This is a genomic window from Nocardioides bizhenqiangii, assembly GCF_034661235.1.
In the GTDB taxonomy this organism is placed as follows: Bacteria; Actinomycetota; Actinomycetes; order Propionibacteriales; family Nocardioidaceae; genus Nocardioides; species Nocardioides bizhenqiangii.
In genome coordinates, this window is the sequence record NZ_CP141059.1 from 3,211,604 (window position 1) to 3,438,830 (window position 227,227).

Below are 227,227 nucleotides of genomic sequence, written 5' to 3' on the forward strand. Positions count from 1 at the left end.
CCCTTCCCGTCGACAGTGCCGACCCGCAGGCGTACGCATCGGCGATGAAGCAGGCCGTGAGTCAGAACGCTGACTTCATCGTCGCCTCGGGCGCATCGGCCGACGTGTACGGCGACGGGCTCGACGCCGCGCGGAGCGCGGGCATTCCGGTCATCGACGAGTACAGCACCGACGAACCCGGCGGCGAGGACAACGGCATCTATGCGAACGTCGGCGGCACCGCCTACGTGGAGGAACAGGTCGGCGCCCTCGCCGACTGGGTGATCGCTGACTCCGGCGGCACGGGGAAGGTCGCGTTCGTCAACATCCCCGACTTCCCGATCCTGAAGGCCGCCGGAGAGGCGGTGTCGGCCCAGCTGGCGACGTGCGCGGACTGCACTCTGGTGCCCATCGACGCCTCCGTCGCAGATCTGACCGGTGGCGGGATCCCGCAGCTGGTCGTCTCCACGCTGCAGTCGAACCCGGACGTGGAGTACGTGTACCTCTCCTTCGGCGACCTCTACTCAGGACTCGACAGCGCTCTCGAAGGAGCAGGGCTCCGCGACAAGGTCAAGGTACTGACCGCGACACTCAGCCCGTCACAGAGCGCCTTGGTCGCCTCCGGCGAGATCGCAGCAGGCGTCCCCAATCCGCAACGCTATGCGTCCTGGGTGGCGGTGGACGCGATGCTTCGCCTCGATCAGGGGATGGAGATCGACCAGGACGAGCACACGCTCCTTCCCGTCCCGATCTTCACCCAGGACACGGTCCCGTCGCCGCCGGGTGAGTGGGCCGGCCCGGAGGGCTATGAAGCACAGTTCGCCGCCCTGTGGTCGCTTGAGCAGTAGTCCCCTGATCCAACAAGAAGCCGTCAAGAGGAGTGATATGTCCTACACAGCAGAGCAGTTGAGCGACCTGGAAGAGATCCGGCGCCTGTCCGCCGTCTACGCACGCGGGCTCGACCGCTTCGACATGGAAGAGGTCATGCAGATCTTCGCTGTCGACTCGGTCTTCGATGCGACTCCGGTCGGGATGGAGGAGTACAAGGGCGTCGATGCGATCCGCGACTTCTTCGTGCACAACCAGGAAGTGATGAACGACCAGATGCATCTGTTCGGGAACTTCGTCATCGACCTCGAAAGTCCCACCCGGGCCCGCGGGACGAGCTACCTCTTCCAGGACGGGCACCTCAAGTCCGGAGCTCAGGTCACCACCTCGTGCCTGAACGAGGACGAGTACGAGAAGCGCGACGGGCAGTGGTACGTCGTGCGCCGGGCCTGCATCGGTCTGATGCCGATGGTCGGCAACGACTCGTACCAGGAGTAGTCCCCGGTCCGGGGCTGGCCCGGACGGTCGGGTCCGGGTCAGCCCAAGGCACCCAACAACGAGAGGCACACCATGAGCAAGAAGCTGGACGGCAAGGTAGCGGTCATCACGGGGAGCACGCGCAGCATCGGCAGGGCGATCGCGGAGGACTTCCTCGCCGAGGGCGCGTCCGTGGTGCTGAGCGGACGATCCCGCGAAAAGGGAGCCCTGGCGCTCAAGGAGCTGGACGCCGGTGATCGCGCGCACTTCGTGGTCAGCGATGCGTTGGAGCAGGACCAGGTCGAGAACCTGGTCGATGAGTCGGTCAAGCACTTCGGGGCGGTCGACATCCTCGTGAACAACACAGGCGGATGCGACGGCTTCGCGCTCATCCACGAACTGTCGGACACTGCATGGAACCGGGCGATCGACTGGACGCTGAACTCCGCGTTCTGGGCGACACGTCGCGCCCTGCCCGGCATGCTCGAACGCGGCTGGGGACGGGTCATCTGCATCTCGTCGGTCGAGGGCAAGCGCGCCAGCCAGCCTGCGATCGGCCACTACATCACCAGCAAGCACGCATTGAACGGGTTCGTGAAGGCCGTGGCCGTTGAGTACGGCGCCCAGGGCGTCACCGCGAACGCGATCTGCCCCGGAGCGGTGGAGACCGACAGCATGGCCGTCGCCGGCCGCCAGGCAGCAGAGGCCGCAGGGATCAGCTATGAACAGTTTCTCGCTCAGTACGCTGGCCAGGCCATGACCGGCAAGCTGAATACCGTCGACGAAGTTGCCGCCGTCGCCACTTTGCTCGCAAGCGATGCCGGGGCGGGGATGACCGGCGGGCTCATCAACGTGGACGGCGGGACCAGCCCCTGGTGATCGTGTCGCAGTGAGTCGTTACGTTCACAGCCTCTGCTGACGCGGACGATGACGAGACCACCACCGGACCAACGACCGCCTGTGCCAGGTGCGTGCGGTTGTAGGCGACCACGATCGCCGCGCGGCGGGGCTGAACAGCCTGAGGCGTGGAATAGGGCGAGCTTGAGCCGTTACCCAGATCCAGCAGCCTCTCCTCCAGGTCCATCAAGGCGAAGTAGAGCCCACGCCGACGGAGGAACCCTCAGCCACAGCGGCACCACGACGAGCCGCGGCGTGCCGTACTTCAATCTCTGTGGTCGTCGGCGTCAAACGCAGCCGTGCCGACCTTCAAATGCCGTAAGGAGCGCCCATGAATCCATCGATCGCGACTCGCACCGACAGCGTCCGCTCCAAGCGGTCGGCGATCGTGGCTGCTGCGATCGATCGCTTCGCCAGCGACGGGTTCGAGCACACGAAGTGGGCAGCGATCGCCGGAGACGTCGGCATCGGCGAGGCCACCCTGTATTACTACTACGAGTCGAAGGCGCACTGCCTGCTCACCATCATGAGGACGGAGCTCACGCGATTCCTGGAGCGGTTCCAGCGCGCCACGGGGCCGCTGGAGAACCCAAATGAGGCGCTGCGCGTCGCGGTGCGGGCCGCGTACCTAGGCGTTCCGCGGGACGCCCAGCCGCGGCGGATCCTGTGCAACCACCTTGACCTACTCAGCGCACCGCGGCTCTTGGAGAGCGAGGAGCGCGAGCGCCGCCACTCGAGAGCGCTCGTGCGCGCCATCGAGCAGGGATGGGCAAGCCTCATCCGGCGCGGGGTCGAGAGCGGCGACTTCCCTGCCCGCGACGCCGACCTTTCCGCACGTCTGGCGCTCGCCCTGGTTGTTGCAGTGTGGGGCTGGTATCGCCCCGATGACCAATACACTCTCGACGAGATCGGCCTGTTCACCTCGGAGGCGGTACTCCGTCTGGTTGCGTAATCGTGGACCGCCATATCCAGACCGGCCCGGTAAGTGGCCTGGTGGTTGACGCCATCCCGCCGCGACCGATGTCTTGGAGCTGGGTGGCTGTCCTTAATCCGCGAGCGATTCGGGATCTTCGGCGAGAAGGGACCGGTGCAGACCGTCGAAAAAGTCAGCGTCGCGGCAGCGCACCCCGGCGTACCCGAGGGTGAGGGTCTCCCGGTCCACTCGGACCGGCCGGTCCTGAAGCGGACGAACGATGTCGTCGGCGGCGTCCTGAAGCTTGAACAGGTCGCAGCCGTGCTTCAGACCGGTGATGTCGGCGACGGCGATGAATGCCTCGAGCGGGCAGTTGCCGGCACCGGCGCCATGACCGGCCAGCGACGCGTCCACCCGACGTACGCCGTTCTCGACTGCCACCACCGAGTTGGCGACCGACAAGGAGAGGTTCTCGTGGGCGTGGATACCGATCTCGGTCTCGGCATCGAGGACGTCGCGGTAGGCGCGGACCCGGGCGGCGACGTCGTTCATGGTCAGCCGACCGCCCGAGTCGGTGACGTAGACGCAGTGCGCGCCGTACGACTCCATCAGCTGTGCCTGCCTGGCAAGCTCCTCCGGCGGCGCCATGTGGGAGAGCATCAGGAATCCGGAAACGTCCATTCCGAGCTCGCGGGCGGCGGCGATGTGCTGGGCCGAGATGTCCGCCTCGGTGCAGTGGGTGGCCACGCGGACCGAGCGGACGCCGAGCGCGTAGGCAGTCTTCAGCTCGTGGATGGTGCCGACGCCGGGCAGCAGCAACGTGGTCAGCCGCGCCTTCTTCAGCACCGAGGCGGCGGCCTCGATCCACTCCCAGTCGGTGTGGGAACCGGGTCCGTAGTTGACGGAGCCACCCGCGAGTCCGTCACCGTGGGCGACCTCGATCGCGTCGACGCCGGCGTCGTCGAGCGCGGTGACGACGCGCTGGACGTCGTCGGTGGAGATCCGGTGCCGGACGGCGTGCATGCCGTCGCGGAGGGTGACGTCCTGGACGAAGATCTCGGTGCTCATGCGCTGGCTTCCTGGGCATTGGCCCTGCGGGCCGCGATCCGCTCGGCGACCTGGAGGCCGGCTGAGGTCATGATGTCGAGGTTCCCGGCGTAGGCCGGAAGGTAGTGCGCGGCGCCCTCGACCTCGAGGAACACCGAAACCTGGTGCGTCGGGCGGCCCTGCGAGCCGTCGGCGAGCAACGTCTCGACCGGCTGGTCGTCCGGGATGGCGATGATCTGCACGGCCTGCTTGAGCCGGTAGCCCGGAACGTAGGCCGCCACGTCGGCCACCATCTTCTCCACGCTCTGGCGGATTCCCTGTCGCGGAGGCTCGGCGCCCTGGTCGATGCCGGACTCCTCGAACGGCGCCGTTACAACGAACGCCCTCCGCGCGACGAGTACGTGCTCACCGAAGCCGGGCACGCCTTCCGCCCCGTGCTGACCGCCCTGTATGCGTGGGGCAACCAGCAGTACCACCCTGAGGAGGTCAACGTCCGTCTTGTCGACGCCGAGACCGGGGAGGACGTGGATCCGGTCCTGGTGGACCGCTCGACCGGCAAGCCGCTGGACGACGAGCACACGGCATTCCTGCCCGGACCGGCTGCCGACGATCGGCTCCGGGCCGTGCTCGAGCGTCGCGCAGATCGCGCAGATCGCGCATCGTGAGTCAGGCAAGCCAGCGGGGCAGAGGCGGCTGATCCGCCCCCAGCCTGACCGGTCGCCTCACCGGAATCGCGCTTACGTGGCGAGATGCTCCGCAAGCGATGCCATCGCCGCCTCGAGCAGCGTCGGCAACGACGCGTCCGGCGACTCGAGCCATTGCTCGTACGCCGACAGGGCCAGCGCCAGCGACACGTGGCCGACCGTCCTCGGCATCAGGTCGTCCGCCTCGAGTCCGCGTCGGTCGGCGACGTAGTCCGCGATGACGGCGCGCCACTCGGCATACCGCAGGACCGAGTGCGCCTGGAGTGCCGGGGTCCGGAGGATCAACCGCATCCGGTCGCGGTGGGGAGGCTGGGAATCCTCGGGGAACTCGTTGAACGCGAGCACGCCGCGGTGCACCGCCTCGTGCAGCGGAAGGTCGGTCGGCATGCCGGCGAGGATCTGGCGGAACCCGTCGAGGGTCCGGTCGAACTGCCCCCACGGGATGTCGTTCTTCGAGGAGTAGTAGCGAAAGAGGGTGCGGCGACTGACCCCGATCTCAGCGGCGATCGCCTCGACGGTGGTCGCCTCGAAACCCTGTTCGGCGAAGAGCCGGAACGCCGCCTGCTCGATCTCGGCGTGCGAGGTCACCTCGGGCCGCCCCGCCCCAGAACGCCGGCCAGCTGAGGGCATCGACAAACCTTTCGTCTCGAGCTCTTCCATTATGGCATCCGATGCATTTATTGTGTGACCTCCACCACGCCGCACGGAAGGAAGCGCCATGAGCCAGACCCACATCACGAGTCCCGAAGTCCACCCCTCCAACGACGAGCCGATCCTCGCAGAGGACCTCATCGAAGAGGTCTCCATCGACGGCATGTGCGGCGTCTACTGAGACGGCGACGACCGTGATGCTCGATGAGGCCTGGGCGCTGTCGCCGTCGGTCGCCCTGCGGCCCGAGCGGTTCGGCGCTCTGGCCTACCATTTCGGCAACCGCAAGCTCACCTTCCTGAAGCGGCCCATGCTGGTGGCGGTCGTTCGCGGCCTCGCCACGCAGCCTGACGTGCGGAGTGCCCTGGCCGCAGCCGGCGTACCGGCACACCAGCACGCGGCGTACGCCGAAGCGCTGCGCGGGCTCGCCGCGACCGACCTGATCAGGCCGCGCGCGGCCGCCGAAGGAGCCGCATGACCGCCGTCCAGGAACGTCCGACCACCGGATCGCTGGTGGCGCAGTTCGAGCTCGGTCTCGACGCTCCCATCTGCCTGACCTGGGAGCTCACCTACGCCTGCAACCTGGAGTGCGCGCACTGCCTCTCGAGCAGCGGCCGCCGTGACCCGCGCGAGCTCAGCACCGAACAGTGCGAGGCGGTGATCGACGAGCTCCAGCGGATGCAGGTCTTCTACGTCAACATCGGCGGTGGGGAGCCGACGATCAGGCCGGACTTCTGGCATCTGCTCGAGTACGCCGTGGATCACCAGGTCGGGGTGAAGTTCTCCACCAACGGGGTCCGGATCACACCAGAACGGGCCCGGTTCCTGGCCAGCACCGACTACGTCGACGTCCAGATCTCCCTCGACGGGGCGACCGCCGAGGTCAACGACTACGTGCGCGGGCCGGGATCTTTCGACATGGCTCTCGTCGCGTTGCAGAACCTCCAGGACGCCGGGTTCCGGGACGCGAAGATCTCGGTGGTCTGCACCCGGCAGAACATCGGCCAGCTCGACGAGTTCAAGGCCCTGGCGGACCGGTTCGGCGCCACCTTGCGGCTGACCCGGCTGCGGCCGTCCGGTCGCGGCGCTGATGTGTGGGACGAGCTCCACCCTCTGCCCGAACAGCAGAAGGTGCTCTACGACTGGCTGATGACCCATGGCGAGAACGTGCTGACGGGGGACTCGTTCTTCCACCTCTCTGCGTTCGGTGAGGCGCTGCCGGGGCTCAACCTGTGTGGCGCAGGACGAGTGGTCTGTCTGATCGACCCGATCGGGGACGTCTACGCCTGCCCGTTCGCGATCCATGACAACTTCCTGGCTGGCAATCTCCTTGCCGACGGCGGCTTCCAGCAGGTCTGGCAGACCTCGGAACTCTTCCGCGAGCTCCGTGCACCACAAACCGGTGGAGCCTGCTCAAAGTGCACGTTCTATGACACCTGCCGCGGTGGGTGCATGGCCGCCAAGTTCTTCACCGGCCTCCCCCTCGACGGACCCGACCCCGAGTGCGTCCAGGGGTACGGCGAGACGGCCCTCGCCGGTAACCGGACGATTCCTGCACCTTCCCAGGACCACTCCAAGGCAGGCCCTACCCGCAACCAACCGGTCATGCTGCAACTGCTGACCCGGCCACCAGTCTCCGCATGCGCCGAGAGCCCACTCGCCGGATTCGACCCCGAACACGTCAGCGGGTGCTGCTCGTGAAGGTCGAGAACCCATGGAAGCAGAACCCATGGTTCGAGTCGGTTGCTGTTGCGCAAGAGCGTGCCCGCAAACGGCTGCCCCAGCCGGTGTACGGCGCGTTGGTCGCGGGGTCCGAGCGCGGCCAGAGCATCGCGGACAACGAGTCCGCCTTCATGGAGCTTGGCCTCGCTCCTCATGTCGCCGGCCAGCAGGGCGAGCGCTCCCAGGCGACATCGGTGATGGGCCAGGACATCTCGCTTCCGGTGATCATCTCCCCCACCGGTGTACAAGCCGTGCACCCCGACGGCGAGATCGCCGTCGCAAGGGCCGCGGCCGCTCGGGGCACGATCATGGGGTTGTCAAACTTCGCGTCCAAGTCCGTGGAAGAGGTCACCGCAACAGGGGCGACGACGTTCTTCCAGATGTACTGGACCGGTGACCGCGACGTGATGATCCAGCGCATGGAACGTGCACGGGCCGCGGGCGCCAAGGGCCTGATCGCCACCCTGGACTGGTCATTCTCGATGGGTCGCGACTGGGGCAGCCCCGAGATCCCCGAGAAGGTCGACGTCAAGACCATGATCCGGATGGCACCCAAGGTCGCCACCAAACCACGCTGGATCCGCGACTTCGCCCGCTCCGGTGGGTTCCCCGACCTGACTGCCCCGAACCTCGCTCCGCCCGGAGGCGCCGCACCCACCTTCTTCACGGCGTACTACGAATGGATGACCACACCCCCGCCGACCTGGGATGACGTGGCCTGGATGCGCGAGCACTGGACCCAGATCAGTGGGATGCCTTTCATGCTCAAAGGCGTCTGCCGCATCGACGACGCCCTTCGAGCGGTCGATGCCGGTGTCACTGCCATCTCGGTGTCCAACCATGGCGGCAACAACCTCGATGGCACTCCAGCCGCGATCCGCATGGTGGCCCCCATCGCGTCCAAGGTCGGGGACCAGATCGAGGTCGTCATGGACGGCGGCATCCGTCGCGGCAGTGACGTCGCCAAAGCAGTCGCTCTCGGCGCTCGTGCGGTGATGATCGGCCGTGCGTACCTCTGGGGTCTGGCCGCCAACGGGCAAGCAGGGGTCGAAAACGTCCTCGACGTGTTGCGTGGCGGTGTCGACTCTGCGCTGTTGGGCATGGGCCACTCCTCGATCCATGACCTCAGCCCCGACGACCTGGTCATCCCGGCAGGGTTCCACCGCGAGCTCGGCGTCTGACCATGTCCAGCCATGGGCGCGACTTGGCCGAGGTCACCTGGACCGAGCTGCCAGAGCGCCCCCTCGTCCTCGTGCCGGTCGGCTCGACCGAGCAGCACGGCCCGCACCTCCCGTTGGAGACTGACACCCTGATCGCGACCGCGGTCGCTCACGAGCTGGCTGGGCTGCTCAACGGGTACGTCGCTCCCGCACTGTCGATCGGCGCCAGCGGAGAGCACCAGGGCTTCCCCGGCGTACTCTCTATCGGAACCGAGGCCCTGCACATCGTCCTTGTCGAGCTGGTGCGTTCACTGTCCCTGTGGGCCGGACACGTACTCGTGATCAACGGGCACGGCGGCAACCTCGACGCCGTCAGATCCGCCTCAGAGCAACTCCAGCAAGAGGGACACCATGTCGACTGGATCCCCTGTGCTGTCCAATGTGATGCACACGCCGGTCACACCGAGACATCCCTGCTGCTGCACCTGGCACCGTGGCTCGTCCGGCCTACCCTGGCCGCGGTTGGCAACACCCGGCCGGTGACCGAACTTCTGCCCGCACTGAGGGCGAACGGCGTGCGCGCGGTCGCGCCGAATGGCGTCCTCGGAGACCCCACACGCGCGACCGCCGCCGCTGGCGCCGCCCTGTTCCGACAGATGGTGGAGACTGCCCGACGTGGACTTTGAACGCGTAGCGCTTGTCACCGGTGCCGCCCGCGGCATCGGTGCCGCCACAGTTGCCGAGCTCTGCGGACTCGGGTATGGCATCACCGCCCTGGACGCCTGTACCGGAGGCAACGTCGCCCCCGGTGTCGGTTACCCCATGGCAACCCCCGACGACCTCCACCAGCTCGCTCACAAGTTCCCCGACCAGGTACTCCCCATCGAGTCCGACGTCCGTGACCTCGAAGCCCTCCACTCCGCGGTGAACGCAACCCTCGACCGCTTCGGGCGGCTCGACGCCGTCGTCGCAGCTGCCGGAGTTGTCGTCGGAGGTCTCGCCCAGTGGGAGACGCCCGAGGAGCACCTGCGGACCCTGATCGACATCAACGTCATAGGTGTGTGGAACACCGCCGCCGCCGCACTGCCTTCCATGCTGGCCGGGCCCGACCCTGGGGGCTGCCGGTTCGTCGCCGTCGCATCCGCCGCCGGCGAACGGGGCCTCTACAACCTGACCGGATACGTCGCCAGCAAGCATGCAGTGATCGGCATCGTCCGCGGATTAGCTGCCGACCTGGTCGGCACCGGGATTGCTGCGATTGCCGTCGCGCCGGGATCCACCGATACCCCGATGCTTGCGGCCACTGCCGATCTCTACGACTCGACCCCGCACCAACTCGCCGAGCACCAGGGCATTCGCCGGCTCCTGACACCGGAGGAGATCGCCGCCACGGTCGCGTTGTGCTGCTCGCCCGCCGGAGCCGCACTCAACGGATCGGTCGTACGCGCCGACGGCGGATTCGCCGGATGACCCTGCCGCAGGGCTTTCGGGTCCGGCTCGCGGATGGACTCCTGTACGCCGACGGAGGACGCCTGCTTGTCGGAGGCTCGCCCCTGACGGCGATCCGCTTGAGCGAGCGCGCTCGGAGAATGCTTGAGGACGGCACGGTGACCGTCGCCGACGAAGCGAGTGCCCATCTCGCAGAACGCCTCCTCGCCAACAATGTGGGTATCCCGGATCTCTCGGCGGCCCCGACCGCTGAAGCCGACAAGATCACGGTGGTTGTCCCGGTCCGTGACCGTCCTGAGCAACTCGACCGTGCTCTGAGTGCCCTTCATCCCTTGCCCTGCGTCGTCGTCGACGACGCCTCCCTCGACCCCGACCTGGTCGCGCAGGTCGTCAGCCGCCACGGCGCTGATCTCATCTCCTTGCCGGTCAACCTCGGACCCGCCGGCGCACGCAACGCCGGGCTCGCCACCGTCAGCACGCCGTATGTCGCCTTCGTCGACTCCGACGTGGAGGTCACAGCCACCAACCTGCTGAAGCTGGTCCGGCACTTCTCCGATCCCGAGGTCGCCCTGGTCGGACCACGGGTCGCCGGCATCTCCAGATCCGACGACCCTGCCTGGTTCGAGAAGTACGACGCGATGGCTTCTTCACTCACCCTCGGAACAACACCGGGCAATGTCAGACCAGGCGCAGCCGTAGCCTGGCTCCCCAGCGCCTGCCTCGTCGCACGCACCGATGCGATCGCCGCTGGCTTCGACTCAGACCTCCGCGTAGGCGAAGACGTCGACCTCGTGTGGCGACTGATCGAGACCGGCCATCGGGTTCGCTACGACCCCACCGTCGAGGCCCACCACGATGCCCGCTCAACCATGCGCGGCTGGCTGAGCCGCAAGTTCGTCTACGGCACGGGCGGGGCCACCCTCGCTGCCCGCCACGGCAACAAACTGGCACCCGCTGTGCTCAGCCCCAGCTACGCCGTCGCCGCCGCAACTCTGCTGCTCCACAATCGTTGGGCGGGGCCCGTCACGGTAGTCACGCTTGGGTTCGCGACTCGATCGATCCGTACCTCCTTGCCCGAGGCGTCCGGGAGGAACGCGATCGCGGTCCGCCTCGCCATCCGCGGCCTCATGTGGGCGGTACGTCAGGAGTCTGCACTTGTGCTCAGGCATTGGTGGCCGGCGGCGCTGGCCGGAACTCTGGTTTCACGCAGCTTCAGCAAGACGGTTGCCACCGCACTCGCCGTTGATGCCGCCGTTGCTGTCTCTGAGCACTGGGACTCTGATGCGCGCCCCGGACTCGCGGCCATAGCCGCCGGCCGCCGCTTGGATGACCTTGCCTACGGAACCGGTCTGTGGTGGGGAGCCCTCAAGGCACGCTCCCCCCGCGCACTCGCTCCGCGCCGCCCTTCCTCTTGACGTGTGCTCAATGCTGTGTCGAGGATCGGAGATCCATCAGGATTTCTGGTGGCGCACCTTTATTTTCTCGCGCGCTTCCAAGGCAGCTTTGATGCCGAGTGCATGAGCGTTGGCGAGCATCTACCTCTGGGATTCGCCGCTCGAGGTCCGCTCGTAATGCAGCACCTGACATTCAGCGAGTTCCAGGCAGCGCCTTCACGACGGACTACTAATCCGTCCCGATGCCCGATTTTGCCATGCGGCGGCCGAGGCGCCCACTCACCAGACTGATCACCGGACCGGCCCTAGAAGGACAGTCGGCAATCGGTGCAGCAGACGGCCCAGACTCATGCGAGCACGCTTGGTTGCTTTGCAAATGACCCAGAGGTCACGGTCAAAATGCCGCCGAAACGACGTCCACGCCGGGCTCAGCTCGTCCCCGGATGTCCCGGCGTATCCAGATTCGTGTAGGACGCCACGCTCAGCTCGTGGCCGAGCCACGGGACGCCGCGACCACCCTCGCGCGCGCCGACTGCTTGCAGATGCGGACAAACAGCGGTCGAGGAACGCCAGAGGCGGTTCTCGGATCTCTCCGCAAACCGCCTCTGACCTGCTCTCTTACTTTGTAGCGGGGGCAGGATTTGAACCTGCGACCTCTGGGTTATGAGCCCAGCGAGCTACCGAACTGCTCCACCCCGCGTCGGCGAACCCAACGTTAGAGCATTGGACGAGGCCGCTCCAAATCGAAACCGGCGATCCCGATCACTCTCCGGTCGACTCGTCGGTCGGCTCGGTCGGCTGGTCTCCGGGTTGGTCGCCCCCGTCGCGCTGCGCGGAGATCGTGAGAGCCTGCCGCACCTTCTCCTCGGCTTGCTCGAGCAGCTCGGCCCACTCTGCGGTGTCATTGCGGCTCTGGGCCTCCTCGGCCCGGTCGAACAGGTCGCTGGCATCTTGCAGAAGCTCCGCGATCCGCTCTTCAGGCGTCTGCTCCTCGCCTGGCTGGCCGCCCGGCCCCTGGCCGTTGTTCTGGCCGTTGTTGTCGCCCGGGTTCTGGCCGTTGTCGTTCTCGTCGTCCTGCGCCTCGAGGCCGAGGGCGTCGGCGAGGGCGAGCGGGATGTCGCGGCCGATCCCGACGTCCGCTCCGTAGCGCACGATGACGTACTGAAGGATCGGGAAGCTCGAGGTCGCTCCCGGCCGCACCGCGTAGACCGGCTGGATGTTGATGAGTCCGCTGCTGAGGGGCACCGTCAGCAGGTTGCCGAACACCGGTGGTGTCGCGCCCTGGACGCGGAACTGCTGCAGCGTGTCGCTGACGCCCTCGTCCTGCTGCATCTCGTTCGCCACCTGACCGGGACCGTCGGCGTTGGCGTCGCTGACATTGAGCACCTGGATCTGACCGAAGCTGTCGTACTCCTCCGCGGTGTTGGCGTCGATGTCGGAGTCGACCGACACGAACGACGCCAGGTTGCCCTTGCCCCGCGGCACGAACACCGAGGTGAGCGACCACTGACCACTGTCGGTCGCAGTGGTGCCGGTGAAGACCCGGTACGGCGGCTGCAGGGCGCCGGTCTGCTCCGGATCGGCCGGGACCTCCCACCGCTCGCTGCCCTCGTAGAAGTCGCTGGCGTCGGTCACGTGGTAGCGGGCGAGCTGGTAGCGCTGCACCTTGAACAGGTCCTCGGGGTAGCGCAGGTGCTCCATCAACGGGTCCGGGATCTCCGCCCGCGGCTTCACCGTGCCGGGGAAGGCACTCATCCACGTGCGGAGGATCGGGTCCTCCTCGTCCCAGGCGTAGAGCGTGACCGTGCCGTCGTAGGCGTCAACGGTCGCCTTCACGGCCGAGCGCATGTAGTTGATCTCGTCGGTCGGGATGGTCTGCAGCCCGGTGTCGTCCTGGAGCGAGTCGTCGATCATGGACTCGAACGACTCGCGCTGCGAGTTCGGGTAGCGGTCCGTGGTGGTGTAGCCGTCGAGGATCCACTGGATCCGGCCGTCGATCACTGCCGGGTAGGGGTCGCCGTCGACCGTCAGCCACGGAGCGACCTTCTCGACGCGGGTCTGCGGGTCGCGGTTGTAGAGCACGCGCGAGCTTCCGTTTACCCGGCCGGACAGCAGGAAGTTGGTCTCACCGAACTTGACGGCGTACATCAGCTGGCGGAAGGTGCTGCCGACGTCCACGCCGCCGTCGCCGTCGTACGTCGTCGCCTGCTCCTCCTCCTCGTCGGCGCTGTTCATGCCGAGCTCGACGTCGTCGGCATCCTCCGAGGACTTGCCGACCACGGAGTACTCCGGGCTCTGCTCGCCGTAGTAGACGCGGGGCTCGAAGCCCTCCTGCTCGGTGAAGACGTTGTCATCGGAGTCGATGCCCTCCGCCCACCGGATGTTGCCGCTGTCGCCCGTGGCCGGCACCTCGTTGGCGTACGCCGCGATGATGCCCTCGCCGTGGGTGTAGACGGTGTGCAGGTTCGACCAGTTGCGATCGGCGATCTCGTCCTGGTCGAGCTCCCGTACGCCGAGCACCAGCGGCGTCTCGACGACCTGCCCCGACTCGGGGTCGGTGAGCTTGTAGCGGTCGACGTCGAGCACCGGCGCGACGGAGTAGTAGACCTGGGGCTGCTGGGTCTGCTCGAAGGTCTCGCGGACCTGCTTCGGGTCGACGACCGGCACCTGGTCGAGCTGGGACTGCAGGGCCGTCAGGGCCCTGGCGTCGTCGGGGATCGCACTCTCGTCGGGGATCGCCTGATAGTCCTCGGACTCGACATCGGCGATGTCGTAGGCCTGCGTCGTGGCGTCGATGTTCTCCTGGATGTACGTCTCTTCCTTGTCCGCCTCGGTCGGCTTGACCTGGAAGTTCTGGACGATCGCCGGCCAGATCATGCCGAGCAGGATCGCGGAGAGCACGAGCAGCGCGAGCCCCACGGACGGCAGCTGCCAGGTGCGGCGCCAGATGTTGAGGAAGAAGAGCACGGCGCAGATCAGCGCGACGCCCATCAGGATGTTCCGGGCAGGCAGCAGCGCGTTCTCGCCGGTGTAGTTCATCCCGGTGAAGAGCGAGTTGTCGTTGGTCACCAGGTCGAAGCGGTCCAGGTAGTAGTCCACGCCCTTGGCCAGCACGAAGATGCCGAGCAGCACGGAGAACTGCACCTGTGCCGCGCCGGAGAGGCGGTCGTGCTGCACCTGCAGCCGGATGCCGCCGTACAGGTAGTGGACGACGGCCGTGGCGAGGATCGCGACGACCGCCGCAGCCATCACGAAGTCCACGACGTAGTGCCACCACGGCAGGCTGAACACGTAGAAGCTGATGTCCTTGTCGAAGTAGGCGTCCTTCTGGTCGAACGGCTGGGAGTGCCGCCAGAGCAGGTAGGTGCGCCAGTTGCCGAGCGCGGACGTGCCGGCGAAGATGCCGACCACGGTCGCCACTCCCGCGAGCAGCCAGGTGCGGATCGGGGTGACGGCGTCGCGGTAGCGGTCGACGCTGCCGTCGCCGCCGGGGATCCGGAACAGCGGTCGGAAGCGGTAGGCGAGGTACATGTTGACGGCGACCGCCGCGGCCATGAACAGGCCGAAGACGAGGAACAGGCCGATGCGGGTCCACAGCATGGTGCTGAAGACCTGTCCGTAGCCGACCTCGTCGTACCAGAGCCGGTCGGTGTAGATCGTCGCGAACGTCGTCAGCGCGAAGAACCCCACCACCAGCACGACGCCGGTGATGACCAGCGCGCGGGCACGACTGCCGGGCCGCCGGGTCTCGACGTCCCCGGGCTCGTCATCGAACAGGTCGCTCACTGTGTTGTCTCCCCTGATTCATCGGACTCGTCCTCAAGTGTGGCTCGCAGCAGGGCAAGCAGGCTCGGGACGAGGTCCGGCCCGCCCATCACCGAAGCGTCTTCGTCGTGTGCGCGCAACCGCACGGCGCAGTACGACGCGGCGTGCCGGGTCACGCCGGCAACGATCCTGACCTCCTGGCGGTCGGGGTGCTCGCGGGCGAACTCCACCGCCTCCGCCGGGTCGTCGGGGATCTGGCCGTCCGCGGCCGGCGGCAGCACCAGCCGCTCGACGACGGCGGCGCAACCGACGACACCGTCCGGCCAGCTGATCGACGGCAGGAGCTCTTCGAGCTCCTGCCCGGCGTCCAGCGCATCCTGCTCGATCGGGGTCAGCGAGCCGCGCTCCCGGGGCTCGTCGAGACCCAAGGCGGAAGCCAGGGCCGGCTCGTGCGCCACCAGCCGGGAGGTGTCGACGAGGGCGTACAGCCGCGCCGGCTGGTCCCATCCGGCGTCGGCGTGATGCTTCTCTATCTCCAGCACGGCGGCCGCCAGCGCGGGATCGATCTCGAGCTCGAAGTCCATGTCCAGTTGTCCGCTCAGCAGCTCGGCAGGTCGGCGTCGCGGTCGGCGGCCCACGCCTCGAGGTCTTCGAGCGCCTGCGGCATCGTGGTGGCCTTGACCAGGGTCAGGTCGGTGTCGAGGCCGGCGACGTCGGGGCAGTTGTCAGCGGGCACGAAGAACAGCTCGGCATCGGCATCCTCGGCGCCCGCGATCTTCTGCTGGATGCCGCCGATCGCGCCGACGCTGCCGTCGTCGGCGAGCTCACCCGTGCCGGCGATGATCTCGCCGTCGGTCAACGAGCCCGGCGTGAGCGTGTCGTAGATCGCCAGTGAGAACATCAGGCCCGCGCTCGGGCCGCCGATCGAGTCGTCGACCCGGATCGACACGTCGAACGGGAAGTCGTAGCCGAGTCCCGGGGTGATGCCGATCCGCATCTGTCCGTCGACCTCGCGCGGCTCGATCTCGACCGTGAGTTTCGTGTCGCCGCGTTCGACGAGCAGCTCGACCGGGTCGCCGGGGCCGTGGCGCTGGATGCCGTCCACGAGCTGCTGTGCGACATCTTTCTCCCCGGTGGCGTCCAGCGGCTCGCCATCGATCTCCAAGAGCTTGTCGCGGACGCGCAGCTCCCCGAACGCGGCGCCGTCCTCCTCGACGAAGGCGACCTGCAGCGCGGTCGGCACCTCGTAGTCGAGCTCGCGCAGGGCGGTCGCCACGGCGGTGTCCTGGGAGCCGACCATCGACACCGCGCCCTGACGTCGCTCGTCCTCGGCGGTCTGGTCGGGCGGGTGAGCGATGTCGTACGGGATCACGGCCTGGTCGCCGTCGATCCACGCCGCGAGCGCCTCGACAAGCGACTTCTTGTCGTCGCGCCCGGAGGTCTGGACGGTGGTGAACCGGATCTCGCCGTCGTCGCGGAAGGTCTCGTGCCCGTCGACCTGGATGATCTCCGACTCGTTGCCGTCCTTCGCGAGCACGTCGAAGGTCGGGCCGGGACTGTAGACGGAGTACGGAAGCGGCACGAACGCCGCCAGCACCAGGAGGAGGAGGGTCAGCGGCGCCGCGAAGGCGAAGGCGATCCACCGCTGGGTCATGGCGATACCTTCTCACCCGACGCCAAGGCGGCCGGGACCGGATCTCCGATGGTTCGGCTAGGAGGCGCGGCGGTCGCCGGTCGGGGGCTCTTCCTCGATGGGAGCCGTCGACGGCTCCGCCGGCTCGCTCAGGGTCGGCAGCACGGTCGGGCGCATCCGTGACGGACGGAGCGCGACGCCGGTGCTGCGGTCGGGGGTACGACGGGCCACGGCGTAGCCAGGACGCCGCTTCTGCTCGCGGCCCAGCGCCTCACCCAACCGACGCGCGGCGGTCTCGCGGTCGACCTCACCGCGTCCCTCACGACCCCACCAGCCGACCCACAGCATCGTCACGAGCGTGACGACGCCGGCGGGCACCAGCCAGAAGAGGATCTCCACCTGGCGAGAGTACGTCGGCGCTCGGGCCGGTCGACTACGGCGCGCCGACCCACTCTTCCGTGCCATCGGTGAACAGCTGGTGCTTCCAGATCGGCACCTCGGCCTTGAGGGTGTCGATGAGCGCACGGCTCGCCTCGAACGAGCTCCCGCGGTGTCCGGCCGTCGTTGCCACCACGACCGCGAGGTCGCCGATGGCCAGGTCGCCGACCCGGTGGACGGCGGCGACACCGCTGACGTCGTACTCCTCGGCGACGCGGGCGCAGACCTCCTGCAGCCGGTCGAGCGCGCTCGGGTGCGCCGAGTAGGACAGCCCGGTCACGCCCTTGCCCTGGTCGTGGTCGCGGACCCGGCCGACGAAGACGACCAGGCCGCCGGACGCGTCGTCGTCGAGGCTCTTCAACACGTCGTCGACCGAGAGCGGCGTCTCCTGGATGCCCACGAGGCGGACGGCGGGGTTGCTCATGGGGACAGCCTAGAGGCGTCTGAGTTGGCGATCCCGCGTAGTTTGGAGGCATGAGCAACGATCCCGACCCCGGCGATCCCGCACAGCCCGAGGAGCCCAATCCGTTCAAGGGCACGCCGTTCGAGCACCTCTTCGCGGCCGGCGGACCACTCAGCGGGATGGCCGGCCTGGGCAACCTCGGCAACCTGGCCGGCGGCGCCGGCGGCATGGACTTCAACCAGATCATCAGCCAGTTCAAGGCGATGATGGAGCCCCACGAGGGTCCGCTGAACTGGAAGGTCGTCGACGACCTTGCCCGGTCGGCGGTCGCGCAGCAGCCCGACCCCTCCCCCGGCCGGCGCGACCACGACCGGGTCGCCGACGCGGTCCAGCTCGCCGACCACTGGCTCGACGTGGCGACCGAGTTCCCCTCCGGGGTGACGTCGACCGCGGCCTGGAGCCGCGCCGAGTGGGTCGTCGAGACCCGCCCGGTGTGGAAGGTGCTGGTCGAGCCGGTCGCGGCGAAGTCGGTCAGCGGCATCGGCAACGCACTCCCCCAGGAGATGCAGGGGGCAGCCGGACCGCTGCTCGGCATCATCGGCCAGGCGGTGGGCGGCATGCTCGCCTCGCAGATCGGACAGGGTCTCGGCGGCCTCGCCGGCGAGGTGCTGACCGCCTCCGACATCGGCCTCCCGCTCGGCTCGCACGGCAAGGCGGCGCTGGTGATGAGCAACGTCCGGGAGTTCGCCGACGGCCTCGACGTCTCCGAGGACGACGTCCTCCTCTACCTCGCGCTGCGCGAGGCCGCCCACCAGCGCCTGTTCGCCCACGTGCCGTGGCTGCGGGAGCACCTGGTCGGCGCGGTGACGGACTACGCGCAGGGCCTCGAGCTCGACATGCAGCAGATGCAGGAGCGCATCCAGGAGCAGATGGGTGGCATCAACCCGATGGACCCCGCGTCGACGCAGGGCCTGCTCGAGGGCGGGCTGTTCGAGCCGCCGGTCTCGCCCCAGCAGGAGGCGGCGCTGTCCCGGCTCGAGATCGCGCTGGCGCTGGTCGAGGGCTGGGTCGACGAGGTGGTCGGGCAGGCGACGGCCGAGCGGATGCCCGCGGCGACCAAGCTGCGCGAGGCGGTACGCCGGCGCCGCGCCGCCGGTGGCCCGGCCGAGCAGACGTTCGCTGCGCTCGTGGGCCTCGAGCTGCGGCCGCGCCGGCTGCGCGACGCCTCGACCCTGTGGGGCGGGCTGCGGACCCGGTCCGGCGCGGAGGCGAGGGACGGCGTGTGGATGCACCCCGACCTGCTGCCGACCGCTGCCGACCTCGACGACCCGTTGTCCTTCCGCGCCGAGGCCACCCAGCCCGACGACCTCACCGAGGAGGCGTTCGACGAGGAGCTGCGCAAGCTGCTCGACGGCGACGTCCCGGACGCACCCGAGGCACCCGAGGCACCCGAGGCACCCGAGTCCTCCGACTCCCCCGACGGCGAGTGACCCTCCGAGACGACGCGCTGGCGACGCTGCGTGCCTGGAGTGCGCCCGACGCCGCACAGGGCGTACTGCGCACTCGGTTCGTCGCGCACCTCGAGCGCGCGGGCGACGGCATGTGGCGCTCGTCGTACCCCGACCACATCACGGCCGGCGCGCTGGTGATCGACGGCGCGGGCGAGCGGGTACTGCTCAACCTGCACGGCAAGGCCAGGCGGTGGTTCGCGTTCGGTGGGCACGCCGAGCCGGGCGACCCGACCCTGGCCGAGGTGGCGGCGCGGGAGGCGCGGGAGGAGTCCGGGATCCCCGACCTCCGTCTGGTGCCGGTGCCCGCGCAGCTCGACGTGCACCCGGTGCCGTTCTGCGATCCGCGGGGAGAGGTGCACCACCTCGACGTCCGTTACGTCGCGATCGCGCCGCCGGCCGCGCGGGAGGTCACCAGCGACGAGTCGCTCGACGTGCGCTGGTGGCCGGTCGACGCGCTCCCGGAGCTGGAGCCGGGGATGGTGGACCTGGTCGGGATCGCGCGCTCGCTGGTCTGACTCGTCGACGTCCTAGTCGGCGTCGGTGGAGATCGGCTCGCTGCCCGGCGGCGGGTCGAGCCGCGCCGCCTCGGACCAGCCGAGCAGGTAGCCCTTCGCCTTGTCGGTGTGGGGGTAGTGCCCCACCCAGCCCCAGAACGCCTCGTTGTGGCCCGGCTCGAGCAGGTGGGCGAGCTCGTGCACCAGGACGTAGTCGACGACCCAGTCCGGCATCCGCTGCAGCCGTTCGCTCAGGCGGATGGTGCGGTCCCCGGGCGTGCACGACCCCCACCGCGACCGCTGGTTGGCCACCCACGTGACCGACGTCGGCTGGGCCAGCCCGCCGAGGTAGCGGTCGTTGAGCTCGTGCGCCCGCTGCATCAGACCCTCGTCGGTGCGCCGGCCGCGCTCCTCACGCCGCTGGAGCCGGGCCACCATCTTGCGCACCCAGTCGCGCTCCTCGGCCTTCGACAGGTTGTCGGGCAGCAGCACGACGATCCGGTCGTCCTCCAGATAGGCCGACACGGTCCGGCGCCGCCGCCGCGAGCGGCGTACCTCAACGTCCGGCTCCATGCCGAAACGCTACCTGTGCCCCAGCCCGCGAGCACGCAAGCGCAGCGAGGCGCAGCCGACCCGGCGCAAATCCGCAGAGCGAGCGCAGCGAGCGGAGCGGATCTGCGCCGTGTCGGCGGAGCAAAGCTGCCTCGTGCGGAAGAGACGCAACTGCCGACCTCAGCCCCGCCCACCAGCCGCCCAGGCCAGCAACCGGTCCACCGGCCAGGTGTTGACGATCCGGTCCGGCTCGATGCCCGCGGCCTCCGCCCGTTCGCAGCCGTACAGGAGGAAGTCGAGCTGGCCGGGTGCATGGGCATCGCTGTCGATCGAGAACAGGCACCCGATGTCGCGCGCCAGCTCCAGCAGCTCCATCGGTGGATCGCGTCGCTCCGGACGCGAGTTGATCTCGACCGCCACGTCGTGCTCCGCGCACGCCTCGAAGACGGCGCGGGCGTCGAACTGCGACGGCGGCCGCTTGCCGCGATTGCCGGTCACCAGGCGGCCGGTGCAGTGGCCGAGCACGTTCATCCACGGGTTGCGGATCGCCGTGAGCATCCGCTTCGTCATCACCGCGCGCTCGGCACGCAGCTTGGAGTGGACGCTGGCCACCCGTACCTCGAGCCGGCCCAGCATCTCCTCGGTCTGGTCGAGGCCGCCGTCCTCGAGGATGTCGACCTCGATGCCCTTGAGCAGCCGGAACTGGTTCGACGGCTCCGGCCCGGCGAGCACGGACAGGTGGTTGTTGACCGCCTCGACCACGTCGAGCTGACGGGTCAGCCGCTCGACGCTCAGGCCCCGGGCGATCGTGAGCCGCGGGGAGTGGTCGGTGAGCACCAGGTAGTCGTGGCCGAGCTCGATCGCGGTCATCGCCATCTCCTCGATGGGCGAGCCGCCGTCGGACCAGTCGGAGTGGGAGTGCAGGTCACCGCGGAGGGCGCCGCGGAGGAGCTCGCCCCCGGCCGCGGGGAGAGCGCCGTACTGCTCCTCGGCCTCGGCCAGCCGCTCCGGGACCCGCCCGGCAACGGCGTCGCTGATCACCCGCGCGGTGCTGTTGCCGACACCGGCCAGCTCGGTCAGGGTGCCGTCGGCCGCCCGCCGCGCCACCTCGTCGGCCGGCAGCGGCAGGATCGCGGCTGCCGCCTTGCGGTAGGCCTGCACCTTGTAGGTGTCGGCACGGCCCCGCTCGAGCAGGAACGCGATCCGGCGCAGCGCGGCGACCGGGCTGCCGTCGTACGGGTCGCCTGCGGTGGTCACCGGATCACCCTTGCAGCCGACCCCGACAACCGAAAATCAGGCACAAATATGTTTTGTCCACAGCCGGTGGAGGAGCGGGGGACGGCGTCGTTGCTGGTCACACGGAGGTACGGCGTCCGCCGGGTGCTCGATTTCCCCACCTCGTCCACAGCCCGAACAGCCATTTCCCCCGTCTCTCCACGGCGGTTCCGCATCGTCCACATCCTCATCCACAGGCTCGTCCACAGGACGGGGTCCCCGTGGATTGACCGGGTTCCCCGTGCTGCCTAGCGTTGCCCGCAGATGGGGCCCCCGGGTCGCCACCGCCGTTCGCAAGGGGAAGGCAAGCGGCGCGAAGCGAACCGGGGGTCACTTCATTTTTCACTGGCCGAGCGTGTCGCAGACGGTGCTTGCCACCCGGGCCATCGCAAGCTCGGCCCAGGGGCTGCGCACCGTGCGGCTTCGCCGCGGTGCGACACGCTGCCGGCCGCGCGGTCGAGGCGGTCAGGGGTTGCGGCTGCATGGCGACTTACGAACCCGGCGCGGGTGGGTCATCGGCCTTCGAACGCCGGCGCCCGCTTCTCCTGCGCCGCCCGGATGCCCTCCTGCAGGTCGGCGGTCGCCAGCGTCACCGGTTGCGCGAGCGCCTCCCAGTCCAGGCAGGCCTCGATGCTCGCGTGCCCCCGCGCCAGCGCAGTCTTGGTCAGCCGCGCGGCGATCGGCGCGGTCGCGGCGACCTCCGCCGCCGTCGCGACGACCTGGTCGCGGAAACCGTCGGGCTCCAGCACCCGCGACACCAGGCCGAGGGCGAGCGCCTCGTCGGCGTCGACCAGACGGCCGGTCAGCAGCAGGTCACGGGCCGCGGCCGGGCCGACCACGTCCGGCAGGAGGTACGTCGTCGCCATGCCCGGGTGCATGCCGAGCCGGAGGAACGGCACTCCCATCCGGGCCCCGCGAGCGGCGTACCGGATGTCGCACGCCAGCGCCATCGCCAGCCCGGCGCCGATGGCCGGTCCGTTGATCGCGGCGATGGTCGGCACCTCGAGCCGGCGGATCGACAGCCAAGCGCGGTAGAACGGCAGCATCCGCGACCGGAGCTGGTCGACGGTGGCGTCCGGCTCCCCCGCGATCCAGGACGTGTTGCCGCCGGCGCAGAACGCGCTGCCCTCCCCGGTCACCACGACCGCCCGTACTTCGGGGTCGTCGGCGAGGTGGTCGACCGCCCGGACCCACGACGCGGTCATCTCGTCGCTCATCGCGTTGCGCATCTCCGGGAGGTCCAGGACGAGCATCGCGACCCCCGAAATGGGCCGTTCGAGCCGCAGATGGGTCAGCGCACTGATTTCAGACATACCGGGCACGGTACTGCGCCTGGAGTTGAGCGTGCCGTAGCCTCAGAGAGGTTCGCGGTCGCGTGCCGTGAACCCCGGCGGGCTTCCCCATACCCTCCCGTCGCGACGACCGAAGTGAAGATGAGCAAGGAGGCCGTCATGGCGGAGACCTGGAGCGGTGAGTTCTACTGCGTGAAGTGCAAGGAGAAGCGCGAGGCGAGCGGTGAGGTCAAGGTCAACGACAAGGGCACCCGCATGGCGAAGGCCGTCTGCCCCGTGTGTTCGACCAACCTGAACCGCATCCTCGGCAAGGCCTGAGCACCCCTCAGACAACCGCAGCGGGCGGCCCCACCCTCGTGGTGGTGCCGCCCGCTGCCGTGTCGAGACCCTGTGGATGACGACCGACGGCGGCCGCCGATCCGTGTCAGCCTGCATCCATGGCTCCCGTACCGACGTCCGCCACGACCGTCGAGCTGCGGCTCCGGCCCGGCGCACCGGTCGTACGGCGGGATGAGGACACCCTCCAGGTCGGCCTGCACCCGCCCCACGCGGTCCGGGTGCCGGACCAGCCCGAGGTTCGGGCTCTCCTCGACGCGCTCCGCGCCGGCGCGGATCCCGGTGAGCTGGCCCCGGTCGCCGTCCGCGCCCTCGACAGCCTGCTGACGGCCGGCCTGGCGTTCCGTACCGCAGCGGGGGTCACCCCGGACCTGGACGTCGCCCAGGCCCAGCACGGCGCCGACGGCCAGCGTCGCCTGGCCGAACGCGCCCGTCACCGGGTCGGTGTCCGCGCCGGCGAGGCGTCTCGTGCGATCCTCGACGACCTGATGGCGCTGGCCGGGCTCGGCGTGGACGACGCCTCACCGTCGGTGTGGCTGGTGGTCACCTCCGGTCCGATCACCCGCGGGACCATCGATCCACTGGTCCGGGCCGGCGCACCGCACCTGTTGGTCTGTGGCGACGGCATCGGCCGCCGGATCGGCCCGTTCGTCGAGCCGGGCCGTACCGCCTGCCTGCGCTGCATCGACGCCCACGAGGCCGAGGCCGACCCACGCCGGCCGTTCCTGGTGGAGCAGGCGGCGCTCGCCTCCACCGGCGACGAGCCGGTCGACCCGGTGCTCGACCGGCTCGCACTGGCGTGGGCGGTGCGCGACCTCTGCCGCTACTTCGAGGGCGACGAGCCGAGCACCTGGTCCGCCACGGTCGACCTCGGCCCGACCGAAGCACCGCGGGTCGTTCGCTGGCTGCGGCACCCTCACTGCGGTTGCGCGTGGGACCTGCTGTTCGACCTGCCATGAGGATCCGCCTCGCTCGTCGATAGCCCGAGCCGCCAGGCGAGGGCGTATCGAGACGCCCGCACGCGAACGCACACCGCGGAACCCCAGGCACCTCACCGCGTCTCGATACGCCCTCGCTCGTCGATAGCCCGAGCCGCCAGGCGAGGGCGTATCGAGACGCCCGCACGCGAACGCACACCGCGGAACCCCAGGCACCTCACCGCGTCTCGATACGCCCTCGCTCGTCCCTCGCGACGGCTACTCGACGACCGCTACCACCACTCGGACTCGAGCTTGCTCTCCATCGCACGGAGGTGCTCGCGCGAGCAGGTGTCGCAGTAGCGGCGGGTCCGGCCGCGCTCGACCGCCGCGGTCCAGGTCAGCGGGGGTTCGTCGCCCGGAGCCACGCTCCCGCAGTAGTCGCAGGTCACCGGCACGGGGATCAATCTATTTGAAAAATGTCGAAGGCCGGAGCACGACGGGTTGCGTCGTGCTCCGGCCTTCTTACTTGTCACCCGCGATCAGGTGCCCGGAGGAGGTCCTCCGAGGTACTGCCTCTCGTCAGAGAGCGCGAGCAAGGGCGAGGCGAGCCTGCTGCGCTGCGCGCTCAGCCTTGCGGCTGACGCGACGGGCGCGGGCCAACTTGGCCTCGCGCAGCTGCTGCGCCTCTCCCAGGCGCGCGGACATATGCGCGCGTGCCAGGTCTTCATTCATGAGGTTCATCTGATTGCTCCAGTTCAAGGTCTGAGTCATTGGGTTCGTTGTTGATTCCGGTTCGGAGGATGGGTGGCTACGCCGCGGTGGCGTCCTTGCGGGGCCGGCCGCGGGGCCGCTTGCGGGGGATCACCGCTCCCTGCAGGAAGAGCTCACCGCCCCAGACACCCCAGGGCTCACGCCGCTCGAGCGCTCCGGTCAGGCACATCTGCTGGACCGGGCAGTCCTTGCACAGGGTCTTGGCGAACTCCACGTCGCTGGGAAGCTCCGCGAACCACAGTTCCGGGTCGTTGATCCGGCACGGCAGTCGGTCGGCGTCCAGCTCGACGTAGATCTCGGCCTCGTCGTGCAAGTTGCTCAGCGTGGGCTCGAGAACACTGGTCGTCATGTTTCACCTCCTCGTTTCTGACCTGATCGCGTTGGTCGTTTCATCGGATCCGGGTCTGCGGCGATTCGTTTTCTCTGGGTTTGTCAGGCCCTGAGAAACACGAAGGCCGCGGATCCCGGTTTCGGGTTCCGCGGCCTGGAGGCTGCCGAGCTGAGTCTTGTGAGATCAGATCGGTGGGCTCCAGGTCCTAGAACCCGGGACGGTGCCGGCGAAGCCGACGTGTCCCATGACGGGGGTTGCGGTCACGCGAACGCGCTTCGCCCAAATCGCCTGGGCGGCCGCACCCTGCGCCGTGCCGAAACGCACGTCGCTCCGGACGTCGTACGTCCGGAGATCGGTGGCCGGGGTGGCACACGGGAGCGCGAGCGCGCGAGCAGACTGCGGCGCTGCGGTGATTCGCATCGTGTTGTTCTCCACTGTGGCCACCTCCTTCGGGGCTATCGGGCGCGGGCCTTGCCAGGGCCTGGAAGCGCAAGGTCTTCAGTACGTGAGCAGTACGCTAGCGGCGGTTCCGCGTAAGGAGCAAACCATTTAATGACTATTTCGGAGTTTTCTTTCCGAAGTGGTCTGGACCACCGGCGGCGCAGCACTCACACGTCGTTGCTGAGGAGCGACAGAACCTCGTCGCCGTACTTCTCGATCTTGCTCGGGCCCACCCCGTTGATCGCCCGCAGCGCCTGCTCGTCGCCCGGCTTGTGCTCGGCGATCAGCTCGAGGGTGGCGTCGGTGAAGACGACGTACGCCGGCACCTCGTCGTCGCGTGCCCGCTCCAGCCGCCAGGCCTTGAGCCGGTCGAAGAGTCCCTCGTCGTAACGCACGGGGTGGTGGGAGCACCGTCCCCGCTTCTTCTCCGCGGCCGTGCCGAGCGGCTGGCTGCACTCGCGGCAGCGAGCGACCTTGCTGCGGGCCCGACCACCCGGCTGCGCCTGCTCGCGCTCGGGCAGCAACGGCGTGAGGAACCGGGACGGCTGCCGGCGCGCGGCCTGACCCGGGTTGCGGGCCGCGGCCCAGGTGACGGTGAGGTCGCGGCGCGCCCGGGTCATGCCGACGTAGAGCAGCCGTCGCTCCTCCTCGACGGTCGCGTCGCGATCGGCGTAGGTGATCGGCAGCGTGCCGTCCTGGACGCCGGCGCAGAACACGGCGTCCCACTCGAGGCCCTTGGCCGCGTGGAAGGTCGCCAGCGTGACACCGTCGGCGGCCGGGGCGTGCTGCTCGGCGGCGCGACGGTCCAGGTCCTCGACGAAGGCAGCGAGGTCTGCGCCGGTGTGCTCGCTCCCGAACTCCTCGGCCTGGGTGACCAGCGCCTGCCACGACTCCCAGCGGTCGCGCACCTGGCCGCGGCCGGTCGGCGGTTCGGCCGTCCAGCCCATGCCGCCGAGCACGCCGCGCACCGCCTCGAGCCACGGCAGCTCGTCGGTCTCACCCGAGCGCGCGGCGCCACGGAGCCGGACGACGGCCTCCCGCACCTCGGCCCGCTCGAAGAAGCGGGCGGCGCCGCGGACGACGTAGGGGATGCCGCGGTCGCTCAGCGCGTCCTCGAAGTGCTCGGACTGCGCGTTGATCCGGAACAGCACGGCGATCTGGCCGGGCGGCGTGCCCTTGCGCTGGAGGGCGGCGACCTGGTCGGCGACGTACGTCGCCTCGGCGACCTCGTCGGGATGCCCGACGCACCGCACCGCCGGGCCGGCCTGCTGCTGGGAGCGCAGCTCGACGCCGGCGCTGGGGCTCCCCTTGAGGAGCGTGTTGGCGGACGCGACGACCTGCGGGGTGGAACGGTAGTTGCGGACCAGCTCGACCGAGGTCGTGCCGGGGTAGCGCTTCGGGAAGTCCCGGAGGTACGACGCGTCGGCGCCCGCGAACGAGTAGATCGTCTGTGCCGGGTCGCCCACCACGCAGAGCTCGTCGCGGCCACCGAGCCACAGGTCGAGCAGCGCGGACTGCAGCGGCGAGACGTCCTGGAACTCGTCGACCACGAACCACTTGTACTGCCGCCGGACCTGCGCGGCGACCCGCTCGTCGGACGCGAGCACGCCTGCGGTGAACAGCAGCACGTCCTCCATGTCCATCCGCGACTGCTCGCGCTTGACGTCCTCGTAGTTGCTGAAGACCTTGCTGACGGTCTCGGGCGGCTGGTCGGAGACGCCGCGACCATGCTGCGCCGCGATCGGCGGGTAGTCGTCGGGCCCGACGTTGCTCACCTTGGCCCACTCGATCTCGGACGCGAGGTCGCGCAGCAGCGCCTGGTCGGCCCGCAGCCCCAGCCGGCGGGTGGCGACGGCGAGCATGCCGAGCTTCGACTCGGTCAGCGTCGGCAGCTCGGTGCCGTTGACGTGGGGCCAGAAGTAGCGCAGCTGTCGGAGCGCCGCGCTGTGGAAGGTGCGGGCCTGGACGCCGGGGGCGCCGAGCTGGCGCAACCGGTGGCGCAGCTCGCCGGCGGCGCGGGTCGTGAACGTCACGGCCAGCACCTCGGTCGGCGCGTAGACGCCCGTCTGGACGCCGTGCGCGATTCGATGGGTGATCGCGCGGGTCTTGCCGGTGCCGGCACCTGCGAGCACGCGCACCGGGCCACGGAGCGCCTCCGCGACCTGGCGCTGCTCGGGGTCGAGTGCGCTCAGCAGCTCCTCGGCCTGTGACCCGTGCCTCGTCACGATCAGGAACATCCCCTCATGGCTTCAGGTTGGGCGGTGTGAGAGCGGAGCGACCGGGCAGGTTCCCCGACGTTCCGAGACCCTAGACCGCGGAGGCGACACTTCCCGATGAGCTCGTTCACGATGTACACGACCCCCTGGTGCGGCTACTGCCGTCGCCTGAAGGGCCAGCTCGACCGTGAGGGCATCGCCTACGAGATCGTCGACATCGAGCGGTACCCGGAAGCCGCGCAGGTCGTGGAGGCCGCCAACAACGGCAACCAGACGGTGCCGACCCTGGTCTTCCCCGACGGTACGGCGCTGACCAACCCCTCGGTCGCCCAGGTCAAGGACAAGGTCGCCGCACCGGCCGCTTGATCTTCTCGTCACCAGCTGCCCGGCAGCGGGCCGCCGTACCAGTGCTCGACGAGTGACCGGCTGATCGACACTCCTCCGGGCAGCACCAGGGTGCCGGCCTCGGCCTGCTCGCGCATGTCGGCGCGGGTGAACCAGCGCGCCTCGACGACGTCGTCGTCCTCGAGCCGGATCTCCTCGGTGACCGCGCGGCCGAGGAACCCCAGCATCAGGCTGCTCGGCAGCGGCCACGGCTGGTTGCCGAAGTAGCTCACCTCGCTCACGACCACACCCGTCTCCTCGAGGACCTCGCGCCGGACCGCGTCCTCGAGCGTCTCGCCCGGCTCGCAGAAGCCGGCCAGGGTCGAGAACCTGCCCTCGGGCCACTGCGGCCCGCGCCCGAGCAGGCAGCGCTCCTCGTCGCTTCCCGGGTCGCCTGCCGCGATCAGCATGATCACCGCCGGGTCGGTCCGCGGGAACTGCGGCTTGCCGCACTGCTCGCAGACCAGCTCGTGCCCGGCGGCGCGCGGGGTGAGGGTGCCGCCGCAGCGAGCGCAGTGACGGGTGACCCAGTGCCACTCCGCCAGGCCGAGTGCATGGAACACGAGCGGCGCCGCGCCGATCGCGTCGCCGCTCAAGTACGGCAGCAGCCCCCGCAGGGGGAACCACTGGTCCGGCTCGGCCTTCGCGAGCCCCGCGTCGACGATCACCGCCCACCAGGTGGTGCCGTCGCGGTCGCCGAGCAGGACCCGTACGCCGTCCGGCGCCTCCGCGGTGGGCAACCACTCGATCCCGCCGTCGCGCGGCCGGACCCGGGTGCCGGAGATCACCAGCACCCGCCCCGTCGGGTCGGCCCACCGCGCGTCGATCCACGCGTCGTCGGTGCGGTGCAGACCGAGCCGGTCGTGCGGGTCGCGGGTGAGGGCGAGGTGCGCGAAGTCCACGGAGCCGAGCCTAGGTCCCGGTGCCGGTGCGCCATGATCAGGCATGGTCATCAACGGCGGCGTCTCGCTCTGGTGGCAGCAGCTCGGGTCGCCGGGCGCCACGCGACCCCCGCTGCCCGGGTCCACCGACGCCGACGTGTGCATCGTCGGCGGCGGCTTCACCGGCCTGTGGACGGCCTACTACCTCCAGCGCGCCCAGCCCGACCTGCGGGTCGTGGTGCTGGAGAGCCGGTTCGTCGGCTTCGGGGCATCGGGTCGCAACGGCGGCTGGGTGACCAACACGGTGACCGGCGGGCGGGAGCGGTACGAGCGCACCCACGGTCGGGCCGCGGCCATCGAGCAGCAGCGCGCCATGAACGCAACCGTCGACGAGATCATCGCGGTGGCGCAGCGCGCGGGCATCGACGCGGACATCCACAAGGGTGGCGAGCTCACCGTCGCCCGGACCGCAGCACAGCTCGAGCGGGCCCGAGCCTGGGCATCGTCCGAGGCGGCCTGGCCGGCGACCGACGTACGACTCATGGAGGCCGAGGAGACCGCTGCTCGGGTCGGCGTCGCCGGCGCCCTGGGGGCGGCGTGGCATCCGCACTGCGCCCGGATCCATCCCGCCAAGCTGGTGGCCGGCCTCGCAGCCGCGGCCGAGCGGCTCGGCGTCGTGATCCACGAAGAGACCACGGTCGACGAGATCCTGCCCGGCCAGGCGCGGACCGCGCGGGGCACGGTCCGCGCCGAGCACGTCATCCGAGCGACCGAGGGTTTCACCGCGCGCATCCGGGGTGAGCACCGCACCTGGCTGCCGATGAACTCCTCCATGATCGCCACCGCTCCGATCCCGCAGGAGGTGTGGGACCGGATCGGTTGGCAGGGCAGGGAGACCCTGGGCGACCTGGCGCACGTCTACGTGTACGCCCAGCGCACCGCGGACGACCGGATCGCCTTCGGGGGCCGGGGGGTGCCCTACCGGTACGGCTCGCGCGTCGACGCCGACGGCCGGACCCATGACCGCACGATCGAGAGCCTGACCCGGTTGCTCCGGCAGTTCTTCCCGCCGCTCGCCGACGTGCCGGTGAGCCATGCCTGGTCCGGCGTCCTCGGCGTGCCCCGGGACTGGTCGTCGACCGTCAGCCTGGACCGGGCGACCGGCCTCGGCTGGGCAGGCGGCTACGTCGGGACCGGCGTCGCAACGAGCAACCTCGCCGGTCGCACCCTCGCCGACCTGGTCCTCGGGCGCGACACCGACCTGACCCGCCTGCCCTGGGTCGGCCACCGCACCCGGCGCTGGGAGGTCGAACCGCTGCGCTGGCTGGCCGTCCAGGCGATCTACGGCGCCTACCGCGCCGCGGACCGGTCCGAGGGAAGGGGCCGGGCGACGACGTCCGCGCTCGCCAAGGTCGCCGACCTGATCTCGGGGCACTGACCGGAGAGGAACGGCGCGGGCGTCGAGGTCGTGGGCGATGATCAGGCATGGACGCAGCAGCACTGCGGGCCGCGCAGGCCCCGGTCAAGGAGAAGTACCGGACCGACCCCGAGTCGGCGCGTACGCCGGCCGCCGCGCGCGGTGACTACCGCGACCACGGCGTGACGGCGACCGTCGACGGCTTCGCCGGCCCGGTGCGAGCGGGCCTCCACCCCGCAGCGGGTGGCGACGGCGAGGACGCCTGCTCGGCCGACCTGCTGCTCGAGGCGCTGCTGGCCTGCGCCGGAGTCACCCTGCGCGCGGTCGCCACCGCGATGGGGATCGAGATCCGCTCGGCCTCGTTGGCCGCCGACGGCTGGTGGGACGCCCGCGGCACCCTCGGCGTCGACCGCGCCGCCCCGATCGGCGTCCAGGAGATCGTGCTCACCCTGACCGTCGCCACCGACGCCGACGACGCCACCCTCGAACGGCTGGCGAAGGCAACGGACCGCTACTGCGTGGTCGGCCAGTCGCTGGCCTCGCCGCCGGCGATCAGGGTCGTGCGGGAGTGACCAGCCGCTCCAGCTCTGCGCGACCCGGCAGGTCGTCCGGCTCGACCAGCTCGCCGGAGCGCACGTAGTAGAACGCGGCGCGCACCTGCTCGAGGGCCACGCCTCGCAGCTCGGCCCACGCCAGCCGGTAGAGCGCGAGCTGGAGCGGGTCGGCGGTCTGGCTGGTGTTCGTCTTCCAGTCCACCACCAGGTAGCGGCCGTCGCCCTCGTCGTAGACGGCGTCGATCCGGCCACGGACCACCTGCCCGGCGAGCACGAGCGCGAACGGCGCCTCGATCTGGAACGGTGGACGGGTGGCGAAGGGGCCGGCCTCGAAGGCGGCGATGACCTCCTTGAGCGCCTCGTCGTCCTCGATGCCCGCGTCGGCACGCCCGGGGAGGTCGTCGGGGTCGAACAGCTCCTGCTGCCCGAACCTCGCCTCGACCCAGGCGTGGAACCGGGTGCCGAACCGCGCCGCCGGTGACGGCTGCCGAGGCATCGGACGGGCCCGGTCGGCGGCGAACGCCGCCGGGTCGTCGCGCAGCCGCGCGAGCGCGGTCGCGGAGATGCTCGTCGGCATCGGCACCTCGGTCTCGGGCGCGCGCTCACGTGCCGCCTCGTCGAGCAACCGGGCGATCTCGTCGTCCCACTGCTGGACCTGCTCGAGCAGCAGCACGTCGTCGAGCATCGGATCCTCGGCGGTGCGGACCAGCTCGGCCGCGGCCAGCCGGCGGTCGACCTCCTGGGTGTGGTGCAAGATCGGCCACGGCAGGTCGACCGAGCGATCGGCGTACGGGTTGGGCTCGCCCTTCTCCACGACATCGGCCCACCGCTCCGGCACCCCGCCCCACGTCTCGATCGCGTCGTGTGTGTCGACGACGTAGGGCGACGGGCCCAGTCCGCCCTTCAGGTGGGGCGCCCATCGCCAGCAGGACACCGCGTGGTGGTGGCGGGCGCGGGTCCAGGCGACGTACGCGAGCCGCAGCTCCTCGACCTGCTGGTGCCGCTTGCGGCGCTCCTTGAGGTCGGTGATCGCGTCGGCGTCGTGGCCGGCGAGCTGGGGCAGGTCGACGGAGTCGCCCCGCAGCGCCGCCGGCATCACCTCCGGGCTCTTGAGCCACGACGAGCGGCCGCGGTTGGCGGGGAACCTGTCCTTGACCACGCCGACCAGGAAGACCGCGTCCCACTCCAGTCCCTTGGCGCGGTGCACGGTCAGCAGCTTGACCGAGTCGGCTTCCGACGGCGTCGCCACGTCGAGGCCCTGCCCGAACTCGTCCTCGGCGTCGAGCCAGGCGAGCAGGGCGGGCAGGGTGACCTGGCCGTCGATCGCCTGGAAGTCGGCGACCGCCTGGACGAACAGATCGAGGTTCTCGCGCCGGGCGGCGGCGGCCGGCGACACCGACGAGGCCAGCTCGACGTCGATGCCGTTGACGTCGATGATCCGGCGGACCAGGTCGAGGATCGGTTCCCCGATCGACCGGCGCAGCACCCGGAGCTCCTCGGCCAGCAGCGCGAACCTCGCCCGCGCCTCGGGCGAGTAGTCGAGGTCACCGGGGTCCTCCAGCGCGTCGCACAGCGACGGGATCTCGAGCGGGTCTGCACCCTCGACGGCCGCAGCGAGCTGGCTCTCGAGGTCGGCGAAGCTCTGCTGGCCCTGCTGGCCGACCAGCTCGCCGCTGCGCCTGCCGAGCAGGGCCAGGTCACGAACGCCGATGGCCCACCGGGGCCCCGCCAGCAGCGTCAGCAGTGCGGGGTTGGCCGTCACGTCCTGGACGAGCTCGAGCGTCGCGACCACCTCGGCGACCTCGGGCAGACGGAGCAGCCCCTTGAGGCCGACGATCTCGACGGGTATCTCGCGGTCGGTCAGCGCGTCGAACACCAGCGCGGCCGACGCGTTGTCGCGGGTCAGGACGCCGATCTCCTTCCACGGCACCTGGTCGTGGGCGGCGAGCACCTGGTCGGCGAGCCACGCCAGCTCGTCGTCGGAGGTCTCGTGCACGGCCACCCGCACCTCGCCGTCCGCCACGCCGTCGTCGGGCCGCAGCCGGTCGTGCTCGCGGCCGGCGTAGAGCTCGCGCGCGAGGTGGTTGGCGGTGGCGAGGATCCGGGCGTCGGAGCGCCGGTTGACCGTCAGGGAGTATGACGGGCGCCGGCCGTCGACCGTCGGGAAGTCCCTGCCGAACTCCTGGATGTTGGACACCGACGCCCCGCGCCAGCCGTAGATCGCCTGGTTGGGGTCGCCGACCGCCGTGACCGGATGGCCGTCTCCGAAGATCCGGGACAGCATCGTGGCCTGCGCGACCGAGGTGTCCTGGTACTCGTCGAGCAGCACCACCTTGAACTTGCCGCGCTCGATCGCACCGACCTCGGGACAGTCACGCGCCAGCCGGCCGGCGAGCGCGATCTGGTCGGAGAAGTCCATGAGCCCCAGCCGGGCCTTGAGGGCGCGGTAGTCGTCGACGAGACCGAGCAGCTCGGCCCGCTTGTCGATCGCCGCGATCGCGTCGCGGACCAGGTCGGACTTGCCCTTGACCCGTTTCCCCTCGGCGAGCTGCGCCTCCAGAGCCTCCAGCTCGACAGCGAAGCGGGGCCGCTCGGCGGCGTCATAGGCGCGGACCTCATCGGGGCTGACCAGGTGCTCGGCCATCTCGGCGTCCAGGGCGAGGAGGTAGCGCACCGCGTGCGTCGGGCTGTCGGTCAGCAGCCCGATCGGTCGCTGGTGCCGCTGGATCGCCCGAGCCGCCAGCTGGTAGCGCGACGCGTCCGCGATCAACCGGGTGTCGGGCTCGTGACCGATCCGGAGGCCGTGCTCGGAGAGCAGCGCCGCGGCGTAGGCGTGGTACGTCGCGACGGTCGGCTCCTCGGCGTCCTCCTCGACATCGGTCTCGTCGGGGGCGAGGAGCCGCGGCCCCCTCTCGGGCAGCAGGCCGGCCTGGAGCAGGCTGGAGCGGATCCGGTGCTGCAGCTCGGCCGTGGCCTTCGTCGTGAAGGTCAGGCCGAGCACCTCACCCGGCGCGACCTGTCCCGTGGCGACCAGCCAGACCACGCGTGCCGCCATCACCGCCGTCTTGCCCGACCCGGCACCGGCGATCACGACGGCGGGCTCGAGGTCGGCCGTGATCGCCGCGAACTGCTCCTCGCTGTAGAGCCAGTCGTGGCCCATGAGAGCGGCGAGCTGCGCCGGGGTGTCGACGTTCACGAGAGCACAGACCCCGACGCGTGGGCGGGACAGATCGGGTCGAACGGGCAACGCTCGCAGTGCGCGCCGGGTCGCGCGACGAACGCCTCGCTGCGCACCGCCGCGAGCGCCTGCTGCAGCTGCCCCTCGATCTGTGGCGGCGAGGGCGGCTGCTGCTGCACCTTCGGTTGCGCGTCGCCGTGCCGCAGCTGGACCAGCTCCGCGCCGCCCGCGGTGACCGGTCGGCCGACCAGCTCGTTGGCGGCGCCGTGGTCGACGGCGAGCTGGTAGAGGCCGAGCTGCGGGTGCTCCGGGAGCGACTTGTCGGAGGGCGGGTACTTGCCGGTCTTGAGGTCGACGACCACCACCCGGTCCTGCTCGTCGAGCTCCAGACGGTCGGCATAGCCGTGCAGCGCGACCACCTGGCCGTCGGGAAGGGTGACCTCGGCGCGCAGCCGGGGCTCGAGCGCGATGACCGTGCGCGCCCCCGGACGGTGGTGCCAGGCGAGGAAGCGCGCCAACACCTGCTGGACCGCCTCGCGCTCGCGAGCCCGCGACCACGGGGTGCGGAACTCCATCCGCTCCCAGACCTCGTCGACGTAGGGCATCAGGTCGTCGACCGAGGTCGCGTCGATCTCGTCCTTGGCGACCCGCTCGGCCAGGGCGTGGACCACCTTGCCGAACCCCTGGCTGGCCGTGGAGACGACACTGCCGCCCGCCTCGCGGGTCAGGAACCACTGGGCGGGGCAGGTGAGCAGGCCCTCGAGCGCGCTCGCCGACAGCGTGACCGGAACGTCCTCGGGCCGCACCGACCGCAGCGATCGCGACGGGCTGCGGAGCCCCCACCAGGTCGCCGGGTCAGCGAACGGCGCCACCGGTCGGCCGTGCACCTCCGTCGTCGCGAGCAGCCGGAGCCGGGCAGCGGCCGCCTCGCGGAGGTGTGGCGGTCGCTCCGGATCGGCGACGGTACGGCGGAGCTCGGCGACGAGCCCCTGCATCGACAGCGGTCGGCGGGGCCGGCCGACCCGGTGCTGCACCTCGTGCCCGAGCTCGGCGAGGAACCGCGAGGGCTGCTCGCCGTCGTCGTCCGGTGACTGCACCGACGTCACCACCAGCCGTTGGCGGGGCCGGGTCACCGCGACGTAGAACAGCCGCCGCTCCTCGGCGAGCATCGCCGCCCGGGTCAGCGGCGGGAGCAGTCCCCCGTGCTCGACCGGGCCGATCCGGTCGGCACCCAGCAGGGTGTCGCGCCGGCGCAGGTCGGGCCAGCTCCCCTCCTGGACGCGCGTCACGACGACGAGCCGCCACTCCTGTCCCTTGGCGCGGTGCGCCGTGAGCAGCCGCACCGACTCCCCACGCACGCCGCGCTCCGCCAGCGTGTCGGCGGGGATTTCCTGCGCGGTCAGGGTGGCCAGGAACGTCGCCACACTCGTGTGGTCGCGCTGCTCCTCTGACCTCGCGGCGGTCTCGAACAACGCGCACAGCGCGTCGAGGTCGCGGTGGGCCAGCCGGGCCGCCTGGCCGCCGCGGAGGCTGGCGGCGCGCAGTCGCTCACCCCAGGAGGTCCCGCTCCACAGCGTCCAGAGCACCTGCTCGGCCGAGGCGCCTTCGCCGATGCCGGCACGGGCACGCTCGAGCAGCTGCGCCAGCGCCCGGGTCCGTGACGCCGGTTGTCCTTCGACACCGTCGAGCAGGGCCGGGTCGAGCACCGCCCGGCGGACCAGCTCGCGCGGACCGACCTCGGGGTGCACGGCACGGAGGGCTCGGGTGAGGGCGCGCACCTCGGTCGCGTCGAGACCGCCCAGCGGCGAGATGAGCAGCTCCTCGATCCGGTCGCGCGGCACGTCGTCGGAGACCAGCAGCTCGAGCGCGGACAGCAGTACGGCGACCGCCGGCTCACGCACCAACGGGGTCTCGTCTCCCGCGACCTCGACCGGGACGCCCGCGGCGGTCAGCGCGCGACGGAGCACCGGGATCGACGTGCGGCCGGAGCGCACCAGCACCGCCATCTCGCCCCACCCGACGCCGTCCTCGAGATGGGCCCGGCGGAGCAGGTCGGCGATGTGCTCGACCTCGGCCCGCGCGGTGTCGAAGGTGAGCACCTCGATCGTGCCCGGCCCGAACTCCGATGCCGCGGGCTCGGGATGGCGGAACGCGTCATAGGTCGACCGCGGGATGGCGCCGCGCATCGAGATGCCCGCCGCGATCGAGCGCGAGGCGCGCAGCAGCCGCGATCCGAACCGCCGCGTGGTGCCGAGCGCGTGGACCGGCGCCTCCTCCCCCGCGGCCGTCGGGAACTGGCGGGGGAACTCGAGGATCCCGCGCACGTCCGCGCCGCGAAACCCGTAGATCGACTGGTCGGGGTCGCCCACCGCGACCAGGTCGCGCCCGTCGCCGGCGATGGCCTCGAGCAGCGCGACCTGACTGGGGTCGGTGTCCTGGTACTCGTCCACGAACACGCAGGAGTACGACGCCCGCAGCTCGGCCTGGTGGACCCGCGCCTCGATCACGCCCCTGGTGATCAGGTCGGGGTAGTCGATCGCGGACTGGCCGCCGAGGACGTCGAGGTACTGCTCGAGGAACAGGCCGGCCGCCTCGAACTCCGGCACTCCCTCGTCGCGGCCGAGCGCGACGAGCTGGCCCGGATCGAGCCCGCGCTCGCGGGCCCGCGCGATCACGGCCTGCACCTCGCGGGCGAAGCCGCGGGTGCCGACCGCCGCCCGCAGCGGCTCGGGCCAGCGGATCGACTCGGGCGCGTGGGTGAGCAGCTCCTGCAGCACGACGTCCTGCTCCGGCGCCGACAGCAGCCGCAGCGGCGCCGCGTAGAGCTCCGCCGGCGCGTAGCGCCGGACCAAGCCGTAGGCGAAGGAGTGGAACGTCGACGACAGGCCGCTCGACAGGGTGCGCCCCAGCCGGGAGGTCACCCGGTCGCGCAGCTGCTCGGCGGCCTTCCGGGAGAAGGTCAGCGCGAGGACCGAGTCGGGATCGACGCCGCGCCGCTCGATCCGGTCGACGATCGCCTCGACCATCGTCGTGGTCTTGCCCGTGCCGGGCCCGGCGAGGACGAGCAGCGGCCCACCGGGGTGGTCGACGACGCGCTGCTGGTGCTCGTCGAGCTCGGGCGGCGGGTCGGTGGCGCGCGGCGGCGCGAGCCGGTAGCGCGCGGTCGAGGAGGCAGCGGTCATGTCACTGCACAGCCAACCATCCGCGCCCGACAGATCGGTCTCAGACGAGCTCGAAGTCGGCGAAGTCGAAACCCGGCGAGACCAGGCAGCTCACCAGCGCGTCCGCGGCGGACGGGAGCGTCCGCTGCCAGACCCCGGCCCGTACCAGTGCCTGGGGCGCGTGGGCATCGACCTCGACTGTGGTCGGCTCGTCGGCCGGCGCGGCGCCCGAGCCGCCGAGCTCGACGGTCACCGCACCGGTGTGCGCCAGCCAGATCTCGTCGGAGGCGACCCGGTGCCAGGCCGAGGAGTCGCCGGCGGGGAGCAGGAAGTAGATCAACGTGGCTGTCGGCCGGACCCGTCCGTCCGGCAGCGTGACCGTCACCGGCGAGACCCAGGTCTGCCGGTACCAGCCGCCTTCGGGGTGCGGCGCGAGGTCGAGGGCGGCGGCGAGCGGCGGGCGCATGCGCCGATCCTGCCAGCGGTACGTCGAACGGTCAGTCGTCGAGTGCCGGACGGTCGTTGTAGACGCCGGCCTCGACCTGGCCGGTGAGCTCGCTGATGGCGCTCATGATCCGGTCGGTGAGGTCCCGGCGCGCGCGGCCGAGCGCGATGCCGTCGTACTCGCCGGCGACGGTGATCGGTGCGCCGAACGCCACCGTGACCCGCGCCAGCCGCGGAAGCGTGGAGCCGATCGGCTGCAGCCGGTCGGTGCCGGTGAGACCGACCGGCACGACCGGAGCACCCGAGGTGAGGGCGAGGTGCGCGACACCGGTCCGCCCGCGGTAGAGCCGTCCGTCGCGGGAGCGGGTGCCCTCGGGATAGATGCCGAACGCCTCCCCGCGACCGAGCACGTCGAGGGCCGTCTGCAGCGAGCCGATCGCCGCCGCGGTGTCGTCCCGGTCGACGGGCAGCATGCCCATCCCCTGGAACCACGCCTTCGACAACGCGCCGCGCACGCCGGTGCCGGTGAAGTAGTCGGACTTGGCGAGGAAGACGACCTTCCGGGGCACCACGATCGGGATCACCATCGAGTCGGCGAAGCTCAGGTGGTTGCTCGCGAGGATCACCGGTCCGGTGGCCGGCACGTGCTCCAGGCCGCGCACTGTCGGCCGCCACACGGCCTTCGCGGCCGGAGGGACGACGGTGTGGAGCACCTGGTAGAGCACGCCATGGACGCTAGGGGTTACCCGCGGGTCCACCGAATCGAGCGCTCGGTAGCCGTCCGAGGCACGAGGACGGATTCCGGCCGAGCGCGAAGGTCGAGTAGCGCCGCGGGTGAGGAACGAACCCGCGACGCGCGTATCGAGACCCGGTGACACGGTCGCCCGACGGTGGGGACGGCCGAAGCCATGGTTGCGACGTCTCGATACGCCCTCGCCTAGCGGCTCGGGCTACTCGACGACCGGCGCGGCCGGCGCTCGGGCTACTCGACCTCCCGCCCAGGATCTTCGACCTCGCAAGCTCGGTCGAAGGGGCGTGAAAAAGGTGAAAGGCCCCTTGCAAGTATGAGTCGCAAGGGGCCCTTCGGTTGACCGGTACTGGTGACGCTCCCGATCGATCCGGCCGGTCTGCCAGGTTCCCACGGACCTCGTCACCCGGTCCGTGCGGCGCGCGTTCCCGTGAGGGATCGTCTGCCGTGTGGATCCTCGCCTTCCGGCTGATCCCGCTCTCCCGGAGGAGAACGTGAGAGCAGTTGTATGCCGCGGTGACAGGCGGGCGCAAGGGGTTCGCCCCAACAAAATCGAGGAGTTTCGTAGTTCCGGCGTGTCGTCCACAAGCACACCCGATCGTCTCCACAGATCGGTGGCGCTTCATCCACAAACTGCGGGCATGGCTGTGGATGAGGGGCCGGGCGCGGCGCCGGGGAGCCCACCCGGTTGAGTAGGCGTACTCAGCCGGGTCGAGTAGCGCCGCGATGTGCGGCCCCGGCCCTTCGTGGGGAGATGGATGACATGCGCTACGCCGACCCGGATCTGTGCCCCGACTGCCGCTCCGACCTCCACAGCGGCGTCTCCACCTGCCCGACCTGCGCGCTGCCGGTCCGGCACGCGCTCGCGGTCGAGCTCTTCGCGACGCTGACCCGCGCCGACACCCTGGTCGCGCAGCTCCGCTCGGTCGCCGCCGCCGCGACCGCGCCGGCAGCGCGTACGGCGACCGCGCTGGTGCCACCCGCGCCCGACCCGACGGCAGGCCCGACCGCCGCCCCGCCGCGTCCGGCGGCGGCACCGGCTGCTCCGGCCGCTGGTCCTTCGACACCCACCCCGCCGCCTCCGCCGCCTCCGCCACCTCCAGCCCCCCAGCAGCCGACCGGCGGCGCGGCGCCGTACCCGGCTCCTGCCGGTGGCGGCGTCGGGGTCTCCGCGATCCCGAAGATCCTGCTCGGCCTCGGCGCGCTGTGCCTCCTGGTCGCCGCGATCGCGTTCCTCGCGGTGTCGTGGTCGATCCTCGGAGTAGGCGGCCGCACCGCGGTGCTGCTCACCCTGACCGCCGCCGCGACCGGTGGCGCGCTGTTGCTGAACCGGTTCCAGCTGCGGATCGCCGGCGAGTCGATGAGCGTGGTCGCGCTGGGGATGCTCGGCCTGGACGTGCTCGGCGCCAACGCCGCCGGCTGGTTCGGCGACTCGTCGGCCGGTTGGGCAGTAGCCGCCGGCGGCGCCGTGATGGCGCTCGGGGGCACCGGGCTGGCCCTCCCCAGGTTCGGCGACGGACCTCGCCTGGTGGCGCCCCAGGTCTTCGTCGGCGTCGGATACCTGGTCGGTTGGGGCGGCCTGCTCGCCGCGATGGACCACGAGCTGATCGCCGGTCACGCGCTGGTGGTGCTCGGCGCCGGGGTCACCTGGCTGTCGCGGACCGCGTTGCCGGTCCGGGCGTGGAGCGTCGGCATCGCGACCTCGGTGGTGTGGAGCGCGACGGCCCTGCTCGGCGTGGTGCTCGCGTTCGCGGAGCCGTCGCTGCACGGCGTGTGGGTGGACGGTGCCGGCTGGTCGCTGCTGGCGTCGGCCGCGACGCTGCTGGCACCCGGCCTCGTCCTGCGCAGGCGCGAGCTGGTCGTCGGCGGCGCATCCGTCGGTGCCCTGCTCGTCACGATCGCGCTGATCGCCCCGAGCGTCGACGAGTCGGCCCGGATCGCCGGCGCCGTCACGCTCGCGGTGACAGCGGCGTGGGTCGCCGCCTACCGGCTCCTCCCGACGACGCTGCGCCTGGTCGCCACGGCCCCGGCCGCCATCGGGTCCCTGGCGCTGCTGGCGTTCGACGCGGTCGCCGGGTTGGTCGTCCTCGCCCGGATCGCCGAGGTCGGCTCCGACAGCTCGTTCACCGTGCTCCTCGACGAGCCCAACCCGGTCACCGAGCCGCTGCTGACAGTCCCGTCCGCGCTGGTGCCGGTGGTGTTCCTGGCCCTGCTCCTCGAGCGCGACGGCCGCGTCGGCGCCCCGTGGTGGCGGATCGGCGCCCTCGTCGGCGGGGTGGCGGCGGTCGCGACACTGGCGTCGTACGACGTCCCGCTCGCCGTCGTGGTGGCCTGCCTCGGCGTGGTCGCGATCGGCAGCCTGGCGCTCGGCCTGGCCGATTCCGGCGCCCGGCAGACCGGGTTCGGCCTGGTGGCCCTCGGGATCAGTGCGGCGGGAGTGCTGCTGGCGCTGCCGAGCACGCCGATCGTCGCCGTCGCCTCCGGCATCGTGCTGGGCTTGGCGCTGATCGCCCACTTCGTCGGGCGGACGAGCGAGCTGCGCGGTTTCGCCGCCGTGACGCTCGCGCCCGCCCTCGCGGTCCTCGTCTGGACCACCGGGCTGGCCAACGACGTCGACGCGGGTCGGCTCGGCATCCCGGTCCTGGTCCTGCTCGGCGTGCTCGCGATCGCACGACCGAGGCTCGAGGTCGAGATCCCAGCGGTCCTGGTCGCGGCGGTCGCGGTACCGCCGGCGATCTTCGCCGCGACCGACGCGGGCGGCTCTCTCGCCCTGCACCTGGTCGTCGCCGGAGCCCTGCTCTCCGCGTCCGCCCTCATCCACGAGTCGCGCCGCGACCTGGTCTGGGCGGCGGTCCCGGTGTTCGCGCTGGCGTCGTGGGTGTGGTTCGGCGACAAGGGCGTGACCGACCCCGAGCCCTACACGCTCCCGATCGCGGCGGCGCTCACCCTGCTCGGCCTCGTGCACCTGCGCCGGCACCCGGACGCCGGCACCGAGCTCGCGCTGCTCCCCGGGCTGCTGCTCGGCACCCTCCCCTCCCTCGTCTGGGTGCTCGGCGATCCGGTGTCCCTGCGTGCCTTGATCCTCGGCGGCGCGTGCCTCGCGCTCACGATCGTCGGTGCCGCGCTCCGGTGGAGCGCGCCGCTGATCGTGGGTTCGGTGGTCGGCGCGGTCGTCGTGCTGCGCGAGATCGGCCCCTACGCCGGCGACGTGCCGCAGTGGGTGTGGATCGGCCTGGCCGGTGCGCTGCTCACCACGATCGGCATCACCTGGGAGCGGCGGCTGCTGGAGATCCGGCAGGCGGTCGGCATGCTCGGCCGACTCCGCTGACCATCGGCTTCCTCACTCGTCGGGTTCCGCGGGGTCCCAGAAGGCGTCGCGCATCCGGACCCGGCCCGCACTGGTGCACGGGGTGCCCTCCTCCGCGTAGCGGGCACGGGCCTCGCCGTCGTGGCTCGGCGGCAGCGAGGCGTCGGCCCGCACCACTCGCCACCACGGCACCGGGCCGCCGTGGCGCGACATCACCGCTCCGACCTGCCGCGGTCCGCCGCCCACCACCGCGGCGATCGCGCCGTACGTCGTGACCCGGCCCGCCGGGACCTGCTCGACCCACGACAGCACCTGCTCGACGTACTCCTCGTTCGCGGGATCCACGGCCTCATCGTGCACGAAGGTCGGTGACCTGGTCTCGATACGGCGGTGGCGGGCGCTCGCAAGCTCGCTCCCTCGCGCCTACTCGACCTCCCGGCCAATTCTTCGGCTTCGCAAGCTCAGCCGAAGGGCCGTGAGCGCCGAGGACCCCGTCGCTTGGCGACGGGGCCCTCAGGTGCTCCCTCGGTGCGGTAACGCTCCAAAGACAGGCGGCGGCGGCCCGGTAACCCGGAGCCACTGCCACCAAACTCAACGACCGTGGCTGGGCCCGGGTTACGCGCCGCGCAGTCTCAGTACGCCGGCTGGCTCGGGTCGATCTGGTTGACCCAGGCCACCACGCCGCCACCCACGTGGACGGCGTCGGAGTACCCCGCGCCCTTGACGATCGCGAGCGTCTCCGCGGACCGCACCCCGGTCTTGCAGTACATGACGACCTGCTTGTCGGCCGGCAGCTGCTCCAGCGCGGAGCCGTTGAGGAAGTCGCCCTTCGGGATCAGGACGGAGCCGGGGACCTTGTTGATCTCGTACTCGACGGGCTCGCGGACGTCGACGAGGACGAAGTCGCGGCTGCCCTCCTCGCGCTCCTTGAGCATGTGCTCGAGCTGGACGACGGAGATCGTCGAGTCGGCGGCCGCATCGGCGGCCTCCTCGGAGATCGCGCCGCAGAAGACGTCGTAGTCGATGAGCTCGGTGACCGTCGGGTTGTCGCCGCAGAGCGCGCAGTTGGGGTCCTTGCGGACCTTGAGCTTGCGGTACTCCATCTCCAGGGCGTCGTAGATCATCAGCTTGCCGACGAGCGGGTCACCGATCCCGGCCAGGAGCTTGATCGCCTCGTTGACCTGGATCGAGCCGATGCTGGCGCAGAGCACGCCGAGCACGCCGCCCTCGGCGCAGCTCGGGACCATGCCCGGCGGCGGCGGCTCGGGGTAGAGGCAGCGGTAGCAGGGAGCGTCGTCGGCCAGGGTCGGCGCGAACACGGAGGCCTGCCCGTCGAAGCGGTAGATCGAGCCCCAGACGTAGGGGATGCCGAGGAAGTACGCCGCGTCGTTGACCATGTAGCGGGTGGCGAAGTTGTCGGTGCCGTCGACGATGAGGTCGTAGCCGCGGAAGACCTCGAAGACGTTGTCGTTGTCGAGGCGCTCCTCGTGCAGGACCACGTTGACGTAGGGGTTGATCTCGGCGATCGACTCCTTGGCCGACTGGCCCTTCGGCTTGTCGATGTCGCTGACGCCGTGGATGACCTGGCGCTGGAGGTTGGACTCGTCGACGGTGTCGAACTCCGCGATGCCGAGGGTGCCGACGCCCGCCGCCGCCAGGTAGAGCAGCGCGGGACTGCCGAGACCGCCGGCGCCGATGACCAGCACCTTGGCGTTCTTGAGCCGCTTCTGCCCGGCCATGCCCACGTCGGGAATGATCAGGTGGCGGCTGTAGCGGCGTACCTCGTCGATGGTCAGCTCGGCGGCCGGCTCGACCAGCGGCGGAAAGCTCACGGATGTGCTCCTCGTCAGGGGGTGGTCTGGAGGTAACAGCGACCTGTTGGTTGGTGTTCCCAGGTCCATCCATCGTCCCCGGCCGTGCCCGGCGAACCTGACACGTCCCGCGATCCGGACCCGGGCGTTCCCTGACGTCCTGCTACCCGGGAGTAGGCTCGGCGCGTGGTCAGCAGTTCGTACGACGTCGATGAGCCCCGCCGCGCCCGCGGGGTCCGGCTGCCGCGCCGTGAGCGCCGCGCCCAGCTGCTCACGTCCGCGCTGGAGGTGTTCGTCGCGCAGGGCTACCACGCCGCTGCGATGGACGACATCGCCGAGCGGGCGGGCGTCTCCAAGCCCGTGCTCTACCAGCACTTCCCGGGCAAGCTCGAGCTCTACCTCGCGCTGCTCGACGACGCCTGCGACACCATCATCGCCAACTGCCGCGCCGCGCTCGAGTCGACCAACGACAACAAGCAGCGCGTCAAGGCCGCGATGGACGCGTTCTACGAGTACGTCGCGCACGACGCCGGCGCGTTCCGCCTGGTGTTCGAGTCCGACCTCACCAGCGAGCCCGCGGTCCGGGACCACGTCGACCGGGTGACCATCGAGTGCGCGGGCATGATCACCGAGGTGATCCAGGAGGACACCGGGCTGCCGGCGGCCGCGGCGCGGCTGCTCGCGGTCTCCCTGGTCGGGATCAGCCAGGTGAGCGCGCGGTTCTGGCTGACCGACTCCGGCGGGCTCTCGCGGGAGCAGGCGGTCGAGCTGGTGTCGGGGCTGGCCTGGCGCGGCATCCGGGGCTATCCGCTCACCGACTAGGCTCGAAGTATTCGCATCACGAACCTGAAGGAGCCTCAGTGGAGGTCAAGATCGGCGTGCAGAACGCCGCCCGCGAGCTGACTGTCGACACGGACGAGACCACCGACGCGATCGAGAAGCTCGTCACCGAGGCCATCGCCGGCAGCGGCGTGCTGGTCCTCACGGACACGAAGGGCCAGCGCACCGTGGTGCCGGCCGACAAGCTCGCCTACGTGCACATCGGCCGCAGCTCCGTCGGCCAGGTGGGCTTCCGGTCCTGACCCCTTCGGTGGTCGAGTAGCCCGAGCCGCCAGGCGAGGGCGTATCGAGACCCGGGAACTCTTCGACGGCTCCCAGCCGTTCCTCAGGGAACGCGGGCAGAGTCGCTCGTGAAGGGGTGAGGGTCATGCTGCAGTTCCGCTTCGCCGCCGAGAGCGACACCGGCCGGGTCCGGGAGAACAACGAGGACGCCGGTTTCGCCGGGCCCTACCTGCTCTGCGTCGCCGACGGGGTCGGCGGCGCCGCCGCCGGCGAGGTGGCCTCGGCCACGACGTCGTACGTCGTCAGCGCCCGCGCGCTCGCGGCCCCCGGTTACGACCCGCTGCGGCTGCTCGCGGCCGCGACAGAGGAGGCGCACCACCAGCTGGTCATCGGGGTCGACGCCGACCCCGATCGGCTCGGGATGGCGACCACGCTGACGGCGATCCTCACCGACGGCGTCCGCACCGCGATGGCCCATGTCGGCGACTCGAGGGCCTACCTGCTACGCGACGGCGGGTTCACCCAGCTCAGCCACGACCACACGATGGTGCAGGCGATGGTCGACGCCGGACGGATGACGCCCGAGGAGGCCACGGCGTCGCCCCACCGCAACGTCGTGCTCCAGGCCGTCGACGCACTGAGCACACCGACGCCCGACCTGCTGTGGCTCGACCTGCGGCCCGGCGACCGGCTGCTCCTGTGCAGCGACGGGCTGAGCGACGTGCTCCAGGAGTCGGCGCTCGCCACGCTCCTCACCGTGCCGTCGCGACGACTGGCGACGTCGAACCTGATCCAGGCGGCGCTCGACGGTGGCAGCCGCGACAACGTCACCGCGATCGTCGCGGACGTGATCGACGGTTCCCCGGTCGCGGGCAACGGGATGGTCCTCGGCGCGGCCACCGACCCGTACCACCTGGTCGACCCCGCGGCGGTCCGCCCCCTCCGCTCGGCCTGATCCCGGCCGAAAAGTCTGGTGTCGCTGTCCGCTCGCGGTCCTATGCTGGAGGCATGACCACGTCGTCGTACGAGTACGCGCGCCTCTGGGTGCCGCTCTACGACGCCATGACGCTCTCCGTCGCGCGACCGGTCTTCCTGCTCGAGGCGGCCGACGGGTTCGAGGGGATCGTCGCGGAGAAGAACACCACGCTGATCGGTGTCCTCAACGTGTTCGGCCGCGAGGGGTGGCGCATCGACACGACGCCGATTCGGGTGACCGCGCCGTCGCCCGAGTTCCAGCTGCTGATCGACGCCACCCTCGACGAGGTCGACGGCGGCTCGCTGAGCGAGGCCGACTCCGGCGCGGTCAACGAGTTCGACGTCTACGGGATGCGGCGCAGGCTCAGCTAGTCCGACGTCCGGTTCCGTTCAGCCGCGATGCCAGGGCCGGTCCGTCAGCTCACGCCGTTGACCCCAGGCGAAGCGCGACTCCGAGATGAAGTCCTCGAGCCCGTCAGTGAAGACGTCCAGTGCTTCCGCGACGGGGCACATCGCATTCTCCTGATACAGGTAGCCCATGTAGGGCTCACCCGCCGCCACCACGTCGACGACCAAGGAGCGGGTGTCAGGGTCGTCGTCGTCTCGGGTCCAGCGAAAGCTCCAACCATCAACCTCATCGGGTCGCAGCAGGTGCCGGATGGCGTGGTCGACGTGCGCGCGCACGGGCGGCGGCATCTCAGGCCCATCGGTTGGTGAGCTCACACGGCCACGATCCCGCCAGTCCCATCCCCGGGCAAAGAGGTTTCCGTACCGGAGCCCGCTACTGCCCGCTCGACGCCCGTCGGCGTGGCGGTGATTGCTCCGTGCGGGCGCCGTCGCTGGATTGCCCGCGACCGCTCGCTAGTCGAGAGCGTCGGCGGCGAAGAGGTCGCCGTACTCCTCGACCCGCTGGAGCACGTCGGACATCGCGAACTGCTCGATGCCCAGCTCGTCCTCGGCGCCGGCCTCGACCTCCTCCCAGGTGAGCGGGGTCGCGACGGTCGGTCGGTCCCGGCCCCGGAGGGAGTACGGCGAGATGGTGGTCTTCGACCCGGCGTTCTGCGACCAGTCGAGGAAGACCTTGCCGCGCCGTCGGGCCTTCGTCATCGTTGCCGTGATCAGCGTCGGGTGGGCCGCCGCGAGCTCTTCGGCGACCTCCTTCGCCACACCGGTCACCTCGTCGGACGGCAGGTAGGACGACAGGTCGGCGTAGAGGTGCAGGCCCTTGCTGCCGCTGGTCACCGGTCGTGCGTCGAGGCCGCGGGAGGCGAGCGCGTCGCGGGCGTGGAGGGCGACCTGGCAGCACTCGTGCAGGCCGGCCGGCTCGCCCGGGTCGAGGTCGACGACCAGTCGGTCCGCGCCGAGCGGCTCCCCCGAGGCGTCGACCGTCCACTGGTGCACGTGCAGCTCCAGCGCCGCCAGGTTGACCATCCACATCAGGGTGGCGAGGTCCTCGACGATCGGGAACACCAGGGTGTCGCCGTGCCGGCTCGGTCCCCGGGAGCCCGTGGTCGGCACCTCCGCGGTGCGCACCCACGACGGTGTGCCGGCCGGCACGTTCTTCTCGAAGAAGCTCATCGTCTGCACACCGTGCGGCCACCGGATCCGGGTCACCGGCCGGCCGGCGAGGTGCGGGAGCAGCACCGGAGCGATCCGGGCGTAGTAGTCGAGGACCTCGCCCTTGGTCGTCGCGGTCGCGGGGTAGAGCACCTTCTGCAGGTTGCTGAGCTTGACGGTGCGGCCCTCGACGTCGACGTGGACCTCGTCGCCTGTCGCGGTCATCGGCCCACCGCGATCACCGGCACCCGCTCCGGGTCGAGCCGGAACATGAGTCGGCGGATGAACCCACGCTGGGCACTCACGCAGCCGGCCGTGGCCCCGCTGCCGTTGACGTGCAGGAAGATCCCGGAGCCGCGACGTCGTACCTGGTCCCAGTTGAAGTCCATGACGATCGACCACTCGTACTGCCGGCGGTAGTCCAGCAGGCGCTCGGAGGAGTTGGGGTCGCTGGCCGGCAGCCACCACCGGAAGCCGCCCTGACGCTTGTTGCGGTAGCGGTTGTAGAACGCCGAGCGGTTGTCCTGGACCCAGTAGTCGCCGCGCCTCACCTCCCGGTAGCGCAGCTGCCAGCGCTCGCGCTCCTCGTGCATGCCGAACGCCGAGATCAGGCCGTAGGTGCCGAGCGGCGTGGTGCCGGTGCCTTGCCGACGACGGTGCGGCGCGACCACGCCGCCGTAGCCGATCCGGCCGTCCGCGGCCGTGAGCACCCTGCGCCAGGTTTCGCCACGCGGCACCCAGAAGGACACGCGGGCGTGGTGGCCACCACGGCGGTTGACCGTCACCACCTGGCGGGTGCCGCTGCGGAGCCGCACCCGGACCCCGCCGAGGGTCACCGCAGCGCGAGCCGGCGCGGGCTCCGCCTCGGCCGGTCGGACACCGACCGGCTGGGGGCGGGCCACGGCGACGTCGGGTGAGGTCAGCAGCGGTGCCAGGAGGACGGCCAGGGCGAGTCGTCGCACGCTAGGAGCCTCGCAGATCATCGGCGTTGAGGTCACTACGCAGACCTTGGTACGACGGCTGCCGGAGCCGCTCGTAGCCGCTCCCGTGGGTGTCGACGTCCACCACCAGCACGGGATCGAGCCAGGTCGTGCCCTGGGCGTCGACCTTCGGCACCTCGTCCGCGAACGGGCTGGTGCTGCGGGTCAGCGGCGCGACCAGCTCGGCCAGCACGCGCGACTGCTTCGGCCCGATCCCGCTGCCGACGCGGCCGCGGTAGAGCAGGCCGTCGGCGGTGGGCTGGCCCACGAGCAGCGCGGCGAGGTGGGTGCCGCCGGTCTGCCGCCGCCACCCACCGACGACGTACGACGCCCGGTGCCGGTGCGCGAACTTCAGCCAGTGCTGGGTCCGCTCCCCCGGCCGGTAGCGCGAGTCCAGGCGCTTGCTGACGATGCCCTCGAGGCCCTGGGACCGGGTGGCGTCGAAGAGCATCGCGCCGTCGTCGTACGTACTCGGCACCTGCCAGCCGGAGCCGGCGAGGTCGAGCTCGGCGAGCCGAGCCCGGCGCTCCGTCAGCGGCAGCCTGGTGAGGTCGTCGCCGTCGTGGCGGAGCAGGTCGAAGGCCATGTACGTCGCCGGGACCCGCTCCGCCAGGCGGGCGACCGCCGTCGCCTTGCGCACGTGGATCCGCTCGGCGAGCACCCGGAAGTCGGGGAGGCCGCGCTCGTTGAGCGCGATGATCTCCCCGTCGACCACGGTGTCCATGTTCTCTCGGCCTGTCGGAGGGGCGGTCAGCTCCGGCCAGGCGCCGGTGATGTCGTTGCCGCTGCGGCTGGTGAGCCTGACACCGGACGTGCTGACCACGGCGAGGGCGCGGACGCCGTCCCACTTCACCTCGTGGCACCAGTCCTCGCCGGTCGGCACGTTCGTGCCGGAGGTGGCGAGCATCGGGAGCAGAGGCACGGTGCTCATCATGCCGGTCCGGGCAGAGCCATCCGGTCCACGACGTACGCGGCGATGGCCAGGCTGGACGTGGCGGCCGGCGACGGAGCGTTGCGCACGCTGGTCACCCCGTTGCCGCTGACGACCACGAAGTCGTCGACGAGCGACCCGTCGCGGGCGACGGCCTGCGCCCGGACGCCCGCACCGGCGCGCACCACGTCGTCGGGCCCGATGCCCGTCACGTAGCGCTGCGCGAACCGCAGGTAGGCGCGCGTGGACAGCGATCCGCGCACCTCGCGGGCGCCGGTGCGCCAGTGGGTCCGAGCCATCCGCCAGAACCCGGGATGGGCGAGGGTGGCGGCCGCGTCGGCGAGACGGAGGCCGGGGCGGACGCCGTACCCCTCACGGTCGAGCGCGAGCACAGCGTTGGGACCGACCTCGAGGCTGCCGTCGACCCGACGGGTGAAGTGCACACCGAGGAACGGGTAGCGGGGGTCGGGCACCGGATAGACCATGCCGCGCACGAGGTCGCGCTTGGCGCCGACGACCTCGAGGTACTCGCCGCGGAACGGGACGATCCGCGGTTCACGCTCCCCGTCGACCCGCCGCCCGAGACGGTCGGCCTGGAGGCCGGCGCACAGCACCAGGTGGTCGACGTGGTGCACCTCTCCGGCGGTGACCACCTGCACCCGGCTGCCGCGGCCGGACCGGGAGACGTCGGTGACCGTCGTCGACAGACGTACGACGCCGCCTGCAGCCTCGACCTCCTGCGCCAGCTGTCGTGCGATCGCGGCGTAGTCGGTGATCGCGGTGCGGGGCGAGTGGAGGGCGGCCAGCCCGGTCGCGTGCGGCTCGATCTCCCCGATTTCGTCGGAGCCGATGCGACGCAGGCCGGGGACGCCGTTCGCGGTGGCGGTGCGCTCGAGGTCGTCGAGCCTGCCCAGCTCGTCGGGGTCCACCGCGACGACCAGCTTGCCGCACTCGACGTACGGGAGGTCGTGCTCGAGGCAGTAGGCACGGATCAGCTCCCGTCCGCGTGCGCACAGCTCGGCCTTGAGGCTGCCCGGGCGGTAGTAGATGCCCGCGTGGACGACGCCCGAGTTGTGGCCCGTCTGGTGGGCCGCGAGGCGGTCCTCCTTCTCGAGGACCAGCACGTTCGTCCCGGGTCGGCGGCGGGTGATCTCGCGGGCGACGGCGAGGCCGATGATGCCACCGCCGACGACGCCGACGGTGTGCTCTCGTGCTGGCTCCGCCACGCGATCATGGTCGCAGGTCGGTGGTGGCCCGTACCCTTGGTCCATGCGTGCTATCTGGAAGGGTGCCGTCTCGTTCGGCCTGGTCAGCGTGCCGGTGAAGCTCTACTCGGCCACCGAGAGCCACGACGTGTCGTTCCGACAGGTGCACGCCAAGGACGGCGGCCGGATCAAGTACCAACGGGTCTGCTCGATCGACGGTGAAGAGGTGCCCTACGCCGACATCGCGAAGGGCTACGAGACCGAGGACGGCGAGATGGTGATCCTCACCGAGGACGACCTGGCCGAGCTGCCGTCAACGTCGTCGCGCGAGATCGCCGTCGAGAAGTTCGTCCCCAGCGACCAGATCGACCCGATGCTGTTCGAGAAGTCCTACTACCTCGAGCCCGAGTCAAGCGGTGCCAAGCCCTACGCGCTGCTGCGGCAGGCGCTCCTGGATGCCGACCGGATGGCAGTCGTCACGGTCGCGCTGCGTCAGCGCACGACCACCGCGGTGCTGCGGGTGCGTGACGACGTGATCGTCATGCAGACGATGATGTGGCCCGACGAGATCCGCAACCCCGACTTCAAGATCGAGACCGGCGAGATCAAGGACGCCGAGGTCAAGATGGCGCACATGCTCGTCGAGACCCTCGCCGGTGACTTCGAGCCCGAAGAGTTCGAGGACGACTACGCGGCCGCCGTGCAGGCCGTCGTGAAGGCGAAGATCGAGGGCGGCGAGATCCGTCGTACTCCCACCTCGACGAAGACGGGCGGCGAGGTCGTCGACCTCCTCGCCGCGCTCCAGCGCTCGGTCGAGGCCGCCAAGACCTCCCGCGGCGAGGAAGCCGCGGAGGAGAAGCCGACGAAGAAGCCCGCGGCCAAGAAGGCGCCCGCCAAGAAGGACGCTGCCAAGAAGGACGCTGCCAAGAAGGACGCTGCCAAGAAGGCGCCGGCGAAGAAGGCGCCCGCCAAGAAGGCCGCGAAGAAGCCGGCGAAGAAGGCTGCTGCCAAGAAGGCCAGCTAGCTCCCTCGTTCTCGAGGAGGTCGCGCTGCGACCGTCTCGAGACCCCTTGGACCTATGAGCCCTTCGTTGCGGTCCGCGGGGGTTGCGACCGAAATGGCTTTGGACGGGAGCAGGAGGGGCGCTGGTTGCTGGCCGCGTCCGGCTCACGGTGGGTTCGGAAGCGCCGCTGGTCGAGGAGGTCGCGCTGTGACCGTCTCGCGACTGCTTGGACCTATGAGCCTTGTTTGCGGTCCGCAGGGGTTGCGACCGAAACGCTTGGGAGGGGAGGAGGGGGCTGTTGGTTGCGCGCCGCGGCCGGCTCACGGTGGTGCGCGAACGCCGCTGGTTGAGGTGCGAGGCGCGCTAGCGCCGAGCCTCGAAACCAAGGCTCCGACCCACCTACCATCCACAGGCGCCGAAAGGCGGATCACCTGTCCACAGGGGGGTTCTGAGCGTTTCGTTGTGTCGGGTGGTCGGGGTTGAATGGGCCTCATGGATCTCGGGACCGCACCCCTCCTCGACCTCACCGCACCCGCGGTGACCCAGGTCGTTGAGCCCGCGGTCCGCACCCGGTCTCAAGAGCTCCTCGCCGGGATCCGGGACGACCAGCAGACCATCACCGACCGCGAGATCGCCAAGCTCCGCAAGATCGCCGAATGGGCTGCCGAGCACGTCGTGGCCGAGGACGCTGCGGATGTGGCGACGTTGACCGAGCGGGGTCTGGACACCGGCCTCCCGCTCGCCGGCCCCGGCGCACCGCTGATCAGCGACTTCGCGGTGATGGAGCTCTCCGCGTTGTTGGGGCGGTCGCTGGACTCGGGGCGCAACTACGTCGGCCAGGTCCTCGAGCTCGCCCACCGCCTCCCCAAGACCTGGACCCGCCTCCTCGACGGGCAGGTGCCGGTGTGGAAAGCCCTCCGGGTCGCCGACGCCACCCGCCTCCTACCGCAGGACGCCGCTTCGTTTGTCGACGCCCAGCTGGCACCGTTCGCGCACGGGGTGACCTGGGCGCAGGTCGACCGGCTGGTCGAGGAAGCCCTGGTCCGCTACGACCCCGATGCCGCCGAAGACCGCCGGCGGGAGGCCCGGGACCACCGGCACGTCCACACCGGCCTGGACCGGGTCGGCTACAACGGCACCGCCGACCTCTCCGGCACCCTGGACGCCGCCGATGCCCTCGACCTCGAACACGCCATCGCTCGCCGCGCCAAGCTCGCCGGCCAGCTCGGCGACACCGACACCCTCGACGTCCGGCGGGCCAAAGCCCTCGGTGAGATCGCCCGGGAGGACCTGGTCCTCGACCTCGAGGTCGCCGACCCCGACACCGGAGAGATCACTAGGACCATTCCCGGGCGGAAGACCGAGCTCACCCTCCACCTGTCCGCCACCGACCAGACCGTGGGCCGGTTCGGCAACACCCGCACCCCGATCTCGGTGGAGCAGGTCAAGGAATGGCTCAACACCCCCCACACCACTGTGATCGTGCGGCCGGTGATCGACCTCGCCGGCCACCAACCGGTCGACTCCTATGAGATCCCCGACCGGATCCGCCGCCAGGTCACCGGACGCGACCACCACTGCGGCTTCCCCTACTGCACCAAACCCGCCGAAACCTGCGACCTCGACCACATCACCCCCCACGCCGAGGGCGGGCCGACCTGTGCCTGCAACCTCTCCCCGGCCTGCCGCGGCCACCACCGGTACAAGACATCGGGCCGAGCCAGCTACCGGATGCTCACCCCCGGCACCTACCACTGGACCCTGCCCACCGGGACCTACCTGGTCGACCCCACCGGCACCCACCAACTCACCGCCACACCACCGGACGACTAGCCACCCCGCCCCACACCCCGCCACCGGCGGGGCTTCAGGCGTGTCAGTCCACCGTGGTCCGCTCATCGGTCCGGATGCTGCCGCCGATCATCGTGACGACGAGCCAGCGCACGGCGCGAAGGGGACCGAGCCCGCGAGGGGCGCGCGGAGCGGGGGCCGGAGGCGTCTCGTCCACGGAAGGTCGGATGAAGATGGAGCCGTCCACGGCCCCGTGGTACCCACACGAGCGCCCCGCAGACCTCAGCCCGTCGGCGTCAGATCGACGGTGCCCGGCGCCCGCAACCGATCACTGGAGTAGACGACGGTGCCCGCGCGCCTGCCGGACGGCGTCGTGTAGGCGAGGACGGACACCTTCGCCTCACGCACGGGTAGGCACCGGCGCGGCACGTCGACCGTGAGTCGCGTGCGCCGGAGATCGACCTTCAGCACGACACGGCAGTACGTGGAGCCACCCGGTGTCGGCGCTCTTTCGAGGACCGCGGATCCACGGGACCGGCTGGCGCGTTGCTGCAACGCGCCGAACTCGCGGGAGTTCTCGAAGTAGACGAAGAAGAACTGCTCGAACGTCTCCGGTCTCGCGATCCACCGCAGGCGCAGCCGGAACCGGACGCCGCGCTCGACGTTGGTCGCGGTCAGCCGACGCAGGTCGACAGAACGACGGCGCTGCTCGGTCATGCCCTCCGCCGCGGTGAACCGGACGTCGCCGCGCGGGTCGCGCGCATCGACGATCGGGCCCGCCGCAGCTGCTGCCGGGAGCAGGGCTGCAAGGACCGCGGTCATCACCACGACCACCATCGCCTTCTTCACGAGCAGAAGGACATCACACTGCGACCGTCCCCGCAGGGACTCGCCTCAGCCGCGTACCAGCACCCGCTTCACCGGCTGCATCCGGGAGGCCGGCGCGGAGATCGTGCGGAGGTGGATGTTCTGCAGCAGCCCGATCGCGAGCATCCCGGCGAACATCGAGGAGCCGCCGTACGACACGAACGGGAGGGGTACGCCGGTGACGGGCATGATGCCGACGCACATCCCGATGTTCTGGAAGGCCTGGAAGCCGAACCAGCAGGCGATGCCCGCCGCGGCGATCCGGCCGAACACGTCGTCGCTGCGGGCAGCGATCGCCAGCGCGCGCCAGATGATGATGCCGAGCAGCGCGATCACGAACGCGGCGCCGACCAGGCCGAGCTCCTCGCCGGCGACGGTGAAGACGAAGTCGGTGTGCTGCTCGGGCACGAACCCGGAGCTGGTCTGCGAGCCGTCGAAGAGTCCTTGTCCGAAGAGCCCGCCGTTGCCGACCGCGATCCGGGCCTGCTCGACGTTGTAGCCGGCGCCCCGCGGGTCCAGGCCGGGGTCGGTGAAGGCGAGGAAGCGGTCGACCTGGTACTGCTCGAGAAACCCGGTGACCACGGCGAAGATCGCGACGAGCACGCCCGAGCCGACGAGCAGCGCGAGCCAGCGGCGGTGCGCGCCGGAGGCGGCGACGACGCCGAAGACGGTGGCGCTGAGCACGAGCATGGTGCCGAGGTCCGGCTGGGCCAGGATGAGGACGGCGGGGACGGCGGCGACCGCGAGCATGAGGAGCACGTCGACGGTGCCGACCCGATCACGCCACCGGCCCTCGCTGCGCTCGGCAACGACGAGAGCCATGCCGACGACGACGGCGAGCTTCGCGAGCTCGGAGGGCTGGAGCGACAGCCCGCCGAACATCAGCCACGACTGCGAGCCGTTGACCGTGGTGCCCATCACCAGCACGAGCACCAGCCCTACGACCGCCAGGCCGTAGGCGATCGGCGCGAGGATCCGGACCCAGCGGTGGTCGGTCGCGGCGACGACGACCATCAACCCGAGACCGATGCCGACGTTGACCACCTGCTTGGCCAGGAACGCCCTGGAGTCACCCCCCGTGAGGTCGTCCCGGTGGATCGTGGCGGACCAGACGAGCACGCACCCCAGGATGCTGAGGAGCACGACCGCCCCGAGCAGCAGCAGGTCGAGCTCGCGCCAGCGCGGCCGCCCGGTGCTGCCGACGCGACGTGACCGCGCCGAGGTCCGGGTAGCCATCTCAGTCCTCCTCGCGAGCCGGCGGCAGGATGGAGCCGTCGCGTCCGAAGACCGGCAGGTCGTCGGGCGGCACGGTGCCGGGGATGACGGCCTTGCGCGGGACGACGGTCTCGCCCTCGACGCCGTACAGCGCCTCCCAGATCTTGCGGATGCCGTCACCGGTCGAGCCGGATCCGGTGCCGCCCTGGCTGATCATCATCACCACGACGTAGTCGTCGGTGTACGACGCGACCCAGCCCGTCGACTGCTTGCCGTAGACCTCGGCGGAGCCGGTCTTGGCGCGGAGCACCACGTCGTCGAGCGGGAACCCCCCGAGCTTCCACGACAGCGTGCCGGTGCGGGAGACCTCCTTGAGCGCGTCGTCGATGTAGCTCAGCACCGCGTTCGGTACGCCGACGGTGCCCGCCTTCGAGGGCGGGATCCGCCGGATCACCTCGCCGCTCGGCGAGACGATCGCCTTGCCGACCCGCGGCTCCCAGAGCGTGCCGCCGTTGGCGATCGCGCCGTAGGCGCGGGCCAGCTGCAGCGGCGTGACGATCGTGTCGCCCTGGCCGATCGCGAAGTTCACCGCGTCACCGGCGCGGTAGGCGTAGCCCTCGATGCAGAACTCGTAGGCGAACTTGTACACGAAGTCGCTGGTCTTCGCGTCCTGCGGCTTGTCGGCGATCCCGCAGTAGTAGTCCTTCATCGACTTGTAGTAGTCGCGCTTCCACTTGCGGTCGGCGATCCGGCCCGAGGACTCCCCGGGGATGTCGATCCCGGTCGCGCTGCCGAAGCCGAAGTCCAGGGCCTGCTCGACCAGCGGGTCCTTGGCGTCGACGTCCGCGACGTCGGAGCCGAAGCGCTGCCAGTAGTCGTAGCCGATCCGGTAGAAGAAGGTGTTGCAGGAGACCCGCAGTGCGTCGGCGAAGGAGATGTAGCCGTAGGCGCCGGACTCGTAGTTCTTGAAGTCACGGTTGCCGACGGTGAACGCCGAGGAGCAGTTGAGGCGGGTGTCGGTCGTGTAGCCGTGGGTGAGCGCGCCCGCGGTCATGAACGGCTTCCACGTCGACCCCGGTGCGAACTGGCCCTGCATCGCGCGTCCGAGGAGCGGTGTGCCGGCGGCCTCGGAGTAGAGCCGCTTCAGCTGCATCTGGGTGATCCCGTCGGCCCAGACCTCGGGGTCGTACGTCGGCTGGCTGGCCATCGCGATGATCCGTCCGGTGTTGACGTCCATGACGACGGCGGCGCCCGAATCTGCCTCGAACGGCCGCCCGCTCACCGGGTCGACCGTCCCCCGCGCCGTCATGATCATCTTGTGCAGCTGGTGCTCGACGATGCCCTGCACCTTCGCGTCGATGGACGTGACCAGGGTGTCGCCGGGCTGGGCCCGGACATCGGCCTCCTCGCCGATCACCTCGCCGTTGGCGTTGACCTTGACCCGCTCGTAGCCGGGCTGCCCGCGCAACCAGGCGTCGTACTCCTTCTCGACGCCCGCCCGGCCCACCACGGACGCGCCGTGGACCGACGTGTCGCCGCCGAGCTCGGCGGCGGTCAGCTCGTCCTCGGTGATCGGGCTGAGGTAGCCGAGCAGGTGGGCGGCGTTGATGTCGAAGGGCCGGGGGTAGTCGCGCACGCTCTGCTGCACCACGACCACGCCCGGGAAGTCCTCCGGCTGCTCGTTGATGCGCAGCGCGGTGGCGTCGTCGAGGTCCTGGGCGACCGGGACCGGCTGGTACGGCGAGCCGTTCCAGCACACGCCCTCCTTGGCGCCCTCGGTGCCGCAGAGCACCAGCTTGCGTGCGATCCGGCGGGGCTCTTCCTCGATCACGCGCGCGACCCGGTTCAGCAGCGCGCGTCGTACCCGCGGCTCCATCCGCCCGATCAGGGTGCGGTCGATCGACGCGACCCAGGTGAGCCGGTTGGTGACCAGCGGCCGCCCCATCGCGTCGACGATCAGCCCGCGCTGCGGCTGCACGACGACGTCACGGACGGACTGGGAAGCGGCCTTGCCCTGGTACTCCTCGCCCGTGACGACCTGCAGGTAGTAGAGACGGGCGGCCAGGGTGGCGAGCAACGAGAAGGCAAGGGCCTGGATCACGATCAGCCGGAGGCGGCTGCGGTGCGAGGAGTTGCCGGTCGACGGGGTCATCAGACAGGCGTCCGCCGGGGAGCACGAGGGGTGACCTGGGCCGGACGCGGGCCGGGCTCACGCGTGAAGATCCAGACGGTGACCGGGAGGACGACGAGCGCCGCCACGGTGTCGTAGGCCACCGCGGTGAGCACCACCTCGAGGAGCCGGCCCACACCGACCGCCGGGTCGCTCAGCAGCACTCCCGACAGAGCGAAGACCGACGTGCCGACGAAGGCACCGCCGGCGCCGGCAGCCAGCATCAGCGAGTACGGCGGCCGCCCGCCGCCGGACTGCGGGGCCGAGTGGTCGTGCGCCAGCCGGCCGACGACGTACCCGACGACGAGCAGCGCGAGCGCCCAACGACCGGCGGCGTGGTCGGCCGGCGGTGCCAGGTCGAGCAGCAGTCCGGCGCCGAAGCCGAGCAGGGTGGCGAAGCGGGGATCGGTGACCAGCGCCGCGCCGATGACGGCGAGCAGCACCAGGTCGGGAACGACGCCGTTCCAGGCGAAGTGCGGGAAGACAGTGACCTGGAGCAGCAGCGCCACGACCACGGTGAGCAGAGCGGCCACCAGCCGCTGGGTGCCCCTCACTCGAATGCTCCCGGCTCGATCACGCCGTCGCCGCCCGCCGGCACCACGACGCCGACCAGGTCGAGCTTCGTGAAGTCGACGTACGGCTCGAGGACGGCGCGGTAGGTGCCGAGCCGAAGCTCTTCGAAGACCTTGTCGACCTCGCCGATCGGCACGCCCGACACGTACGGCGCCCCGCCCTCGCTCCCCCAGGTCACCACCGCCTGCCCCTTCTCCGGCACCACCGTGTTGTCGAGCAGGCGGAGCTCGAGCGGCTCGTCGTCCTCGAGCCCGCCCCTGCCCTCGACCATGCCGTTCTCCATGTTGTCGCCGACCCGGCCGCCCACGGTGGAGCCGGCGTCGACGACGAGGAGCACGGTGGCGGTCTGGCTGGTGACCTCGATGATCCTGCCGACCAGGCCGTCCGCGTTGAGGACGGTCATGTCCGGCCGCAGGCCTGCGTCGGTGCCGGCACTGATGGTGACGGTGCTCGAGAAGGACTGGGCGGAGCCGTAGGAGATCACCCGCGCCGGGGCCAGCGTGTAGCCGGTCCCGTTGGCCATCTCCGCCAGGCCGGCCCATGCCTCGAGCCGGTTCTCCTCGTAGCCGGCCTTGCGGTCCTCCTGCTCGAGGGCGTCGATCCGTGCCTCGAGCTCGGCGTTCTCCTCGCGGAGCGCGTCGTTGGTGTGCAGGTTGCCGGGGAGCGCGACCAGCGGTCCGAGGACCTCGCTGACGCCCGCCTCGGCGGGGCCGAGCACCTCGCCGACGAGCCTGCGGGCCGGCGCGACGGGCGAGTCCTCGCCGCTGCCGAGGTCGACGACCATCAGCGCGACGCACGCCAGCACCAGCGCCAGCAGGAGCGAGCGCGACGGCAGCCCGCGCGCCTCGTCCCGCTCCCGCGGCGTCGCGACCTGACGAACCGGACTCTGCCGCGGCGGCCTGGTGTCGAGGCTCATCAGAAACGCCTCGGGTTGGTGACGAGCACCTGTTGAAGAGCCTCGAACTCCTCGACGCAGCGACCGGCCCCGAGCGCCACCGACACCAGGGGCTCCTCGGCGACGTGGACCGGCATGCCGGTCTCGTGGCGGATCCGCTCGTCGAGCCCGCGGAGCAGCGCGCCGCCGCCGGTGAGCACGATGCCGCGGTCCATGATGTCGCCGGCCAGCTCGGGCGGGGTCTGGTCGAGGGTGACGCGTACGGCGTCGACGATCGAGTGCAGCGGCTCGTCGAGCGCCTTCCGGATGTCGGCGGAGGTCACGGTGACGGTGCGGGGCAGTCCGGTGACCAGGTCGCGGCCGCGGACCTCGCCCTCGGGCTCGCCCGGTGACGGGAACGCCGTGCCGAGGGTCATCTTGACCTCCTCGGCCGTGCGCTCGCCGAGCATGAGGCCGTGCTCCTTCTTCATCCAGGCGACGATCGCGGCGTCGAGCTCGTCGCCGGCGGTGCGGATGCTGAGGCTGGTGACGATGCCGCCGAGCGAGATGACCGCGACCTCAGTCGTACCGCCGCCGACGTCGACGACCATGTTGCCCGTGGGCTCGTGGACCGGGAGCCCAGCGCCGATGGCGGCGGCCATGGGCTCCTCGACGACGTAGACCCGGCGGGCGCCGGCCTGGTAGCCGGCCTCCTTCACCGCGCGCTGCTCGACCGGCGTGATCGCGCTCGGCACGCAGATCACCATCCGCGGCTTCGCGAAGTAGCGGCGCTTGTGAACCCGCGCGATGAAGTGGCGGAGCATCTGCTCGGTCGCCTCGAAGTCGGCGATGACGCCGTCGCGCAGCGGGCGCAGCGCGGTGATGTTGTCGGGTGTGCGGCCCATCATCGCCTTCGCCTCGTGCCCGACGGCGATCACGTCGCCGGTCGAGTCGTTGAGCGCGACCACACTGGGCTCGTCGACCAGCACGCCGCGGCGCCGGACGTAGACCAGCGTGTTGGCGGTGCCGAGGTCAACGGCCAGGTCCCGACCGATGATGCTGTTCGCCCTCAACGTTTGCCCTCGCAGACTCACCCAAAGGCCCGACCGCTCCAGGTCAGTCCCGCCGCGCGCAGTCCGGGGAAGCCGGTGCACCCCGCACGGGCGGTACGCCGGGGCGGACCCCGCGCGCACGATCCGGGATCCCCCGCTTGCGAGCGTAGGTAAAGGTCAGCCCTTCACCACGGAGGCACGCCGTGGTATTTGGGGCCGATGTGACTAGTGTGACTGGCTCGGTGCGCTGCGAGGAACGAGCAGCGGACCGTTCAACCGGTCAGATCGAGTAGCGCCGCGGCCGAGGGACGATGCCGCGACGCGCGTAACGAGATCAGAGTCCGGGAAACCAGAGAGCGATCTCGCGGGCGGCGGACTCGGGCGAGTCGGAGCCGTGGACGAGGTTCTCGCGGTTGGAGAGCGAGAGGTCGCCGCGGATGGTGCCGGGGGCGGCCTTGCGGCCGTCGGTCGCGCCGTTGAGCGCGCGGACGACCTCGATCGCCTCGTCCCCCTCGAGCACCAGCGCGACCAGCGGACCGCTGGTGACGAAGTCGCGCAGCGGCGGGTAGAAGTCCTTCTCGACGTGCTCGTGGTAGTGCGCGTCGGCCTGTGCCGCGTCGATCAGTCGCTGCTCCATCGCCACGATGGTGAGGCCCTTGGCCTCGAACCGGGAGAGCACCTCGCCCACGAGGCCGCGGCGGGTCGCGTCGGGCTTGATCAGGACCAGGGTGCGTTGGCTCACGACGCGTGAGCCTATCCAACGGCTCCGGTGAGCTCGGCGGCGAGATCCCCCCGCGGCGCCACGACGACGTCGTCGAGCCCGAGCCAGCCCGCGAGCTGCCGCAGCTCGGCCGCGAGCGCGGCCGCCGTCTCGGGCGGAGCGCCCGGCTCGGCGTACGCACCCTGGACCAGCAGTGCCCGCATCGGGCGGTCGGCCTTGATGTCGACTCGCGCGACGATCCGATCGCCGAGGAGGAACGGCAGCACGTAGTAGCCGTGCACCCGCTTTGCGGCCGGGGTGTAGATCTCGATGCGGTAGTAGAAGTCGAAGAGCGCCTCGGTGCGGGCGCGCTCCCACACCACCGGGTCGAACGGGCTCAGCAGGGCCCGGGCATCGATCCGGCGCGGCAGCCGCGCGTCGCGGTGGAGGTAGGCCGGGCGGCGCCACCCCTCCACGGTCACCCGCTCCAGCTCCCCGGCGGACACCAGCTCCTCCGCCGCGGTCCGGGCAGGCGCCACCTTGATCCGGAAGTAGTCGGCGAGGCAGTTGGCACTGGCGACGCCGTGGGAGCGGGCAGCGCGGCGGACCAGCTCGAGCACCGCCTCGTCCTCGGTCAGCGCCGGCGCCGCCAGCACGTCCGGTGGCAGCACCCGTTCCGGCAGGTCGTAGCGCACCTCGAACTGGCTGTTGCGGCCGGCGATGGCGATCTCGCCGGTCATGTAGAGGATGTCGAGCGCCTTGCGCGCCTCCGACCAGTTCCAGCCCCAGTGCTTCTTCTCGACTTGGGCGTCCCCGTTGACGTGCTCGAGGTCGCGTGCGGTCACCGGGCCGCGGCTCCCGACCTCCTTGAGCACCCGCTCCTTCAGCGACGCGTCGATGCCCTGCCACCACTTGAACTCGCGATCGGCGTAGTGCGCCATCCGGAACCGCATCACCGGCCAGAGCTCGACCGGCATGAACGCCTGCACGTGCGCCCAGTACTCGATCACCCGACGCGGACGCCCCTCGGCCGCGCGCCGCAGCAGGTCGACGTCGTAGGGCCCCATCCGGGAGTAGAGCGGCATGAAGTGCGCCCGCTGCAAGACGTTGACCGAGTCGACCTGCAGCACGCCCGTGCGGTTGAGGGTGCGCTGGAAGGTCCGCATGGTCGGCAGCACGTGCCGCTTGTCGGTGAAGCCCTGAGCAGCAAGCGCGATCCGGCGGGCCTGCGCGAGCGAGAGGGACTGCACAGGCGCGAGCCTAGAGCGCCGCGCCGACAGCGCACCGACGCTGACCGGCTCGGGCGCACGCGGGACGATCGCCGTACCTGGACGGCAAAACTGTCGCTTGTAGTGCGAAGGTTCGTCGGCCAAGCGACAGTTTCACCGGCCGGCCGGTGAAACTGTCACGGCGTCACTCCAGCTCAACCAGCTTTTCCCGAACTGCGTACATGACCGCCTCCATCCGCGAGTGCAGCTGGAGCTTCTCCAGCATGTTGCGCACGTGGTTCTTGACGGTGTTCTCGCTGATCGCGAGCCGGTGGGCGACGTCGCGGTTGCTGAGGCCCTTGGCGACGAGCCGCAGCACGTCGAGCTCGCGCTCGGTGAGCCTCAGTGCCGGACCCTGCGAGCGGTCCGGCCGCGACATGGTCTTGAACTCGTCGATGAGCTTGGCCGCCATCGACGGGCTGATCAGCGACTGGCCCTCGGCGACGACCCGGATGCCCTGGGCGACCTCCTCGATCGAGGAGTCCTTGAGCAGGTAGCCCGAGGCGCCGTTCTTGACTGCCTCGTAGAGGTCGGCCTCCTCGTCGGACACGGTCAGCATGACGATCTTCGTCGTCGGCGACGCGGCCTTGATGGCAACGCACGCCTCGATGCCGGACTGCTTCGGCATCCGGACGTCGAGCAGCACGACGTCGGGAGCACTGCTGACCGCCAGCTCGGTGCCCTCGGCGCCGTCGCTGGCCTCCCCGACCACCTCGATGCCCGGCTCGACGCCGAGCAGCATGGTCAGGCCACGTCGGAAGAGCTCGTGATCATCGACCACCAGCACCCGGATCGGCTCGTTCCCACTCGACACCCGAGCATCATGGCACGCACGGACCCCGCAAGGCGCGCGACGTCACCAGGCGTGCGCGTCGTAGCGGACGCGTTCTAGTGCTCCTGAGCGCCGAGGTCGAGCGAGATCACGCCGTAGTCGTAGCCCTTGCGCCGGTAGACGACCGCCGGCCGCTCACTCTCCTTGTCGAGGAAGAGGTAGAAGTCGTGACCCACCAGCTCCATCTCGTAGAGCGCCTGGTCGAGCGTCATCGGGCTGGCCGGGTGGGTCTTCTCCCGCACGACGAGCGGCCCGTCGCCGGTCACCGTGATCGGTCCGACCTGCCGCTCCTCGACGGTGTCGGCGGGCTCTGCCACCGCGATCGAGGTCAGCCCGTCGACGGGCACCCCTGCGAGCGCCTGCCCGACCGACACGGGCGCGCGCCGGCCGCGGTGCACGCGGCGCCGGTCGGCGGCGCGCCGCATCTGCGAGGCCATCTTGTCGAGGGCGAGGTCCAGCGCCGCCATCTTGTCGTCGGCAGAGGCCTCGGCGCGGATCACCGGTCCCTTGGAGAAGGCGGTGAGCTCGACGTGGACGGCGTGGTCGTGCTGGCGCGGGTTGGGTTCACTGTCGACCTCGACGTGGACCCGGATGATCCGATGATCATGCTTCTCCAACCTCGTCAGCTTCTCGGCAGCGTGCTCGCGAAAGCGATCCGAGATCTCGCAGTGCCGACCGGTGACCACGACGTCCATCTGGTACCTCCCAGGGTTGGTTGGTGGGACTTGTATTCAGCTGTGCGCACGCGTCAGTGTGCGCCGATCAGGATGGATCGGTGTGGGAGCGCCCGACCGCCTGCGAGACCCGGAGCGTCAGAGCGACGCGATCACGGATCGAGGCGAACTCCATGTTGAGACGTTAGTCGGTAGTTGGTGACGGTGAAAGGGCTGGACGACTATTCCGGCCCTCGATCCCGCGGCGGGAGACGACGCGGGGTGGCGGCGACGGCGGCGACCCCGAGCACGGCCAGACCGGCTGCCTCCAGGGCCCGCTGCGCCTCGCGGGCGGTGGCACCGGTGGTGATCACGTCGTCACAGACCACCACGTGCGCGCGCCGGCCGGCCCACCGTCGTACGGCGCGGGCGGGGCTGGCCATCGAGCCCGCGAGATTGGCGTGCCGCTGGCCGGCATCGAGCCCGGCCTGGTCGGCCACGCCCGGGCGGGTGCGAAGGAGCCGCGCGACCGCCACGTCACGGTCGGTGGCACGGAGGGCGCGGGCGGCGTGGCGGGTCATGGCCAGGGTCGGGTCGTGCCCACGGGCCCGGACCGCCGCCGGGCGCGACGGCACCGGTACGAGCAGCAGCGGAGCCGACGGGCCGGCTGCTGTGAGCACGGAGGCCGCCAGCAGGTCGCCGAGCGGGCGGGTCAGCCCGAGCAGCCGACGCTCCTTGTGGCCGACCACCATCGCGCGGAGGGTTCCCTCGTAGGGGCCGGTGGCGAAGGGACGTGCGAGCCCGGCCGGGGTCGGGGTCGGCCACGCCGTGGCCGCGCCCTCCGGCAGCCCCGCCCGGCAGTCCGGGCAGAGCACCCGCCCGGGCTCGCCGCAGCCGACGCAGGCGGAGCCGAGCAGCAGGTCGGCACCGGCGTCGATGAGCACGGACAGGAGCGACACCCGCCGATGCGACCACGCTTCGAGGCCGCGGACAACGGGCGGCACCCGGCCTGTGGAGAGGGCTCGTCTCAGCCCGCGTAGTCGAGCTCGCGGGCACGGATGTCCGTGGTCACCCGGTCGCCGCTGCTGCTGATGTCGATGAGGCCGTCCCGCGCAACCGCGTAGATGGGCGTCTCGGGCCACGGCTCGGCGGCGAGTCCGACGACCCGTCCCGACACGATGGTCGACAAGGTGTCGACGCCCACGGTGGCGCCGTCGGCGGCGACCGTCTCGAGCTCGAAGAGCTCGCCGGGTCGCGTCGGCGTGAGAACGGCGACCTGGGCCGGTCCGGCCCACGCGACGTCGGTCGCGCGGGAGCCGCGGACCGACCAGATGACCGTGGGGTCGACCGCCCCCTCGACCCTGCCGAGCGGACTGAGGACGATCCTGACCGCGACCAGCCGGTCACCGTCCGCGTCGCCGATGAGCGCGACCAGCCGGGTGCCGTCGCGGGACACCAGGATCCGCCGCGCGTCGGTCCCGGTCACGCCGGCGACCTCCACCTCGCGAACCGTCGACCTGTCGTCCGAGACGAGCAGCCGCGCACCTCCGGGACCGCGGTCGAGCAGCCACAGCCGGCCCGACGCGTCCCACGTCGGCCGGGTGAGGTCGGTACCGTCCGTCAGGACCTCGATGCCGCGGCCGTCCTCCCGCGGCGCGCGCAGCGGACCGACGAGGGCCTGGCGGCGGTCACCGGTGACGGCGGCGACCCTTCTGCCGCCGGGGGACACGGCGACCGACGCCAGGTCGTGGGCGACCCGGCCGAACGGACCGTTGACGGCGTCCAGCTCTCCGAAGCCGCCGACGACCAACCGGCCGCGGCGCAGGCCGTAGAGCACACCCTCCGAACCGGTGTCCGTGGGGTCGAACTCATCGGCCGCGCCGACGTCGTACTGGGTCTCCGCGCCGGGGAGATCGAGCTCCTCGCCGTCGAGTGTGACCCGCAATGCGGTGATCGAGGGATCCTGGCGGAGGGTCGCTGCCAGCTGCGCCAGCATCAGCTCGGCCTCGGCCGCGGAGGTCCTCGGCGCCTCACCACGCAGGTCCAGCACCGCCACGCCGTCGGACACTACGACGGACAGCCCGACGCTGAGGCCCGACGGCAGGAAGGTGCTGACGACGTCCCGCAGCCGCGCCGGCGGGCCGGCCAGCAGCGCGGTGACCAGGGTGGTGGCGAAGGTCCCTCCCACCGGCACGAACACCGGCTCCGGCACCAGGACCTGGGCGGTCGGGTCGAAGTAGAAGAGCGAGGCCTGGCGGTACCGGTCCTGGAACCAGGAGGTCCGCACTACGAGGGCGTCCATCGGGTCGATGATCCGGAACTCGCCGTTCTCGACGGTCAGGCGGAACCGCAGCACGCTGCGGTCGCGCGTCAGGACGCCGCGCCAGCCCCCGGACTCGTCGAGAAGGGCAGCGTCGCCCATCCGGATGCTGACCGTGCTGCCGTCCTCGCGCGCGGTCCCCAGTTCCGTGTAGATCACGGTCGAGCCGGGGCTCCACTCCTCGGCGGCGTCATCGGTGAGGTACTCCTTCGCGACGCGGGTCGAGATCGGCCACGCCATCATCGCCTCGAGGAATCCGTTGACCACTTCCTGCCGGGAGGCGCCGGCCTGCGGAGGGCGGGGGTCGAAGTCCGATGCCCGTTCGGCCTGCTGCTCCTCCGCGCCATCGACCTCGACGACCGGACCGTTGGTCGGGAGGTCGACGCAGCCGCCGAGGAGCACCACCGCCAGGATCGTCAGTACGACAGCCGGCCGCGTCCGGTTCATGACGGGACCCCCCGGCTCGGCTCGCGGCCCGGTTCGGAAGCGGGCGTCTCCTCGGGCTCGGACTCGGCGAGGACGACCTCGTCGACCGGAGCGAGCGGTAGGGGGCTGCGCCGCAACGGCATGCCCGCCCGTCGCGGCAGAGTGAGCCGGAACTGTGCGCCCTCCCCTGGCCGCCCCCAGGCCTGGAGCCAGCCGCCGTGGAGGTGGGCGTCCTCGAGCGCGATCGCGAGGCCGAGACCGGTGCCGCCGCTCGCCCTGGCGCGGGCCGGGTCGGATCGCCAGAACCGGTTGAAGACCATCGCCGACTCCCCCGGCGCCAGCCCCACGCCATGGTCGCGAACGGTGATCGCGGCCGCCTGGTCGTCGGCGGCCATCCGGACCACGATGGGATGGTCCAGGTCGTCCGGGAACGCATGGTCGATCGCGTTGGTGACGAGGTTACGGAGGATCCGCTCGACGCGGCGCACGTCGATCTCGGCACGGACCGGCCGCTCCGGCTGCTCCACCACCACCTGTACACCCCGCTGGTCGGCCAGCGGACGCGCGGCGTCGACGATCCGATGCGCGACGTCGAGCAGGTTGGTGTCCTCGACGTCGAGCACGGCGGCGCCCGCGTCGAACCGGCTGATCTCGAGCAGGTCGACGAGCAGGGTCTCGAACCGGTCGAGCTCGGCCTGGAGCAGCTCGGCCGCCCGCGCCGTGACGGGGTCGAAGTCGCGGCGGGCGTCGTGGAGGACGTCGCCGGCCATCCGCACCGTGGTCAGCGGCGTACGGAGCTCGTGCGAGACGTCGGACACGAACCGGCGCTGCACCCAGCTCAGCTCCTCGAGCTGCCGGATCTGCCGCTGCAGGTTCGACGCCATCTGGTTGAAGGAGGTGGCGAGGCGGGCGAGGTCGTCCTCCCCGGTGACCCGCAACCGCTCCTGCAGCCAGCCGGCGGCGAGGCGCTCCGCCACCCGCCGGGCCATCCGGACCGGCGTGACGACCTGCCGGGTCACCAGCCAGGTGATCGCCGCGACGAGCACCAGCAGCAGGCCGGCCGCCGTGAGCAACGCCCGCGTGACCAGCCCGAGCGTCTCTTCCTCCTCCGTGAGGGGGAAGAGGAAGTAGATCGTGTAGTAATCGCCGTCGGCGGGGAGCAGCACCTGCGAGCCGACGGCGATCCCCGGCTCCGATTCGGTGGTGCCGTCGGGGAGGGTCCGGACGATGTCGGTGTAGGTCCAGGCGGTGGGGCGGTTGTCGCCGTCGAAGTGCTCCTCCAGCCGCTCCGGCACGCTGCTGAGCTCCAGGCCGCTGGTGCGGTGAGCGCCCCCGTCCGCGAGCCCGGTGTCGTTGCCCTCGGGGCCGCCGAGGACGACGCCGTAGCCGCGGCTGTCGCCGGCCTCGATGATCGGCCCGATCAGGTTGGCGCGTTGGACACTGGCGTTGACCTCGGTGCCCGACGCGGCCGAGAGCCGGTCGCGGTTGAAGGCCACCTCCGCCTCCACCTCCCCGACGACCACCTCCGCGCGGTGCTCGAGGAGCCCGTCGCGAATCTGCTGCAGCAGGAACCACCCGACGGCGCTGATCACGATGGCCGACAGCAGCAGCGTGCTGACGACCACCCGCGCCTGGATCGAGCGGCGCCAGAAGGTGAGCGCCCGCCGGAGGCCGGTGGGGAGAGCGATCCGGGAGAGGCGGACCACCCCTACAGCTCCACTACGAGCCGGCCTTGTAGCCGACGCCGCGGACGGTCAGCACGATCTCGGGGTGCTCCGGGTCGTGCTCGACCTTGGACCGCAGGCGCTGGACGTGGACGTTGACCAGCCGGGTGTCGGCGGCGTGGTGGTAGCCCCAGACCTCCTCCAGCAGGACCTGACGGGTGAAGACCTGCCACGGCCGCCGCGCGAGGCACAGCAGCAGGTCGAACTCCAGCGGCGTCAGCGGGATCTCCTCGTCGTCGCGGGTCACGCTGTGACCGGCGACGTCGATCGTGAGGTCCTTGAGGGTGAGCGTCTCGGACGCGACGTTGTCGGTCCGGCGTACCCGTGCCCGGATCCGAGCGATCAGCTCCTTGGGCTTGAACGGCTTGACGACGTAGTCGTCGGCCCCCGACTCCAGCCCGACGACGACGTCGACGGTGTCGCCCTTGGCGGTCAGCATGACGATCGGCACGCCGGACTCGGCGCGGATCTCCTTGCAGACGTCGATGCCGTCACGGCCGGGCAGCATCACGTCGAGCAGCACGACGTCGGGGCGATAGTCCCGGAACGCCGCGAGCGCGATGTCACCACGTCCGCAGACCTGGCTGTCGAACCCCTCCTGCCGGAGCACGATGCCGAGCATCTCGGCGAGCGGGGCGTCGTCGTCGACGACGAGCACGCGTCCCTTGGTCGCGTACATCGACGCAGCGGCGGTGGAGTTCACGTCCCAATGGTAGGCCGGGAGACGCGCAGAGCCCCGCACCGGTGGGGGTGCGAGGCTCCGCGCTACCGCCTGCAAGCCGCCAAGCAGCCTCAGGTGGCACCTACATCAACTGCGAGCGCGGCAGCGTGTCGCACCGCGGCGAAGCCGCACGGTGGGGCGCCCGCGGACCGAGCGAAGCGATGGTCCGTGCGGCGCCGCACCGTCTGCGACACGCTCGCGCAATCTAGTAGCGGTAGTGGTCGGACTTGTACGGACCGGCCACGTCGACGCCGAGGTACTCGGCCTGCTCCTTGGTCAGCTCGGTGAGCTCGACGCCGAGGGCGTCGAGGTGCAGGCGGGCGACCTCCTCGTCGAGATGCTTGGGCAGGACGTAGACGCCGACCGGGTAGTCGTCGGTCTTCGTGAAGAGCTCGATCTGGGCGAGCACCTGGTTGGTGAACGAGTTCGACATCACGAACGACGGGTGACCGGTCGCGTTGCCGAGGTTCAGCAGCCGGCCCTCGGACAGCACGATGATCTTCTTGCCATCCTCGAAGATCCACTGGTGGACCTGCGGCTTGATCTCGTCCTTGACGATGCCCGGGATCCTGGCCAGGCCGGCCATGTCGATCTCGTTGTCGAAGTGACCGATGTTGCCGACGATCGCCTGGTTCTTCATCTTCTCGAAGTGCTCGATCTTGATGATGTCGAAGTTGCCCGTCGTGGTGATGAAGATGTCGGCGAACTCGACGACGGACTCGAGGCGCTTGACCTCGTAGCCGTCCATCGCCGCCTGGAGCGCGCAGATCGGGTCGATCTCGGTGACGATCACCCGGGCGCCCTGGCCACGCAGCGACTCCGCGGAGCCCTTGCCGACGTCGCCGTAGCCGCAGACGACCGCGACCTTGCCGCCGATCATCACGTCGGTGCCGCGGTTGATGCCGTCGATGAGCGAGTGGCGGCAGCCGTACTTGTTGTCGAACTTCGACTTGGTGACCGAGTCGTTGACGTTGATGGCCGGGAAGAGGAGCGAGCCCTCCTTGAACCGGTCGTAGAGACGCAGCACGCCGGTGGTGGTCTCCTCGGTGACGCCCTTGATGCCGTTGGCGATGTTGGTCCAGTGCTGCGGGCGGTTCTCCAGCGAGCGAGCGAGGACGCGGAGCACCTCCTTGTACTCCTCGTTGTCGGTCGAGTCCTGACCGGGCACGGCGCCGGCCTTCTCGAACTCGACGCCCTTGTGGAGGAGCATGGTGATGTCGCCGCCGTCGTCGAGCAGCATGTTGGGCCCGACCGCGTTGCCGTCGGCGTCGGTGAAGTCGAAGACCTTCTCCGCCTCGTCCCAGTACTCGGCGAGGGTCTCGCCCTTCCACGCGAACACCGGGGTGCCGGCCGGAGCGTCGACGGTGCCGTCGCGACCGACGACGACCGCCGCGGCAGCGTGGTCCTGGGTGGAGAAGATGTTGCAGGTGGCCCAGCGCACGTCGGCGCCGAGCGCGGTGAGCGTCTCGATCAGCACCGCGGTCTGGATGGTCATGTGCAGCGAGCCGGCGACGCGCGCGCCGGCGAGCGGCTTGTCGGCGCCGTAGCGCTCACGCATCGCCATCAGGCCGGGCATCTCGTGCTCGGCGAGCTCGATCTCCTTGCGGCCGTAGTCGGCCAGGCTCAGGTCAGCAACCTTGTAGTCCATGAAAGTTCTTCCTCGATGACTTCCGGAGGCTGTCTCTGCGGCGCATCTGCGCTACGTCGGGATCTCCCGCACAGGACTGGTGCCACCCTACAAGCGGGCGCCGAAGCGCGAGGAATCCCCGCCGAAACTAGGGGGTAGGCGGCGGCGGTGCTGCTGCGTCGTCGTCCGGAGCGGCCGCGCCGTGCACTTCGTCGTCGCCGTGGCCCTTCCCGAAGGGAAGGAGTTGGACGACCGCCAGCACGACGGCACCCACGAGGAGGCCGGCGAGCGCAGAGAAGAAGGTGTTGACCAGCCAGGCGAGGGTCGATCCGAGCACGGACACGTCCACGGCGTGGTCGACGTCCTCCTCGACGTGGTGGACCCAGTCGTACGGCGCGTGCCACCAGCCGACCTCGGCCAGGTTGACGAGCAGGATGTGGCCGCCGACCCAGAGCATCGCGACCGTGCCCACGACGGAGATCACCGCGAGCAGCTTGGGCATCGCGTCGACCAGACCGCGACCCAGCCGCTGGGCGAAGGCCGACGGTCGTTGGGTGAGCAGCAGGCCGGCGTCGTCCATCTTCACGATGAGCGCGACCACGCCGTAGACGGCGATGGTGATCGCGAACGCGACGACGACCAGGATCGCGAGCCGCGACCAGAAGCTCTCGTCCGCGACCTCGTCGAGCGCGATCACCATGATCTCCGCGGAGAGGATCAGGTCGGTGCGGACCGCGCCGGCGACCATCTTCTTCTCGGCTTCCGGTCCGACCTCGGCCGCGGGGCGGTCGTGGTCGTGGTGGCCGGCGACCATCCCCCAGACCTTGTGAGCACCTTCATAGGCGAGGAAGGTGCCGCCGATCATCAAGATGACGGGCAACAGGTCGGGGAGCCACTGGCTGAGGGCGAGGGCCAGCGGCAGGATGATGAACAGCTTGTTGCGGATCGAGCCGAAGGCGATCTTCTTGACGATCGGCAGCTCGCGCTCGGCGGCGAGGCCGTGTACGTACTGCGGCGTCACCGCGGTGTCGTCGACGACGACACCGGCGGCCTTGGTGGTGGCGCGACCCGCCGCGGCACCGACGTCGTCGACCGATGCCGCCGCCAGCCTGGCGATCGCGGCGACGTCGTCGAGGAGCCCGAAGAGCCCGGCGCTCATCGGATCGGTTCCTGGGTCCGCATGGCCGGAAGATTACCGGGCTGCTGCGCGACGACCGACAGCTCCACCGCCTGCTGCACCTGCCGTTCGGCCTTCCCGAACGGGTCGACGAGCAGCTCGAGCCGCCGGGACACCGGGGGCGCTGCCAGGGCGAGGGCCAACAGCGCGGCGCCGACCAGGGTGACCGGCGGCGCGACGAGAGGATGGGCGGCTGCCCACTCGACGTAGCCGCCGTACTCCAGGCCGCGGACGACGAAGCCGTGGCACAGGTAGACGACGAGGGTGGCGGCCCCCATCCGGGTGAACCACCCGTGGACCCGCGGCACCAGCGCGAGGAACGCGAACGCTCCGGCGGCGCCGATCCCGAGCAGCGCCAGCCGGGTGACGACGCCGCGCGCGTCGGACGAACCGAGCTCGTCGTAGGGCGTCGCGTAGTAGAGCCAGTGGGTGCCGGCCAGGTCGTCGGTGCGCGCGGCGAGCAGCCACACGGCGCCGAGGGTCGCGGCGGCGATCCAGCGGGCACCGGGACCGCGGAGCCGCTCGAGCCGGTCCGGGGTCGTGTGCACACCGAGCACGAAGAACGGGAGCAGGCCGATCATCCGGGTCAGGTCGAACATCTCCGCGGTCTCACCATCGACCGTGCCCGACCACAGGCAGAGGCCGACCGCGACCGCCAGTCCGATGACGGCCGGGGGCGCGCGAAAGACCGGCGTGCTCAGCCGCCAGCAGATCAGCGCGGTGAGGAACCACAGTGGCCAGTGCGGATCGGTGAACAGGTCCTCGAGCTGCTCGCCGCCGACGTGGATGCGGAAGAGCGCCATCAGGCACTCGAAGACGACGTACGGCACGGCGACCGTCCGGACCAGCTGCCAGAGCCTTTCCGGCGAGTACTCGAAGGTGCGGGACAGGTAGCCGCTCACGAAGACGAACGCCGGCATGTGCCAGGCGTAGAGGAAGTCGTAGAAGTGGCCGACCAGCCCGTCGGCGGGCAGCAGGGCGCAGGCGTGCCCGACGACGACCAGGGTGACCAGCGCCATTTTGGCGTTGTCGAGCCAGGGGTCCCGAGCGATCCGGTGCGGGGGCATCCGCCACTTGCTACCGGGTGCGGCCCCGTCAAGCCAAGTTGTCTGTCAATCCTCGACGAGGCCGAGGCGGAGGTACTCCGCGGCATAGGTGCCGCTGAGCAGCAGGGATGCGTAGCGCGCCACCTCTCCGTCGGCCTCGGTGGTGACCGCCTCGACCCGGACGTCGCCGGCGCGGGCGGCCTCCTCGAGCCGGTCGCGCTGCTCCCGGGCAACCGGGTCGTCGGCACCGTCGTCGAGCACGATGAGGACCGGTCGTCGCCCACCGCTGCCGTCGGCGTAGGGGTCGGCGAACACGTTGCGGGGCCGGGCCGCCTCGATCACCGGCAGCAGGTGCTCGGCGTCGCCGGCGACTGCGGTGCGCCCGGAGGTGCGGCGGATCAGCTCGGCGACGCGACGCGCGGCACGGGCGGCGAGCACCGAGCCACCCCAGACCACCGGCGCGGCGTCGGCGAGCGAGATCGCCAGCATCTTCGCGGGGTTGATCGAGATGTCCCGCTGCGGCGAGCAGGCGATGGCGACGTCGTCGAGCGCATCGGCGACGGTGGCGGGGTCGCTGGCGGGGCCGAGGGCGACCTGGTGCAGGAACCAGAGCATCACGACCGCCGTCGCGAGCTGGTCGCCGGTCTCCGTCGGCAGGATCGTGGTCCAGCGGCCGGCGGCGTGCATGGCGACGCTCGACTCGGTGGGGCACGCCACGACCACCTGGCAGCCGCGGCGGGCCGCCTCGGCGACCGCGGAGGCGGTGCCGGTGTCGGAGCCGTCGGGCGCCAGCACGACGACCAGGTCGAGGCTGCCCGTCCAGCCGGGCAGGCCGGCCGACGGCCAGGCGACGAACGGAACCGGGCACCACGGCTCCAGCACGGCCCGCAGCAGGCGGGAGTCCGGTCCGGCGGCGATGACCGCACGCGGGCGGGCGTCGGAGGCTCGGCCGACCGCCTCGGCGATCGCGTCGGTGGCGGCGGACGCCTCCCGGCGGATCCGCGCCCCCGACTCGGCGAGGGTCCGCAGCCGCAGGTCGGCGCTGCCGAGCGCGATCTCGTCGTCGAGGCGGGACTCGTCGAACCAGGTCATCGGAACGCGCGGATCAACGGGTGGCCCGGGCCTCGTCGACGAGGAGCACCGGGATGCCGTCGCGGACGGGGTAGGCGAGGCCACAGCCCTGGCAGACGAGCTCGGGTTGCGCGGGCTCCCCGCCCTCGGCGAGCGCGAGGTCGCCGTGGCACGCGGGGCAGACGATGATCGCGAGCAGCTCGGGCGCGATACCGGCGGTGCCGCCACCACCGGCGCTCATCGTGCGCCCCGGATGATCGAGAGCACCTCGTCGCGGATGGCGGCCATCGTGGTGGAGTCCTTCCCCTCGGCGTTGAGCCGCAGCAGCGGCTCGGTGTTGGACGCACGGACGTTGAACGCCCAGTCGGCGGACGCCACGCTGAGACCGTCGAGGTGGTCGACTTCGACGTCGTCGCGACCGCCGTACGTCGCCTCGAGCTCGGCCACCACCGCAGCCTGGTCGGCGACCTCGGAGTTGATCTCGCCGCTCATCGGGTAGCGCTCGTACTCCGCGAGCAGCGCCGACAGCGACCGGTCCGTCCCGGCGAGCGCGGCGAGTGCGTGGAGGGCCGCCAGCATCCCGGAGTCGGCACGCCAGAAGTCCCGGAAGTAGAAGTGACCGCTGTGCTCGCCGCCGAAGATCGCGTCCGTCTCGGCCATGGTCTCCTTGATGAAGGAGTGGCCGACCCGCGTGCGCACCGGCTTGCCGCCGCGCTCGGTGACGATCTCCGGCACGGACCGGCTGGTGATCAGGTTGTGGATGATCGTCCCGCCGGGCTCCTTCTCTAGCTCGCGGGCGGCGATCAGCGCGGTCAGCGTGGACGGCGACACCCCCTGCCCGCGCTCGTCGACGAGGAAGCAGCGGTCGGCGTCGCCGTCGAATGCGAGGCCGATGTCGGCCTGCTCGGCGAGCACCCGCTTCTGAAGGTCGACCAGGTTGGCGGCTTCGATGGGGTTCGCCTCGTGGTTGGGGAACGTGCCGTCGAGGTCGAAGTACATCGGGACCAGCTCGACCTGGTCGGCAAGGCGCTCGAAGACCGCCGGCGCCGTGTGGCCGGCCATGCCGTTGCCCGCGTCGACCACGACCTTCAGCTTGCGACCGGAAACGGGTGCGAGCGAGAGCAGGTGCGCGGCGTACGCCTGGAGGACATCGTGGCTGGAGATCGAGCCCGGCCGGGCCGTCGTCGGCGACGCGCCCTTGACCACCAGGTCGCGGATGTCGGCCAGCCCGCTGTCGAGACCGACCGGCTGTGCGTAGGCGCGGCACATCTTGATGCCGTTGTACTGCGCCGGGTTGTGGCTCGCCGTGAACATCGCGCCGGGCAGGCCGAGGTGGCCGGATGCGAAGTAGAGCTGGTCGGTGGAGGCGAGGCCGATCATCGTGACGTCGGCACCCGAGCTGGTCGCACCGTCGGCGAACGCACCCGCGAGGTCGGGCGAGCTGGGCCGCATGTCGTAGCCGATCACGATCGACGTCGCACCCAGCACCTCGACGTAGGCCCGGCCGGTGGCGCGGGCGAAGTCCTCGTCCAGCTGGTCCGGGACGGTGCCGCGGACGTCGTACGCCTTGAAGACCGCGTTGACGTTGTCAGGCGAGGTCGTTGACATGGCCGCAAACCTAGTAGATGGGCTCGCTCGCCGACACGGCGCGCTCGGTTGCTCAGTCGCTGGTGAGGACGCGGAGGTGGCCGCGGCGGGCGACCTCGCGGCCGGTCTCGCGCTCCGGCGGTGCCACCGGGGTGACCGGGCGGGCGGCCTCGCGCACCGCGTCGGCGAGGGCCAGCAGGTCGTCCTCGGTCGGACCGGGAAGCGTCTGGTCGAGCGCGAGCCGGAGGACCTCCCACCCGCGCGGCGCGGACAGGCGCTCGCTGTGGAAGTCGCAGAGGTCGTAGGCGTGCGGCTCGGCGTACGTCGCCAACGGACCGAGGACGGCGGTCTGGTCGGCGTAGACATAGGTGAGCGTCGCGACCGCAGCGCGGGCGCACGCGGTGCGCGAACAGCGCCGGGCGAGACTCACGCGGCAGACGGTACCCCGTGGCGGGCAGCGCGCCGGATAGGCTCGCGGCTCGTGGAGGACTCCCCGTCGACACAGCGCTCCCGGCGCGATCGTCGCGGCCGTGGGCTGCGGGGACCAGCCGCACTGGGACATCCCTCGGTCGGACGACCGCCGCACCCGCGCAGCCGCCGCGAGTCCTTCGACCGGTTGGTGCTCGACATCGTCACCGACATCGACGAGCGCTGGTCGGACCGGCTCGGCCTGGTGGAGTACGCCGTCGAGGACACCCCTCAACTCCCTGACGACTGGGAGTCCGGGACGGTCCCGTTGTCGTCGTTGATCCGCGGGTCCGGCGCGACCCCGACCCGGCTGGTCGTCTTCCGCCGGCCACTGGAGCACCGGGCCGCCGACCGGGTCGAGCTCGAGGCCATGGTGCTCACCGTCGTGGTGGAGCAGGTGGCCGAGCTGCTCGGGATCCCGCCGTCGGAGGTCGACCCCCGCTACCCCGACGACCTCGACTGACCCGACCCGGCTCATCTCAACGCCGACCCGGCTCATCTCAACACCGACCCGGCTCATCTCAACACCGACCCGGCTCATCTCAACACCGACCCGGCTCATCTCAACACCGACCCGGCTCATCTCAACACCGACCCGGCTCATCTCAACACCGACCCGGCTCATCTCTACGCCGACCCGGCTCATCTCAACACCGACCCGGCGCGTTCAAACGCGACGGGTCGCGGTACAGATGCGACGGGTCGCGGTACAGATGCGACGGGTCGCGGTACAGATGCGACGGGTCGGCTACTCCGGGCGTACGACGGGCACGTCGGCGTCGATGTCGGCGGGCCAGAGCCGCAGCGCGCCGATCCGGTCGCCGGTGAGCATGACGGTGCCGGCGATCGTGGTGTTCGTCGACCTGACGGTCACCAGCACCGCGTCGTCGGGCAGCTCCAGGCTGTGGCCGCGGTCGGCGCCGACCTCGACCCGCTGCTCGTCCATGAGCACCTCGCCGCGGGCGTCGGTCGCGGTCACCCGGACCACGCCGGCGCGTTCCGCTCCCGCGAGCACCAGTGACTTGGGTCCCTCCGGCACCACCGCCGTCACCGGCTGGTCGTCGCCGATCGCGGTCGACGGGGCGATCAGCCCGAGGTCGTCACCGACCACCCGGACGGACGCGACCAGGGGCTGGGCGGCGTCGACCTGGAGCCCGAGCGCGCCGTCGGCCGCCTCCCTGGTCAGCACCTGCGACAGCGGCAGCTGGCGGACCGTGCCACCGGGGACGACCACTTCGTCGAGGCCGGCAGGTGTGAAGATCGCGGAGTCCGAGACCACCCGCACCGTGGCCCGGGCCTCGTCCTCGCCCGGGTTGAAGAGATTGACCACGCCGTCGCCGTCGGACGGGACGCCCAGCAGCAGGTTCTCGGTCGCGGGCGCGGCCTGGGCGGGCAGGAAGTCGATCCGCGGCGTGCCGCGACCCAGCGGGTCGTAGGTGTGGCGCACGGTGCTGACGACCCGACCGCGGACCACCGTCAGGTGGGCGGCCAGCGTGCCGCGCCGTGGCGTGAGCTGCGAGAGGTCGAGCCGCATGACCTGGTGCCCGGCCACCCGGATGCCGTGCAGCTCCTGCTCGATGAGCGGCCCCGGGCGTCCGTGGAGGGCGATCTCGACCACGGCCGGACCTTCGTCGGGATTCGCCAGCTCGATCGTCGAGGACTGCTTGGCGGCCGCGCCGATCCCGACGTACCACTCGTCGAACGTCGGCGCCCGGCACTCCGCGGCGGCCCGGGCCGGACCTGTCCGGCCGCCGACCAGGCCCGGCGCCGCAGCGGCGGTGCCCGTCGCGAGCACGTCTCCGTCGGACGCGACCGACGCGAGCTCGCCGGACCGCACCTCGAGGTTCCTCGGGCCGCCGAGGTCGACCGCGCCGCCCTCCGCGATCCGCACGGTCACGTCGCCGCCCCTCATCCCCGGCACCCGCGACAGCATCACGTCGCCGGCGGTGCTGCTCGACGCCGCGGCACAGACCAGTGACGCGTCGGTGAGCCGGGCGGGCGTCGGCGGCGCGGCGGCGTAGGTCGTGGCCGGGTCGTCGCCACGAGTGACGGCGAGCGCACCCGCGACGACCATCGGCAGCACCAGGGCGAGGACGAGGAGCGCGTCGACCTTGCGACGCTGCACGATCCCGCGCCTGCCCGGGCCGGTCGCCCCGGCGCGGTCGGCCCTGCGGCCCTGCTGGCCGTCGCTCATCGCCTGCTCCTGCGCATCGTCGGGAGGCAGAGCACGGCGACGACCGCGATCGCGACCGCCTGGAGCACGAGGAGTCCGATGCGTGGCCACGAGCGCGGACCCTCGACCGAGGCCGGCTCGGGCTCCTCGAGCACCTGCCAGGCGCGGGTGCTGCGGTCCTCCGCGCTCGCCCGCACCAGGCCCGCGGTGGCGTCGAGGCGGGTCGCGACCGCGGCGTCGGCGGGCGCGGGCTGCACGACGAACCGGATGCCACGCTCGGTCAGGCCGGCGACGGCTTCGGGCGCGGGCGCCGTCACGAGGTCGCCGATCAGCGCGGTCGCCTCCCGGTCCTCAGCGGTCAGGGCCGCGACCTCGTCCTCGCCGACGGTGGGCCCGTCGTCCCGCTCGACCTGGTAGGTGAGGCCGTCCGCGACGCTGCCGCGGATGACGAGGATCCCGCGCTCGGGCGCGACCTCGGCCGCCTGGGACATGTAGACCGGGATCCCGCTCTCGGGGTGGGACTGCAGGTCGTCACCGCCCCAGCCCGCGAACCAGACGAGCCCGGCGACCGGCACGACCGTGGCGGCGACACCGACGACGGCCGTCACGGCCTGCGCGATCCGCGGCAGGACCAGTGGCGACGGGGAGCGCTCGGTGAGGGCGAGGCCGCCGAGGAGGGCGGCGGTGATCCACGCGCCGTGGACGACGAGCAGCACCGGCCCGAGACCCGCTTGCTGGGTGGCAGCTCCGGTGAGGTCGATCGTGGTCAGGCCGAGCGGCACCGCCACCAGGGCCGCGACCGCGGCGACCAGCCAGCACAGCACCACACCGATCCGGGTCGGCCGTGGGATCAGGGCGAGCACCGCGAGCGCCGGAAGCGCCAGGCCGAGCCACCACGGCGCGCCGAGCTCCCCGAGCTCGCCGAGACGGCCGACGGCGAGGCCGACACCGTCGGTGGACGGAGTCGGCCAGCGGCCGATGTCGAGGAACAGCGCGCCGGACGCGTCCTCCCACACGGCCGGCAGCCACCACGGCGCGAGCAACAAGGCCGGTACGGCGAGCGCGGTCGCGGGCGGCCCCCACACCGACCGGTCGCGGATCGCGCCCCGCACGACCACGGCCGACGCGGCGACCACGACCACGCCGAGGAGCGCGCACAGCCACCACATCACGGGCGCGACGGCGCTGAGCAGGGCGAGCAGGAAGCCGGTCCGCCACGCCGCCCGCCAGCGGCGCGTCGCCTCCGGCTCGGCGAAGCCGAGCGCGGCGTGCGCCAGCCACGGAAGCACGGCGGCCGCCACCACGATGCCCCACCGACCGCCGCCCCACGCGCCCGCCACGAGCGGGACGAGGGCATAGCTGACCGACCCCCAGAGGAGCAGCCACCGCGGGGCGCCGTACCGGCTGACCAGGCGACCGACGACGCGCAGGAATCGCCACGCGCCCCACAGCGCCAGCGGGGCCGCGGCCACCAGGAGCACCGTCATCGTGGTTTCGGTGCCGAGGACCGAGGCGAGGAGCGCCAGCGGCAGGACGTACGGCGGCGCCGGCACGGCGCTGCCGAAGCCGATCGGGTGCCAGCTCTCGTAGTGCATCGCCCACCAGTCACGGGCACCGTCGGGGACCGGCGACAGGGCGCCGCCGCTGACCGTGCCGAACGCGTCGCGGGCGCCGATCACGAACGCGATCGCGGCGACGGCGAGCGCGACCGCGACCGGGTCGGTGAGGAAGCGGGCGACCAGCCCGGTGTCCTCGAAGTCCTCGTCGTCGTCGGTCTTGTGGCGGGCCACCGGCGGCGAGGGGTCGCGGTCGGCCGCTGCAGCCCGGCGCCGCTCGGCGACGTCCGCGGCCTGGTTGGTGGCGGCAGCAGCGAGATCGCTGACGAAGTCGAGGCCGTGCCGGTAGGGCAGCCACCGCGGCGCCAGCAGTCGCTTGAGACGGGCCCGGTCGGCCGGCCCGGACTGTCGTGACCGGCGTCGGCGGCGCGCCTCCAGCAAGGGTCCCGGCCGGCTGTAGACGGACACCAGCGCGGCGAGCTCGTCGAGCGCCTCGCCGACGGACCGGACGACGATGAAGCCCAGCATCCGCAGCAGCGAGCCCAGCGCCAGCCGCAGGGCCTGGAACGGCAGGGCGACCCCGCGGCAGTTGGCGAGCAGGGTGAACAGCGCCGCCCGGCGCTCCTGGTAGTGCGTGTGGCGACCGGTCAGCGGCGTCCGCCGGCTGCCCCGGTGCGCGGCCTCGGCGTGGAAGACCACGGCCCGGGGGACCACCAGCGTGGTGTGGCCGGCCGCAGCGGCGCGCCACCCGAGGTCGATGTCGTTGCCGAACATCGGCAGCTGCCGGTCGTAGCCGCCGAGCTCCTCGAGCACCGTCCGCCTGACCAGCAGGCCGGCGCTGTTGACGGCCAGCACCTCGCGCACCTGGTCGTGCTGGCCCTGGTCGTACTCACCGCGCTCGAGGCCGGTCTCGCGACGGCCGGTGCCGCTGATGGTGACGCCGACCTCGAGCAGCCGCTTGAGGGAGGGCCACTCGCGGAGCTTGGGGCCGAGGAAGTCGGCCTCGGGACGGGCCGCCGCCACCCGCAGCAGCTGCTCCAGCGCGTCCGGCGCGGGGTTGCTGTCGTCGTGCAGCAGCCAGATCCACTCGGTGGCGAGGCCGTGGTGTGGCAGCGCTTCGCTCGCGAGCGCGACGGCTTCGGGGTACGACGTACGTCCGCTCTCGCGCAGCACCCCGACCGGGATCGGCGGCTCGGCGCGGAGGGCGGACTCGATCAGGTCGGCGCTGCCGTCCTTGCTGCCCGTGTCGACGGCGACGACGCCGGCGACGGGTGCGGTCTGCGCGCGGATGCCCTCGAGCACCGCCGGCAACCACGACGCCCCGTCGTGACTGACGAGCACCACGGAGACGTCGGACACGATCGGCCACCCTACCGACGTGACACCAACCGCCACGCATCGTCATCCGGTGCCGGGGAGGTTCAGCGCAAGAGACAGTTTTGCCGGCCGAGCGCGAGTTTCACCGGCCGGCCGGGGAAACTGGCGCTTGGCGTACGAAGTTTCATCGGCCGAGCGCGAGTTTCACCGGCCGGCCGGTGAATCTCTCGCGAGGACCGACAAGCGCCTCAAACCGCGCGCTTCTTCAGCTTCCTTCGCTCACGCTCGGACAGACCGCCCCAGATGCCGAAGCGCTCGTCGTTCATCAACGCCGCCTCGAGGCACTCGACCCGGACCTCACAGGTCTGGCACACCTTCTTCGCCTCGCGCGTCGACCCGCCCTTCTCCGGGAAGAAGGCCTCGGGGTCGGTTTGTGCGCACAGCGCACGCTCCTGCCACCCCAGGTCCTCGTCGGTGTCCACATCCTCGACCAGGAATAGTTCTCTCACCGTTCCGCCCCTTTCGACCCCCACAGTGCCGTTAACGACACTAGTGGAATTACACGCATGTCATACCCGCATAGTCAACCCTCAATCTGCTATAGGCGCAGCGTTATCACGCAGGTCGTTCGCACCCGCGGCGGGGCGGCGGGTGACGAGGCGGCAGAGTTGCCCTCATGAAGAAGCTGACGGTGCTGTCCGGGGGCATGGGCGGGGCGCGGTTCCTCCAGGGCCTCCTGCACGGGATCACGACGGGTGCGCTGCCGGGTGTCGACGCCGACGCCGAGGTCACCGTCGTGGCCAACACCGCCGACGACTGGTGGATCCACGGCCTCAAGGTGTGCCCCGACCTCGACACCGTGATGTACACGCTCGGTGACGGCATCGACCCCGAGCGCGGGTGGGGACGCCGGGACGAGACGTGGAGCGCGAAGGAGGAGCTCGCGGCGTACGGCGTGGAGCCCACCTGGTTCGGTCTGGGCGACCGCGACATCGCCACCCACCTCGTGCGCACCCAGCTCATCGACGCCGGCTATCCGCTGTCGAAGGTCACCCAGGCGCTCTGCAAGCGCTGGCTGACGCCGGCCTGGGGTGACCGGGTGCGGCTGCTCCCGATGACCGATGACCGGGTCGAGACCCATGTCGCGATCGCCGACCCGGAGTCCCCGAGCGGACGCCGGGTCGTGCACTTCCAGGAGTACTGGGTGCGGCTCCGGGCCGAGGTCGCCGCCGAGACGGTCGTGGTGGTCGGGATCGACGACTCCTCGCCCGCGCCGGGGGTGCTCGACGCGCTGACCGATGCCGACCTGGTTCTGCTGCCGCCGTCCAACCCGGTCGTCTCCGTCGGCACCATCCTCGGCGTGCCCGGACTGCGCGACGCGTTGCGCACGACGGCAGCACCGGTCGTCGGGCTGTCCCCCATCGTCGGCGGCAGCCACGTGCGCGGGATGGCCGAGCAGCTGCTCGCGTCGATCGGGGTCGAGGTGAGCGCGGGCGGGGTCGGTCGCCACTACGGGGCCCGCAGCGCCGGCGGTGTGCTCGACGGCTGGCTGGTCGACGAGCGCGACGCCGACCAGGTCGCGGACCTGGAGCAGTCGGGGATCCGGAGCGCCGCCGTGCCGCTGATGATGACCGACCACGACGCCACCGCCGCAATGGCGGCCGCCGCGATCGGCCTGGTGGGTCGCTGATGCTCACGGTGACCGCCCCGGACGAGGTGCCGGAGGTCAGCGCGGGCGACGACCTGGCCGACCTCCTGGTCCCGCTGGTCGAGCTCGCCGACGGAGACATCGTCGTCGTGACCAGCAAGGTGGTGAGCAAGGCCGAGGGCCGGCTCGTCGAGGGCGACCGGGAGGAGTGGATCACGGCCGAGACGGTGCGGCTGGTCGCGCGCCGCGGCCCCACCCGGATCGTCCGCAACCGGCTCGGGCTGACCATGGCCGCCGCCGGCGTGGACGCGTCGAACGTCGCCCGCGGCGCCGTCGTGCTCCTGCCGGTCGACCCGGATGCGTCCGCGGCCCGGCTGCGGACCGCGATCGCCGAGCGCACCGGCCGCAACGTCGGCGTGGTCGTCACCGACACCGCCGGCCGCGCCTGGCGCGAGGGGCAGACCGACATCGCGGTCGGCGCGGCCGGCATCGTGGTGCTGGAGTCGTTCGCCGGCCGCGTCGACGAGCACGGCAACGAGCTCGCGGTCACCGCTCCCGCGACGGCCGACGAGATCGCGTCGGCCGCCGAGCTGGCGCAGGGCAAGCTCAGCGGCCGTCCGTTCGCCGTGGTCCGCGGTCGCGCCGACCTGGTGCTCCCCCCGGGTGACGACGGCCCGGGCGCGCAGGCCCTGGTCCGGCCCGAGGGCGCCGACCTCTTCGGGTACGGCGCCCGCGAGGCGGTCATCCGCGCCGCGAGTCTCATCGCCGAAGACGCGCCGCCGTTCGGTGCGCCGGCCACTGCCGAGGAGCTGACCGAGGCCCTGCACCGGATCGGCATCGACGTCGTGCTCGTCCACGATCACGAACTGACCTGCACGGCCGACCGGCCGGACGCAGCCGGCATCGTCGCGATGGCCCACGGCTGGGTGGTCGAGGTCGGCGAACCCGGCGCCGATCTCCGGTTGAGACCCCTGACTCCGTAGACTCACCGCGACCCGCCCCACGACATCGAGGTAAGCCGCACCGTGGCCAAGACCACCAAGACTGAGAAGTCGGACCGCCAGAAGGTCATCGACGACATCCGGCGCAAGCAGCGCAGCGCCGAGAAGCGTCAGGGCTTCATGATCCTGGCGGTCTGCATCGTCATCGCGCTCGTCATCATCGTGCTCGCGGCGTTCAACCCGATCCGCTCCTGGATCGAGCAGCAGAGGAACGCCGACGATCCGCTCGCCGAGATCGGCGGGCCCGCGTCGGTGTGTGGCGACGTCACCACCAAGAACGCCGAGGGCAGCAACGACCACCGGCCGACCGGCGAGCAGATCGAGTACGACGAGGCGCCGGTGGCCTTCGGACCGCACTGGAACGAGGGCGGCGGCGTCGCCCCGGTCGGGATCGACGACCGGTTCTTCACCGACGACTCGCGTCCCGAGCTCGAGGCGCTGGTGCACAACCTCGAGCACGGCTTCACGATCCTCTGGTACGACGAGACCGCGGCGGACGACGCGACCATGCTCGGTGAGATCAAGGCGATCGCGGAGAAGCTCGACTACAGCGACACCAACAACCGGCTGTCGTTCATCGCCGCGCCGTGGACCTCCGACGACGGCGGCGACTTCCCCGACGGCCAGCACATCGCGTTCACCCACTGGTCGGCGGACGAGGCGACCGGCAAGTCGCACGGGGTCTGGCAGTACTGCTCCGAGCCAAGCGGCGAGGCGCTCGAGACCTTCATGAAGGATTACCCCTACTACGACGCCCCCGAGCCGGTCGGCGGCTACCTCGGCGAGCAGTGAGCGGGCAGGCAGTCTGCGAGGAACGAGCAGACTGCCGTCGCCCGCGAAGGCAGTCTGCGAGGAACGAGCAGACTGCCGTCGCCCGCGAAGATCGAGTAGCCGCCGCGGCTGACGAACGAAGCCGCGATGCGGCGTATCGAGATCCGGTGAGCCGAGCATTCAGGTCAGCTCGGAACGACCCTGGTCCCTGAGCTCGGCGACGACGGCCTTCACGTCCTGGGCGCGCTCGCGCGACGCGACGAGCAGCCCGTCGGGTGTGTCGACGACGATGACGTCGTCGAGGCCGATCACGGCGATCACCCGTCCCGACGCGGGTACGACGAGGCCGGTCGACTGCTGGGACAGCACCAGGCCGGCGTCGCCGAGCACGCTGAGCTTCTCGGCGTCGCCGAGCATGCCGGCGAGCGAGTCGTAGTCGCCCACGTCGTCCCAGCCGAAGCTTCCCGGCACCGTCGCGACCCGGCCCGCGGCGGCGGCGGGCTCGGCCACCGCGTGGTCGATCGCGATCTTCGGCAGGCCGAGCCACATCTCGTCGAGCCGGTCGGGCTCGGCGGCGATCTCGCGCAGGGACGCGGCGAACCCGGGGCTCCGTGCCGCGAGCAGGTCGAGCAGCACGCCGGGACGGACGACGAACATGCCGGCGTTCCACCGGTACTCGCCGGTCGCGAGGTAGTCCTCCGCCACGCTCACCGACGGCTTCTCGACGAACGACTCGACCACCCGCGCGCGCTCGTGCCCGGGGAGCCCGTCGCCCTGGCGGATGTAGCCGAACGCCGAGCTCGGGAACGTCGGCTCGATGCCGATCGTCACCAGCCAGTCCTCGCGGGCGGCCGCGACCGCCTCCACCACGGCGCGGTGGAACGCCGTCGGGTCCGAGATCACGTGATCGGCGGCGAACGACCCCATCACGACGTCCTCGCCGGTCTCGATCGCGCGCCGCTCGAGGAGGGCGGCCGCGAGACCGATGGCCGCCATCGAGTCGCGCGGAGACGGCTCGGCGAGCACCGATCGGGACCCGAGCGCCGGCAGCTGGGCGCGGACCGCCTGCTCGTGCGCGCGCCCGGTCACGACGAGGAAGCGGTCCTCGACCAGCGGCGCCAGCCGGTCGTGCGTCTGCTCGAGGAGGGTGCGCCCCTCCCCTGTCAGGTCGTGGAGGAACTTGGGTGACGACGAACGCGATATCGGCCAGAGTCGGGTGCCGGCGCCTCCGGCCGGGACCACCGCCCAGAACGCGTCGATAGCGCCGTCCACCACGTCGAACCCCCAGTTCCTCGCTCCGCCGGACCCGGCAACACTAAACCCAGATCCCGGCCCAGGGGCGCGCGGCGCCACCTCCTATCCTCGCTGGGTGATGACGTTCGCCGCCGTGCTCGCCGACCGACTGCGTCGCGAGCCGGGCCGACCCCTGGTGACGTTCTACGACGACGAGACCGGCGAACGGGTCGAGCTCTCGGTGACGACCTACGCCAACTGGGTCGCCAAGGCCGGGTCCCTCCTCGTCGACGAGCTGGGGCTCGAGCGCGGCGACACGCTGCGGGTCGACCTGCCGCCGCACTGGCTCACCCCGGTGTTCCTCGGCGCCGCCTGGAGTGCCGGGCTCGTGGTGACCGACGCGGACGACCCGGCCGCCGTCGTGTGCGGCCCCGACCGGCTCGACCGCTGGGCCCGGGAGGCCGCGGAGCGCGTCGTCCTCGCCTGCTCGCTGCTGCCGCTCGGGGTGCGCTTCGCCGAGCCGGTGCCGACCGGCGTGCACGACGTCGGCGTCGAGATCTGGTCGCAGCCCGACGCCTTCGTCCCGTGGGACCCGCCGGGGGGCGACGACGGCGCCGTCGACCTTGCCGGCGTCCGGCTCACCCAGCAGGAGATGTGGGAAGCGGCCGCCGCCGGGACTCTCGTCGCCGACGGCGGCCGCCTCCTGGTGACCGCGAGTCCGGCTTCCCCACCGGATCTCGCGACCTTCACGGAGCCGCTCGCGAAGGGCGGCTCCGTCGTCCTGGTCACCCGGGCCGGAGCGGAGCGGCTCGAGGCCATCGATGTCGCCGAGCACGCCACCGCTCGCTTCCCCGCCTGAGTGCCAGGCACCTCTCAGGTCCACTGTCGATCCCGGGTCATCACCCCGCCAGGTCGTACCCCTGCGTGTCGCCGGTGATCGCCACCGGTGCGCGGAAGCCGTCGGCGCTGCCGGGGATGACCCACAGCTGGCCGGTGCTCCGCGTCCGGGCGATCAGGTCGCTGTGGCCGATCAGGTCGACGTCGTCGACCCCGATCAGCCAGTCGTAGCCGCGGACCGGAAGCGCCATCGACTTCTGGCGGGTGAAGCCACCCGGACCGTTGCCGTAGTAGAGGACGAGGCCGGACCGGGTGCGGATCAGGCTGTCGGGAGCGCCGTCGCGGTCCCAGCGTCCGATGGGCACCTGCTTGCGGCCCGGCACCGGAGAGTACGCCGTATAGCTCCTGCGCAGGCCGGACGCGCCGGCTCCGGGGTAGATCCGCATCGAGCCGCCGTCGGGCTGGCCCATCAGGTCCGGCCGCCCGTCGCCGGTGAAGTCGCCCATCGCAGCGAGCTTCGTGACCTCGCCGAAGCCGAGCGCGAGCCGCTTGGGGTCGGGTGCGAACTTGCCGCGGCCGACGCCTCGGTAGAGCCACAGCGTGCCGCCGTCCTTGACGATGAGGTCGCCGTAGCCGTCGAGGTCCCAGTCGCCGGCCTTGATGATCCGGTCCGCGCCCGGGAGCAGGAGTCCCGTCGAGACCCGCTTGCCCAGCCGGTAGCCGGAGTCGGTGGGCACGACCTGGCGGAGGAAGACTTTGCCGTCGACCGCCCGGCGCAGGACCAGGTCGGGCCGCGCGCTGCCGACCAGGCTGGACTCCAGCTCGCGCCCGTCCCAGCCCTCCTGTGCCGTGGACGCCAGCTCCCGGATCCTCGGGATCCGGTTGTAGAGGTGGATGCCCGGGCAGGCGGTGGAGCCCGCGTCGCGGTGGCCGTTGATGGCCTTGAAGTAGTCGGACGTGACGTGCTGCCGGCGGTCGGCGGCGTCGACGCCGTGGAGCGCAAGCTTCCAGGCGAACAGCCGCCCGTAGGCACGGACCATCGCCCGCGACGGTCGCGCGGTCTCGAAGTTGCCGATCGCCGACATCGCAAACGCGTTGTCGTTGTAACCGAGCGTGTGCGCGCCCACGACGGGGCGGCCGACACCGCCGAAGCGACCCTCCCAGATCCGCCCGAACCGGTCGACGAGGAAGTTGTAGCCGATGTCGCTCCAGCCCTGCGAGCGGGTGTGGTAGGCGTAGATGCCCCGGATGATCGACGGCACCTGGTCGCGCGTGTAGGCGTTGGCGTTGACCGTGTGGTGGACGAAGCCGGCGTGCACCTCGTAGTAGTGCAGCGACGGCTTGTCCCGCATGCTCTCGTCCGCGCCCCACTGCGCACGGGAGAAGATCTTCGGCTTCGGAGCGGCCACCTTCGCGCGGAGCGCGAGCTCGCCCTCGCTGGTCTCCGAGGTCCCGGCCGGGTCACCGTCGAGGGAGTCGGTGTCGATCTCGGGGGTCTGGCGCGCGGTGGTGGTCGCCTCTCCCGGGTCGACGACGGCCAGCTTCATGTCCGCCGGCGCCGACGAGTCGGTCGCGACGCGGACCTGCACCTGGTCGACCTCGCCGACCAGCAGCGGCTCGGTGCCCGGACGCGCGTGCCGGGCCTCGTCGCTGTCGGGATCCGGGCCGTGGTCGTCGTGGTACGGCACGTCGGTCCAGTCCGACCAGGCGCCGTCCTGGAACGTGCGGGCTTCGACGGCGAGCGCGTCGTCGGCGACCTGCTGGCCGTGCTGCCAGGTGACGCCGACGGCGCCGTAGCCGAGGACGGGCACGGCATCGCTGGTCAGCTGCTGACCGCCGGTCGCCGTACGCCGGCTGCTGGCGCGCAGAGCGCCGGGCGCCAGCCGCGCACCCTGCGGCGCCGTCAGGCTGTACTCCGTCACGTCCGGGTCGACGGCCGTCGTCGGCACCGTCGCGGGCGCCGAGCGGAGGGCGGCTCCGCCCTGGCTGCGAGCGTCGGCCGGGGCGGCGGGGCGGACGTCCATCGTGACCGTGCGCGCCGCCGGCGTCAGCGCGGCCAGCACCAGGCCCAGCGCCAGCAGCTGCTGGCACGCGGAGACGAAGCGGTTGCGTCGGGCCGTGCGCACACGCAGGACACGACCGTCGTGGTCGACGGCGCCCTCGGGGCTCGGGGTCGGGCTCGCAAGCATGGGGAATCTGCTCCAGTTGTGCGCGGGGAAGGTGTCACACAGGCAGCAACTTTCACACGCGTCACAGGCACTGGGAAGGGCTTCTGAGTAACTACAAACCTGTAATTACCAGCCGACACGCCGACCATTTCGAGATTTGTCAAGTGGCCGAGCGGACGCCCGTCGTCTTGCCGACCAGCAGCCGCAACCGATGACCGGGTTTGACTGCACGCCCGGCACCGTGACCCGCACGGCCAAGCCAACGCTGCCGGCCAGTCGCGAAAACGGGGGCGAGGGAGAGGAGGGAGCGAGGAACGAGCGACCGGATCGACCGACGCCCGCGCTTTCGCGATGCCGGCCGTCTTGCCGCCGAGCAGCCGCAACCGATGACCGCGTCGACTGCGCGCGCGGCAGCGCGGCGCGAGGAACGAGCGACGCGCTCGCGCAGTCCTAAATGTCGTCGCCGGTTTCCTCGTCGGCGAACTCTTCCTCGTCGTCGTTGTCGTAGTGGAGGAAGTGGATGCCTGCCTCGACGTCGCCGTCGAAGGCCAGCCGGCCGTTCTCGAGGACGATGACGCGGTCGCACATCCGACGGACCTGACCGGCGGCGTGGCTGACGTAGAAGATGGTGCGCCCGCTCTCGCGGATCTCGCGCATCTTCGCCAGGCACTTGCGCTTGAACGGCTTGTCGCCGACGGCCAGCGCCTCGTCGGCGAGGAAGATGTCGGAGTCGACGTGGACCGCGATCGCGAACCCGAGCCGGGCGTTCTGGCCCGACGAGTAGTGGCCGACCTGGGTGTCGAGGCGGTGACCGAGGCCGGCGAAGTCGACGATCTCGTCGAACTTGCGGTTCGTCTCCTTCTCGCTCATGCCGAGGATCGCGGCGTTGAGGAAGAGGTTCTCGCGACCGGTGAGCTGGGGGTGGAAGCCGGCACCGGTCGCGATCAGGCCGGCGATCCGGCCGCGGGTCAGCACCGAGCCCCCGTCCGGCTTCATCACGCCGCTGATCACCTTGAGCAGGGTGCTCTTGCCCGAGCCGTTGAGCCCCATCAGGCCGATCGACTCGCCCTGCTCGACGCTGAAGGAGACACCGTCGACGGCCTTGAAGTCGGTGCTGGTCTCCTGGCCGCGCATCTTGGCCACCGACATCTGCTTGATGGTGCGGTGGAAGCGGAGCTTGAACGTCTTGGTGACGTCGTCGAGGACGATCGAGGTGGTCATCGCGTCACAGCCGTTCCGGGATCCGGGACTCGAGCCGGCTGAAGACCAGCTGCCCGATCGCGAGGAGGACCAGGCCGACGCCCACCATGCCGAGGCCCCAGAGCATCAGGTCCGGCGGCACGTCCGTCTTCTCGGTCGCGACGGGGTCGTCCGTGGTGCCGAGCCACATCGCGCGCTGGACCAGGAGCACGCAAACGGCGAGCGGGTTGTAGAGGTAGTACTGCGCGGCGTCGCCGAACCGATCCGCGACCAGGCTGTAGGGATAGATCATCGGCACGCTGAACCGGATGAACATCGTCATGATGCTCACGACGTTGCCGAAGTCGCGGAAGAAGACGTTGGCGGCGCTGAACAACAGGGCGCCCGCGGTGCCGAGCAGCATCGCGATGAGGAACGCGAGGCCGAGCGCTGCCATGCCGTAGAGGTCGGGAGTCCAGCCGTAGGCGAGGCAGGCCACGAGGAGGATGAGCATCTGCGGGAAGACGTGGAAGAGCGACACCAGCATCGACGCGACCGGGAACATCTCGCGCGGGAGCGGGAGCTTCACGACGATCGACTTGTTGCGCACGATCGACCGCGTCCCTGCGCTGAAGGTCTCGGTGAAGAAGTGCACGACGACCAGGCCGCAGAAGATGTGGACGCCGAAGTTCTCGACGTTGTCGTGGAGGCCGATGATCTCCCCGAGGACGAACCAGTAGATGAAGAACTGGCACAGCGGCCCGATGTAGGACCACAGCAGCCCCAGGAACGAGCCCTGGTAGCGGGCGCTGATCTCACGCTTGACCAGCAGCTTGAGCAGGTAGCGCTTCTGGAACACGGCGAGCAGTCCGTTGTTGGCCGTCGGCGGCGTGAGCGGGAGGGCGGCGACGTCGCGTACGGCGCGCGCCGGCGGCCCCGGCTCGGGTGAGGGCTCGTCGCGGCGCTCCTCCCGCGCTTCCTGGCGCGCTTCCTGGCGCGCTTCCTGGCGAGCCTCCCGGCGCTGCTGCCGACGTTCCTCCTGGCGTGCCTCCCGGACCACCGGGTTCTCCGCGGTGTCGTCAGTGAGCTCGGTCTCCACCGGCGCACCCACCGCGGCGGGGACCAGCTCCGGCTCGGTCAGGGGTGCGGGTGGCGCGACCGGCGCCTCCGCTGCCGGCCAGGCGGGCTCGGTGACCGCGGCTGCCGCAGGCGGCGGCACGGCGAAGCCTCCGCCGGCGCTGTCGGTGGGAGGAGCCGAGACCTCGTCGGGCGTGATCTCTGGCGGTCGGTGACGGCGGCCGGCCCGTCCCCCCGCGTGCTTGCCTGCCGCTCGACGCCGGGCGCCGAATCTCGTCATTCGTCGTCGATGCCTTCGAAGGTCAGCTTCCAGCGCTCCGGGGAGGTCAGCTCGGGCAGGGCCGAGCGCCACCGCTCGGCCAGCTCGTCCCACTCGCGGTAGAGCTTTGCGTGCATCTTGAGCGAGCGCGCCATCTGGTCGCGGAACTGGGCAGGGTCACGGCGGTACCAGGAGGCCGCGACACCGTCGGCGGACGAGACGATCGCCGAGTCGAAGTGCGCGAGCCGGTACCATCGCTGGTCGACGTGCGGCACGATCCCCTCGGGGTGCTCGCCGGCCAGCTCCCGGGTCGGCATCGCCTGGCGGATCAAACCGGCCGCGGCCATCTTGGCCTTGCCGACTGTCGTCGACGGGACCGGGATGCCCTTGCCGCGCTTCTCCAGCTTCTTCCGACGTGGAGCCGGGAAGGCATCGAGCTCGGCCTCGGACTTGCCGTCGTCGTACTCGTCGCGCAGGGCGCGGACCTCGGACAGCCGGTGCAGGATGTCGTGGTGCATCCGGTCGGGGCCGTCGAGAACGTCCTGGAGCGCCAGCAGGATGGTCTCGCCGGTGCCGTACTGCATCGACATCAGCCGCTTGGTGTGGTTCTCGAGACTCTCGCGGACCAGCTTGCCGCCGTGGGGGTACGGCGAGTGCAGCAGGCCCGACACGAGCCGGTTGCGCTCGTGGAAGTAGGCCTGCCAGTCGAGCGTGTCGTCCTTCTCGGTCCACGGCACGTGCCACACGGCGACACCCGGGAGGGTGACCGTCGGATAGCCCGCGGCGCCTGCGCGGAGGCCGAACTCGGCGTCGTCCCACTTGATGAACATCGGCAGGGACAACCCGATCTCGCGGATCACCTGGGTGGGGATGAGGCACATCCACCAGCCGTTGTAGTCGACGTCGATGCGACGGTGCATCCAGGACGTGTTGCGCAGCGACTTCTTGGCGAAGTCGTGGCCGTGCACGCTGGGCGCGACCGGGCCCCAGAACCAGCGATACTTCGCGATCGCCTCACCGTAGGCGTGCATCACCGAGCGGTCGTAGAGGCTGAACATCTGGCCGCCGACGAGCGACGGCGTCTTCACCAGGTCGGCGAACGCGACCGCGCGGAGGATGCCCTCGAGCTCGCAGACGACGTCGTCGTCGAGGAGCAGCACGTAGTCCGAGGCGCCCATCGAGGTCGCCTCGTTCATCGACCGCGAGAAGCCGCCCGAGCCGCCGAGGTTGGGCTGCTCGATGATGCGCAGCTTGCCGCCGAGGTTCGCCGCCGCCGACTCGTAGCCCTCGTCGTCGACGACCTTCTGGCTGCCCTGGTCGACCACCACGATCTCGTCGATGATGTCGAGCACCGCGGCGTTGGTCGCGAGGTTGACCAGCTGCGCGACGCAGAAGTCGGGACGGTTGAACGTCGTGATGCCGATGGTGATCCGACCGCTGCGCACGCGCTCGGTCTCGAAGCCCCAGTTGGCGTCCTCGAGGACCAGCTCGCCGTGGCCGCCCTCGAGGTCGAACCAGTACCAGCCGCCGTCGATGAACGGCTTGAGCGGCAGGTCGAAGGTGACGGTCTGGGTCTCGTCGCTGTCGATCCGGCAGGAGTCGGCGCGGACGACGTGGCCCTTGGCCGTCGACCGGTAGACGATGACGGACCCGTGGCCGCGGAGGCGGGTGGTCAGCCGGACCGAGGAGAACTCGGTCCACCGTCGCCAGTAGCTGGCCGGGAAGGCGTTGAAGTAGGTGCCGAGGGTCACCCGCCGCTGCGGGTCGACCGCCACGCCGGCGCCGTCGGTAAGCCGGCCGAAACCGGACATGCCGGCGCTGCCCTCGGAGCTGGTGGAGTCGTCCTCGTCCTCCTGCTCCGGCTCGGGGCTCTCGTAGTCACCACCGGACTGGCGCGACATCGAGTCGTTGCCGGAGGAGATGCTGGTGACTCCGCTGACGTAGAGCGACTGGACGTCGAGCTCCTGGTCAGCCGGCAGGACCAGCCGTTGCACTACCCGGAATCCATCGTCGACGGGCGACGGTGACGCTGGGGTGGTGGCAGTGGCGGCTTCGCTCACGAGGGCGTGTTCCTTCGACGCAGGCACAGTTTGGACGTAGATCAAGGTATCAGCGGAGCGGTGGCCGACCGCGAATCGCCTGCTAGCCTGCGCCGGTGCCGAATGCGTCACATTCCGGCCCGCGAGCCCCCGGGATCGTCCTGCACATCGGGGCGATGAAGACCGGGACGACGTTCCTCCAGCAGCTCCTGGCCGACCATCGCGAGGTCCTCGCCGAGCACGGCTACCACGTGCCGCGCGAACCAGCGCTGTCGCTGCGAGGCGTGCTCAACGGCACGCCGGCGGCCGATGCGAGCACCCGGCGCGACCGGGTCGCCCACCAGTTCCTCAGCGGGATACGGGAGCAGGACGGCCGCCGGTCGGTCGTCTCGTGGGAGTTCCTGAGCTTCCTCGACCAGCCGCGGGCGGCGCGCCTGGTCGCTGCGCTCGGCGCGGGCGGCGAGTCCGTCGACGTGGTCCTGACGGTGCGAGATGCGGCCCGGACCATCCCCGCGCAGTGGCAGACGACCTGCCGCAACGGCAACACCGTCCCCTGGCGACGGTTCGTCCGTGACATCGGCGCCCTGCTCGAGGACGGCAGCACGACGAGATCGACACGGGTGTTCCGTCGGACCCAGGAGATCCCCCGCATGCTGCAGACCTGGATCGGTGTGGTCGGCCGTGAGCGGGTGCGGGTCGTCACCGTGCCCCGCGCGGGCGGCGATCCGATGCTGCTGTGGCAGCGGTTCGCCGAGGCGTCCGGCATCGACCCGCAGGTGCCCGTCAGCCCGGGCATGCCGCGCAACCCGTCGCTCGGCCACCCGTCGTGCGAGCTGCTGCGCCGTGTCAACGTCGCGTTCGACGGCACCCTGCCGGCAGGCGTCGACAAGGTCATCCGCGCGGTGGTCGCGCCGGACCTGGAGTCCCGCGCCGGTTCCGAGCCGGCCGTCCGCCTCGATGCCCGTGGCTGGGAGGTGGCCGCCGCGTGGAACCGCCTCGTGCGCGATGCCGTCACCGCTGCCGGCACCACCGTCATCGGCGACCTCGACGACCTCCCGGCCGATCCGCCCGTCGTCGCCGAGGACGCTGAGGAGACGCGGCGGCCGCGGCCGGCCGAGGTCCTCGCCGCGGCCGCGACCGCACGGACGGGACTCATCGACCTGGGTGCGACGCCGGCGGCCGAGCCGCCCGAGGACGTCGACACGGCCGTGCAGGAGCTGGCGGCGATGCTCCGCGAGCTCGCGGGAGTCGACCTCACGGCCGCCCGGCGGGCGCGGGGCCGCGGACGCCGGTAGGCCGGCCCCGGGACCCGATTGCTAGTGTCCGAGACATGGTCCTGCGACGGCCGGATCGGCGCAGTCGGCCAGCGCCCATCTACCTCCACATCGGAGGTCCCAGCACCGGCACGACGTACCTCCAACGGCTGATGTACGCCAATCGCGACGGGCTGGGCCGGACCGGCTACCTGCTGCCTGCTCCCTGGCGGGACGTCGTGCTCGCCACCCACGACGCGCTGAGCTTCGGCCGACCCACCGGCCACAAGAACGACCTGACCCGCGCAGCCGGCGGTCGCTGGGACCGGCTGGCCGAGGAGCTGACCGCGCACGGCGGCAAGGGGACCGTCGTGTCCATGGAGTTCCTCTGCTGGGCCAGGCCTGCGGCCGCCGAGCGGATCATCAGCTCGCTCGGCGACGCCGAGGTGCACGTCGTGCTCACCGTCCGCGACACCGCGGCGGTGCTGCGGTCGCAGTGGCAGACCAACTGCCGCAACGGCGAGGAGGTGCCGCTGCGCCGGATGCTCTGGGGGCTGCGCCAGATCGTCAAGGAGGACGGGGAGCCGGCCAGCCGTCCGGAGCGGATGATCCACCGCGGGATGGGCATCCCCACGATGATCGACACCTGGGTGCCGCTGGTCGGCGCCGACCGCGTCCACGTGGTGACCGTGCCGCTCCGGAGCGACGACCCCGACCTGCTGTGGAAGCGGTTCGCCGGCGTGGTCGGCATCAAACCGTCCCGCTGTCGCGAGCGAGCGGTCCAGAGCAACGCGTCGCTCGGCCTCCCGTCGAGCGAGCTGATGCGTCTCCTCAACATCGAGCTCGGACCGGTCAGGAGGACGGACTACCTCCGCACCATGAAGGTGCTCCTCGCCCGCGACATCCTCAGCGAGCGCGCCGACCAGGAGCGCAAGGTCACGCTGAACCGGCCCGGCCGCAACCTGGCGGCACGATGGAACGACCGGATCCGTGGGGCGATCTCGACCAGCGGCGTCGACCTCGTCGGCAGCCTCGACGACCTGCCGGTCACCCGGGCCGGCAAGGACGTGCCCGCCGAGCTCGAGACGCCGACCGACGAGGAGCTGCTCTTCGCAGCGGCCTGGGCCCGCAAGGGGCTCGTGGAGGCGATCGGCGACCTCGAGGACAGGATCGCGAAGCTCCGCGAGGACCAGGCGTACGTCGGCAGCGCGCCGGCGGTCGGTCCCGGCGCCGAGGACTCCGACCAACAGGACGACGACGATGCCGCGGACGACGGGCCGGACGACGGCCCCGACGACGACCGGGCGGACGACGACCCCGACGACGTCGGGCTCGACCCCCGGGCCAGGCTCGACCGCCAGCTGCGCGACCGGACGCCCGAGGTCGGCCTCGCGCTGACCGAGATCGCCGGCCTGGTGCGGCAGGCGATGCCGCTCGGGGCCGAGCTCGCGGAGCTCCGGGCGGCGGGGACGTCTCCGGCACCGTCCCGGGACCACTGACGACGGCGCCGCGGCGGGTGCCGCGCGCGGCCGGAGCTGCTCGCGCTGTTAGGCTCCGACGCAATTCGCGCGGGCAGATCCGAGCGCTGCGCCGCCTACGGGCCCGCGCCTCGACAGCTCGGTCTACACGTCGTCAAGGGAGAGCGCAGGATGACCCGATCGCCCGACGTCGCGGTGATCACCATGGCGCGCGACGAGGGCGACCTGCTGCCGCTGTGGGTCTCCCACTACGCGCGCCACGTCGGCATCGACAACCTGGTGGTGCTCGACGACAACTCGGTGGACGGCTCGACCGAGGGGCTCGGCTGCACCGTGCACCGGGTGCCGGAGCTCAGGGGCGGGCCCTCCTTCGAGCCGGTGCGGATGCGGCTGATGAACGGCCTGGCCGCCGGGCTGCTCGCGGTCTACGACTACGTGGTCTTCGTCGACGTCGACGAGTTCCTGGTGACCGACCCGACCCGCTACCCGAGACTGCCGGACCTGATCGAGGACCGCGGCCGGCCGGAGGTGCTCGGGGTGATGGGGCTCAACGTCGTCCACGTCCCGAGCGTCGAGCCCGAGCCGCTCGACCTGGGCCGGCCACTCCTGGAGCAGCGCGGCTTCGCCAAGTTCACGCCGCTGATGTGCAAGCCGTCGGTCAAGCGGATCAACGCCGGTTGGGCGGTGTCCTCGCACGGGATCAAGGCGCCCTACTCGATCGACCCGGAGCTGTTCATGATCCACCTGAAGTTCGCCGATCGGTCGCGGCTGGCCGAGGTCGCTGCGCTCCGCAACGCCGTGAGCGCGGCCGACGGCCGCGCGCAGGGTGCCAGCTGGGGCAAGAGCGCCGACCACCTGGTCGAGATCTTCGACTCCGTGGTCGCGGACGTCGACCCGGCGGCCGCCCCGGAGTTCGACCCGGCGACCGCCGGTCTCGACGACATGGTGATCGTCGTCAACGACCGGCACCGCACGCCCCAGCAGGGCCAGGTCGAGGCGCTGCGGACGCAGCCGCTGGTGCGGATCCCGGAGCGGCTGAGAGGCGCCGTCTGATCGAGGCGGCGGATCGGCCGGCCTGGGTTGGACGAGCCTAGCGGGCGGAGATCCGCTCGATGACCGCGGTCGTGGAGATCGCGGGCGTGCGGGGAAGGTAGACGACCTCGCAGACGTCGTTGAACTCGTCGAACCGGCCCTTCCAGTCATCGCCCATCACGAGGACGTCCGCCTCGTTGGCGACCAGGTAGTCCCGCTTGTCCTCGAGCGACTCCTCGAGGAAGACCTCGTCGACCACGGCGAGCGCGCGCACGATGGCCATCCGCTCGTGCTCGGGAAAGACCGGAGCCCGCCCCTTCTTCCGTTCGTTCAGCGCGTCGGACGACACACCGACCACGAGCCGGTCCCCCATGGCCGCAGCGCGCTCGATCACGTTGAGGTGTCCGACGTGGAAAACGTCGAAGGTTCCGAAGGTGAGCACGGTCCTGGGCACGGGACGTGATCCTTGCACCCGCCGGACTCGAAACTCAACTCACCTCGAGACGTGGGAGCGGCGGCGCGACCGCTCAACGTCACCCGGCGCCCCGTGGCTATAGTCTGGCGCTGGTTGCCACGTACCGGGTGCAGCCGCCGAGCCACGACGAGTTGAGGTAGCAGTGAGCAAGCGATCTGACGGCCCCGGCCCGACGGCCGTCGAGGACCGGTTGCGCGTCATCGAAGAGCGGCTGACTGCCCTCGAGGAAGCGCTCGACGCGAGCTCGTCGCCGCCCCGCGCGGGCCGCCTCGGCCGGCCCATCCGGCGCGGTGGTGGAGCGATCGAGCAGCGCCTCGCCGAGGTGGAGAGCGAGCTGCAGGAAGGCAGGCGTCTCAACATGCGCCTCGCAGAGCTGACCGACATCGTCCAGGAGCTCCTCGTCCCGGTCGCGCAGCAGGACCAGGAGCTGCTTGCTGATCGTCTGAAGCGCTACTCGGCATCCCTGTGAGGTCGATCCTGGGGCCGCACCGCATCGACGTCGACGTACTTGCGAGAGAGTGACATCTAGACGACATGGCGACTCAGGTCTACTTCCACGTCGGCGCACCCAAGACCGGCACCACGTTCCTGCAGGGGGTCATGCGCCACAACCGGGAGGCGCTGCGCGAGCAGGGTGTGCTCTACCCGGGCACCACTGCGCGTGACCACCTCCACGCGTCCCAGGTCGTGCGCGAGGTCACGAAGCACCCGCTCCGTCCCGAACGGTCAGAGTCCTGGGACCGGCTCGTGGACGAGCTAGCCGCGTGGCCGGGGGTCGGCATCATCAGCCACGAGTTCTTCGGGATGGCCACCGAGGAGCAGGCGCGGGCGGCCCTCGAGCGCCTGGCGCCCGCCGAGGTCCACGTCGTGCTGACGGCTCGCGACTATGTCCGCCAGTTCGCGGCCGACTGGCAGGAATCGCTGAAGATGGGGCTCGACCTCACCCTCGACGCCTTCCTCCGTCGCGCGGATCGCAACCGGCTTCCCCGCCCGTGGGGCTGGAACGCCCACGACGTCGTCGGGACCTTGGAACGCTGGAGCGCCACCCTCCCTCCGGAGCGGGTGCACCTCGTGACGGTCCCCCAGCCCGGGGCACCACGCGACCTGCTCCTGCGACGCTTCTGCTCGGTCGTGCAGATCGATCCCGACGCCCTCGACCTCGGTGCCGCGTTCAGCAACCAGTCGCTCGGCGTGGTCCAGGCCGAGCTGTTGCGCAGGCTCAAGCCGCACCTGTCGACGCCGCTCGACGACGCACCGGAGCGGCACCGATGGCTTCGTGGCTACTTCGCGCACGAGGTCCTGCTGGCCCAGAGCGGCGACCGGTTCACGCTCCGGCCGGAGCAGGCCGCGGTGCTGGCCGAGCGCGCCAGGTCCGCGATCGAGAGCATCCGGTCGGCGGGCTACGACGTCGTCGGCGACCTCGAGGAGCTGGCGCCGGCGCCGCTGGACCCGGATCTGCGTCACCCCTCGGACGTCTCGGACGGCGAGGTGCTCGAGTCCGCGTTGGTCGCGATCGAGCGGATGCTGACCGACGTCCGCACGCTCACCCTGCAGCGCGACCGGCTGCGTGCCCGCGCGTCGAAGCGGGTGGCGCCGCGCGTACGCCGTCGGCTCGGCCGGGCGCTGTCGCGAAGGGGCCGCTGACGTCAATGGCTTCGTCCCCGCCCGCCGAGCTGACGGCATCGGACCGCGGTATCACGCTCCGCGGAGACCTCGACGTCGACCGCACCTACGACGTCGTCATCAACGGTCTGCACGTCTGGTCCCTCCAGCCGGAGCGCGACATGCAGCAACGCCAGGCGGCGTATGTCTGCGACTGGCCGAAGGCGCTGACGTCCCACCTCAACGGCACCGCCGACATCGAGCTGCGCGACCACGTCACCCAGGACCTCATCGGATCGACCTCGGCCAGGCTCGGCGACGGCGACGACCCGATCGCAGTGCGCAACAAGGACGGACGCCCGCTGATCCTCGACAAGTGGGGCCGGATGATCGTCCGGCTCGACAGTGAAGGATCCCAGCAGGTCGACGAGCTGATGAAGTACGTGGTCGACCTGCTCGACGCGTTGCAGAACACCTGTGGAGTGCCTGCCTACGTCGCCTACGGCACGCTGCTCGGTGCGGTCCGCAACGGCCAGCTCATCGGTTACGACAACGACGTCGACCTCGCCTACGTCGCCTCGCACGAGACGCCGGTCGACATCGTTCGCGAGAGCTTCCGGATCCAACGGACGCTGACCGAGCACGGCTGGCTGGTACGACGTGGATCGGGGTCCCGCCTCAACGTCCGGGTCCCGATGGAGGACGGGTCGGTCCGCCACATCGACATCTTCACCGCTTTCTGGATCGGCGACACCTTCCACACCGCGGTCGACATCGGCTGTCGGATGAGCCGCGAGGACGTGCTGCCGGTTTCGTACGTCGACCTGTGCGGACACCGGGTGGCGGCGCCGGCCAACCCCGCGGCCATCCTCGCTGCCGCCTACGGCGAGGGCTGGCGGGTGCCCGATCCCGCGTTCCAGTACGACAGCCCCACGTGGCTCAAGCGTCGGTTCAGCGGGTTCTTCGGCGGTTACATCACCCATCGGAAGCGGTGGGACGCGTTCAACGCGTCCCACGGCAAGCGCCTCGTCAAGAAGCCCTCGCCCTTCGCGCACTGGGTCCACAGCGAGTTCCCGTCGGACGCGACGATCGTCGACGCCGGTTGTGGCGGCGGGCGCGACTCGCGGCTGTTCGCCCGCAGCGGCCGCACCGTCCTCGGTGTCGACTACTCCCTGGGAGCCGTCATGCGCGCGAACCGGTGGGCGGCACGAAGGGCGACGAACGCGAGCTTCGAGCCGGTCAATTTCTACGACACCCGCGCGGTGCTGGCCATGGGAGCCCGGCTGAGCCGCGAGGAGCGCCCGGTCGACGTGTACGCGCGCTTCCTGCTCCACGCCCTGGAGGACCGCGGCCGCGCCAATTTCTGGCGGATGGTCTCGATGTCGCTCCGATCAGGCGGGCGGCTGTTCCTGGAGTTCCGCACCGAACGCGACGCGCGCAACAAGCACTTCTTCGGCAAGCACTTCCGTCGCTATCTCGATCCCGACCTCGTGCAGGCCGAGATCGAGGCGAACGGTGGACGCGTCGTGCACCGGGAGGCGGGCACCGGGCTCGCGCCCTTCCGCAGCGAGGACCCGCACGTCTGCCGCATCGTCGCCACTTGGGCCTGAGACCGGCTCCGGACTGCTAGGTCGTCGGCCCGGCCGGGACGACGTCACCTCCGACCGAAGACACCCTTCGACCGCTGCGGAGCGACCGGTGCGACCGGCTCCCGGACCGGCTCGGACTTCTGGGCGCGGGCGCGCGGGTAGAGCGCCTCGGCCTCGTCCAGCTTGGCCCGGTGCAGCCGGCCTGCCTTGAGCCGGAACTCCGGGTCGCTCGCCGGGTCGGGCAGCTTGTCGGATCCCGCCGGTGCGATCGGGAATCCGGTGCCGAGCTCAGCGAGCGACTGGTGCTTGGTCCGGTAGTAGGAGTCGTCGATCTCGATCGCGACGCCCTCCGCGCCCACGGCAGCTGCGAGCTGGTGGAAGTGGTAGCGCGTGGTGATCCACGTCTGGAGCGGCCGACCGGGGAAGCCCTCGTGCCAGAGCCGGACGAAGGACATGAAGTTCTCCTCCGGGATCAGGTCGGCGAGCAGGTCGTAGGCGCGGCGGTCGCGGTCGACGCCGGGGATCGCCTCGAGGTAGCGGATCGTGCGGCCCTCGAACCGACCGCTCTCGAGCATCGCCCGCACGGCGGCGACGTTCGCCTCGAAGACCTCCGGCTCGGCGAGGTCGCTCTGGATGTTGATCCAGACGTCACCGGGCTGCCCGGTCGGGTCGGGCCGCGCCCCGAAGCCCGGGAGGGCCGGGAGCCCGAGGAAGGCGTCGTTGACGCCGAGGTCGACACCGGCCATCTCGGCACTGGCGCTGTCGCGCACGGTGGCGTGGTCGGCGGCGCCGAGGTCGTCGCGGATCCGCTCGGGGTCGATCGGCGGCATCAGGCCGAGGCCGGTCGCCACGAAGCGGGCGCCGCTCACCTCGGCGAGCCTGCGGGCCGCCCGCACCAGGCGCCCGTGGTGCATCCAGTTCGCCGTGATGTGACCGCCACCGATGAGGTGCACGGTCGTCGCGCGGCGGAGCTCGATCAGGCCGAGGTCGAACAGCGGGCTGCCGAGCTCGGTCACCGTCCGGTCGACGATCACGTCGCCCTCGTCGGGATCGGCGTCCATCGTCATCCAGCTGACGCGCCACAGCAGGTTGGTGAACTTCACTCGGGGATGCAGGCCCTCGAAGAGGAAGGTCGCCATCCCCGGATCGGGACAGTCCAGCACGACGTCGGAGGCGGGTTGGCGCTCGGCCAGGAACCGGAGCCACGACGCGGCGATGAACTCGTCGCCGAAGTTCGGATGGCCCGCCGTCGACACCAGGTGGATGGTCGGGTTCTTGACGTTCTCACTCCCCTGCGACACGTCGTTCAACCTAGCAGGGGCCGGTGGGCGTCCCGCCCGGCGGATCTGCTTGCGCACCCGGTGCCGCCGTCGCAGGGTCGACCGTCTCCGGCGCGCCCCTCGACCATTCGCGGCGAGGAGCGCCGTGGGCCTGCCACACTGTGCGTCCTGGACGTCGCCCGGTGTCCAGAAGAGAGGAAATCAGCACCCCATGTTCTTCGAGGAGTACCCCGCGTTCTACGAGTCCAGTAGAACGGCAGCGTTCCCAGCGAGATTGAACCTTCGCCACCAGGCCATGATCGAGTCGAACCGCGACATCCTGGCCGGCGCCCGCGTCCTCGACCTCGCCAGCCACGATGGCCGCTGGTCGTTCGCAGCCCTCAAGGCGGGTGCCAAGCACGTGACCGGCGTGGAGGCTCGTGGTGAGCTGGTCGACAACGCGAACAAGCTGTTCGCGCAGTACGGCGTTCCCGACGAGGACTACGACTTCGTCCAGGGCGACATGTTCCAGATCCTGCAGGAGCGCAAGTTCGACGTCGACGTGGTGCTCTGCCTCGGTTTCATCTACCACACGCTGCGCTACGGCGAGCTGTTCCGGGGGATCATGGATGCCGGTCCGAAGTACTGCATCCTCGACACCAAGGTCCACCAGAGCGATGAGCCCGTGATCCGGGTCCTGACCAACAAGACTGGCGTGCAGGGGCACGCTGCGAAGGACGACCTCTCCGAGGGTGGGCTGGCCCTGGCGGGCTACCCGACGGTGTCCGCCCTCGCGGTCATGCTGGACGTCTACGGCTTCGAGATCGAGGAGCAGTTCGACTGGAATGCCCTGCTGGCCACGCTCCCCAAGCGGCTGAGGGCGGTCCGCGGCTATGCCAAGGGCCAGCGAGTGACGCTGCGGTGCCGCTCGCTTCGAAGCTAGTCCCGGATTTAGGAAGACCGGAGTCGCGAGCGCGCCCTCCGGTTAGCATGCAACGGACGAGTAAAGAAGTTGCTCTCGCCCGTGGGTCGGCTCATGTCGCCCACCATCCGCAACCTGGGGATACTCCGCATGCGCCGAGCCATCGTCCTACTGACCGTCCTGCTCCCGTTGAGCCTGCTGCCACTGCCCGCGGGCGGCTACGAGCCCGGGGGCGGGGCGACCTTCAACGTGCCCGAGCCGTGGGGCTCCGAGGCGGAGAACACCCGGATCGTCCGGAAGGTCGAGGAGGCGTTCCGGCACGTCCGCAAGACCCCGCGGGACCGCCACCCGGTCATCCTGGTGGCCGGTTACCTCTTCGACCGCAAGCGGAGCGCGGAAGCGCTCGTCAACGCGTGCCGTCGCGGAGTCTCCGTGCGGGTGATCATCGACCGCGACGTCTACTCACGTCCCTTCCGACGACTCGTGACCGTGCTGAACGCCGACAACGTGCGCGACCGTGACCGCAACGGCATCGCAGACAACGACCCCCGGGCCGGGCGCTGCAACCGGGCACTCCCGCCGGAACAGGGCGGCCTCCGCCAGCGCGGCGAGGAGATCCCACTGATGACCAGCCGCCAGGTGACCGCCAGCATGCGCGAACCCACGGGCCGGTCGGTCACCTGGGGCAGGGACGGCAGCTACGTCCTGAAGTGCTCGGGTGCCTGCCGGGGCACCGCCGAGGCGAACATGCACTCGAAGATCTACGCGATGTCGAACAGCGGCACGGCGAGGAACATCGTGATGATGTCGTCGTCCAACCTGAACGCCGGCGGCGTCAATTCGGGCTGGAACGACCTGGTCGTCATGAAGAACCGACCGCGGACCTTCGAGTTCATCACGCGCATCCACCGGCTGATGACCGCCCAGAAACGCGCCGGGCGCAGGCTCGTCGAGTTCAGAGACGGCCCGTACACGACGCGGATCTTCCCGATGATCGGCGTCGGCAAGAGACGCGACCCGCTGATGCAGGACCTGCGCAAGATCAGGTGCTCCAGCGCGCTGGGGCGGACCTCGCTGCACATCCAGCAGTTCTGGTGGAACGGTCACCGCGGCAACTACATCTGGGACAAGATCCGGAGCCTGGCCCGCAACGGTTGCAAGGTCAGGATCATCTTCGGCGCGGTCGACCGCGGGATCCTGGCCCGGATGCGGGACGCCCGGCGAGCCGGCCTGATCGAGCTGTGGGACAGCAGGATCGACACCAACGGCGACGGTTACGTCAACACCCGCACCCACATGAAGGCGGTCGCCGTCCGCGGCACCTACGGCACCAACCGGCGCTACCACGGGGTGTGGACCGGCACCGCGAACTGGGCGACCGGCTCGCTGACCAGGGGCGACGAGAACACCTTGAACGTCCGCAGCGCGAGCCTGTGGCGCAGGTACGTGCGGTACTGGGCGACCGTCAGGAACCACTCGCACCGCGAGTAGCGAACCCTCAGCAGACCAGGCGGCCGCGCACCCAGCAGCCACGGCCGTTGATCTTGAAGTCGACGATCAACGGCCGGTGGTCGGAGTTGAAGCCTCTGATGATCCGCTGTCCGGTGGGGATGACCCGTCTGCTCGGCTTGAAGTTCACGTAGTCGATCAGTCGCTTGTCGAAGCCGTTGTCGAGCACGTGGGTGCCGGTCGCGGGTTCTCCGAGGCGGTTGTAGCTGGAGTGGTAGCCGCGAGTGCCGAGCGCTGCGTAGGGGAAGATCGGGTCCTGGGCGTTCTTGTCATTGCGGTAGTTGACGTTGAAGTCGCCGGCCACGAACACCAGGCCGCCGCCCTCCTTGGTGCGGATCTTGTCGATCATCGCGAGGAGTCCCGCCATGTGCTGGGCGTAGAGACGGGTGCGGCGTTGGTTGGTGTTGCGCCTCCCGTCGGGACCCTCGACCGTCGGCACGAAGTGGGTGTTGAGGATCCAGATGATCCGACCGGTGACGTCGTCACGCAGGCGCAGCCGGACGATGTAACGGGGGCGGATGGTCGAAGGGCCGGCACCCCGGGAGCCGACGTAGGTCGCCGGGGCGACCTCGAACCAGTCATGCCCGATCAGGGTGAACTTGTCCGAGCGCCAGAGGATCGGAAGACCGCCGGGGAGGACGGGGATCGGGAACCACCCGTCCCAGACGCAGGTGGAGCAGTCGACCAGCCGCTCGCGGACCCGCTTGCGCCGTTCCCCGCTCGACATCTCCTGGAGCGCCACGATGTCGGGGCCCTGGGCCAGCAACGCCTTGACGTCGTTGAAGCCCTCCCGGGTCGTCGACTTCGCAGCGGCGTTGAACGTCGCGATCCGGACCGTGCTGGCCGCCGGGTCGGGGCCGGCGGCGGCGCGGGTCGGAGCCACTGCGCCCGACGGGCTCAGACCCAGGCCGAGAGCGCCGACGAGCACGAGGCCTCCGAGTCGAGCGAAGGGCAGACGTCGGGAGTTCCACACGGGAGATTTCCTCCTGCTCGGCGTGTCGCTACCAGAGCGGCGACGGAATGCGTGTCAAGATGCGAGTTTCACATCAGTTACTCCGATCACGCAAGCCCCCGAGCGTCACAGTGGTCTCTTTGGTGCACTCGCATGGCCCGATCCGGCCACCTCGAGGAGGCCGATCGGCCCGCCGGCGCCGCGGGCGCGAGCGACCATCGCTCCGCACGAGTCGTCTCGTGCGAGCGACCGGCTCGGACGTGCCCTAGTTGCTCCGACGCTCCTTGGCGGCTCGATAGGCCGCCCGCAGCTTGCGCAGCAGGGGCCGCTGCTCACTGGCGTGCACGAGGGCGAACCGGATCGGCTTCTCCTGTGCCGTGGTGGTCAGGTCGTCCGCCCGCTGTACGGCGGCCCGGCGCTCGTTGAGCACGACGAGCAGCTCCGCGATCGTCGCCACGCTCTCGGCCAGCAGGGTGGCGTCGGACGGAACGGCGTACGCGTTGTCGTCCCGGTCCTCGTCCGCCGTCGCTCCCCCGACGACCGGGACCAGCTCGTCGAGGTCGCCGACGACGTCGGCGCCCATGGCCGCGATCCGGTCCGCGATGCCCCGGGCGGCGGCGGCCGCGAACTCCTGGTCGGCGGCGTCGAGCGCCAGCCGGGTGCCGGCGCGCGGCTCGAGGACCCGGTGGGCGAGGACGTTCTTGACGACCAGTGGGTAGGGACCCGGGAGCGGCAGCCGGTCGCCGAGCTCGACGTTGACCCGCCGGAGCAGCTCCGCCTGCTCCGCGCCGAGCGAGGTGTTCGAGCGCTCGAGCTCGATGTCGAACGCGGCCGGGTCGACACCCAGGAGCCCGGCGAAGCGCTCCCAGAGGATCGTCGGGTCGGCACCGGCGGGCGGCACGGTCACGACGTGCACCTGGTCGGCAGGCAGGCCGGCGCCCCAGCGCTCGAGGACGCCGGCGTAGTCCTGCACCTGCCAGAACCAGCTGGTGCGCGCGGCGTCGTCCCGCACCTCCCGGATGAACGCGTCGAACGTCGCGGCCGACCGGTGCTTGACGTGCTCCTGCCACTCCGCGCTGATCTGCCGGACGTGGTCACGAGCCGTGACCACCACGTGGACCTCGGCGTCGTCGGCGAGGGCGGCCACCGCCTGCCGGGCCTGCTCGGCGGTCGCGCCGGCGAACAGCTCGTGCGAGATCAGCACGCTCCCGTCCCACGCGAGCGCCTCGGCGACCAGCCGGTCCCACATCCCGCGGGCACGCTCCGGACAGCTCGGGTCGTCGACCAGCCCCCGGACGTCCAGGGTCGCCAGGAAGTGGTCGTTGAAGCGCTCGCCGGGCAGCAGCAGTCCCTGCTCCCCCGCCGTCGCCCGCTGCGACCAGAGGACGTCTTGGAGGAACGTGGTGCCGGTCTTCGGGCTACCGACGTGGAGGAAGACCCGGGGCCGCATGCCGGGCACGATAGCCATCTCCGCGCTCAGGCGCGGATTCGGGCCAGCCGCCGGCGGACGCGGCCCCCGACGCGACGGGCGGTCGGCACCAGGCCCGGGTCCGGCTCCGGCTCCGCCTCCGGGGCAGCCTTCTCGACCAGGAGCTCCGCGATCGCCGCGACCGCCGCCGCCGTCTCGAGCCCGGGGTCGACGGCGTCCGGGTCCGTCCACGGTTCCTCGCCGGGCACCGGCATCAGCTCGTCGAGGTCCCCGTGGACCTGGTAGCCGCGGCGCGTGATCCGATTGTTCTGCCGGGTGGTGAGCTCCGTCAGCCGCTCGACCAGGGCCGGCGGGCACTGGGCGGGCGCCGACGACTGTCCGGCCAGGATCGACTGGGCGAAGACCCGCTTGACGACCTTGCTGTAGGCGGGCTGCTGGATGCGGCCGTCCAGGACCTCGTTGATCCGGCGCAGCACCGCCACCTGGACCGCCCCCAGGGTCTGGTTGGCGGTGGTCTCCTCGGCGCTCGGGTCGAACGCGCTGGCGTCGAACCCCACGGCGTCGCCGAACCGCTGCCACAGCAGATTGGGAGGCGAGCCCGGCGGCGGTCCGACGACCAGGTGCACGTTCTCGGGCGGCAGGTCCCGTGCCCACCGGTCGAAGACCCCGACCAGGTGCTGGTTGCGCCAGAACCCGTTCTGCCGCTCCCGGCTGACGTTGGCGCAGAAGTCCGCGAACGTCACCGGGCTGCCGTTCTTGACCCGCTCCTGCCAGTCCGACGCCACCTGGCGGGCGAGGTCACGGGCGGTCACCACCAGGTGCACGTCGAGGCCCTCGAGCGTGGAGAGTCCGTAGTCGACCTGCTCGCGCCGGGCGGCGCCCAGCAGCTCGTGGCTCATGATCGTGATCCCCGGGTACTCCCGGGCGCCGTCGCTCAACCGCTGCCAGGTGCCCTCCAGCTCCTCGGCGCTCCTGCCCCAGAACGCGTAGGAGCCGCGTAGCTCGATCGCCGCGTGGAACATCTCGTAGTGGCGGCGGCCGGCGCAGGTCACCCCTACCGCTTCGAGCTCGTCGCGGTGGCGCCACAAGGCGCGCTGGAGGAACGTCGTGCCGCTCTTCGGTGTGCCGACGTGCAGCACCACCCGCTGAGATCCAGGGGAACCGGTCATGCTCATATCCGGGCTGACTCTAGTGGGACGCCGATGGTCCCGGAGAGCCGAGCCTCCCGTCAGCGGCCGTAGACGTCGTAGGGCAGCCGGCGGGAGTGGTTGCGGACCTTGTCCCAGTTCTTCCGGTAGCTCACGTACGCCGACCGCAGGCCGATGTTGAGGGTCGTCTCGTCGCTGCGGAACAGCGAACCGCCCACCCAGTTCTGGGACCCGGTCCACACCCGGTGGGCCCGGCGGTTCTTCCCGACGGTCCCCTTCACCAGGACGTACTTGGCGTGGGTGCGGACCTCGTTCAGGCCGTCGTCGTTGTAGTCCCACCGGCTGTCCCACAGGCCGATCAGGTTCCGGCGCGCCATGTTGCGCATCCGCTCGGCGAGCCGACGGGACGGCGCTCCGTAGATGATCCGGACCTTGCAGCCGTCGCGGGCCAGGCCGGCGACCTTGTCGAGCAGGTACGCGCCGCGCTCGCCCTTCCAGTAGAACATCGAGATGTGGATCCGGGTGCGGCCGAACGCGCTGCGGCAGCGGATCCGCTTGAGGTCGCGCAGGGTCGGGTCCGTCGCCTTGCTGGCGTTGCGCATCGGGAAGAACCGGGCGACATACGGCCCGTCGCTGACCTGCACCTTGCGGCCACCGGCTCTGACGTCGTCGGTCATCAGCCGGTGCATCGCCTTGAACCCGCGGTAGAGCTTCTTGCGCCGCTTGACGACGTACATGTCGTTCCAGCCGAGCTTCCCGCCACCGCTGTTGAGGTTGGACGAGCTCACCATCACGATGTGGCGGGAGCTCTTCGTCCTGCTGAAGAGGTAGAACTTGCTGTGCATGTTGCCGCCCACACCGCGGCAGCTGCCCTCGCACCTCTTCACGTAGCTGCCGTCCCTGCCCCAGGTCGCCTTGCGCCGGGACGGCGCCCCGACGCTGCGCACGGCCTGGCGGGGCGTGAAGAGGTCGAGCTGGGTGTTGTCCTCGCCCGGGTTCACCCGGAGCCCGCCGTGGGCGGCCCCCAGCCGGCGGTTGCACCTGCCCGCCCGCGGGTCCGTGTCGGCCCGGCCGTCGCGGTTCCGGTCGCGGACGTTGTCGGCGTTGAGCGCGGTGATCAGCTTGCGGGACGGACGGCTCTCGATGTCCTCGTCGAGGATGACGCGGACCTGGACCCCGCGCCGGCAGGCCGCGATCAGCGTCCTGACGGTGGTCGGGCGGTCGAGCAGGTACGTCGAGATGTGGATGACCGGGTTGCGGTGCCGCCGTGTCCGCACCGTGTTGCGGATCGCGCGCTCCACCTTCTTGACGATCCGGAAGTTGGCCGCGTCGTTGCCGTACGGGTTGGGCACGTTGAAGACCGCCCCGCCGCGCGGGCTCATCGCGGAGGCGGGGACGAGGAACGAGGCGGACAGAACGGCAACGAGCAGCAGCGATACGCGGCGCACGGATCTCCCCGGATAGACGGCAGGTGAGGTTCGCGGAACCCCGAACGCCTTGCAGGATAACCCTTTACCTTGGGACCGGTGGGGTCCGTGGGACCGGGCGTGGCGCACGAAACCCCGGGAAAGCGTGGCAGCCATCCGTAGCCCGAGGCGTCAAGTAAGGTTGTTCACTACACCGAGCCAGGTCGGTGTCACGGGAGGGAAGCCGGGAGCAGTGGGCAAGCACGAACAGCCGCGTCGCGCACGCCTGCTCCCCGTACTCGGCATCATCGTGCTGGTCGCAGCACTGCTGGCGGTCGCGCGCTTCGCGATGGCCAACGACCAGACGACGGCCACCGACGACACGCCACCGACCACCGTCACGAGCGCCACCGACGACACCGAGGCGAGCAGCGAGCCCCCCGTCGTCCCGCCCGACAAGACGAAGAGCACGGACAAGCCCGACGACAAGGCCGGCCAGGGCGACAAGAAGCGCGAGAAGCGCCAGTCGAGCGAGCTGCGCGACAAGGTCCAGCTCGCCGCCGACGGGCTCGCCGCCGACCCCGCCACCTTCCGGGTCGCCACCTTCAACGTGCTCGGCCACTCCCACACCAAGCCGGGCGGCAACAAGTGCTGCCGCTGGGCCAACAGCACGGCCCGGATGGGCTGGACCATGCAGCTGCTCCGCGGCAACAACGTCAGCGTGGCCGGACTCCAGGAGTACGAGGCCACCCAGCACCACACCTTCCTCAGGATGACCGGCGGCGGGTGGAGCGTCTATCCCGGCCTGCAGATCGGCAACAAGGGCGTGCGAAACTCGATCGCCTGGAACAACGGCGTGTGGGGCCTCGTCGAGGCCCACACCATCCCGATCCCCTACTTCCACGGCAACCTGGTGCCGATGCCCTACGTGCTCCTCAAGCACCACGAGACCGGCCGCCTGGCCTGGTTCATCAACATCCACAACCCGGCGAGCGTGCGCGGACCCGCTCAGCACTGGCGCGACGTGGCGACGGCCAAGGAGATCGCGCTGATGAACGAGCTCCAGGCCCCGGAGGGTGGCGACGACCTCGGCATCCCGACCTTCCTCATGGGCGACTTCAACGAGAAGGCGGAGGCCTTCTGCCGGGTCACCGCCGGAGCGAACGCCCAGGCCGCCAACGGCGGCACCACGTCGCCGTGCCGGCTGCCCGCCGGCCACGGCATCGACTGGATCTTCGGCTCCACCCCCGGCGTCACGTTCTCCGGCTACGCCCGGATCGACGGCGGCCTCGCCGACCGCGCCTCCGACCACCCGTTCGTCTCCAGCAGTGTCACCCTCACCGGAGAGGCCCCCTGGGTCGAGTGAGTCGCGCGCTTCGCGCGCGATCTTCCGCCGCTTCGCGGCGGGGATTGGGTGGGTTGTCGCCTAGTTGGGTGTGGCGGGCGGTGCGGTGGCTTCCGGTGCGGGACGAGACCCCGAGCGGGCTGCAAACCGTGGCCTGCCGGCCTGGATGTGACCCGGGCTGGATGTCCCCTGGCATGGGGATGGTGGATGAGCTTCCTGCGACAGGGCGGACGAAGAGAGGCCGGCAGGCCCCGACTTGCCCGCCCGGGGTCCCGCCCCGCACCGGCCACCGCACCGCCCGCCACTCCCACGGCTCAGGTCGGTCGGGGTGGGTGGGTTTCCCTGTGTCGGACCGCCCGCTCGCGTGGGAGAGGACGACCGACCCGCGGTCGGTCCGTCCCTCCCAAGGCGCCGACCCGGAGGACATGGGTGAACCTCATCCACCCCGAACCTCGAGCCGTGGGTGTGGCGGGCGCGGCCGACTTCGTGCGGTGCGGGGCGTGGGGCCCGGCGGGCAAGTCGGGGCCTGCCGGCTTGTGCTGATCGCCCCCGTCGCAGGAACCTCATCCGGCTTTCCCATGCCAGGGGCCATCCAGCCCGAGGTGTGGGTCAGGCCGGCAGGCCACGGTTTGCAGCCCGTCGGGGCCTATGCCCCGCACCGCCCCCAACCGGCCGCGCCCGCCAGACCCACCAGGCGACAACCCACCGACCCCAACCCGCGCGAAGCGCGGAAAACCCGGCGCGCAGCGCCGGGCTCACCTTCCCCGAGACCGATCAGGTCTCGTCGACGCCGCCGCTGGCGAAGGGGGCGCCGTCGGCGAAGTGGGGCTTGAGCTTGTTGTCGAACATCGACAACGCCGAGCCGATCGCCATGTGCATGTCGAGGTACTTGTAGGTGCCGAGACGGCCGCCGAAGAGCACCATCGGCTCCTTCTTGGCGAGGTCGCGGTACTTGAGGAGCTTCTCGCGGTCCTCGGCGGTGTTGATCGGGTAGTACGGCTCGTCCTCGGGCTCGGCGAAGCGGCTGTACTCGTGGACGACGACCGACTTGCCGGGGAGGTAGGTGCGCTCGGGGTGCAGGTGCTTGAACTCCAGCACCCGGGTGAAGGGGACGTCGGCGTCGTTCGCGTTGACGACGCCGGTGCCCTGGTAGTCGTCGACGTCGACGACCTCGGCCTCGAGGTCGACCGTGCGCCAGGAGAGGCGGCCCTCGGAGTTGCCGAAGTACTCGTCGACCGGGCCGGTGTAGACGATCGGGACCTTGCCCTTGAACTCGTCGGCGACGTCGAAGAAGTCGGTCTCGAGCCGGACCTCGATGTTGGGGTGCTCGGCCATCCGCTGCAGCCAGGCGGTGTAGCCGTTGACCGGGAGGCCCTCGTACTTGTCGTTGAAGTAGCGGTTGTCGAAGTTGTAGCGGACCGGGAGGCGCGTGATGATGTCCGCGCTCAGCTCCTTGGGGTCGGTCTGCCACTGCTTGGCGGTGTAGCCCTTGATGAACGCCTCGTAGAGGGGGCGGCCGATCAGGCTGATCGCCTTCTCCTCGAGGTTCTTGGCGTCCTTGGTGTCGATCTCGCTGGCCTGCTCGGCGATGAGGGCTCGCGCCTCGTCGGGGGTGTGGCTCTTGCCGAAGAAGCTGTTGATGAGGGCCAGGTTCATCGGCAGCGAGTAGACCTGCCCCTGGTACTTCCCGAAGACGCGGTGCTGGTAGTTCGTGAAGTCGGTGAACCGGTTGACGTACTCCCACACCCGCTCGTTGGAGGTGTGGAACAGGTGGGTGCCGTACTTGTGGACCTCGATCCCCGTCTCGGGCTCGAACTCGCTGTAGGCGTTGCCGCCCAGGTGGTAGCGACGCTCCAGCACGAGGACCTTGAGGTCGAGCTCGGCGGCGCACCGCTCCGCGATGGTGAGACCGAAGAAACCGGAGCCGACGACGAGCAGATCAGGGCCGTTATCAGGGGTAGACACGATCGGGCATCCTACCGCCGGAGTGGGGGCTGCCGAATTCGCTGGCGATGCGTAATTATCCTGTCACTGTGAACAACGGGTACGCCGGAGGACTCCGGCAGGCTGCGCGCCAGTTCTGGCTGGCGTGGGCGATCGGCGCGGTCATGGCAGTGGCGATGGTCGTGCTGGCCCTCATCGAGGATCTTCCGATCCGTGATCCCGACGACGACATCCTGCCGAGCTACATCCGGATGCCGCTGATCGTGTTCGGCACGATCCTGGTCGACATCCTGCCGCGGGTCGCCCATCGGGCCCGGCTGCGGTCCGCCTGGTCGCCGCGGGACCTGGCCACCCTGTGGCGCGAGGTGGTCGCGGAGCGGTGGCCGGCCTCACACCTGTGGTTCGCGATCAACGGCGTGATCGCGTGGTACCTGACCTACGCGACGTTCCGCAACATCAAGAGCATGGCGCCGTTCGTGAACGGCGCCAGCTGGGACGACACGATGGCGGACGTCGACCGCTTCCTCTTCGCCGGGCACGACCCCGCCGCGGTGCTGCACGCCTGGTTCGGGACCGACCTGATGGCGCACCTGATGTCCGCGGTCTACGTCGTCTGGATCGTGCTGGTGCCGACGTCCATCGCGATCGCGCTGGTGTGGACGCGTCACACCAGCGCGGGGTCGTGGTACGTGACCGCGGTCGCGGTCGACTGGTGCCTCGGCGCCGTGCTCTACCTGCTGCTCCCGTCGCTCGGCCCGATCTACGCCGAACCGGGCGAGTTCGCTGACCTCCCCCACACGTTCAACTCCACGCTGCAGGAGGGCTTGTGGACCGATCGGACGGCCGTGATGGCGGATCCGTGGGCGGCCGGCACCCTGCAGACGGTCGCTGCGTTCGCGTCGCTGCACGTCGGCATCATGATGACCATCTGCCTCGTCGTCCGGCTGGTCGGCCTCCCGCGCTGGATCCAGATCGCTTCCTGGGTGTTCCTGGGCCTGACCGTGCTGTCGACGGTCTACCTCGGCTGGCACTACGTGGTCGACGTGATCGGCGGCATCGCGCTGGGTGCGTTCGCGGTGTGGATCGCCGGCATCGCGACCGGCAACCGCGACGGCTGGCGGGTCCGGCTCAACCCGGCGGACCCGGAAGAGTCCGCATCCCCCGTGCATCCCGAAGCGCTCGCGACACGTTCCGCGCCTCTGCCCGACCACCCCGCACCGGACTGAGCAGCACCACGCCGAGCGCGATCAGCCACGGCTTGAGCCGGACCAGCAGGTTCTCGCCGTACCGGAAGTGGACCGCGAACAGGTTGCGGTACATGTAGTAGCCCTTCCAGCCGGCCAGGTCGTGCTGCTGGTCGAAGGCGAGCTGCCGCACCAGCACCGCGTCACGGACGGCGAGGATCTCGAAGCCGGCGCGTCGCGCGCGGATCGCGAAGTCCACGTCGTCGTAGAAGATGAAGTACGACGGGTCGGGCAGGCCGATCGCGTCGATCACCTCGCGGCGGACGAGGAAGCCCTCGAACGAGACGTTGGCGACCTGGACCGTCGCCGGCATGCTCGCGCGGTCGGTGTAGGTGGAGTCGATGCTTGCCTTCTTCGGGCGGATCGAGAGCGGGTTGCGAAGGTCGAACCGGACCGCGGCCTTCTCGACGAGGGCGCCGGTGAGGTCCTCCCGCACCGCGGTCAGGCAGCTGTTGTCGACCTCGAGCAGCCGGGTCAGGCAGTCCGGGGCGGGGACGACGTCGTCGTCCATCAGCCACATGGCGTCGAAGCCCCGGTCGTAGGCGGCCTTGAGGCCGAGGTGGAAGCCGCCCGCCCCGCCGAGGTTGTCGGTGGCGTGGATGGCCACCAGGTCGGGGTTCGCGGCCCGCTCGAGCACCGCCCGGGTGTGGTCGGTGCTGGCGTTGTCGACGACGATCACGCAGTCGGGGCGCCGCTCCATCGCATGCAGACCGCCCAGCATCCGCTCGAGGAGGTCGGCACGGTTGAAGGTCACGACGACGACCGCCACCCGCTCCGTCATGACAGGTACCTCTCGTGACCGGAGAAGTCCCCGCGGAGACCGGCGTACGCCGCCCGCGCGCTCATCAGGATCCGGCTCGGCTGCGGCTTGGTGACGAGGTAGAACCACACCGTCTTCACCCAGAACAGCAGCACGTGCCCCCAACCGCGGTAGGCGCGGAGGTTGAGCGTGTTGTTGCGGGCCATGCAGTAGTGCTTGAGGTCGCTCGGGGTGTGGTTGTACGTCGTCCGGCCGAACATCATCGGCGTCCCGAGGTCGCCCACGGACGGATGGCGGACGACGGCGCCGACCACGGTCGCGATCCGGGCGCCGGCGGCCTCGGCGCGGAGCCGGTACTCGTGGTCGTCGCCCCAGATGAAGAACTCCGCCCGGGGATAGCCGATCCGCTCGACGAGCGCGCGGGTGACCAGCACCCCGTTGAACGGGATGACGATGCCGCCGAGGCGCCCCCCGACGGCAGCCCCCCGTGCGGAGGCGACGTCGTGCACGACCCGGGTGCCGCCCGGGATCCGGATCGGGAAGACCAGGCGGTCGGCGTCCTGCTCGTCGACGACGAGCGGTCCCCAGAAGTCGAGGTCGGTCTCCGCCAGCAGCCGCTCGAGGCAGTCGCGCTCCGGCAGCCCGTCGTCGTCCATCAGCCAGACCAGGTCGGCGTCGTACTCCTCGCCCGCGCACCGCAGCCCCTCGTGGAAGCCGCCGGCGCCGCCCCGGTTGCGGTCGAGCGTGCGGTGCTCGACGTCGGCGTCCGCCAGCCACTCCCCCGTGCCGTCGGTCGAGGCGTTGTCCACGACGAGGACGTCGGTGAGCCGGTCGACCTCGCGGAGGCGGTCGACCAGCCGCTGCAGCAGTGGCAGGCGGTTGTAGGTCACCACCACCGCCACGATCCGCACGGCGGCAACCCTACGGGTCGCGGACTGCGGGTTCTGCCACCACCACCGCTAGCGTGGCCGCGTGGACACCGACGCCGTGCTCAGCCTCATGCGGGAGGTAGCCGAGCAGGTGATCAACCCCCGCTTCCGGGCGCTCCTGGACCACCAGGTCTCAGAGAAGAACCCCGGCGACCTGGTGACCGTTGCCGACCACGAGTCCGAGGTGCTCCTCACGAAGGCGCTCTCCAACGCCTATCCGGACGCGGTCGTGCTGGGCGAGGAGGCGTTCGCCCTCGACCCGACGCTGCTCGACCGCTACAACGGGGCCGAGCACGCGTTCACCGTCGATCCCGTCGACGGGACGAAGAACTTCGTGCACGGCTCTCCCGACCACGCCGTGATGATCGGCGAGCTGCGGTCGGGCGAGGTGGTCCGCGGGTGGATCTGGCAGCCGCAGCACGACGCGGCGTACGTCGCCGAGCGCGGTGCGGGCGCCTACTTCAACGGCGAGCGACTCACGATGGCCGGCCCGGGGCTCGACGGCGAGCCGCCGCCGCCGTACCGCACCGCGCGGCGGGCGTGGGTCGGCCGCGAGCTCCCCGGCCTCGGGGTGCTCGAGCTCACCTGGGCGTGCTGCGGCGTCGACTACCCGCGACTGATCGCGGGCGATGCCCGGGCGATCGTCTACAACCACAGCAAGCCGTGGGACCACCTGCCCGGTTCGCTGCTCGTCCAGGAGTCGGGCGGCTGGATCGGCAGCAAGGAGGGCGGCCCGTTCGCCCCCCAGGGCCTCGGCGGCGGCCTCGTCTCCGCTCCCGACCGGGCGACGTACGACGCCGTGGTCGCCGCCCTCGCCGCCTGATCCCCCCGACCCGGCACATCTGAACGCCGACCCGGCACATCTGAACGCCGACCCGGCACATCTGAGCGCCGACCCGGCGCGTTCAAACGAGCCGGGTCGGCGTCAACAATCAGGCTCGCGCCTAGCAGACACTGCTGAGGTCGTCGGCCTGGTTGGCGGCGTAACCCTCGTTGAGCGAGCCGATCGACCCGCCGGTGACGGCGTCCGGGCTCTTCTTGCGCTTCTTCTGCGGCGGGGCGTCGCCCTCGGCGCGGTCGATCGCCTCCGCGACCTTGTCGTGGATCAGCTCGATGTCGGGGTCGCCGGTGTTGACCAGCGGGGGGACCAGGGAGAGCGTCGACATCTTCTGGCCGCGCGCCTTGAGCGCGAGGTCGATGAACTTGCTGGCCTCCGACGCCGGCAGGTTGGTCGAGAACATCTCGCTCGACGCCGTGGCGAGGTCCTCGAAGTTCCTGAGCACCGACTCCGGGCTGAGCTGCTGCACCATCGCGTTCATGACGCACTTCTGGCGCGCCATCCGCGAGTAGTCGTCGGAGCCTTCGCGGGCGCGGGCGAACCAGAGCGCCTCGAAGCCGTTGAGCTTCTGCGTGCCGGGGTCGATGTAGCCGGTGACGTCGTCGCCGAGACCGCCGACGGGGATCGCCTGGCGGACGTTGATCGTCACCCCGCCGACGGCGTCGACGAGCTGCTTGAATCCGGCCATGTTGACCATCGCCCAGTAGTTGACCTGCAGCCCGGTGATCCCCTCCACCGCCATCGTGGTGGCGTCGATCCCGGCGCTGTCGGGATCCTCGAAGAGATCGGTGTGGTCCTCGGCCCAGGTGCTCACGCCGTTGAGGAAGCAGCCGTCGCAGTCGAACCCGTCGGGGAACTCCCGGTCCATCACCGAGCCGTCCTCGAACGGGAAGTTCGCCATGTTCCGGGGCAGCCCGATGAGCACCGTCCGCCCCGTCTCGGCGTCGATGGACGCGACCGTCATCGAGTCGGGTCGCAGCCCCCACCGGCCGGCGCCGGAGTCACCGCCGAGCAGCAGCACGTTGTAGCGACCGTCGTGGGCTTCGGTGACCTCGCCGTCGCCGAACACCGCGATCACCCAGTCCCGGTGGACGGAGACCAGGTGGGCGCTGAAGAGCATGGTCCCGGCGACGGAGAAGCACAGCAGCCCGTTGAGGCCGATCGCCGCGCGGCGGTGCGGGAGCCGGAGGCTGAGCGGCCGGCCGATCCGCCAAGCGTCGACGAACAGCGCCGCCCACGCGATCGCTCCCGCGAGCAGGGCCAGCCACAGCACGAGCAGCAGGTCGGCGTTGGTCCCGAGCCGGAACGCGATCCGCCGGTCGAGGAGCACGGCGACGAGGACCACCGTGCCGAGGAGGATCGAACCCAGCCAGACCCGGAGCGCGATCCGGCCGATCTTCCGGTTGCCGGCGACCAGCTGCGCCGAGCCCGGCGCGACGAGTGTCATCGCCATCAGCGAGATCGCCCGCCGGAACCGGACCCGTGCCGCGCGTTCGGCGACGCTCAGCTCGCCGAAAGGGCGGGACGGCGCGGTCAGCTCGGCCATGCGGGGTGTCTCTCCTGCCGGGGAAGCGTGCAGTGACCCGCTCAGTATCACCAGTCACACGCGTCACACCTGGTGCGACGCGCCGACGGCGCTCAGGCGGCGGCGAGGCGCGCGATCTCGTCGGCCGAGGCGTTGCCGCCGGTGCAGATCACCGCGACCCGGCCGGGACGAGCGTCGGTCGCGAGCAGTCCGGCGAGCGCGGCGGCTCCCGCGCCCTCGGCCAGGGTGTGCGCGTGCGACGCCAGCAGCCGGGCGGCGTGGTCGATCTCGTCGTCGGTGACCAGCAGGAAGTCCTGGAGGCCTGCCCGCAGGTGCGGGAGGGTGGCCGGGTAGCCGTTGGAGGTCGCCAGGCCCGACGCCCGGGTGGTCGCCGGCGCGGTCTCGATCGCGCCCGACCGCCACGAGCGCCAGACGGCCGGCGCGGCGGCGGACTGGACTCCGATCACGCGGCACGCCGGTGCGAGGGCGTCCCGCACCAGGCAGGCACCCACGGCACCGGTGCCGCTGCCGATCGGGACGAAGACGGCGTCGAGGTCCGGAGCCTGCTGGAACAGCTCGAGGTACGCCGTCGCGTGACCGAGGATGATCCGCGGGTCCGTGGTGTCGACGTACGACGGCGCGCCGGGGCCGCCTGTGTTCTCAGCCAGCGAGCGGGCATGCGCGGCGGCCTCGCCGAGGTTGTCGCCGTGGCTGACGACGGTGGCGCCGAGCGCGGCGACGCCGTCGCGCTTCACCTGGGGCGCGCAGGCCGGCATCACGACCGTGGCGTGGCACCCCGCCAGCCGGGCGGCGTACGCCACCGACTGCGCGTGGTTGCCGGTCGAGCAGGTCACCAGGCCGCTGGCACGCTCGGCGTCGGTGAGCCGGGCGGCGAGGTGGACGCCGCCGCGCACCTTGAACGACCCGGTGGGCAGCACGTGCTCGTGCTTGACGAGAACTCCACCGTCAGGCGAGCCGACGAGCCGGTCGAGGAGCGGGTGCCCGACCAGCGGGGTCGCGCCGAGCTCGCGCGCCACGATCTCTCCCGCCGACCTGATGGCGGCGAAGGTCAATGTGGTCCGTTCCTCGATGATCTGCACCCCTCCACCATCCCCCGGATCCATCCATCGGTCCAATAGTTCTTTTCGCGCTGAACGATCGATACGGTCGATGTGAGGGCTAGGCTGGGGTGGTGATCGACCTCCGTCGCCTCGAAGCGCTCGTCGCGCTGCACCGCACCGGCACCGTGTCCGCGGCGGCAGCCCGGTTGCACTACGGCCAGCCGACGGTCTCCCACCACCTGCGCCGGCTCGAGGCCGAGACCGGCAGCGTGCTGCTCCAACGGGTCGGCCGGGGCCTCCGGCTGACGCCCGACGGCGAGCTGCTGGCCCGCCGTGGCGAGGAGATCCTCGCGCTACTGGCCCGCGCCGAGTCCGAGCTCACCGCCTCGACCAGCCTGCAGGCCGGCCAGATCCGGTTGGCCGCGTTCCCGTCGGCGGCCGCCACGCTGGTCCCGGCCGCGGTGACCCTGCTCCACGAGCGGCACCCGGGCATCGGCCTCGACCTGATCGAGGCCGAGCCGCCCGAGGCGGCGGCGATGCTGCGGGCCGGCACCGCCGACCTCGCCCTGACCTTCGTCTACCCCGGCCAGACCGAGCCGGACGGCGTCACCGTGACCACCGTCCACGAGGACCCGCTCTACCTGGTGGCGCCGCGCGGCGTCGATCTCAGCACCGGACCCGTGGACCTGGCGCGGTTCGCCGACACGCGTTGGGTGACCGGCTGCGAACGGTGCCGCAGCGAGCTGCTCGCGCTGTGCGCGGACGCGGGGTTCGCGCCGGAGATCGCGTTCGCCAGCGACGACTACGTCGCGGTGCAGTCGCTGGTGGCCAGCGGGCTCGGCGTCACCCTGCTGCCCGGCCTCGCGCTGCGCGCGCACCGCAACCCCGACGTCGTACGACGGGCGGTGCCGGGTGCGGCCCGCCGGATCCAGGTGACGACGTACGGCGCGCCGCCCCACCCCGCGGCCGTCGACGCCGTGGCGGCGGTGCTCACCGAGGTCGCGCGGGCCTAGTTCCGCCCGGCTTCGATCTCCTCGCGTCGGGCGAGCCGGTGGGCACGCCGGATCTCGGCCTCCCGCATCCGCCGCTCGTCCTCCGGCGTCTCGGGTCGCAGCGCAGGCACCGGGCGGGAGGCGCCGGCGCGGTCGATGGCCACGAAGACGAAGTACGCCGACGCGACGTGCAGGCTGGCGCTCGACGCGTCGTCCCAGGGCTGGGTCTCGACCCGCACGCCGATCTCCATCGACGAGCGCCCCGCCCAGTTGATCTGCGCGAATGTCCGCACGATGTCCCCGACCCGCACCGGCTCGAGGAACGCCATCTCGTCGAGGGCTGCCGTCACGGCGGGCCCGCCGCTGTGCCGCTGGGCCACGATGCCGGCTGCGGAGTCGGCCAGCTTGACGATCTCGCCGCCGTGGATGTTGCCGAGGAGGTTGGCCTGCGACCGGGCGGTCACCTCGGCGAGCTCGATCCGCGAGTAGCTGGGCGTACGGGCCTCAAAGGTGGTGCTCACAGCAGGAAGGTAGCGTCGTCCACCATGGCAGAGCGTCCAGGAGGCACACCGGCTGGTTCCGGTGGCGACAACCGCGACTTCGACTGGATGTACGGCGACCGTCCGGCCGGGTCGCCACCGCCCTCCCCGCCACCGCCGCGGCAGCCCGCGCCGCCCCCGCCAAACCGCCCGGAGCCGACCCAGGTGCTGCCCACCCAGCCCCGGCACCAGGCACCGCAGCCACCCAGGCAGCCACCCGGGCAGCCACCTCAGCAGCGCCCGACGCACGCGGCCGCTCCGCCGTACCAACCGCCGGCGCAGCCGCCCGGCCGGCGCGGTCGCGGCGGCGGGCGCGGCATCTGGTCGCGACCGAAGACCTGGGTCGTCCTCGTCCTGTCGCTGGTCCTGCTGTGGGTCGTCTACATCGTCGCGGTGCCGCTCTTCACGTGGACCAAGGTCGACAAGGTCGCGTTCGAGCCCGACGGCGACCGTCCCGACGACCAGCCCGGCACCACCTACCTCATGGTCGGAAGCGACTCCCGCGCCGGTTTGAGCGAGGAGGAGCGGAAGAAGTTCAACACCGGCAATCCGGAGAGCTCGCTGGCCGACACCATCCTGATGCTGCACACGGGCTCCGGCCCGGACGTCCTGCTCTCCTTCCCCCGCGACTGGATCGTCGACGGCCGCAAGATCAACGGCTACTACGACCCGGGCGACCCCAGGGAGCTGGTCGCGGCGCTCGAGCAGCAGACCGGGATCCGGATCGACGAGTATGTCGAGATCGGGCTCGGGGGCGTCGCCGGCGTGGTCGACGCCGTGGGCGGCATCGAGATCTGCCCGAAGGAGTCGATCGACGATCCCAAGGCGGGACTCGACGTGGAGAAGGGCTGCCAGGAGGCCGACGGCGAGGTCGCCCTCGCCTACGCCCGCACCCGCGCGACCGCCCGCGGTGACCTCGATCGGGTCGGACGCCAGCGCGAGGTGGTCGCCGCGATCGGCGACAAGGTGCTCTCGCCGTGGTCGGTGATCAACCCCGTCCGGTGGTGGCGCCTCAACAGCGCGATCCCCGACTTCTTCGCCTTCGGCGAGGGCACCGGCCCGATCGATGTCGGCCGCTGGGCGCTGGCGATCGGCAAGGTCGGCGACGGTGGGCTGACCTGCACCATGCCGGTCACCGACGGCTCGGCCAACACGTTGGACGAGGAACGGGGTCGGCCGCTCTTCGACGCCATCATCGAGGACCGCACCGACGACATCACCAAGCAGCAGTGCACGGCCGCAGGAGTGCCCGGGTGACCTACGAGACCCTCGACTGGAGCGTCGACGAGCACGGGGTCGCCGTGCTGACGCTGAACCGGCCGGACGCGCTCAACGCGTTCGACATCACCATGGCTCGGGAGCTCGAGCAGGTCTTCCTCACCGACGCTCGCGACGACGCCGTGCGCGCGGTCGTGGTGACCGGCGCCGGCCGCGCGTTCTGCGCCGGGATGGACCTCTCCGCCGAGGGCAGCGTCTTCGGCCTGGACGAGTCGCTCGCGCCCACGCCCGAGGAGTTCCGACAGCGGTACGACGAGCCGCCGTACGACACCGGGATCCGCGACACCGGCGGCAAGGTCACCCTGGCGATCCACGCGCTGCCCAAGCCGGTCATCGGAGCCATCAACGGCGCCGCCGTCGGGATCGGCGCCACCATGACGCTGGCGATGGACATCCGCCTGGCCTCGACCAAGGCGCGGATCGGCTTCGTGTTCGGCCGGCTCGGGATCGTCCCCGAGGCCTGCTCGACCTGGTTCCTGCCGCGGATCGTCGGTGTCCAGCAGGCGCTGGAGTGGGTCTACTCCGCCGACGTCCTCACCGCCGAGCAGGCACTCGCCGGCCGGCTGGTCCGCAGCCTGCACGAGCCCGACGACCTGCTGCCGACGGCCGTCGACCTGGCGCGCTCGTTCGTCGTCGACCGGTCCCCCGCGGCGCTTGGGCTCGCCAAGCAGATGCTCTACCGCAACAGCGCCGCCGAGCACCCGCTCGAGGCACACCTCTCGGACTCGCTGGCGATGTTCTACACGTCGATCGCCGACGGCAAGGAGGGCGTCGCGGCGTTCCGCGAGAAGCGGACGCCGTCGTTCACCGCGAAGGCGTCGGACCTGCCGCGCATCTATCCGGTGGTCGAGTAGCCCGAGCCGCCAGGCGAGGGCGTGTCGAGGCCCCGCAACCGTGCCGGCTCGCCCGGAGCGGGCGGCTCGCCGGGTCTCGATAGGGTCGCTCGCTGCACTCGCCCTCGCTCCCTACTCGACCATCGAGGGCGACTCACATGGCCATGAAGAGGATTTCTTCGCGGGAGTACTCGCGCCCGGGGTGCTCGGCCGCGAGGTGCTCCTGCACCTTCTCGACCAGCTCGTCGTCGTCGGCGCCACGGATCGTGACGTCACACGGGCACCGCAGGGACGGCATCGGACGCGCGCTCAGGCGGTAGCGGGCGAGGTCCGGCGACGCGCGTAGACCACCGTCGCGGCGCCGCCGCCGAGCAGTCCCACGCCGACCAGCAGCCACAGCATCGCCGGGCCACCGGTGTCGGGCAGCAGGCCGCCCGGTCCGTTGTCGTCGGGCGGGTTGTTGTCGTCGACGGAGTTGACGGCGAACGCCTCGGAGGCGCGGCAGCGGGCGAAGGTGTTGTCGCTCGGGAAGAAGCGCGCGGTGGCGGCGTAGCTGCGGTCCTTGTCGAGCACGGGCCCGACGATCCGCTTGGAGCCGCCGTTGTAGTTGACGGTCCGGTCCCACACGGCGTCGCCGCTGGGCCGCTCGGTGATCGTCACCGCGATGTCGCCGGTCGGAGTCGTCTGCGAGTTGGCGTCGACCGAGACCCTGATCACGACCCGCTTGCCGGGCTCGACGACCGCCGGGACGCTGATCGAGCAGTCGGTCTCGATCGACCCCGAGTACGGATCGGGCGCAGCGGCACCCGCGTGCGCGGGCACACCAACAAGCGAGACGGCCCCGAGAATGGCACCGGCGAGCACAACCGATCCGCGCATAACTGCCCCTTTGTTCATCCGGCTCAACGTCCCAGGCTCCGACAGGTCACCCTTCGAGCGCGAGATTTCGAGAAATGACGCCGACGGCGGTGCGACGGTGGCCGCGAGCGCAGTCGCGACCCAACCGAAAATCCCCATGTATGTGCTCCTTGAGCGAACGAGTCGATCAGACTCTAACGGACACGACCCTATCGATTTCGAGATTCCGCCGAGCCGGAGCCCACGGATTCGGCTGCCGCAGGTGATCAGCGTTCAACCGGATCCGTCGACACGAGGTGACCGAAGACCACCGACCGTTGCTCGGTGTGGAAGATCTCCGCGCAGCTGACCAGCGTGATCAGCTCCTTGCCGACGTTGCCGGGCGGCTGGATGCCGCCGTCCGGGTTCTCCGGGAACGGCTGGAGGACCCAGTCCTCGGTGAAGGGGACCTCGAGATCGGTGCCGTCGAAGTCGAGCTCGTAGACGTAAGTCGCAGTCCGGGTCTCGACGATGACCTCGTCGCCCTCCTCGAGCTCCGGGAAGCCGGCGAACGGCTCGCCGTGCGTCACCCGGTGGCCCGCCAGCACGTAGTTGCCGACCTCGCCCGGACCGGCGGTGTCCTCCATGTGCCCGATGCCTGCCGCGAGCACCTCGTCGGAGGAGCCTTCCAGGACCGGGACGGCATAGTCGTCACCCCACCGCGGGACGTGCAGGATCGCGCTCGCCCGGCCGAAGTCCGTGGTCACCGTGTCGCTGCCGTCGGCCCAGCCGTCCTCGAGCTGCCCGGCGACCTCGTCCTGGCGGCGCTCCGAGACCCAGTTGGTGCCCCAGAACTGCCAAGCCACCCACGCCAGCACGGCGACTCCGGCGAGGATCATGCCGTAGCCGGTGAAGGTCAGCCACCGGGACCGCTTCTTCTGCGGGCGGCGGCGGCGCACGCGCTGCCGCTGGACATCCGGCTCCGACGTCGCCGCGTCGTCGATCTGGGTGATGGTGCTGCCCTCCTGGGGGATCTCTCTGAGCCCAACGCGCAAGGCCGGGCGCGGTCACGTGGCCGACGCCCCTCCTTTGTACCCCTACGGCCGGGCCGCGGTCACGAGTCGCTCGGCCAGCCGCGGCGAGACCAGCCCGACGACGTCCAACAGCGAGGCGTACGCCGGGGTCATCTCGACCGGCCGGTGGCGTACGGCGTGCACCACCCACCGGGCCGCGTCGTCCGGCTCCAGCGCCGCCCGGCCGTCGTACCCCTTGGTCGGCGCGATCATCGGCGTCCGCATCAGCGGGAAGTGCAGCGACGTGATCACGATGCCGTGCCGACGCTCCTCCGCCTGGAGGCTGCGGGAGAACGCGGCAAGCGCGGCCTTCGACGCGTGGTAGGCCGTGAACATCGGCATCAGGCCGCCGGGCACGCCCCACGTCGACGAGTTGATGACCTGTCCGCCGCCCTGCGCGCGCATCGGCGCCAGCAGGTTGAGCGTGAGCCGCACCGACGCGTGGTAGTTGAGCCGCATCAGCCGGTCGTGGTCGAACGGTCGCTCGACCGTGTCGGCAGCGGACCTGCGGATCGAGTGGCCCGCGTTGTTCACCAGCACGTCGACACCGCCGTACCGGGTGATCACGTCGTCGGCGAGCGCGTCGATGGAGTCGGTCTCGGTGAGGTCGCACGGCAGCGAGTACGCCCTCCCGCCCCTCCCGGCGATCTCCGTCGTCAGCGCGTCGAGCTCGTCTGCCCGCCGGGCGACCGCCAGCACGGTCGCCCCCTCCCCCGCCAGCCGCACCGCCGCCGCCCGCCCGACGCCGGACGAGGCGCCGGTGATCAGGATCCGCTTGCCTGCGACCGGCACCGCGTGCCCCGGCAGCAGCGAGGACGCCGAGGGGATCGGGTCGAGCGAGAGCCGGGCCAGCCGGCGCTGGAGCTCGACGAACGAAGGCATGGCCGCACTATCCCATCGGGAATCTCAACCTTTCGCGGCGCACCGGCGTAACACTGTCGACAGAGGGGGCGTCATGCGGCGGCAGGAGTTCGAGGAGTTCGTCGACGGCGAGCTGCCGCGACTGCTCGGCTACGCACGCGCCCTCACCGGCTCGGAGCACGACGCCTGGGACCTCACCCAGGACGCGCTGATCCGCACGTCCCGGCGCTGGCGCCGGATCCGGCGGGACGGCAACCCTGGCGCCTACGTCCGCGTCACGATCGCGCGGCTCAACATCGACCGGTACCGACGGACCCGGCGCGAGGTGCTGGTCTCCGAGGTGCCCGACTCGACGAACCGAGCGGCGCCGTACGACGGGCTCGACGCCTGGCTGCGCGACGGGCTGCTGTCGCTGACGCCGCGGCAGCGCACCGCCGTCGTGCTGAGGTACGTCGACGACCTCGACCTCGCGGGCATCGCCGAGGTCATGCAGTGCTCGACCGGCACCGTGAAGAGTCACCTGTCGCGCGGCCTCGACCGGCTGCGCGAGCACATCCCCGAGGAGGACCGCCATGGCTAGCGAGCTCCGCGAGGCGCTGACCCGCGCGGCCGCGCCGGTCGAGATCGGCCCCGACGATCGGCACCGGGTCAGCGACGCGATCGCCGCTGACCGGCGGAGACGAATTACGATGGCCGCCGTCGGGGGCACCATCGCGGCCGTGGTGGCGATCGGCGTGGGCGTCGCCGTCGTCGACGGTGGCCGCGCGGACGATCGCCCCGGCGTCACCGATCGCGGGAAGGCAACGAGCGGTTGGGAACGGGTCGCCGCCTCCCCCCTCGCGCCGAGGGACCAGGCGGTGGCCGTCTGGACCGGGAGCGAGGTGATCGTCGTCGGCGGCACCACCGGTCGGCCGTGCTCGCCCGATGCCGACTGCGCGCCGCCGCCGAAGAGCGCCGAGCGCGCCGACGGCGCGGCGTACGACCCGGCCACCGAGACGTGGCGGGAGATCGCGCCCGCCCCCGCGGCCGTTGCCGGCGGTCACGCGCTCTGGTGGGACGACCGGATGATCGTGGTCAGTGATCGGCTGACGCTGGCCTACGACCCGGCGGCCGACCAGTGGCAGCGGCTCGACCTTCATCCGAGCGGGCTCTACGAAGGCGGCCTGGTCGGCACCGACGAGGGGCCGGTCGCGTTCTCCTACGACCAGCGGCCGAGGGCCGACGACGTCAGTGACTGGCGGCTCGACCTCGCGACGGGTGAATGGTCGGCGCTCCCCCACGACCCGTTCGCGGAGTCCTACGACCGCAGCATGGCCTGGCACGAGGACAGGCTGTGGTTGCTGTCGATGGACGTCGAGCACCACTTCGGCGCGCACGAGGGGTCACCGTCCCGGATCGCCGTGCTCGACGGCGACACATGGACCGTGGTCGACGAGGAGACTCCTGACCTCACCTACGGACAGCGACTGGTCCAGCACCAGGGGTCGTTCGTCATTGCCCCTGGCTCCTACCGCAGCGACTTCGCGAGCCACGCCTTCGACCCGGAGACCGGAGAGTGGAGAACCCTCCCTGGGTCCGGTGGAGCGGAGCGAGGCTGTCCGCTCGGCGACGCGATCGTCGGACCGGCCTGGGTCGCGTCGGGCAACGGCCTCTACTCGGCGTCGCCGGCCGACGCGCTCGCCGCACCTCCGTGCCCGGGCATGCCTGCGCCTGCCGTCACGGTCTGGGCGGGCGACCGGCTCTTCATCTGGGGCGGGCCCAACCCCGACTACGACGGCAATTTGGACGATGGCTGGGTCTGGACCCCACCGCCGCCTGAGTGATTCCTCAGATCTCGGACTGGATCCCGGCCAGCAGCTGCCGGGCCATGACGATCCGCTGTACCTGGTTGGTGCCCTCGTAGATCTGCGTGATCTTGGCGTCGCGCATCATCCGCTCGACCGGGTAGTCGCGCGTGTAGCCGTAGCCGCCGAGCACCTGCACCGCGTCGGTGGTGACCTCCATCGCGACGTCGGACGCGAAGCACTTCGCGGACGCGCCGAAGAACGTCAGGTCGGCGTCGCCGCGCTCCGAGCGGCCGGCGGCGGCGTAGGTCAGCTGGCGGGCGGCCTCGACCTTCATGCCCATGTCGGCCAGCAGGAACTGCAGTCCCTGGTTTTCGGCGATCGGGCGGCCGAACTGCTCGCGCTCCTTGGCGTAGCCGAGCGCGTAGTCCAGGGCCCCCTGGGCGACGCCGACCGCCTGGGCGGCGATCGTGACCCGGGTGTGGTCGAGGGTCTTCATCGCGAGCTCGAAGCCCGACCCCACCTCGCCGATGATCCGGTCGCCCGGGATCCGCACGTTGTCGAGGTAGACCTCCAGGGTCGGCGAGCCCTTGATGCCGAGCTTCTTCTCCGGCGCACCGAAGGAGACGCCCTCGTCGGACTTCTCCACCACGAACGCGGTGATGCCCTTCGAGCGCAGCTCGGGATCGGTCTGGGCGAGGACCGTGTAGTACTCCGAGACGCCGGCGTTGGAGATCCAGCGCTTGACGCCGTTGAGGACCCAGTCGTCGCCGTCGCGCACCGCCCGCGTCTTCTGGGCGGCGGCGTCCGAGCCGGCGTCCGGCTCGGACAGCGCGTAGGAGAATCCGCCGTCGCCGCGCGCGAGCGCTCCGAGGTACTTCGCCTTGAGGTCCTCCGACCCGCCGATCATCACCGGCAGCGACCCCAGCTTGTTCACAGCCGGGATCAGTGAGGACGACACGCAGGCCCGCGCGACCTCCTCGATCACGATCACCGTCGCGAGCGCGTCGGCCCCGGCGCCGCCGTACTCCTCCGGGACGTGGGGCGCATGGAAGTCAGCAGCGAGCAGGGCCGCGGCCGCCTCCACCGGGTAGCGGGCGTTCTCGTCGACGTCCGCGGCGTACGGCGCCACCTTGGCGTCGCAGATCGCGCGCACAGCCTCGCGGATCGCCTGGTGCTCCGCGGAGAGGCCGTAGTACGGGAAGGCTGAATTCTGGCCAGGGTCGTTGCTCACAACTCCGGATAGTAGGACGTCCTACTGTCTGCCGCCGATTCCGGCTCGGCCGCCTCAGCGCTCGCTGTGAGCGACCTCACGCACGGCGACGTTCGCGGTAGAACCACTGCTGCGACGGGCAGACGTCCATCACCATCGGCACGCCGGCTTCCGTCGTACGACGGAACGCGTCCTCGTCGACGACGCCCATCTGGAACCAGACGCCCTTGGCGCCGACCGCCACCGCCTGGTCGGCGAACTCACCGGCCGCCTCGGAGCGGCGGAACACGTCGACCACGTCGATCGGGAACGGCACGTCGGCCAGCGTCGGGTAGACCAGCTCGCCGAGCACCGTCAGCTCACCGTCGGCGCTCGGGTGGATCGGCACGATCCGCTTCCCGCGCTCCTGGAGCTCCTGCGCGATCGAGTACGCCGTCCGCCACGGGTTGTTGCCGAGCCCGACGACCGCCCAGGTCTCGGACTCGTCGAGCATCCGGTCGATGACGGCTCGGTCCATCCAGGGTTTGGTCATACAGAGAACAACGCCGGGAGCGCGGAAGTGCTTCCCGGCGGAGCCGCGCTGCGTCCTACTCGATGACGGGCGGCAGCCCGGTACCGCGGACCACGGCTCCCTTGGCCTGGGCGGCAGCCTTGAGGTCGGCCTGGAACGCGCTCATCCGCTCCTGCAGGGCGGTGTCGCCGGCGGCGAGGATGCGGACGGCGAGCAGGCCGGCGTTACGCGCTCCGCCGACCGCCACGGCGGCGACGGGCACGCCGGCCGGCATCTGCACGATCGAAAGGAGGGAGTCCATGCCGTCGAGGTACTTGAGCGGCACCGGCACGCCGATCACCGGCAGCGGCGTCACGGACGCCAGCATGCCGGGCAGGTGGGCCGCTCCCCCGGCGCCGGCGATGATGACCGACAGCCCGCGCGCGGCGGCGGTCTTGCCGTAGTCGAGCATCTCCTCGGGCATCCGGTGTGCGGACACCACGTCGGCCTCGTAGGCGATGTCGAACTCCGACAGCGCATCCGCGGCGGCCTGCATCACCGGCCAGTCCGAGTCGGACCCCATCACGATGCCCACACGTGCGCTCACCCGCAGGAGCGTAGTGCCCCTGGTCCGACCCAGGTCAGTCGCTGTCGTTGCCCAGGTCCCCGCGGAACCAGGCGGCTGCGTGACGGGCCCGCTCCAGCACGTCGTCGAGGTCGTCGCCGTAGGCGTTGACGTGGCCGACCTTGCGGCCGGGACGCAGCTCCTTGCCGTAGAGGTGGACCCGGAGCCGGGGGTCGCGGGCAAGAGCATGGGGGTAGCCGTCGTAGAGGTGGCCGACGTCGGGGCTGGGCGAGCCGAGGATGTTGACCATCACCGTCCACCGGGCGCGGGGTGCCGGGGAGCCGAGTGGCAGGTCGAGCACGGCGCGCAGGTGGTTCTCGAACTGCGAGGTGACGGCCCCGTCCTGCGACCAGTGTCCGGTGTTGTGCGGCCGCATGGCGAGCTCGTTGACCAGGATCACCGGCCGGCCGTCCTGGTCGACGGCCTCGAACAGCTCGACGGCGAGGATGCCGGTCACGCCGAGCTCACCGGCGACCCGTAATGCGAGCTGCTGTGCCTCACCGGCCAGGGCCGGGTCCAGGTCGGGCGCGGGCGCGATCACCTCGTGACAGATGCCGTCGAGCTGGGTGCTGGCGACGACGGGGTACGCCGCCGCCTGCCCGCTCGGCGCCCGCGCCACCAGCGCGGCGAGCTCGCGCCGGAACTCCACGAGCTCCTCGGCCAGCAGCCGGACCCCGGTGCGCTCCGCGACGGCGAGCGGCTCGGCAATGTCGTCGGGGGTGCGGACGACCCAGACGCCTCTCCCGTCGTAGCCGCCGCGGCTGACCTTGAGCACGCACGGCAGGCCGAACGCCTCGACGTCCGCGGCCGATCCCACCTCTCCCCAGCGCGGCTGGGGGGCGCCGAGCCGGCCCATCGCCTGGCGCATGACGATCTTGTCCTGCGCGTGCACCAGCGCCTCGGGGCCGGGCCGGCAGGCGACGCCGGCGTCCTCGAGGGCGTGCAGGTGCTCGGTCGGCACGTGCTCGTGGTCGAAGGTGACCACAGCACAGCCCGCGGTGACCTCCTCCAGGGTGGCGAGGTCGCGGTAGTCGCCGACGACCTGGTCGGGGATCACCTGGGCTGCGGACACGCCGTCGGCCTCGGCGAGCAGCCGGAGGGGTACCCCGAGCGCGATGGCGGGTTGCGCCATCATCCGGGCCAGCTGACCGCCACCGATGACGGCGACGCGAGGAGCGGAGTCGGGCACGCCCGCACCCTATCGAGGGCGAACGGGTCAGGCGCTGACGGCTTCCTCGGTCTCGAACCGCAGGCCCTGGCCGCGGACGGTGGTGATCAGGGTGGGGTGCCGGGTGTCGTCGCCGAGCTTGCGGCGTACCCAGCCGAGGTGGACGTCGATGGTCTTCGACGAGGTCCAGAAGGTCGCGTTCCAGACGTCGCGCATCAGCTCGTCCCGGGTGACCACGGAGCCGGCCCGGACGATCAGCGCGTGGACGAGGTCGAACTCCTTGCGGGACAACCGGACCTCCCGGTCCCCCCGCCATGCACGACGGCTAGCCGGGTCGAGCCGCACGTCCTGCACCTCGATCACAAGGTCAACGTAGGAATCAGCGCGCCTGTCGGTGGGTGATCGGCCGAAATTTTGCAATTAATACCGCATTTGGCTCCCTGATCCGGTGCCGTTTCCCGGTCTCTGCTAACAGAAGCCTCACACGCGGCGGGCGGTCAGCGGCTCCATGACCCCGAACCCGCGCATCGGCCGGGCCGGCAACGGCCGGGTCTCGATCTGGTCCTTCGGGAGCAGGTCGGCGGTCTCGCGGTCGACGATGATGCGGTTGCGGCGGGCCACCGCGGTCAGGCGGGCGGCGAGATTGACCGGCGGCCCGAAGACGTCACCGAGCCGCATCACGACCGACCCGGTGGCCAGGCCGATGCGTACGTCGGGCATCCGCTTGTCGCGCCCGACCACCTTGATGATCCCCTCGGCGGTCTCGAACCCGCCGAGCGCGTCCGCGTTCACGAACAGCACGGCGTCGCCCATGCTCTTGATCAGCCGGCCGCCGTTCGCCGCGATCACGTCACCGCACCGCGCCTCGAACACCTCGACGACGTCGCCGATCTTCTCGCGGCTGAGCTCGTTGGAGAGCGCGGTGAAGCTCACGATGTCGGCGAATCCCACGGTCAGGTCGGTGGTGTGGGGGTCCGCGTCGATGGCGCGCGTCGACTCGATCCTGGCCACGGCGGCGGCCAGGTGGCGGCGCCAGGCGTAGAGCAGGATCACCTCGAACCGGTCGCCGTACCTCTCGAGGGCCCAGTCGGCCGCCGCGGTCGGGGCGGCGCCCCGACCGCCGTCCTCGACGAACGCGTCCTCGACCCGCTGGATCAGCGCGCCGACCTCCCAGTCGGCCAGCCGGGCCATGCTGAGGCCGACGCCACGCACGACGTTGAGCGCGAGGTCGAAGTCGATCAGTCCCTCGGTGACCACTTGGGAGACCGCCGCGATCGCCGCGACGTCGTCCTCGTTGTAGGCCCGCTCGTCACCGCGCTCGGGGAAGCCGAGCGTGCGCCACAGTCGGCGCGCCTCCCGCAGGGGGAGGCCGGCCTTCGCCGCCGCCTCCGCCGCCGTGAGCGTCGGCTCCTGTCCGAGAAGGGCGCGTGCGACGTCGCCGCCTTCGGGGAGCGTCTCGTCAGACACCTTCGTCGGCGGGGCGTGCTGCGCCACCGCCGCCGTGGAGCGAGTGCAGGAGCTCGTTGATCTGGCGCTGCGTCGCCTCGACGTGCGGGATGTCGTTGAGCCGCACGTTGCCGAAGGTCGACGCGTCCGTCACCACCAGGCTGCCGCAGCCGAACGGCCGGTCGAGCAGGTGGACCTCCATCTGGATGTCGCTGATCCGGGCCAGCGGGACGTCGTGGCCACGGCGGGTGATGATGCCGCGACGCGTGATCAGCCGCCGGTCGGTCACTCCGTGGACGGTGGTGAGCCAGTCGAAGAAGGGACGGACGGTGAACCAGAGGATGCCGAGCACGCACACCACCCACACGCCGCGGGACGTCCATCTCGCGGTGTCGCCATCGCCCAGGATCACCTGGCCGGCCACTCCGATCGCGAGGAAGACGACGAGCCACAGGATCGGCCCGAACAGCGCCTTGGGGTGCTGACGGCAGGAGATGATCAGCTTCTCGCCGGGGTTGAGCAGCTTCTCTGAGATGGCCACGGGAGGATCATCCCATCGCTGGTGCCATTCGGCAGGATGTCACTCAGGAACGACGTGCACGACGTCGCCGGCGCCGACCTTCTCGACACCGTCGCCCGTCTCGACGACCAGCCGGCCGTCGAGGTCGACGTCGACGGCGCGCCCGGCGATCGCCGTACCGCCGGGGAGGTCGACGCGGACGTCCTGTCCGACCGTCGCGCAGTGGGCCACGTACGACGACGCGAGCCTGGAGGCCGCCTCGGACCCGCCCGCCTGCCAAGCGTCGTACCCCTCGCGGACCGCGGCCACCACTCCGAGCAGCACGCCCTCGCGGGTCGGGGTGAGGTCGGGGTGGGCGACGGCGAGCGAGGTCGCGGTCGGGACCGGCAGCTCGTCGGCCGGCGTCGACACGTTGATGCCGACCCCGACGACCGCGGCCGGACCGCTGTCGGTCTCGATCCGCTCGACGAGGATGCCGGCGACCTTGCGGCCTTCGATGAGCACGTCGTTGGGCCACTTGACCTGGGTCTCGTAGCCGAAGGAGGCGAGCGCCTTCGACACGGTGTGCCCGGTGAGGAGCGGCAACCAGGGCCAGGACGACGCCGGCACCGTGGGCCGCAGCACGAGAGAGAACGTGATGGCCGCGCCGGCCGGGGTCTCCCACGTGCGGTCGAGGCGGCCGCGCCCGGCGGTCTGGTGGTCCGCCACCACGAGCAGGCCGTCGGGAGCCCCGGCGCGGGCGCGCTCGGCCGCGACCTCGTTGGTGGACGGTGCCTCGGGGAGCAGCTCCAGGTTCAGATCTGGTGTCAGCGCGAGCTCGACCGCCAGCACGTGCTCGTCGAGGGGTGGGCGCTGGTCCGAGTCTCCAATCACGACCACTACCCTTCCCTACAACCGCAAGGAGGCCAAGAACCGTGACTGCCGAAGCGACCGACACCCCCGACCTGCCGGACATTCACACGACCGCGGGCAAGCTCGCCGATCTCGATCTCCGGCTCGACGAGGCGGTCCACGCCGCGTCGGAGAAGGCGGTCGAGAAGCAGCACGCCAAGGGGCGCCAGACCGCGCGCGAGCGGATCGAGATGCTCTTCGACGAGGGTTCGTTCGTCGAGCTCGACGAGCTGGCCCGGCACCGGTCGGTCGCGTTCGGCCTGGAGAAGAACCGGCCCTACGGCGACGGGGTGATCACCGGCTACGGCACGATCGACGGCCGCCAGGTGTGCGTGTTCAGCCAGGACTTCACGATCTTCGGTGGCTCGCTGGGCGAGGTCTACGGCGAGAAGATCACCAAGGTGATGGACCTCGCGATCAGGACCGGATCGCCGATCATCGGCATCAACGAGGGCGCCGGCGCCCGGATCCAGGAGGGCGTGGTCTCCCTCGGCCTCTACGGCGAGATCTTCCGGCGCAACGTGCACGCCTCGGGCGTGATCCCGCAGATCAGCCTGATCATGGGCAACTGCGCGGGCGGGCACGTCTACTCCCCCGCCGTCACCGACTTCACGATCATGGTCGACAAGACCTCGGCCATGTTCATCACCGGACCCGACGTGATCAAGACCGTCACCGGTGAGGACGTGTCGATGGAGGACCTCGGCGGCGCCCGCACCCACAACACCAAGTCGGGCAACGCCCACTACATGGGTACCGACGAGCAGGACGCGATCGACTACGTCAAGGCGCTGCTCAGCTACCTGCCCCAGAACAACATGGACGAGCCGCCGTCGTACGACCCCGACTATTCAGCCGCCGACGCCCTTGAATTTTCCGCCGAGGACATGGCGCTCGACACGCTGATCCCGGACAGCCCCAACCAGCCCTACGACATGCACGACGTGATCACGACCGTGCTCGACGACGATGAGTTCCTCGAGGTCCACCCGCTGTTCGCGCCGAACATCATCGTCGGCTTCGGCCGGGTGGAGGGCCGCTCGGTCGGCGTCGTGGCCAACCAGCCGATGCAGTTCGCCGGCACGCTCGACATCGACGCGTCGGAGAAGGCCGCACGGTTCGTGCGCACCTGCGACGCGTTCAACGTGCCGGTGCTGACCTTCGTCGACGTGCCGGGCTTCCTGCCGGGCGTCGACCAGGAGCACCTCGGCATCATCCGCCGCGGCGCGAAGCTGATCTACGCCTACGCCGAGGCCACCGTCCCGCTGGTCACCATCATCACCCGCAAGGCCTACGGCGGCGCCTACGACGTCATGGGGTCCAAGCACCTCGGCGCCGACATCAACGTCTCCTGGCCGACCGGCCAGATCGCGGTGATGGGCGCCCAGGGCGCCGCCAACATCGTGCACCGCAAGACCCTGGCGGCGGTCGAGGCCGAGGGCGGCGACGTCGAGGCCCGGCGCGCCGAGCTCATCGACGAGTACGAGACGACGCTGGCCAACCCCTACATCGCCGCCGAGCGCGGCTACATCGACGCGGTGATCCAGCCGCACGAGACGCGGGTCGAGATCGTGCGCGCGCTCCGCCTGCTGGCGACCAAGCGCGAGACCCTCCCGCCGAAGAAGCATGGCAATATCCCGCTGTGATGTGCCGGCTCGGGCGCTCCGCGACGAAGGAGCGGGGCGACCGAGGTTCAGGCCAGGTTGAGCAAGGCCCGCGGGTGCGAAGCGAAGCGAGCAGCCGCGACGGCCGCGTCGAAACCAGAGGATCCAGATGACGAAGGACACCAGCCCCGACACGCCGACCGAGCCGCTGCTCCGTGTCCTCACCCCGGACGCCACCCCGGAGGAGGTCGCGGCGGTCGTCGCGGTCTTCGCGGCGATGGGTGGCGGTGCCCCCGCGCCCGAGAAGCCGCGCTCGGTGTGGGCCTCCCCCGCCCGCCGGATGCGCGGCCCGCACGTCCACGGCCGCGGTGCCTGGCAGGCCAGCGCCCGCGGCATCCGCTGACTCGGCTGGCACCACAACGGCATAGGAGGTGGTCGTCATGGCGACCACCTCCTATGCCGTTGCGCGATCGGCCGGTTCCGACCTGGGTCGGATGCCCCGCACCCACCGGGGACGGCAGGATCGGGACATGAACCCCCTGATCGCGACCGGAGCAGCGGCGTACGCCGGCCTGGGCGTCGCCTCGTTCCTCAAGCCCGCTGTCGTGCCCGCGGTGATCGGCAGCACCGCGCCGAACGCCGACTCCCGCACCGAGATCCGGGCCGTGTACGGCGGCCTCCCGCTGGCGTTCGCCGCGAGCCTGGTCGCCGCGCCGTCCTCCGGCACCGCGATCGGTGTGGCCACCGCCGGCATGGCGGCCGGCCGGGCGGCGTCCGCGGTCTTCGAGGGCCGGCCCAGCCTGAAGATGGCCGGCTTCATCGCCCTCGAATTGGCGCTGGCGGGCGCCCTGGTGATGGGCGCCCGCCGCGTCTCGGCTGCTACGTCCTAGCCGAAGAAGACCCGCAGGTCGGCCACGACGTCCTCCGGGACCTCCATCGCGGCGAAGTGGCCACCGCGGGGGAACTCCGACCAGTGGTCGATGTTGGCGTTGTCGCGCTCGGCGAGCGAGCGGATGGTCTGGAAGTCGTCCTTGAACACCGCCACCCCGAGCCGTCCCTGGCTGACGACTGGTTCCGCACCGGAGCGCTGCTCCTCGTAGTGGTAGCGCGCGGCCGAGCCGTAGGTGTTGGTCAGCCAGTAGAGCGTGGCCTGGGCCAGCACCTGCTCGGGACGCACCAGGCTGGTGCCGTTGCCGAAGTTCTCGAACAGCTCGCTGTAGGCGAGCACCGCGACCGGCGAGTCCGCCAGCCCGGCCGCCACGGTCTGCGGACGGGTACCGTTCATCTGGTTGTAGCCGCCGACCGACTGGAACCACTGCATGTGCTCGAGCGCGGCGTACTCCTTGGGCCCGAAGCCCTCGAACTCGCTCGGGTCGCCGGACGGGAACGAGAACAGGTGCAGCACGTGAGCGCCGAGGAACCCCTCCGGGTCGGCCACGGCCAGCTCCCGGCCGACCATGGCGCCGCCGTCGCTGCCGTGCACGCCGTACGACGAGTAGCCGAGCCGGCGCATCAGCTCGTCGTACGCCCCCGCCACCCGGGCCATCGTCCAGCCGGTGTCGACGACCGGGGTGGACCAGCCGAAGCCGGGCATCGACGGCACGACCACGTGGAAGGCGTCGGAGGCGTTGCCGCCGTGGGCCTCGGGGTTCACCAGCGGGTCGATCATGTCGACGAAGTCGAGCAGCGAGCCCGGGTAGGTGTGGGCCAGCAGCAGCGGCGTCGCGTCCTCGACCTGCGAGCGGATGTGGAGGAAGTGGATCCGCTGGCCGTCGACCTCGGTGACGAAGCCGGGGTGCGCGTTGACCCGCGCCTCCACCTCGCGCCAGTCGAACGACTTCCACTGCTCGACCATGTCCCGCAGGTAGGACTCCGGGGTGCCGTAGTCCCACGAGTCGCCGGGCACGGCCGGCGCGAACCGGGTCCGCTCGAGCCGCGCCCGCAGGTCGTCGAGGTCGGCCTGGGGGACGGTGACGGCGAAGGGGGTGATCTCCTGGTTGGGCTGCGTCATCGGTCTGCCTTTCGTTGTTCCCTGGTTGGTGAGGACGACGTTATGACCTGTTGCGGAACGGTTCGTTCCTGTTAAATGGGACTCATGAAGAAAACCTCCGGACGTCTCCTCGAGCTGCTCGGACTGATGCAGGCGCGGGTCGACTGGACCGGCCCCGAGCTCGCCGCGCGGCTCGGCGTCACCGACCGGACCGTGCGCAACGACATCGCCCGGCTCCGCGAGCTGGGCTACCCGGTCGACGCGACGCGGGGACGGGACGGCCACTACCGCCTCGGGGTCGGCGCCAAGCTGCCGCCGCTGCTGCTGGACGACGAGGAGGCCGTCGCCGTCGCCGTGGGCCTCCGCACCGTGACCGGCGTCGCCGGCTTCGAGGAGAGCGGCGGGCGGGCGCTGGCCAAGCTCGAGCACGTGCTGCCCGACCGGCTGCGCCGCCAGCTGGTCGCACTCCGCGACGCGACCAGCGCGGGCCCGGTCAACACCGACTCCAACGTCGAGGACCCGGAGGTGGACCCGGCCGTCCTCACCGAGATCGCCGGGGCGATCCGCGACCACCGCGGGCTGCGCGCGTTCTACGGGTCCACAGGGGACGACGAGCGGGTCGAGCTGGAGCCCTACCGGCTGGTGGGCTGGCAGCGGCGGTGGTACGTCGTCGGCCGCGACCCGGCGACCGGGAGGTGGGCGCCGTACCGCGTCGACTGGCTGACCCTGCGTACGCCCGGCGGGCGCGGCTTCACCCCGGTGCCGTTCCCGGGCGACCTGACCGAGTTCGTCGTCAGGGAGGTCGCCCGGACCGGGTGGGCGGTCCACGCCCGGATCGTCGTGGACGCGCCCGCGGACGAGGTCCTCGCCCGGATCAATCCCGCGGTCGGCACCGTGGAGCCGCGCTCTGACGGCAGCAGCGTCCTGGTCACCGGGGGCGACAGCCTCGAGGTGGTGGCGGTCTGGATCGGCATGCTCGGCCTCGACTTCACCGTCGAGTCACCGGCGGCACTGGTCGACCACCTCGAGGTGCTGGCCGAGCGCTACGCCGGCGCCGTCGCCGGCAGCGCCCGCTGATCCGGCCCGCCGAATACTCGGGTGTCCGCTGTCCACGGTGCGACATAGGGTCGCGACATGACCCGACCCGTCGACACCCGGACCGATCAGTACGTCGAGGAAGTCGTCGCCCTCGACCCGCTCACTGCGACCTTCGCCGGCATCGCCGGCCACGACGACAAGCTGCCCGACCTGTCGCCGGCGGGCTACGACGCCCGCGAGGAGCTCAACCGCCGGGCGCTGGCCGAGGTGCGCGCGCTCGAGCCGACCGACGAGCGTGAGCAGGTCGCCAAGGACGCGTTCCTGGAGCGGGTCGGGCTCGAGGTGGAGAAGGCCGAAGCGGGGTTCGAGCGCTCCGCGTTCTCGGTGATCAGCAGCGCGGTCCACGGGGTGCGCGAGGTGTTCGACCTGATGGCGACCGACACCGACGAGGACTGGCAGACCATCGGCGACCGGCTGGCCGCGGTCCCGGCTGCGGTCGCCGGCTACCGCGAGACGCTCGACGCCGAGGCGGCCGCGGGCAGGGTGTCCGCGCGCCGGCAGTACGTCGAGGTGGCCAGCCAGATCCGCGGGTGGACCGGCCAGGAGGGGGCGAGCGGCGACTACTTCGGCAACCTCGTCGCGGAGGCGCCCGAGGGGCTGCGCGACCGGCTGGCCTCGGTCGCGGCGGCGGCCTCGGCGTCGTACGCCGACTTCGGGCGTTACGCCGAGACCGAGCTGGCGCCGCGCGGCCGTGACGTCGACGGCGTCGGTCGTGAGCAGTACGCGCTGGAGTCCCGCTACTTCCTCGGCGCCGAGGTCGACCTGGAGGAGACCTACCGCTGGGGCTGGGAGGAGCTCAAGCGGATCGAGGACGACATGGCGTCGACCGCGCAGCGGATCGTCTCCGGCGGCACGATCGACGACGCGGTCAAGGCACTCGACCTCGACCCGGCGCGCGACTGCGGCAGCCGCGAGGCGTTCGAGGCGTGGATGCAGGAGAAGGCCGACACGATCCTCGCCAGCTTCGACGGCATGCACTTCGACATCGCCGAGCCGATCCGCACGATCGCGTGCAAGGTGGCGCCGATCAACGACGGCGGAGCGTGGTACACGCCGCCCTCCGAGGACTTCTCGCGGCCCGGCACCATGTGGTTCTCCTTCACCGACGACCACGACCTCTACTCGAAGTGGAGGGAGACCACGACCGTCTTCCACGAGGGCGTGCCCGGCCACCACCTCCAGTGCGCCCAGGTCGTGCACCGCGCCGACCTGCTCAACCGCTGGCAGCGGCTGATGTGCTGGGTCAGCGGCCACGGCGAGGGATGGGCGCTCTACTCCGAGCGACTGATGGACGAGCTCGGCTACTTCGACGACCCCGGCGACCGGCTGGGCTTCCTCGACATGCAGGGCTTCCGGGCGGCGCGGGTGATCGTCGACATCGGCGTCCACCTCGGCCTGACCATCCCCGCCGACAACCCGTACGGCTGGCGACCCGGTGAGGTCTGGGACGGCGAGAAGGTCTACGAGTTCATGCGCGCCCACTCGCGGATGGAGGACGGCCAGCTCGGCTTCGAGGTCAACCGCTACCTCGGGTGGCCGGGGCAGGCGCCGTCCTACAAGGTCGGCGAGCGGATCTGGTTGCAGGCGCGCGACGAGGTCAAGGCCCGCAAGGGCGCCGGCTTCGACCTCAAGGAGTTCCACACCGCAGCCCTCAACCTCGGCTCGATCGGGCTCGACCCGCTGAAGGCAGCGCTCGGGAGGCTGTGAGCCGCTCGTGATCACGATCGATCGCGACCAGGCGCTGCGGATCGCGGTCCGTGCGCAGCTGCTCGACGCCTACCGGCCCGAGTCGCTGGTCGCGATGGTCGACCACCTCACGCTGCTCCAGATCGACCCCACCGCAGCGATCGCGCCCAACGTCGACCTCGTGTCGTGGTCGCGGCTCGGGGTGGGCTACGACCACTCCGACCTGCGGTTCGCGCTCGAGGAGGAGCGCTCGCTGGTCGAGCACTCGTCCTACGTCCGGCCGATGGACGACATCGGCCTGGTGCTCGCCACCGCCTCCGACCGGCTGCACCCGAGCGCGCTGGGGTGGATCGACGCCAACGCCGGCTTCCGCGCCGACGTGATCGGGCTGCTCGCCGCCGAGGGACCGTTGACCGCCGCCGAGGTGCCCGACACCGCGCAGGTGCCGTGGAAGTCGTCGGGCTGGACCAACGACAAGAACGTCGACCGGATGCTGGAGCTGCTGTGCCGCACCGGCGACGTCGCGATCAGCGGCCGGCGCGGCAAGCTCCGCACCTGGGACGTGCCCGAGCGGGTCTATCCGGCCGACCTCGACATCCCGTCGTACGACGAGGCGCGGGTGCTGCTCGACGCGCGGCGACTCGCCTCCCTCGGGATCGCCCGGTCGACGTCGAAGGTCCAGGGCGAGGAGATCGGCGCCGCCGGCCTCGGTGAGCCGGTCGTCGTCGACGGGATCGACGGCGAGTGGCGGGTCGACGCCGACGCACTGGCCGCGATCGACGATCCCTTCGAGCCGCGCACCGCCCTGCTGTCGCCGCACGACCGGCTGGTCTACGACCGCGACCGGGCGCTGGCGCTCTTCGACTTCGAGTACGTCCTGGAGATGTACAAGCCGGCGGCCAAGCGGCGCTGGGGCTACTTCGCACTGCCGATCCTCCACGGCGACCGGCTGGTCGGGAAGCTCGACGCCAAGGCCGACCGCAAGGCGGGCGTGCTCCGGGTGTTCGCGGTGCACGAGGACTTCCCCTGGGAGCCCGAGATCGGCGACGCCGTCGACGCCGAGGTCGAGGCACTGGCCACGTGGCTCGGGTGCGAGGTCGTGCGAGGCTAGGACCGCGCGGGTCAGCGGGCAGCGATCGCCTGCCAGGTCGCGCCTCCGTCGGTCGAGCTGAACAGGCGGTCGTCGACGGCGACCAGGAGGGTCGGCCCGCCGTCGGTGTCGACCACGTCGACCAGCGTCGAGTCGTCGGCATCGGTCGCCTCCGGCGCGGAGGAGGGGACCAGCTCCAGGCGGCCCTCGGCCCAGCGGTAGACACCCGACTCCCGGGGTCGTTCGTCGCCCCAGATGTCGCCGAGGAAGCGGATCTCCCCGTCGACCGTCCAGGCTGCGGAGACCGTCGCCAGCTCTCCGTCGTACGCCGTCTCGGTGAACGCCCCGCCGTCGGCCGGGAGGGTCAGGACAGAGCCGAGCGGCTTGATCGGTTTGCGGCCCGTGGAGACCGCGATGACGTGGGACGCGCCGGCCTTGGTCGGGACGACGTGGTTGAGGCTGTCCCAGGCCATCTCGAACGTCGCTGAATACCAGCTGGCACCGCCGTCGTCGGACCAGTGGTAGGTCGTCTCGTCGACCTCACCGCCCGACACGTGGGTCGAGATGGCGCTGAGGCGGCCGCCGTAGAACTCGACGTCGTAGAGCCCGGCAGGGTTTGGCACGGGGTGCGCGGTGGCGGTCGCCGGGTCGACCGCGAAGAGTCCATCGCTCATGGCGACCGGGAACTCGCCGTCGGCGACCGGAGCCTCTGCACCGGCGACCTCGACCCGGGTCCACTTGCCTCCCGCGCCAGCGACCCACAGCTCGGACATTGCTTCGTCACGGACGAGAAACCGATCACCAGCGGCGAAGACCTCGCCAGGAATGGGCAGCCGCGCCAGGTGGCGGGTGCCGTAGCCGTCGGCGCTGACGGCCAGTCCCGACTGCTCGCGGTCGGCTGTCCGCCAGAACACCGCGGTCGCACCGTCCTCGGTGACCGCCGCATCGCCGATGAAGGCACTCGGGGCGTCCACGAACCGGTCCAGCGCGCTGCCGGTCGACGGATCGTCCTCGATCACCGTCGTCGGCGAACTGGGCGCGGGCTGCGGAGCGGTGCTCTCGCCGGGACCGAGGAGCTGTACCCCGCCGACGATCGCTGCGACCGCGAGCCCGGCCGTACCCACGGTGAGTGCGTGCCGTCGGTTGCGCTGCTGTCGGCCGCGGGCGAGGACGTCGTCGAAGCTGGGCACGGCCGCGGCGTCTGCGGCAGCGTGCGCGATGTCATGCATGGGAACCTCCGAAGACTTCCTTGGTCCCGAGCGCTGTGGCGAGTGCGGCGCGGCCGCGGTTGAGCCGGGCCTTGACGGTGCCGACCGGCACCCCGAGCGTCGCGGCGACCTCGGCGACCGGCAGGTCCGCCAGGTAGTGCAACGCGAGCGTCTCCCGCTGGTGCTCCGGCAGCGAACGCAGCGCGGCGACGAGTGCCATCCGGTCGTCGCTCAGGTCGGGCCGGTGGGTCGGATCCGTGGCAGTCGCGCGGCCGAGCAGCCGCTCGCCGAGCTTCCCGCGCCGGTGGCGGGACCGGGCGACGTTCACCGCGACCGTGCGCAGCCACGCCTCAGGGTTGTCGAGCCGCTCGAAGGTGCGGCGCTTGCTCACCGCCCGCGCGAAGGCCTCGGCAACCACGTCCTCCGCCTCCGAGAGGTCGCCGCAGACGCCGTACAGCTGGCCGACCAGGCGCCGGTACGACGCGTCGAAGCAGCGCTGGATCGGATCCTCCGACTCCCCGCCCACGGCACCTCCTCCGGTGTTGTCTCACCCCTACGACCCGCGAGGGGCCGCGAAGGTTGCCCGGCGGCCGGTTTAGTCTCCTGGCGTGCCGACCTTCGTGCTCGCGTCCGCGTCCCCCGCCCGGCTGAAAACCCTCCGCAACGCCGGCATCGAGCCGACCGTCATCGTGTCGGGTGTCGACGAGTCGCAGGCCGACGGGCTGCCGCCGTTCGAGATGGCGCTCCAGCTGGCCGAGCTCAAGTGTGCGGCGGTCGCGGAGCGCGACCCGCTGCCGGAGGGCGCGCTGGTGCTCGGCTGCGACTCGGTCCTCGAGCTCGACGGCCAGGCGCTCGGGAAGCCGGCCGACGACGCTGACGCCGTACGCCGCTGGCAGGCGATGCGGGGTGGCTCCGGCGTGCTCTACACCGGGCACTGCCTGCGCGACACCGCCACCGGGCGGGTGGCAGCGGCCACCGCTTCGACCACCGTCTTCTTCGCCGACGTCTCCGACGCCGAGATCGACGCGTACGTCGCGACCGGCGAGCCGCTGCACGTCGCCGGTGCGTTCACTGTCGACGGCCTGGGCGGAGCCTTCGTCACCGGCATCGAGGGAGACCACCACAACGTGGTCGGCGTCAGCCTGCCCCTGCTCCGCGACCTGGTCCTCGAGCTCGGCCACTCCTGGACCGACCTCTGGAGGTGACCCGTCGGTCGAGGAGCTCGCGCAGCGAGCGTCTGAACCGCCGGTGGTCGAGAATCGGCTACTCGACGGGGAGGCCGAGCCCGCGGGCGATGAGCATCCGCTGGACCTCGGAGGTGCCCTCGCCGATCTCGAGGATCTTGGCGTCGCGGTAGAACCGGGCGACGGCGTACTCCTCCATGAAGCCGTAGCCGCCGAAGACCTGGGTGGCGATCCGGGTGGCGGTGACGGCCGACTCTGAGGAGTAGAGCTTGGCGATCGAGGCGGCGTGCTTGAAGTCCTTCATGCTCGGGCCGCCGGGGGCGCCCATGGCGTCCTTCATCGCGGCCGCCTTGTAGGTCAGCAGCCGGGAGGCGTGGAGCATCACCTCGAGGTCGGCGATCTGGAAGGCGACCCCCTGCTTGCGGCCGATCGGGCCACCGAAGGTCTGCCGCTCGCCGGCGTACTCGACGCAGAGGTCGACGCACGCCTGGATCAGGCCGACCGCCAGCGCGGCGATCGCCACCCGGCCGTCGTCGAGGATGGCGAGGAACTGGGCGAAGCCGCGGCCACGCTCGCCGAGGAGGTGGTCGGCAGGCACCCGGCAGTCCTCGAACGACAGCGGGTGGGTGTCGGAGATGTGCCAGCCGAGCTTGTCGTACGCCGGCTCGGCGGTGAAGCCGGGCGTCCCGGCCGGGACGACGATCGCGGAGATCTCGGGCGAGCCGTCCTCGCGAGCGCCGGTTCGGGCGGTGACGGTCACCAGCGAGGTGATCGACGACCCGGAGTTGGTGATGAACTGCTTGCTGCCGTTGAGGACCCACTCCCCCGACGCAGGGTCGACCTCGGCCCGGGTGCGGGTCGCGCCGGCGTCGGAGCCGGCGCCGGGCTCGGTCAGGCCGAAGGCGGCCAGGCGCTGACCGGAGACCAGGTCCGGCAGCCAGGCCTGCTTCTGCTCCTCGGTGCCGTAGCTGAGGATCGGGTTGATGCCGAGGCCGACACCGGCCTCGAGGGTGATGCCCATCGACTGGTCGACGCGGCCGAGCTCCTCGATGGCGAGGCAGAGCGACGTGAACGGGCCGTCCTCCGGCGCCAGCCCGGCGCCGCCGTACTCCTCCGGCGCGACCAGCCCGAAGAGCCCGAGGTCGCCCATCTGCTGCACGACGTCGGCCGGGAAGTGGTGGTCCTTGTCCCACTTCGCGACGTGCGGCGCGATCGCGGTCGCTGCGAAGTCGCGGACGGTACGGCGGAACTCCTCGTGCTCACGGGACAGCTGGAACGACGTCATGGTCCGCATCGTAACCCGCGAGGTTAACGATTGTTAACCAGCGCGGTCCGCCAGCTTCAGCGGACCACCTTCCAGTTGAAGTTGGGTGTCCCCACCGCCCCGATCACCCGCAACCAGGCCGGCATCAGCCACTCGACGCCGCGCGCCGTCGTCACGTCGCCCAGGTCGAGGATGTCTGTGTGCCCGAGCTCGCGGAGCAGGCCGGCAACCGTCTCATTCGCAGAGGGGTCGTCGCCGGAGAGGAAGACCGTTCCGGGATCGGGCAGCTGCTCGGGGTGCGCCATCACGGCGGCGGTCATCGTGTTGAGCGACTTGACCACCAGCGCCGCGGGGAACGCGCGCTGGACCTGCTCCGCCATCGAGTCGTCCTGCGGGAAGCTGATCAACGGCGGGAAGCCGGCCGAGAAGTCCAGGCCGTTGGACACGTCGATCACGACCTTGCCGCCCAGCTCGCCCGCCTGGCCGAGCACGTCGAGCGTCACCGCGCCGCTCGTCGCGTTGATCACGACCGGAGCCGGCTCCGCGGCGTCGGCGAAGGTGGCGAGGCCGACGTCCGGGTGATCGGCCGCCCAGTCGGCGTACTCCTCCTTGGCGCCGGTGGCGCCGGGATCACGGGTGCCGACGGTGACGTCGTGGCCGAGCTCGGCCAGACGACCGGACAACGCTCGGCCTACCGCGCCGGTGCCGAGGACTGCGATCTTCATGTGCCCTGTCTACTGCCGGGTCAGCGGGCCGCACAACGTCCGCGCCCCTCTCATATCTGAGCGCCTGGTGCTGGGCCGACACCGCGTCGCCCTAGACTGCCGGACGATCCATGACTAGGAGGCTGTCGAGTGCCCGAGACGACGCAGAGTTCGAGGCCGTTGCAGAAGGTCCTGATCGCCAACCGTGGTGAGATCGCGGTCCGGGTGATCCGTGCCTGCAAGGACGCCGGGATCGGAAGCGTCGCGGTCTACGCCGACCCCGACCGCGACGCGCTGTTCGTGCGGCTGGCCGACGAGGCCTACGCGCTCAACGGCGCCACGCCCGCCGACTCCTACCTCGACATCGCCAAGATCCTGAAGGTCGCCGAGCAGGCGGGCGCGGACTCCGTCCACCCGGGCTACGGATTCCTGGCCGAGAACGCCGGGTTCGCCCAGGCGGTCATCGACGCCGGGCTGATCTGGATCGGTCCCTCGCCCGAGGCGATCGACGCGCTGGGCGACAAGGCGAAGGCCAAGCAGATCGCGCAGAAGGCCAACGCTCCCCTGGCCCCCGGTCTCAAGGACCCGGTCAAGGACGCCGACGAGATCGTCGAGTTCGCCAAGGCCAACGGGCTCCCGGTCGCGATCAAGGCCGTCTTCGGCGGCGGCGGGCGTGGCCTCAAGGTCGCCCGCACCCTGGAGGAGATCCCCGAGCAGTTCGAGTCGGCGGTCCGCGAAGCCGTCGGAGCCTTCGGTCGCGGCGAGTGCCTGGTCGAGAAGTTCCTCGACCAGCCGCGCCACGTCGAGACCCAGTGCCTGGCCGACCAGCACGGCAACGTCGTGGTCGTCTCCACCCGCGACTGCTCGCTCCAGCGGCGCCACCAGAAGCTGGTCGAGGAGGCGCCCGCGCCGTTCCTCAGCGACGACCAGGTCAAGCGCCTCTACGACTCGTCGAAGGCGATCCTCAAGGAGGCCGGGTACGTCGGCGCCGGCACCTGTGAGTTCCTCGTCGCCAAGGACGGCACCATCTCCTTCCTCGAGGTCAACACCCGGCTCCAGGTCGAGCACTGTGTCTCCGAGGAGGTCACCGGCATCGACCTGGTCCGCGAGATGTTCCGCATCGCCGCCGGCGAGGAGCTCGGCTACGACGACCCGGAGATCCGCGGCCACTCGATCGAGTACCGCATCAACGCCGAGGACGGCGGCCGCAACTTCATGCCCGCCCCGGGCACGCTGACCGCGTGGAACCCGCCGCAGGGCCCGGGCATCCGGGTCGACGGCGGCTACGAGAAGGGCGAGACCATCCCGGGCTCGTTCGACTCCCTCATCGCCAAGCTGATCGTCACCGGCCGTGACCGCACCCAGGCGCTCGAGCGCTCGCGTCGCGCGCTCGCGGAGTTCGAGGTCGACGGCATGCCGACGGTGATCCCCTTCCACCAGGCGGTCATCGAGGACCCGGCGTACGTCGGCGCGTCGACCCCCTCGGGCGAGGGCGAGTTCACGGTATACACCACCTGGATCGAGACCGACTTCGACAACCAGATCACGCCGTACGGCGGCGACGCCGGCGAGGCGCCCGAGGCCGACGAGCGGCAGAAGGTCGTCGTGGAGGTGGGCGGGAAGCGGCTGGAGGTCGTGATCCCGGCCGGCCTCGGCGGCCTGGCGGTCGGCGGCACGGCAGGCGCGAAGAAGCCGAAGCGCGCGGCGAGCAAGAAGGCCGGGGCGGCCGCGAGCGGCGACGCGGTGGCCAGCCCGATGCAGGGCACCATCGTCAAGATCGCGGTCGAGGAGGGCCAGGAGGTCGCCGAGGGCGACGTCGTGGTCGTGATCGAGGCGATGAAGATGGAGCAGCCGTTGAAGGCGCACAAGGCCGGGACGGTGACCGGGCTCAAGGCCGAGGTCGGAGCGACCGTCGGCAACGGCGAGGTCCTCTGCGAGCTCAAGGGCTGAGCGGGTCCGCCCAGGTCTCTTCTAGGGTCGGTGTCGTGACCGACCTGCGCGAGCCCGCCCACCGGGTCGACCCTCGCGCGCGGTCGATGTGGGCCGTCGAGTGCGCGGCCGGTGCGGCGGTGCTCGTCGTCGCCGCCCTCGTCGGCGCCGTCGTCTGGACCGAGTACGCCGCCCGCTGGTGGGGCGTCGCGGTGATCGCGGTCGGAGCTCTGGCCTACGTCCTCGGTGTGCCGCGGTGGCGCTACCTCGTGCACCGCTGGGAGATCACCGACACGGCCGTCTACACGCAGCGGGGCTGGTGGGCACGCGAGCGCCGGATTGCGCCGATGTCCCGCGTGCAGACCGTCGACTACACGCAGGGGCCGCTGGCCCGACTCTTCGGCCTCGCGACGCTGACCGTCACCACCGCGTCGGCGGCGGGCGCGCTGCGGATCGACGGGCTCGACCGCGCCGAGGCGCTCGCGCTGGTCGACCAGCTCACGCTGCGCGCGGAGGAAGCCGGCGGGGACGCGACGTGAGGGACTGGCAGCGGCTCGACCCCCGGATGCTGCTGGTCCACCCGCTGATCGAGCTGCGTCGGTTCGTCGTCCCGCTGGTCGGCGTGTTCCTCTTCGGCGCCTCCCAGGGTGGCGTCGGCACCTTCGTCGGCATCGCGGCGCTCGCGATCCCGGTCACGATCGGTGTCGTGCGCTACCTGACGACGAGCTACCGGATCGCCGACGGCCGGATCGAGCTCCAGCGCGGACTGCTGAACCGGCAACGCCTGTCCACCCCCCTCGACCGGGTGCGCACCGTCGACCTGACCGCGTCCGTCGTGCACCGGCTGCTCCGGCTGAGCACGGTGGGCATCGGCACGGGCACCGCGGGCACCGACGGGAGCGACCGCCTCGAGCTGGACGCCCTGGCCACGACGGAGGCCGGCACTCTCCGCGACCAGCTGCTGGCTGGTGCGGCGGTACGAGCCGGGGTCGCGGGCGGACGCGAGGGCGAGGTCGGCGGCGTACCAACCCCGGCGGAGCCGGTGGTCTCGTTCACGCCACGCTGGCTCCTCTACGCCCCGTTCACCAGCACCGGACTCGTGATCGTCGGCGGTCTCCTCGGCGGCCTCGGCCAGATCGCCGGCGAGTACGAGGTCGACATCACGATCGACGAGCGGCTCGCGGCGCCGTCCGGCGTGCTGATCGCCGCGGCAATCGTCGTCCTGCTGCTGGCCGCGCTCGCGATCACCGTCGTCGGCTACCTGGTGGCGAACGGAGGCCTGACGCTCACCCGGCAGCCGGGATCGTGGCACCTGCGACGCGGCCTGCTCACCACCCGGGAGACCAGCATCGACATCGAGCGCGTCGCCGGCGTCGGTATCGGCGAGCCGGCCGCCCTGCGGATGGTCCGCGGGGCGCGGCTGTCGGCAATCGTCACCGGCCTCGACCGCACCGACCGCGGCTCGGAGGTCCTGGTGCCGCCGGCCCCGGCAGCGGTGGCGCGCACCGCGGCGACCGCCGTGCTGGGCACGGCCGCGCCGATCGACAGCCCGCTGACCGGGCACGGCCGGGCGGCGATCCGCCGGCGGTACGCCCGTGCCCTCTGGCCCGCACTCCTCGTCTCCGTCGCGGTGGCGCTGCTGGTGCTGGCCGGTCTGAGCCCCTGGCTGCTCGTCGTCACGCCGGTCCCCGTCGCGGCCGCCGTCGCGCTCGCCGCCGACCGCGCCCGCTCGCTCGGCCACGCCCTCTCGGGCGCACACCTGGTGGCGCGCTCGGGCTCGCTGCTGCGGCGCCGCGACATCCTCGACCGGGAGCATGTGATCGGCTGGACGTTCCGCGACACCTGGTTCCAACGACGCGCGGGCCTGACCACGCTGGACGCGACGACGGCCGGGGGCCGCGGTCGGGTGACGGTGCTCGACCTGCCCGCCGCGGACGCGACGGCGTTCGCCGATGACGCCCTGCCCGGCCTGGTCGCCCAGTTCCGCTGAGGTCTCCAAGGCCAGGGGCTCTGCCGGGGACTGCGGCGGGGACTACCGTGCGGGGGTGGCCGACTACTCCCCCGAGCCCGACGGGCGTCCCGATCCCGGCGAGGTCTGCTGGGCGTGGGTGCCCTACGAGGACGACCCGACCCGCGGCAAGGACCGACCGGTGCTGGTGATCGCGGCCCGCGCCGAGGGCGACGAGCCGGTCGTCGACTGCTTGGTGATGACCAGCAAGGACCACGACCGGGACGAGGCCCAGGAGGCTGCCGCCGGCCGGCACTGGATGGACGTCGGCGCCGGCGGCTGGGACCGCGAGCAGCGCCCGAGCGAGGTGCGGCTCGACCGGCTGCTGGTGCTGCGCGAGTCCGACGTACGACGCGAAGGCGCAGCCCTCGACCCGGGGATCTACGCCGAGGTGCTGGCGGCCCGGGCCGCGCTGCCGGGCTGACCCGCGGGTCGGACGCCGGGCACGCCGATCGTCGGCTCGCAGTCGCCCCACTCGGTCTCGGAGCAGCTGTTGCGCCCGCGGACGACGGCGGCCACGTCGCGGCGGCCGGCGCCGCCGTTGACGATGTCGTTGCCCGCGCCGGCCGACACCACGTCGTTGCCGCCGTAGGTCGACGCGCTCAGGCTCCCGTCGATCGCGATCACGCTGTCGGGCGCGTCGGTGCCGACGTAGGTCCAGGAGTGGTCGCCCTTGAGCCAGACCAGCTCCCACCCGCTGAACGCACCGGGCGCGTGCTCCGGCTCCGGGCCCAGGATCAGGATCTCCTCGGCCTGGTCGACGAGCACCGGCTGGGTGCCGCTGACGCTCAGCGTCAACAGGTCGAGCCCCTCGTCGCCGATCAGGGTGACCGGGGCGCCCGGTGCGGTGGTGAGGTCGACGGTCTCGTCGCCGTCGCCGCCGACGACGCGGTCGGCGCCGGCCGCGCTGGTCACCCAGTCGTCGCCGGTGCCACCGATCGCCACGTCGGCGCCGGCGCCGGTCGTGATCCGGTCGCCGCCGGGGCCTCCGCACACGACGTCGTCGCCGCCGTAGGAGCGGATGACGTCGTTGCCGCCCTTGGCGACGATGACGTCGGCGCCGGCGGTGCCCAGGAGGGTGTCCTTGCGGTCGGTGCCGACGATCGTCGCCGTCCGGCCCTCGCAGTTGGCGCCCGCCGCCGTGAGGTCGGCGTCGCGGTCGCCGCCGTCGCCGGAGACGCCGAAGAGCACTGCCAGCACCGCCAGGCCCAGCAGTGCCACCAGCGCAACGATCACCGCGCGTACGCGCATCCGGCCTCCTCGGCCTTCGAGGCTAGGCGGACGCGTCACCGCCCTCGGCGCGCAACGCCGGTCCACGGAGGAATTACCGCCAGGTAGCAAGTCGGACGCCGCCTAGGGTTGCCGCATGTTTTCGAAAGTACTGGTGGCCAACCGGGGCGAGATCGCGATCCGAGCGTTCCGTGCGGCCTATGAGATGGGCGCGCGCACCGTCGCCGTCTTCCCCTACGAGGACCGCTGGTCCGAGCACCGGCTGCGCGCCGACGAGGCCCACGAGATCGGCGAGCGCGGCCACCCCGTCCGCAGCTACCTCGATCCCGAGGCCATCGTCGACGTGGCGGTCCGGGCCGGGGCGGACGCCGTCTACCCCGGCTACGGCTTCTTGTCGGAGAACCCGACGCTCGCCGAGGCCTGCGTCAACGCGGGCATCACCTTCGTCGGGCCGCCGGTCTCGGTGCTGGAGCTGACCGGCAACAAGGCCCGCGCCATCGCCGCCGCCAAGGAGGCAGGCGTCCCGACCCTGGCCGGCGTGGACCCGTCGACCGATGTCGACGCGCTGGTCGAGGCCGCCTCGACGCTGCCGTACCCGGTCTTCGTCAAGGCCGTCGCCGGCGGCGGCGGCCGAGGCATGCGGCGGGTGGAGCAGCCGGAGCGGCTGCGGGAGGCGGTCGAGGCGTGCATGCGCGAGGGCGAGGCGGCCTTCGGCGACCCCACCGTCTTCATCGAGCAGGCCGTCGTCGACCCCCGTCACATCGAGGTGCAGATCCTCGCTGATGCCACCGGCGGCCCGGACGGCGTGATCCACCTCTTCGAGCGGGACTGCTCGGTCCAGCGCCGCCACCAGAAGGTCGTCGAGATCGCGCCCGCGCCCCACCTCAGCCCGGAGCTCCGCGAGCGGATCTGCGCCGACGCCGTGCGCTTCGGCCGGTCGATCGGCTACCGCAACGCCGGCACCGTCGAGTTCCTGCTCGACCCCGCCGGCAACTACGTGTTCATCGAGATGAACCCGCGGATCCAGGTGGAGCACACGGTGACCGAGGAGGTCACCGACGTCGACCTGGTCCAGTCCCAGCTGCGGATCGCCGCGGGCGAGACGCTCGCCGACCTCGGGCTCACCCAGGACTCGATCCGGGTCCGCGGCGCGGCGCTGCAGTGCCGGATCACCACCGAGGACCCCGCCAACGACTTCCGGCCGGACACGGGCAAGATCACGACGTACCGCTCCCCCGGCGGCCCGGGGGTGCGGCTCGACGGCGGTACGACGTACAACGGCGCCGAGGTCAGCCCGCACTTCGACTCGATGCTCTCCAAGCTCACCTGCCGCGGCGCCACCTTCGACCAGGCCGTGCAGAAGGCGCAGCGGGCGGTCGCTGAGTTCCGCATCCGCGGCGTGCGCACCAACCTCGGCTTCCTCCAGGCGGTGCTCCGCGACCCCGACTTCACCGCGGGCGGCGTGACGACGTCGTTCATCGAGACCCACCCGCAGCTCCTGGTGGCGCGGAAGTCCGTCGACCAGGGCGGCCAGCTGCTGCGCTACCTCGCCGAGACCACCGTCAACCAGCCGTACGGCGAGCCGCCGGTCACCCTCGAGCCGGTCACCAAGCTGCCGCCGCTGTCGCTGGACGTGCCGGCACCCGACGGCACCCGGCAGCTGCTGCTGCAGGTGGGGCCAGAGGAGTTCGCGCGGCGGCTGCGCGCCCAGGACCGGGTCGCCGTCACCGAAACGACGTTCCGCGACGCCCACCAGAGCCTGCTCGCCACCCGGGTGCGCACCATCGACCTGCTCGGCGCTGCCGGCCACGTCGCGCGGATGACGCCCGAGCTGTGGTCGGTGGAGTGCTGGGGCGGCGCGACCTACGACGTCGCGCTGCGGTTCCTGTCCGAGGACCCGTGGGAGCGGCTCGCGTCGCTGCGCCAGGCGATGCCCAACATCTGCCTGCAGATGCTCCTGCGCGGGCGCAACACCGTCGGCTACACGCCGTACCCGACCGAGGTGACCACCGCCTTCGTCGAGGAAGCGGCCGCGACCGGCATCGACGTGTTCCGCATCTTCGACGCCCTCAACGACGTGGAGCAGATGCGGCCGGCGATCGAGGCCGTCCGCTCCACCGGCACCGCCGTCGCCGAGGTGGCGCTGTGCTACACCGGCGACCTCTCCGACCCCGGCGAGAAGATCTACACCCTCGACTACTACCTGCGGCTCGCCGAGCAGATCGTCGAGGCGGGCGCGCACGTGCTGGCGATCAAGGACATGGCCGGGCTGCTGCGCGCACCCGCCGCGCGGCGGCTGGTGACCGCGCTCCGTGAGCGGTTCGACCTGCCCGTCCACCTGCACACCCACGACACGCCGGGCGGTCAGCTGGCGACCCTGCTGGCCGCGATCGACGCCGGCGTCGACGCGGTCGACGCGGCCGCGGCCTCGATGTCCGGCACCACGTCGCAGCCGTCGCTGACCGCGCTGGTCGCGGCGACCGACCACTCCGACCGCGAGACCGGCCTCGACCTCGGCGCGGTCAGCGCGCTGGAGCCCTACTGGGAGGCGGTGCGCCGGGTCTACGCGCCGTTCGAGTCGGGCCTGGCCTCCCCCACCGGCCGCGTCTACCGCCACGAGATCCCCGGTGGCCAGCTCTCCAACCTGCGGCAGCAGGCCATCGCCCTGGGGCTCGGCGAGCGCTTCGAGCAGGTCGAGGACATGTACGCCGCCGCCAACGACATCCTCGGCAACGTCCCCAAGGTCACGCCGTCGTCGAAGGTGATCGGGGACCTGGCCCTCGCCCTCGTGGGCGCCGGCGCCGATCCCGCCGACTTCGCGGAGAACCCGGGCAACTACGACATCCCCGCGTCGGTCATCGGCTTCCTGCACGGCGAGCTCGGCGACCCGCCGGGCGGCTGGCCGGAGCCGTTCCGCGCCAAGGCGCTCGAGGGACGCGACTGGACCCCGCCCGCCGAGGAGCTGTCCGAGGACGACCGGCGCGGCCTGGACGCGACATCGGGCGAACGCCGGCACACCCTCAACCGGCTGCTGTTCCCCGGCCCGACGAAGGACTTCGAGTCCGCGCAGTCGACGTACGGCGACGTCTCGATCCTGCCGACGCTCGAGTACCTCTACGGCCTGCGGGTCGGCGAGGAGCACGCCATCCACCTCGAGGAGGGCCGGCAGCTGCTGCTCGGGCTGGAGGCGATCGGCGAGCCCGACGAGCGCGGCTACCGCACCGTGATGTGCCTGATGAACGGCCAGCTCCGGCCGATCCCGGTGCGCGACCTCAGCATCACCGCCGACGCGGAGGGCTCGGAGAAGGCCGACCCGGGCAATCCCGGCCACGTCGCTGCGCCGTACCAGGGTGCGGTGACGATCGTGGTCGCCGAGGGCGACCAGGTCGAGGCCGGCGCCACCCTCGCCACGATCGAGGCGATGAAGATGGAGGCGTCGATCACGGCTCCCCGCGCCGGGAAGATCGCCCGGCTGGGCTTCTCCGGCACCCGCCCGGTCGAGGGCGGCGACCTGGTGGTCGTGCTCGGGTAGCCGCCTTCGCTGGTCGAGTAGCCCGAGCGCTCTGGCGCGAGGGCGTATCGAGACCCCGCGAGCGTCCATGATCCCCTCGCGCTGGTCGAGTAGCCCGAGCGCCCTGGCGCGAGGGCGTATCGAGACCCCGCGACCATGCGTGCTCGCCGTCGGGTTCTCGACTCACCGGATCTCGATACGCGCCGTCGCGGGCTCGTGCCTCGCCCGCGGGCGCTACTCGATTCTTCGCGCCCGTTCGGAGTCCGTCCTCGTTGCCTCGGACGGACTCCGGGCGCTCAAGCCTCGCAGCCGACCCTGACCTCGGAGACGCAGACGTCGCCGCCCGGCCCGCCTTCGGACCGGTCGAAGCCGTGGTCGCCGATGAGCAGGTCGTTGCCGCCCTGCCCGCGGAGCCGGTCGTCGCCGCCGCCGCCCCTGATGTAGTCGCCACGCCCGGAGCCACCGAGGGTGTCGCGCAGCCGGGACCCGAAGAGCACCTCGACGCTGCTGAAGGCCACCGACCGGTCCCCCCAACGGGCGTTCCCGGTCGCGAGGCTGGCGGTCACGCCGCGACGTACGGCGGCGAAGGTGATCACGTCGGCTGCAGGTCCGCCGTCGGCGACGCCGCCACCCTTGGCCAGCACCTGGAACAGGTCCTCCCCGGCGCCGCCTCGCGACGTGCCGCGGCGCATCACGAACCGGTCATCGCCCTGTTCGCCGAGCGCGGTGCCCGTGCGGAACACGAGCAGCGCGTCGTTGCCGGCGCCGCCCCTGGCGATGCCCGACGAGATCCGCAGCACGTCGCCGCTGCCCCCGCCGAAGATCCGGTCGTCCCCGCCGCCGCCGGCGAGGTCGTCGGACCCGCCGCTGCCGTTGATGACGTCGGCCTGGCGGCTGCCTTCGAAGCGTTCGACGCGTCCGATCTCGTCGTGGCCGGCGCCGTCGACGACGCCTGCGCCCCACTGCACCGTCACCGCGGTGGCCGACTCCCGGTAGGTGATCCGGTCCGCGCCGGGTCCGCCGGTGACCCGGTCGTCCCCGGCGCCTTCGAAGATGCGGTCCTTGCCTCCTCCGGCACGGACCAGGTCGTCGTCGCCCTCGCCGCGGAGCACGTCGTTGCCGGTCCCGCCGCGCAGCTCGTCGTTGCCGGGGCCGCCGCGGACGTTGTCGTTGCCGGGCCCGGCGTCGATCCAGTCGTTGTCCTCCCCGCCGAAGATCACGTCCTTGCCGCCACCGCCGCAGACGATGTCGTCACCCTGACGCCCGTCGAACGTGTCGTTGCCTGCACCGAGCACGACGACGTCCGCGAGCAAGGTGCCGTGGAGCTCGTCGTTGCCGTTGGTGCCGGTGATGGTCGCGGTCTGGCCCTGGCAGGTCTCCTGGGCGAGCGCCGGCGACGCGAGGCCCACCGGGGCGAGGACGCAGGCGGGACTGACGAGGACAAGGGCTGCGAGAGTACGGCGCATGTCTGACTCAACGACGACGGACGGCCCGGGTCCCGAGCGTTTTCCGGCGCCCACGACGTGAGACGGGTCAGGTCTGCCGGAACCAGGTCGATCTCAGGCCGAACTCCTCCCGGAAGTCGTCCCCGTCGATCGTGATCGTGTTGCTGGTGCCGACGACCCGGATCCGCAGCACCCGTCCGTTCCAGGCGCCGTTGCCGTCGCGGCGCAGGACCCGGAGACGGACGAAGCCACCCAGCGAGGGGAAGACGTCCTGGAACTCGTTCTCGGTGATCGTGACCCGCCAGCGGTTCACCGGGTCCCAGGGGTCCTGCTTCGCGACCTGGTAGGGCACCGAGCCGGCGACGGTCCACCCTCCGTTGCTGGAGGAGAACTGGGTGAAGGCCGGCGCGCCGGCGTGGAGCAGCACCTGACCGCCGGTCGCGCGTACGGCGTCGTTGGAGGCCGGGTGCTCGGCCGACCTGCCGCCGTAGACCTGCGACTGGGTGGTGTCCCAGACGTCGAAGTGCCCGCGGTTGGTGGTGCGGCGCTCGTGCGCGGCGTAGGTGCGCGCGGCGACGGCCTGGGCCCGGACCGCCTGCGGGTGCCACAACGCCGGCATCTCCCTCGGTACGACGCCGAGTAGGTAGGAGTCGAGCGGGAGGATGTTGACCGTGTCGCGGTCCCCGCCGTCGATCGCCGAGCGGAGCGCTCCCCGGTAGCGGGTGGTGCCCGCCGGCGTGACCAGGGTGATGGGCTTGCCGCCGGCGTCGAACTGCGCGGCCCCGGGCAGGTCGCGGACCGTTCGCCACCGCGAGAGCAGGACCGAGACCCGGCTGCCGGCGCCGCCGTCGATCGGTGTGATCCGCCAGCGCTTCGCGCCGTCGCGCTGGAGCGGGAAGACGTTCCCCGAGCCGAGGCTCCTCACGGTCAGGCCCGGTCGGGCGGCGACGACGACGTCCGCGGAGGTGTCGCCGGTGAGGAGCACCCGGATCCGGCCGCGTGCCGATCCGAGCTCCAGCCCCGGGTAGTAGAACCGCAGGATCTGCCGGTAGGTCCGGCCGTGCTCGGAGGCCGCGCCCTGGGCGCCGTACTGCGACATCCCGCGGCCGTGGCCGTAGCCGCGCCCCTCCAGCGTCACCGACGCCGACCCGCCCGCAGCGGCGATCGTCGGCGCGGAGGGCGCGGCGGCGGTCACCAGCGCTGCGGTGAGGAGGAGGCAGAGGGCCCTGAGCATCCGTCCGAGGGTAGTGCGCGAATTCAAGTTCGCTGGCGGCCGCGCCCTAGGATTTAGGGTTATGACCGAGATCCAGCAGGCCCCCGACCCGACCAGCACCGAGTCCGGTGCGGTCGCGGTACCGGAGAAGCCTGCCCTCGAGGGTCTCGAGGACAAGTGGGCGGAGCGCTGGAAGGCCGACGCGACGTACGCGTTCGACCGTAGCCAGCCGCGCGAGAACGTCTATGCCATCGACACGCCGCCGCCGACCGTCAGCGGCAGCCTGCACGTCGGGCACGTGTTCTCCTACACGCACCCCGACCTGATCGCCCGCTACCAGCGGATGACCGGCAAGTCGGTGTTCTACCCGATGGGCTGGGACGACAACGGCCTGCCCACCGAGCGCCGGGTGCAGAACTACTTCGGCGTCCGCTGCGACCCGTCGCTGCCCTACGACCCCGACTTCACGCCGCCGGAGAAGCCTGATGCCAAGCGGCAGATCCCGGTCAGCCGGCCCAACTTCGTCGCGCTGTGCGAGCAGCTCGTCGAGCAGGACGAGAAGGTCTTCGAGTCGCTGTGGCGCACCCTCGGCCTCTCCGTCGACTGGGACACGACGTACACGACCATCGGGGAGCGCGCCCAGGCCGTCAGCCAGCGGGCGTTCCTGCGCAACCTGGCGCGCGGTGAGGCGTACCTCCAGGAGGCGCCGACCCTGTGGGACGTCACCTTCCAGACCGCCGTCGCCCAGGCCGAGCTCGAGGCCCGCGACTACGCCGGCCACTACTACCGGGTGGCGTTCCACCGTCCGGACGGCTCGCCGGTCCACATCGAGACCACCCGGCCCGAGCTGATCGCGTCCGTCGTCGCGCTGATCGCGCACCCCGACGACGAGCGGTACCAGGCGCTGTTCGGCAGCACCGTCACCTCGCCGGTCTTCGGCGTCGAGATCCCGGTGCTCGCCCACCCGGCGGCCGAGATGGACAAGGGCGCAGGCATCGCCATGTGCTGCACGTTCGGTGACCTCACCGACGTCCAGTGGTGGCGCGAGCTCCAGCTCCCGGTCCGCACCGTGATCGGCCGCGACGGACGCCTCCACCGGGAGACGCCGGAGTGGCTCGCGAGCGAGCAGGCCGCGACGGCGTACGCCGACCTGGCCGGCAAGACGATCTTCTCCGCCCGGGAGGCGATGGCCGCCAAGCTGCGCGAGACCGGCGACCTCGAAGGTGACCCGACCCCGACCCAGCGGATGGCGAACTTCTACGAGCGGGGCGAGAAGCCGCTCGAGATCGTCTCCACCCGTCAGTGGTACATCCGCAACGGCGGCCGGGACGCCCAGCTCCGCGACCAGATGCTCGCCCGCGGGGCGGAGATCGACTGGCTGCCGACGCACATGCGGCACCGGTTCGACAACTGGGTCGGCGGGCTCAACGGTGACTGGCTGATCTCGCGGCAGCGGTTCTTCGGCATCCCGTTCCCCGTCTGGTACCCCCTCGACAGCGAGGGCGAGCCCGACCACGGCCGGCTGCTGCTGCCCACCGAGGCCGAGCTCCCGGTCGACCCGTCGACGCAGGCGCCGGCCGGCTACACCGAGGACCAGCGCGGCAAGCCCGGTGGCTTCATCGGCGACCCGGATGTGATGGACACCTGGGCGACGTCGTCGCTGACGCCGCACATCGCCGGCGGCTGGATCGACGACGACGACCTGTGGCAGCGGGTCTTCCCGATGGACCTGTGCACGCACGCGCACGACATCATCCGCACCTGGCTGTTCGGCCGGGTGGTCCGCGCCCACTTCGAGAACGGCACGGCGCCGTGGTCGCACGCGATGATCTCCGGCTTCATCGTCGACCCCGACCGCAAGAAGATGTCGAAGTCCAAGGGCAACGTCGTCGTGCCCAACGAGATCCTCGACAAGTACGGCGCCGACGCCGTCCGCTGGCGCGCCGCGATCGCCCGCCCGGGCCTGGACTCGCCGTTCGATGAGACCCAGATGAAGGTCGGCCGCCGGCTGGCGATGAAGGTGCTCAACGCCTCGAAGTTCGTGCTCGGCAGCGTCGGCGCGACCAGGTTCAGCCCGTCGCTGGTCGGCGAGCAGGTCGACACTGCGCTGCTCGGCCGGCTCGCGACCGTGATCACCAGGGCGACCGACGCGTTCGACGCCTACGACTACACGACCGCGCTCGAGATCACCGAGAAATTCTTCTGGGAGTTCTGCGACGACTACCTCGAGCTGGTGAAGGAGCGGGCGTACGCCGACGACGGCCACGCGTCCGACTCCGCCCGGGCGACCCTCGCCTTCGCGCTGCACGTCCAGCTCCGGCTGCTCGCGCCGTTCCTGCCCTACGTGACCGAGGAGGTCTGGTCGTGGTGGCAGGAGGGCTCGGTCCACCGGGCCGACTGGCCGACGGTCAACGAGCTCGGCTCCGCCGGTGCCGCCGACGGCTCGGCCGTCGACGCCGTCGCCGCCGCCCTCGCCGGCATCCGCGGCGCGAAGTCGCAGGCCAAGGTCTCGATGCGCACCCCGCTCGACCGCGTCGAGATCAGCGGCCCCGAGCACCTCGTGCGTCATGCCGAGCTCGCCACCTCCGACCTGCGCTCCGCCGGCAAGGTGACCGGCGAGCTGGTCTTCACCATCGACGCGGACGCGACCGAGCTCTCAGTGGCCGCCGAGATCGCTCCGGTGGCCGAGTAGGCCGAGGCGCCAGCGACGCCGTATCGAGACCCGGCGACGTCCTCGCCCCGCTTTGGTTGAGGAGGTCGCGCAGCGACCGCCACGAAACCATTGGCGCCGCGGGTTGACATGCGAGCGCAACTCCGTGGATCGAGGAGGTTGCCGCCTCGGTGGGTTGAAGACGTCGCGCCTGATCCCCCACTCCGGGGCGCGTCACATCGCCCACAATGACGCGGCATTCTTCAGGGATGACCCCGGATCGGCGAGCGGGTTCCAGGTTCGCTTGGCGCGCACTTCGGCGGCGGATCGAGATGCAGCATCCCGACCGGGAGACAACCGGTTACGGACGAGCCCTCGTCTCTTGTGGCACGCAGTAGGGAGCCGTATCTTGCAAACACTGTGACCTGCGTCACTGTCGTCTGGCAGGAGGCCTCGAATGACCCAGCTGGACCGGCCGGGTCCATCGGACCCATTGTCGGTGCCGTTCACGCCCGGCATGCGTGGCAATCCGGACGAGCTGGCGGCGATCCCCGACGAGATCGCCCATGCGCGCGAGCTCCCGATTGAACCGACTCCGACGCAGGAGTTCACCGAGACGTGGCGCAATGCGGCGTACAACTGCTTCTCCTCGGGTCACAAGTTCTGCCGTGAGGTCTGCCCGGTGATGCAGGTGACCCGCAACGAGTCGTGGACGCCCACCGCCTTCCACGCCAACGTCGTCGCGATGGACAAGGGCGAAATGACGATCGAGGAGATCGCCTCCGACTACGTCAACTGCACGCAGTGCGGCGCCTGCGAGCTGCGCTGCCCCAACACGCTCTTCACCGGCGATTTCTACCGCTTCCGGACCCGAACCGTCGACGTGGTCAAGGCGGTGCGCGCGTTTGCCGTCGAAAGTGGTGTGCACCAGCCGGCGTGGCAGTCGTGGAACGAGCGCACCGAGGACCGCACTCACGAGCCGGTGCTGGGCGAGACCCCGGTCAGTCAGGAGCACGTGCGCGACTGGTCCGACGGGCTCGACCTTTCGATCGGCGGCGAGACGGTGCTGTTCGTCGACTGCGAGGCGGCGTTCTACCGCACCTCCGTTCCCCGCGCCGTCGCTCAGATCCTGCAGCTTGCGGGCTACGAGTTCGGGCTGATGGGCGAGCAGTGGTGCTGCGGAGGCCCTGCCGCGGAGATGGGGTACGTCGACCAGGCGAAACGCTTCGCCCAGCACAATCTCGACAACTGGCGCTCGACCGATACCAAGCGGGTGCTCGTGCTGGACCCGCACGACTACATCTCGTTCACGGAGGACTATCCCAAGTACTTCGGCGCCGACTTCGACATCGAGGTCGTCCTCGTCGTCGAGCTGTTCGCCGCGCTGATCCGGGACGGAAGGCTGACCCCGTCGGTGCCCGTCGAGCGCACGATCACCTACCACGACCCCTGTCGGCTCAACAAGCGAAAGGGCATCTGGAAGGAGCCGCGCCAGATCCTGCGGTCGATTCCCGGCCTGGACTTCAAGGACATCGACCGCGTGACCCAGTGGTCCTACTGCTCGGGAGGCGGTGGCGGGTTGCCGATCGAGAAGCCCGAGCTCACCGCCGCGATCTCGGCAGGACGGGTGGATAAGGCGGCAGCTCTCGAGGTGGACACCCTGGTGAGCGCCTGCCCCTGGTCCGAGCGGCCACTGGGCGAGGCGGGCCAGGCATCGAACATCGACGTCGTCGACCTCCACGAGTTGCTGGCCGAGTCCCTCGGCATCACAGTCGGAGGTTCCCGCAACGGGGGCTCGGAGGGCAGCCCCGCATGACCATCGCGGTGGAGCGTCTCGACGAGCTGGTCACAGCGCTGCGCAGTGTGCTCAGGGACGAGCAGATCCTCACCTCCAAACCGGACCGCTACAACCGGGCCAGGGTCCCGGCTCCGTTCCCGGTGCACCGGTGGGCCGAACGACTTCCCGACCTCGCCGTCCTGCCGACGAGCACCGAGGAGGTTGCGGGTGTCGTGCGCATCGCCAATGACCTGCGGGTGCCCGTGGTACCCCGCGACGGCGGGACCGGGCTCACCGACGGCGCTGTCCCTCTGCGCGGCGGGATCGTCGTGGACGTCAAGCGAATGAACGCGATCAAGGAGCTCGACCTCGGGAACCGCACGGTGACCGTCGGGACCGGCATCAGCATGCTGAAGCTCAACGAGCAGCTCGCCCAGCACGGGCTCTTCTATCCCGACAACCCTGCGTCGTACCCGTGCTCGCTCGTCGGCGGCCGCATCGGAACCAGCGGGTGGTCGCTGATCGGCTCGCGCTACGGCCACACCCGTGACCTCGTCCTGAGTTTCGACCACGTGCTGCCCACCGGCGAGGTGATGCACGTCGGCGACGGCATCGGCCACAAGGTTAGCAAGTCCTCGAGTGGCTACCAGCTCAAGCACCTGTTCATGGGCCATCAGGGCACGCTCGGCATCGCCACCGAGGCCACGCTCAAGCTGTTCCCCAAGCCAGAGGCGGAACTCTCGCCGTTCTGGGCGTTCGACAACTACGACGACGCGTACGCCTGCGTCGGCGCCCTCGCGCGCGCCGGCGTCGCGACGTTCGCCGGATCGGTGTTGTTCGACGAGTGGAAGGTCGCGTACCTCCGCCGCGATGACGAGGCCTACATCCCCCAGCCCAGCGACGTCAGGGCGCTTGTGTGCGCGGTGATGTACGGCTACGAGGACGAGGTCAGGCCGGCGGGGAAGCGGCTGTTCCGGATCGCGAAGGAGCACGGCGCCCGCTACCTCGGCGACGAGATCTCCGAGGGCGACTGGGCTGCGCGGCACGACCGCTACGCCACACCGATGCACGGTCGTACCAAGGCCGGTCAGGTGGTGCCGATGAGCTGGCACTGCGAGGACGCGGCGATCAACTACACCAACCTCCCATCGGTGACGAAGGCCTGGCACGAGATCGTCGCGGACCTGCGTCGTGGTACCGACGTGTTCGACGACTGGGGGATGTTCGCCTACACGCAGGGCAACACCGGCGTGGACTACCTCACCGAGATCGACGTCGGCATCTGGGAGCAGCAGCTCGATGACCGGGCCTGGGAGATGTGGGTCAAGGCCAAGCGGGACATCGCCGCCGTCGCTCTCGCGCACAACGGCTCGATCAGCGCCTGTCATGGCTCCTGCCGGGAGGGCGAGGTCGACCTCGTCCCCGACGAGCTCGGCCGCGGCTTCGATGTGATGCTCGACCTCAAGCGCACCCTCGATCCGAACAACATCATGAACCCCGGGAAGTACCTCCTCGACCGCGCCTACGAGCCAGGGACCCCGTTATGAACGACGACACCCCAGACCCGCCGCTCGGCTTCCGCTACGCCGAGCAGTACACGCCGCCGGACCCCGAACGCGTCTCGGACGTCGCCATCACCACCCACGAGCACGTCTTCGAGGTCGACCCTCGGTTGATGGAGCGCTGGGTGCTGCAGCAGGAGTTCCCCAACTGGGACAGCCTGCGGATCATGAACAGCCGGGGCGACCACCTCGAGTGGATGCATCGTCACTTCGCGACCCGCGTGGTCACCGGTTCGGCGCTGCTGGACGAGATCAATGACGAAACCCCGGACAGCCAGGACCGACTAGGAGGAGAAGGATGAAGTTCAGCTACGCGATGCTGCCCGACTACCCGTTGAGCGAATCTCTGGCCTCGATCAAAAAGGCGGACGAGCTCGGCTTCTACGCCGTATACGCCGCGGACGAGACCTGGCACAAGGACCTCTGGCTGCTGTTCGCCGCAGCGGCCGCGCAAACCAGCCGGATCCGGATGGGTCCGAGCGTGTCGGGCGTCGTGCTACGCGAACCGACCCTGATCGCACAGGCCGCCGCCACGCTGGACGAGCTGACCGGCGGACGGGCGGAGGTCGCGGTGTCGAGCGGCAACTTCGGCCTGCTGGCGGAGTACGACATCGACTGGGCCAAGACGAAGCCGCTCTCGCGCGTCAAGGAAGCGGTGCACGTGATCCGGACCCTGCTCGATGACGGCACCATCACCCACGACGGCGAGTTCTTCAATTACAGCGGCCTCTTCACGTTCGCCCGGCCGGTACAGGAGCGGCTGCCGGTCAAGATGGGCGCGATGCGCGGTCCGAAGTCGTTCGAAGTGGCCGCAGAGTTCTCGGACGGTTGCCACCATGCGCTCAGCTACACCCGCGAGGCCTATGACTACATGATCGAGCACTGCACCATCGGCGCCGAGCGCGCTGGGAAGAACGTGCAGGACCTCGACCTAGGCGCCTGGATCGTCTTCTCGGTCGCCGAGGACAGTGCCGTGGCCAAGGACGCCGCCCGCAGCATGGTCGGCCTCTATGCCTCTTCGATGCCGCACGAGCAGCTCAAGCGCAACGGCGTCGACCCCGAGGAGGTGACGCCGATCATCGAAGCGATCGGGGCCGGCGACATGGCCAAGGGCATCGAGCTGACCACCCCCGACCTCGCGGAGCGCCTGTCCGTGGCGGGCACCCCGGAGGAGTGCGTCGAGAAGATGCAGAGCGAGATCGCGGCCGCCGGCGTCAACCACCTGATCCTCGCAATCACTGACAAGGCGCTGGTGAAGGCTCTGATGGGACGCGAGATCGAGGGAGTCCCCGACGTCGATACCCAGCTACAGCTCGTCCACGACAAGGTGATGCCTGCCTTCGCCTGACCGGGTTGAGGCCCCTCGACCTCGAGCCGTAGGCGAACACCGGCCCGCGTCCGCGGTGAGGGCGGCGCGAGCGCTCCTCGACCGAAGAGTTCGGACAAGCCTCGGTTGACCGATGGTCGCGGCCAGTGCATCTCCGTCTCCTCAGCGTGTTCCCGTGCACGCCTCAACGGTAGTCACGCGTTCACGCGTTGCCCGTCCGCTACGAGAGCTGAGCGCGTGCGCCCGGCACCGGGTTCGGCACACCGATTCCGATGTCCATGCCCCCAACCTAGTGTCATCGTCATGGATGCCGCAGCCATGCGATCGATGGTCGAGCCGGCTCGGGTAGCGCGACTGGCCACGGTGAGTGTCGAAGGTGGGCCCCATCTGGTCCCGGTCTGCTTCGTGCTCGTGGGCGACACGGTGTACTCGGCGGTCGACCACAAGCCCAAGAAGACGTCGCGGTTACGCCGCATCGCCAACATCAAGGCGACCGGGCGAGCGTGCGTGCTGGTCGACGAGTACCACGACGCCGACTGGACGCGACTGCGGTGGGCCCGGCTAGACGGCCGGGCCCGCCTCGTGGAGAGCGCCGACGAGGCGGGTCGCGCAAGGACCGCGCTGGTCGGCAAGTACCCGCAATACGCCCGCACGCCACCCTCGGGTCCCCTCATCGCCCTTGACATCACCCGCTGGACTGGATGGTCCGCAGACGAGCCCTGATCGGCCGCACTGCGCGTTTCGAGGCCAAAGTGATGTCCCCGAAGACACGGACGTGCAGCGGCCAGCGTGACACTGACCGCCGCGAAGCGATCGTCCAAGGACGCAGTATCAGCGGGGCGAGCTTTGGAGACTTGGCTCGAACGCGTTCCGCACGCTTGGTGCGCCGGCGTTCGCGCTCACGACGAGCCGAAGCACCAGGGGTTCCGGGATCGATGGGGCGACGCCTTCAGGCTGTCCGTCCACCACGGAACGGGTCGAGAGCCGGGTCGGGATACGGCGGCTTGAGCATGTGCCGGTGCTCGCAGGCCTAGAGTCCGGGTCTGCCTCGCCGAGGGTGCGTCATAGCGCCGCCTGTGGGCGCGCGCCAAGGACCGTAGGCGATGACGGCGCATTCGTGCCGGGGGCAGAGTGAGGAATCGCGAAGGTCTGACCGACTCAGAACTGGCGATGTCGAAATCCCCGCGGGAGACGTCGCAGCACGTAAGTGAGCAACGGTTACCCGTACGCCAGTCGCTCCAGCACCGCTCGGAGGGGCGGCCACCGGTCGCGGCCACGCCGCGTCACGGCGTAGCCGCGCAGCTTCACCTTGGGGTCGCGCAACGGGCGGACCGTTACGCCGCGGCGGGAGGCGCGCCCCCGGGGCAGGAGCCCGACACCCAGTCCGGCGACGATGAGGTCATCGACGAGCTCCAGTGCGTCGATGCGGTGCACAACCCGGGGGGTGAAACCCGCCATCGACGCGAGAGTGCGCAGCACCTCCTCATCAGCGGTGTTGCGGGAGTTCACGATCCAGTCGTGGTCGGCGTACTCAGTGAACGGCATCCGCTGTTGCGATGTCGGCACCCCGAGGCCCCACTCGATCTCCCACAGCGGCGCAATGTCGTGATCGCTGCGCCAAGAGGCGGGCGCGAGGTTGTAGTCGTAGGTGATAGCGAGATCAACGTCATCTCGACCAAGCAGGTCGAGGGCCTCCACCGGCTCGTACTCGTGGACACGCACCTCGATATGGGGATGGGTGCGGGCGAGGTCGCCGATGGCGGGCAGGAGGGATCGGCGGATGCCGGTGGCGAACCCGGCGACGCGCAGCACACCCGCGGGTTCCGCAGCGGGATCGAGGTCGAGGCGGGCGGTGTCAACGGCCGCGAGGATGGTGACGGCGTGCTCGGCCAGGCGGTGGCCGGCCGGCGTGAGCCGCACTCGTCGGCCGTCGGGCTCGACGAGGGGAGTTTCGGCGTCGCGGGCGAGCGCGGCGATGCCCTGGGAAACGCTCGAGGTAGTCGTGCCCAGCTCGGCGGCGACCTCGTGCATCGAGCCGAGCCGGGAGAGCTCGAGCAGCATTTGCAGCCGGCGTACGTCCACGCCCACATTGTTTCGGTTTTCTGAACGATATGTCCAGCACAATCACGTGGACGTGAACAGATCGAACCCGTTCACTAGTGCTCATGTCTCACTCCCCCGCTCGCGCGGGCGCCTCGATGGCCGTCGTGTCCATGCTGTGCGTCCAGATCGGCCTGGCGGCCTCCGTCGGGCTGATCGACCAAGTCGGCGCCGGGGGTGCAGCATGGCTGCGCCTGTTCTGGGCTGGCGTGCTGCTGCTGGTCATCGTGCGGCCGCGGCCCTCGGCGTTCAACCGCGAGACGGTCCTCACGAGCACCGCCCTCGGAGTCGTCACCGCAGCCGTGACCCTCCTGTTCATGGCGGCCGTGGCCCGGCTCCCGCTGGGAACGGCAAGTGCGCTGGAGTTCCTCGGACCACTCGGCGTGGCGGTGGTCCGCAGCCAAGGCGTCGCCCGCGCCTGGGCGCTGGTGGCTGCGGGCGGGGTGCTCTGCCTCACCCAACCCTGGGCCGGGACCGCCGATCCGGTCGGCGTCGCGTTCGCCCTGGCCGCCGGAGCCTGCTGGGCGGCGTACATCCTGCTGACCCAGAAGGTCGGCGACGCCGTCAGCGGCATCGGCGGACTCGCGATCTCGATGCCGGTCGCGGCCCTCGTGGCCACCGTCATCGCCGGCCCCGGCGTGGTGGGACAACTGACCCCCGAACTGCTGCTCGCCGGCGTCGGTCTCGCCATCCTGCTTCCGGTCGTGCCGTTCACCCTCGAACTGCTGGCACTTCGGCGTCTCACCACCGGTGCCTTCGGCACCCTGATGGCGCTGGAACCGGGATTTGCGCTGCTCATCGGATTCGTCGCTCTGCATCAGGAGCCGAACCTCCTCGGGATGCTCGGCATCGGTTTCGTGGTCGCGGCGGGCATTGGCGCCGAACGCAGCGGCACCCGAACACACCTTGTCTCTGCAGAGGAGACCGACCGCGCCAAGCCGACACCGATCCCGGCCTGAGGCGCGGCCCTCAGCCAGGCGCTGCGACCCCTCTGGCGTCCGGAACTAGCCGCGAGATTCGGATGACGGCCGCCGCGTCATACCGCCGCGAATCGGCGCGAGCGCCTCGCCGAGCCAGCTATCGACGCCTGCCGCGTGGCTCGAGGCCGCTGGTCCCTCCCGGGCGTGACCAGGTCGGATCCCGATCCCACGGTGGCTTCTTGCCGCTGATTCTCCTAGATGTCAGATGCCAGCCATCGCAGATGTCGCAGGGATACACGCGCACAGGGAGCTTCCGCCATTTCCCGGCACGCCATTCCCGAACTGTCTCCAGCGCCGTGCGGGCGCGCGCTTGGTCGGGGTAGTAAGCCTTCACGCACCTCGACATGCGCCAAGCCTTCCATCGGAGTGCATTTTCGGCAGACCATTTCGGCGACTCTGCGGCGCACGCCACCGAAGCGGCGTGGCCGGATATCCACCTGCGTCCTAGCGCCGCCTGTCTGGCGCTGCAGCCGTGACCAATCCGCCTCGCTGAGACACGCTGCGCAAGGCACCCTCGCTGGCGAGCATAAAGTCCTGCATCCTGATCGGATGGAGCAGCGGCTCTACTCGGTAACGCACGGCGACGGACGCGTCCAGGCGTGGAGCAGCGTGCGGTTGCCGTTCGAGCCGAAGGGGTGGCTGCGCGACTACCGGAGCGAGCTGCAAGGGGCGCTTCGGGCAACGAGGGCCACCGCCACAAGTGTCCTCTACGCCGAATACGCCGCCCCCGATGCCGCGTTTGCCGACCTTGAGAACGTCCTCCTCTACAACGTCGGAAGCGGCTGCTACTCCCACCTTGCTCGTCGCGGCATCATCTGCCGGCGAATGCCGAGCGGTGATCATCTCCATCACGTGACCTACGCCAGCATCGAGTCAACCGATGTCATCGCGCCCACCGGACCAGTGCTCGCCGCGGCTCGACTCGTTGACACGCCATCAGGCGGAACTCCGGCGCACTGGTGGGCCGCATTTCGTCAGCACCTCCACGTGCCCGGTCGGGCGCCGTACGTAGGCGTTTTCGGTGTCAGGGCCGAGGTGGGATTAGCGTGGCGGCGAACTCTCGCCCCGTCGGTCAAGGCGCTCTTGGATGGACTGGTCTCGGCCCTTCACGTCCACGACGGCTCAGAACACGACCACGTGACAACTGCGCTGAGCGAGGTAGGCGACGGGGAGCTTCTTTGGGCTTTGCTGAACGATCCCGCGATCGCGATTTTCGGCCAGCGTCGGCTCGTCCGACCACACGGACCGAAGATCGCCTGGAATCCTGCCGATGAGCGATGCGGCTACATCGAAGTCGTGCGAGGCACAAAAGACGACCCAGTGACTGTGACCATCGTGGCGTTGTGACACCGCGAAGTGGCGTCGATACGACCTGCACGACTATGCGTGGTCCTTTCGGCGGGTCGCGTCATTGCGCCGCAAAGCGGCAGCGTCGTGGCCCTCCCCCTGACACCCTCAAAACGCCGGCATCGGAAGCACAGCGGCGGTTACTGCTCAGCGCGCTGCTTGAGCCCCGTGTTGAGATTGTCGTGGTGCGCCTGAACGGCAGCCCGGCCCATCAGCGTCTTGAAGACCGGGAAGAAGGCACCGGTGACCTCCTCGGTGTGAGTGACCAGGACGGTGCCGTCGGCCTGCGGCTCGATGTCGAGCGAGCGCTCACCGGCAAAGAACCGGTCGTGAGCGATGTTCCCATGCCAGGCGAACCGGCGACCCGGGTCAACGTCGGTCAGCGTGACCTTCACCTTCACCGACGGGCGGCCCGGCATCACCAGCCTCACCGCACAGACGTTGCCGACCTTGAGGTCACCTTTGATCGAGGGCACCGACGGGTTCCACTCCGACCAGCTGTCGAAGTCGCTGATGACCTCCCACACCCGGTCGGCGCTCGCCGCGACAGGGAACGTGGTTCGGTAGGTCGCCATGGCGAGACGATACTGGGCTGGGTCAGCGGCGACCGATCGATCGGGCCATGCTCGCCGCAGACACCGCGAGGCACAGCGCGTGCGGACGGCCTATGCGCTGGGATCGAGGGTCTCGAGATCGTGCGGACGTGCGTCTATCCGCCGCGTGTCGGCGCACAAGGAGGCCCGACCATGCGGAGGTGCGTGCGGCAAAAGCGGTGCCTCGCCCGTCACGTTGAGTGTCCCGATTGATCGTTCGATGTCTCCGTATGTCCCTGCGCGGTTGCTCCGGCGGTGCATGGCTCAGCCGACGCGCGCGGGAGCGAAGCGGGTGTAGACGACGAGGTTCGATTGGTAGCCGCCGCGGGTGGAGTCGTAGGTTCCGCCGCAGGTGACCAGGTTGAGGCGGCGGCCGTCTTGGGCGGCGTACACGCGATCTGCGGGGAAGTCGGCGTTCTCGTAGAGCATGGTCCCGCTCACCACGAACCGAACGGTCGAGCCGTCGGCACGCTCGATCGTGACCGCGTCGCCGAGCTGGAGCTCCTGCAGGCGCGCGAAGACAGCGGGGCCTCGCACTGAGTCGACGTGTCCGAGGATCACCGCGGACCCTCGTTGTCCTGGCACGGGTCCAGGCTGGAACCAGCCGGCCCGGTCAGGATTGCGGGGAACTTCGACGGTCCGGTCGGGCATCAGCCCGAGTCGGACGAGGGGAGTCGTCACGTCGATGGCCGGGATCTTCAGGCGTGCCGGGGTGAGGGCTTGCCGCTGCGTGACGGTCACGTCGCGCCCCAACGGCGCCGGAGCGGGCGCCTCAGAGGTGGACCTGGCTGGCGACCTAGCCCCTTCGCCCGCCGGCTGCTGGTCCGGGCGCGAGAACCCGACGGCGAGGAGGACGCCGCCCAGGGTCGTGCAGATCGCGACGAGAAGCAGCATGCGCCAGGAGTGTGGAAGGGCCCTGCTTCCTGTCACGGGAGCCGGATCGATCGGGGATGCCGGGCGGCTGCGGCACCGAACGCGACGCCGAGGATGCACATGCCTCCCCCGACCCAGAGGCCGCCGTCCGAGGGTTCGGGGACTGTCGGCGCCTGACCCGTCGGCGGGTGCCCGTAGGGGACCCACGGCGGGTAGGAGCGCCCCGGAGGGGTCGGGGTGCCTGGTCCGCCCGGGTTCCCTGGTCCGTCCGGGTTCCCTGGTCCGCCCGGGTTCCCTGGTCCGCCTCCGGTGCCGGTCGGCGTGGTGGGGTTGCTGGTCGTCGTGGGCGCGGTGGTCGGCAATGTGGTGGTGGTCGTGGTCGGCGCCGTGGTGGTCGCCGTGGTGGGGGGCGTCGACGCGGGGGGCGTCGTCGTGGGGGGCGCGGCGCAAACGGGCCTGGTGATCGTGTTGGTGTCCAGGCTGACCTGACCGTTCCGCGCCAGGACGCGGCCGCGGATCGTGGCCTGGGTCTGGACCGTGATGCTGGTCAAGGCCATCACCGTGCCGACGAACCTCGTGGAGGTTCCGATGGTCGCCGAGCTCCCCACCTGCCAGAAGACGTTGCACGCCTGGGCTCCGCCCTGGAGTGCCACCCTGCTCCCGCTCGCCGTGAGCAACGAGGAGCCCGCCTGGAAGATGAAGACGGCCGAGGGGTCTCCCTGTGCGTCGAGGGTGACCGTGCCGGTGAGAGCCATGGTCGTGTTAGCGCCGTAGACGCCCGGCACCAGAGTCTCCCCACCGAGATCGTCACCGGTCTTGTCGACGACCGGTGATCGTCCTGCAGCGTCGTTGTAGGCCGTGGTGAGGTCGTTCTGCGCCTGGAGGGCCACCGCGTCCGCGGCGTGGATCACTCCGTTGTCGACCTGTCCGGGTGGGAAGCCGGTGACGGCCGCACCAGGGCTGACCCCAAGGTCGCCGGAGACTCTCGAGGGGCCGGTGTTGGTGACCGTGGTCCCCGCGAGTACGGCGAACGAGGTCGCGGCGCCCAGGCCCACCGGGGGTTGCGCGGCGTGGGCAGCTGGCGAGCGTCCCACCGTGACGGCGATGACGATGAGACCGGTGACCAGCAGAATGACGGAGGTCGACATCAGCGTGTGACGCAGACCACCGTCGCCGTAGACGCGCTTGCGCCCGACAGATCGAGTGGCCTGAGGGGCGAATGAGGTGCGGGCATGCTTGCCGCCACGAGCGAGCGTCATGTCGAGCCTTCCCGGCCCGGGAGTTGGGCCGTCCAAAATCCCCACACCGGGGTCTTGGGCTTGAGCCGCTGCGCCGAGCGGCGCAGTCGTCTCGCGTGGGCTCTACAGCCAACGTACGCCCAAATTTCGATATGTGGTAACGGGGCCCCTCAGTCGGCGAAACCAATACGGCGACCACCAGTGCTAACCCACGTCGAAAATGGACATGCCCCCCGAGGACCGAGTGCGGTCCGTTAACGGAAATCGGCGTCGAATACTCAGACTGAGAAAACAAGGACGCCTACGTGCGTCATTCCGCCGCTAGTGCGACTCATGAGTTGGGCGCACGGGAGATTGCCCAGACCAACGACTGACGGACAGCACGCAGATTTGTGTCTGCTCTTCGGCAATCCAGGTGTGGCTGCGACCGGACGCCGCCCACTTGAGTTCGACCCAGAGTGACCCGCCTGCGGCGGGGATCCTGGGTGCCCCCGGTTCGTTGTGACGCGCGATGGGGGCCAGAGCCCGACCGTTTCAACGGCGTCGGCGTGAGCCTGCCGAGCGTGGTGGGGCCGCGCGCATGTGGTCGCGCACCGGCGCCAGGAGGTCGCCCAATGCCTGCGTTTCTGAGCGTGACAGCGCTGCGAACAACTGCTCGCGGAGCACCTCGACGTGGCCGGGGATCACCGTGGCGATCCGAGAGCGCCCCGCGTCGGTGATCGTGACGGTCACGCTCCGTTCGTCGTCAACGGATGGGGCGCGCACGACGAGGCCCGCCTTCTCGAGCAACCCAGCTTGGTACGTCAAGCCGCTGCGGCTGTAGACGACGCCGTCGGCCAGGTCGGTCATCCGCTCGCTGCCGGTTGGCGAGTTCAGGCCCAGGCGCGCCAAGAGCTGGAACTGCACGTAGCTCAGGTCGCCCTCCTCGCGCAGCTGCAGCTCAACGGCGTGGCGCAACAGTCCTGCCACCTCCATCAGCGCGAAATACGCACCGAGCTGGACTGAGTCAAGGGAGGAGGGCGAGTCGGGCATGCAACTGAGCCTACAACTGCTTCACCTTCGCAGCACTTGCTTTGAGTTCGAAGCACATGTACCGTTCCTTACATGCTTCAACTTCGAAGCATCCATTGAGAAGGAGCTAGCCATGAAGGCCATTCGTTTCCACCAGTACGGCGACGCCGACGTCCTGCGCTACGAGGACGTGGAGGTCCCCATCCCCAGCGACGGGCAGGTCCGCGTCCGTGTCGCCGGGACGACGTTCAACGGCGTCGACGCCAACATTCGTGCGGGCTTCATGCAGGAGCCGATGCCTCTGACACTGCCGCACATTCCCGGCCTGGATGTCGCGGGCACGGTGGACGCACTTGGAGACAACGTCAGCAGTCTCCAGGTCGGCGACCGCGTCGTGGGCTTTCTGCCCTTCGTCGTCGACGGCGCCTCGGCGGACTACGTCCTCGCATCTGCCGAGACCCTGACCACGGCCCCGATCTCGATCCCGCTGACCGAGGCGGCCGCCCTCCCCCTGGTCGGCCTCACCGCGTGGCAGGCACTGTTCGAGCACGCCGACCTCGGGTCCGGACAGCGGATCCTGATCAACGGCGCGAGCGGGGCGGTGGGTGGCTACGCCGTTCAGCTGGCGAAGGCCGCCGGCGCCCACGTCATCGCCACGGGCAGCGCAAGCACCAGCGAACACCTCCTGGCCCGCGGAGCAGACGAGGTCGTCGACCACACCGCCTCCGAGGTGAGATCGGCAGTGACCGAGACGGTCGACGTCCTGCTCAACCTCGCGCCGATCACCCCCGAGCAGTTCGCGACCCTGACCACCCTGGTCGGCGACGGCGGCGTGGTGGTCAACACCACCGTGTGGATGCCCGCCCCGAGCGACGAGGCACGCGGCGTGCGCGGCATCGACCTCTACGTCCGCAGCGACGCACACCAGCTCTCCGAGCTCGTCGCGCGCGTCGACCGCGGCGAGCTGGTCGTCGATGTCGCCGAGCAGGTGGCGTTGCCGGACCTCGCATCGGTCCACTCACGCGCCGCCGCGGGAACCCTCACGGGCAAGGTCGTCATCGTCCCGGCCAACGGCCAGCGATGACTCCGGCCTCAAGTGCGCTAGACCCCCTCACGCTCTCATGTTGGCGCCCTCCACTGTCGCGATGCGGGCGCGTCTTACCGCCGCATCAGCCCGGAGTCAGTTACCGGAACTGCCGAGATCAGTGCATGGGTCTGTCACGTCGGCGGCGGTGTCTCGAGGGCCTGCTTGACGAGGGCGTCGACCATCCATTGTTGGAGGGCGCTGACTTCTGCGGGCGCGAGTCCGGCTACGTCGCTCAGCCAGACGCGGGTCTCGATGCCACATGCTGCGCGGAGTGCCAACGCAAGCCGGTGGACGCCTTCTTCGCCGATCGACTTGGCGATGGGCGCGAGCGCCTCGACGAACCACGGAATGGCGCGGCCCTGGCGCAGCGGCAGCTCGTGTGGCACCTCGCCCAGCGAAAGGCGCAGCATCGCACGCTGCTGCGGCTCATGCTCCTGCACGCGGCCGATGACGAACCCGGCAACGGCGGCCACGCGCTCTTCAAGGGTTGTCGGCGGCGGGTCGGGAAGGACCGACGCGGCTCCTGTCTCCGGGTATGCCGCGGCGAGGAGTTCGGCCTGTGACGCGAAGTAGCGGTAGGCGGTGGGGCGAGAGATCCCGGCAGCCTCGGCGACCTCCTCGACACGCGGCGTGTCGCCCGCAGTGATCAGCTCGCGCGCCGCAGCGATCAGTTGGTCGCGGGTCCGTTGCTTCTGCCGTGTGCGACCCGACTCGAGGTAGTCCGTTGACATGGCCTTCATCATATGTCAATCTCATGACAAGACTCTAGTCTCACGAACGATCGGAGTGTCAGATGACGGAACGGACGACGCTCGCGCCGGTGATCCGAAAGGCCGGCGAGGGCGAGAAGCGATGGTTCTTCGGCGGTGGCGTTTTCACCTGGAAGCTCAGCAGTGCTAACGAGGACATCGGCCTGTGGGAGGTCGACATGGTCGAGGGCAAGTGGACCCCGATCCACACCCACCCGGTCTCGGAGTCCATGTGGGTGCTGGAGGGGCAAATCCAGTACCGCGTCAACGACGATGAACACGAACTCGGTGCCGGCGACTTCGTCATGGTGCCCGCAGGCGTACCCCACGCCTTCATCGTCAAGAGTCCCACGGCCAAGGTGCTCGGCATCCAGCCGACCTGCGAATGCGAACCCTTCTACCGCGGCGCCAGCGAGCCCTTCGAAGGATCGGCCTGCATCGTCGACTTCGCCCGGATCGCGCAGAGCGCCCAGGAGAACGGCGGCATCGAGATCGTTGGCCCCCCACCGTTCTAGTGCGCACCGATCTGCCGCGGACAGCGCGCGGGCACAAGTGTCTTAACGCCGCCAGTCGGCGCCGATCTCAAGTGCGCGGATCTGCTTGCCGATGCGCTGATGGATCCTCGGGGCGTCGCCCGCGCGTTCGCCGCCCAGCATGGCCCCTCGGAGCAGAGTGGCGCACCAGTTCTCTGCCCCTCGATGGGAGGCCGGAACAGAAGCCCAGGCCAGGCCGGCCGGTGGCACTATGGGCTCGACGATGCATCGATCGGGAGAGCGGTAAGTTCCATGTCCCAGGTGCTCGGCGCCCACGGTCGGTGCCTTTGCGGTGGCATCCGGTACACGGTCCGGGACGAGCTCCGCGAGGTCGTCAACTGCCACTGCGAGCGGTGTAAGCGGTTCACCGGGCACCACATGGCCACCACCTCGGCGAAGCTGGAGGGCATCAGCGTCGAGGACGAGGACGCGTTGCTCATCTGGTTCTTCCCGGTGCCGGAGGCCGGCTACGGGTCCTGCTCCCGCTGCGGGTCCTCGTTGTTCTGGCTGTCGTCGGCAGCCGCGGCGCGTCGTGCGGTCTGCGCGGTCACGCTGGATCCACCGACCGGGCTGAGGACGGTCCAGGCATGGTGGGTCAGCCAACCCAGCGACTACCACGCGCGGCCCGATCTCCCGGAGCTCGAGACGGAGTGACGTCGGCATTCGCGAGACGTGGTGTCTCGGAGAAACCGCTCATGCCGCGATCGCTCGTTCGTGCGCCGCACCGACCAGCGCTTACCGCCGCTACAGGCGCCAGAGTCCCCCGCCGCTCGTGAACCGAACGGCGGCCCGGGCGGTACGGAAAACCGCACCCCGCGGGTCGTGCTGACCGCACCGGGAAGCGCCCCCAACATGGCGGTCACCACCCCCGGCCGTGCGCCTGGCCCGATCGCCCGTTGGCGACAAAAGGCGTGTGCTGGAGCCATCCCAACGCAGCGAGAGGCAAGGCAATGGACCGGATCATCGAGGAACAGAGCGGCACCTACACCCCCCGCAGCGCGAACCCGCACAACGGCTACTACGCGGGCGACTTCTCCTCGGTTCCGTTCAAGCAGCCCGACCTGCAGCTGCTGCTCACGCTGACCCGACGGGCGAGGTGACATCCACCCCGATCTTTCGCATCAACGGGGTTGTCGAGAATCAGCCAAGGTTCGGCGTCACTCGGTGTCGGCAAGGACCTTCTTCCACGGTGACCCAGACGTCCAGTGTTACGACCCGAACCTGCATCCTTCCGGCGCGAGAAGGGCAACGCAGGTGTCCAGATACCGATCGTGCCGGGGAGCGTGACGGGGTGCGTTCAGGCTTCTGACCGCGTCCCCCGGGACCCGCGGGCTGTTGCTCGCCGGCGCGTGTCAAGCTCGATCTCCGCGCGGGGATGGCGCGGTTGGACGAGCCCGATCAGCCAGCCGGCGAGGGCGAGACCGGCGGCGCCGGCGAGGAGGGGTGAGACCGCCCACAGTCCGGTGGCGGAGAGCCCCACGATCGCGAGGACGACCAGTATCCAGCCACGAAGGCCACCGATGGCACGCCCCAGCATCGCTGCAGCCGCGACCGTGACCAGCATGCCCAGCACGAAGACCATCCACCCCGCGAAGCTCCCCCAGAACGCCTCCGGCTCCCCGAGCCGAGCGGCGCTCTTCTCTGTGTGCAGACCGCTGAGCAGCACCATCCAGAACTCTAGAACGTTCCCGGCGAGCAGGAGGACCGACCCCACCACCAGCACCACTGGACCCTTCCTGCTGGCGCCGGGTGGCGAAGTCCGCAGTAGGACCGCGTAGCCGACGAGGAGCAAGAGGGGGAGGGTGAGTGCGCGATTGGCTGCGTCGTACCCGGCACCGACTGGGTCGCTGCCGGCCTGGGTGGCGACCAGCGTGACGCCGACGACCCAGAGAGCGCCGACCGCCACGGCAAGCACGGAGAGCATGCGAAAGGACGGTGCGTGAGAAGCGACAGCGGCGCCAGGCGCCGGCTGGCTTGATGTCTTTGCCATGCCCGCAGTCAACCCGCCCGGACCTCGGGCAGAGTCAGGCCGGAGGACGACATGCGCCTACCCGGGTCATCCTCAGGGACGACCCGGGTCGCCAGATGGTCCCGTACCGTCGTGCCATGCGCTCGACCGGCGAGGATCACGTCCCGGCGGCCGGCCCGACGGCCGGGTTCACCGTGCTGGTCGGCCTGGTGCTCGGCGGCCTGGCCCTGATCGAGATCTGGGTGCAGCCGATCTTCCAGACCGGCATCCCCGGCCCCCGAGTACCGCTGACTGTCCTCGTCGCGATCATGGTCACGGCGCTTGCCAGTCACGAGCGCTGGCCGCTCGCAGGCGCCGCAGCGTTCTCCGGAACGGTGGTCGCGATCGGCTGGGTCGGTCAAGAAGACCAGTCAGCGTTCGAACTGGCCCTTGGCAGCCTGGTGGTCGCGTACACCCTGGCCAAGACCACGGCCGGTCCACGCGCGTGGATTGGAGCCGGCCTGCTTTTCGGCGGCTTCCTGGGCTGGTTCTGGCTCACCTACACGGCTGACGACCGGCCCGACGACTTCGTGGTCCCCGCGCTGCTCATCAGCGCCGCGTGGTACGTCGGTCGGGAGGTCCGCCACCACCGTCAGCGTGCGGCGTCGGTCGCGGCCGCGAGCGTGGAGGAGGAGCGCAGTCGGATTGCGCGCGAGCTCCACGACGTGGTGGCACACGGCGTCAGCGTGATGGGCCTGCAAGCGAGCAGCGCTCGGGCCGGCCTGCCACCCGAGCTGGTGGATCAACGCGCCACGCTGGAAGCGATCGAGTCGCTGGGCCGCGCCACACTCGAGGAGCTGCACCGGATGCTGGGGGTGCTCCGATCCGGCACCGATCATGCGGCGCCTGTCCAGCCGCTCCCCCGGCTCGACCAGCTGGCCAACCTGTGCGCGGGCAGCGGAACGCCTCCCGTGGTCCGGCTCTCGGTCGAGGGCCACCCCCGCAACCTGTCGACTGGGCTGGAGCTGTCGGCATACCGAATCGTGCAGGAGGCCCTGACCAACGTTCGGCGCCACGCGAATGCCGAGGTGGCGTGGGTGAGGCTGAACTACCTGCCGGACACCCTCAACATTGAGGTCGCGGACGACGGTGATGGTTCCGCGAACCCTGTCCGGTTCGGGCATGGCCTGGTCGGAATCCGCGAACGGGTAGCCCTGCACGGCGGATCCCTCGTCGTGGACCCCACGGCGCACGGATACCGGGTTCAGGTTGTGCTTCCGACCGGTGGAGACACGTGAGCATCCGACTAGTTGTGGCCGATGACGACCCGCTCGCCCGCACCGCGCTGACCACGATCCTGGGATCCGCTTCGGACCTGGACGTCGTGGGCAGCGCAGGCAACGGTGCGGAGGCGGTGCAGGCCGCCACTCGTCTGCGGCCCGACGTCGTGGTGATGGATATCCGGATGCCCGTCATCAACGGCATCGACGCCACCAGGCACCTCACTTCCCTCTCGCCGACGGCGGGGCGAGTTCTCGTGCTGACGACGTTCGGTGACGAGGAGTACCTGCTGGAAGCGCTTCGGGCTGGCGCGAGCGGCTTCCTGCTCAAGAACTCGTCCGCGGACCAACTCATCGGCGCAGTGCGCACCGTCGCGGCAGGCGAAGCCCTGCTCGCACCCGGCGTCACCCGGATGGTCATCGAGCGCTACCTCGCCGCCACGGGTCCGACTCGCTCAGCCGTCTCGGTGCTCAAGCGGTTGACGCCGCGGGAGACCGAGGTCATGGCCTTGATGGCGCGCGGCCTGAGCAACCGCGAGATAGCCGACCGGCTTGTACTCGGCGAGACGACGGTCAAGACGCACGTGGCCCGGATCCTCACGAAGTTGGCGGTCCGCGATCGCGCTCAGGTAGTGATCGCCGCGTACGAATCCGGCCTGGTGGTCGCGGGCAGAACGGACGGTTCCTGACCAGTCCTGCACCGTGCGCCCCGCGAGGTGCGCCACTTCGCCTCGAAGCGGCAGCCTCCGTTTCCGCTGCGAGACGACCATTGGGCAGTAGCGAATCTAGAACTGGCGCGCATGACTCGTCGAACCTCCCGCTCCTCGGGACAGTTCGGCTCGCCACCAGGTGCCGCTCTCAATCCGTTCGACGCCGCGCAGGATGAGGCCGCCGCTCGCAAACTCCTCGAGCTCTGCACGGGTCAGCGGCCACGGCGGTCCCTTCACCTCGGACCCTTCGTCCCGTGTGGTCGCGAGGACCAGCAGTGTGCCTTCTGGAGCCACTAGAGCGGCGATGTTCTGCGCGGCTGCCGTGTGCTGCTCAGGCGGCATCGACTGCACGGTAAGACTCTCTACAACCAGGTCGAACCGACGCTGCCACTTACGCGGAAGGTCCAAGACGTCGGCAACGAGGTAGTTCACCTTGCTGGCGGGATACATTCGCCGCGCTGCAGCAATTGCGGTCGGCGCGAAGTCAAAGCCCGTGGTGCGAAATCCCAACAGCGCTAGGAACTCGGCGTCGGCGCCGTAGCCGCATCCCACCACCAGCGCCTCGCGGCCACCGCCCGCCAGGTCTCGCGCCTCAGCCCACTCCACGAGCTGTGGACGAGGGGCGCCGTAGTCCCAGGGCGGCTTGGCTTCACCGGCCTCCGCGCCTGCGTAGATCGCCTCGAACATGCTGGAGGGCTCGCCCGTCATGATTCGAGGCTACCGACGACGTTGGACCCCGGTCCCCAGTCGGCCACGAAGACGGAACATGATCACTCGGCTCGCTGTCCCATCCAGCGACATTCCGCCGCGATCGAAGCCTGGCGTCACTCCAGCAGGTGATCGAGGGCCCTCCCCATCACCTCGTTGCGCTCGTCCGCGGTCGAGACGCCCTCCAGGCCGAAGCCCAGCAGCAAGGAGCGCGGGGTCGCGATCGCGTTGCCGACCGGGAAGCCGGAGGCGTCGGTGCGGATGAAGTTGTTGGAGTTGGGCGCACTGCCGGGGGGTGGGCCGGTGACCTCCCAGCCGCCGAGGTCGCCCTCGAACGACGTCGACGTGCCGTCGGGGAGAGTGATGTCGTCGACGAAGACGCCGAGGTTCTGGGTGCCCCAGTCACTGACGTAGGCGATCGAGATCTCGACCGACCCGCCGGCCCACTCCGAGAGGTCGACGCTCCACTCCTGCCAGCCGCTCGAGCTGCCGCTCGCGGCGTGCCACTCGCCGCTGGAGCCGGTCGCCGTGCAGTTCCCGGCGCCGTCGGACGTCTGGTAGTGCGCCAGGTGCGGGTGCAGCTCCTCGATCCACCCCGAGGCGCAGCTCTCGCCGGTCGACGGGGAAGTGTGACCGTTGGCATCGGGCAGAGTGGTCCAGTCATCGTCACCCGGCGTGCGGGCCTCGACTGTCAAGAAGTCCCAGTCCGGCTCGGTGTCGTACGACGTCCAGAAGCTCAGCGAGCCTCCACCGGCGGGGACCGCGACTTCCCGAGTCAACCGCTTGTAGGACACGTCGGCGATCTGGGAGTACACGTACTGCGTGCCGCTGTGCGGGTCGAACGGCCCGCCCGGCTTGTCCCAGCGCGCCGCCGGCCAGCTCTCGAACTGCTTGAACTCGTCGACCGGGAGGATGCCGCTCGTGGAGATGAACGAGCCCGTGTGGTCCTGGTTGTCCGCGCTGTCGGGCCCGTTGAGCGACGCCAGGATCCCGTCCAGCGGCTCGTCGATGCCCGTGACGTCGAACGCCGTACCGTCCTCGGCGATCCCGTCGCCCCCGACGGCGAGGTAGCCGCCGAAGTAGTACTGCAGCACGTCGTTCGTCCCGTCGCCGGAGCCGCGCAGGAGCAGGCACCGACGCGAGTCGGTGCCGGGCGGCAGGGGGTTGCAGGCGATCTCGCCCTTGGGGTCGTAGTACTGGTTGCCGACGACGGCCGTGTACTGCTGCCCGGCCCAGTTGCCGGTGTAGAGGACCTTGCCGCCCTCGTTCATGTAGGAGCGCATCTCGAGCATCTCGTCGAGGGCCAGCCGGTCGGCGTTGCCGGCGCCCGTGCCTGTCCTGCGGGTCACGATGTCGTCACCGGAGTACCAGATCACCGCGTCGTAGTGGCTCAGCACACCGAGCACGTCCGGGGCGACCCGGCCGTTGGCGTCGACGTCGTAGACGTCGCCGGTCTCGCCGTTGGCCTCGAGCGCGTCCAGGTAGTAGTCGGTGTAGTGCGGTCCGGGTGCCTGCACGGGCGATGCGCCCGTGTAGTCCTCCGCGGCCACGACGAGCACCCGGTTGCCGGTCTCCGAGACGGCGTCGTAGGTGAACGAGTCGCTCGTCTCGCCGCCGCCTTCGAACCAGACCTCGACCGAGTCACCGGGGTCGGTGCCGGTCACCACGCCGCGCATCTGGTGGTAGTGCACCGAGGCGGGGGTGTACGTCTCCCCGCCGTCCCACTCCGCCGTCGGAGCCGACTGCACGGCACCGTCGTTGATGCGGTACTTCAGCGTCACCGGGCCGAGGCTGCGCTTGGCGATCACGGCCACCGGCTGCGGGTCGCCGTACGACTTGGTGAAGCTGAACTGCGCCTCCGGGATACCGCGCTTGTAGGGGTCGGCGCTGTCGACGTAGAACGGCTCGGTCTCGATGCCGGTCACGGTCTTCGGGTCGTCGGGGTCGACCGCGGATCGGGCCACGGAGTGCGCGAACGGCAGGTTGCGCAGGAACTCCTCCTGCACCAGCTGCTCGTCGTCCGGGAAGACGAAGCCGCACCCGTCGCAGCCCGCAGACAGCTCGGGCGTCCAGGCGAGCGCGCCGGTCTGGGCGTGGGCGTAGTCGGTGGTCTCGCCGTTCGTCACGTAGAGGACGTCGGACGACAGCCCGGGATGGAAGTCCTCGATCGCGGGCTCGTCGAGGTTCCCCGACAGTGCGTAGTAGATCGGATCGTCGGACGTCGGGGTCCCGATCTGCCAGCCCTCGGCGTAGAGGATCCACCGGCCGTTGGAGTGGTAGTTGATCTGGAACGCGAAGCCGATCCGGTCGAGCAGCCCGACCATCGCCTTGGTCTCCGGCTCGGAGAGCGGAGCCGGGCCGCGGTAGGTCTGGCTGGACTGGATCGAGGAGGATCCCTCGTTGTCATAGCCCCAGTGGTTGGGGAAGTTGCGGTTGGGGTCGACACCGTCGACGCCGGTGATCTGGCCGTCGCCGTTGTTGTCGCGCAGGTTCTTCCGCCACAGCCGCTCGACGTCGAAGGAGTACTGGTAACCGTCGGGGTTGGCGACCGGCACGAACCACAGCTCGGTCGTCTTCAGAAGGTTCCGCACCGCTTTGTCGTTGGCTCGCCAGCGATCGATGTAGTGCTTCATCAGCCGCCGCGTCACCTCGGTGGCGATCCACTCCCGGGCGTGCTGGGTGCCGCTGTACAACACCGCCGGACGGCTGCCGTCGACCTTGCCCCGCGCCCCTTGGGTGAGCTTGAGCGCCAGGATCTCGCGGCCCTGGTGGGTCGTTCCGATCTTCACCAGCTTCGCGATCTGCGGGTTCGCTCTGGCCGCCGCACGGAGCTGGTCGCGGATGCCACCCGGCTCGTCGTAGGACCGCCAGACGTTGTAGCCGCCGACAGCCTGGGAGTTCGCGAACTGGCGGACGGTCTGCCCGCCCTTGACCCGGGTCAGCTTCAGGTCGAAGCCCTGGGAGCGCAGACGCGCAGCGTCCGCGCGGTCGACGATCAGCTCGACCTCGACCCGTTTGCCGGCTTGATCCGAGTGCGGCTGCTCGCCGAGGTCGAAACCCTGCGCGGCGAGGCTGGACCACTGGTCCGGCGTCACCATCGTCGTGTAGACGTCGAGCGGGCCTCCCGCTTTGTCCGGAGGGGCGGGGGCAGCGCCTCCCGGGACCGCGGCGAGCGCGGCGATGAGGATGGCAGCAGCAAAGACGATTCCGAGTAGACGACGCATGACGCACCTCCGGAGACAGGCCTACACCCGCGTCAGCAGTTGCCGCAAGAGCTGCTGCGACGGGATATTCGCCGTGGCCGCCGGCGGATGCCCGAACGATTCGCCGGAGACGGACGCTCGAATGCGCCTTCATTCGGCTCGTCCAGCCGGGCTCCACCTAGACCAAGAACCGCATCCAGGCCCTTCCAGGCCGCTCCCCGCATCAGCGGAAGGCGGGCGGACCGCCCTGGAGCGCCCGGCCTGCGGCCTCGTTGTCGGCGAGGAAGTTCGGCACCTGGTTCTCGGCTTCGTAGTAGCGGTGGAAGACCGGGGTCTGCGAGCCGGACATCGGCGGCACGATCCAGCTCCAGTCGGCAGGGCAGCGGCGACCCGCCCGCTCCTCCCGCTCCAAGTGGGTGAGGAACCTGCGGGACTCGGTGTGGTGGTCGGTGATGGTCACGCCGGTCACTCGGAACGAGTGCAGTACCGCACGATTGATCTCGACCAAGGCCTGGTCTCGCCACAGGGTCGCCTCGTCCGAGGTGTCGAGCCCCATTCGTTTCGCAACTTCCGGTACCAGGTCATAGCGGTCGCTGTCGCCCAAGTTGCGGGCCCCGATCTCCGTGCCCATGTACCAACCGTTGAATGGCGCAGCCGGGTAGGAGACACCGCCGATGACAAGCAGGCTGTTGCTGATGACCGGGACCGCGTGCCACCGCATGCCCATACCGGCGAACCATGTCAGCTCGGGGTGCTCAAGCGGGACCTCATGTACCGCTTGGCCGGGGACCTGGAACAACCGCGGTCCCTCCTCGACGGTCTCCACCACAAGCGGGAGCACGTCAAAGGCACTCGGGAACTCGGGCGGCCGCCACCCGCGCTGGATCAGTTTGCTCGTGAAAGTTCGGTAGCGTGGGTCCCCGAGGACATCCCCGTCCGGCTGCTCGTATCCGGCGTACCGGATGAGTTGCTCGTTCCAGATCCTGGGGGCAGGTCTGGAGGGGGACTCGGGAGCGAACACGCTGATCATCGGCCGGATCTTCCCGCCGTTGTGAGCCTCTCGCAGATGCTCGAAGCAGCGCGCGGCCACGCTGCCGGCGTCGGAGACCGTCCTCAGGTCGCGCACCTGCAGGCTCTGCCAGTACAGCCGACCGATGCACCGTGCGTTGTTGCGCCAGGCGACGCGGGCGCCGAAGGCCAGCTCCTCAGCGGTGTGCCAGTAGGTCCCGGTCATGTCGATTTCGCGCATCACCGCGGCGATCCGCGGCCCCAACGGCCCGGGCTGGGGGTTCTCGGCGTGGAAGAGCTCGAGGAACTCCTCGGCCTCCGCCCGATCTACCTCGATGTCGGCGCTACCGGGGCTTCGCTCGGGGTCGGGCTGGCTCAGGCGATTTTGTGTCACCGGCTGGTCGGTCGGGTCGGTGTGGGCAGGGCAGCACTCGTGGTGTTGCGTCGTCATGTCCCTCCCCCGGGGGAGGGATTCCCTGATCCACCCATCCGAGAGGGTCTCAGAAGATCTCGCACCCGATCAGTCCGAGCCAGGCGACTCCGGTCCGCTCCCGTTGCGGGCGCGGACCTGCCAGTCGCTCAAGTCGTCGAACAGGGGGTCGATCTGGTGGGTCGCCGCGGAACCCGACTCGGTGGCCGGATGGGTGCTCCCAAGCCGGTCGACCTCGGTGGCGAACGAGTCCATGATCGACTTCATCTGTGCCTGGGCCGTCTGTGCGTAGGAACGAACCTGCTGCCCGGCCGTGTCCATGGCCTCCTCCACGACTTTGCGCTCGTGTGCGCGCGCTTGGCCGATGCGGTCGCGGGCGTCCCGGCTGACGTCCTCGACCATCTCCTCGGCCACGAGCTGTGCTTGGCTGAACAGTTGGACGACCTGTTCGTTGACGCGGTCGCCGACCTGTTCGTACTCGTCTAGCGCCGCCTGCACGCGCTGCAACTCTGTCCGGAGACGGTCGTTCTCGGCCCGGCTCTCGCGGAGCTCGCTCTCTGTGGCTTGCACCTGGCCAGCCAACAGGTCGAGGTACTCGTACACCTCAGCCGCGTCGATGCCACGCATCCGGCGCCGGAAGGTCTCGTCGCGGATCGACTCGGGTGACCGGTAGTGCGGAGAGTCCTGGCGGTCGTTGGTGTTCGTCACTTGTTGTCTCCTGCCTGTTCAGCGCTCGCTCGGCGGTGTGATCGTCCGCGGCCGCGTAGTAAAAGTGCTCGTACTTGATGTGCTCGGGGTGCATGCCCCTACTAGCCAACTGCTCCAGCGTGTGCGCGACCATCTGCGGACCGCCGCACACCATCGCCGTGCGCCCGTCCAGCGTCTGCCGGGCCGCGACCGTGCCGACCTTCCCGCGCGTCCCGGGATAGGACGAATCGTCAGACACGACCTCCGTGTAGTCGAACCACGGCCGCTTCTGGGCCAGCTCTCGCAACCGGGGGCGGTCGTAGAGGTGCCAGGGCATTCGGACGCCGTGGAGGAGATGGACCCGCGGCGCGGTGCGAGACCGCTGCCACTCGTGATCGATCTGCTCGAGGACCGCGAGGAGTGGGGCGAGACCCGTTCCACCAGCGACCATCAGCAGATCTTTCGAGTCCTCTGCCCGCCGGGTCAGCCGCTCGCCCACCGGCGCCCCCAACTTCACGACGTCGCCGACCTTCAGGGACCGCACCGCGGTCGGGCTCACCTGGCCACCGTCGATCTGTTGCACATGCAGGTCGATCGAGCCGTCCCGGCGCGGAGCGTTGGCCGGGCTGAAGTACCGCCACAGCCGAGGGCGTTGCGGGATCTCCATGGACACCGACTGGCCGGGAAGGAACCCGAACGCGCGCCGGGGCCGGACCGTCAGCAGCGTGAGGTCCATGGTCCGTCGCTCGACCGAGACCACATCGGCGTCCCACCAGTCAGGGCTGGACTCCGAGGACGTCTCCGCTGCCTCGACCATCATCCGCGCGATCACCTGGTAGGCCGCCGTCCAGTGCGCGGCGAGCTCCTCGTCCCATTCGGACCCCAGGAAGTGCTTCAGGGTTGCGCACAGCGAGGCGCCGACTGCGTTGTAGTGATCCGCGACCACGGCGTACTTACGGTGGTCGCGGCCGAGGTGTTGCAGGAACGCCGCATCATTCTCGATCTGGTCGGCGTGGCTGACAATCCTGCCGAGTGCGCTGACAAGCTTGTCCCGCTGGTTCGACATGGAGAGCGGGAACATCGACCGCACCTCAGGATGGGACACGAAGAGGTGCGAGTAGAAGTACAGCGGCACCTGTTCCCCGTGCTCCGTCACCCGATCCCAACTGCGCTGCAGGGCATATGCATCCATCGGGCTTCGCTATCCGTCTCGTGGAGGCAGCTCCTCGAACGAAACGGGCGGCCCATCAGCGGGCACATTGCGCTGCCGGTCGTCGGCAGCTCGAGCGGATAGGTACTGCTTTGACAAAGGGTTCCCTCCCTGTCCAGTCCCCCGTCCCTCCCCGCCACCGGCTCCCTCAAGCCAGCGGGGCGAAACGGGCGGATCGGAATGAGTCGCGGAGTCTAACAGGCGTCGAGGAACGCAGCATCAGTCGACCGTCGACGTCCAGCTCCATCGTCCAGTCGGCGAGCGAGGGGACGTCATGCATCACGTGGAGGAGGACCTCCTCGATGATGGACCGCAGGCCGCGGGCTCCGGTGGCGCGCTCCATCGCCTTGTCGGCGATGCCCTCGATGGCGTCGTCGGTGAACTCGATATCGACGCCACGGAGCAACCGGCGGACCAGCCTGAGCCCTCGCCTAGCGGCTCGGGCTACTCGACCAGCGGCGGGTAGGGGCCTCGACAAGCTCGACCAGCGGGAGAAGGGCTAGGCCGACTTCTTCTTCTTCGCCTCGCGGAGCACGAGGGTGGGAGGCACGTCGTCGTCGACGGTCTCGCGGGTGACGACGACCTTCTCGACGTCGCCGCGGGAGGGGACGTCGTACATCACGTGGAGGAGGACCTCCTCGATGATGGACCGCAGGCCGCGGGCTCCGGTGCCACGCTCCATCGCCTTGTCGGCGATGGCCTCGATGGCGTCGTCGGTGAACTCGAGGTCGACGCCGTCGAGCTCGAAGAGCTTGTGGTACTGCTTCACCAGCGCGTTGCGCGGCTCGGTGAGGATCTGCACCAGCGCCTCGCGGTCGAGCTTGGTCACGCTCGCGATCAGCGGGAGCCGGCCGATGAACTCGGGGATCAGGCCGAACTTGGTCAGGTCCTCGGGGCGCACCAGCGAGAGCAGGTCCTCGGCGTCGCGCTCCTCCTTGCCGCGGACGTCCGCGGTGAAGCCCAGCGTCTTCTTGCCGACCCGCTGCTCGATGATGTGCTCGAGCCCGGCGAACGCGCCGCCGACGACGAACAGGATGTTCGTCGTGTCGATCTGGATGAACTCCTGGTGCGGGTGCTTGCGCCCGCCCTGCGGCGGCACCGAGGCGGTCGTGCCCTCGATGATCTTGAGCAGCGCCTGCTGGACGCCCTCGCCGGAGACGTCACGGGTGATCGAGGGGTTCTCCGCCTTGCGGGCCACCTTGTCGATCTCGTCGATGTAGATGATCCCGGTCTCGGCCTTCTTGACGTCGTAGTCGGCGGCCTGGATCAGCTTGAGCAGTATGTTCTCGACGTCCTCGCCGACGTAGCCGGCCTCGGTCAGCGCGGTCGCGTCGGCGATCGCGAACGGCACGTTGAGCATCCGGGCCAGGGTCTGGGCGAGGTAGGTCTTGCCGCAGCCGGTCGGACCGATGACCAGGATGTTGGACTTGGCGACCTCGACGACCTCGTCCTTGCTGTGCTTGCCCTTGGCGTCACCGAGGCCCGGCTGGACGCCGGCCTGGACCCGCTTGTAGTGGTTGTAGACGGCGACCGCGAGGGACTTCTTCGCCTGCTCCTGGCCGATCACGTAGGAGTTGAGAAAGTCGAAGATCTCCTTCGGCTTCGGCAGCTCATCGAGGCCGACCTCGGCGCCCTCGTTGAGCTCCTCCTCGATGATCTCGTTGCAGAGGTCGATGCACTCGTCGCAGATGTAGACGCCCGGACCAGCGATCAGCTTCTTGACCTGCTTCTGGCTCTTCCCGCAGAAAGAGCACTTCAGCAGGTCGCCTCCGTCACCGATGCGTGCCACGGGCGGTACTCCTCACGTAATGCGGACTCCCCGACCGTACTCCCTGGTACCCCTTCCACGGGAGGGGACACGAGGGGCGCGGCGGGATGGTCATGATCGGTCAGGTGAGCGCCGGAGTGCCCTTGAGCGACTCCAGCACCGAGTCGATGAGACCGTACTCGATCGCCTGCTCTGCGGTGAGGATCTTGTCGCGTTCGATGTCGCGGCTGACCTCTTCCATCGTCTTGTTGCTGTGGTCGCTGATCATCCGCTCGAGCATCTCCCGCATCCGGAGGATCTCGTTGGCCTGGATCTCGATGTCCGAGGTCTGGCCGAAGGTGCCCTCGGTGTAGGGCTGGTGGATCAGGATCCGGCTGTTGGGCAGCGCCAGTCGCTTGCCCTGGGTGCCGGCGGCGAGAAGGATCGCGGCCGCGGACGCAGCCTGACCGATGCACACCGTCTGCACGTCCGGCTTGATGAACTGGATCGTGTCGTAGATCGCGGTCAGCGCCGTGAACGAGCCACCGGGGCTGTTGATGTAGATGCTGAGGTCCTGGTCGGGGTTCATCGACTGGAGGCACAGCAGCTGCGCGATCACCGCGTTGGCGACGTCGTCGGAGATCGGCGTGCCGAGGTAGATGATGCGGTCCTCGAACAGCTTCGCGTAGGGGTCGATCCGCCGGAAGCCGTACGACGTGCGCTCTTCCCACTGCGGGATGTAGTAGTTCATCTGCGTCAGTCCTTGTTCGAGTGGGCCGGGCGGCCCTCGTCGGCGGCGTCACGGGCACTCTTGACGACCTTGTCGACCAGTCCGTAGTCGACGGCCTCGCTAGCGGTGAACCAGCGGTCGCGGTCGGCGTCCTCACTGACCTGCTCGACGCTCTGGCCGGTGTGCTGGGAGATGAGCTCGAAGAGCACCTTCTTGATGTGCAGCGACTGCTGGGCCTGGATCTTGATGTCCGAGGCCGAGCCACCCATGCCGGAGGACGGCTGGTGCATCATGATCCGCGCGTGCGGCAGCGCGTAGCGCTTGCCCTTGGTGCCCGCGCAGAGCAGGAACTGGCCCATCGACGCCGCGAGCCCCATGCCGACGGTGGCGACGTCGTTGGGGATGTAGTTCATGGTGTCGTAGATGGCCATCCCCGCGTCGACCGAGCCGCCGGGCGAGTTGATGTGGAGGAAGATGTCCGCCTCGGGGTCCTCCGCCGACAGCAGCAGCAGCTGCGCGCAGATCGCGTTGGCGTTCTGGTCGCGGACCTCGGATCCGAGGAAGACGATCCGCTCCTTGAGCAGCCGGCTGTAGATGTTGTCGTCGAGAAGGTTGAGTCCGGGCGCGCCGTTCATCACGGGGCCGCTGGGATTCTGAGTCACGTGGCGACACTAGCCGTCCCGCGCCCCGGAACCACGGGATCTCGGCCCCTGTTCGCCGACAGCAGATTTGCGAGCCCGGTGTCGTCCGAGGGACGAGGACGGCACCGTTGGGCGAGCAGGTCGAGTAGCGCCCGCGAGCGAGGAACGAGCTCGCGACGGCGCGTATCGAGACCCGGTGACGTGCCCAGCGACGGTGGGGACGGCCACACCGAAGGTTGCGGCGTCTCGATACGCCCTCGCGCAGAGCGCTCGGGCTACTCGACGACCGAAGCGGCTCGGGCTACTCGACGACCGAAGCGGCTCGGGCTACTCGACGACCGAAGCGGCTCGGGCTACTCGACGACCGAAGCGGCTCGGGCTACTCGACGACCGAAGCGGCTCGGGCTACTCGACCACCGAAGGCGCTTCCGCGGCGGCCTTCAGGCCGGCGACGGTGCGGGCCATGCCCTGCTCGAGCTCGTCGGCGTGCTCGACGTTGCCGCCGAGGAAGGCGGGCGCGAACGCCCTGCTCATCAGGGTGACGCCCTCGGGGACCGGGCGCCGGTGCACGACCCGGGTGCCACCGTTGACCGCGTCGAGCTCCCAGATCCACTGGGCGCCGCTGGACTTGGTGTCCCACACCAGTCGGCGACCGTGGTCCACCGCCGCAACGACCGAGCGGGATGGCCAGATGACGGCCTTGCGGCGGTTGATCCCGAGGTACCACTGGCCGACACGCAACCCACCACGCTTCAGGGGCACCATCCGCATCACCTCCGGGCTCCACTGCGGCAGCTGGGAGAAGTCGGTCAGCAGCTCCCAGACCCGCTCCGGCGGCGCCTCGACGATCGCTTCCGCGCGCAGCTCGCGGTCTGCTCGTGCTTCGGTCACAACCCGCATGGTGGCAGACCGGGGCGATCGGCGTTACCGGGTCTCGGCCTACGCGAGCCAGCGCTTGAGGCCGGCGAGGACCTCGGGGTGGTTGAGGATGCCGAAGTGGTCGGTGCTGCCGACGTGGAGGGTCTCGGCGTCCGGGAACATCTCGGCGCCGCGCCGGTCTCGACCCACCGCGGACCGGGGTCGCACCAGGTAGTCACCCAACACGTTGCCGATCGGGTGCCGCGCCGACTCCGTGATGGTGGCGGCCACCAGCCGGTAGCGCGCCTCCTTGAGCGGCGGCAGCTCGTCGACGTACCCGTCGACGAGGTCGCGGACCCCCTCGGAGCGCTTGTCGAGGATCCGGCCGAACGCCGAGGTCTCCGGCAGCAGGGCGAGCAGCCGGCTCCCGTGGCCGATGCCCCAGGCGATCGGCGCGCCGCGGTGGGGCGATCCGAGCGTGACCACGTCGGTGACGCGGTCGGCCCAGGTCTCGACAGGCGCGACCGGCGAGGAGGCGTCGTCGAGCGCGAGCACGTTGAGCGCGGCCCGCATGATCAGGCCGCCCATCGAGTGACCGACCAGCGCGATCCGCTCGACCTCGACCGGCCAGGCGTCGACGACGTCGCGCAGGAGCGCGGCGAGGATGACGCCGTTCTCGCGGATCGGGAGACCGGTGTTCGCGCGGAGGTAGACCGGGGTCCAGCCGAGCTCCGCGAGCGCCTCGCCGTACGTCGTGCCGGTGCGCTCGCGGTGCAGGTTCCAGTACGCCTCGTTCTCGCACAGCCCGTGCATGAACACGACCAGGCGGCCGGTGGCGCCAGGGAAGGCCTGGGCGAGGTCGTCGGTGGTCACCCGGACGTCGCGACCTCCGGACCGGACCGTCATCGGGATCGCCAGCTGCGGCCGGTCGCGGAGCAGCTCGTCGCCGATCAGGCCGTTGACCGCGGACGAGACGAACCGACCGCGGGCGCCGTCCTCGAGCCGCGGCCCGACCCCGGTCGAGGCCAGCTTGTCGAGGCCGGCGCTGCTCTTGCGCAGGGCCAGCCCGAGCCCGCCGTACACCGCCGCCGCGGCGCCGCGGTGGACGGTCTCGATCGGGGTCGCAGCAGATCCCAGGCCCAGGCGGAGCACGCCGTGCACCCGTCGCGTCACGGCGTCGTGCGTGTCCCGGGCGCTGCCGACGACGAGCTCGTCGGTGACCGAGGCGAGGAGCGAGAGCGCGTCGACGACGCTGGCTCCGGGTGCCGGTGGCGGCGCGGTGTGCATGACCGGCACAGTAGCGCCTCAGTGCACAGTCGTGCACTGAGGCCTCTCGGCGTGTCTCAGGCCTCGGTCTGCTCGTCGTCGTCGGCCGGTGCCTCGGGCTCGACGACTGCCTCGGCCTCGGCCTCGGGGTCGCCGATCGTGCCGTCGGGGCGAAGGTTCTTGAGCTCGACGGGGTTACCGGAGGCGTCCTTGACGGTCGCGCCCTCGACCAGCTGCGCGAGCGCCTTGCCGCGGCGGATCTCCTGCACCATCTCGGGCACGTGGTTGTGCTCGAGCATGTGGTTGACGAACTCCTGCGGGTCCTGGCCGGACTGCTGCGCGCGCCGCACCATGTGCTCGGTCAGCTCGCCCTGGTCGACGCCGATCTCGCCCTTGTCGGCGATCTCGTCGAGCAGGAACTGGGCGGCGACCGCGTCGCGGACCCGGCGGTCGAGGTCGGCCTCGAACTCCTCCTGGGTCTGGCCCTCCTCCTCGAGGTAGGCGTCCAGGGTCATCCCGGCGTAGGAGAGCTGCTGCTCGACGCTCTCACGCCGGGCGTTGAGCTCCTCGGTGACGAGGGTCTCGGGCAACGGGATCTCGACGCGGTCGAGCAGCGCCTCGAGGACGGCGTCGCGCGCGGCCGCGGCCTGTTCGAGCCGCTTGCCGCGGGCCAGCCGCTCCCGGACGTCGTCCTGGAGCTCGGCGAAGGTGTCGAACTCGGAGGCCATCTGCGCGAAGTCGTCGTCGAGCTCGGGGAGCTCCTGCTCCTGGACCTGGCTCACGGCCACGGCCACCTCGACGTCCTCGCCGACCAGGTCGCCGTTGACGAGCTGGGAGGTGAAGACCTTCTCCTCGCCGGCGGAGACGCCGACGAGCGCCTCGTCGAGGCCGTCGATCATGCCACCGCGGCCGACCTGGTAGGAGAAGCCGGAGATCTCGGCGCCCTCGACGGCCTCGCCGTCCTTGGTCGCCTTGAGGTCGAGGACGACGAAGTCGCCGTCCTGGGCCGGACGCTCGACGTCGATCAGGGTGCCGAACCGGGCGCGCAGCGCGTCGACCTGCTCGGTGACGTCGTCCTCGCTCACCTCGATGTCGTCGACCGACACCTCGAGGCCGTCGGTCTCCGGCAGCACGATCTCGGGCTTGATGTCGACCTCGGCGGTGAACTCGAGGGGGCCGTCGTCGTCGTACTTGACGACCTCGACGTCGGGCTGGGCGAGCGGGACCAGGTCGTTGGCCTGCAGCGCCTCGATGTACTTGGTGCCGAGGACGTCGTTGAGCGCCTCCTCGCGGGCGGCGCCGGGGAACTGGCGGTCGATGATCGCGGGCGGCACCTTCCCCTTGCGGAACCCGGGGATGTTGATCTGCTTCGCGATCTTCTGGTACGCCGCGTCGAGGCTCGGCTTGAGCTCCTCGAAGGGCACCTCGACGGTCAGCTTGGCCCTGGTCGGGCTCAAGGTCTCGACGGCGCTCTTCACAGGCTTGTTCTCCTTCATGGATATGAGTGATGCGTCGGGGCGACAGGACTCGAACCTGCGATCTCCTGCTCCCAAAGCAGGCGCGCTAGCCACTACGCTACGCCCCGCCAAGAGGCTTCCGACGAGGCGCCGGATCCCGCCCGAAGGCGGCACCGGCAAGCCCGACGAAGGCTCCTTGGAGCGGATGACGGGAATCGAACCCGCGTAGCCAGTTTGGAAGACTGGGGCTCTACCATTGAGCTACATCCGCGCACGTGCAAACGCGGATGTCATGGTGCCACAGGCACGGTCATCGGCCCCAACCAGCGAGCGCCCTGAGACCGTCCGAGGACGAGGCCGGTCTCAGAGCAGGTGCGAAGATCGAGTAGCGCCACGGCTGAGCCTGCGAGGCCGTGACGCGCGTATCGAGATCCGGTGAGACGGACGCTGACCGCAATCAGCGGCGGTGCACCAGCAGCAGTGCCCGGTCGTCGTCGCGCGAGCCGACCTTGGCCGCGAGCCGTTCCGCGAGGCCGTCGAGCGAGTTGCGGAAGAGCTGCTCGGCGACACCCAGCATCTCGTCGATGCCGAGCTCGATGTCGCGCCGCGGCTCCTCCACCATGCCGTCGGTGTAGAGCAGCAGGACGTCGCCGGAGCCGAGCCGCCCCCGCCTCGGCTCGTAGTCGACCGAGGGGATGAGGCCGAGCACCGGGCCCTCCGTCTGGATCGCCAGCCAGCGTCCGGACCCGGCGAACCGCTGCACCGGCGGCGGATGACCGGCCGTCCGGAGCTCGTAGTCACCGGTCGCCAGGTCGAGCGAGAGGTGCACCGCCGTGGCGAAGCCCTCGTCCCAGTCGCGCTGGAGCAGGTAGTCGTTGGCGGCGGGCAGGAAGTGCCGGGGAGGGAGAGCACCGATCAGGCCGCCCATGGCGCCCGAGAGCTGGAGCGCCCGGGTGCCGGCCGCCTCTCCCTTGCCCGAGACGTCCACGACAGCCACCTCGAGCCGCCGGCCGTCCTCCCGCGTGGTCGCCACGACGAAGTCCCCGGCGAACGGCGAGCCGCCGGCCGAGGACAGGGCGGACTCGACCAGCCAGTTGTCCGGCAGCCGCGGGATCGTCCCCTGCGCCAGGATCCGGTCGCGCAGGTCGACGAGCATCGACTCGCCGCGCCGCTGGCCGATCCCGAGCGTGCTGCGGCGCACGCTGATGACCAGGGCGATGACGCAGAGCAGGATCAGGATCGCCATCGCCGCGATCAGCCGCGGCGTGCTGGTGGGCTGCTGCATCTGGGCGATGAGGAGCGCGACGATGAGGAGGGCCAGCAGCCAGGTCATGGTCCGCGGACCCAGCAGCAGCGCTCCGAGCACCAGCGGCACGCTGAGCGCGGTGAACGGGACCTGCATCGGGTACATGCCGACGCCGAGGAGGATCGCGACAGCGAGCAGCACCAGCCCGAACAGGATCCAGAGCTCCGTGCCGAGTGACGTGATCGACCTGCGCGGGCTCACCGCGCGGACCTCGACCGGAACGCCGGCTGGCACCGGCTGCACCAGAACAGGTTGCGACCGCCGAGCACCGTGGTGCTGACCGCGCGACCGCAGACGTGGCACGGCTGGCCGGCCCGGCGGTAGACGTAGACCTCTCCCCCGTGATCGTCGTCGCGCGGCGGACGGCCCATCGCCTCGGGCTCGTGCTCGGGACGGACCGTGTCGATGATGCCGGTGCGCACGCCCTCGGCCATCAGCACCACCAGGTCGTCCCACATCGCCTGCCACTGCCCCGACCGCAGGGTCCGTCCCGCGCGCAGCGGGTGGATCCGGTGCCGGAACAGCAGCTCGGCGCGATAGACGTTGCCGACGCCGGCGACCACGGACTGGTCCATCAGCAGCGTCCCGATCGGCGCCGCACTGCGGCTGATCCGCGCCCACGCGCGGTCCGGGTCGGCGTCCGGCCGGAGCGGGTCGGGGCCGATCCGGGCGACGACCGCGTCGCGCTCGGCGGTCGTGACCAGCGCGCAGATCGTGGCGCCCCGGAGGTCGGCGTACGCCTTGCCGTCGACGCGGACCAGACGCAGCCGGACCTCCCCGACCGGCGCCGGGACGTCGGACACCAGGTCGTGGACGTCGAAGCTGCCGTAGAGGCCGAGGTGGACGTGGATGTGGCGGTCGCCGCCGACGTCGATGAAGAGGTGCTTGCCCCAGGTCTCGGCGCCGCGCACCTCGGTGCCGTCGAGCTGGGCGGCCGCCTCCGCGAACCGTCCCTGCGGACTCCCGACCCGCACCTGCTGGTCGCCGAAGACGTCGGTGACCTGGCGGGCGAGCCGGTGCAGGGTATGGCCTTCAGGCATCGTCAGCCGGCCCGCCGGGGACCGAGCGGGCCGATGCGGGCAACGGAGGGAGCTCTCCGGTGGCTTCGTACGACGACATCTGGCCGATCCTGCGGGCGTGCCGCTCGTCGCCCGGGAACGGTGTGGTGAGGAAGACCTCGACCAGCCGGACCAGCTCCTCGAGCGAGTGCATCCGTCCGCCGACCGCGACCACCCAGGCGTCGTTGTGCTCGCGGGCCAGGGACGCGGTGTCCTCCGACCACGCGAGCGCCGCCCGGATCCCCTTCACCTTGTTGGCCGCGATCTGCTCGCCGTTGCCCGATCCGCCGATCACCACGCCGAGGCTGTCGAGGCCGGCGGCCCGATCCCTCGCCACGCCCTCGGCCGCGCGCAGGCAGAAGACCGGGTAGTCGTCGAGGGCGTCGTACACGAAGGGACCGTGGTCGACCGGCTCGTAACCGTGTTCGGTCAGCCACCCGGTGAGGTGGCTCTTGAGGTCGAGACCGGCATGGTCGCAACCGAGGTGCACGCGCATGGCGGACATCCTGGCAGAAACGACCGTCGCCCTTGTCAGAAGTGGTGCAGGCGGCGGGCGGCCTCCGCCACCGAGCCGCTCATCGACGGGTAGACCGTGAACGCCTGGGCGAGCTGGTCGGCCGTGATCGACTCCGCGACCGCCAGCGACACCGGGTGGATCAGCTCGCTCGCCCGAGGTCCGACCACGACCCCACCGACGACGATCCCGGTGCCCGGCCGGCAGAACAGCTTCACGAAGCCGTCGTGCACGCCCTGCATCTTGGCGCGCGGGTTGCCGCGGAGCGGGAGCATCACCGTCTCGGCCTGGATCTCGCCCGCGTCGATGGCGCGCTGCGACCATCCGACGGTCGCGATCTCGGGGGCGGTGAACACGTTCGACGAGACCCGCTTGAGGTCGAGCGGCGCCACGGCGTCGCCGAGGAAGTGCCACATCGCGATCCGGCCCTGCATCGCGGCGACCGACGCCAGCATCAGGACTCCCGTGCAGTCGCCGGCCGCGTAGACGCCGCGCGCCGACGTACGCGACACCCGGTCGACCTTGACGAAGCCGCCGTCGTCGAGCGTCACCCCCGCCTCCTCCAGGCCGACGCCGGCGGTGTTCGGGACCGAGCCGAGCGCCAGGATGCAGTGCGATCCCTGGACCTCGCGGCCGTCGGTGAGCCGGACGGTCACGACGTCGCCGGAGCGGGTGACCGACTCCATCCTCGACTGCCCGAGCACCTTCATGCCGCGGCGGGTGAGGACGTCCTCGAGCACCTGCGCCGCGTCGGCGTCCTCGCCGGGGAGCACCCGGTCGCGGGACGACACCAGGGTGACCGGGATCCCGAGCGCGAGGTAGGCGCTGGCGAACTCCGCGCCGGTCACGCCGGAACCGACCACGATCAGCTCGGTGGGCACCTCGGTGAGGTCGTAGACCTGCTCCCAGGTGAGGATCCGCTCCCCGTCGGGCACCGCGCTCGGCAGGGTGCGCGGTGCGGCCCCGGTCGCCACCAGGACCGCGTCGGCCGTGAGCGTCTCGGTGCCACCGTCGGCGAGCTCGGCGACGACGGCGCCCGGGCTGTCGAGCAGCCCGCGGCCGGGTACGACGCGCACCTTCTCCCGCTCGAGCCGGCGCGCGATGTCGGCGGACTGGTCGGAGGCGAGGCGCTTGACCCGGGCGTTGACCTTCGCCAGGTCGACCTCAAGCGTCGTGCTGAGGTCCCCCTGGTGGTCGCGCGCCTCGATGCCGAGCTCGGCGGCCTCCGCCATGTCGGTCATCAGCTCGGCTGTCGCGATCAGTGTCTTGCTCGGCACGCAGTCGGTGAGGACCGCCGAGCCACCCACCCCGTCGGTGTCGACGACGGTCACGTCGGCTCCGAGCTGCGCGGCGACCAGCGCCGACTCATACCCGCCAGGACCGCCGCCGATGATCACCACGCGAGACATGGCGCTCATTGTTGCAGCCTCAGTTGAGCCGGTTGCGGTAGCTGGGCAGCCGGAACGCCCGCTCGTAGTGCCCGCCCGCGAAGTCGGTCGAGCGGTTGCCGACCATTGCGATCACCGTGTGGCCCGCCCGCTCCAGCTCGCGGCGGCAGCGAGTCTTCCCATGGGCGATCGACTCGGACCGGTATCGGCCGCAGACGGCTGCGAACCGGTAGCCCGCCCTCCCCAGCACCCGCGTGATGTCCGTCAGCTCGGACCGCCGTCGCGCCGTCGCGAAAGAGACCTTCACCCCATCCCGACGGGCGTGGGTGGCGAACCTCAGCACCGGCCGCACCGGCTCGGGGAACGCGTAGTGGCTGGCGATCGCCGTGTTGTCGATGTCCAGCACGATCGCCAGTCGTCCGCCGCCGCGCTCCACCCGGCGGTCCAACCACCTGTGGGATCCCCTCATCGCGGCCCGCACGTCGGCGAGCCACTGCTTCTTCGTCGGCAGTGGTCGTGCGGCGGCGGGTACGGCCGGCTGGAGCGCGAGGAGAAGCACGAGGCAGAGGAGGACACGGATCAGGGAACGGAGATCTCGATACGTCCGGTCGCGGGCTCGCAAGCTCGCCCGCGCGGACACTCGATCTCTTCGTCCGACGGCGCCCGCTCGCAGGCTCGCGGCCACCTGGACTTCAGAGGTTGATCATGTGGCCGGCGATGCCCTCGATGGCTTCCTTCATGGCCTCCGACAGGGTCGGGTGCGCGAAGACGTTGCGGGCGACCTCGTCGGCTGTGAGGTCCCACTGCTGCGCGAGCGTCAGCGCCGGCAGCAGCTCGGTGACCTCCGGCCCGATCATGTGCGCCCCGAGGATCTCGTTGTGCTCGGCGTCGGCCACGATCTTCACGAAGCCGACCCCCTCGGCCATGCCGCGGGCCTTGCCGTTCGCGGAGAACGGGAAGGACGACGTCTTCACGTCGTAGCCCATCTCCTTGGCCTGCGCCTCGGAGTAGCCGAACGACGCGATCTGCGGCTGGCAGAAGGTCGCGCGCGGGATCATGTCGAAGTTGATCTCCATGGTCTCCGCGTCCGCGATCGTCTCGGCCGCGACCACGCCCATCGCCTCGGCGGTGTGCGCCAGCATCAGCTTCCCGGTGCAGTCGCCGATCGCGTAGACGCCGTCGACGTTGGTGCGGCCGCGCTCGTCCACGGCGATCGCGCCGCGGTCGGTGAGCTCGACGCCGGCGGCCTCCCGGCCGAAGCCCTCGACCCGCGGCGCGAAGCCGAACGCCGCGAGGAACTTGTCGGCCTCGAGGACGTTCTCCTCGCCGCCGTCGGCCGGAGCGACGGTGACCTTGACGCCCGACCCGGTGTCCTCGACCTTCTTGACGGCGGTCGAGGTCAGCACCTTGACGCCGAGCTTCTTGTACTGACGGGCCAGCTCCTTGGAGACGTCCGCGTCCTCGGTGGGCACCATCCGGTCGAGGTACTCGACGATGGTGACGTCGACGCCGAAGTTCTTCAGCACGTAGGCGAACTCGACGCCGATGGCGCCGGAGCCGCCGATGACGATCGACCCGGGCAGCTGGTCGGTGAGGATCTGCTCCTCGTAGGTGACCACGTTGTCGCTGAGCTCCACGCCGGGGACCAGCCGTACGCCGGCGCCGGTGGCGATGATCAGGTTGTCGAACTCGTACGACGTCGTCTGGCCGTCCTTCTCGACGTCGATGGCCTTCGGGCCGGTGAGCGTGCCCCAGCCGTCGATCTCGGTGATCTTGTTCTTCTTCATCAGGTAGTGGACGCCCTTGGCGCTCGCGTCGGCCACCTTGCGGCTGCGGGCGTGGGTCACGCCGAAGTCCATGGTCGCGTCACCGGAGATCCCGAAGGTGTCCTTCTCCTGCGTGATGATGTGCGCGAGCTCGGCGTTCCTCAGCAGCGCCTTCGACGGGATGCACCCGACGTTGAGACAGACACCACCCCAGTACTTCTCCTCCACCACGGCGACGGACTTGCCGAGCTGGGCGGCGCGGATGGCGGCGACGTAGCCACCGGGGCCGGCGCCGAGAACGAGGACATCGAAGTGGGAGGTCACAGGCGCCAGCGTAATGGCCGCGCCAGCGCTTGTGCTCACCGCGGCCGTGCGCGAGAGTGCCCGCAGAGTCGGCGGTATCTCGTGGCCGCCGGCACGTCTCGAAGGAGCTCCCTCTCGTGTCCATCATCCGTGCCCTTCTTCTCACCTGCGCGCTCGTGGCGACCGGCCTGGTCGCGGCTCCCGCTCCGCCGGCGACCGCCGGCCCGGCGGTCAACGTGATCGTCACGCTCGCCCCCTCCGCCGATCCTGGATCGGCGTCGCGGGCTCTCCTCGGCAGCAGCGGCGAGGTCAGCCACATCTACCGCCACGCCATCAACGGCTTCGCGGCGTCCGTCCCCGAAGCCCTCCTCTCCGTCCTGCGCGGCGACGCCCGCGTGCGGAGGATCGAGATCGATCGCGGTGTCCGTGCCAGCGACACCCAGACGCCGACGCCGAGCTGGGGCATCGACCGGATCGACCAGCGCGACCTGCCGCTCAACAACTCCTACACCTACGGGCCGACCGGCAGCGGCGTGAACGCCTACGTGGTGGACACCGGGATCCTGACCACCCACCCGGACTTCGGGGGGCGGGCGTCCCACGGCACCGACACTGTCGACGGCGACGCGAACGCGACCGACTGCAACGGACACGGCACGCACGTGGCCGGCACCGTCGGCGGGTCGGCCTACGGGGTGGCCAAGAGCGCGCGGCTGATCGCGGTGCGCGTCCTGGGCTGCGACGGCTCCGGCAGCACCGCCGGCGTGATCGCCGGGCTCGACTGGGTCGTCGCCCACCACCAGGCAGGCGTTCCTGCCGTGGCGAACATGAGCCTGGGCGGCGCCGCCTCGCTGGCGCTGGACGACGCGGTCCGCCGCGTCATCGCCGACGGCGTGACCATGGCCGTCGCCGCGGGCAACGAGAACACCGACGCCTGCCGCAAGTCACCGGCGCGCACCGCGCAGGCGCTCACGGTCGCCGCCAGCGACCGCAACGACGCCCGCGCGTCGTTCTCCAACAGGGGCAGCTGCGTGGACCTGTTCGCGCCCGGCGTCGACATCACGTCGGCGTGGCTCGCCAACGGGTCGCAGACGATCAGCGGGACGTCGATGGCCGCACCGCACGTGGCCGGCGTGGCTGCGCAGTACCTCACCACCCACCCGGGCGCCTCGCCGAGCGAGGTCTCGGCGGCAGTCCTCGCCCGCACCACCAAGGACAAGATCAGCGGGACCGACCGGACCTGCGTGCTGATCCTGTGCTCGGTCGCCACGCCGAACAACGATCTCCTCGTCAGCTACTGACGCCACCGCGGCGGCGTACGACGCGCCGTGCAGGTCCTCTAGCCTGTGCGCGTGACGTCGTACGCCGCCTACGGGACCAACCTGGACCCTGCCCGGATGGGCGAGCGGTGTCCCCACTCCCCGCTCCAGACGACGGGCTGGCTCACCGGGTGGCGGCTGACCTTCGGCGGTGAGGAGCACGGGTGGGACGGCTCGCTCGCGACCATCGTCCAGGATCCGCTGGAGCAGGTCTTCGTCGCTCTGTACGACCTGAGCCCGCAGGACGAGCCGCTGCTGGACCAGTGGGAGTCGGCTGACTCCGGTCTCTACCGCAAGACGAAGGTCCGGGTCGCGACCCTGACCGGCTCGGTCGTCGCGTGGACCTACGTGCTCGACGCCTACGAGGGCGGGCTGCCCTCGGCGTCGTACCTCGGCGTGCTGGCCGACGCCGCCGAGGCCGCCGACGCACCCGACGACTACGTCGCCGCGCTCCGGCGCCGCCCCTGCCGCTCGACGGGCCTGTAACCCGTCCCGCCCCGGGGTCGTTGAGCAGGGCGTGCCCTCACTGACCCGCCTGCTCGTCACGGCCTCCTGCGGTGCCGCAGCACTCGCAGCGTTCGTCGTACCGACCCCCAGCGCCCCGGCGGAGCCCACCACCGCCAGCGCCTCCACTCCTGCCGACCTCGCTCCCGCGCCGGGCTTCCGCGCGGCCGCACCCGCGGGCCTGCGGGACGTGATGTGGGTCGGCAACAACTGGGACGGCACCGCGAGCATCGTCGACGCGCACTCGTTCAAGGTGCTCAAGCGCGGCGTCAACCTGATCCCGGACAAGAGCCAGGAGCTGAACGCGATCTTCACCAACCCGGTCAAGCTGGCGCTCTTCCTCGCGATCCGGGTCGGCCCGGGCGAGGGCCACGACCAGTACGTCGACGACATGTTCACGACCCCCGACGGTCGCTACCTGGCCGTGTCGCGTCCGAGCTTCGCCGATGTGGTCTGGATCGACATCCGGCGCGCGACCCTCGGCCTCCCCGACCCGATCGTGCGTGAGCAGCAGATGGACGGCTTCCGCACCGACCACATGGGCCTCTCCCCCGACGGCCTGCGGCTCCTGGTGTCGGACTCCACGTCGCGCCAGGTCATCGAGTACGCCATGGTCGACCAGCCGCTGGCCGACGGCACCGAGGCCGAGATGGGCGACCGGCTCCGCACCTTCCCGTCCGGCGAGACCCCGCACGAGAGCAACTACACCAAGAGCGGCGGCCGGATCTTCCACGCCTCGATCGGCCGGGTCTACACGCCCGGCGACGGCACCGAAGCGCTCGACGACCTCTTCGACCCGCTGACGGACCCGGTCAAGGGCGACCGGTGGTTCCAGATCGTGCGCAGCCGCAACTTCAAGATCCTCAAGCGCTGGGAGATCGGCCACGAGCTCGAGGAAGCCGGCTTCCCGCACATGAGCAGCGCCGTCCGGCCGATGGCGATCGCGCCCGGATCCCGCTACGTCTACTTCCAGGTCTCCTTCTTCCACGGCTACGTCAAGTTCGACACCCAGGCGCCCGACCTCAACGGCACGACGGACTACACGCTCCAGGGCCTGCCGGAGCCGACCACCGGCCGGGTGCTCGGCATCGTCAACCTCCAGAACCGGGTCCCGACCATGCCGCGCGACCTCTACGTCAACGACTCCGCCCACCACGGCCTCTCGATCAACCGCCAGGGCACCAAGCTGTGCGTGGCCGGCACGATGGACGACTACGCCGCGCTCGTCGACGTGGGCACCGGCAAGGCGACCTACTACGACGAGGCGACCACCGGCCACGACTACGGCAAGCCCTACTGGACGACGGAGGGTCTCGGCGACACCTGCTGGATCTCGTTGAGCGAGAGCGACTCGGTCGCGGTGCTCGACACGAACACCGGCGAGGAGCTCGCGTTCCGCGCGGTCGGCAACCACCCGCAGCGGGTGCGACACGGCTACGTCAGGGAGGCGCTCGCCAGTCAGTGGTGAGCAGTTAACCTCCTCCTCGTGACCGACGAGCCCTCGCCGTACGACCTCGCCCAGCAGGCCGCCGCCCGCATCGCCGACCTCACCGGCGTCGCCCGGCACGACATCGCGCTGGTGCTCGGCTCCGGGTGGCTCCCGGCCGCCGAGATGCTCGGCGAGACCACCGCCGAGATCGACGCGACCGAGGTGCCCGGGTTCGCCAAGGCCGCCGTCGCGGGCCACTCCGGGAAGATCCGCTCGGTCACCCTGCCGAGCGAGGACGGCGACCGCCGGCTGCTGGTCTTCCTGAGCCGGACGCACTACTACGAGGGTCGCGGTGTCGGCCCGGTCGTCCACGGCGTGCGTACGGCGGCCGCGGCCGGGTGTCGCGCGATCGTGCTGACCAACGGGTGCGGCGGGCTCAAGGAGCACTGGACGCCCGGCACGCCGGTGCTGATCAGCGACCACATCAACCTGACCGGCCAGTCGCCCATCGTGGGCGCGACCTTCGTCGACCTCACCGACCTCTACTCGGCGCGGCTGCGGGAGATCTGCCAGGAGATCGAGCCCTCGCTCGACGAGGGTGTCTACGTGCAGTTCCCCGGGCCGCACTACGAGACCCCGGCCGAGATCGGGATGGTGCGCGCGATCGGCGGCCACCTGGCCGGCATGAGCACCACCCTCGAGGCGATCGCGGCCCGGGAGGCGGGGATGGAGGTCCTCGGCATCAGCCTGGTGACCAACCTCGCCGCCGGGATGAGCGGCGAGCCGCTCGACCACGCCGAGGTGCTCGAGGCCGGGCGCGCGGCCGCCACCCGGATGGGCGAGCTGCTCACCCGGGTCGTGCCGCGGATCTGACCTCAGGCGCCGGCGGAGACGAACCGCCGGCCGACCCGCTCGAGGAGGTCCGCCAGCTCCGCGGGCCCCTCGACGGTGAACGGGCAGTCGAGGTTGGCGAGGATCATCACCGGCCAGTCGAGGGTGTCGGTGTTGAGCAGCATCCGGCACTCGGTGTCGGAGATCGGCTCGACCGAGCCCCAGCGGCCCATCAGCGCCTCGACCTCGTCGGCGGAAGCGGCCAGCCGGACCCGCACCTGGTGTCGCTGCGGTTGCGACCGCAGCCCGTCGCGGACGAACCCGACGGCGTCGCCGCCCGGTAGTGCCCGTGGCCGGAACCGCTGCCCGGTCAGCATCGGCGCGCCGTCGACCCGGTCGATCCGGAACGACCGCCAGTCCTGCCGGTCGCGGTCGTAGGCGACGAGGTACCACCGGCGGCCGAGGTTGACCAGCCGGTGCGGCTCCACCCGCCGGCCGGTCGCGGTGCCGTCGGCGGCCGTGTAGTCGAAGGTCACCGCCTCGTCGTCGCGGCACGCCTGGGCGAAGGTGGTCAGGACGCCGGCATCGAGGACCGGTCCGCCCGACCACGGCGTACCGTCCGTCTGCGTCTTGAGCGCGTCCATCCGGCGACGCAGCCGCGGGGGCATCAGCGCGATCACCTTGGTCAGCGCCTGGACCGACGTCTCCTCGATCCCGCCGACGTGACCGCCGGCCGTGGACCGCAGGCCGACGGCGATCGCCACGGCCTCGTCGTCCTCGAGGAGCAGCGGTGGGAGGTTCGACCCGGCCCGCAGCTGGTAGCCGCCGGCGACCCCGCGGACCGCCTCGACGTCGTACCCGAGGTCGCGGAGCCGGTCGACGTCGCGCCGCAGCGTGCGGGGGCTCACCTCGAGTCGGTCGGACAGCTCTCCTCCGGACCAGAACCGGTGGGTCTGCAACAGGGACAACAGCCGCAGCATGCGGGCACTCGTGCTCATGTTTTCCACCTTGAATCTGATTGCGGTCAATAACTGACCGCATTGATTCCTAGCGTAGTGGTCATGACCCACCACAACGAGATGCACACCAGGGGGCCGGTGATCCGCACCGTCGGGCTCACCCGCCACTACACGCGCAACAAGCAGACGATCGAGGCCGTCCGCGGGCTCGACCTGGAGATCGCGCCCGGCGAGCTGGTCGCTTTCCTCGGTCCGAACGGCGCCGGCAAGTCGACGACGCTCCGGATGCTGACCACGCTGATCGCTCCGACGGCGGGGACGGCGGAGGTCGCCGGCTTCGACGTCATCCGCGACCGGGCCGCGGTCCGGCGCTCGATCGGGTACGTCGGTCAGGGCAACGCCGCCGGCCACCAGTACCGCGGGCGCGACGAGCTCATCAGCCAGGCCCGCGCCCACGGCCTGTCCCGCGGCGACGCGCGGGCCCGGAGCGAGGAGCTGCTCGAGGCGTTCGACCTCACCGAGCACGCCGACCGGCCGGTCTCGCAGCTGTCGGGCGGCCAGCGTCGCCGGCTCGACGTGGCCATCGGCCTGGTCCAGGAGCCGGCGATCCTCTTCCTCGACGAGCCGTCGACCGGGCTCGACCCCCAGAACCGGGTGAACCTGCAAGAGCAGGTACGGCGGCTCAACGCCGAGCTCGGCACCACGATCGTGCTCACCACCCACTACCTCGAGGAGGCCGACGCGCTCGCCGGTCGCGTGATCGTCATCGACCACGGACGGGTGATCGCGGACGACACCGCCGCAGCGCTGAAGTCCGCGCTCGGGGACCTGGTGTCCCTGGACTTCGGCTCCGCCGGCGACGCCATGGCCGGCGCCGCTGGCGCCGACCGGATCCCCGGCGCGCACGTCACGGTCGACGGCAGCAACGTCAGCGTCCGCGCGCCGTTCGGAAGGGACGCGGCTCCCGGCCTGGTCGCCGACCTCGCGGCCGCGGGGACCCCCGTCACCCGGATGGAGGTCGTCGGACCGACGCTCGACGACGTCTTCCTCAACCTCACCGGTCGCAGCCTGCGTGAGTCCGACGACACCACCGACACCAGCGACGCCGTCGACGCCGCCGGCGAGCACGAAGGAGAAGCAGCATGACCATCGAGATCACCCAGGTCCGCGAGCCGGTTTCGACGGCCGTCGTCCGCCGTACCGCCGTCGCGTCCGCGCCCGTCGGGATCCTGGCCGACATCCGCAACGTGTTCGTCCGCGAGCTGATGCCGGTGCTCCGCAACCCGGCCTCGGTCCTGTTCGCGATGGTCCAGCCGCTCGTGTTCCTCGCCCTGTTCGCGCCACTGCTCCCGGAGACCCCGACCGGCTCGGCACTGCAGTGGTTCGTGCCGGGGATCGTGTCGATGACGGCGCTGATGAGCGCGTCGTTCACCGGCGCCAACCTCAGCGAGGAGATCGTGAGCGGATCGTTCGAGCGCCTGCTCGTGTCGCCGGCACGACGCTCGGCGCTGATGATCGGAAAGTCGCTGCGGGAGATGGTGCCGCTCGTCCTGCAGACCCTGGTGATCGTGGTCGCGGTGGCGCCGTTCGCCTTCGACGTGCACGTCATCGGGATCGTCAGCGGCATCCTGGTGCTGGTCCCGTTCAGCGTGGGCCTCGGCGCGCTCAGCCTCGCCCTCGCGGTGGCGGCCAAGGACCAGGCGTGGGTGTTCTGGACCGTGCAGCAGACGGCGATCTTCCCGCTGCTCCTGCTCGCCGGCGTCCTGCTCCCCCTGGACGGCGCGCCGGGCTGGCTGCAGACCGCCGCCGATCTCAACCCGCTGCGCTACATCGTCGACGCCGAGCGGGCGCTCTTCGCCGGCGACTACCCGATGGACACGATCGCCTCAGGCGTCGTCGGCTCGATGGTCGTCGGAGTCCTCGGGCTGTGGGTCGGTGTGCGGGCGATGAACCGCGCCAGCTGAACCGCCCTGTCGAACGCCGAGCCGGCTCTTGTGACCAAGAGCCGGCTCGGCGTTCAGCGCGGTTGGGGCAGCCGGCCGAACACGCGGTTGCAACCGCTGCCGGCACAACGCGACAGCACCCTGGTGCGGTGGGTCAGCGCCCGCCGGATCGCGCGGTAGTCGCGGTCCCAGAAGCGGTTGTGCAGGGCGTACGGGTCGCGCCGGCGGTCGAAGAGGATGCCGGTGCCGGGCTTGCCGGCCCGGTGGCCGAACAGGTAGCGGGTGGTCGTGACCCCTCGGTAGTCCCAGCCCGGGGTGTCGTCGGGGCGCCGGTCGCCGGTCTGCACCAGGATCGTGTCGCGCGCCGGTCGACGGTCGTCGTCGCGGAGCCGGTCGATGCTGACGCCGTCGAGCCGGCGTCCCGGCGTCGCGCCGGCCCAGTCGACGATCGACGCGACCAGGTCGACCAGGCTGACCGGGGTCTGGTCGACGGTGCCAGGAGCGAAGCCCGGGCCCCGGACCACCAGCGGGACGTCGAGGACCTCGTCGAAGAGGAAGTTCTTGGAGGAGAGCCGGTGCTCGCCGAGCGCGTAGCCGTTGTCGGACGTGAAGACGATGTAGGTGTTGGCGAGTTCGCCGAGGCGGTCCAGCCTGGCCACGGTCGCCGCGACCGCGTCGTCCACCGACCGCAGCGACCGCACCCGCGCGTGGAAGAGGGCCGCGACCCGGGCCCGGCTGACCTTCGGCATCCGCAGTCCGCGCGGCAGGTCGCCGATCCGCTGCTCGTTGAAGGAAGGAGCGCCGAAGGAGGTCGGTCTCACCCCGCGGTACGCGTCGTCGTACTTGCGCTGCCACCGCGGCAGGTACGGCCGGGTGAGGGCCACGTGCGGCGCCACGTGGTTGATCACGGTGAAGAACGGTGCGCGGCCGACGGCGAACATGCGGAAGGCGTCGTCCGTCCGCTCGGTCATGGTGTCCGTGACGTACTCGTTGCGGACCCGGTCGCCGTTGAAGAAACGGCCCCACCGGTAGGAGTAGATCCCGCCCATCTGGGCGTCCCAGAGCGTCCAGCCGGCCGGCTTCTGCCGCGGGCGCAGTCGCTCGTAGCCGTTGAGGAACTTGCCGTGGTACGACGTCCGGTAGCCCGCCGCCTGGAGCCACCTGCCGATGTTGTTGTCGGGGTTGCGCAGTCGCTTTGCTCCTCCCCAGCGGCCGGTGTTGTGCCGGACGCCGTTGTTCTGCCCGTACTGCCCGGTGACCAGCTCCGCCCGCGCCGGGCAGCACATCGGGTGCGGCGAGATCGCGTTGCTGAACCGGACACCCTGGTTGACCAGCAGCCGCCGCGTCTTGGGGAGGAAGCGCAGCTCGTCGGCCCGCATGTCGTCGGTGAGGATCACCACGACGTTGGGGCGACCCGCGCGGTTCATCTCGGTCGGGGCCGACGAGCTCGGATCGCGGACGACGGCGGGCGCGCTCGTCAGCACCGCCACGGTCGCCAGCAGCACGGCGACGAACGCTCCCCTGGTCCCACTCACGCGCCGAAAACTAGCCGAGGCGCCCAGCCGCTCCGACGGGTGCCCGGAAGTCGCTGCCACACTGCAACGAGTCGGCGGTCACGCATCCTGCCGCGCGAGCCGGCGGCGCAGGCCGTCCTCGCAGCCGCGCATCATCCGGTGGTGGTTCCAGCGCAGCAGCGGGCGGGCGACGTACGACGCTGCCGCGAGCGCGCCGGTCACCGAGACCTCCTGGGTGAAGTCGGTCCGGGTGCCGCCGCCGGTCGGGACCAGTGTCCAGCGCACCCACCCGGCGAGGTCGCCGCTGACGGCGACCTCGAGCACCGGCGCCTCCCGGGAGACCGCGTCCAGGACCAGGTCGAGGGTGTAGGGCAGCGCCGACCGGACCAGCACCCGCGCGGTGTCCGGGCCGAGCTTCGCGACCGCCCGCACCTGCGGCCACCACTCCGGGTAGTGCTCGAGGTCGAGCACCGTCTCGGCGACGTCGGGGACCTGGGCCGCGGTCACCCACGACGCGCTGAAGGAGTACGACGCCTGCACGCGCCCATCATGCCGGGCGCGCCTCAGCAGTCGCCGCCGAAGCTGCCCTTGTTCAGGCCGGGTGCCCGCGGGTGGCGGACACCCTTGGCGAGGTCGTAGTTGCGGAGCCAGTCGACGAGCACGCACGACTTCCTCATCTCCTTGGCGCCCGCCCCGACCATGCGCATCCGGACGGTCATCGGGATCTTCGGGATCGCGGCTGCCGCGCCGAGCGACGCCACCACCCTGCCGTTGATGAACCAGCTGATCTTGCGCCCGGTGACCTGCACGGCGTAGAGCCGGCCCTCGGTCGCTCCGCGGCGGTAGCCGGTGAGGGTCTTGCTCCACCGCGTGGTGCCGGCATTGGCGCCGATCTGGACGCTGGTGCCCCCGACCGGGGCGCGGGCGATGGTGATGTTGTGGCGACCGCAGTCGTACGCGGCGGGGTCGGCGGGGATCAGCTCGAGGACGAAGGCGTAAGGACTGCCGCCGGGTGCGTCCCCGAACTGCGGCTGGTTGTACATCCGGACCCGCTCCCGGAGCTCCCAGCGGCCGAGCCGGGCCGGCTTGCCCTCGAGTGTCAGGGTCGTGGTGCCGAAGTCCGGGGTCACGGTGTTGCGGATCACCTCGCCGCTGTGGAACTCGATCCCGCCGCCGTACTTGACCGCCCGGCCGGTGCCGGTCGACTGGTCGATCCACCGGCCGCCGCGGATGTTCGCGCCCCGGTAGGGTCCGTCGGAGAGGGACTCCCCGAACTCCCAGGCGAAGTCCCACTGCATCGTGCGCCACCCGTACCGCTGCGCGGCGGAGGGTCCGTCGCCCGCCCGGGCAGAGGTCAACGGGGCCTCGGCCGTGCCCGGCGCGAGGGTGGCCGGACCGACCACGAGCGCGGTCGCGAGCGTGGCGAGGCGGAGCGTGAATCCGGTCCTGCTCATCACTGCTCACCTCGCTTCGGGTCCGGGGTCCTGACCGACTCGTCGGTCGAGAGCCGGGTGTACACCCCGTCCGCGCTCCTGGTGTAGACCGCGTAGTTGTAGCTGGCGCTCGGGTTGATCTGGTGGTCGTCGAGATAGGTCTTCGCCTCGCCGTCGATGGTCGCGATGACGTGCGACGGGTTCGAGGCGTTCGGGTCGCCGAAGCTCGTGCGCGCGATGACGATCCGGCGGCGCTCGGGGTCGGCCGGGAGGTTCCAGCTCAACCGGATCGAGGACGTCGTGACGTCAGTAGCCACCAGGCCCGTCACCGGGTCCGGCCGGCGGACGACCTCGACGTGGAACGGCAGCGACGGGAACCAGCCGATGTCGTCGCCGCCCTGCGTCCAGTCGCCCAGCACCGTCCGGTAGACGCCGCTGTCGTCCAGGACGGGCGACCGGTTCGAGAACGCGGCCAGCCCTTCCGGGCCGAGCTGCCCCTGGGCGACGAACGTCCACTCGTGCGTGCTCTCGTCGCGCTGCTGGAGCTCGACCCGGCGCCCGGCCAGTGCCGGCCGCTTCGGTCCGCTGGGGACGCGGACGGTGTCGATCCTGAGGTCGTAGGCCTCGCCCACGACGGCGAACCCGCGCGGCAGCGGCACGTCGGCCGGAGCCAGCTCGTCGAGGAAGACGTCGGCGTCCTGGTGGACGGTCTTGAACTGGTGAGCGTCCGTGTCCGCCTGTCGGCTGTGCAGGCGGACGTAGACGGCGTTCATCGCAGGGGCAGGGAACATGAAGTCGAACTCGCCGTTCGCCTGCGTCAGGATGCTGAACGGCCTCCCGTCCCTCGGGTCGACGACCTCGGACCAGATGCACGTCGGGCAACCCCGCCGCTGGAGGAAGATCCGCTGCTCCCCGTTGCCCATGTCGCCGTGGAACCGGACCGACTGCCCGCCGTACGTGTTGCCGCCAGGGGTGACGGTCAGGGAGCCGAGCCGGGCCGCGCCGGTGCTCGACGGCATCGCGAACAGGGCGACGACCACGGCGGTCACCGGCGCCCAGCAGAGGAGCTTCGCCAGCACCCCACCTCGTCGCTCCCTGCGCATTGTCACATCCGATAATGTACGTTCTCGAGCCGGATGCCGCCCGCATTCGACGGAACCGGGCAGGTGCGACGGCACCCGGGGAACCCGGTCCGCTGCCGGGACCGCGACCGCGCCACGGTGGCGCTACCGTGCCGCCATGACCACGCCCGACGTCGACGTCCTCGTCACCCGCGCCCGCGCCTGGCTCGCGGAGGACCCCGACGAGCAGACCCGGGCGCACCTGGCTGAGCTCGTCGCGCAGGTCGAGGACGGCGCGCCGGCGGCCGCCGTCGCCGACCTCGCCGACCGGTTCCGCGGCACTCTCGAGTTCGGCACCGCGGGGCTGCGCGGTGCGCTCGGCGCCGGCCCGAACCGGATGAACCGGGTGGTGGTGATGCGGGCCGCGGCCGGGCTCGCGTCGTACCTCCGCGAGCAGGGTGCGGCCGCAGGCAGCACCGTGGTGATCGGGTACGACGCCCGGCACAAGTCGGACGTGTTTGCCCGGGACACCGGCGAGGTGATGAGCGGTGCCGGGCTGACCCCGCTGCTGCTCCCCCGCCCGCTGCCCACGCCGCTGCTCGCCTTCGCGATCCGCGAGCTCGGCGCCGTCGCGGGCGTGATGGTCACCGCGAGCCACAACCCGCCGCAGGACAACGGCTACAAGGTCTACCTCGGCGACGGCAGCCAGATCGTGCCGCCGGCCGACGCCGAGATCGCGGCCCGGATCGCGGCGGTCGGCGCTCTGGCCTCGGTGCCGCTGGTGCCGATCGGCGAGACCGGTGGCCGGGTGCTGGGCGAGGACATCATCGACTCCTACCTCGACACGGTCGCCGGCCTCGCCGCCGACGGTCCCCGCGACCTCGAGGTCGTCTACACCCCGTTGCACGGGGTGGGCGGCACCTCGGTCGTGCAGGTGCTCGAGACGGCCGGCTTCTCCTCGCCACAGGTGGTGGAGGCGCAGGAGCAGCCCGACGCGGACTTCCCGACCGTCGCCTTCCCCAACCCGGAGGAGCCCGGGGCGATGGACCTGGCCATCGCGCTCGCGGAGCGATCGGATGCCGACATCGTCGTGGCCAACGACCCCGACGCCGACCGGTGCGCGGCCGCGGTCCCCGGCCCCGACGGCTGGCGGATGCTGCGCGGCGACGAGGTCGGCGCCCTGCTGGCGTCCCACCTGCTGCAGCGCGGCAAGCGCGGCACCTACGCGACCTCGATCGTGTCGTCCTCGCTGCTCGGCAAGCTGGCAGCCGCCGCCGGCCAGGAGTACGTCGAGACCCTCACCGGGTTCAAGTGGATCGGCCGCCTCCCGAACCTCGCGTTCGGCTACGAGGAGGCGCTCGGCTACTGCGTCGACCCCGAGCACGTGGCCGACAAGGACGGCGTCTCCGCGCTGCTCCTGCTCTGCGAGGTCGCCGCCGAGGCGAAGGCCGCCGGCCGCGGGCTGCCGGACCTGCTCGACGACATCGCGGTCGAGCACGGCCTCCACGCGACCGACCAGGTCTCCGTGCGGGTGAGCGACCTCGGCGAGATCACCGCCGCGATGGCCCGGCTGCGGGATGCGCCACCGACCGCGCTCGGCGGGCTCGCGGTCCTGGAGGCCGAGGACCTGAGCGTCGGCTCCGCTGCGCTGCCCCCGACCGACGGGCTGCGCTACCGCCTCGCCGACGGCGCACGCGTGATCGTGCGGCCGAGCGGCACCGAGCCGAAGCTCAAGTGCTACCTGGAGGTCGTCGTACCGGTGACCGACGGCGACGTCGACGCGGCCAGGGCCGCCGCCGCGGAGACGCTGGCCGCGATGAAGACCGACTTCGCCGCGACAGCCGGGATCTAGCGCTGCCGGCCCCTCAGACGAGCAGGGTGACGACGAGCGCGACCGCGAGCAGGCACAGGGCCGCGATCTCCGGCCACGCCCAGTCTCTCTGCACGTCGGCGGCCCGGGCCTCCTGCTCGTCGGAGTAGGGCTTGACCCCCAGCCGTTCCCGGGCGTCCTCGGCCAGCTTCTGGATCCGGCGCTCCGCGAAGCCGCCGTACGAGAGCGCGCCGAGCTCCTCGCCGGTGTCGCCGGTGTGCCGGTCGTCGCGCATGCCCTGCCGCCGGCTGCGGCTGATGCCGGCGTTGGTGTAGCGGCGACCTCCGACGCTGACGACGAGCCACTGGCGGATCACGAGTTGCTCGATCGCGGCCAGCGGGATGCGGACGGTGTTGAGCGGGTTGCGGAGCACCAGCCGGTCGCCCTCGACCGCCACCGAAGGACGGAGCACGGCGACCCACAGCAGCATGGCGACGATGCCGCAGACGATGTACGCCGGGGCCTCGTAGCTGTCGTCGATGCCGGTCGCGCCGACGAGGACGAAGACGGCGACGATCACCAGTCCGATGACGCCGAGGATCCGGGTGCTCTGGACGGTGAACCGCTGGACCTGCTCCTCGCCCACGAGCGTGCGCTCCTTGTCCTTCGAGAGTTATCGTCTGACAACTCCCAAGCCTATGCTGGGGTGATGCCAGCCACCGCCGCCACGGAGTCGCCTCAGGGGCTCGCAGCGTACGCCGACGTCACGACCAGCGAGGCCTCGCTGCGCCGCTTCCTGCACGGCCTGCCCGGCGTCGACCAGGTCGGCGCCGAGGCGCGGGCCGCCGGGCTCGGGACCCGGTCGATCAAGACCACCGCCAAGTCGATGGCCCTCGACCTGGCGATCACCATGGTCGACCTCACCACCCTCGAGGGGCAGGACACCCCGGGCAAGGTCCGGGCGCTCGCCAACAAGGCGCTGCGGCCCGATCCCTCCGACCCCTCGTGCCCGTCGGTCGCGGCCGTCTGCGTCTACGGCGACCTGGTCGGTCCCGTGAAGGAGATCGTCGGCGACCGGGTCAACGTGGCCGCCGTCGCCACCGCGTTCCCGAGCGGCCGCGCGTCGATGGAGATCAAGCTCGCCGACACCCGCGACGCCGTCGCCGCGGGCGCCGACGAGATCGACATGGTCATCGACCGCGGCGCGTTCCTCGCCGGCCACTACCTCCAGGTCTTCGACGAGATCGTGGCGGTCAAGGAGGCGTGCCAGCGCCCCGACGGCAGCCACGCCCACCTCAAGGTGATCTTCGAGACCGGCGAGCTGCAGACCTACGACAACGTGCGCCGCGCCTCGTGGCTCGCGATGCTCGCCGGGAGCGACTTCATCAAGACCTCCACCGGCAAGGTCCAGCCGGCGGCGACGCTGCCGGTCACGCTGGTGATGCTGGAGGCGGTCCGCGACTTCCGGGAGGCCACCGGCGTCCAGATCGGCGTCAAGCCGGCAGGCGGCATCCGCACGTCGAAGGACGCGATCAAGTACCTCGTCATGGTCAACGAGGTGGCCGGCCCCGACTGGCTGACCCCCGACTGGTTCCGGTTCGGCGCCTCCACCCTGCTCAACGAGCTGCTGATGCAGCGCACCAAGCAACAGACCGGCCGCTACAGCGGTCCCGACTACTTCACCCTCGACTGAAGGCACCGACATGGTTTCGACAGGCTCAACCACCGAGGCATCAGGCACCACCACCGGGGCACCCATCTTCGACTACGCCCCCGCCCCCGAGTCGCGGGCGATCGTCGACATCAAGCCGTCCTACGGCCTGTTCATCGACGGCGAGTTCGTCGACGGCCACGGCACCTCGTTCAAGACGATCAACCCGGCCACCGAGGAGACCCTCGCCGAGATCGCGGAGGCCGACGAGGCCGACGTCGACCGGGCGGTCCGGGCCGCACGCAAGGCGTTCCGCGGCTGGTCGCGGATGCCGGGCAGGGAGCGCGCCAAGTACCTCTACCGGATCGCGCGGATCATCCAGGAGCGCAGCCGAGAGCTCGCGGTGCTCGAGTCGATCGACAACGGCAAGCCGATCAAGGAGAGCCGTGACGTCGACGTACCGATCATGGCGGCGCACTTCTTCTACCACGCTGGCTGGGCGGACAAGCTGGAGTACGCCGGCCTCGGGTCCAACCCGCAACCGCTCGGCGTCGCCGCGCAGGTGATCCCCTGGAACTTCCCGCTCCTCATGCTGGCGTGGAAGATCGCGCCCGCCCTCGCCTGCGGCAACACCGTGGTGCTCAAGCCCGCCGAGACGACGCCGCTGACCGCGCTCCTCTTCGCCGAGATCTGCCAGCAGGCCGACCTGCCGCCGGGCGTCGTCAACTTCGTGACCGGCGCCGGCGGCACCGGCCAGACCCTCGTGTCCCACCCCGACGTCGACAAGGTCGCGTTCACGGGTTCGACCGCCGTCGGCAAGGCGATCGCCCGCTCGATCGCCGGCACCCCGAAGAAGGCCACCCTCGAGCTCGGCGGCAAGGCCGCCAACATCGTGTTCGACGACGCACCGATCGACCAGGCCGTCGAAGGCATCGTCAGCGGCATCTTCTTCAACCAGGGTCACGTCTGCTGCGCCGGGTCGCGGCTGCTGCTGCAGGAGTCGATCGCCGACGAGGCGATGGCCAAGCTCAAGCGCCGGATGAGCACGCTGCGCGTCGGCGACCCGCTCGACAAGAACACCGACATCGGCGCCATCAACTCCGCAGCGCAGCTGGCCCGGATCCGGGCGCTCGCCGAGATCGGCGAGGACGAGGGCGCCGAGCGCTGGTCCCCGCCGTGCGAGCTGCCGTCCTCGGGCTACTGGTTCCCGCCGACCGTCTTCACCGGGGTCTCCCAGGCCCACCGGATCGCCCGCGAGGAGATCTTCGGCCCGGTGCTGTCGGTGCTGACCTTCCGGACCCCGGCCGAGGCCGTGGAGAAGGCCAACAACACGCCGTACGGCCTGTCCGCCGGGGTGTGGACCGAGAAGGGCTCCTTGATCCTCCACATGGCCGACCAGCTCCGCGCGGGCGTGGTCTGGGCCAACACGTTCAACAAGTTCGACCCCGCCAGCCCGTTCGGCGGCTACAAGGAGTCGGGCTACGGCCGCGAGGGCGGCCGCCAGGGCCTCGCGGGCTACTTGAAGGCAGGTATCTGATGGCCCGGATCGACGTCCGCAAGACCTACAAGCTCTACATCGGCGGGGCGTTCCCCAGGTCGGAGTCCGGTCACTCCTACGAGGTGCAGGACAGCAAGGGGAAGTTCGTGGCCAACGCCGCCAAGGCGTCACGCAAGGACGTGCGGGACGCGGTCGTCGCCGCCCGCAAGGCGTTCCCGGGCTGGGCCGGCCGCACTGCGTACAACCGCGCGCAGATCCTCTACCGGATCGCGGAGGTCATGGAGGACCGCCGGCCGCAGTTCGTGCAGGCGGTCCAGCAGTCCGAGGGCCCTTCGACAGGCTCAGGACGAGCGGCGGCCGCGGCCGGCCGCCAGGTCGACGAGGCCATCGACCGTCTGGTCTGGTACGCCGGATGGGCCGACAAGCTCGGCCAGGTCGTCGGCAACGCCAACCCCGTGGCCGGGCCGTTCTTCAACCACTCCGCACCCGAGCCCACCGGCGTCGTCGGCGTGCTCGCGCCCCAGGCGTCGTCGCTGCTCGGCCTGGTGAGCGTGGTCGCCCCGGTCATCGTCACCGGCAACACATCGGTCGTCGTTTCGTCGTACTCCCGCCCGCTGCCGGCGGTCACCTTCGCCGAGGTGCTCGCGACCTCCGACGTGCCGGGCGGCGTGGTCAACCTGCTGACGGGTGACGCGGCGACCCTCGGCCCCTGGCTGGCGGCGCACATGGACGTGAACGCGATCGACCTGACCGGCATCGCCGGTGACGAGGAGACGGCGACGGCGCTCGAGGTGGCGGCCGCCGACAACCTCAAGCGGGTCCGCCGCGCGCCCGCGGCCGAGCCCTCCTGGGCCGACGCTCCGGCGCTGGCGACGATGACCGACTTCGTCGAGACCAAGACCGTCTGGCACCCGATCGGCGTCTGAGCACGCCCGTTCTGACTAGGAGATCCCCGCCGTTAGGCGGTGGAGGTACCCCCGCGCGCCGGTAAGACTTCGAGTCGTACCCGTTGTCACATTTGGTCAATTGTGAGACGGTACCGGAACTGATACCAAAGTGACGGGCGTGTCGCCCGTTACCAAGACTGGGGGTCATGGTATGGGGCTTCGACCCAGAAGCACCTCGTCGATCGTCGCGATGCTGGCGTTGGTGGCCGGCCTGACGACCGTCGCCACCAGTGGCACCCCCGCAGGCGCTGACGACGGCGACGGGACGTCTCAGGCGACCACCACCAGGCTCAAGCCGGCGCTGCAGGGCCTGGTCGTCACGCAACCCCAGGCCCTCTCGACCGTCCCGTACGCCGACTTCGGCTCGATGAAGCTGCCGTGGAACACCGTCGAGAAGCGGCCCGGGGTCTACGACTTCTCAGCAGTCGACCAGGCCCTGGGGGCCCATCCCGGGGTCCAGTTCCGCCTGCGGTTCATGGCCGGGATCCACGCCCCGCAGTGGGTCAAGGACGACTCGGGCGGCTGCGTGCTGATCGAGCCGAACTCCCCGAACGGCAACACCGGCTGCGCTCCGCGCTTCTGGACCGATTCCTTCCACCACGACTACGTCGCGCTGATGCGGGCGGTCGCCGCCAGGTACGAGTCCGACCCGCAGGTCGTCGAGGTCACCAACAGCGAGTGCACCACGGTGTACTCGGAGCCCTTCATCCTGGGGGCCGACAACACGTCCATCGACCGGTTGTGGCGCGCGGGGTACACCAAGCAAGGGCACGAGACCTGCCTGCGGCGCTCGACCAGCGCGATGATGAGCCTGCTCCCGACCACCCGGGTGTCCGTCGCCGGTCACAGCAAGTGGCAGTTCATCGTCCAGGGACCCGGCGGGCCGGACGACGGCATCTACGCGGCGTCGTGGGAGGACGAGCGGGCGATGCTCAACGAGCTGAGCGCCGCCTACGGCAGCCGGTTGGTCCTCGACGACCACGGCCTCGGCCCCGACGACACGGTCTGTCCGACGCCCGGCCAGTCCCGCCCGACCGCGACCAGCTGGTACTGCTACATGTCGGGGCTCCACGCCTCGCCGGCGGCGTACGGGTGGCAGTTCACGCTCAACGGCGGTTCGATGGCGGCCGCCGCCGACGCCGGCGTCGGGATGGGTGCGTGCTTCCTGGAGTACGCCGCGTTCCAGTCCCTCGACGTGACGAAGCGCCGTCAGGTCCACGACGACCTCCTCACCAACTGCGCGGACGCGGGCACGGACCCGGGCACGGACCCGACCCTCACCAACGAGACCGCTCCGCAGGTCACCGGCACGCCGGAGCTCGGTCAGCAGCTGACGGCCGACCCCGGCACCTGGTCCGCCCAGCCGGAGACCGTCTCCTACCAGTGGCTGCGCATGGGCAGGCCGATCTTCGACGCGACCGATCCGACGTACTGGGTGCGTCCGGCCGACGCCGGCCGCCGGATCACGGTCCGGGTGACGGCGACCCACGCGGACTACGCCGACGGCCAGGCAACCAGCGCGCCGCTGCGGGTGGCGAGGCTCGACACGAACACCCGGGCCCGGCTGCCGAAGAAGCTGTGGCACTCGCGCCGGCCGAAGGTCGTGATCGCGGTGACGGCCGAGGGCGCCCCGGCGTGGGGTCGGGTCATCGTCACCAGTCACGGCCGCCGGGTCGGGGCGGCCCGGCTGCACAACGGCTGGGTCAGGCTGCAGGTGCACCGGATGAAGCCCGGTCGGCACCGGCTGATCGCCCGCTTCCCGGCGAACGCGGCGATGAAGTACTCGAGGTCGGCACCCATGCGGGTGATCATCAAGCGCTGAGGGCACCCGTCTAAGGTGGGTCGGTGCCCGCCCGTGTGATCGTGCTCGCCGGCCCGTCCGGCTCCGGGAAGTCCCGGCTCGCCGAGCGGCTCCGGCACCGGTTCGGCTGGCCGACGATGCGGCTCGACGACTTCTACCGCGACGGCGACGAGCCCGACCTGCCGCGCATCACCAGCGGCAGCAACGCCGGCCTGGTCGACTGGGACCACCCCGGCACCTGGCACCGCGAGGACGCGGTCGCCGCGCTGCTCGAGCTGTGCCGCACCGGCGCGACCGACGTGCCCGAGTACTCGATCTCCGAGAGCCGTCGCACCGGCGCCCAGCGGCTCGACATCGGCCGGGCGGAGGTCTTCTGCGCGGAGGGGATCTTCGCGCCCGACGTGGTGCAGGCCTGTCGCGAGGCAGGCGTGCTCGAGGCGGCGTACTGCATCACCCAGCACCGCGCCGTCACCTTCTGGCGCCGGCTGACGCGCGACCTGCGCGAGCACCGCAAGCCGCCGTTGGTGCTCGTGCGTCGCGGACTAGCGCTCGCCCGCGCGCAGCGCGAGGTGGTACGGCGCGCGACCGACGTGGGCTGTCGGGTGGCGACCGGCGACCGTGCGTACGACGAGATCGTGGCCGACCACCGCCACAACGGCCGGAGCAGCCAGGGCAGCCGGCGTGGACTGGCCGGCTGACCTGCGTCCGGCCGCGCTGAAGCAGCCGGATGCGCGCAGCTGCGGCGCCGCCAGCGTGGTCGCGGCGAGGGTCCTCCTGACGTCCTGGCGGCCGGACGATCCCGGGACCGCGATCCGGTCCGAGCACCGTCGGCTGACGTCCTCGCACAGCCACCGCGAACGGTTCCAGGTGCCGTGGCCGCGACGGCTCGGCACCCCGCCCTGGGCGGTCGCCAACGCCCTGACCGCGCTCACGGGCGAGCGGATCGCGACCGTGAACGCGCGGCCGCGCCCGGGCCTGGGCTACGACGTGCTGGTCGAGCAGGTCCGCACCCGCCCTGTCGGCGTGTACGTCGGCAACCGGTGGCTCCCCCGCCACGTCGTCCTGGCGATCGCCGCGGCCGACGACGGCGCCGCCGTCCGCGTCTTCGACCCAGCCCGCGGCGACCTGGTCGCCGTGCCGCGCGAGCGCTGGCAGACGCATCGGGTCGGCGCCGGCCGGTGGTCCCACCTCTGGTTCGTCCTGTAGCCCCCGCCGACCCGGCGCGTCTGAACGAGCCGGGTCGGCGTTCAGATGAGCCGGGTCGGCGTTCAGATGAGCCGGGTCGGCGTTCAGATCAGCCGGGTCGGCGTTCAGATCAGCCGGGTCGGCGTTCAGATCAGCCGGGTCGGCGTTCAGATGAGCCGGGTCGGAGGGTCAGCGGTGGTCGGCGTACCAGGGCTTGATGACGTCCATGATCAGCCGGTAGCGCTCGTCGTAGGGCAGGAAGGCCGACTTCATCGCGTTGACGGTGAGCCACTCGACCTTGGGCAGTCCCCACCCGAACGCCTCGCAGAGCAGCCGGTGCTCCTCGGTCATCGACGTGCCGCTCATCAGCCGGTTGTCGGTGTTGACGGTCACCCGGAACCGGAGGTCGGCGAGCAGACCGATCGGGTGCTCGCCGATGGAGGTCGCGGCGCCGGTCTGCAGGTTCGACGACGGGCACATCTCGAGCGGGATCCGCTTGTCGCGGACGTACGACGCGAGCCGGCCGAGCTTCGCCGTGCCGTCCTCCGCCACCGCGATGTCGTCGATGATCCGGACGCCGTGGCCGAGCCGGTCTGCGCCGCACCACTGGACCGCCTCCCAGATCGACGGCAGCCCGAACGCCTCGCCGGCGTGGCACGTGGCGTGGCCGTTCTCCTGGCGGACGTAGTCGAAGGCGTCGAGGAAGCGGGTCGGCGGGTAGCCGGCCTCGGGACCGGCGATGTCGAAGCCGGCGACGCCCTGGTCGCGGTAGCGGATTGCCAGTTCGGCGATCTCCAGCGAGGGCGCGGCCTGCCGCATCGCGGTCACCAGCTGACGTACGACGATCCGGCCGCCGCTCGCCTCGACGCCCTGGTCGAACCCCTCCTGGACGGCGGCGACCACCTGGTCGAGGGTCAAGCCCTGCTGGACGTGGAGCTCGGGGGCGTAGCGGATCTCGGCGTAGACGACCCCGTCTGCTGCGAGGTCCTCGGCGCACTCGCGCGCGACCCGGGTGAGCGCCGCCGCGCTCTGCATCACCCCGACGGTGTGCTCGAACGTCTCGAGGTAGCGCACCAGCGAGCCGGAGTCGGCGGCCTCCGCGAACCAGACGCCGAGCGCCTCGGCGTCGGTGGTCGGCAGCTCGTGGCCGGCCTCCGCGGCGAGCTCGACGATGGTCGCCGGCCGTAGCCCACCGTCGAGATGGTCGTGCAGCAGGACCTTCGGCGCGGACCTCAGCTCGTCAACGGTGGGCACGCGTGTAGGTTCCATGCCGAGCATTGTTCCACCGGGTCAAACCAGCCAGGTACCAGTCATGAAGGAGACGGCCGATGCGGGTCTTCACAACGTTCGATGAGCTCGAGGCGGCCGCCGGCGAGGAGCTCGGCACGAGCGAGTGGATCACCATCGACCAGCGGCGGGTCAACCTGTTCGCGGACGCCACCGGCGACCACCAGTGGATCCACGTCGACGTCGAGCGCGCCAAGGACGGGCCGTTCGGCGGCACCATCGCGCACGGCTACATGACCCTGGCGCTCATCCCGTGGCTCGGCAGCCAGGTCTTCAAGCTGGCGACCCCCGGCGCCAAGCTCAACTACGGCATCAACAAGGTGCGCTTCCCTGCCCCGCTCCTCGTCGGATCCCGCATCCGCGCCCGGCTGACGATCACGAGCGTCACCGACATCCCCAAGGGCAAACAGCTCACGGTGCAGCACACGATCGAGATCGAGGACCAGGAGAAGCCGGCCTGCGTCGCCGAGACCGTCGTTCTCCTGCTCCCGAACTGAAGGGCTAGCCGACCAGCGACCCGGCCGGCTGGCGCGAGCCGGGCACCAGCTCCTCGACCAGCGCCTCCGTCTCGGCCTCCAGCTCGGCACCGCGGTCCGACAGCACGACCCACATCTCGTTGACCGCCGCCACGACACCGGGTCCGCCAGGACCGTCGTACTCCGTCCGCAGCAGGTCACGCCACAGCAGCTGCGAGTGCGGCACCAGCCGCAGCCCGGCACGAGCCGCCGCGGCCGCGCCGTCGGGGTCGTCGGTGGACAGCTCGACCAGACGGTGCGCCGCCGCCTCCACGGTGTCGGCGATCGTGGTGTCCAGGCGGGTGCGGGCCAACCAGGAGTAGCGCCCGAGCTCGCGACGGTCGAGGAACGGCCCGCGGATCAGCTGCAGCGCGCGGCGGAGCAGCTCCATCTCGGTCCTGATCGCGGACCCGAGCGACCGTTGGACCAGCGTGCAGAACGCGTGCCAGTCGACCGCCACGTCGTCGGCGAGGAACAGCCTGCCCTCGTCGTTCTCGCGCAGCAGATAGCTGCCGTCGGTCGCATGACCCAACCAGTCGCGCACCCGCTCGATCGTCGCGTCGCGCACCTCGGGGGTGACGCCCCGCGGCCACACCGAGGCGGCGAGCACGCTCGGGTGGACCGGCGCGGTCTGGAGAGCGAGGAAGGTCGCGACCTCGGTCGCGAGCCCGAGTCGGACCTCGTCCATCTGGCCGGGCACCCGGGTCTCCAGCGGACCGAGGACGCCGATCCGGACCGCGGCGGATGCCCAGTGCGCATCGTCACCCGGACGCGGAGGCCGCGGGGTCAGCACGCCGGCCGTCGCGGGCGCCCGCTGCTCGCGCGCCGCGGCGAACAGCCCGGCCAGCTGGGCAGCCGTGCGCTCGGTGAGGCGTACGGCGGTCACGGCGATGTCGAGCAGCGGCAGCGCCAGGTGGCCCGACTCGTCGACGGTGAGGTGCCAGCGAGTGCCCGGGAGCTTCCCGACAGCGACCACGCCGAGACCGCGGTCGCCGGTGCGGATCATCGGCTGCAGCCGGTCGACCAGCGCGTCGTCGGGGACCGCGCCGAGCATGAGGTACTGCGGGGTCAGGTCGGCCTGACGACCCATCCGGCCGGACAGCACGTCCTGGCTGGTGCGGTCGGGACGGTCGGCCTCGAATCCGGTGACCAACGCGGCCAGGTCGTCGACCACCGTGAAACTGGTGTCGGAGATGTCGGAAAGGACGGGCGACAGCTCGTAGGAGTGCACCACCTGGTCGTCGGACCACGGGGAGGTCACCAGCTGCACCGCCAGCGCGGAGACCACCTCGCGGGCCACGGCGTCCGAGCCGCTGACCGACGCCGGGCCACCGACCGCCTCGAGGTCGATCAGCACGTCGGCGCCGTCGTCGTCACGGCCGATGCACACCAGGCCGGGGTACGGCGCGCTGCCGACCGGCCCCTGGTCCGCCTCCGCGGCCTCGCGGTCGAGCCGCCAGCGCCGGCCTTCCTTGAGCGGGATCCACGGTGCCGGCGGGTTGGTGGCCGCGGGCGCGATGCGGAGCTCGATCTCGTCGTCGTCGACCGTCACGGCGTAGACGGGCGGCAACGGGATGCCCTCGGCCCGGGCGCTGACGACCAGGCGGCGGAGGGCGCGGTCGACGCGCTCGGCGCGGTCGATGTCGGCGCCGACGAGCATCGCGACCTCGGCCTCGATCTGGGACGTCGACGGGTCGGCGCCGCGTCGGCGCCGACGCTCGGCGGCGAGCGCGCCGGCCAGGGTCGCTGCGAGCAGGCCGCCGCCGAGCAGGTCGCCCGCGAGACCGTCGTACCTGGCCTCGACCGTCTCGACGTCCTCGCGCTGCTCCTCCGCGCCGTCGACGACCGGGGCCCGGTCCTGGCGACCTCCCTTGTCGTCGTCGCGCGGGCTGAGCACCCGGTCCGCACCGACCGCGTCGTCCGGCAGCACCAGCACCCAGCCGGGCTGGATCAGCCGGCCGATGACCAGCTCGCCGCCGTCAGGCTGCGGGCGGCCCTTGTTGAGCTCGAAGATCTCCTTCCAGCGTCGGCCGTCGCCGAGGTGCTCCTCGGCGATGTCCCACAGGTTGTGGTGGTAGCGGCCCTCGGGCGGCTTGACGGTCACGACCTTGCGACCGAGGACCTGGCCGGCCGCCTCGGAGAGCTCCTGCTTGGTCTCGGTGTAGATCGCGGGCGCCACGAAGTCGTCGGGTGTGGGCTGCTGCATCGGCCGGCCCGGCTGGTCCGCCGTGTTCTGCGCGGGCTGTACTGCGACGGTGGGGTCGCGGTGGACGGGCCGACCACTGTCCTCCGCGGACGCGGCGCCGGAGCTCCCGATGAGCGAGGCGCCGACGAGGACGGTGCCGACCAGGGCCCGCGCCAGCGCCTGCGACCGACCCGACAGTGGCACCGGGCGGGGCAGGCCACCACCGCGGAGGAGCGACACCGCCTCGACCACGACGCACGCCGCGAACTGCAGCCAGGCCAGCCAGACCACGACGAGCAGCACCACGATCAGCGCGTCGAACGTCAGCGGCTGGGTCAGGTCGTCGCGGGAGGGGAGGCTCGTCGGATAGGGCGGCGGGCCCTGCCACATCCAGAGCCCGACAGGGACGCCGACCAACAGCACCGCCAGCGCGAGCAGTGCTCCGATGACGGCCAGTGGCGAGGACTTCTTCCTCGCCGCGCCGGCCGGGGCGTCGAAGCGCTCGGGCCCGCGGCGCGCGGTGCCGGACTGGTCGGTGGCGTTCATGGAAGGACCTCTGCTTCCGCGACTGCGGTGGCTTCGATGTCGAACTCATCGATGTTGATCAGGTTCAGCATCACGGTGGGGACCGTGTCGTGGGCGGTGACGGTCACGGTCTCGTCGGTCACGTCGATGTCGATGCGTTCGTAACCTCGCCCAGCCAGCAGTGCGAGGGCGCGTTCGTGGGCTTCGGCCCGGTTGATCACGAGTACGCCTTCATCGCGGAGCCGGAGCTCGTCGGTCGCCTGCGCGCCTGCGACCGCGGCGGCCTCGACGTCGTCGGCGAGGGTCATCTTCGCGTTGAGCGCGCCGCCGCCGTCGACGACGAGGCCGGCGACGACCACCAGGGTGATCGACATGCCGACGACGAAGGCCGTCGCCGTGCCGCGCTCGTCGCGGTGTCTGTCGGGTCTCATTCTTCGTACTCCCGATAGGGGTCGAGCCGGACGTGGGACTCGGCATCGATCTCGACATGTCCCGGGAGCCCGAGCAGCCCGAGGTCGCCGTACGGCACCTTGCAGGTGAGTCGGATGCTCACCGTGCCGTCCGGCCCGTAGTCCGGGCTGAGGAAGGCATAGTTGCAGTCGGACCCGTCCAACGAGGCGCGATACGTCGACCAGGCGGCCTGCTCGGCCTCACCCCGGCTGTCCTCGAGCGACGCAGCCCGGGCCGCGTCGCGCGCTGCGGCCTGGATGTCGCCCTCGACGCTGACGTACCGGCCCCCGGCGACGACCAGCATCACGAACATCATGAGGATCGGCGCCAGGATCACCAGCTCGACCGCCATCGAGCCGCGTTCGTCGAACCGCCGGAGTCGGGTCATGGCGCGTCGTCCTGGAATTCCTCGAGAGGGCCCTCCACCGTCTGGCTGACCTCCGGGGCGAGCCCAGGCACGATCTCCTGTGCGTGACCGGTCACCGTCACCCGGACCCGGCCGTCGCCGATCGGGGTCACCGTGATCTTGGGGTCTTCGAGCACACCTTGGCCGATGTTCGCGGCGTACTGGTAGCCCTCGGCGTACGCCCGCCCCCTGTCCTCCGGATAGACCCGCGCCGTGCGCGCGGTCTCGCGCGCGACCGCGCTCGCCGCCTGGTTGCCGAACCAGACGAGCGAGAACTGCACCGCGATCAGGATGACGAGCATCAGCAGCGGCATGTAGAGCACCAGCTCCACGCTGCTGACGCCCGAGTCATCCCGGCGCTGCCGGCGAGGACGTGGGTTCATGTCAGCGGTTCATGTCAGAGGTTGATGTCTTTGGCTCTGCCCTCGATGCGATCGGTGATGATCGCGGTGACTGCTGCGGCGATGGCGATCAGCGCCAGCGTGATGAGGACCCACTCCACGGCGGAGACCCCCCGCTCGTCGTTCCTGGCGCGGGCGATCTGGCCGCGCACCATGATCCAGAGGTAGTGAACTTCGGGACTCATTTCCGAGATGTCCTTTCGTGACCGTTGGCGGTGAGGTTTCCCCGTTGATCCGGGCTTAAGCCAGGATCCGGGCGAGAGCGGGGTAGATGAGGAAGATGAGGAAGCCGACGCAGAGGAGGAGCTGAGCGACCAGCATCGACTGCGACCGCTCCTCGGAGCGGGCCTCGGCATCGGCCAGCTCGCGGTGCCGCATCGACGCGGCCCGGGCGCTGAGCGACTCGCGGACCTTGGCGCCGTCCTCGGCGACGAGGGCGAGCGCGGCCGAGAGGTCGCGGAGCTCGTCGACGTCGACCTCCTCGCCGAGCTGCCCGAGCGCCGCCCACGGCGTGATGCCCTGGAGCCGGGCCGCTTCGAGGGCGTCGCGGATGCGGACCAGGCCCCAGCTGTCGCTGATGGACGACGCGGCCTGCAGCGCTTCCGGGACGCCCCGCCCGCCGGCGAGGTTCATCGCGACCAGGTCGAGGAAGGCGCTCACCATGTGCCGGAAGGCCCGCCGCCGGTCACGGGCCTGCCGGGAGAGCTCGAGGTAGGGCACCAGCGCTCCGACCACCGCGCCGATGAGGATCACCCAGAGCGGGATCGCGAACCCGACGAGACCTCCGACGGCGAAGGGGATGAGGACAGCGTTCGGCAGCACCGCACCCAGCAGCGCGCCGCCGGCCGTGCGGGCGAAGAACATCTCCCGCGACTGACCGACCATGCCGAGGTCGGCATCGAGCCGGGCGGGCAGGCGGACGCCCTGGCTCTCGAGCAGCTCGGCGATCCGCGCCCCGACGCGGCGCATCTTCGGGGACTCCTCCGCGTGCCGCCGGTCGGCGGTCAGGAAGGTCTCGCGCCGGCCCCGGGCGAGACGGGCGTCCAGCAGCGCCAGTGCGACCGGACCGGACGTCGTCGGCTGGACGATCAGCCAGACGGCCACCAGGATCCCGGATCCCACGACGGCACCGGCCAGCATCACGAGCGTGAGGTTCATCGGACCGCCTCCGAGCGCCGGAAGTGGAGGAACCGTCCGGGCAGATCGTCCTTCGCGAGCGCGCGGAGCCAGAGGATCCCCGCCGCGAAGACACCGAGGATCAGGACGAGGACGACCTGGCCGGCAGGCGACGAGTACGGCTCGACGTAGTCGCGGTTGAAGACCGCCAGGCCGACGACGACGGCGACCGTGATGCCCACGACGATGGTCACGCTCCGCCGGGTCGAGGCCCGACTGGCGTAGATCCGCTGCCGCATCTCCAGCTCCAGCCGCGCGGACCGGGCGAGCGAGGTGAGCACGTCGCGCAGGCCGGGGCCGCGCAGCCGCGAGTTGAGGATCAGCGCTGCGATGATCAGGTCGGCACCGGCGTCGTCGACGTCCTCGGCGAACCGCTTGAGCGCTTCCGGCAACGGCATCCGGACGCGGAGCCGATCGGCCATCGCGGTCAGGTCGGCCCGGATCGCGGGCGACGCGGCGTACGCCGTCGCGGGGATGGCCTGCTCCAGCCCGACCGCGCCGGCGACGGTGTCGCGCAGCGACTCCGTCCAGGCGGCGAGCCCCTCCAGCCGGACGATGCCCTGCCGCGCCTCGCGAGCGCCGCCGAACAGCCGGTCCCAGAACAGGACGAGCAGCGCGCACGCGATCGCGACGACGAGCCACCGGGTGAGCAGCAGGACCAGAAGGAATGCGCCGACCGCGAACGGCACCCGGCGCCCCGCTGCCTGGATCTGCTCGACGAGCGTGCCCCCGCCCTTCGCGACGCGATCGTCGACGGGGAAGCCGACCAACGACCGCACCAGCAGCACGATCCCCGCGCCGACCATCGCCCCGAGCAGGACGATGAGGAGGGTGGTGGGTGTCAGTGTCATCCCGCCCGCTCCACCCACGTCGCCGCCGCACCCGCCCGGTAGCCGACCGCCTCCAGCTCGTCGAGGCACGAGACGGCAGCGGCCGGCACGGCGTACCCGTCGCGACCGCGAGCGAAGACCTCGCTGGAGAGCACCCGGCCGTCGACGCCGTTGACCTCGCGGACCGACGTCACCATCCGGCGCAGGGTCCCGCCCTCGGCGAACTCGTTGACCCGCTCGATGAAGATGACGAAGTCGATGGCGCCGCCGATCAGCATCATCGTCGCGTCGGACGGGAGCCGCTCCGCGCTCTGGATCGCATAGGTGCAGATCCGGTTGAACACCTCTGCGGACGAGTTCGCGTGGATCGTCGACAGCGAGCCGTCGTTGCCCTGGCTCATCGCGTTGAGCATGGTCACGATCTCGTCGCCGAGCACCTCGCCCACGATCACCCGGCTCGGGTTCATGCGCAGCGAGCGCCGCACCAGCTCGGCCATGGTGATCGCGCCGGCGCCCTCGGCGTTGGAGAGCCGCTCCTCGAAGGCCACCACGTTGGGATGGAGGTCCGGGAACTCCCCGAGCCCCAGCTCGAGCGCCCGCTCGACCGTGATCAGGCGCTCGCCCGGCTCGATCTCGTTGGCCAGTGCCCGCAGCAACGTCGTCTTCCCGGCGTTCGTCGCCCCCGCGATCATGATGTTCTTGCGGGCGCGGACGGCGGCCGACAGGAACGCCGCCAGGTCGGGCGACATGGTGCCGTAGTCGACGAGGGTGTCGAGCGACACGCGGGACAGCCGGGCCCGCCGGATCGACACCGACGGCCGGGGACACACGCCCATGACCGCCGAGAGCCGGGAGCCGTCGGGCAACCGGATGTCGAGCTGGGGATTGGCGGTGTCGAACGGGCGGCTGGTGAGGCCGGAGTAGGCGCCGAGCGTCTGCACCAGCTCGATCAGCTCGTCGTCGGACTCGGCGACCGGCTCGGCGCGCTCCTCGCGACCGTCGGCGTAGCCGACGAACACCTGGTCGCACCCGTTGATGTCGATGTTCTCGACCTCGGGGTCGTCGAGCAGCGGCTGGAGCCGGCCGACGCCGAACAGGGCGGCGTGGATGCCGTCGGCGAGGTTCTGCTCCTCGTCCGGCGTCGGTGGCGTCCGGCCGGCGCGGACCTCCTCACGGGCGTACTGGTCGAGGACCCGGCCGATGACCGCTCGCGCGAACTGCCGCTCGTCCTCCGCCGACATCGGCGGGAGGTGGTTGTCGGCGTCCTCGCGTCGCTGCCGCGAGACGATGTCGGCGACCTGCTCCCGCAGCTCACGCACCAGCTTCTGGTCCATGCCGGACTACCTCCCGCTCGCGAGGTCGGAGGCCCGGTGGGCGCCGGACAGCCGCTGGGCCAGCTGGGTCGCCGACCGGCCGAGCAGCGTCTTCCGGAGCTGACCGATGCGCTGACCGGCCAGGATCTTCGCCGCCTTCGGATCGTCGGCGACGATGCC

216 protein-coding genes and 3 tRNA genes (2 of these 219 cut by a window edge) are annotated in these 227,227 nt (G+C 70.7%); 87 read left to right on the forward strand and 132 right to left on the reverse strand.

Translation table 11 applies throughout. The features are described 5' to 3' along the window. The 4 genes from SHK19_RS15655 to SHK19_RS15670 all read left to right on the forward strand — a co-directional run. Positions 1–827, forward strand: the 3' portion of a protein-coding gene (locus tag SHK19_RS15655; RefSeq protein ID WP_322455920.1) for a sugar ABC transporter substrate-binding protein. 259 nt of this gene lie to the left of the window's left edge; the window shows 827 of its 1,086 coding nt (coding positions 260–1,086); its start codon lies beyond the left edge, outside the window; it ends in the stop codon at positions 825–827. A 37-nt stretch (positions 828–864) separates the two neighbouring features. After that, on the forward strand, positions 865–1,305 hold the full coding sequence (locus tag SHK19_RS15660; RefSeq protein WP_322936793.1) for a nuclear transport factor 2 family protein: 441 nt from the start codon (positions 865–867) through the stop codon (positions 1,303–1,305). A gap of 72 nt (positions 1,306–1,377) precedes the next feature. Then, entirely contained in the window at positions 1,378–2,163 is a 786-nt protein-coding gene (locus tag SHK19_RS15665) for an SDR family NAD(P)-dependent oxidoreductase (RefSeq protein WP_322455922.1), read from the forward strand. 349 nt (positions 2,164–2,512) lie between these two features. After that, the gene (locus tag SHK19_RS15670; protein ID WP_322936794.1) at positions 2,513–3,133 is read left to right on the forward strand and encodes a TetR/AcrR family transcriptional regulator; all 621 of its coding nucleotides are present in this window, start codon (positions 2,513–2,515) and stop codon (positions 3,131–3,133) included. 93 nt (positions 3,134–3,226) lie between these two features. Here SHK19_RS15670 and dmpG read toward each other — a convergent pair whose 3' ends face one another. Beyond that, a complete protein-coding gene (dmpG, locus tag SHK19_RS15675; RefSeq protein ID WP_322936795.1) occupies positions 3,227–4,162 on the reverse strand; it encodes a 4-hydroxy-2-oxovalerate aldolase in 936 nt (311 codons plus the stop codon). After that, complete coding sequence (locus SHK19_RS15680; RefSeq protein WP_322936796.1) at positions 4,159–4,563, reverse strand: hypothetical protein; 405 nt, start codon at positions 4,561–4,563, stop codon at positions 4,159–4,161. The genes dmpG and SHK19_RS15680 overlap by 4 nt, the downstream gene beginning before the upstream one ends. On the opposite strand from SHK19_RS15680, the gene SHK19_RS15685 reads away from it, so the two are divergent. Further along, entirely contained in the window at positions 4,480–4,806 is a 327-nt protein-coding gene (locus tag SHK19_RS15685) for a winged helix-turn-helix transcriptional regulator (protein ID WP_449867069.1), read from the forward strand. The genes SHK19_RS15680 and SHK19_RS15685 overlap by 84 nt on opposite strands. Positions 4,807–4,878: 72 nt before the next feature. Here SHK19_RS15685 and mftR read toward each other — a convergent pair whose 3' ends face one another. Beyond that, positions 4,879–5,433, reverse strand: coding sequence for a mycofactocin system transcriptional regulator (gene mftR / locus SHK19_RS15690; RefSeq protein ID WP_405030433.1), 555 nt, complete (start codon positions 5,431–5,433; stop codon positions 4,879–4,881). A gap of 130 nt (positions 5,434–5,563) precedes the next feature. On the opposite strand from mftR, the gene mftA reads away from it, so the two are divergent. The 7 genes from mftA to mftF are packed head-to-tail and all read left to right on the forward strand — an operon-like array spanning position 5,564 to position 11,240. After that, on the forward strand, positions 5,564–5,677 hold the full coding sequence (gene mftA, locus SHK19_RS15695) for a mycofactocin precursor MftA (protein WP_322455926.1): 114 nt from the start codon (positions 5,564–5,566) through the stop codon (positions 5,675–5,677). A gap of 16 nt (positions 5,678–5,693) precedes the next feature. Continuing rightward, a complete protein-coding gene (mftB, locus tag SHK19_RS15700; RefSeq protein WP_322938702.1) occupies positions 5,694–5,972 on the forward strand; it encodes a mycofactocin biosynthesis chaperone MftB in 279 nt (92 codons plus the stop codon). After that, positions 5,969–7,195, forward strand: coding sequence for a mycofactocin radical SAM maturase (gene mftC / locus SHK19_RS15705; RefSeq protein ID WP_322936798.1), 1,227 nt, complete (start codon positions 5,969–5,971; stop codon positions 7,193–7,195). Before mftB ends, mftC begins: the two co-directional genes overlap by 4 nt. Beyond that, positions 7,183–8,397, forward strand: coding sequence for a pre-mycofactocin synthase MftD (gene mftD / locus SHK19_RS15710; protein ID WP_322936799.1), 1,215 nt, complete (start codon positions 7,183–7,185; stop codon positions 8,395–8,397). The genes mftC and mftD overlap by 13 nt, the downstream gene beginning before the upstream one ends. Before the next feature lie 23 nt (positions 8,398–8,420). Further along, positions 8,421–9,062 (forward strand): mycofactocin biosynthesis peptidyl-dipeptidase MftE, encoded by a 642-nt coding sequence (gene mftE / locus SHK19_RS15715; protein WP_322936800.1) that lies wholly within the window; start codon positions 8,421–8,423, stop codon positions 9,060–9,062. After that, entirely contained in the window at positions 9,052–9,846 is a 795-nt protein-coding gene (locus SHK19_RS15720; protein WP_322936801.1) for a mycofactocin-coupled SDR family oxidoreductase, read from the forward strand. Before mftE ends, SHK19_RS15720 begins: the two co-directional genes overlap by 11 nt. Next, positions 9,843–11,240 carry a mycofactocin biosynthesis glycosyltransferase MftF gene (gene mftF / locus SHK19_RS15725; protein WP_322936802.1) on the forward strand — a complete coding sequence of 466 codons (1,398 nt, stop codon included), beginning with the start codon at positions 9,843–9,845 and terminating at the stop codon, positions 11,238–11,240. The genes SHK19_RS15720 and mftF overlap by 4 nt, the downstream gene beginning before the upstream one ends. Before the next feature lie 605 nt (positions 11,241–11,845). Here the strand turns inward: mftF and SHK19_RS15730 are convergent. The 6 genes from SHK19_RS15730 to SHK19_RS15755 form a co-directional block, all read right to left on the reverse strand. Continuing rightward, positions 11,846–11,919, reverse strand: a tRNA-Met gene (locus SHK19_RS15730). A 62-nt stretch (positions 11,920–11,981) separates the two neighbouring features. Further along, positions 11,982–15,005 carry a UPF0182 family membrane protein gene (locus SHK19_RS15735; RefSeq protein ID WP_322936803.1) on the reverse strand — a complete coding sequence of 1,008 codons (3,024 nt, stop codon included), beginning with the start codon at positions 15,003–15,005 and terminating at the stop codon, positions 11,982–11,984. After that, positions 15,002–15,568: a PPA1309 family protein gene (locus SHK19_RS15740; RefSeq protein ID WP_322456024.1), complete on the reverse strand. Its 567-nt coding sequence runs from the start codon at positions 15,566–15,568 to the stop codon at positions 15,002–15,004. Before SHK19_RS15740 ends, SHK19_RS15735 begins: the two co-directional genes overlap by 4 nt. A 14-nt stretch (positions 15,569–15,582) precedes the next feature. Then, entirely contained in the window at positions 15,583–16,638 is a 1,056-nt protein-coding gene (locus tag SHK19_RS15745; protein ID WP_322456025.1) for a YlbL family protein, read from the reverse strand. 57 nt (positions 16,639–16,695) lie between these two features. Further along, on the reverse strand, positions 16,696–17,016 hold the full coding sequence (locus tag SHK19_RS15750) for a hypothetical protein (RefSeq protein WP_322936804.1): 321 nt from the start codon (positions 17,014–17,016) through the stop codon (positions 16,696–16,698). A gap of 34 nt (positions 17,017–17,050) precedes the next feature. Then, complete coding sequence (locus tag SHK19_RS15755) at positions 17,051–17,479, reverse strand: molybdenum cofactor biosynthesis protein MoaE (RefSeq protein ID WP_322456027.1); 429 nt, start codon at positions 17,477–17,479, stop codon at positions 17,051–17,053. 50 nt (positions 17,480–17,529) lie between these two features. Between SHK19_RS15755 and SHK19_RS15760 the strand changes: the two genes are divergently transcribed. After that, entirely contained in the window at positions 17,530–18,948 is a 1,419-nt protein-coding gene (locus tag SHK19_RS15760; RefSeq protein ID WP_322936805.1) for a zinc-dependent metalloprotease, read from the forward strand. Then, the gene (locus SHK19_RS15765; RefSeq protein WP_322456029.1) at positions 18,945–19,484 is read left to right on the forward strand and encodes an NUDIX hydrolase; all 540 of its coding nucleotides are present in this window, start codon (positions 18,945–18,947) and stop codon (positions 19,482–19,484) included. The genes SHK19_RS15760 and SHK19_RS15765 overlap by 4 nt, the downstream gene beginning before the upstream one ends. Positions 19,485–19,496: 12 nt before the next feature. Here SHK19_RS15765 and SHK19_RS15770 read toward each other — a convergent pair whose 3' ends face one another. From SHK19_RS15770 to SHK19_RS15780, 3 genes are all read right to left on the reverse strand, one after another. Beyond that, a complete protein-coding gene (locus SHK19_RS15770) occupies positions 19,497–20,036 on the reverse strand; it encodes a M48 metallopeptidase family protein (protein WP_322456030.1) in 540 nt (179 codons plus the stop codon). 159 nt (positions 20,037–20,195) lie between these two features. Further along, positions 20,196–21,272: a PHP domain-containing protein gene (locus SHK19_RS15775; protein WP_322936806.1), complete on the reverse strand. Its 1,077-nt coding sequence runs from the start codon at positions 21,270–21,272 to the stop codon at positions 20,196–20,198. A 530-nt stretch (positions 21,273–21,802) separates the two neighbouring features. Further along, entirely contained in the window at positions 21,803–22,603 is an 801-nt protein-coding gene (locus SHK19_RS15780) for an enoyl-CoA hydratase/isomerase family protein (RefSeq protein WP_322936807.1), read from the reverse strand. Positions 22,604–22,741: 138 nt separating this feature from the next. On the opposite strand from SHK19_RS15780, the gene SHK19_RS15785 reads away from it, so the two are divergent. Beyond that, positions 22,742–22,900 carry a DUF5679 domain-containing protein gene (locus SHK19_RS15785; RefSeq protein ID WP_188113260.1) on the forward strand — a complete coding sequence of 53 codons (159 nt, stop codon included), beginning with the start codon at positions 22,742–22,744 and terminating at the stop codon, positions 22,898–22,900. A gap of 119 nt (positions 22,901–23,019) precedes the next feature. Beyond that, on the forward strand, positions 23,020–23,877 hold the full coding sequence (locus SHK19_RS15790) for a hypothetical protein (RefSeq protein WP_322456033.1): 858 nt from the start codon (positions 23,020–23,022) through the stop codon (positions 23,875–23,877). Between the two features lie 251 nt (positions 23,878–24,128). On the opposite strand, the gene SHK19_RS15795 is transcribed toward SHK19_RS15790, so the two are convergent. The 4 genes from SHK19_RS15795 to SHK19_RS15810 all read right to left on the reverse strand — a co-directional run bounded on the left by SHK19_RS15795 (position 24,129) and on the right by SHK19_RS15810 (position 27,606). Then, a complete protein-coding gene (locus SHK19_RS15795; protein ID WP_322456034.1) occupies positions 24,129–24,293 on the reverse strand; it encodes a hypothetical protein in 165 nt (54 codons plus the stop codon). 124 nt (positions 24,294–24,417) lie between these two features. Then, positions 24,418–24,609, reverse strand: coding sequence for a hypothetical protein (locus SHK19_RS15800; protein ID WP_322456035.1), 192 nt, complete (start codon positions 24,607–24,609; stop codon positions 24,418–24,420). A 37-nt stretch (positions 24,610–24,646) separates the two neighbouring features. Next, entirely contained in the window at positions 24,647–24,958 is a 312-nt protein-coding gene (locus SHK19_RS15805; RefSeq protein ID WP_322456036.1) for a WhiB family transcriptional regulator, read from the reverse strand. 590 nt (positions 24,959–25,548) lie between these two features. Continuing rightward, complete coding sequence (locus SHK19_RS15810) at positions 25,549–27,606, reverse strand: ATP-dependent helicase (protein ID WP_322936808.1); 2,058 nt, start codon at positions 27,604–27,606, stop codon at positions 25,549–25,551. Between the two features lie 108 nt (positions 27,607–27,714). On the opposite strand from SHK19_RS15810, the gene SHK19_RS15815 reads away from it, so the two are divergent. Next, the gene (locus SHK19_RS15815; RefSeq protein ID WP_322936809.1) at positions 27,715–27,963 is read left to right on the forward strand and encodes a mycoredoxin; all 249 of its coding nucleotides are present in this window, start codon (positions 27,715–27,717) and stop codon (positions 27,961–27,963) included. 8 nt (positions 27,964–27,971) lie between these two features. On the opposite strand, the gene nudC is transcribed toward SHK19_RS15815, so the two are convergent. Beyond that, positions 27,972–28,883 (reverse strand): NAD(+) diphosphatase, encoded by a 912-nt coding sequence (gene nudC, locus SHK19_RS15820; RefSeq protein WP_322936810.1) that lies wholly within the window; start codon positions 28,881–28,883, stop codon positions 27,972–27,974. Between the two features lie 43 nt (positions 28,884–28,926). Here nudC and SHK19_RS15825 point away from each other — a divergent pair, with 43 nt between their 5' ends. Next, positions 28,927–30,300 carry an NAD(P)/FAD-dependent oxidoreductase gene (locus SHK19_RS15825; protein WP_322936811.1) on the forward strand — a complete coding sequence of 458 codons (1,374 nt, stop codon included), beginning with the start codon at positions 28,927–28,929 and terminating at the stop codon, positions 30,298–30,300. A gap of 47 nt (positions 30,301–30,347) precedes the next feature. After that, positions 30,348–30,851 carry an OsmC family protein gene (locus SHK19_RS15830; RefSeq protein WP_322936812.1) on the forward strand — a complete coding sequence of 168 codons (504 nt, stop codon included), beginning with the start codon at positions 30,348–30,350 and terminating at the stop codon, positions 30,849–30,851. Here SHK19_RS15830 and SHK19_RS15835 read toward each other — a convergent pair. The 4 genes from SHK19_RS15835 to SHK19_RS15850 are packed head-to-tail and all read right to left on the reverse strand — an operon-like array spanning position 30,832 to position 38,341. Continuing rightward, positions 30,832–33,993: an ATP-dependent helicase gene (locus SHK19_RS15835; protein ID WP_449867070.1), complete on the reverse strand. Its 3,162-nt coding sequence runs from the start codon at positions 33,991–33,993 to the stop codon at positions 30,832–30,834. The two genes, SHK19_RS15830 and SHK19_RS15835, sit on opposite strands and share 20 nt — an antisense overlap. Before the next feature lie 32 nt (positions 33,994–34,025). Continuing rightward, positions 34,026–37,193, reverse strand: a complete 3,168-nt coding sequence (locus SHK19_RS15840) for an ATP-dependent helicase (RefSeq protein WP_322936814.1) — start codon at positions 37,191–37,193, stop codon at positions 34,026–34,028. 40 nt (positions 37,194–37,233) lie between these two features. After that, on the reverse strand, positions 37,234–37,638 hold the full coding sequence (locus SHK19_RS15845; RefSeq protein WP_322936815.1) for a cupin domain-containing protein: 405 nt from the start codon (positions 37,636–37,638) through the stop codon (positions 37,234–37,236). Between the two features lie 31 nt (positions 37,639–37,669). Continuing rightward, positions 37,670–38,341 carry a lysophospholipid acyltransferase family protein gene (locus tag SHK19_RS15850; protein ID WP_322936816.1) on the reverse strand — a complete coding sequence of 224 codons (672 nt, stop codon included), beginning with the start codon at positions 38,339–38,341 and terminating at the stop codon, positions 37,670–37,672. Positions 38,342–39,118: 777 nt separating this feature from the next. On the opposite strand from SHK19_RS15850, the gene SHK19_RS15855 reads away from it, so the two are divergent. Next, the gene (locus SHK19_RS15855; protein ID WP_322936817.1) at positions 39,119–41,692 is read left to right on the forward strand and encodes an SCO7613 C-terminal domain-containing membrane protein; all 2,574 of its coding nucleotides are present in this window, start codon (positions 39,119–39,121) and stop codon (positions 41,690–41,692) included. Between the two features lie 12 nt (positions 41,693–41,704). Here the strand turns inward: SHK19_RS15855 and SHK19_RS15860 are convergent, their stop codons facing one another. Next, positions 41,705–42,016, reverse strand: a complete 312-nt coding sequence (locus tag SHK19_RS15860) for an MGMT family protein (RefSeq protein WP_322936818.1) — start codon at positions 42,014–42,016, stop codon at positions 41,705–41,707. Between the two features lie 287 nt (positions 42,017–42,303). Continuing rightward, complete coding sequence (gene moeZ, locus SHK19_RS15865) at positions 42,304–43,503, reverse strand: adenylyltransferase/sulfurtransferase MoeZ (protein ID WP_322936819.1); 1,200 nt, start codon at positions 43,501–43,503, stop codon at positions 42,304–42,306. A gap of 165 nt (positions 43,504–43,668) precedes the next feature. Here moeZ and SHK19_RS15870 point away from each other — a divergent pair, with 165 nt between their 5' ends. The 4 genes from SHK19_RS15870 to SHK19_RS15885 all read left to right on the forward strand — a co-directional run bounded on the left by SHK19_RS15870 (position 43,669) and on the right by SHK19_RS15885 (position 45,891). Further along, positions 43,669–44,304: a TetR/AcrR family transcriptional regulator gene (locus tag SHK19_RS15870; RefSeq protein WP_322456049.1), complete on the forward strand. Its 636-nt coding sequence runs from the start codon at positions 43,669–43,671 to the stop codon at positions 44,302–44,304. A 38-nt stretch (positions 44,305–44,342) separates the two neighbouring features. Further along, positions 44,343–44,564 carry a DUF3107 domain-containing protein gene (locus SHK19_RS15875; protein ID WP_322456050.1) on the forward strand — a complete coding sequence of 74 codons (222 nt, stop codon included), beginning with the start codon at positions 44,343–44,345 and terminating at the stop codon, positions 44,562–44,564. A gap of 125 nt (positions 44,565–44,689) precedes the next feature. Continuing rightward, the gene (locus SHK19_RS15880; protein WP_322456051.1) at positions 44,690–45,499 is read left to right on the forward strand and encodes a PP2C family protein-serine/threonine phosphatase; all 810 of its coding nucleotides are present in this window, start codon (positions 44,690–44,692) and stop codon (positions 45,497–45,499) included. Between the two features lie 53 nt (positions 45,500–45,552). Then, complete coding sequence (locus SHK19_RS15885) at positions 45,553–45,891, forward strand: hypothetical protein (protein ID WP_322456052.1); 339 nt, start codon at positions 45,553–45,555, stop codon at positions 45,889–45,891. An 18-nt stretch (positions 45,892–45,909) separates the two neighbouring features. Here SHK19_RS15885 and SHK19_RS15890 read toward each other — a convergent pair whose 3' ends face one another. The 5 genes from SHK19_RS15890 to lhgO all read right to left on the reverse strand — a co-directional run bounded on the left by SHK19_RS15890 (position 45,910) and on the right by lhgO (position 50,213). After that, complete coding sequence (locus tag SHK19_RS15890; RefSeq protein ID WP_322936820.1) at positions 45,910–46,215, reverse strand: hypothetical protein; 306 nt, start codon at positions 46,213–46,215, stop codon at positions 45,910–45,912. 165 nt (positions 46,216–46,380) lie between these two features. Then, a complete protein-coding gene (gene ligD, locus SHK19_RS15895; protein ID WP_322936821.1) occupies positions 46,381–47,301 on the reverse strand; it encodes a non-homologous end-joining DNA ligase in 921 nt (306 codons plus the stop codon). After that, entirely contained in the window at positions 47,298–48,038 is a 741-nt protein-coding gene (locus tag SHK19_RS15900; protein WP_322936822.1) for a L,D-transpeptidase family protein, read from the reverse strand. Before SHK19_RS15900 ends, ligD (SHK19_RS15895) begins: the two co-directional genes overlap by 4 nt. A gap of 1 nt (position 48,039) precedes the next feature. Then, positions 48,040–48,978, reverse strand: coding sequence for a non-homologous end-joining DNA ligase (ligD, locus tag SHK19_RS15905; RefSeq protein ID WP_405030434.1), 939 nt, complete (start codon positions 48,976–48,978; stop codon positions 48,040–48,042). Positions 48,979–48,986: 8 nt separating this feature from the next. Beyond that, positions 48,987–50,213, reverse strand: a complete 1,227-nt coding sequence (gene lhgO, locus SHK19_RS15910; protein WP_322936824.1) for an L-2-hydroxyglutarate oxidase — start codon at positions 50,211–50,213, stop codon at positions 48,987–48,989. 43 nt (positions 50,214–50,256) lie between these two features. Here lhgO and ku point away from each other — a divergent pair, with 43 nt between their 5' ends. Together ku and SHK19_RS15920 are read left to right on the forward strand one after the other, a co-directional pair. After that, complete coding sequence (gene ku / locus SHK19_RS15915; protein WP_322936825.1) at positions 50,257–51,216, forward strand: non-homologous end joining protein Ku; 960 nt, start codon at positions 50,257–50,259, stop codon at positions 51,214–51,216. A 471-nt stretch (positions 51,217–51,687) separates the two neighbouring features. Continuing rightward, entirely contained in the window at positions 51,688–53,028 is a 1,341-nt protein-coding gene (locus SHK19_RS15920) for an HNH endonuclease signature motif containing protein (protein ID WP_322936826.1), read from the forward strand. 240 nt (positions 53,029–53,268) lie between these two features. On the opposite strand, the gene SHK19_RS15925 is transcribed toward SHK19_RS15920, so the two are convergent. The 21 genes from SHK19_RS15925 to SHK19_RS16025 all read right to left on the reverse strand — a co-directional run bounded on the left by SHK19_RS15925 (position 53,269) and on the right by SHK19_RS16025 (position 75,319). Next, a complete protein-coding gene (locus tag SHK19_RS15925) occupies positions 53,269–53,835 on the reverse strand; it encodes a hypothetical protein (protein WP_322936827.1) in 567 nt (188 codons plus the stop codon). A 45-nt stretch (positions 53,836–53,880) separates the two neighbouring features. After that, a complete protein-coding gene (rodA, locus tag SHK19_RS15930; protein ID WP_322936828.1) occupies positions 53,881–55,089 on the reverse strand; it encodes a rod shape-determining protein RodA in 1,209 nt (402 codons plus the stop codon). 1 nt (position 55,090) lies between these two features. Further along, the gene (gene mrdA / locus SHK19_RS15935) at positions 55,091–57,220 is read right to left on the reverse strand and encodes a penicillin-binding protein 2 (RefSeq protein ID WP_322936829.1); all 2,130 of its coding nucleotides are present in this window, start codon (positions 57,218–57,220) and stop codon (positions 55,091–55,093) included. Continuing rightward, positions 57,220–57,792: a rod shape-determining protein MreD gene (gene mreD / locus SHK19_RS15940; protein WP_322936830.1), complete on the reverse strand. Its 573-nt coding sequence runs from the start codon at positions 57,790–57,792 to the stop codon at positions 57,220–57,222. The genes mrdA and mreD overlap by 1 nt, the downstream gene beginning before the upstream one ends. Further along, positions 57,789–58,727: a rod shape-determining protein MreC gene (mreC, locus tag SHK19_RS15945; protein WP_322936831.1), complete on the reverse strand. Its 939-nt coding sequence runs from the start codon at positions 58,725–58,727 to the stop codon at positions 57,789–57,791. Before mreC ends, mreD begins: the two co-directional genes overlap by 4 nt. After that, positions 58,727–59,758 carry a rod shape-determining protein gene (locus SHK19_RS15950; RefSeq protein WP_322936832.1) on the reverse strand — a complete coding sequence of 344 codons (1,032 nt, stop codon included), beginning with the start codon at positions 59,756–59,758 and terminating at the stop codon, positions 58,727–58,729. The genes mreC and SHK19_RS15950 overlap by 1 nt, the downstream gene beginning before the upstream one ends. A 313-nt stretch (positions 59,759–60,071) precedes the next feature. Further along, positions 60,072–60,479 (reverse strand): nucleoside-diphosphate kinase, encoded by a 408-nt coding sequence (gene ndk, locus SHK19_RS15955; RefSeq protein ID WP_322936833.1) that lies wholly within the window; start codon positions 60,477–60,479, stop codon positions 60,072–60,074. 11 nt (positions 60,480–60,490) lie between these two features. Beyond that, positions 60,491–61,687: a winged helix-turn-helix domain-containing protein gene (locus tag SHK19_RS15960; RefSeq protein ID WP_322936834.1), complete on the reverse strand. Its 1,197-nt coding sequence runs from the start codon at positions 61,685–61,687 to the stop codon at positions 60,491–60,493. 163 nt (positions 61,688–61,850) lie between these two features. After that, complete coding sequence (locus SHK19_RS15965; RefSeq protein WP_322456068.1) at positions 61,851–62,519, reverse strand: response regulator transcription factor; 669 nt, start codon at positions 62,517–62,519, stop codon at positions 61,851–61,853. 74 nt (positions 62,520–62,593) lie between these two features. Continuing rightward, positions 62,594–63,232 (reverse strand): ribosome hibernation-promoting factor, HPF/YfiA family, encoded by a 639-nt coding sequence (hpf, locus tag SHK19_RS15970; protein ID WP_322456069.1) that lies wholly within the window; start codon positions 63,230–63,232, stop codon positions 62,594–62,596. A gap of 200 nt (positions 63,233–63,432) precedes the next feature. Next, a complete protein-coding gene (locus SHK19_RS15975) occupies positions 63,433–64,149 on the reverse strand; it encodes a ComF family protein (RefSeq protein WP_322456070.1) in 717 nt (238 codons plus the stop codon). 68 nt (positions 64,150–64,217) lie between these two features. Beyond that, on the reverse strand, positions 64,218–65,957 hold the full coding sequence (locus SHK19_RS15980; protein ID WP_322936835.1) for an LpqB family beta-propeller domain-containing protein: 1,740 nt from the start codon (positions 65,955–65,957) through the stop codon (positions 64,218–64,220). Then, on the reverse strand, positions 65,954–67,642 hold the full coding sequence (gene mtrB, locus SHK19_RS15985) for an MtrAB system histidine kinase MtrB (RefSeq protein ID WP_322936836.1): 1,689 nt from the start codon (positions 67,640–67,642) through the stop codon (positions 65,954–65,956). Before mtrB ends, SHK19_RS15980 begins: the two co-directional genes overlap by 4 nt. Before the next feature lie 13 nt (positions 67,643–67,655). Continuing rightward, positions 67,656–68,339, reverse strand: a complete 684-nt coding sequence (gene mtrA / locus SHK19_RS15990) for an MtrAB system response regulator MtrA (protein WP_322938703.1) — start codon at positions 68,337–68,339, stop codon at positions 67,656–67,658. Positions 68,340–68,586: 247 nt separating this feature from the next. Beyond that, a complete protein-coding gene (ahcY, locus tag SHK19_RS15995; protein ID WP_322936837.1) occupies positions 68,587–70,029 on the reverse strand; it encodes an adenosylhomocysteinase in 1,443 nt (480 codons plus the stop codon). 127 nt (positions 70,030–70,156) lie between these two features. Continuing rightward, entirely contained in the window at positions 70,157–71,167 is a 1,011-nt protein-coding gene (locus SHK19_RS16000; protein ID WP_322936838.1) for a DUF808 domain-containing protein, read from the reverse strand. Beyond that, positions 71,164–72,252 (reverse strand): acyltransferase family protein, encoded by a 1,089-nt coding sequence (locus tag SHK19_RS16005; protein ID WP_322456076.1) that lies wholly within the window; start codon positions 72,250–72,252, stop codon positions 71,164–71,166. The genes SHK19_RS16000 and SHK19_RS16005 overlap by 4 nt, the downstream gene beginning before the upstream one ends. A gap of 45 nt (positions 72,253–72,297) precedes the next feature. After that, the gene (locus SHK19_RS16010; protein WP_322936839.1) at positions 72,298–73,323 is read right to left on the reverse strand and encodes an SIS domain-containing protein; all 1,026 of its coding nucleotides are present in this window, start codon (positions 73,321–73,323) and stop codon (positions 72,298–72,300) included. A 13-nt stretch (positions 73,324–73,336) separates the two neighbouring features. Continuing rightward, on the reverse strand, positions 73,337–73,543 hold the full coding sequence (locus tag SHK19_RS16015) for a Trm112 family protein (protein ID WP_322456078.1): 207 nt from the start codon (positions 73,541–73,543) through the stop codon (positions 73,337–73,339). Beyond that, positions 73,540–74,910, reverse strand: a complete 1,371-nt coding sequence (locus SHK19_RS16020) for a phosphomannomutase/phosphoglucomutase (protein ID WP_322936840.1) — start codon at positions 74,908–74,910, stop codon at positions 73,540–73,542. The genes SHK19_RS16015 and SHK19_RS16020 overlap by 4 nt, the downstream gene beginning before the upstream one ends. Positions 74,911–74,962: 52 nt before the next feature. After that, complete coding sequence (locus SHK19_RS16025) at positions 74,963–75,319, reverse strand: DUF3499 domain-containing protein (RefSeq protein WP_322936841.1); 357 nt, start codon at positions 75,317–75,319, stop codon at positions 74,963–74,965. A gap of 51 nt (positions 75,320–75,370) precedes the next feature. On the opposite strand from SHK19_RS16025, the gene SHK19_RS16030 reads away from it, so the two are divergent. Continuing rightward, entirely contained in the window at positions 75,371–75,820 is a 450-nt protein-coding gene (locus tag SHK19_RS16030; protein WP_322456081.1) for a metallopeptidase family protein, read from the forward strand. Positions 75,821–76,105: 285 nt separating this feature from the next. Here the strand turns inward: SHK19_RS16030 and SHK19_RS16035 are convergent, their stop codons facing one another. The 3 genes from SHK19_RS16035 to SHK19_RS16045 form a co-directional block, all read right to left on the reverse strand. Next, positions 76,106–77,551: a DUF5719 family protein gene (locus SHK19_RS16035; RefSeq protein ID WP_322936842.1), complete on the reverse strand. Its 1,446-nt coding sequence runs from the start codon at positions 77,549–77,551 to the stop codon at positions 76,106–76,108. After that, complete coding sequence (locus tag SHK19_RS16040; protein WP_322936843.1) at positions 77,548–80,445, reverse strand: glycosyltransferase family 2 protein; 2,898 nt, start codon at positions 80,443–80,445, stop codon at positions 77,548–77,550. The genes SHK19_RS16035 and SHK19_RS16040 overlap by 4 nt, the downstream gene beginning before the upstream one ends. 206 nt (positions 80,446–80,651) lie before the next feature. Continuing rightward, entirely contained in the window at positions 80,652–80,912 is a 261-nt protein-coding gene (locus SHK19_RS16045) for a WhiB family transcriptional regulator (RefSeq protein WP_322456084.1), read from the reverse strand. A gap of 167 nt (positions 80,913–81,079) precedes the next feature. On the opposite strand from SHK19_RS16045, the gene cofD reads away from it, so the two are divergent. Genes cofD through SHK19_RS16060 form a run of 3 tightly spaced genes read left to right on the forward strand, consistent with a single transcriptional unit; the run spans position 81,080 to position 83,844 of the window. Next, positions 81,080–82,093, forward strand: coding sequence for a 2-phospho-L-lactate transferase (gene cofD, locus SHK19_RS16050; protein ID WP_322936844.1), 1,014 nt, complete (start codon positions 81,080–81,082; stop codon positions 82,091–82,093). Then, positions 82,093–83,034: a coenzyme F420-0:L-glutamate ligase gene (locus tag SHK19_RS16055; protein ID WP_322936845.1), complete on the forward strand. Its 942-nt coding sequence runs from the start codon at positions 82,093–82,095 to the stop codon at positions 83,032–83,034. The genes cofD and SHK19_RS16055 overlap by 1 nt, the downstream gene beginning before the upstream one ends. Before the next feature lie 42 nt (positions 83,035–83,076). Next, the gene (locus SHK19_RS16060) at positions 83,077–83,844 is read left to right on the forward strand and encodes a DUF3105 domain-containing protein (RefSeq protein ID WP_322456087.1); all 768 of its coding nucleotides are present in this window, start codon (positions 83,077–83,079) and stop codon (positions 83,842–83,844) included. 159 nt (positions 83,845–84,003) lie between these two features. Here SHK19_RS16060 and SHK19_RS16065 read toward each other — a convergent pair whose 3' ends face one another. Beyond that, positions 84,004–85,098 (reverse strand): mannose-1-phosphate guanylyltransferase, encoded by a 1,095-nt coding sequence (locus SHK19_RS16065; RefSeq protein WP_322936846.1) that lies wholly within the window; start codon positions 85,096–85,098, stop codon positions 84,004–84,006. A gap of 97 nt (positions 85,099–85,195) precedes the next feature. Here SHK19_RS16065 and SHK19_RS16070 point away from each other — a divergent pair, with 97 nt between their 5' ends. After that, positions 85,196–85,915: a TIGR03089 family protein gene (locus tag SHK19_RS16070; protein WP_322938704.1), complete on the forward strand. Its 720-nt coding sequence runs from the start codon at positions 85,196–85,198 to the stop codon at positions 85,913–85,915. 40 nt (positions 85,916–85,955) lie between these two features. On the opposite strand, the gene SHK19_RS16075 is transcribed toward SHK19_RS16070, so the two are convergent. The 4 genes from SHK19_RS16075 to SHK19_RS16090 all read right to left on the reverse strand — a co-directional run bounded on the left by SHK19_RS16075 (position 85,956) and on the right by SHK19_RS16090 (position 92,570). Beyond that, positions 85,956–88,082 carry an N-acetylmuramoyl-L-alanine amidase gene (locus tag SHK19_RS16075; protein WP_322936847.1) on the reverse strand — a complete coding sequence of 709 codons (2,127 nt, stop codon included), beginning with the start codon at positions 88,080–88,082 and terminating at the stop codon, positions 85,956–85,958. 429 nt (positions 88,083–88,511) lie between these two features. Continuing rightward, on the reverse strand, positions 88,512–89,282 hold the full coding sequence (locus SHK19_RS16080; protein ID WP_322456091.1) for an ABC transporter ATP-binding protein: 771 nt from the start codon (positions 89,280–89,282) through the stop codon (positions 88,512–88,514). 4 nt (positions 89,283–89,286) lie between these two features. Next, complete coding sequence (locus SHK19_RS16085) at positions 89,287–90,597, reverse strand: ABC transporter permease (protein ID WP_322936848.1); 1,311 nt, start codon at positions 90,595–90,597, stop codon at positions 89,287–89,289. Further along, positions 90,594–92,570: a glycosyltransferase gene (locus SHK19_RS16090; RefSeq protein ID WP_322936849.1), complete on the reverse strand. Its 1,977-nt coding sequence runs from the start codon at positions 92,568–92,570 to the stop codon at positions 90,594–90,596. The genes SHK19_RS16085 and SHK19_RS16090 overlap by 4 nt, the downstream gene beginning before the upstream one ends. Before the next feature lie 161 nt (positions 92,571–92,731). On the opposite strand from SHK19_RS16090, the gene SHK19_RS16095 reads away from it, so the two are divergent. The 3 genes from SHK19_RS16095 to SHK19_RS16105 all read left to right on the forward strand — a co-directional run bounded on the left by SHK19_RS16095 (position 92,732) and on the right by SHK19_RS16105 (position 96,399). Then, positions 92,732–93,910 carry a hypothetical protein gene (locus tag SHK19_RS16095; protein ID WP_322936850.1) on the forward strand — a complete coding sequence of 393 codons (1,179 nt, stop codon included), beginning with the start codon at positions 92,732–92,734 and terminating at the stop codon, positions 93,908–93,910. 35 nt (positions 93,911–93,945) lie between these two features. Further along, positions 93,946–95,367, forward strand: coding sequence for a hypothetical protein (locus SHK19_RS16100; protein ID WP_322456095.1), 1,422 nt, complete (start codon positions 93,946–93,948; stop codon positions 95,365–95,367). Positions 95,368–95,517: 150 nt separating this feature from the next. Next, complete coding sequence (locus SHK19_RS16105) at positions 95,518–96,399, forward strand: glycosyltransferase family 2 protein (RefSeq protein ID WP_322456096.1); 882 nt, start codon at positions 95,518–95,520, stop codon at positions 96,397–96,399. 37 nt (positions 96,400–96,436) lie between these two features. On the opposite strand, the gene SHK19_RS16110 is transcribed toward SHK19_RS16105, so the two are convergent. Continuing rightward, positions 96,437–96,832 (reverse strand): adenylyltransferase/cytidyltransferase family protein, encoded by a 396-nt coding sequence (locus SHK19_RS16110; protein ID WP_322456097.1) that lies wholly within the window; start codon positions 96,830–96,832, stop codon positions 96,437–96,439. 163 nt (positions 96,833–96,995) lie between these two features. Between SHK19_RS16110 and SHK19_RS16115 the strand changes: the two genes are divergently transcribed. The 3 genes from SHK19_RS16115 to SHK19_RS16125 all read left to right on the forward strand — a co-directional run bounded on the left by SHK19_RS16115 (position 96,996) and on the right by SHK19_RS16125 (position 100,065). After that, positions 96,996–97,322: a DUF6752 domain-containing protein gene (locus SHK19_RS16115; protein ID WP_322456098.1), complete on the forward strand. Its 327-nt coding sequence runs from the start codon at positions 96,996–96,998 to the stop codon at positions 97,320–97,322. Positions 97,323–97,387: 65 nt separating this feature from the next. Then, on the forward strand, positions 97,388–98,497 hold the full coding sequence (locus tag SHK19_RS16120; protein ID WP_322456099.1) for a hypothetical protein: 1,110 nt from the start codon (positions 97,388–97,390) through the stop codon (positions 98,495–98,497). A 5-nt stretch (positions 98,498–98,502) separates the two neighbouring features. Further along, positions 98,503–100,065 (forward strand): class I SAM-dependent methyltransferase, encoded by a 1,563-nt coding sequence (locus SHK19_RS16125; RefSeq protein WP_322456100.1) that lies wholly within the window; start codon positions 98,503–98,505, stop codon positions 100,063–100,065. A 44-nt stretch (positions 100,066–100,109) separates the two neighbouring features. On the opposite strand, the gene SHK19_RS16130 is transcribed toward SHK19_RS16125, so the two are convergent. Beyond that, positions 100,110–101,345 (reverse strand): polysaccharide pyruvyl transferase family protein, encoded by a 1,236-nt coding sequence (locus SHK19_RS16130; protein ID WP_322456101.1) that lies wholly within the window; start codon positions 101,343–101,345, stop codon positions 100,110–100,112. 274 nt (positions 101,346–101,619) lie between these two features. Here SHK19_RS16130 and SHK19_RS16135 point away from each other — a divergent pair, with 274 nt between their 5' ends. Beyond that, complete coding sequence (locus tag SHK19_RS16135) at positions 101,620–102,246, forward strand: class I SAM-dependent methyltransferase (protein WP_322936851.1); 627 nt, start codon at positions 101,620–101,622, stop codon at positions 102,244–102,246. Between the two features lie 129 nt (positions 102,247–102,375). Next, positions 102,376–103,716, forward strand: a complete 1,341-nt coding sequence (locus tag SHK19_RS16140) for a phospholipase D-like domain-containing protein (protein ID WP_322456103.1) — start codon at positions 102,376–102,378, stop codon at positions 103,714–103,716. Between the two features lie 7 nt (positions 103,717–103,723). Here the strand turns inward: SHK19_RS16140 and SHK19_RS16145 are convergent, their stop codons facing one another. From SHK19_RS16145 to SHK19_RS16160, 4 genes are all read right to left on the reverse strand, one after another. Beyond that, positions 103,724–104,707 (reverse strand): endonuclease/exonuclease/phosphatase family protein, encoded by a 984-nt coding sequence (locus SHK19_RS16145; RefSeq protein WP_322456104.1) that lies wholly within the window; start codon positions 104,705–104,707, stop codon positions 103,724–103,726. 244 nt (positions 104,708–104,951) lie between these two features. Continuing rightward, positions 104,952–106,136, reverse strand: coding sequence for a hypothetical protein (locus SHK19_RS16150; RefSeq protein ID WP_322456105.1), 1,185 nt, complete (start codon positions 106,134–106,136; stop codon positions 104,952–104,954). 26 nt (positions 106,137–106,162) lie between these two features. Continuing rightward, the gene (locus tag SHK19_RS16155; protein WP_322456106.1) at positions 106,163–107,284 is read right to left on the reverse strand and encodes a hypothetical protein; all 1,122 of its coding nucleotides are present in this window, start codon (positions 107,282–107,284) and stop codon (positions 106,163–106,165) included. 59 nt (positions 107,285–107,343) lie between these two features. Continuing rightward, the gene (locus tag SHK19_RS16160) at positions 107,344–108,711 is read right to left on the reverse strand and encodes a phospholipase D-like domain-containing protein (protein ID WP_322456107.1); all 1,368 of its coding nucleotides are present in this window, start codon (positions 108,709–108,711) and stop codon (positions 107,344–107,346) included. Between the two features lie 211 nt (positions 108,712–108,922). Here SHK19_RS16160 and SHK19_RS16165 point away from each other — a divergent pair, with 211 nt between their 5' ends. Next, positions 108,923–110,035, forward strand: a complete 1,113-nt coding sequence (locus tag SHK19_RS16165) for an endonuclease/exonuclease/phosphatase family protein (protein ID WP_322456108.1) — start codon at positions 108,923–108,925, stop codon at positions 110,033–110,035. Between the two features lie 753 nt (positions 110,036–110,788). Here the strand turns inward: SHK19_RS16165 and glf are convergent. Then, entirely contained in the window at positions 110,789–111,979 is a 1,191-nt protein-coding gene (gene glf / locus SHK19_RS16170) for a UDP-galactopyranose mutase (RefSeq protein WP_322456546.1), read from the reverse strand. Positions 111,980–112,047: 68 nt separating this feature from the next. On the opposite strand from glf, the gene SHK19_RS16175 reads away from it, so the two are divergent. Further along, on the forward strand, positions 112,048–113,184 hold the full coding sequence (locus tag SHK19_RS16175; RefSeq protein ID WP_322456545.1) for a phosphatase PAP2 family protein: 1,137 nt from the start codon (positions 112,048–112,050) through the stop codon (positions 113,182–113,184). Here the strand turns inward: SHK19_RS16175 and SHK19_RS16180 are convergent. Both SHK19_RS16180 and SHK19_RS16185 read right to left on the reverse strand, forming a co-directional pair. After that, positions 113,087–113,983: a glycosyltransferase family 2 protein gene (locus SHK19_RS16180; protein ID WP_322456544.1), complete on the reverse strand. Its 897-nt coding sequence runs from the start codon at positions 113,981–113,983 to the stop codon at positions 113,087–113,089. The genes SHK19_RS16175 and SHK19_RS16180 overlap by 98 nt on opposite strands. After that, complete coding sequence (locus SHK19_RS16185; RefSeq protein WP_322456543.1) at positions 113,980–114,873, reverse strand: glycosyltransferase family 2 protein; 894 nt, start codon at positions 114,871–114,873, stop codon at positions 113,980–113,982. Before SHK19_RS16185 ends, SHK19_RS16180 begins: the two co-directional genes overlap by 4 nt. 61 nt (positions 114,874–114,934) lie before the next feature. Here SHK19_RS16185 and SHK19_RS16190 point away from each other — a divergent pair, with 61 nt between their 5' ends. After that, positions 114,935–115,714: an inositol monophosphatase family protein gene (locus SHK19_RS16190; RefSeq protein WP_322456542.1), complete on the forward strand. Its 780-nt coding sequence runs from the start codon at positions 114,935–114,937 to the stop codon at positions 115,712–115,714. Positions 115,715–115,835: 121 nt separating this feature from the next. Here SHK19_RS16190 and SHK19_RS16195 read toward each other — a convergent pair whose 3' ends face one another. Together SHK19_RS16195 and SHK19_RS16200 are read right to left on the reverse strand one after the other, a co-directional pair. Continuing rightward, positions 115,836–117,275: an LCP family protein gene (locus SHK19_RS16195; RefSeq protein WP_322936852.1), complete on the reverse strand. Its 1,440-nt coding sequence runs from the start codon at positions 117,273–117,275 to the stop codon at positions 115,836–115,838. 92 nt (positions 117,276–117,367) lie between these two features. Beyond that, positions 117,368–118,354 carry a threonine ammonia-lyase gene (locus tag SHK19_RS16200; RefSeq protein ID WP_322456540.1) on the reverse strand — a complete coding sequence of 329 codons (987 nt, stop codon included), beginning with the start codon at positions 118,352–118,354 and terminating at the stop codon, positions 117,368–117,370. Positions 118,355–118,446: 92 nt separating this feature from the next. Between SHK19_RS16200 and SHK19_RS16205 the strand changes: the two genes are divergently transcribed. Next, on the forward strand, positions 118,447–119,328 hold the full coding sequence (locus SHK19_RS16205; RefSeq protein ID WP_322936853.1) for a LysR family transcriptional regulator: 882 nt from the start codon (positions 118,447–118,449) through the stop codon (positions 119,326–119,328). Here the strand turns inward: SHK19_RS16205 and SHK19_RS16210 are convergent. After that, entirely contained in the window at positions 119,325–119,828 is a 504-nt protein-coding gene (locus tag SHK19_RS16210) for an acyl-CoA thioesterase (protein ID WP_322936854.1), read from the reverse strand. The two genes, SHK19_RS16205 and SHK19_RS16210, sit on opposite strands and share 4 nt — an antisense overlap. Before the next feature lie 24 nt (positions 119,829–119,852). Here SHK19_RS16210 and SHK19_RS16215 point away from each other — a divergent pair, with 24 nt between their 5' ends. Both SHK19_RS16215 and SHK19_RS16220 read left to right on the forward strand, forming a co-directional pair. Further along, complete coding sequence (locus SHK19_RS16215; RefSeq protein WP_322936855.1) at positions 119,853–121,103, forward strand: LCP family protein; 1,251 nt, start codon at positions 119,853–119,855, stop codon at positions 121,101–121,103. Continuing rightward, positions 121,100–121,978, forward strand: coding sequence for a crotonase/enoyl-CoA hydratase family protein (locus SHK19_RS16220; protein WP_322936856.1), 879 nt, complete (start codon positions 121,100–121,102; stop codon positions 121,976–121,978). Before SHK19_RS16215 ends, SHK19_RS16220 begins: the two co-directional genes overlap by 4 nt. 133 nt (positions 121,979–122,111) lie before the next feature. Here the strand turns inward: SHK19_RS16220 and SHK19_RS16225 are convergent, their stop codons facing one another. The 4 genes from SHK19_RS16225 to SHK19_RS16240 all read right to left on the reverse strand — a co-directional run bounded on the left by SHK19_RS16225 (position 122,112) and on the right by SHK19_RS16240 (position 124,749). Continuing rightward, the gene (locus SHK19_RS16225) at positions 122,112–122,255 is read right to left on the reverse strand and encodes a DUF1059 domain-containing protein (protein WP_118922256.1); all 144 of its coding nucleotides are present in this window, start codon (positions 122,253–122,255) and stop codon (positions 122,112–122,114) included. Positions 122,256–122,266: 11 nt separating this feature from the next. Then, the gene (locus SHK19_RS16230) at positions 122,267–122,836 is read right to left on the reverse strand and encodes an LPXTG cell wall anchor domain-containing protein (RefSeq protein WP_322936857.1); all 570 of its coding nucleotides are present in this window, start codon (positions 122,834–122,836) and stop codon (positions 122,267–122,269) included. 245 nt (positions 122,837–123,081) lie between these two features. Beyond that, positions 123,082–123,849: a class E sortase gene (locus SHK19_RS16235; RefSeq protein ID WP_322936858.1), complete on the reverse strand. Its 768-nt coding sequence runs from the start codon at positions 123,847–123,849 to the stop codon at positions 123,082–123,084. Positions 123,850–123,891: 42 nt separating this feature from the next. Then, positions 123,892–124,749 carry an SDR family NAD(P)-dependent oxidoreductase gene (locus tag SHK19_RS16240; protein WP_322936859.1) on the reverse strand — a complete coding sequence of 286 codons (858 nt, stop codon included), beginning with the start codon at positions 124,747–124,749 and terminating at the stop codon, positions 123,892–123,894. Between the two features lie 73 nt (positions 124,750–124,822). On the opposite strand from SHK19_RS16240, the gene SHK19_RS16245 reads away from it, so the two are divergent. Continuing rightward, on the forward strand, positions 124,823–125,308 hold the full coding sequence (locus tag SHK19_RS16245) for a SigE family RNA polymerase sigma factor (RefSeq protein ID WP_322936860.1): 486 nt from the start codon (positions 124,823–124,825) through the stop codon (positions 125,306–125,308). Then, entirely contained in the window at positions 125,301–126,551 is a 1,251-nt protein-coding gene (locus SHK19_RS16250; protein WP_322456531.1) for a Kelch repeat-containing protein, read from the forward strand. Before SHK19_RS16245 ends, SHK19_RS16250 begins: the two co-directional genes overlap by 8 nt. 4 nt (positions 126,552–126,555) lie before the next feature. On the opposite strand, the gene SHK19_RS16255 is transcribed toward SHK19_RS16250, so the two are convergent. From SHK19_RS16255 to SHK19_RS16290, 8 genes are all read right to left on the reverse strand, one after another. Then, entirely contained in the window at positions 126,556–127,746 is a 1,191-nt protein-coding gene (locus SHK19_RS16255; protein WP_322456530.1) for an acyl-CoA dehydrogenase family protein, read from the reverse strand. Positions 127,747–127,822: 76 nt separating this feature from the next. Then, a complete protein-coding gene (locus tag SHK19_RS16260) occupies positions 127,823–128,242 on the reverse strand; it encodes a CoA-binding protein (protein ID WP_322936861.1) in 420 nt (139 codons plus the stop codon). A 70-nt stretch (positions 128,243–128,312) separates the two neighbouring features. Then, positions 128,313–128,822: a 5-(carboxyamino)imidazole ribonucleotide mutase gene (gene purE, locus SHK19_RS16265; RefSeq protein ID WP_322456528.1), complete on the reverse strand. Its 510-nt coding sequence runs from the start codon at positions 128,820–128,822 to the stop codon at positions 128,313–128,315. Positions 128,823–128,856: 34 nt separating this feature from the next. Continuing rightward, on the reverse strand, positions 128,857–130,029 hold the full coding sequence (locus SHK19_RS16270) for a 5-(carboxyamino)imidazole ribonucleotide synthase (RefSeq protein WP_322936862.1): 1,173 nt from the start codon (positions 130,027–130,029) through the stop codon (positions 128,857–128,859). 27 nt (positions 130,030–130,056) lie between these two features. Further along, on the reverse strand, positions 130,057–130,371 hold the full coding sequence (locus tag SHK19_RS16275) for a winged helix-turn-helix domain-containing protein (RefSeq protein ID WP_322456526.1): 315 nt from the start codon (positions 130,369–130,371) through the stop codon (positions 130,057–130,059). 117 nt (positions 130,372–130,488) lie between these two features. Next, positions 130,489–131,475 (reverse strand): adenylate/guanylate cyclase domain-containing protein, encoded by a 987-nt coding sequence (locus SHK19_RS16280; RefSeq protein WP_322456525.1) that lies wholly within the window; start codon positions 131,473–131,475, stop codon positions 130,489–130,491. Beyond that, entirely contained in the window at positions 131,468–131,995 is a 528-nt protein-coding gene (locus tag SHK19_RS16285; RefSeq protein ID WP_322456524.1) for a PH domain-containing protein, read from the reverse strand. The genes SHK19_RS16280 and SHK19_RS16285 overlap by 8 nt, the downstream gene beginning before the upstream one ends. A gap of 39 nt (positions 131,996–132,034) precedes the next feature. After that, positions 132,035–132,847, reverse strand: coding sequence for a biotin--[acetyl-CoA-carboxylase] ligase (locus tag SHK19_RS16290; RefSeq protein ID WP_322456523.1), 813 nt, complete (start codon positions 132,845–132,847; stop codon positions 132,035–132,037). Between the two features lie 71 nt (positions 132,848–132,918). Here SHK19_RS16290 and SHK19_RS16295 point away from each other — a divergent pair, with 71 nt between their 5' ends. The 3 genes from SHK19_RS16295 (at position 132,919) to SHK19_RS16305 (ending at position 135,359) form a co-directional block, all read left to right on the forward strand. Next, positions 132,919–134,511 carry a carboxyl transferase domain-containing protein gene (locus tag SHK19_RS16295; protein ID WP_438862043.1) on the forward strand — a complete coding sequence of 531 codons (1,593 nt, stop codon included), beginning with the start codon at positions 132,919–132,921 and terminating at the stop codon, positions 134,509–134,511. A gap of 127 nt (positions 134,512–134,638) precedes the next feature. Next, positions 134,639–134,872 (forward strand): acyl-CoA carboxylase subunit epsilon, encoded by a 234-nt coding sequence (locus SHK19_RS16300; protein ID WP_322936864.1) that lies wholly within the window; start codon positions 134,639–134,641, stop codon positions 134,870–134,872. A 127-nt stretch (positions 134,873–134,999) separates the two neighbouring features. Beyond that, positions 135,000–135,359: a DUF4345 family protein gene (locus SHK19_RS16305; RefSeq protein WP_322456520.1), complete on the forward strand. Its 360-nt coding sequence runs from the start codon at positions 135,000–135,002 to the stop codon at positions 135,357–135,359. Here the strand turns inward: SHK19_RS16305 and SHK19_RS16310 are convergent. Next, on the reverse strand, positions 135,356–136,480 hold the full coding sequence (locus SHK19_RS16310; protein WP_322936865.1) for an epoxide hydrolase family protein: 1,125 nt from the start codon (positions 136,478–136,480) through the stop codon (positions 135,356–135,358). The two genes, SHK19_RS16305 and SHK19_RS16310, sit on opposite strands and share 4 nt — an antisense overlap. An 84-nt stretch (positions 136,481–136,564) precedes the next feature. On the opposite strand from SHK19_RS16310, the gene SHK19_RS16315 reads away from it, so the two are divergent. Genes SHK19_RS16315 through SHK19_RS16325 form a run of 3 tightly spaced genes read left to right on the forward strand, consistent with a single transcriptional unit; the run spans position 136,565 to position 140,354 of the window. Beyond that, positions 136,565–137,536 (forward strand): helix-turn-helix transcriptional regulator, encoded by a 972-nt coding sequence (locus SHK19_RS16315; protein WP_322456518.1) that lies wholly within the window; start codon positions 136,565–136,567, stop codon positions 137,534–137,536. 57 nt (positions 137,537–137,593) lie between these two features. Continuing rightward, entirely contained in the window at positions 137,594–139,264 is a 1,671-nt protein-coding gene (locus tag SHK19_RS16320; protein WP_322936866.1) for a DUF885 domain-containing protein, read from the forward strand. Between the two features lie 7 nt (positions 139,265–139,271). Next, positions 139,272–140,354 carry a DNA glycosylase AlkZ-like family protein gene (locus tag SHK19_RS16325; RefSeq protein WP_322936867.1) on the forward strand — a complete coding sequence of 361 codons (1,083 nt, stop codon included), beginning with the start codon at positions 139,272–139,274 and terminating at the stop codon, positions 140,352–140,354. Positions 140,355–140,365: 11 nt separating this feature from the next. Here the strand turns inward: SHK19_RS16325 and SHK19_RS16330 are convergent, their stop codons facing one another. Then, the gene (locus SHK19_RS16330; protein WP_322936868.1) at positions 140,366–141,562 is read right to left on the reverse strand and encodes a hypothetical protein; all 1,197 of its coding nucleotides are present in this window, start codon (positions 141,560–141,562) and stop codon (positions 140,366–140,368) included. Further along, positions 141,555–142,067: an RNA polymerase sigma factor gene (locus SHK19_RS16335; RefSeq protein WP_322456514.1), complete on the reverse strand. Its 513-nt coding sequence runs from the start codon at positions 142,065–142,067 to the stop codon at positions 141,555–141,557. Before SHK19_RS16335 ends, SHK19_RS16330 begins: the two co-directional genes overlap by 8 nt. Positions 142,068–142,149: 82 nt before the next feature. On the opposite strand from SHK19_RS16335, the gene SHK19_RS16340 reads away from it, so the two are divergent. Next, complete coding sequence (locus SHK19_RS16340; RefSeq protein ID WP_322456513.1) at positions 142,150–142,746, forward strand: Maf family protein; 597 nt, start codon at positions 142,150–142,152, stop codon at positions 142,744–142,746. A gap of 58 nt (positions 142,747–142,804) precedes the next feature. Here SHK19_RS16340 and SHK19_RS16345 read toward each other — a convergent pair whose 3' ends face one another. Together SHK19_RS16345 and SHK19_RS16350 are read right to left on the reverse strand one after the other, a co-directional pair. Beyond that, positions 142,805–144,010, reverse strand: a complete 1,206-nt coding sequence (locus SHK19_RS16345) for an acyl-CoA dehydrogenase family protein (protein ID WP_322456512.1) — start codon at positions 144,008–144,010, stop codon at positions 142,805–142,807. A gap of 56 nt (positions 144,011–144,066) precedes the next feature. Further along, positions 144,067–144,714, reverse strand: a complete 648-nt coding sequence (locus tag SHK19_RS16350; RefSeq protein ID WP_322936870.1) for an NADPH-dependent F420 reductase — start codon at positions 144,712–144,714, stop codon at positions 144,067–144,069. Positions 144,715–144,843: 129 nt separating this feature from the next. Between SHK19_RS16350 and SHK19_RS16355 the strand changes: the two genes are divergently transcribed. The 4 genes from SHK19_RS16355 to SHK19_RS16370 are packed head-to-tail and all read left to right on the forward strand — an operon-like array spanning position 144,844 to position 149,054. Further along, a complete protein-coding gene (locus SHK19_RS16355; RefSeq protein ID WP_322936871.1) occupies positions 144,844–146,643 on the forward strand; it encodes an acetyl/propionyl/methylcrotonyl-CoA carboxylase subunit alpha in 1,800 nt (599 codons plus the stop codon). Positions 146,644–146,678: 35 nt separating this feature from the next. After that, positions 146,679–147,161, forward strand: a complete 483-nt coding sequence (locus tag SHK19_RS16360; RefSeq protein ID WP_322456509.1) for a PH domain-containing protein — start codon at positions 146,679–146,681, stop codon at positions 147,159–147,161. Next, on the forward strand, positions 147,158–148,612 hold the full coding sequence (locus SHK19_RS16365) for a PH domain-containing protein (RefSeq protein ID WP_322936872.1): 1,455 nt from the start codon (positions 147,158–147,160) through the stop codon (positions 148,610–148,612). The genes SHK19_RS16360 and SHK19_RS16365 overlap by 4 nt, the downstream gene beginning before the upstream one ends. 55 nt (positions 148,613–148,667) lie before the next feature. Next, positions 148,668–149,054: a type II toxin-antitoxin system PemK/MazF family toxin gene (locus SHK19_RS16370; protein WP_322936873.1), complete on the forward strand. Its 387-nt coding sequence runs from the start codon at positions 148,668–148,670 to the stop codon at positions 149,052–149,054. Here SHK19_RS16370 and SHK19_RS16375 read toward each other — a convergent pair. Continuing rightward, the gene (locus tag SHK19_RS16375; protein WP_322456506.1) at positions 149,012–149,881 is read right to left on the reverse strand and encodes a calcium-binding protein; all 870 of its coding nucleotides are present in this window, start codon (positions 149,879–149,881) and stop codon (positions 149,012–149,014) included. The genes SHK19_RS16370 and SHK19_RS16375 overlap by 43 nt on opposite strands. A gap of 115 nt (positions 149,882–149,996) precedes the next feature. Between SHK19_RS16375 and SHK19_RS16380 the strand changes: the two genes are divergently transcribed. Continuing rightward, entirely contained in the window at positions 149,997–153,392 is a 3,396-nt protein-coding gene (locus tag SHK19_RS16380) for a pyruvate carboxylase (protein ID WP_322936875.1), read from the forward strand. A 275-nt stretch (positions 153,393–153,667) separates the two neighbouring features. On the opposite strand, the gene SHK19_RS16385 is transcribed toward SHK19_RS16380, so the two are convergent. Both SHK19_RS16385 and SHK19_RS16390 read right to left on the reverse strand, forming a co-directional pair. Beyond that, the gene (locus tag SHK19_RS16385; protein WP_322456504.1) at positions 153,668–154,837 is read right to left on the reverse strand and encodes a calcium-binding protein; all 1,170 of its coding nucleotides are present in this window, start codon (positions 154,835–154,837) and stop codon (positions 153,668–153,670) included. Between the two features lie 67 nt (positions 154,838–154,904). Beyond that, the gene (locus SHK19_RS16390) at positions 154,905–156,050 is read right to left on the reverse strand and encodes a SpoIID/LytB domain-containing protein (RefSeq protein ID WP_322936876.1); all 1,146 of its coding nucleotides are present in this window, start codon (positions 156,048–156,050) and stop codon (positions 154,905–154,907) included. A gap of 61 nt (positions 156,051–156,111) precedes the next feature. On the opposite strand from SHK19_RS16390, the gene valS reads away from it, so the two are divergent. The 6 genes from valS to SHK19_RS16420 all read left to right on the forward strand — a co-directional run bounded on the left by valS (position 156,112) and on the right by SHK19_RS16420 (position 164,068). Further along, positions 156,112–158,721 (forward strand): valine--tRNA ligase, encoded by a 2,610-nt coding sequence (gene valS / locus SHK19_RS16395; RefSeq protein ID WP_322936877.1) that lies wholly within the window; start codon positions 156,112–156,114, stop codon positions 158,719–158,721. Positions 158,722–159,136: 415 nt separating this feature from the next. After that, positions 159,137–160,495: a (Fe-S)-binding protein gene (locus SHK19_RS16400; RefSeq protein WP_322456501.1), complete on the forward strand. Its 1,359-nt coding sequence runs from the start codon at positions 159,137–159,139 to the stop codon at positions 160,493–160,495. Continuing rightward, complete coding sequence (locus SHK19_RS16405; RefSeq protein ID WP_322456500.1) at positions 160,492–162,003, forward strand: FAD-binding oxidoreductase; 1,512 nt, start codon at positions 160,492–160,494, stop codon at positions 162,001–162,003. The genes SHK19_RS16400 and SHK19_RS16405 overlap by 4 nt, the downstream gene beginning before the upstream one ends. Next, positions 162,000–162,320 (forward strand): hypothetical protein, encoded by a 321-nt coding sequence (locus SHK19_RS16410; RefSeq protein ID WP_322456499.1) that lies wholly within the window; start codon positions 162,000–162,002, stop codon positions 162,318–162,320. The genes SHK19_RS16405 and SHK19_RS16410 overlap by 4 nt, the downstream gene beginning before the upstream one ends. Continuing rightward, complete coding sequence (locus SHK19_RS16415; RefSeq protein ID WP_322456498.1) at positions 162,317–163,366, forward strand: LLM class flavin-dependent oxidoreductase; 1,050 nt, start codon at positions 162,317–162,319, stop codon at positions 163,364–163,366. Before SHK19_RS16410 ends, SHK19_RS16415 begins: the two co-directional genes overlap by 4 nt. Before the next feature lie 282 nt (positions 163,367–163,648). After that, entirely contained in the window at positions 163,649–164,068 is a 420-nt protein-coding gene (locus SHK19_RS16420; RefSeq protein WP_322456497.1) for a TIGR03668 family PPOX class F420-dependent oxidoreductase, read from the forward strand. Positions 164,069–164,563: 495 nt separating this feature from the next. On the opposite strand, the gene SHK19_RS16425 is transcribed toward SHK19_RS16420, so the two are convergent. Further along, positions 164,564–165,427, reverse strand: coding sequence for a LysR family transcriptional regulator (locus SHK19_RS16425; protein WP_322936878.1), 864 nt, complete (start codon positions 165,425–165,427; stop codon positions 164,564–164,566). Between the two features lie 83 nt (positions 165,428–165,510). Here SHK19_RS16425 and SHK19_RS16430 point away from each other — a divergent pair, with 83 nt between their 5' ends. Together SHK19_RS16430 and SHK19_RS16435 are read left to right on the forward strand one after the other, a co-directional pair. Then, positions 165,511–166,404, forward strand: a complete 894-nt coding sequence (locus tag SHK19_RS16430) for an EamA family transporter (protein WP_322456495.1) — start codon at positions 165,511–165,513, stop codon at positions 166,402–166,404. 570 nt (positions 166,405–166,974) lie between these two features. Further along, positions 166,975–167,772, forward strand: a complete 798-nt coding sequence (locus SHK19_RS16435; RefSeq protein ID WP_322456494.1) for a hypothetical protein — start codon at positions 166,975–166,977, stop codon at positions 167,770–167,772. 140 nt (positions 167,773–167,912) lie between these two features. Here SHK19_RS16435 and SHK19_RS16440 read toward each other — a convergent pair whose 3' ends face one another. The 4 genes from SHK19_RS16440 to SHK19_RS16455 all read right to left on the reverse strand — a co-directional run bounded on the left by SHK19_RS16440 (position 167,913) and on the right by SHK19_RS16455 (position 171,508). Next, on the reverse strand, positions 167,913–168,347 hold the full coding sequence (locus tag SHK19_RS16440; protein WP_322456493.1) for an SRPBCC domain-containing protein: 435 nt from the start codon (positions 168,345–168,347) through the stop codon (positions 167,913–167,915). A gap of 282 nt (positions 168,348–168,629) precedes the next feature. After that, entirely contained in the window at positions 168,630–169,259 is a 630-nt protein-coding gene (locus SHK19_RS16445; protein WP_322456492.1) for a class F sortase, read from the reverse strand. Between the two features lie 32 nt (positions 169,260–169,291). Next, positions 169,292–170,497: an ice-binding family protein gene (locus tag SHK19_RS16450; RefSeq protein ID WP_322936879.1), complete on the reverse strand. Its 1,206-nt coding sequence runs from the start codon at positions 170,495–170,497 to the stop codon at positions 169,292–169,294. Positions 170,498–171,010: 513 nt separating this feature from the next. Further along, positions 171,011–171,508, reverse strand: coding sequence for a MarR family winged helix-turn-helix transcriptional regulator (locus SHK19_RS16455; RefSeq protein ID WP_322456490.1), 498 nt, complete (start codon positions 171,506–171,508; stop codon positions 171,011–171,013). A 112-nt stretch (positions 171,509–171,620) separates the two neighbouring features. Here SHK19_RS16455 and SHK19_RS16460 point away from each other — a divergent pair, with 112 nt between their 5' ends. Continuing rightward, complete coding sequence (locus SHK19_RS16460) at positions 171,621–172,571, forward strand: NADP-dependent oxidoreductase (protein WP_322936880.1); 951 nt, start codon at positions 171,621–171,623, stop codon at positions 172,569–172,571. A gap of 134 nt (positions 172,572–172,705) precedes the next feature. On the opposite strand, the gene SHK19_RS16465 is transcribed toward SHK19_RS16460, so the two are convergent. Then, positions 172,706–173,305 carry a TetR/AcrR family transcriptional regulator gene (locus SHK19_RS16465; RefSeq protein WP_322456488.1) on the reverse strand — a complete coding sequence of 200 codons (600 nt, stop codon included), beginning with the start codon at positions 173,303–173,305 and terminating at the stop codon, positions 172,706–172,708. A 62-nt stretch (positions 173,306–173,367) separates the two neighbouring features. Here SHK19_RS16465 and SHK19_RS16470 point away from each other — a divergent pair, with 62 nt between their 5' ends. From SHK19_RS16470 to SHK19_RS16480, 3 genes are all read left to right on the forward strand, one after another. Continuing rightward, the gene (locus SHK19_RS16470; protein WP_322456487.1) at positions 173,368–173,838 is read left to right on the forward strand and encodes a cupin domain-containing protein; all 471 of its coding nucleotides are present in this window, start codon (positions 173,368–173,370) and stop codon (positions 173,836–173,838) included. A 270-nt stretch (positions 173,839–174,108) separates the two neighbouring features. After that, a complete protein-coding gene (locus SHK19_RS16475) occupies positions 174,109–174,510 on the forward strand; it encodes a GFA family protein (protein WP_322456486.1) in 402 nt (133 codons plus the stop codon). A gap of 296 nt (positions 174,511–174,806) precedes the next feature. Next, a complete protein-coding gene (locus SHK19_RS16480; RefSeq protein WP_322456485.1) occupies positions 174,807–174,956 on the forward strand; it encodes a hypothetical protein in 150 nt (49 codons plus the stop codon). Positions 174,957–175,153: 197 nt separating this feature from the next. Here the strand turns inward: SHK19_RS16480 and SHK19_RS16485 are convergent, their stop codons facing one another. Next, a complete protein-coding gene (locus SHK19_RS16485; RefSeq protein ID WP_322456484.1) occupies positions 175,154–175,780 on the reverse strand; it encodes a hypothetical protein in 627 nt (208 codons plus the stop codon). Positions 175,781–175,962: 182 nt separating this feature from the next. Here SHK19_RS16485 and SHK19_RS16490 point away from each other — a divergent pair, with 182 nt between their 5' ends. Together SHK19_RS16490 and SHK19_RS16495 are read left to right on the forward strand one after the other, a co-directional pair. Next, positions 175,963–177,102, forward strand: coding sequence for a sensor histidine kinase (locus tag SHK19_RS16490; protein ID WP_322456483.1), 1,140 nt, complete (start codon positions 175,963–175,965; stop codon positions 177,100–177,102). 14 nt (positions 177,103–177,116) lie between these two features. Then, the gene (locus tag SHK19_RS16495; RefSeq protein WP_322456482.1) at positions 177,117–177,773 is read left to right on the forward strand and encodes a response regulator transcription factor; all 657 of its coding nucleotides are present in this window, start codon (positions 177,117–177,119) and stop codon (positions 177,771–177,773) included. Positions 177,774–177,869: 96 nt separating this feature from the next. Here the strand turns inward: SHK19_RS16495 and SHK19_RS16500 are convergent, their stop codons facing one another. From SHK19_RS16500 to lpdA, 20 genes are all read right to left on the reverse strand, one after another. Further along, the gene (locus tag SHK19_RS16500; protein ID WP_322456481.1) at positions 177,870–178,502 is read right to left on the reverse strand and encodes a class I SAM-dependent methyltransferase; all 633 of its coding nucleotides are present in this window, start codon (positions 178,500–178,502) and stop codon (positions 177,870–177,872) included. A gap of 116 nt (positions 178,503–178,618) precedes the next feature. Next, the gene (locus SHK19_RS16505) at positions 178,619–181,726 is read right to left on the reverse strand and encodes a M14 family metallopeptidase (protein ID WP_322936881.1); all 3,108 of its coding nucleotides are present in this window, start codon (positions 181,724–181,726) and stop codon (positions 178,619–178,621) included. A gap of 202 nt (positions 181,727–181,928) precedes the next feature. Beyond that, positions 181,929–183,164 (reverse strand): nitric oxide synthase oxygenase, encoded by a 1,236-nt coding sequence (locus tag SHK19_RS16510; RefSeq protein WP_322936882.1) that lies wholly within the window; start codon positions 183,162–183,164, stop codon positions 181,929–181,931. Between the two features lie 69 nt (positions 183,165–183,233). After that, positions 183,234–183,770, reverse strand: a complete 537-nt coding sequence (locus SHK19_RS16515; RefSeq protein WP_322936883.1) for a DivIVA domain-containing protein — start codon at positions 183,768–183,770, stop codon at positions 183,234–183,236. Next, positions 183,748–185,022: a globin domain-containing protein gene (locus SHK19_RS16520; RefSeq protein ID WP_322936884.1), complete on the reverse strand. Its 1,275-nt coding sequence runs from the start codon at positions 185,020–185,022 to the stop codon at positions 183,748–183,750. The genes SHK19_RS16515 and SHK19_RS16520 overlap by 23 nt, the downstream gene beginning before the upstream one ends. A gap of 166 nt (positions 185,023–185,188) precedes the next feature. Beyond that, the gene (locus SHK19_RS22120; RefSeq protein WP_405030435.1) at positions 185,189–185,446 is read right to left on the reverse strand and encodes a hypothetical protein; all 258 of its coding nucleotides are present in this window, start codon (positions 185,444–185,446) and stop codon (positions 185,189–185,191) included. Between the two features lie 93 nt (positions 185,447–185,539). Then, positions 185,540–186,829 (reverse strand): ATP-dependent Clp protease ATP-binding subunit ClpX, encoded by a 1,290-nt coding sequence (gene clpX, locus SHK19_RS16530; protein ID WP_322456476.1) that lies wholly within the window; start codon positions 186,827–186,829, stop codon positions 185,540–185,542. 100 nt (positions 186,830–186,929) lie between these two features. After that, entirely contained in the window at positions 186,930–187,538 is a 609-nt protein-coding gene (locus SHK19_RS16535) for an ATP-dependent Clp protease proteolytic subunit (RefSeq protein WP_322456475.1), read from the reverse strand. Between the two features lie 5 nt (positions 187,539–187,543). Continuing rightward, positions 187,544–188,152, reverse strand: coding sequence for an ATP-dependent Clp protease proteolytic subunit (locus SHK19_RS16540; protein WP_322938705.1), 609 nt, complete (start codon positions 188,150–188,152; stop codon positions 187,544–187,546). A 411-nt stretch (positions 188,153–188,563) separates the two neighbouring features. Further along, positions 188,564–189,049: an SRPBCC family protein gene (locus SHK19_RS16545; protein WP_322936885.1), complete on the reverse strand. Its 486-nt coding sequence runs from the start codon at positions 189,047–189,049 to the stop codon at positions 188,564–188,566. Between the two features lie 48 nt (positions 189,050–189,097). Continuing rightward, on the reverse strand, positions 189,098–190,303 hold the full coding sequence (locus SHK19_RS16550; RefSeq protein WP_322936887.1) for an esterase/lipase family protein: 1,206 nt from the start codon (positions 190,301–190,303) through the stop codon (positions 189,098–189,100). 56 nt (positions 190,304–190,359) lie between these two features. After that, positions 190,360–191,760, reverse strand: a complete 1,401-nt coding sequence (tig, locus tag SHK19_RS16555; protein ID WP_322456472.1) for a trigger factor — start codon at positions 191,758–191,760, stop codon at positions 190,360–190,362. A 34-nt stretch (positions 191,761–191,794) separates the two neighbouring features. Next, positions 191,795–191,867 (reverse strand) — tRNA-Pro (locus SHK19_RS16560). Between the two features lie 69 nt (positions 191,868–191,936). Next, positions 191,937–192,010, reverse strand: a tRNA-Gly gene (locus tag SHK19_RS16565). Between the two features lie 186 nt (positions 192,011–192,196). Continuing rightward, the gene (locus SHK19_RS16570; RefSeq protein ID WP_322936888.1) at positions 192,197–193,288 is read right to left on the reverse strand and encodes a PP2C family protein-serine/threonine phosphatase; all 1,092 of its coding nucleotides are present in this window, start codon (positions 193,286–193,288) and stop codon (positions 192,197–192,199) included. Continuing rightward, positions 193,243–194,085: an Fpg/Nei family DNA glycosylase gene (locus tag SHK19_RS16575; RefSeq protein WP_322936889.1), complete on the reverse strand. Its 843-nt coding sequence runs from the start codon at positions 194,083–194,085 to the stop codon at positions 193,243–193,245. The genes SHK19_RS16570 and SHK19_RS16575 overlap by 46 nt, the downstream gene beginning before the upstream one ends. After that, positions 194,078–194,599, reverse strand: a complete 522-nt coding sequence (locus tag SHK19_RS16580) for a ribose-5-phosphate isomerase (protein ID WP_322456469.1) — start codon at positions 194,597–194,599, stop codon at positions 194,078–194,080. Before SHK19_RS16580 ends, SHK19_RS16575 begins: the two co-directional genes overlap by 8 nt. Positions 194,600–194,634: 35 nt before the next feature. Continuing rightward, positions 194,635–196,026 carry an NAD(P)H-quinone dehydrogenase gene (locus SHK19_RS16585; RefSeq protein ID WP_322938706.1) on the reverse strand — a complete coding sequence of 464 codons (1,392 nt, stop codon included), beginning with the start codon at positions 196,024–196,026 and terminating at the stop codon, positions 194,635–194,637. 19 nt (positions 196,027–196,045) lie between these two features. Then, a complete protein-coding gene (locus SHK19_RS16590; RefSeq protein WP_322936890.1) occupies positions 196,046–196,564 on the reverse strand; it encodes an HAD family acid phosphatase in 519 nt (172 codons plus the stop codon). 133 nt (positions 196,565–196,697) lie between these two features. After that, entirely contained in the window at positions 196,698–198,095 is a 1,398-nt protein-coding gene (gene lpdA / locus SHK19_RS16595; protein WP_322456466.1) for a dihydrolipoyl dehydrogenase, read from the reverse strand. A gap of 116 nt (positions 198,096–198,211) precedes the next feature. On the opposite strand from lpdA, the gene SHK19_RS16600 reads away from it, so the two are divergent. The 4 genes from SHK19_RS16600 to SHK19_RS16615 are packed head-to-tail and all read left to right on the forward strand — an operon-like array spanning position 198,212 to position 202,199. Further along, positions 198,212–199,375 (forward strand): S8 family peptidase, encoded by a 1,164-nt coding sequence (locus SHK19_RS16600; RefSeq protein WP_322456465.1) that lies wholly within the window; start codon positions 198,212–198,214, stop codon positions 199,373–199,375. A 51-nt stretch (positions 199,376–199,426) separates the two neighbouring features. Then, positions 199,427–199,879: a gamma-glutamylcyclotransferase family protein gene (locus SHK19_RS16605; RefSeq protein ID WP_322936891.1), complete on the forward strand. Its 453-nt coding sequence runs from the start codon at positions 199,427–199,429 to the stop codon at positions 199,877–199,879. Positions 199,880–199,910: 31 nt separating this feature from the next. Then, on the forward strand, positions 199,911–201,365 hold the full coding sequence (locus SHK19_RS16610) for a YncE family protein (protein WP_322456463.1): 1,455 nt from the start codon (positions 199,911–199,913) through the stop codon (positions 201,363–201,365). An 18-nt stretch (positions 201,366–201,383) separates the two neighbouring features. Then, the gene (locus SHK19_RS16615; RefSeq protein ID WP_322456462.1) at positions 201,384–202,199 is read left to right on the forward strand and encodes a purine-nucleoside phosphorylase; all 816 of its coding nucleotides are present in this window, start codon (positions 201,384–201,386) and stop codon (positions 202,197–202,199) included. A 2-nt stretch (positions 202,200–202,201) separates the two neighbouring features. On the opposite strand, the gene SHK19_RS16620 is transcribed toward SHK19_RS16615, so the two are convergent. Further along, on the reverse strand, positions 202,202–203,155 hold the full coding sequence (locus SHK19_RS16620; protein WP_322936892.1) for a helix-turn-helix transcriptional regulator: 954 nt from the start codon (positions 203,153–203,155) through the stop codon (positions 202,202–202,204). A 63-nt stretch (positions 203,156–203,218) separates the two neighbouring features. Here SHK19_RS16620 and SHK19_RS16625 point away from each other — a divergent pair, with 63 nt between their 5' ends. Both SHK19_RS16625 and SHK19_RS16630 read left to right on the forward strand, forming a co-directional pair. After that, positions 203,219–204,262, forward strand: a complete 1,044-nt coding sequence (locus SHK19_RS16625) for an ABC transporter ATP-binding protein (RefSeq protein WP_322936893.1) — start codon at positions 203,219–203,221, stop codon at positions 204,260–204,262. Then, on the forward strand, positions 204,259–205,080 hold the full coding sequence (locus tag SHK19_RS16630) for an ABC transporter permease (RefSeq protein ID WP_322936894.1): 822 nt from the start codon (positions 204,259–204,261) through the stop codon (positions 205,078–205,080). The genes SHK19_RS16625 and SHK19_RS16630 overlap by 4 nt, the downstream gene beginning before the upstream one ends. Positions 205,081–205,133: 53 nt before the next feature. Here the strand turns inward: SHK19_RS16630 and SHK19_RS16635 are convergent, their stop codons facing one another. The 4 genes from SHK19_RS16635 to SHK19_RS16650 form a co-directional block, all read right to left on the reverse strand. Next, positions 205,134–206,594: a sulfatase family protein gene (locus tag SHK19_RS16635; protein WP_322936896.1), complete on the reverse strand. Its 1,461-nt coding sequence runs from the start codon at positions 206,592–206,594 to the stop codon at positions 205,134–205,136. A 78-nt stretch (positions 206,595–206,672) separates the two neighbouring features. After that, positions 206,673–207,113 carry an SRPBCC family protein gene (locus SHK19_RS16640; protein WP_322456457.1) on the reverse strand — a complete coding sequence of 147 codons (441 nt, stop codon included), beginning with the start codon at positions 207,111–207,113 and terminating at the stop codon, positions 206,673–206,675. 23 nt (positions 207,114–207,136) lie between these two features. Next, positions 207,137–208,027, reverse strand: a complete 891-nt coding sequence (locus SHK19_RS16645; protein ID WP_322936897.1) for a hypothetical protein — start codon at positions 208,025–208,027, stop codon at positions 207,137–207,139. Further along, entirely contained in the window at positions 208,027–209,115 is a 1,089-nt protein-coding gene (locus SHK19_RS16650) for a hypothetical protein (RefSeq protein WP_322456455.1), read from the reverse strand. Before SHK19_RS16650 ends, SHK19_RS16645 begins: the two co-directional genes overlap by 1 nt. Before the next feature lie 130 nt (positions 209,116–209,245). Between SHK19_RS16650 and SHK19_RS16655 the strand changes: the two genes are divergently transcribed. Continuing rightward, positions 209,246–210,919 carry a phospho-sugar mutase gene (locus SHK19_RS16655; RefSeq protein ID WP_322936898.1) on the forward strand — a complete coding sequence of 558 codons (1,674 nt, stop codon included), beginning with the start codon at positions 209,246–209,248 and terminating at the stop codon, positions 210,917–210,919. Positions 210,920–210,932: 13 nt separating this feature from the next. Here the strand turns inward: SHK19_RS16655 and SHK19_RS16660 are convergent, their stop codons facing one another. Further along, entirely contained in the window at positions 210,933–211,523 is a 591-nt protein-coding gene (locus tag SHK19_RS16660; RefSeq protein WP_322456453.1) for an Asp23/Gls24 family envelope stress response protein, read from the reverse strand. A gap of 63 nt (positions 211,524–211,586) precedes the next feature. Between SHK19_RS16660 and deoC the strand changes: the two genes are divergently transcribed. The 6 genes from deoC (at position 211,587) to SHK19_RS16690 (ending at position 217,980) form a co-directional block, all read left to right on the forward strand. Then, positions 211,587–212,570, forward strand: coding sequence for a deoxyribose-phosphate aldolase (gene deoC / locus SHK19_RS16665; RefSeq protein ID WP_322456452.1), 984 nt, complete (start codon positions 211,587–211,589; stop codon positions 212,568–212,570). 10 nt (positions 212,571–212,580) lie between these two features. Next, complete coding sequence (locus SHK19_RS16670) at positions 212,581–214,065, forward strand: aldehyde dehydrogenase family protein (RefSeq protein WP_322936899.1); 1,485 nt, start codon at positions 212,581–212,583, stop codon at positions 214,063–214,065. Further along, positions 214,065–214,952 (forward strand): aldehyde dehydrogenase family protein, encoded by an 888-nt coding sequence (locus SHK19_RS16675; RefSeq protein ID WP_322936900.1) that lies wholly within the window; start codon positions 214,065–214,067, stop codon positions 214,950–214,952. Before SHK19_RS16670 ends, SHK19_RS16675 begins: the two co-directional genes overlap by 1 nt. Positions 214,953–215,124: 172 nt before the next feature. Continuing rightward, positions 215,125–216,795 carry a hypothetical protein gene (locus tag SHK19_RS16680; RefSeq protein WP_322936901.1) on the forward strand — a complete coding sequence of 557 codons (1,671 nt, stop codon included), beginning with the start codon at positions 215,125–215,127 and terminating at the stop codon, positions 216,793–216,795. 23 nt (positions 216,796–216,818) lie between these two features. After that, entirely contained in the window at positions 216,819–217,472 is a 654-nt protein-coding gene (locus SHK19_RS16685) for an ATP-binding protein (RefSeq protein WP_322936902.1), read from the forward strand. Further along, positions 217,456–217,980 (forward strand): hypothetical protein, encoded by a 525-nt coding sequence (locus SHK19_RS16690; RefSeq protein WP_322936903.1) that lies wholly within the window; start codon positions 217,456–217,458, stop codon positions 217,978–217,980. The genes SHK19_RS16685 and SHK19_RS16690 overlap by 17 nt, the downstream gene beginning before the upstream one ends. Positions 217,981–218,148: 168 nt before the next feature. Here the strand turns inward: SHK19_RS16690 and SHK19_RS16695 are convergent, their stop codons facing one another. Beyond that, on the reverse strand, positions 218,149–219,228 hold the full coding sequence (locus SHK19_RS16695; RefSeq protein WP_322936904.1) for an adenosine deaminase: 1,080 nt from the start codon (positions 219,226–219,228) through the stop codon (positions 218,149–218,151). A gap of 59 nt (positions 219,229–219,287) precedes the next feature. Between SHK19_RS16695 and SHK19_RS16700 the strand changes: the two genes are divergently transcribed. Continuing rightward, positions 219,288–219,743, forward strand: coding sequence for a MaoC family dehydratase (locus tag SHK19_RS16700; RefSeq protein ID WP_322456445.1), 456 nt, complete (start codon positions 219,288–219,290; stop codon positions 219,741–219,743). A gap of 4 nt (positions 219,744–219,747) precedes the next feature. Here SHK19_RS16700 and SHK19_RS16705 read toward each other — a convergent pair whose 3' ends face one another. The 9 genes in view from SHK19_RS16705 to SHK19_RS16745 are tightly spaced (at most 55 nt apart) and all read right to left on the reverse strand, a layout consistent with a single transcriptional unit that may run on beyond the window. After that, on the reverse strand, positions 219,748–222,492 hold the full coding sequence (locus SHK19_RS16705; protein WP_322936905.1) for a hypothetical protein: 2,745 nt from the start codon (positions 222,490–222,492) through the stop codon (positions 219,748–219,750). Next, a complete protein-coding gene (locus tag SHK19_RS16710) occupies positions 222,489–222,902 on the reverse strand; it encodes a hypothetical protein (protein WP_322936906.1) in 414 nt (137 codons plus the stop codon). The genes SHK19_RS16705 and SHK19_RS16710 overlap by 4 nt, the downstream gene beginning before the upstream one ends. Next, positions 222,899–223,309 (reverse strand): TadE/TadG family type IV pilus assembly protein, encoded by a 411-nt coding sequence (locus SHK19_RS16715; RefSeq protein WP_322936907.1) that lies wholly within the window; start codon positions 223,307–223,309, stop codon positions 222,899–222,901. Before SHK19_RS16715 ends, SHK19_RS16710 begins: the two co-directional genes overlap by 4 nt. Then, positions 223,306–223,710: a TadE/TadG family type IV pilus assembly protein gene (locus tag SHK19_RS16720; protein ID WP_322936908.1), complete on the reverse strand. Its 405-nt coding sequence runs from the start codon at positions 223,708–223,710 to the stop codon at positions 223,306–223,308. Before SHK19_RS16720 ends, SHK19_RS16715 begins: the two co-directional genes overlap by 4 nt. Before the next feature lie 14 nt (positions 223,711–223,724). Further along, positions 223,725–223,913, reverse strand: coding sequence for a hypothetical protein (locus tag SHK19_RS16725; RefSeq protein ID WP_322456440.1), 189 nt, complete (start codon positions 223,911–223,913; stop codon positions 223,725–223,727). Positions 223,914–223,968: 55 nt separating this feature from the next. Further along, on the reverse strand, positions 223,969–224,886 hold the full coding sequence (locus tag SHK19_RS16730) for a type II secretion system F family protein (protein WP_322936909.1): 918 nt from the start codon (positions 224,884–224,886) through the stop codon (positions 223,969–223,971). Continuing rightward, a complete protein-coding gene (locus SHK19_RS16735; RefSeq protein WP_322936910.1) occupies positions 224,883–225,755 on the reverse strand; it encodes a type II secretion system F family protein in 873 nt (290 codons plus the stop codon). Before SHK19_RS16735 ends, SHK19_RS16730 begins: the two co-directional genes overlap by 4 nt. Further along, complete coding sequence (locus SHK19_RS16740; RefSeq protein ID WP_322936911.1) at positions 225,752–227,068, reverse strand: CpaF family protein; 1,317 nt, start codon at positions 227,066–227,068, stop codon at positions 225,752–225,754. Before SHK19_RS16740 ends, SHK19_RS16735 begins: the two co-directional genes overlap by 4 nt. A gap of 6 nt (positions 227,069–227,074) precedes the next feature. Further along, positions 227,075–227,227, reverse strand: partial view of a hypothetical protein gene (locus SHK19_RS16745; RefSeq protein WP_322936912.1) — the 3' portion only. 627 nt of this gene lie beyond the right edge of the window; only the last 153 of its 780 coding nucleotides appear in the window; the start codon falls outside the window, past its right edge — the gene reads right to left on this strand; it ends in the stop codon at positions 227,075–227,077.

What these genes read in the sequence shown, in the direction of transcription:
- SHK19_RS15660 (WP_322936793.1), top strand. Translation starts at nt 865, where the DNA reads ATGTCCTACACAGCAGAGCAGTTGAGCGACCTGGAAGAGATCCGGCGC.
- SHK19_RS15665 (WP_322455922.1), top strand. Translation starts at nt 1,378, where the DNA reads ATGAGCAAGAAGCTGGACGGCAAGGTAGCGGTCATCACGGGGAGCACG.
- SHK19_RS15670 (WP_322936794.1), top strand. Translation starts at nt 2,513, where the DNA reads ATGAATCCATCGATCGCGACTCGCACCGACAGCGTCCGCTCCAAGCGG.
- dmpG (WP_322936795.1), bottom strand. Translation starts at nt 4,162, where the DNA reads ATGAGCACCGAGATCTTCGTCCAGGACGTCACCCTCCGCGACGGCATG.
- mftA (WP_322455926.1), top strand. Translation starts at nt 5,564, where the DNA reads ATGAGCCAGACCCACATCACGAGTCCCGAAGTCCACCCCTCCAACGAC.
- mftB (WP_322938702.1), top strand. Translation starts at nt 5,694, where the DNA reads ATGCTCGATGAGGCCTGGGCGCTGTCGCCGTCGGTCGCCCTGCGGCCC.
- mftC (WP_322936798.1), top strand. Translation starts at nt 5,969, where the DNA reads ATGACCGCCGTCCAGGAACGTCCGACCACCGGATCGCTGGTGGCGCAG.
- mftF (WP_322936802.1), top strand. Translation starts at nt 9,843, where the DNA reads ATGACCCTGCCGCAGGGCTTTCGGGTCCGGCTCGCGGATGGACTCCTG.
- SHK19_RS15740 (WP_322456024.1), bottom strand. Translation starts at nt 15,568, where the DNA reads ATGGACTTCGAGCTCGAGATCGATCCCGCGCTGGCGGCCGCCGTGCTG.
- SHK19_RS15745 (WP_322456025.1), bottom strand. Translation starts at nt 16,638, where the DNA reads ATGACCCAGCGGTGGATCGCCTTCGCCTTCGCGGCGCCGCTGACCCTC.
- SHK19_RS15755 (WP_322456027.1), bottom strand. Translation starts at nt 17,479, where the DNA reads ATGAGCAACCCCGCCGTCCGCCTCGTGGGCATCCAGGAGACGCCGCTC.
- SHK19_RS15760 (WP_322936805.1), top strand. Translation starts at nt 17,530, where the DNA reads ATGAGCAACGATCCCGACCCCGGCGATCCCGCACAGCCCGAGGAGCCC.
- SHK19_RS15770 (WP_322456030.1), bottom strand. Translation starts at nt 20,036, where the DNA reads ATGGAGCCGGACGTTGAGGTACGCCGCTCGCGGCGGCGGCGCCGGACC.
- SHK19_RS15780 (WP_322936807.1), bottom strand. Translation starts at nt 22,603, where the DNA reads ATGTCTGAAATCAGTGCGCTGACCCATCTGCGGCTCGAACGGCCCATT.
- SHK19_RS15785 (WP_188113260.1), top strand. Translation starts at nt 22,742, where the DNA reads ATGGCGGAGACCTGGAGCGGTGAGTTCTACTGCGTGAAGTGCAAGGAG.
- SHK19_RS15790 (WP_322456033.1), top strand. Translation starts at nt 23,020, where the DNA reads ATGGCTCCCGTACCGACGTCCGCCACGACCGTCGAGCTGCGGCTCCGG.
- SHK19_RS15800 (WP_322456035.1), bottom strand. Translation starts at nt 24,609, where the DNA reads ATGACTCAGACCTTGAACTGGAGCAATCAGATGAACCTCATGAATGAA.
- SHK19_RS15805 (WP_322456036.1), bottom strand. Translation starts at nt 24,958, where the DNA reads ATGACGACCAGTGTTCTCGAGCCCACGCTGAGCAACTTGCACGACGAG.
- SHK19_RS15815 (WP_322936809.1), top strand. Translation starts at nt 27,715, where the DNA reads ATGAGCTCGTTCACGATGTACACGACCCCCTGGTGCGGCTACTGCCGT.
- SHK19_RS15825 (WP_322936811.1), top strand. Translation starts at nt 28,927, where the DNA reads ATGGTCATCAACGGCGGCGTCTCGCTCTGGTGGCAGCAGCTCGGGTCG.
- SHK19_RS15830 (WP_322936812.1), top strand. Translation starts at nt 30,348, where the DNA reads ATGGACGCAGCAGCACTGCGGGCCGCGCAGGCCCCGGTCAAGGAGAAG.
- SHK19_RS15835 (WP_449867070.1), bottom strand. Translation starts at nt 33,993, where the DNA reads ATGGGCCACGACTGGCTCTACAGCGAGGAGCAGTTCGCGGCGATCACG.
- SHK19_RS15840 (WP_322936814.1), bottom strand. Translation starts at nt 37,193, where the DNA reads ATGACCGCTGCCTCCTCGACCGCGCGCTACCGGCTCGCGCCGCCGCGC.
- SHK19_RS15845 (WP_322936815.1), bottom strand. Translation starts at nt 37,638, where the DNA reads ATGCGCCCGCCGCTCGCCGCCGCCCTCGACCTCGCGCCGCACCCCGAA.
- SHK19_RS15855 (WP_322936817.1), top strand. Translation starts at nt 39,119, where the DNA reads ATGGATGACATGCGCTACGCCGACCCGGATCTGTGCCCCGACTGCCGC.
- SHK19_RS15880 (WP_322456051.1), top strand. Translation starts at nt 44,690, where the DNA reads ATGCTGCAGTTCCGCTTCGCCGCCGAGAGCGACACCGGCCGGGTCCGG.
- SHK19_RS15885 (WP_322456052.1), top strand. Translation starts at nt 45,553, where the DNA reads ATGACCACGTCGTCGTACGAGTACGCGCGCCTCTGGGTGCCGCTCTAC.
- SHK19_RS15890 (WP_322936820.1), bottom strand. Translation starts at nt 46,215, where the DNA reads ATGCCGCCGCCCGTGCGCGCGCACGTCGACCACGCCATCCGGCACCTG.
- ligD (WP_322936821.1), bottom strand. Translation starts at nt 47,301, where the DNA reads ATGACCGCGACAGGCGACGAGGTCCACGTCGACGTCGAGGGCCGCACC.
- ku (WP_322936825.1), top strand. Translation starts at nt 50,257, where the DNA reads ATGCGTGCTATCTGGAAGGGTGCCGTCTCGTTCGGCCTGGTCAGCGTG.
- SHK19_RS15920 (WP_322936826.1), top strand. Translation starts at nt 51,688, where the DNA reads ATGGATCTCGGGACCGCACCCCTCCTCGACCTCACCGCACCCGCGGTG.
- rodA (WP_322936828.1), bottom strand. Translation starts at nt 55,089, where the DNA reads ATGGCTACCCGGACCTCGGCGCGGTCACGTCGCGTCGGCAGCACCGGG.
- mrdA (WP_322936829.1), bottom strand. Translation starts at nt 57,220, where the DNA reads ATGACCCCGTCGACCGGCAACTCCTCGCACCGCAGCCGCCTCCGGCTG.
- mreC (WP_322936831.1), bottom strand. Translation starts at nt 58,727, where the DNA reads ATGAGCCTCGACACCAGGCCGCCGCGGCAGAGTCCGGTTCGTCAGGTC.
- hpf (WP_322456069.1), bottom strand. Translation starts at nt 63,232, where the DNA reads ATGGACGTCGTGGTCACCGGTCGGCACTGCGAGATCTCGGATCGCTTT.
- SHK19_RS15980 (WP_322936835.1), bottom strand. Translation starts at nt 65,957, where the DNA reads ATGAACCGGACGCGGCCGGCTGTCGTACTGACGATCCTGGCGGTGGTG.
- mtrA (WP_322938703.1), bottom strand. Translation starts at nt 68,339, where the DNA reads ATGTACGCGACCAAGGGACGCGTGCTCGTCGTCGACGACGACGCCCCG.
- ahcY (WP_322936837.1), bottom strand. Translation starts at nt 70,029, where the DNA reads ATGGACTACAAGGTTGCTGACCTGAGCCTGGCCGACTACGGCCGCAAG.
- SHK19_RS16000 (WP_322936838.1), bottom strand. Translation starts at nt 71,167, where the DNA reads ATGAGCGCCGGGCTCTTCGGGCTCCTCGACGACGTCGCCGCGATCGCC.
- SHK19_RS16005 (WP_322456076.1), bottom strand. Translation starts at nt 72,252, where the DNA reads ATGCCCCCGCACCGGATCGCTCGGGACCCCTGGCTCGACAACGCCAAA.
- SHK19_RS16010 (WP_322936839.1), bottom strand. Translation starts at nt 73,323, where the DNA reads ATGACCTGGTTCGACGAGTCCCGCCTCGACGACGAGATCGCGCTCGGC.
- SHK19_RS16015 (WP_322456078.1), bottom strand. Translation starts at nt 73,543, where the DNA reads ATGAGCGCCGGTGGTGGCGGCACCGCCGGTATCGCGCCCGAGCTGCTC.
- SHK19_RS16020 (WP_322936840.1), bottom strand. Translation starts at nt 74,910, where the DNA reads ATGTCAACGACCTCGCCTGACAACGTCAACGCGGTCTTCAAGGCGTAC.
- SHK19_RS16035 (WP_322936842.1), bottom strand. Translation starts at nt 77,551, where the DNA reads ATGAGCGACGGCCAGCAGGGCCGCAGGGCCGACCGCGCCGGGGCGACC.
- cofD (WP_322936844.1), top strand. Translation starts at nt 81,080, where the DNA reads ATGAAGAAGCTGACGGTGCTGTCCGGGGGCATGGGCGGGGCGCGGTTC.
- SHK19_RS16055 (WP_322936845.1), top strand. Translation starts at nt 82,093, where the DNA reads ATGCTCACGGTGACCGCCCCGGACGAGGTGCCGGAGGTCAGCGCGGGC.
- SHK19_RS16070 (WP_322938704.1), top strand. Translation starts at nt 85,196, where the DNA reads ATGACGTTCGCCGCCGTGCTCGCCGACCGACTGCGTCGCGAGCCGGGC.
- SHK19_RS16075 (WP_322936847.1), bottom strand. Translation starts at nt 88,082, where the DNA reads ATGCTTGCGAGCCCGACCCCGAGCCCCGAGGGCGCCGTCGACCACGAC.
- SHK19_RS16080 (WP_322456091.1), bottom strand. Translation starts at nt 89,282, where the DNA reads ATGACCACCTCGATCGTCCTCGACGACGTCACCAAGACGTTCAAGCTC.
- SHK19_RS16085 (WP_322936848.1), bottom strand. Translation starts at nt 90,597, where the DNA reads ATGACGAGATTCGGCGCCCGGCGTCGAGCGGCAGGCAAGCACGCGGGG.
- SHK19_RS16100 (WP_322456095.1), top strand. Translation starts at nt 93,946, where the DNA reads ATGGTCCTGCGACGGCCGGATCGGCGCAGTCGGCCAGCGCCCATCTAC.
- SHK19_RS16105 (WP_322456096.1), top strand. Translation starts at nt 95,518, where the DNA reads ATGACCCGATCGCCCGACGTCGCGGTGATCACCATGGCGCGCGACGAG.
- SHK19_RS16120 (WP_322456099.1), top strand. Translation starts at nt 97,388, where the DNA reads ATGGCGACTCAGGTCTACTTCCACGTCGGCGCACCCAAGACCGGCACC.
- SHK19_RS16125 (WP_322456100.1), top strand. Translation starts at nt 98,503, where the DNA reads ATGGCTTCGTCCCCGCCCGCCGAGCTGACGGCATCGGACCGCGGTATC.
- SHK19_RS16135 (WP_322936851.1), top strand. Translation starts at nt 101,620, where the DNA reads ATGATCGAGTCGAACCGCGACATCCTGGCCGGCGCCCGCGTCCTCGAC.
- SHK19_RS16140 (WP_322456103.1), top strand. Translation starts at nt 102,376, where the DNA reads ATGCGCCGAGCCATCGTCCTACTGACCGTCCTGCTCCCGTTGAGCCTG.
- SHK19_RS16150 (WP_322456105.1), bottom strand. Translation starts at nt 106,136, where the DNA reads ATGCGGCCCCGGGTCTTCCTCCACGTCGGTAGCCCGAAGACCGGCACC.
- SHK19_RS16155 (WP_322456106.1), bottom strand. Translation starts at nt 107,284, where the DNA reads ATGACCGGTTCCCCTGGATCTCAGCGGGTGGTGCTGCACGTCGGCACA.
- SHK19_RS16180 (WP_322456544.1), bottom strand. Translation starts at nt 113,983, where the DNA reads ATGACGGAGCGGGTGGCGGTCGTCGTCGTGACCTTCAACCGTGCCGAC.
- SHK19_RS16195 (WP_322936852.1), bottom strand. Translation starts at nt 117,275, where the DNA reads ATGGCCGAGCTGACCGCGCCGTCCCGCCCTTTCGGCGAGCTGAGCGTC.
- SHK19_RS16215 (WP_322936855.1), top strand. Translation starts at nt 119,853, where the DNA reads ATGGCAGAGCGTCCAGGAGGCACACCGGCTGGTTCCGGTGGCGACAAC.
- SHK19_RS16225 (WP_118922256.1), bottom strand. Translation starts at nt 122,255, where the DNA reads ATGCCGTCCCTGCGGTGCCCGTGTGACGTCACGATCCGTGGCGCCGAC.
- SHK19_RS16230 (WP_322936857.1), bottom strand. Translation starts at nt 122,836, where the DNA reads ATGCGCGGATCGGTTGTGCTCGCCGGTGCCATTCTCGGGGCCGTCTCG.
- SHK19_RS16240 (WP_322936859.1), bottom strand. Translation starts at nt 124,749, where the DNA reads ATGCCTTCGTTCGTCGAGCTCCAGCGCCGGCTGGCCCGGCTCTCGCTC.
- SHK19_RS16245 (WP_322936860.1), top strand. Translation starts at nt 124,823, where the DNA reads ATGCGGCGGCAGGAGTTCGAGGAGTTCGTCGACGGCGAGCTGCCGCGA.
- SHK19_RS16250 (WP_322456531.1), top strand. Translation starts at nt 125,301, where the DNA reads ATGGCTAGCGAGCTCCGCGAGGCGCTGACCCGCGCGGCCGCGCCGGTC.
- SHK19_RS16260 (WP_322936861.1), bottom strand. Translation starts at nt 128,242, where the DNA reads ATGGACCGAGCCGTCATCGACCGGATGCTCGACGAGTCCGAGACCTGG.
- SHK19_RS16300 (WP_322936864.1), top strand. Translation starts at nt 134,639, where the DNA reads ATGACGAAGGACACCAGCCCCGACACGCCGACCGAGCCGCTGCTCCGT.
- SHK19_RS16305 (WP_322456520.1), top strand. Translation starts at nt 135,000, where the DNA reads ATGAACCCCCTGATCGCGACCGGAGCAGCGGCGTACGCCGGCCTGGGC.
- SHK19_RS16310 (WP_322936865.1), bottom strand. Translation starts at nt 136,480, where the DNA reads ATGACGCAGCCCAACCAGGAGATCACCCCCTTCGCCGTCACCGTCCCC.
- SHK19_RS16315 (WP_322456518.1), top strand. Translation starts at nt 136,565, where the DNA reads ATGAAGAAAACCTCCGGACGTCTCCTCGAGCTGCTCGGACTGATGCAG.
- SHK19_RS16320 (WP_322936866.1), top strand. Translation starts at nt 137,594, where the DNA reads ATGACCCGACCCGTCGACACCCGGACCGATCAGTACGTCGAGGAAGTC.
- SHK19_RS16330 (WP_322936868.1), bottom strand. Translation starts at nt 141,562, where the DNA reads ATGCATGACATCGCGCACGCTGCCGCAGACGCCGCGGCCGTGCCCAGC.
- SHK19_RS16345 (WP_322456512.1), bottom strand. Translation starts at nt 144,010, where the DNA reads ATGACGTCGTTCCAGCTGTCCCGTGAGCACGAGGAGTTCCGCCGTACC.
- SHK19_RS16350 (WP_322936870.1), bottom strand. Translation starts at nt 144,714, where the DNA reads ATGAAGATCGCAGTCCTCGGCACCGGCGCGGTAGGCCGAGCGTTGTCC.
- SHK19_RS16375 (WP_322456506.1), bottom strand. Translation starts at nt 149,881, where the DNA reads ATGCGCGTACGCGCGGTGATCGTTGCGCTGGTGGCACTGCTGGGCCTG.
- SHK19_RS16380 (WP_322936875.1), top strand. Translation starts at nt 149,997, where the DNA reads ATGTTTTCGAAAGTACTGGTGGCCAACCGGGGCGAGATCGCGATCCGA.
- SHK19_RS16385 (WP_322456504.1), bottom strand. Translation starts at nt 154,837, where the DNA reads ATGCGCCGTACTCTCGCAGCCCTTGTCCTCGTCAGTCCCGCCTGCGTC.
- SHK19_RS16390 (WP_322936876.1), bottom strand. Translation starts at nt 156,050, where the DNA reads ATGCTCAGGGCCCTCTGCCTCCTCCTCACCGCAGCGCTGGTGACCGCC.
- valS (WP_322936877.1), top strand. Translation starts at nt 156,112, where the DNA reads ATGACCGAGATCCAGCAGGCCCCCGACCCGACCAGCACCGAGTCCGGT.
- SHK19_RS16400 (WP_322456501.1), top strand. Translation starts at nt 159,137, where the DNA reads ATGACCCAGCTGGACCGGCCGGGTCCATCGGACCCATTGTCGGTGCCG.
- SHK19_RS16405 (WP_322456500.1), top strand. Translation starts at nt 160,492, where the DNA reads ATGACCATCGCGGTGGAGCGTCTCGACGAGCTGGTCACAGCGCTGCGC.
- SHK19_RS16410 (WP_322456499.1), top strand. Translation starts at nt 162,000, where the DNA reads ATGAACGACGACACCCCAGACCCGCCGCTCGGCTTCCGCTACGCCGAG.
- SHK19_RS16415 (WP_322456498.1), top strand. Translation starts at nt 162,317, where the DNA reads ATGAAGTTCAGCTACGCGATGCTGCCCGACTACCCGTTGAGCGAATCT.
- SHK19_RS16420 (WP_322456497.1), top strand. Translation starts at nt 163,649, where the DNA reads ATGGATGCCGCAGCCATGCGATCGATGGTCGAGCCGGCTCGGGTAGCG.
- SHK19_RS16430 (WP_322456495.1), top strand. Translation starts at nt 165,511, where the DNA reads ATGTCTCACTCCCCCGCTCGCGCGGGCGCCTCGATGGCCGTCGTGTCC.
- SHK19_RS16435 (WP_322456494.1), top strand. Translation starts at nt 166,975, where the DNA reads ATGGAGCAGCGGCTCTACTCGGTAACGCACGGCGACGGACGCGTCCAG.
- SHK19_RS16440 (WP_322456493.1), bottom strand. Translation starts at nt 168,347, where the DNA reads ATGGCGACCTACCGAACCACGTTCCCTGTCGCGGCGAGCGCCGACCGG.
- SHK19_RS16445 (WP_322456492.1), bottom strand. Translation starts at nt 169,259, where the DNA reads ATGCTGCTTCTCGTCGCGATCTGCACGACCCTGGGCGGCGTCCTCCTC.
- SHK19_RS16450 (WP_322936879.1), bottom strand. Translation starts at nt 170,497, where the DNA reads ATGACGCTCGCTCGTGGCGGCAAGCATGCCCGCACCTCATTCGCCCCT.
- SHK19_RS16455 (WP_322456490.1), bottom strand. Translation starts at nt 171,508, where the DNA reads ATGCCCGACTCGCCCTCCTCCCTTGACTCAGTCCAGCTCGGTGCGTAT.
- SHK19_RS16460 (WP_322936880.1), top strand. Translation starts at nt 171,621, where the DNA reads ATGAAGGCCATTCGTTTCCACCAGTACGGCGACGCCGACGTCCTGCGC.
- SHK19_RS16465 (WP_322456488.1), bottom strand. Translation starts at nt 173,305, where the DNA reads ATGTCAACGGACTACCTCGAGTCGGGTCGCACACGGCAGAAGCAACGG.
- SHK19_RS16470 (WP_322456487.1), top strand. Translation starts at nt 173,368, where the DNA reads ATGACGGAACGGACGACGCTCGCGCCGGTGATCCGAAAGGCCGGCGAG.
- SHK19_RS16475 (WP_322456486.1), top strand. Translation starts at nt 174,109, where the DNA reads ATGTCCCAGGTGCTCGGCGCCCACGGTCGGTGCCTTTGCGGTGGCATC.
- SHK19_RS16480 (WP_322456485.1), top strand. Translation starts at nt 174,807, where the DNA reads ATGGACCGGATCATCGAGGAACAGAGCGGCACCTACACCCCCCGCAGC.
- SHK19_RS16485 (WP_322456484.1), bottom strand. Translation starts at nt 175,780, where the DNA reads ATGCTCTCCGTGCTTGCCGTGGCGGTCGGCGCTCTCTGGGTCGTCGGC.
- SHK19_RS16490 (WP_322456483.1), top strand. Translation starts at nt 175,963, where the DNA reads ATGCGCTCGACCGGCGAGGATCACGTCCCGGCGGCCGGCCCGACGGCC.
- SHK19_RS16500 (WP_322456481.1), bottom strand. Translation starts at nt 178,502, where the DNA reads ATGACGGGCGAGCCCTCCAGCATGTTCGAGGCGATCTACGCAGGCGCG.
- SHK19_RS16505 (WP_322936881.1), bottom strand. Translation starts at nt 181,726, where the DNA reads ATGCGTCGTCTACTCGGAATCGTCTTTGCTGCTGCCATCCTCATCGCC.
- SHK19_RS16510 (WP_322936882.1), bottom strand. Translation starts at nt 183,164, where the DNA reads ATGACGACGCAACACCACGAGTGCTGCCCTGCCCACACCGACCCGACC.
- SHK19_RS16515 (WP_322936883.1), bottom strand. Translation starts at nt 183,770, where the DNA reads ATGCGTGGCATCGACGCGGCTGAGGTGTACGAGTACCTCGACCTGTTG.
- SHK19_RS16520 (WP_322936884.1), bottom strand. Translation starts at nt 185,022, where the DNA reads ATGGATGCATATGCCCTGCAGCGCAGTTGGGATCGGGTGACGGAGCAC.
- SHK19_RS16535 (WP_322456475.1), bottom strand. Translation starts at nt 187,538, where the DNA reads ATGAACTACTACATCCCGCAGTGGGAAGAGCGCACGTCGTACGGCTTC.
- SHK19_RS16540 (WP_322938705.1), bottom strand. Translation starts at nt 188,152, where the DNA reads ATGAACGGCGCGCCCGGACTCAACCTTCTCGACGACAACATCTACAGC.
- SHK19_RS16550 (WP_322936887.1), bottom strand. Translation starts at nt 190,303, where the DNA reads ATGCACACCGCGCCGCCACCGGCACCCGGAGCCAGCGTCGTCGACGCG.
- SHK19_RS16575 (WP_322936889.1), bottom strand. Translation starts at nt 194,085, where the DNA reads ATGCCTGAAGGCCATACCCTGCACCGGCTCGCCCGCCAGGTCACCGAC.
- SHK19_RS16580 (WP_322456469.1), bottom strand. Translation starts at nt 194,599, where the DNA reads ATGCGCGTGCACCTCGGTTGCGACCATGCCGGTCTCGACCTCAAGAGC.
- SHK19_RS16585 (WP_322938706.1), bottom strand. Translation starts at nt 196,026, where the DNA reads ATGTCTCGCGTGGTGATCATCGGCGGCGGTCCTGGCGGGTATGAGTCG.
- SHK19_RS16620 (WP_322936892.1), bottom strand. Translation starts at nt 203,155, where the DNA reads ATGAGCACGAGTGCCCGCATGCTGCGGCTGTTGTCCCTGTTGCAGACC.
- SHK19_RS16625 (WP_322936893.1), top strand. Translation starts at nt 203,219, where the DNA reads ATGACCCACCACAACGAGATGCACACCAGGGGGCCGGTGATCCGCACC.
- SHK19_RS16630 (WP_322936894.1), top strand. Translation starts at nt 204,259, where the DNA reads ATGACCATCGAGATCACCCAGGTCCGCGAGCCGGTTTCGACGGCCGTC.
- SHK19_RS16645 (WP_322936897.1), bottom strand. Translation starts at nt 208,027, where the DNA reads ATGAGCAGGACCGGATTCACGCTCCGCCTCGCCACGCTCGCGACCGCG.
- SHK19_RS16655 (WP_322936898.1), top strand. Translation starts at nt 209,246, where the DNA reads ATGACCACGCCCGACGTCGACGTCCTCGTCACCCGCGCCCGCGCCTGG.
- deoC (WP_322456452.1), top strand. Translation starts at nt 211,587, where the DNA reads ATGCCAGCCACCGCCGCCACGGAGTCGCCTCAGGGGCTCGCAGCGTAC.
- SHK19_RS16670 (WP_322936899.1), top strand. Translation starts at nt 212,581, where the DNA reads ATGGTTTCGACAGGCTCAACCACCGAGGCATCAGGCACCACCACCGGG.
- SHK19_RS16675 (WP_322936900.1), top strand. Translation starts at nt 214,065, where the DNA reads ATGGCCCGGATCGACGTCCGCAAGACCTACAAGCTCTACATCGGCGGG.
- SHK19_RS16680 (WP_322936901.1), top strand. Translation starts at nt 215,125, where the DNA reads ATGGGGCTTCGACCCAGAAGCACCTCGTCGATCGTCGCGATGCTGGCG.
- SHK19_RS16695 (WP_322936904.1), bottom strand. Translation starts at nt 219,228, where the DNA reads ATGGAACCTACACGCGTGCCCACCGTTGACGAGCTGAGGTCCGCGCCG.
- SHK19_RS16700 (WP_322456445.1), top strand. Translation starts at nt 219,288, where the DNA reads ATGCGGGTCTTCACAACGTTCGATGAGCTCGAGGCGGCCGCCGGCGAG.
- SHK19_RS16705 (WP_322936905.1), bottom strand. Translation starts at nt 222,492, where the DNA reads ATGAACGCCACCGACCAGTCCGGCACCGCGCGCCGCGGGCCCGAGCGC.
- SHK19_RS16710 (WP_322936906.1), bottom strand. Translation starts at nt 222,902, where the DNA reads ATGAGACCCGACAGACACCGCGACGAGCGCGGCACGGCGACGGCCTTC.
- SHK19_RS16715 (WP_322936907.1), bottom strand. Translation starts at nt 223,309, where the DNA reads ATGACCCGACTCCGGCGGTTCGACGAACGCGGCTCGATGGCGGTCGAG.
- SHK19_RS16720 (WP_322936908.1), bottom strand. Translation starts at nt 223,710, where the DNA reads ATGAACCCACGTCCTCGCCGGCAGCGCCGGGATGACTCGGGCGTCAGC.
- SHK19_RS16725 (WP_322456440.1), bottom strand. Translation starts at nt 223,913, where the DNA reads ATGAGTCCCGAAGTTCACTACCTCTGGATCATGGTGCGCGGCCAGATC.
- SHK19_RS16730 (WP_322936909.1), bottom strand. Translation starts at nt 224,886, where the DNA reads ATGAACCTCACGCTCGTGATGCTGGCCGGTGCCGTCGTGGGATCCGGG.
- SHK19_RS16735 (WP_322936910.1), bottom strand. Translation starts at nt 225,755, where the DNA reads ATGACACTGACACCCACCACCCTCCTCATCGTCCTGCTCGGGGCGATG.
- SHK19_RS16740 (WP_322936911.1), bottom strand. Translation starts at nt 227,068, where the DNA reads ATGGACCAGAAGCTGGTGCGTGAGCTGCGGGAGCAGGTCGCCGACATC.